Source organism: Microbacterium aoyamense (assembly GCF_023155855.1).
Lineage (GTDB): Bacteria > Actinomycetota > Actinomycetes > Actinomycetales > Microbacteriaceae > Microbacterium > Microbacterium aoyamense.
The window spans coordinates 953,586-1,182,057 of sequence record NZ_JAKNUT010000001.1; the positions used below are offsets into that span (position 1 = coordinate 953,586).

Consider the following 228,472-nt stretch of genomic DNA (forward strand, 5'->3'; position numbering starts at 1 on the left):
CTTCGGGATCCTGGATGCCGGAGCAGCCTTGTTCCGGATCGAGCTTCTCGCGATCGGAGCCGCGGTCGCGGTGCTGTCCTCGGCGATCCCCTACGCGCTCGAACTCATGGCACTGCGCCGGCTTCCGGCATCCGTGTTCGCGATCCTCATGAGCCTCGCGCCCGCGACGGCGGCCATCGCCGGCTTCGTCCTGCTCGGGCAGCACATGTCCTGGCTCGAGATCGTCGGCATCGCCCTCGTCATCGCGGCGAGCGTCGGTGCCATCCGCTCCTCCGGGCGGGCAGCACGCCAGACGGCGGAGCCGCTCGGCTGACCGGGCGCTTTGCGCTGGGATCAGCCATCGACCGCGCATAATGACAATCGGGGGTCGCGCCCGAGGGCGGATTGGCAATATCCTGCACGAATCCCCTTCCCCCGAGGACGCAGACCATGGCCGATTCGACGATCGACGCGATCTCGCCCCCGACGTCCGCGTGGTTCGGAGGCATCTCGCGCACGATCCGCAGGGTGAAACCCACATGGCTCGCCGTGGTCGCGGTGCTCGGGTTCCTGGCGCTGTGCGTCGTCGCGGCGGACGCCGGCGCCGACGAGCTGCGCGCAGCCCGGTCTCAGCAGGTCGAGCGTGTCGTCGCGCTCGACAGCGCGCTGCGCACGCAGCAGTATCTCGACGCGCGCGCCGCCATCCAGATCGAAGACCTTCACGCGCAGGCAGCCGCGCAGCTCGACGCCCTGGCTTCGTCGGCGGGCTTCCTGAAGTGAGCCCTCGGGCGCGACGGGGGTGGGGCATCCTCGTCGCCTGCGCGTGTGTTCTGGCCGGAGGCATCCTCGCCGAGCGGTCGGAACTCCTCACCGAACTCGCGGCCGCGCAGCACGAGGTCGAGCGTCTCGACGGGCTGCTGGCGAGCGCCGAGCGCACGGGAGCCGACCTCGGCGATGATCTCGCGCTGGTGCGCGGTGAGACGGCGGTCTACTCCGTGCTGCTCGATCGCCGCGAAGACTTCGTGAGTGCGGTCGCCGAGGCGAGCAGGGCGTTCGCCTCGGCGGAGGGAAAAGTGGATGTCTCGTCCGCACGCGCGAACGTGCTCGACGCGCAGGAGACCGTGCTCGACGAGCGAGAGGATGCCGCGACCGTCGCTGCAGCGAAGACCCAGGTCGACGAGATCACGGCCTCTGTCACGCAAGCCGTCGCCGCGTACGATGCCGAGCAGGCGCGCCTCGCCGCCGCGGCGGCAGCCGCACCCTCGGCCGGCGGGGGAGTCGTGCGTGCGAACGCACCGCTGCCGAGTGGTGCCTACGAGCGGGTGCGCGCGGCTCTCGACCGCGTGGGCGGAGGAGGAGTTCCGCTGCAGCAGTTCGACGGTGCGTGCGGCGGAGGAAGCGCCGCCGCATGCGCATCGTCGTCGGGGGTGATCTTCTTCACGGCAGGGCTCGCCGCCTGGTCGGACGCTCGGCTGCACTGGGCGATGGCGCATGAACTCGCGCACATCTTCCAGTTCCGCGTGTGGGGCCCGCTGCAGGCCTCGGGCTCCTACGCTGCGCTGTACGGCGGCAACATCGAGCTGCTTGCGAACTGCATGGCGGCTCACCGCGGGTACCCGAGCGGCTCCGTGTCGTGCTCGGGGGCGCAGATCGACTTCGGCGCTGCGATCTGGAGCGGGTACGTCCCGGGCTGACGCGCTTGTTATGCTTGCGGTGCGTCCGTTCGCACGGGGATGTAGTTCAATGGCAGAACTTCAGCTTCCCAAGCTGATAGCGCGGGTTCGATTCCCGTCATCCCCTCCAGAGGTCCGAGGTGTCGCCGCAGGCGGCGCGTCGGGCCTTTCGTGCGCGTTGCCGTAGGAACGGATCGCGTGTGCGGCGATCCCGGATCTAGGCGTCGTCGACGGCGTACGTCGGCCATCCGTAGGACATCGGCGAGATCCACGTGCGCCAGGCGCGGCCGCTGCGGGCATCGCCGGAGTCGTCGCGGTCGCGCGAGCGCGATGTCGGAGCGCGGTGCGCCGGGCGGGGGAAGTGTTGCGCGGTACCGGAGTCGTCCATGGTTCTCCTGGTCGGGACCGCCCTGAGCGGCCGGATCATACGACGCTTGTCGGGCGCGTGATCGAGGATGGGTGGTGCGCGGTAGGGAGCAAGCTACGGGGTGATCGTTTCGAACGCATGCCCGCGTGTTGCGCGTCTGTGACATCGCTCGCGGCTGCGCGGCTGTTCACCTGTACTCTCGGGTGATTGATAAGCTGGACCATTGAGTGGACCGCCTCGGGCGCCACGATTCACGCAGGCGAGTCGAACGCGTGACCGGTCCGTCGGATGGGATGTGCTGTGAGCGAGCTGGGCCTGGTCAGCAAGACCGTCGCGGTACTGAGGGTCGTCGCGGCGCATCCGGAGGGGATCGGGCTCTCCGAGGTCGCTCGCACGTCCGGGCTCGCGAAGGCGACATGTCACCGCGTCTTGGCGGTGCTGCAGGGCGAGGGCTGGCTCGACCTCGACCCGGAGACCCGCCGCTTCCGCACCTCACTGACCCTGTCCCTTCTCTTCCACCGCGATCTCAGCGGCGGCGCCATGGTCGACTTCGCCCGCTCGATCCTCCGCGATCTCGCCTCGACCGTCCGCGAGACGGTCGGACTCGACCGGTTGGACGGCGCCACCGTCGTCGTGATGGCAGAGGTGGCCGGTCCGCATGTGATCGGCCACGCGGTACGACCCGTTCCCCGCCTTCAGGATCCGTGGCGGACCTCCACGGGCAAGGTGTTGCTCGCCTGGCGCGACGCAGACGTCGTGCGTCCAGCGTTCGAGTCCGCCGCGGTGCGGAACCAGGCGGGACGATACGCGACCTGGCGCGACTTCGTGGACGAGCTCGAAAGAGTCCGTGAGCAAGGCTATTCGACGGCGTACGACGATCTCGAGACGGGCCTGGCCGCTGTTGCGGCGCCGATTTGGGTCGACGGACGTGTCGAGTACGCCGTCTGGGTCGGCGGGCCGACCTACCGAATCACTCCGGAGGCCTTCGGTGGTCTGGCCGAGACGGTGATCGAAGTCGCGACCCACTTGGGCGATGTGCTCACTCGAGCCCGCCGAGCCGGCGGCTCTTTCGACCTCAGTGGCGTCGGACAGGCCTGACACCGCTCTTCCCCGACATCCACGATCTGAACGGTCCGGCTCGCATCGGCGCGCCGGACCGTCGTGTTCCCTTGTCGCTCGGGGGCGGACCCGACGGATTCTCTACGTTTCGAACTCGTTAATCCTCGATCCGCAGGTTGACCTCCTGGACACCACATGGTCATACTGACTCTTGTCAGTGAACCAACGGTTCAGTCACAGAACCACCAGTGGGAGTCGTCGTGCAGTTGTCCGTCCGAAAGCGCATCAGCCACCGTGAGGTCGTCTCGTCCGAGAACGGACGGCCGGTGGACGGTCTTGTGATCGCCTGGTTCGCGGTCGTCATCGAGAACCCCTTTCCCGCGGAGTACGTCGCCGACCTCGTCACCCTCGCCGATGCCGTCGGCGAAGAGCTGGGCGACCTCGTCGGCCCGCCGTGCGTTGAGCTGCTCGGGGCCGAGGTCGAAGCGTTCGGCAAGGCGGCCCTCGTCGGGATCGACGGTGAGGTCGAGCATGGCTCCGCTCTGATCCACAACCTCCGCTTCGGAAATCGCTTCCGTGCCGCGGCGGGCGGTGACACGCTGCTCCCGGCGGCTGAGAAGGTCGGACTCCCGGGACAGTCGATCGATGTGCCGATCAAGCACAAGCTCGACGCCACGACGCGATCGCATCACCAGACCGTCACACTCATGATCCCCGACGCTCCGCGCCCGCGTGAGATCGTCGTCGCTGCCGTCGCCGCATCCGGTGGACGACCGCTGGCGCGGCTGGCCACCTTCGGAGCGGAGGTCGCGTGATGACGGCGGAGTGGACAACGGAGCGACTGCTCGAGTCGGATCGACGTCACGTCATCCGCTCCTGGTCGGTGCAGGGCATCCGCGCCAAGGTCGCGGTCGCGGGCGGTGAGGGCTCGTGGTTCTGGGACACCGAGGGGAATCGCTACCTCGACTTCCAGTCTCAGCTCGTCAATCTCAATCTCGGCCACCAGCACCCGCGCATGATCCAGGCGATCAGTCGCCAGGCAGAGCAGCTCTCGTACATCGGCCCGAGCTTCGCCGAGCGCTCGCGGACGGAACTCGCCGAGATGATCGCCGACGTCGCCCCGGGCGACCTCTCGATGAGCTTCTTCACGACGGGCGGAGCCGAGGCGAACGAGTCCGCCATCCGTCTCGCGCGCCACATGACCGGGCGACAGAAGATCGTGGCCCGCTACCGCTCCTATCACGGCGCCACCGCGGGAGCCCTGAGCGCCACCGGCGACCCGCGGCACAACGCGGGGGAGCCGGGTGTGCCGGGCGTCGTGCGGATGTTCGATCCCTACACGTACCGGACCCCGAGCGGACAGCCACCGGAGTCCTGTCCCGTCTGTCTGGGAGCTCCGCACTTCGAGGAGATCCTCGGCTACGAGGATCCATCAACCGTCGCGGCGGTGATCCTCGAGCCCATCACCGGGACCAACGGCATCCTCGTCCCGCCGGACGGGTACCTGCGATCGATCCGCGAGACGTGCGACAAGTACGGGATCATGCTCATCGCCGACGAGGTCATGTCGGGCTACGGCCGCACGGGCGAGTGGTTCGCCGTGGATCACTGGGACGTGGTGCCCGACATCCTCACCAGCGCGAAGGGCCTCAACTCGGGTTACGTGCCGCTTGGTGCCATGACCGTCGGCGATCGTGCTCGGGACTGGCTCAACCGCAACAAGCTCTGGGCGGGCCAGACTTACGCGGGGCACCCGCTCGCGTGCGCGTCTGCGGTCGAGTCGCTCAAGATCATCGAAGAGGAGCGCATCCTCGACAATGTGCGGGAGCAGGGCGCCCGCCTCGACGCGGGACTTCGCCTGCTCGCGGAGCGGTATCCGATGATCGGAGACGTCCGCGGCCGCGGCCTCTTCTACGGCGTCGAATTCGTGCGCGACCGCGAGACGCGGGAACCTCTCGTCCCGTTCAACGGACCGGCCGGCCCGATGAGCCGCATGGTCGAGGACGCGTGGCAGCGCGGGCTTTACCTGAGTTCGAACAACAACATCCTCCGGCTCACCCCGCCGCTCGTGGTCCAGCCCGAAGAGATCGACATCGCCCTCGGCGTGCTCGACGAGGTCATCGGGCTCGCCCAGGCTCGCTTCGACGACGGGAAGGACCAGTCGTGACAACCCCACGCTTCGGACACGTGATCGACGGCGTCCCGCAGATCGACGATGCCGCCGACTACTTCCCGTCGTACGACCCGCTCACCGGGACGCCCTGGGCAGAGGTGCGTCGTGGTACTCCGCAGGATGTGGATGCCGCGGTCTTCGCCGCGGAGGCGGCGTTCGCTACCTGGCGCCTGACCGGCCCATCCGAGCGCGCGGAACTGTTGTGGGCACTGAGCGAGAAGCTGCATGAGCACACCGAGGAGATCGCGCAGCTCGAAGCCCGCGACATCGGCAAGGTCATCCGCGAGATGCGCGGACAGATCGTGGCGCTGCGCCGCTACTACAAGTACTACTCGAGCCTCGCGCAGCATCTCGACGGTCGACTGATCGTGCACGACGACCCTGCGATCGTGAACTACACACGTCGCGACCCCTATGGCGTCATCGCCATCATTCCCGCGTTCAACAGCCCCGTCGCGCTCACCAGCTGGGCGTTGGGGCCCGCCCTGGCGGCCGGCAACACGGTGGTGATCAAGCCTCCCGAGGTGGCATCGGCATCCCTGGTGCGCTTCGCGGAGCTCTTCCACGAGGCGGGATTCCCGCGGGGAGTCGTCAACGTCGTCACAGGGTTGGGGGCCGAGGCGGGCGACGCGCTCGTCGCCCATCGCGGCGTACGCAAGGTCTTCTTCACCGGCGGAGTGGAATCGGGTCGCACCGTAGCCGCACGTGCCGGCAGCGAGCTCAAGCCCACGGTGCTCGAGCTCGGTGGCAAGTCGGCCAACATCGTGTTCGACTCGCCGGACCTCGATTCGGTTGTGAACGGGGTGGTCTCGGGAATCTTCGCGGCCACCGGTCAGACGTGCATCGCCGGCTCGCGCCTGCTCGTGCAGGAAGACATCGCCGACGAGCTGGTGGATCGCCTCGCCGAGCGGGCGGGTCGCATCGTGCTCGGCGACCCGCAGCTGGACGAGACGGAGATGGGACCACTCAGTCAGACGAAGATCCTCGACGGCGTGGAGCAGCGCGTCGCGAAGGCGATCGACGACGGCGTGGAGGTCCGTGCCGGAGGCAAGCGCCCCGACCGCCCTGGCTGGTTCTATGAGCCGACCGTGCTCGACCGCGTCACCAACGACATGGAGGTCGCGCGCACCGAGCTGTTCGGCCCCGTTCTCTCGGTCATCCGCTTCGAGGAGGAGGCGGAGGCGGTCGCGATCGCGAACGACAGCGACTTCGGACTCGCGGCCGGCGTTTGGACCCGCGATCTGGGCAAGGCGCATCGTGTCGCCGCGGCGCTCGATGCCGGCACGGTGTGGGTAAACATGTACCGCGCGGTGTCGTATCGCAGTCCGTTCGGCGGGCGGCGCGACAGCGGATACGGCCGCGAGAACGGCCTCGAGGGCCTCGCCGAGGTGACCCAGGCCAAGAGCGTCTGGATCGAGACTTCCGGCCACGCCACCTCCGACCCCTTCGCGATGCGGTGACGGCGATGACGACTCCTCCCATCGACACGACCGTGATCGAGCAGCGGTTCCTCGCCATCTGGAGCGAACTCGACGGCATCGGCCGCGAGCCCGACCCCGGCTCAGGCTTCGCGCGCTTCTCGTGGACCGAGGCCGATTTCGCGATGCGCGCGTGGTTCGTGCGCGAGGCGGAGGCGCTCGGGCTCGCGGTGCAGCGTGATCGCAACGGCAACCTCTGGGCGTGGTGGGATCTGCCCTCGGCGGATCGCAGCGATGCCGTCGTCACGGGAAGCCACCTCGACAGCGTCCCCGGTGGAGGCGCCTTCGACGGTCCGCTCGGCGTCGTATCCGGACTCCTGGCCGTGGCGGAGCTGAAGCGTCGCGGTGTCACCCCGACGCGAGCGATCGCGGTCGTGGACTTCACCGACGAAGAGGGCGCGCGCTTCGGCATCCCGTGCATGGGAAGCCGTCTGCTCACGGGTGAGCTCGACCCCGAGCTGATCCGCTCGCGCACCGACGGTGCCGGCATCACGCTCGCCGAGGCCTTCGCGGCCGCGGGAGTCGAGCCCGACGAGATCGGTGCGGATGCCGAGCTGCTCGCCTCCGTCGGGGCGTACGTCGAGCTGCACGTCGAACAGGGACGCGCGCTCGGTCCGCTCGGCGAGCCTCTGGGCCTCGCGACGGGGATCTGGCCGCATGGCCGCTGGCGCATCGACCTCGTGGGAGAGCCGAATCACGCCGGGACGACGCTCTTCGAGGATCGCCGGGACCCCATGCTCGTCGCGGCCGACCTCATCCACGCGGCCCGACGCGTCGCGACGGAGGACGGTGGCAGGGCGACCGTGGCGAAGATGATCGTCATCCCCAACGTCACGAACGGCGTGCCGAGTTCCGTCACGGCGTGGCTGGACGCCCGCGCGGCGACCGACGAGCACGTGAGTGCGCTCGTCAGCCGCGTCCTCGAGGTCGTCGACGCGTCGGCAGCGGAGCACCGCATCGACGTCGCGGTCACCAACGAGAGCTTCACCTCCGTCGTGAGCTTCGACGCCGATCTCACAGCGCGCCTGGACGCCCTGCTCGGCGGGGTGCCCATCATCCCCACCGCAGCCGGCCACGACGCCGGGTCGCTGTCGGCGCACGTGCCGACGGCCATGGTCTTCGTCCGCAACGAGACGGGCGCAAGTCACACCCCGCTGGAGACCGCCGAGACGTCGGACTGCGTGCGGGGAGTCGAGGCGCTCGCCCGAATCCTCGAGGATCTCGCGGGGTCCCGGGGATGAGCGTCGGCCAAAGCGAGAGAGAGGCAGTGATGACGGAAGAGACATGGCAGGAGTCGATCGTGCGACTCATGAAGGAGCGGGGGGTCGCACAGGTGGCGTACGTGCCGGACGCGGGCCACTCGCACGCGATCCGCGCAGTAGAGGCCGACCCGGAGATCGAAGCCGTCGTGCTCACCACCGAGGAGGAGGGTGTCGCACTCGTGTGCGGTGCGCACCTCGGCGGCGATCGGGCGGTGCTTCTCATGCAGTCCAGCGGTGTCGGCAATTGCGTGAACATGTTCTCGCTGCTCACGGCTTGCCAGTTCCCATTCCTGACCCTCGTCACGATGCGCGGCGAGTACGCGGAGTTCCACCCCTGGCAGGTCCCGATGGGCCGCGCGGTGCCAGAAGCCTTCGAAATGATGGGCGTGAAGGTGATGCGCGCGGACAAGGCCGAGGACGTCGCCCCCACCATCGCGGCGGCGATGACGACGGCCTTCGATGCGAACGACCGCGTCGCCGTCCTCCTCGGTCAGAAACTCATCGGCGCGAAGAACTGGAACGAGTGAGCGACATGACGACGGATACTGCCGTAGAGGACCGCCTGGACCGCCGCGAGTTCGTCGCAGAACTGCTGCGCCGGACGCCGGATGCGCTTGTCGTGACTGGACTCGGGTCGCCCGCATACGACGTGAACGCCGCGGGATACCGCGCGGAGAACTTCTTCCTCCTCGGCGCGATGGGCGGTGCGGTGCCCTGCGCGCTGGGACTCGCCATCGCCCAGCCGGAGCGGTCGGTCGTGGTGGTCACCGGCGATGGAGAGCACCTCATGAACGTCGGCGCGCTCGCCGTCGTCGGGGTCAAGAAGCCCAAGAACCTCACGATCGTCGTTCTCGACAACGGATTCTTCGCCGAGACGGGCATGCAGCCCAGCCACTCCGGCCTCGGCACGGACCTGGCCGCCATCGCACGGGGGTTCGGGCTCGGCGACGCGACGGTCGTAGAAACGATGGATGCCGTCGACGAGGTGGCGCGCAAGATCGCCGCCCGCGACGGTGCCGCCTACTTCCACGTGCTCATCTCCACCGCCCACCAGAAGCGATCGCTGCCCTCCCGGGACGGTGTGACGAACAAGGTGCGATTCCGGGCCGCGCTCGGATTGGAGACCTACTGACCGGCATCCCGCAGGACACCACAGGCTTGGCTGCTCCACCCGTGTCGCCGACAGCGCGACGGACAGCCGACATCGACTGGGCAGGAGCCCCTGCGCAGTCATCCACGAGATCAGCGCTATCACGCTGAAACCAAGAGAGGGAAGTTCCACATGAACAAGAGCCGTAAGCTGCTCGCTCTCGCAGCGAGCACCGTCACCGCGGGCGTCCTGCTCGCAGGGTGCAGCGCTGGAGGGGGCGACGACGCGAGTGGGGAAGTCACACTCGACGTCTTCCGCTGCACCGGGTGCATGCCGTTCGACTGGCAGATCGAGGAATTCGAAGCAGCGAACCCCACGATCACGATCCAGGTCCAGGAGGTCCCGTTCGGCGAGTTCTACGACCGCACGGCGGTTCTGGCCACGTCGGCCAACCCGCCGGACGTGTACGTCGCCGACCAGCCCACCATCCCCAATCTCGCGACGGACGGCGTGATCGCTCCGCTCACTGATGACCTGGATGCGGAGTACGTCGATGACATGACCGACGGCGCCAAGGCGGGCCTCACGTGGGACGGCGAGCTCTACTCGCCCGGTCCCGCCGACGGCACGTTCGCGCTCTACTACAACAAGGCCAAGCTCGACGCCGCGGGGATCGCGTACCCCTCGACGTCGCTGGACGAGGCGTGGACGTGGGACGAGGCGCTCGCGGCGATGGTCACCTGCCAGGAGTCGAATGCCGACACCTATGGTCTCGCTCCCACGCAGTTCGGTGACGGCGCCCCGGGTCCGGAGTACCTGACGGGCATGTTCCTGCGCTCTCCGGGCGACCCGACGGCCGCCGAAGGCAGCTCCGAGTACAACACCTACTACGCCGTGTCGGCAGACGGCACGTCGGTCGAGGGCTACCTCAACACCGACGAGGCGATCGCCGGCGCTCAGCTCTACCAGGACATCTTCCAGGAGTACAAGGTGAGCCCGACCACGGGTGTGCCCAACTCGTTCCTCGACGGCGGGTCGTGCTTCGAGGTGTCCACGAGCACGAACATCGCGACGCTGACCAACGCGGAGGTGGACTTCGAGTGGGGCGTGACCCCGTTCCCGTACATCAACACGCCGATCACGCCGAACGGCAGCCTCGCTCTCGCGCTGGGTGCGAAGACCGACAGCCGCGAAGAGGCCGTCGCGTTCATCACGTTCATCGCCACGCCCGAGATGCAGCAGAAGGCGCTCGAGGAGACCGGGTACCTCCCCGTGCTCAAGAGCCTCTACGCGAGTGAAGAGCTCCTGCAGACGCCTGAGGCGAAGGTGTTCACGGATGAGCTCACCGAGTGGGCACAGCCGCGACCGCTGACCGCCGGCTACCTGTCGTACAACTCGATCGTCACCGCCGCGATGCGCGACATCGCGCTCGGCGCCGACCCGGCGGATCGTTTGAACGACGCCGTCGACGAGCTCGAGCCGCTGCTCCAGTAAGCGCCACCCGTCCGAAACCGACCGAGACCACGGATTGCCGAGCCATCATGACCACGACTGCGACTGCTGAAACCGCTACACCGAGCATCAGCGAGCAGAAGGCGCGGCACCGACCGTCCATCCCTCGCTTCTTCCGAAGCGAGGGATGGACGGGGCTACTCTTCCTCACCCCGTTCGCGATCCTTCTGATCGTCTTCCAATACCTGGCTTTCGCGCTGATGGTGCGCAACAGCCTCTTCGACTACAGCCTGCTCAACCCTGCGAACGAGGAGTTCATCGGGCTGGGGAACTTCGTCCGGCTGCTCGGGGACTCCCGAGCACACCAGTCGATCCTCGTCACTCTGCTGTTCGCCGCGGGACTGGTCATCCTGCAGATCCCCTGCGGACTCGCCCTCGCGATGCTCCTCAATCGCAAGCGGCGCGGAGTGTCGCTCATCCGTGCGGTCGTGTTCCTTCCGGTCGTCGTGTCGATGGTCGTCGTCAGCACGATGTGGCTGTTCATCTATTCGCCCGAGAACGGGTTGGCCAACAGCTTCCTCGAGGCCATCGGCATCCCGGCGCAACCCTTCATCACGTCGGCCAGCCAAGCTCTCCCGTCGCTGATCTTCATGTCCCTCTGGCAGCAGGTGGGGTTCAGCATGATCCTCTTCCTCGCCGGTCTGCAGTCCATCCCGACCGAACTCGAAGAGGCAGCGGTGATGGACGGCGCGAACGCGTGGCAGCGGTTCTGGCACATCATCCTGCCGCTGCTCAATCGCACGCTCGTCATGGTCGTCGTGGTCAGCACGACCTTCGCGCTCCAGGCCTTCGCGCAGGCGCAGGTGATGACGAGCGGGGGCCCCGAAGGGTCGACGAACTTCCTGCTCTACAACATCTACACCTTCGGGTTCACTCATCAGCAGCCCGGCTACGCATCGGCGATGTCGATCGTCCTGATCGTGATCGTGCTCATCGTCAGTGCCGTCCAGATGCGCGCACTGCGGAACCGGCTGGAGGACTGACATGGGCAGTGGAATCGTCACCTACACGGGCACCACACGCCGCCGTCTGCCGTCGACGGTCAAGCCGTTCTACAAGGCCGTCGGATTCTGGATCACCGCGAGCCTTCTGCTGGTCCTGTTCCTCGCGCCCTTCCTGTGGATCGTCGCGTCGAGCTTCAAGGGGCAGTTCAACATCTTCGCGGACTCCAGCCCGCTGTCCTGGCGCACGTTCTTCCCCGTGGACGGCACGTGGGAGAACTACATCCTGGCGTTCTCCACGGAGTGCACGGGGGCCGTCACGACCTCGTCGTGCGGCAACAATGTGGGTGTCGCTCTCATGAACTCGGCGATCGTCGCGATCTGCCAAGTCGTGTTGACCATCGTTCTGGCCGTGCCGGCCGCGTACGCGCTGACACGTCTGCGCTTCCGCGGGCAGAATCTGATCTTCGGACTCGTGCTGGTCACCTTCATGATCCCCGGTGAGGCGATCACGCTGCCGCTGTTCCAGATCGCGCAGTTCCTGGGCCTCCAGGACACCTACGCGGGCGTCTTTCTGCCGTGGGTGGCCAGCCCGTTCGCACTCTTTCTGCTGCGTCAGGCCTTCTACGAGATCCCCCGCGAGCTCGATGAAGCGGCGCGGATGGACGGCGCAGGGCACTTCCGGATCATGGTGCAGATGATCGTGCCGAACGTGAAGCCGGCACTCGCGAGCGTCGCCCTGATGACCTTCATGTTCGCGTGGAACTCCTACATGTGGCCGCTCGTGATCATCAGCTCACCCGACAAGGTCATGGTCCAGGTCGCGACGGCTCTCAACGCCATCCCGGGTGCCCTGCCCAGCTGGGGGCCGACCTTCGCCGGCGCCGTGGTCGCCAGCATCCCGGTCATCGTCCTCTTCCTCTTCCTGCAGCGCTACTTCGTCCGTGGCGTCGTCATGAGCGGCCTGAAGGGATGACCGGCATGGAGTCGATCCGCCACGTGGGAATCCTGGTTCGCGATCTCGAGGATGCCGTCGAGCGGTGGTCACGTCTGACGGGGTGGCGGTTCAAAGAGATCTCCCGCTACGAACCGGACAGCTACGTCTGCGATGCGGCACCCACCCCGCACCCGCACAGCCAGCGCATCGCCATGAGCATCGACGGCACTCCGCAGATCGAACTGCTCGAACTCAACCCGGACGAGCCGACGCACGGCGAGGCCGAACTCGGGCTCCACCACATCGCGTTCCTGCACGTCGACGACGTCGACGAGACGATGCGTGGGTTCGACGAGCGCGGGATCGCGCACGATGGCGTCGCGTACGACGCGGACGGCGCTGCACTGCTCTTCTTCCTCGCAGGAGACGCCGTCGACGGCGTCCGCGTCGAGTACGCCCGCAAGGGCAGCCACCCCGTGTACGTCGAGCGCGACTCGCCGACGTACCGCCGAGAGAACGGACTGGACCAGCCATGACCGGCGAACTCATCGACCACATCGGCATCCTCGTCCCCGACTTGGAGGCCGCCATCGAGAAGTGGTCGCGCGTACTGGGATACGAGTTCAGCCCGATCGGCCGCTACCGCTCCGACACGTACGTCGACAACAGCGACCGTGAGCCGCACTTCCACGACACGCGGATCGCCTTCAGCAAGCAGGGTCCGCCCTACATCGAGCTGATGAGCGTGACCGGCGAAGGGACGCACTCCCTCGCCGAAGCGGGGGTGCACCACATCGCCTTCAAGGGGATCGACCACGTCCCGACGAGGCTCGCGGAGTGCGCCGCCTTCGGCGTGCGCGAGGACGGCCTGTCGCTCGTGCCCGACGGGAGCGTCCACCTCGCCTTCACCGACAAACGCGACATGGACGGCATCCGTCTCGAGTTCATCGCACCGTTCGCACGCGCGCTGATCGCCGACGACGGCGGCCCGCTGTGGGTCGACCCCGCCACGGGTCGCACGAGCCTCTGGTGTCCCCCGAAGTGATGTGCGGCGATGGACGAACAGCCCGACGACGAGACGAGATGTGAACGAACGATGAGAGAACTAAAGGTGGCCTTGATCGGCGGCGGATTCATGGGCAAGGCGCACAGCCTCGCGATGACGGTCGCCCCGCAGCTGGAGAACATCGGCGCGACGATCACCAAGCAGGTGCTCGTCGAGGTCGACCCCGAACTCGCCCGCACCCTCGCCGACGATCTGGGGTATCGCTTCAGCGAGACCGACTGGCGTGCCGCCATCGTGCGCGAGGACGTCGACATCGTCGACATCTGCACCCCTCCCCAGCTCCACGAGGAGATCGCCCTCGCGGCGATCGCGGCCGGCAAGCACGTGTTCTGCGAGAAGCCGATCACCAACCTCAGTTCGGAGGCGTTCGCGATGCGCGATGCCGCCGAAGCTGCCGGGGTCATCACGCAGGTCGGATACAACTACCGCCACACCCCGGCGGTCACGTTCGCGAAGCAGCTGCTCGACCGCGGGGACTTCGGCGTCCCCCTGCAGTTCCGGGCAAGCTTCCTCCAGGACGGACTCTTCACCCTCGTCGCCGATCCCCACCGCTGGCGGGCGAGCCGCAAGACGGGTGGCTCGGGAATGGTCGGTGACATCGGGTCGCACATCATCGACAGCGCCGAATACCTCTTCGGGGACATCGTCCGCGTGGCCGCACGCGTGCGCACGAAGGCGCCCGACGCGGGCTGGATTCCCGAGGAAGACCGGATCGCGAACGATTCGCTCGAGGATGCCGGCGTGTGGATCGCGGAGTTCGCGAACGGGGCGATCGGCACCTTCGCCATCAACTCCTACGCCTCCGGGCGGAAGAACCGCTTCGCCTTCGAGTTCGACGCGTCCAAAGCGGCCGTCGAGTTCAACTGGAACGACCGCGAGGTATTCAAAGTGTCGTACGTCGGCGAGGAGAAGGACCACCTCGGCTTCCGCACGATCCACACCAATTCGGAGCATCCGGACTCCTTCTGGCGTCTCGCCGGTCTGGGTACGGGGTACACCGAGGTGTCGGCCATCCAGTTCCGCAAGTTCATCAAGGCGATCGTCGCGGGCCGACCCGCGGAGCCCGATTTCGGCGACGCCGCGCGCGTCCAGCAGATCGTGGAAGCCGTCGTCGAGGCCGCGGCGAGCGACTCATGGGTGGACGTGCCGCAGCGATGACGAACCCGAGCATCCCGAACATCCGATTCGGCACCAACCTCATCGGCTTCTTCGACGCCGCCTTCCTCGGGCATGCGCCCGGCGCGCCTCGGTCGGTATGGGTCAGCGGGTTCGAGGCGAACCCGCGCGACGCCTTCGACAAGATGCTCGACGGCGTGCGCGACGCCGGGTTGGAGGGTGTCGAACTCGCTCCGAACCCCGGTGGCTGGGAGCGAGCGCTGCAGGCGTACGGCAGTACCGCGGGCCTCAAGAAGGCGCTCGACGAGCGCGGGCTGGTATTGACCTCGAGCTATGCGCACGGCAAGCAGTTGATCGGTGCCGCCCTCGAGGACCCCGCCGCCGAGGCGATCGCCGACGACGCCTTCGAGCGCCACGCCCGCTTCCTCGCAGAGATGGGGGCCGACACCATCGTGTCGGGCAACCTCGCTCGCAGCCGCTTCGGCGACGCGAGCCCGGATGACACTGCCACCCCCGAAGACTTCGCGGCACCGGTCTTGCGAGAGGTGCACCAGCGCTTCGCCGACCAGCTCAACCGGCTGGGGGCGATCGTCGGCGCGCACGGCGTGAAGATCGCCATCCACACCGACGCCTATTCGATCTGCTCCCGCGAGGCCGACATCGCGACCCTCATGGCGCTGACGGATCCCGCGACGGTGCAGCTCTGCCCGGATGCGGGGCACATCGCGCTCGACGGGGGCGATCCGGTCGCGGTGCTCCGCCAGAACATCGACCGCGTGCCGACGATGCACTGGAAGGACTGCGCCGCGCCGTTGTCCGGCCACGTGCTGCGCGGCGACGGGCTCCAGCGCCACGACGTCATGCTGACGTACTTCCGCATCCTCGGATCCGGAACCGTGGACTGGCGGGGCTGGATGGAGGTGCTTCGCGAGCACGGCTGGCGCGGGTGGGCGAGCGAGGAGATCGACAACTCGCCCGACCCCGTGGGCGAGCTGCGTCAAGGGCTCGAGTACTTCCGGACCGAGCTCGCACCGATCTACAGCTGACACCATGAACCAGCCCGCTCCTGTGCAGATCATCGACGTGTCCGGCTTCGCGCGTGCGCCCTTCGAGCCGATCGTCGAGGCCTTCACCCGTGCCGTGGCCGCGCAGGGCGGCGGCGGGGCGGCGCTCGCCATCAGACACGACGGTGAACTCGTCGTCGACCTGGTGGCCGGCGATTATCGCGTCGACTCTCTGCAGTTGCTCTACTCGGTGTCCAAAGCCGTGACCGCGACCGCCGCGGCCATGCTCGCGGAAGCAGGAGAACTCGATCTCGACGCTCCTCTCGCGCAGTGGTGGCCGGAGATGGCCAAGTCCTCCACATCTTCGATCACGCCGCGGATGGTCCTGTCGCATACGTCCGGTTTGGCGTCGCTCGACCGCGAGCTCACCTACGCGCAGCTCTTGGCGCATGAGGACGACGAGGCGATCGGCGCGCAGGAGCCGTACTGGGAGCCGGGCACCGCGCTCGGGTACCACGCCTTCACGTTCGGCACGGTCATGAACGGACTCTTCCGACGTGCCCTCGGGACCTCGGTGGGCGAAGTCGTGGAACAGCGCATCGCGCGCCCGCACGGCCTCGATCTGTGGATCGGCACCCCGGATTCCGTCTTCGATCGGATCGAGCGGATCTCTTCGGGGCCCCGAGCCGTCAGCGCGTCTCGGGCGGCGTTCGGTGCGGCGAGCGATATCCCTCCCAGCAGCACCGCGCGCCTGGACCCGGCGCTGGACATCTACAACAGGACTTCGACGTACGCCGCCGAGATGCCGTCGCTCACGGCGGTCGGCGACGCACGATCACTCGCGGCCTTCTTCGCCGCGACCCTCGACGGCACGCTGCTGTCCGAATCCGCGCGCGACGAGATGGTCCGCCCGCGGGCGATCGGACCTGACCTCGTGCTGGGTATGCCCATGCACTACGGCAGCGGCATGCAGCTCCCGTTCCCCCAGCTTCCTCTCCTCGGGCCGCGGTCGTACGGACATGAGGGAGCGGGCGGATCCGTCGCGTTCGCGGATGCGGAGTTCGACCTGTCGGTGGCGTGGACCACGGACGTCTACCCGTCGATGGCCGGGGCGAGTCCTGCGTTCATCGCGCTGCTCCCGACGATCCGGCACTGCTTGACCACCGATACACGAGGGGAACCGAAAAGGTGACAGATCTGGAGTACGAGCTCGTCGAAGGCTGGGAGAAGGCGCCCGCGGGCATGCGACACGCAGATGTGAGCGGCGTCGTCGTGGGCGCGGACGACCGCGTCTACCTCCTGGCGCGACGCGATCCGGGGGTGCTCGTCTACGAGCGCGACGGGACGTTCGTGACGTCCTGGGGAGGCGACGTGCTCTCCGACAAGCCGCACGGGCTCACGATCGCGCCCGACGGGACCTTCTGGATCGTGGATGTCGCGACCCACGTCGTTCATCACTTCAGCGCCGACGGCGAGCTCCTCCTGACGATCGGCTCGAAGGGCGTGCCCTCCGAGACGGGCTACGACGGGACTTTGGACAGCATCGCCGGCGGCGGGCCGTTCCACCTTCCGACGAACATCGCGGTCGGGTCCAACGGAGATCTGTACGTGAGCGACGGATACGGGAATTCCCGCGTGCACCGCTTCAGCCCGGCGGGCGAGCTCATCCAGTCATGGGGGGAATCCGGATCCGGTCCCGGTCAGTTCCGTCTCGTCCACGGGGTGTGCGCGACCCCCGACGGCCGCATCATCGTCGCCGACGAGGAGAACGATCGGCTGCAATTCTTCACCCTCGACGGCGAGTACCTCACCGAGTGGCACGATGTGCAGCGCCCGACCAACATCGCGCTGGACTCGTCCGGTCGCGTCTTCGTGTCCGAGCTGTGGCGACGTCCCGGAGAGCGGTCGTGGCGGCTCGGCACGTCCGATGCCGACTTCCCCGGTCGCGTGTCGGTGTTCGCGCCCGACGGCACCCTGCTCGCCCGATGGGGAGGGAATCCCGATCGTACGGCCCCGGGCAACTTCATCGCGCCGCACGACATCGCGATCGACTCCCACGGCGACGTCTACGTCGCGGAAGTCACGTGGACGACCGCCGGCGCCCGCGGCGACGTCCCCGAGGACGCCCACACGATCCAGAAGTTCACACCACGTGCCTCTTCCATCGAGGCGCTCACCGCCAGCAACAAGAAGGAGAAACAAGTGACCACTCGACTCGTCCTCGACGTCGACACAGGAACCGACGACGCGGTGGCGATCATGCTCGCCGCGCTTCACCCCGAGCTCGACCTCATCGCCGTCACCTCGGTGAGCGGCAATGTCGACATCGATCACACGACGGAGAACTCCCTGCGCGTGCTCGATCACGTCGGCCGCAGTGATGTGCCCGTCTACCGGGGCGCCGAGCGTCCCATCGCCCGCCCCGATCAGCCGGTCGCCCGTGACATCCGCAAGGCGCGCTTCGAGGGCGGCATCAGCCCCGTGCACGGAGAGTACCTGCCGCTGCCCGAGGCGACCTCGAAGGCGCAGTCCAAGCGCGCCCCCGAAGCACTCCTCGACATCTTCTCCGACCCGGCGAACGAGGACGTCGTGCTCGTCGCCGTCGGGCCTCTGACGAACGTCGCGATGGCCCTGCAGCTGGATGCGAGCTTCGCCCAGAAGGTGAAGAAGCTCGTCATCATGGGCGGCGCGCACGACTGGCCGAACGTGACGCCGTCGGCGGAGTACAACTTCTGGGCCGATCCCGAGGCCGCGCAGCTGGTCCTCGCGAGCGGCATCGAGGAGATCGTCGTGGTCCCGCTCGACGCGACCCACCGCGCACTGGTCACTCTGGGCAGCTGCGCGACCATGCGGGCGTCGGGGACGCCGGCCGGCGTCGCGGCGGCGGAGATCATCGAGAAGCGCATCGTCGGCTACCGCACGGCGCAGCCCATCGACGACGACGCAGCGCCCGTCCACGACGCGCTGTGCATCGCCTACCTCGTCGACCCCTCGGTCATCTCGGGTGGCGAGTACTACGTCGACGTCGAGACGGTGGGCACGCTCACCGTCGGGCGGTCGGTCGTGGACATCCACAACCGCATCCACGAAGGGCGCCCGACCGGTCCCAAGCCCAACGCGTTCTTCGCGTTCGGCGCCGATGCGGTGAAGTTCAGCGAGATCCTCGTTTCGACGCTGTCGAAGTCCTGATCCCGTCGCATGCCCGCCGGGGCATGCTCCCGCTCCCGGCGGGCGCCTCGAATCGGGCGTCCGCCGGGCACCATCCTCGAGACTGGAGACAGATGATGGCGGACCTCCCGCTCACCCTCGCCGACGCGGCCGCCGGGCTTCGTTCCAGAGCGTTCAGCAGCGTCGAGCTCACGACGGCGCTGCGGGCGCGCGCCGATGAGTTCGACAGTGTGCTCGGCAGTTATGTCGCCCGCTTCGACGAGTCGGCGCTGCGAGCTGCCGCTCAGGCGGACGCGGACTTCGCGAGCGGCATCGATCGCGGGCCGCTGCAGGGCATACCGATCGGTGTGAAGGATCTCCTGGCTGCCTCCGAGGGGCCGACGACCGCCAACAGCATCGTCCTCGATCCCGCATGGGGTGCGGGCACGGACGCGCCCGTCGTCCGCCGGCTCCGACACGCGGGGGCGGTCCTCACGGGCAAGACCTCGACGTACGAGTTCGCGATGTCGCCGCCGCATCCCTCCAGTCCCTTCCCGACCGCCCGCAACCCCTGGGATCTGAGCCGCTCACCCGGCGGCTCGAGCTCCGGGAGCGCGAGTGGTGTCGCGGCGGGGTTCTTCCTCGCGGCGCTGGGCACCGACACGGGTGGAAGCATCCGCGGGCCGGCAGCATGGACGGGCATCACCGGGCTCAAGCCGACCTTCGGTCTCGTGCCGAAGTCGGGGTGCGTGCCGCTGGCGCAGAGCCTCGACCACGTCGGTCCGATGGCGCCCAGTGCGCAGGATTGCGCGCTCGTGCTCCAGGTGATCGCCGGGCATCACGCGAGCGACGAGTCGAGCGCGAGGCGGCCGGTGGATCGCTTCGCGGTCGATCCGCACCGCGACCTGACGGGAATGCGCATCGGCGTTGTCCGGGAGCATCACTTCCCCGAGAATTCCGATCCGGCGGCCGAGCCGGCGTATCGGGACGCTCTCGCCAGACTCGAGGAGCGGGGGGCTGTTCTGGTCGACGTCGCGCTCCCGCGCTACCGGGAGGCGGTCGCTTCGGTGTGGATCATGGTCTCGGGGGACGCCCTCGCGTACCACCTCGACGACCTTCGTAGCCGGTGGGACGACTTCCTCCCGACGACGCGCCTGAACGTCGCGACAGGAGCGCTGATCTCGGGCGCGGACATGGTCCAGGCGGCCCGCGCGCGTCGGATCGCCCAACTCGAGCTGGCAGACCTGTTCCGGCACGTCGACATCATCGCCACGCCGACGGCGACGATCCCGGCGGCGCCGCTCGCCGACCTCATGGTGCCCGGCATCGAGCGCGGCCTGGGCGGCGGTGTCTTCACCCCCTACTGGAACGCCGTCGGCGTTCCGACCATCGCGGTGCCGATGGGAGCGAACGCGGAAGGACTGCCGCTCTCGATCCAGCTCGCGGCACCGGCCTTCGCGGACCGACTCCTCCTCGACGTCGCCGCCGCCTACCAGCGCGACACCGACTGGCACCTGCGACGACCCGAGTTCGGCGACTCCGGCGTCGGCGCCTCCGGGCCGGCCCCGACGCGTGACCTCGCAGACCTCCAGCAGGTGCGGACGCTGCTCGCCGCGTCGGGGATCCATCCGCCGGAGGACGACATCGAGACTCTCGCGGACGCCTACGCCCCGCGGCGTGAGATGGTCGAGTGGCTCTATGCCCTTGCGGAGGCACGGTACGGCACCACTAGCCTGATCAACGAGGTCGCTCCCGAGCGTGTGTCGTGGTCCGATCCTGAAGGAGACGAGAGATGAGCCCGGCGCCCCGAGCGAGTCGCGAGCCCTCGCTCCAGGTGCTCGGTGAGATCAACGTCGACCTCGTGGCGCGTGTGGAGCGACCCCCACAGCCGGGGGAGATGGTCGTCGACGGGCAACTCACGCGCGTGCCGGGTGGAAAGGGCGCCAACCAGGCTGCCGTCGCCGCCCGTCTCGGCGCGAGGGTGCTGATGATCGGAGCGGTCGGCCGCGACGCGACCGGGATGGAGATGCGCCGTGCCCTCGAGCGCGACGGCGTCTCGACCGCGGCCGTGCAGGACACGTCCGAGGCGACGGGCACCGCGTTCATCATCGTCGACTCTGCCGGCGACTCGACGCTCGTCGTCAGTCGTGGCGCGAACGAGGCCATCGAAGCGGGGCGACTCTCGGTCGATCCGCACGCCGCGCTTCTCGCGCATCTCGACGTCGGTGCGTTCGTCGTGGAGCGCGCCGCCGCGCGCACCGACGGCCTCGTCGTGCTCGACTGCTCCACTCCGGCCGACATCTCCTCGGCGCTGCTGGACCGCGCGGATGTGATCGTCACCCGCACCTCGTGTCTCGAGCACCTGCCCATGGGCGACCGCGGCACCCTCGTCGCCGGCATCGTCGACGGTGGCGGCGCCGTGCTCCGCCGCGGCGAGAACGAGATCGCCCGCGTGGATGCCCGGGTGTTCGATGGGCCGAACCCCGTAGGAGCAAGGGATGCTTTCTCCGCCGCTCTCACGATCGGCTTCCTCCGTGGATGGAGCGAAGACGAGGTGCTGCACGCAGCATGCGCGGTGGCCGCGGCCGCGGTCGCCGACCGCGGCTCGCGTCCTCAACTGGATGGGCTCGACGCTTATCGGAGCGGGGTGGCGGCCATCGCCGACGGAGGCCGGTGACATGAGCTCGATCCTCGTCCTCGGCAGCGCCAACCTCGATCTCGTCGTGCGACAGCCGCGGATCGCCCGTCCGGGCGAGACCATGTTCGGCACCGCGTTCTCGACCGTGCCCGGAGGCAAGGGCCTCAATCAGGCAGTGGCCGCCGCCCGCGCCGGAGCCGACGTCGGCTTTCTCGGCGCCGTAGGCGATGACGAGTTCGGTCGCAGACTGCGGACCCAGCTCGAGACCGACGGCATCGACACGACCGGCCTCGCCACGGTCGACCAGCCCACGGGGACGGCGCACATCGCCGTCACCGACGACGGGGAGAACTCCATCGTCGTCGTGTCCGGGGCCAACCACGTGCAGGTCGCACTCGACGACACCATGCGCTCGGCGATCGAGGGGGCGCGAACGCTCGTCCTGCAGCTCGAGCGTCCCGTGTCGCTCGTCGCGGAGGCGCTCGCCTACGCGCAAGCGCACGGCGTGAGGACCGTGCTCACCCCCGCCCCGGTGGCACCTCTCCCGTCCGACCTCCTGGCTCTCGTCACCGTTCTCGTGCCCAACGCGCGGGAGGCATGCGAACTCGCCGGCGTGGACGACGAATTCGCGGCGGCGCGCATCCTCGGCGAGCAGGGCTCCACCGTGATCATCACGCGCGGATCCCGAGGTGTCCTCGTGCTCGAACCCGGCGGGGAACCGCGGGTTCTCCCCGCCGTCGTCGTCGAGCCGGTCGACACGACGGGTGCCGGCGACACCTTCACCGGCGCACTGTGCGCGTGGCTCGCGGAGGACGCCTCGCTCGACGATGCGATCCGTGCCGGTCAGGTCGCCGCGGCGATCTCTGTCACACGGCCGGGCGCGACCAGCGCGATGCCGGGCCGCAGCGAGATCCTCGCCGCCCTCGGCTGAGCGGCGTGGTCCGCTCGCGTCGCTGCCGTCGGCGCTCCCCGGGGGGTGGAGCGCCGACGACAGGCGGTTCAGGAGACGGTGAACGGGGCGGCGAGCAGAGCGCTTTCGCGTGAGGACGGGCCGACGAGCAGGGCGAACGCGCCGGGCTCGACGACGCGGTCGCCCGCGGCATCCACGATCGTGCACTCGGCGACCGGCAGCTCGAGCCGTACCCGCTCGGACGTGCCCGGGGCGAGGTCGATCTGGCGGAACGCCTTGAGCTCCCTGTCGGTCCAGCTCACCGACGTGATCTCGTCGCGCACGTAGACCTGCACCGTTTCGCGCACGGGGCGGTCCCCGGTGTTGGCGACGGTGACGCGGGCGACGAGGGTGCCGGATGCCGCGACCACAGGCTCCTCGAGGGTCAGGTCGCTGTACGACACGGTCGTGTACGACAGCCCCTCGCCGAACGCCCACGCAGGCGACTGCGTCAGGTCGGCGTAGCGGTCGCCGTGCTGCCCACGGATCTGGTTGTAGTACGTCGGCTGCTGCCCGACGTGGCGCGCGAACGAGATCGGCAGGCGCCCCGAGGGCTCGATCTCGCCCGCGATGAGCTCGGCGATCGCGAGACCGCCCTGCATGCCCGGGTTGGCGGCCCAGATGACGGCGGCGGCGTCCCTCACGGACGCCGGCAGCACGAGCGGTTTCGAGGCCATGAGCACGACGACGACGGGCGTGCCCGTCGCGATGACGGCATCCAGCAGCGCGTTCTGCGCGCCGAAGAGCTCGAGCGTCGCAGTCGAGCGGCCCTCGCCGAAGAGCCCCACGACGTCGCCCACGACGACGACCGCGACATCCGCCTCGGAAGCCGCGGACACCGCTTCGGAGATCAGCGACTCATCCGGCGCGACGGGCAGCACGACGGGCGGCCGGGGCTGGCCGTCGGGGAACGTGGCCCCGCGGGGGTCCTGCTCCATCGTGAGGATGTCGGCGCCGCGTGCGTAGGTGACGTGCCACGGCGCGACGGCGCGCAGACCGTCGAGCACGGTCGTGATCATCGCGCGGGGCTGACCGTCGATCCAGCCGGCCTGGCCCGAGCTGCCCGCCCAGTCGCCGAGCTGCTCCTGCGCGTCGTCGGCCAGCGGGCCGATCACCGCGACACGGCGCGACGGCGCGAGGGGCAGCGTGCCGTCATTCTCGAGCAGCACGAGCGAGCGGCGCGCGACCTCGAGGTTGAGCTCGGCGTGCGCCTCCTGGCCCACGATCGCCTCGAGCCCGTCGACGGGCAGGCGCGGGTTCTCGAACAGCCCGAGCTCGAACTTGAGTGTCAGGATGCGCGCGACCGCGCGGTCGAACGCGTTCTCGTCGAGCATCCCCTGACCCACAGCATCCAGAGCCCCTTCGAAAAACCCGGGCGTCGTCATGACCATGTCGTTGCCCGCCTGCACTGCGGCAGCCGCAGCGTGTGCGATGTCAGGCTGGATGCGCTGCTCCCAGACCATCCGGCCGACGTTGTCCCAGTCGGTGATGAGCGTGCCCGTGTAGCCCCACTCGCCGCGCAGCACGTCGGTCAGCAGCCAGTCGTTCAGGGTGATGGGCACACCGTCGGTCGTCTGGTATCCGAGCATGAACGTGCGGCAGCCCTCGCGCGCGACGCGCTCGAACGGCGGCAGGAACCACGACCGCAGCTTGCGGCGCGAGATGTCGGCCTCCGAGGCATCCCGCCCGCCCTGCGTCTCGGAATAGCCGGCGAAGTGCTTCGCGGTCGCGAGGATCGCGGTCGGGTCGTCGAGCCCTTCGCCCTGATAGCCGCGCACCATCGCCGAGGCGAGTTCGCCGATGAGGAACGGATCCTCGCCGAAGGTCTCGTTCACGCGGCCCCAGCGCAGGTCGCGGGCGATGCACAGGACGGGAGAGAAGGTCCAGTGGATGCCGGTGGCCGCGACCTCGACGGCGGTCGCGCGCGCGACCTGCTCGGTGAGCTCGGCGTTCCACATCGCCGCCATGCCGAGCTGCGTCGGGTAGATCGTCGCGCCGGGCCAGAAGGAGTGGCCGTGGATGCAGTCCTCTCCGACGAGGAGGGGGATCTGCAGGCGCGTCTGCGCCGTGAGCTCGTTCGCGCGGATGATCCGCTCGGGCGACGTGTGCAGGATCGAGCCGACGTGACGGCGCAGAACGTGGTCGTCGAGGTCGTCGCGCGCGTCGAGCTGCAGCATCTGCCCGATCTTCTCGTCGAGCGTCATGCGGCCGAGGAGGTCGGCGACACGCTCGGCGATCGTCAGGTCGGTGTTCAGATAGGGGAGGGTCTCGGTCTTCATCACTTTTCGTTCTGCGTGGTCGTGCGGACCACGGTCACGGTGTCGTTGACGTTGAGGCCCTTCTTCTTCATGGCGCGGGCTCGCTCGCCGGCGGACCGCAGGCGCGGGTTGACGTACTCGTCGATGCCGAAGTTGATGAGCGAGAGCGCGACGCCGATCGCGGCGATGCACAGGCCCGGAGGCAGGAACCACCACCACTGGCCCAGGCGGAACGCGCCCTGCGCGCTCGCCCAGTTGAGGATCGTGCCCCAGTTGTAGGTCGTGACGGGGATGACGCCGATGTACGACAGCGTCGTGAGCCCGATGATCGCCGCGGTCACGGTGCCGACGAAGCTCGCGGCGATGAGCGCCATGAGGTTCGGGAGCATCTCGACCGTGATGATGCGCCGGAGCGGCTCGCCGTTCGCCTTCGCGGCCTGCACGAAGTCGCGACTGCGCAGCGACATCGTCTGCGCGCGCAGGACGCGCGCACCCCATGCCCAGCCGATCAGGCCGAGCACGAGCGCGATCACCCACAGCGGCGGGTCCTCGAACATCGTCGCGACGATGATGATGAGCGGGATGCCGGGGATGACGAGGAACACGTTGGTGAGCGCCGATAGGCCCTCGCTGCGCCACCCGCGCAGGTAGCCCGACATCACGCCGATCACGATGGCGATGAGGGTCGCGATGATCGCGGCGAGGAAGCCGACGACGATGACGCCCCGCGTGCCGTGGATGACCTGGCTCAGAACGTCCTCGCCGATGTGGGTCGTGCCGAGCCAGTGCTCCGCCGAGGGCGGCTGGAATCGCGCGGTGTTGTCGACCTTGGTCGGCGAGTAGGGCGCGAGGACATCGGCGAAGATGGCCACGAGCACGAAGAAGCCGAGGATCGAGAGGCCTGCGATCGACTTGCCGTTCTTGAACATCGCGAACGAGGAGCTCAGCTTCGACCAGAAGGTCGGCTTCTTCGGCGGAGCGGACGGCGTGCGCACGGTCGCGGTCGCGGGGGTGTTGGCCGACCGCTTCGTGACACTGGTGTCGGTGATGGTGTCCATGCTCAGGCCTCCGTCTGGCGCGTGCGCGGGTCGAGGAATGCGTAGGCGACGTCGGCCAGCAGGTTGGCGACCAGCACCGAGATCGTGATGACGAGGAAGACGCCCTGCATGAGCGCGTAGTCCTTCGCATTGGTGGCGTCCAGCAGGAGCTTGCCGACCCCGGGGTAGCTGAAGACGACCTCCATCACGATCGTGCCGCCGACGATGAAGCCGAGCGCGAGCGCGAAGCTCTGGATCTGCGGAAGCACGGCGTTGCGGGCCGCGTACCGCCACAGCACCCGTCTGTTCGGCATGCCCTTGGCCTGCGCGACCATCACGTAGTCCTCATCGAGGACCGTGAGCATCATGTTGCGCATGCCCAGCATCCATCCGCCGAGCGACGCGATGACGATGGTCGCCGCCGGCAGGAAGCCGTGGTGCAGGACGTCGCCGATGAACTCGGCGGAGAACTCGGGTTTCACCCCGACGCCGTACGCCTTGCCGATCGGGAACCAGCCGAGTCCGACCGAGAAGATCGCGATGGCCATCAGGCCGAGCCAGAAGTACGGGATCGTCGAGAGGAACGTCGTGATCGGGATGAGGGCGTCCAGGCGGCTGCCGCGGCGCCAGCCGACGATCGCGCCGCCGATCGTGCCGATCGCGAACGCGACGAGGGTCGCGAAGCCGACGAGCAGCACGGTCCAGATGAGGGACTGGCCGATGACCTCGCTGACGGGCCGCATGCCGTTCAGCAGTGAGATGCCGAGGTCGCCGCGCAGCAGGTGGCCCCAGTACTCGATGTACTGCTGCCACAGGGACTTGTCGGTGTCGAGTCCGAGCAGGGCCCGCAAGGCCTCGGCCGCCTCGGGCGAGACGTTCCGGTTGCGCGCGAGGTAGGCATCCACCGCGTCGCCCTTCATGAGGCGCGGCAGGAAGAAGTTGATCGTGATCGCCGCCCACAGAGTGAACAGGTAGAACAGCGCCCGCCCGCCGAGGAACCGCCACGGGATGCGGGAGTGACCCTTCACGGCGCTCGTTGCCGTGGTTCCGGCCGCGATCGCGTCGAAGTCGGGGGTCGGGATCTGAGGGGCGACGGCGCTCACTTCTCACCTCCGAGAATGCCTGCTGCGTGCGCGAAGAAGGAGTCCGGATCGGGGGATGCCGCGCGCAGCTCCTGTGTGTACGGGTTCTGCGGACGCAGGATGACGTCGTCCGCCGGTCCGCGCTCGACGACTCGACCCTGGTTCAGGACGAGGATCTCGTCGCTGAAGTGCCGCGCGGTCGCGAGGTCGTGCGTGATGTAGAGCACGCCCAGGCCCTCTTCGCGCTGCAGGTCGGCGAGCAGGTTGAGCACGCCGAGCCGGATCGACACGTCGAGCATCGAGACCGGCTCGTCGGCGACGAGGATCTGCGGACGGGATGCCAGGGCCCGCGCGATCGCGACGCGCTGACGCTGACCACCCGAGAGCTCGTGCGGGCGGCGGTCGATGACCTTGTCGGCGTCGAGGCGCACGCGGTCGAGCAGGCGGCGCACTTCGTCGTCGAGCTGGTCCTTGGGCACGACCTTGTCGAGCTCGAGCGGGCGCTGCACGGCGTAGCGGATGGTGTGGTAGGGATTCAGCGACGCGAAGGGGTCCTGGAAGACCATCCGCAGTTGCTGACGGTACCGGCGCAGACCCTTGCCGCTCGTGGGGATCGGCGCGCCGTCGAGCCGCACCTCGCCGCTCGACGGCGTCTCGAGCTGCGTGAGGATTTTGGCGATGGTCGACTTGCCGCTGCCGGACTGGCCGACGAGGCCGATGGTCTGGCCCGACTGGAGCGTGAAGCTCACGTCGTCGAGGGCCTTGATCTGTCCGGCGCCGCGGACGGAGTAGATCTTGGTGACGGCGTCGAATTCGAGGACGGTCATCGGTGGACCACCCCCCTCTCTCCGGTGAGGCGTGGGAACGACGAGAGCAGGGTGCGCGTGTACTCGTCCTGCGGGTCGGTCCAGATCCGCTCCGCCGTGTCGAGCTCGACGATCTCGCCTTCGCGCATGATGGCGATGCGGTCGCTGATCTCGAGCAGGAGCGGCAGGTCGTGCGTGATGAAGATCACGGAGAAGCCGAACTCGTGGCGCAGGTGCGAGATCTGACGCAGGATCTCGCGCTGCACGAGGACGTCGAGGGCCGTCGTGGGCTCGTCCATCACCATGAGCTGCGGTCGCAGCGCGAGCGCCATCGCGATCATGACGCGCTGGCGCATGCCGCCGGACAGCTCGTGCGGGTACGAGCGATAGCGCTGCGCACCGACTTTGACGATCTCGAGCAGCTCGACGACCGCGGCGCGGCGCTCCTTGCGAGAGAGCTGAGGGCGGTGGACCTCGAAGACGTCCTCGAGCTGCGAGCCGATGGTGGCGACGGGATTGAGGGAGTTCATCGCACCCTGGAAGACCATCGAGATCTTGTCCCAGCGGAAGCGCTGCATCTCCTCGACGTCGAGGTTGTTGACGTCGATGTCGTCGCCGCTCGCGTCGTGGAAGAGGACCGAGCCGCTCGTGATGACGGCCGGGGGTTTGAGCAGACGCTGGACGCCGTAGGCGAGGGTGGTCTTGCCGCACCCGCTCTCGCCGGCGAGACCGAGGATCTCGCCGCGCTGGAGCTCGAGGGTGAGGTTCTTGACCGCCTGCACGGGGGGATCGACGTCGTAGACAACGGAGAAGTCGTGGACGGAGAGCAGGGGATCGCTCATCGCTTCGGGTTCGCTTTCGTGAGTGCTGACGTGGCAGGCGGGGCGGATGCTGTGGCATCCGCCCCGCCTGTGTCACATCATTCGGCGGGCTGCAGCTTGGTCAGAACCTGCACGATCGCCGGCTGCGTCGGGTCGGCCGAAGCGTACTGGTCGTCCTCCGACGGCCATCCGACGTAGTTGCGGGTGTTGAACTCGCCCAGGAGCGGGTGCGCGCCGAGCGGGATGACGGGCACGTTCTCGACGTACGCCTTCTCGATGACGGCGAGCGCGGCCTCACGGTCGGCGTCGGACGACGCGTTCGCGTACGTGTTCAGCGCCTCGGTGACCGCGGGGTCGTCGAAGCGGCCGAAGTTGAACGCGGCCTTTCCGTCGACGATCCACTTCGGGTCCATCGACGACGTGTACAGGCCGTACGCGTTGCCGGTGTCCTCGAGCCAGTGGATGATCGCCTGGAAGGTGCCCTCCTGACGTGCGGCGTCCCAGCCGCCCCAGTCGGGCTGGTCGACCTTGACGTCGATGCCGAGGCCCTCCTTGAGCTCCTCCGCGATGAGCGCCTGCTCGGTGTTCCAGTCGCTCCATCCGGCGGGGACGGAGATCGAGAACGTGACGGCCTCGCCGTCCGGGTCGACGAGCGCGTCGCCGTTCCACGTGTAGCCGGCGTCCGTGAGGATCTGGCGCGCCTTCTCGATGTCGACCGAGTACTCCTCGCCCTGGTACTCGGGGATGATCTCGCCCTCGAGCAGGTTGCCGAGACCCGTGACGCTCCAGATCGCCTCGCTCGCACCCTCGCGGGCGATGTCGACGTAGGCCTGGCGGTCGATCGTCCACGCGAGCGCCTCGCGCAGCGCGACGTTGTTGAACGGCTTGGTCTGCAGGTTCATGAACAGCGTGCCCGCGCCCGCGGTCGGCGAGGCGAGGAACTTGTTGTGCTCGGGGTCCGCCGAGAGGTAGCTGTCCTCGATCTGCGGGATGAACGCCTGCGCCCAGTCCGCCTCGCCCGTCGCGAGTGCGGTCGTGAGTGCCGCGTTGTCGCCGTACGAGACGTAGTGAAGCTCGGGAACCGCGAGCTCGCCGCCCCAGTAGTCGGGGTTCGCCGTCAGGGTGACCGACTCGGTCGTCCACGAGTCCATGACGTACGGACCGGTGCCCACGACCTGGCCCTCGCCCGTGATCGGGTCGGTGTTCGGGTCCGCGATGTCCTTCCAGATGTGCTCGGGCACGATCTGGAAGTGCAGCACGCGCGCCTGCTGCGTGTACTTCGAGTTGTTGAAGTCGAGCGTGACGGTGTCGCCGTCGACGCTCACGCTCTTCAGGTCGAAGGCGTTCGTGTCGTTCAGCTTGCCGTCGAGCACCTGCTGGAACGAGAAGGCGATGTCTTCTGCGGTGAAGTCCTCGCCGTCGCTCCAGGTGACGCCGCTGCGCGCCTTCGCGGTGAGCTGGGTGTAGTCGTCGTTCCAGGTGACCTCTTCGGCCAGCCAGGGTGTCGTGCCGAGGTCGCCGGTCGGGTTGAGGAGCGCCATCGACTCGAAGATGACCTTGCCGTAGCCGTACTTGGAGGCGGACGAGTCGCCGAGGTACGGGTTGTTCGACTCGGTCGAGATCGCGCCGTCGGGCTTGGCGATCGTCAGCGCCGCACCGTCGCTGGACGAGCTGTCGGTGCCGCCGCCGGCGCAGCCGGTGAGCACCAGCGCCGTGGCGATGCCTGCCGCGGCAAGGGAGGTTCTGAGCCTCATTGCTTCTCCTTCGTTGGGGGGTGTCAGCGCCGGCGAGCGCCCCGAAGGAGGTCCACGTCGACACTGAGGTGTGATTGCAACAGCTAACTTACGAGACAGTAAGTAGAATGGCAAGTGCGCTTGTGCGGAGCATCCATTCGCCGGGCAAAGAGGAGAACGATGACGTCCGACAAGCGACAAAGGCCGCGTTCCCGGCCGGGAACAGCGGTGCGCCGCCGAGAGATCTTGACCTCCGCGGTCGAGATCTTCGGCAGCAAGGGCTCGACCAACGGCACACTCTCAGAAGTCGCCGATCAGGTCGGGCTCACGCGCGCCGGTGTGCTGCACCATTTCGGCTCGAAGGAGAACCTGCTGCTCGAGGTCCTGGCCTTCCGTGATCGGTCGGACGTCGCCGATCTCGCCGAGCAGCACATCCCCGGGGGTCCCGAGCTGTTCCTGCACCTCGTGCGCACGGCGTTCGCGAACGCCCGTCGCCCGGGGATCGTGCAGGCGTTCACCGTCCTGTCGGCGGAGGCCGTCACCGAGGGCCACCCCGCACGGACCTTCTTCGACGATCGCTATTCGACGCTGCGTCGCGAGATCGGCGAAGCATTCCGGTCGCTGTGCGCGCAAGAGGGCGTCACCGAGTCCGAGACGGTGGATGCCGCATCCGCCGCGATCCTCGCGGTGATGGACGGCCTGCAGCTGCAGTGGCTGCTCGATTCCGACACGGTCGAGTTGGGTGAGGCATCCGAGTTCGCCATCCGGGCGATCGTCAACGCGGTTCTGGCGCCCGGACCCGAGCTGTCGACCTACGTCCGTGCACGGCCCGCCGGACCCCGAACGTAGACTCTTCGGGTGACTCCGGACGTACTCGTCGTTCCCCGTCGCGGTACGAGGATGTTCCGCGCATGGCTTCTGCGGGCGCTGGCGATCGGCATCCTTCCGCTGCTGTCGATCTCGATCGGCGTGCTGTCCGTCCTCGCGTTCTCGCAGAACCTGGGCGACGTGAGCGGGTGGCTGCTCGCAGGGCTCGTCGCCGTCGGCATCGCCGGGATCGTCGCGATGCTGGATGCGCGCACCCGCGTCGCCGGGATCTTCGCCGTCCTCACCACGATCCTGGTCAATCCGCTGACGGCCACACTCCTGCTTCTCCTGCTGGATCTCGCGTGACCGCGCCCGAGCCTGCAGAGGGTCGACCCGTACGGATTCCGCTCCGTCCGGCGACGATCCTCCTCGTCGCCCTGGTCGTCGTGGCGGTCTCCTTCTTCGTCGTCCTCACTCGCCTCCCGTGGATCGTCGGTCTGGTCCTCATGCTCGTCGCGGTCGTCGTGACGATCTGGGCGACGCTGAGCGCCGTCGTGCGTCGGAGCCTCTTCGTCGCGCCTCTCGCGGTCTGCCTCGTCGCCGTCGGCAATCCCGCGGTCCTCGCGGGAGCGGGGGCGTTCGTCGAGCGCAACGTCGGCGTCGTGACGGTCTCGTTCGACCGCGGTGTGGTCCCGTGGGCCCTCTACCCCGGCATCGCGGGGTGGGAGGCGCCGCAGGCCCCCGAGGTCGTCGACACACCGGCGCTCGCGCAGACCGTTCAGCGCGCACTGCGCTCGGCGGTCGGCGCGCTAAGCGCCGACTACGCCTACACGTGGCAGGTCGGTGACGGGCGGGTGGGTATCGCGCCCATCGCGAACGGCTTCGGCGGCGACTCGATGTTCCAGCGCATCGATGCCCCGCGGTGGACGACGTCGGACTTCGACGAGTCCGCCGAGCAGCGCGCAGCGATCGTGGCGGCCGCCGCCGCGTCGGCCGCAGAGCTCGGGTTGATGCAGGCCACGGAGGCCGCGGGCGACGTCGACACCGGCGACGGCACCCGGGAGTGGACCGACGAGGGCCAGACGTTCACGCTCACGCTCGAAGGTCAGCGCGTCGCGCTGAGCTACACAGGCGGGCCGTTCCTCGCGCCGCAGTCGCTGCCCGGCGAGTTCCAGCGTTCGATGCGCGCGTACGAGGCGCTCACGCTGCCCCCGCCGATCGTGACGCCGAATCTCCCCTGAGCCGTCGCTAGGCTGGGCGGCATGCTGCTCTCGGACCGCGACATCCGTCATGAGATCGGGGCGGGCCGTGTCGGCCTCGATCCGTGGGACCCGACGATGGTCCAGCCGTCGAGTGTGGACGTACGCCTCGATCGGTACTTCCGGCTCTTCGACAACCACAAGTACCCGTTCATCGACCCGGCCGAGGACCAGCCCGAGCTGACGCACCTCATCGAGACGGCGCCCGATGAGCCCTTCATCCTGCACCCGGGAGAGTTCGTGCTCGGCTCGACGTTCGAGCAGGTCACGCTCCCCGACGACATCGCGGCGCGGCTCGAGGGCAAGTCGTCGCTCGGACGCCTCGGACTCCTGACGCACTCGACGGCCGGCTTCATCGACCCGGGCTTCTCGGGCCACGTGACTCTCGAACTGTCGAACGTCGCGACGCTCCCGATCAAGCTGTGGCCGGGCATGAAGATCGGTCAGCTCTGCTTCTTCCGCCTGTCGTCGCCGGCCGAGAATCCCTACGGCTCCGGCCCGTACGGCAACCGGTATCAGGGTCAGCGCGGTCCGACGGCATCCCGCTCGTTCCAGAACTTCCTGCGCACCGACGTCGGCGAGACCGACGCGGGCTCGCGGGGCGCGTAGTTCAGACGCCGACGACGAGCGCGAGCGACGTGTCGCCGCACGCGAGCACGCCGGCGCCGCCGTCGAGGGGCGCGGCGCCGCCGTGCCCGAGTGAGACGAGTGCGTCGGCGAGGCCCGGGATGCGCAGGATCGAGCCGGGTTCGCGGCGCGGATCGGTCGACGCCACGACCCTGCCCGACGCGTTGACGACGGTCGCGGAGGCGTGCCCCGAGCGCAGCACCGGCAGCAGCGCACGCTCGAGTCGGTCGACGAGCGCATCGGCACCGACCACGCCCAGCATGCGACCGCCCACGATGACGGGCGTCGTGATCGTGACGGTGTAGTCGTCCGTGCAGACGTAGTCGACGTACGGCCCGGTGAGATGACGCGCACCCGTGGATGCCGGAACCCGCCACCACTCGAGCGACGTGTAGTCACGGAACTGATCGTGCGCGGGGTCGTCGATCGTCGCGAGGCGTCGCGCGTCCGCGCTCGGCCCGCCGAGCCACCATGCGAGGTGCCATTCGGCGTCGACCAGCGCTCCGGGGGTCGCGACGAAGCCGGCCCCCGTGAGCAGGGTCTCCCCGCCGACTGCGGGCACCGCGAAGGTCTCGACCAGGGGGTCCACGATGACCGCGGTGGGGGAGTCATCCATCGCGAGACGCTCCTCGAGCAGCGCGCGCCAGCCGTCGATCGTCGCGAAGATGTCGTCGATCGTGGCTGCGACGTGGGTCGCGACCTCAGCGACCGATCTCGTCACCGTCGTCGTCATGAGCTGGCCTCCTCGATCTCGGCCTCGGTGTGAATCTCCGTCGCGTCGCGTCGCGTCTGGCACGTTCGTCGACGAGCCACGCGAAGGCCCCGTCGATGTGCGCCGTCGTCGCCGCGCGCGCCGCCTGGGCGTCGGCCCGGCCGATCGCGTCGATGACCCGCGTGCGTGCGACGGCGCTGCGGTCACGGTACTCCTGATCGGCCAGGCACATCCACAGCAGCGGCCCCGCTTCGCTCTGCAGGCGGATCTCCTCGCGCACGAGCCGGGGCGACTGGCTGATCGCGGCGACCTCGAGCTGGAAGCGGCTGACGGCTCGGCGCGCGCCCCCGCCGGTCGACAGATCGGATGCCGCGGCCAGCCGCACGAGGTTCTCGACGTCGTCCGCGCTCGCGCGCTCCGCCGCCACCTCGGCGGCCATGCCGGCGATCGCTTCGACGTGCAGAGCGAGGTCGCGCAGCTCGATGCGGCTGAGATCGCCGAGACGTCGGTCGATGAGACGGGATGCGGCATCCCGATCGAACGTCACGAAGCTGCCGCCCACGCGGCCTCGGCGCGTCTCGACCAGGCCCTTGTCGCGCATGCTCTCGAGCGCTTCGCGCGCTGTGACGAGCGCGACTCCGAAGCTGCGCGACAGGTCGCTCTCGGTCGGGAGCTTCTCGCCGTCGTGCAGCACTCCGCTCACGATCGCGTCGGTCAGGCGCTGCTCGACGAGCTCCGCACGGCCGGAGCCGTCCAGCGGCGCGAAGACCACGGCGCGTGCGGCATCGACGCGCCCCGTCGCGTGCGGCATGGACACCCTCCCGATCAACCGTGACACGACCGTAACACCCGCGCCTCTCTTTTGACATATGGATCCATATGATTTAGTTGCACCGACATCGCAGGGGCACGCATTTGAAGGGCACAGTATGACCGAACTGCCGCCGGCCATCCGGCTCACGGGACTCACGAAGGAGTTCGGCGCCGTCACGGCGGTCGACCACGTCGACCTCGAGATCGGCGCGGGCGAGTTCTTCTCGATGCTCGGCCCATCGGGATCGGGCAAGACGACGGTGCTGCGCCTCATCGCGGGATTCGAGCAGCCGACCGACGGCACGATCGAGCTCTTCGGGCAGGACGTGACGAAGAAGGCCCCGTTCGATCGCGACGTCAACACCGTCTTCCAGGACTACGCCTTGTTCCCGCACATGAGCGTGCTCGACAACGTCGCCTACGGACTGCGGGTGCGCGGCATGAAGCGCGCCGAACGCCGCGAACGGGCGCTCGCCGCGCTCGCCGGGGTGCGCCTCGAGCAGATGGCGGCTCGCAAGCCCTCTCAGCTCTCGGGCGGACAGCGCCAGCGCGTCGCGCTCGCCCGGGCGACGGTCGTGCAGCCGAAGGTGCTCCTGCTCGACGAGCCGCTCGGCGCGCTCGATCTCAAGCTGCGCGAGCAGATGCAGGTCGAGCTCAAGCAGATCCAGCGCGACCTCGGCATCACGTTCATCTTCGTCACGCACGACCAGGAGGAGGCGCTGACGCTGTCCGACCGCATCGCGGTGTTCCACGACGGACGCATCGAGCAGCTCGGCACCCCTCGCGATCTGTACGAGAACCCGGCATCCACCTTCGTCGCCGACTTCGTGGGCACGTCCAACCTCTTCGGCGCGGAGCACTCGGCGGCGATCATCGGTCGTGACGGACACCACTCGATCCGGCCCGAGAAGCTGACGCTCGCGAGCGCCGCGGCGACCGCCGCGGGAGAGCGCTCGGCCCCCGGCACGATCGTCGAGTCGATCTACATCGGCAGCGGCATCCGTCGCGTCATCGACCTCGACGCCGGTCCCCGTGTCACCGTGCTCGAGCCGAACACGCGCTCGCGCGCCGTCGACGACGACCGCGGCGACCGCGTCCACGTCACGTGGCACGACGAGGACGTCGTCTCTCTGATCCCACCCGGCACCTGACCGGGCCCCAGACCGCGGGCGCTCGCCCCGGACCACAGCAGGCAAGCAATGCACACCGAGAGGACACACTCATGATGCACAAGACACGCGGAGGGCGCTCGATCGCGCTGACCGCGCTGACGATCGGCTCGATCGCCGTGCTGGCGGGCTGCGGCACCGCCGGCGGCGGCGATGCGGGCGGCGGCGACGAGGCCGAGGAGCTCGGCGACTTCGAGAGCAGCGTCTCGATCCTCGCGTGGCCCGGCTACGTCGAGGACGGCAGCAACGACCCCGCCATCGACTGGGTCTCGGGCTTCGAGGAGCTCACCGGGTGCACCGTCGAGGCCAAGACCTACGGCACGTCCGACGAAGCGGTCAACCTCATGAAGACCGGCGAGTACGACGTCGTCGCAGCGTCCGGGGATGCCACGCTCCGCCTCATCGCGGCCGGCGACGTGGCGCCCGTCAACACCGACCTCATCCCGAGTTACGCGGGGGTCTTCGACTTCCTCAAGGACAAGGAGTGGAACTCGGTCGACGGACAGTCGTACGGCGTGCCGCACGGTTACGGCGCGAACCTGCTCCTGTACAACACGGAGGTCTTCACCGAGGCGCCCACGTCGTGGGACGTCGTGTTCGACGGGGCGTCCGCCTACACCGGCAAGGTGACCGCGTACGACTCTCCGATCTACATCGCGGATGCCGCGGTGTACCTCATGACGCACCAGCCCGATCTCGGCATCCAGAACCCGTACGCCCTCGACGAGACGCAGTTCCAGGCGGCCGTCGATCTGCTCAAGGAGCAGCGCGCGCACATCGGCGAGTACTGGTCGGACTACCTGAAAGAGGTCCAGGCCTTCGAAACGGGTGACTCGGTCGTCGGCACGACGTGGCAGGTCATCCAGAACGTGCTCGCCGGCGAGGAGGCCCCGACCGAGGTCGTGCTGCCTGAAGAGGGCGCGACCGGGTGGTCGGACACGTGGATGATCGCGTCGGATGCCGCAAGCCCCAACTGCGCGTATGCGTGGCTGGACTGGATCGCGAGCCCCGAGACGAACGCCGCCGCAACCGCGTACTTCGGTGAGGCGCCCTCCAGCCAGGAGGCGTGCGACTACCGCGACGACTGCGAGGCGTACCACGCCGGAGACGCCGACTATGCGGAGCAGATCTGGTACTGGACGACGCCCATCGCGGACTGCGTCGACGGACGCACCGACGTCGAGTGCGTCGACTACGCGAAGTGGACCGAAGCCTGGTCCGAGATCAAGGGCTGACGCCCTGAACCGGGTGGGGGCGGATGCCGCCCCCACCCCCTTCCTCGGAGGAACAGCATGACCCTCACCGCCCCGCCATCGGAGCGAGCCGTCCCGGCACCGAAGGCCACGGCATCCCGTCGCCTCTCGTCGTTTCTGACGACGCACCCGCGCGCACGACTCTCGCTGCTGCTGACGGCGCCGCTGTTCTGGCTCGTCGTGGTGTACATCGTGGCGCTCGTGCTGCTGCTGGTCACGGCGTTCTGGAGCGTCGACAGCTTCACGGGTGAGATCCGCACGGACTGGACGCTCGACAACATCATCACGGTCGTCACCGGGGCGCTGTACCAGACGGTCACGCTGCGCACGTTGGGCGTCGCACTGCTCGTGACGATCATCGACGTCGCGCTGGCCCTGCCGATCGCGTTCTACATGGCGAAGGTCGCATCGCCGCGGATGCAGCGGATCCTCGTGATCGCGGTGCTCATGCCGCTGTGGGCGAGCTATCTCGTCAAGGCGTACGCATGGCGCTCGGTGCTGTCGCAGGAGGGGATCCTCGAGTGGGTCCTGGCACCCTTCGGCATGCACACGCCCGGCTACGGCCTGCCTGCGACGGTCATCACGCTGTCGTACCTGTGGCTGCCGTACGTGATCCTTCCGATCTACGCGGGACTCGAGCGGGTACCGGACTCGCTGCTCGAGGCATCCGCCGACCTCGGTGGAAAGACGTGGCGCACGATCGGGAGCGTCGTGCTGCCGCTCACTTTCCCGGCCATCATCGCGGGTACGATCTTCAGCTTCTCGCTGTCGCTGGGCGACTACATCACGGTCAACATCGTCGGCGGCGCGAATCAGATGCTGGGCAACCTCGTCTACACGAACGTGGGTGCGGCGAACAATCTGCCGCTCGCAGCGGCGATCGCCCTCATCCCGATCGTCATCATCTTCGGCTACCTCGCCCTCGTGCGCCGCACGGGTGCCCTGAACAACCTTTAAGGCGCCGCCATGCGATTGGGAACCTCCGCACGGGTCGTGCTCGGGATCGTCACGGGCGTCATCCTGCTCGTCGTCTACGTGCCATTGTTCGTCGTGCTCGTGAACTCGTTCTCGACCTCGACGTCTCTCGCGTGGCCGCCACCGGGCTTCACGCTCGAATGGTGGGGCAAGGCGTTCCAGAGCGCGGGCGCGCTCGAGGCGGTGCTCACGAGCCTTCAGGTCGCGCTCATCTCGACGGTCATCGCTCTCGTGCTCGGCACGCTCATCTCGCTCGCGCTGCAGCGGTTCGAGTTCTTCGGTCGTGATGCGATCTCGCTGCTGATCATCCTGCCGATCGCTTTGCCCGGCATCATCACGGGCATCGCGCTCAACAACTTCTTCCGCACGATCATGGGGGTTCCCCTCTCGATCTGGACGGTCGTGATCGCCCACGCGACGTTCTGCATCGTGACGGTGTTCAACAACGTGATCGCACGGCTCCGTCGGACGGGCACGAACCTCGAAGAGGCGTCGGCCGACCTCGGCGCCGGGGTCTGGACGACGTTCCGGCTCGTGACCTTCCCGCAGCTGCGGTCGGCGCTGCTCGCGGGCGGTCTGCTGGCTTTCGCCTTGAGCTTCGACGAGATCATCGTGACGACGTTCACAGCGGGATCGGGGGTGACGACGCTGCCGATCTTCATCCTCAACAACATGTTCCGCCCCAACCAGGCGCCGGTCGTGTCGGTCATCGCGGTCGTGCTCGTGATCGTCTCGATCGTGCCGATCTATCTCGCCCAGCGCCTGTCGGGCTCGGAGCAGACCCGCCGCTGACCGAGCCGGCGACACCGGCTCGCCGGTCCCGGTATGCGGGTGCCGCGGGTCTGGCGGTGCCCGCTAGTCGGGTTGTACCGATGTCTGCGGCGGTTCGGTCGGACAATGTCACCAATGTCGGAGGATTCGGCGGCGGATGCTCCGACGGCAGTGGAGATCTCCGACGATGGATGCCCAGCCCACGCACGAAGGAGGGCACCGATCTCTCAGTGCCCTCCTCGTTGTGATGCGCGTTACGCGCCGGAGCCGTCGCGTCCGCGCGCGAAGCCGGCGTCGAAGCCGCGTTCGTAGGCGCGCTCCGTGCGGCGCTCGCCGCGACCGTCGTGGTCGTGGTGGCCGTGCGGCCGCCCGCGGCGGTGGCCCTTGTGGCCGTGCGGCGCGTGGTCGTGCAGGTGGGTCGGCGCATCGCCGTGGCATCCGCGGCCGCGTGCATCCGGGCCGAAGCCCGGCACGGCGTGACCGACACCGGGTCCGAACCCGTGGCCGGGGCCGAAGGCAAAGCCCCGTCCCCGTCCGCGACCGAAGCCGAACCGGGGACCGAACCCGCGGCGCGGGTCGGCGTCGAAGTCGACGTCGTCGCCACCGAGCTCCCGGGCGATGGCCTCGAGCGAGGCAGTCATCGTGGCGTAGTCCTCGGGCGACACGGCACCCGCGACCCGCTCGCGCAGGTCGTCGACGAGTGAGCCGAGGCGCTCCTTGGCGGCGCGGCCCTCATCGGTCAGCGCCCACGTTCCGTCTGCGGTCTCCTCGACCCAACCTCGGTCCGCGAGCCCGCGGAGGCGCTTGCCCTTGCGGGCGATGCGCTCGGCCAGACCCGGGATCTCGACGTCGCCGGAGAGGACGCTCAGCAGCATCCAGTCGCGACGCGTGACGCCCTCGCCCTCGAACGCGGTGAAGAACTCTCGCGTGATGAGGCCGTCGACGGCGCGGAGCCAATAGCCCAGCGGACGGTCGGATGCTGAACTCTGTTCATCATGTGTGGTGTTCATTGTGAATCCTTTCGGGAGCGGCGCGGTGAGGCCGCTCGGGTGAAGCATGTAATAGTGCATGCATATGTAGTGTGACATGCACTCGCATTGCATGTCAAGTCACATGTAAATTGGTGGGATGCCTGAGTCCAGCGATCCGACCGATGCGATCGCCGCAGCCCTCGCGCTGCTGCGCGGACGACGCGGCCCGCGGCCACCCTGGGGTCCGCCGGGCGAGCACCCGTTCGCGCGGGGGCGCCACCACGGCGGCGACGTGCACGGCATGCGCGGCCATCACGGCGGTCCCCCCTGGGCCGCGGGCGGCCGCGGGGGCGGACCCGCGCGCCTGCGCCTGCTCGAGGCGCTGGCCGCGGCATCCACTCCCCTCTCCGTCGGCGAGATCGCGGACGCGGTCGGCGTCGATCAGCCCCGTGCGTCCCGGCTCGTGCAGCAGAGCGTCGAGGTCGGGCTCGTGCAGCGCGAAGCCGACCCCGACGACGCCCGACGAACGCGCGTCGCGCTCACCGAGCAGGGCGCCATGATCGCGCGGCGCTTCCGGGGGGAGCGAAGGGATGCCGTCGCGACGGCGCTCGAAGGGTTCACCGACGCCGAGCGCGGCGAGCTCGCACGGCTGCTCACGAAGCTCGCGGAGGCCTGGCCTCAGGACTGAATCGAGTTGCGCGGCGGAGCCTTCACGAAGAGGAGCATGACGAATCCCACCGCGAGCACGGCCGCGATACCGAGGATCCCGTACAGCGTCTGATTGGCCGCCAGGCCGATGAACAGGCCCCACAGAAGTGCGGCCATCCAGCTCGCCGCGCGCCCCGTCGTCGCATAGAGACCGAACACCTCGCCCTCCTGCCCCAGCGGAGTCACCCGTGCGAGGAACGAGCGGGACGCTGCCTGAGCGGGCCCGACGAAGAGGGCGAGGGCGATCCCCGCGGCCCAGAAGAGCCCCTTTCCGGCGGATGCGCCGAAGAAGACGATCAGGCAGCAGGCGAGGATCCCTCCGATCGCCGAGAGGATGACGACCTTCGGTCCGACCCGGTCGTCCAGTCGGCCCGCGACGATCGTGGAGACGCCCGCGACGAGGTTGAGCACGATGCCGAAGATCACGAGGTCGGTGAACCCGAACCCGAAGACGCGACCCGCGATGACCGTGCCGAACGTGAAGACGGCGGCCAGGCCGTCGCGATAGACCGCCGACGCGAGCAGGAACCACAGCGTCGGCCGGTGGTCGCGCCACAGCCGGCCGATCGATCGCACGAGCTCGACGTACCCCGCGAAGAAGCCGACCTTCTTCGCGTCGGGCGACGCGGGCGGCTCGGGGACGTTCCGGAAGATCGGAATGGAGAAGATGATCGTCCACACCGTCGCCCCGGCGGCGATGAGCTGGAACGTGATCGACTGCGTACCGTCGAGCACCCCGCCGAGGATCAGGCCGACCACGATCACGAGCGCGACGATTCCGCCGATGTAGCCGAAGCCCCACCCGAGCCCCGACACGCGGCCGACGGTCTTGGGCGTCGACACCGAGACGAGGAGCGCGTTGTAGTTCGCTCCGGCGATCTCGCCCACGACGCTGCCGAACGCGATCATCGCGACGCCGAACCAGAAGAGCGCAGGGACGCCGGACACGAACACCATGGCGAGCTGGCATGCGATGAGCAGTCCCGTGAAGATCCCGAGCATGAGCTTGCGGTGCCCCGTGGCATCCGCCCGCTGCCCGAGCACCGGTGCCAGGAGGGCGATGAGGATGCCCGCGATCATGATGCCCCAACCCAGGTTCGCATCGAGCGATCCGAGGGCGCGGCAGAACTCGGTCGTCGCGTTCGCCGCGGTGTCGCAGTCGATCTCCTCACCGTTCACGACGCCGCTGGCGGCGACGGCGGGGTCGAGGAAGAAGGGCGAGACGAGGAAGCTCGGAACCCACACGAACGTGAGGAGGACGGAGTTGAACGGCTGGGTGGCCCAGTCCCACATCGCCCACGAGAAGACGCGCTTGCGGGGGATCGGCTTCTCGGATCCGGCTTCCTGGAAGACGTCGGCGAAGGGGCGGATCGCGCCCGTGTTCGCAGCTGCAGGCGGCGCGGGCGGCGCCTTGAAGATCGGCGGCTCGGAGGAGTTCGACTCGGGTCCCATGCTCGTCACGGTAGAGCCCTTCGGTGAACTAACGGTGCATCGACTCGGCCCCAAGTCGGGAGTGCATGCGCAAGGGAAGGAGCTGCCGCGCGAATCCTTGTCGATAGGATGGGAGATCTGGTGCACCAGCAGAAAACAATGTGCTGTCACCGCCGCCGAGGAGGTCATAGACTCATGCACGACCCGCACCCCTGCGCGTCATGGTCGATCTGATCCGGGAGGCCCGCCGCGTGGAGCGCGCAGCACAGGCGAATCCGCTGCAGTCGATCCGCGACGCCCTCCCCTCGATGTCCGACGCCCGCCGCGGCGTCGCCGATGCGATCCTCGAAGATCCCGCTTTCGCCGGCTCGGCGTCCATCACGGCGCTCGCCGAGCGTGCCGGGGCGCTGCCCGCGACGATCTCGCGTCTCGCGGCGATGCTGGGCTATGCCGGCTACCCCGCGCTGCGGGCAGCGATCGCCGAAGAGAACGGCCGTGACTCGCAAGCCGGGTGGCAGAGCGACATCGGCAGCGAGATCGGCCCCGACGACCCGGCCGACGAGGTGCTCAGCGTTCTGACCGGTCGTCAGTTCGGCGCGATGCGGTCTGCCATGGCATCCATCGACCTTCCTCTCATCGAACAGCTCGCCGATCACATCGTCGCTGCTCAGCGCGTGCTGATCTTCGCGCAGTGGGGCGACCTGCCCCCGGCACGCGAGCTGCAGATGCGACTGCTGCGCATCGGCATCCCCGCGTGGTTCCACGAGGCGCCGTTCGAGGCGGGCATGGCCGCGAACCTCCTCGCCGCCGGCGACGTCGTCATCGCGATCTCGCGATCGGGCGAGAGCGAGGTCGCGGCGGAGTTCTTCGAGCGGGCACGCTCACGCGGCGCCCTCACGGCGGTCGTCACCGGCGAGCCGGACGAACCGCTCGGGCGCCTCGCCGACATCACGATCTTCACGGGGACGGGCGTCGGCCACTCATGGACGGACTACTTCGCGGGTCGCCTCAGCGATTCGCTCGCGACGGGGCTGCTGTTCGTGCTGGTCGCACAGCGCGTGCCCGAAGCCGTGCGGTCCGAACGCGAGCCGGCGCTGTACAACTCCGAGCCGCCGAGCTGACGCGCGTTCAGCCGTAGACGCGCAGCGACACGACTCGCGCGTGCGGGTCGCCGTTCGTCGCGTGCACGACGAGCCGCAGCGAACTCGCGTCCACGGGGTGCTCGAAGCCGTGCACGCGCTGGCGGCGCCGATTCTCGAACGTGCCCGCCACCGTGACCCAGCCGCCGTCGACGAGGGCCTCGACCGAGTAATCGCGCGCGAGCTCGGGGAAGACGAGGTCGGGCGTCCGGTGATGGTGGAGCGTGTTGAGCTCCACGTCGACGTCGTCGTCGAAGACGATTCGCACGCTCGCGATGCGCTGCGGTTCGTCCCAATCCAGACGCAGCCATTCGTCGTCCTCGCCGATCGCCGCAGAGACCCACAGCTGCGGCCCGCCGAACGGACGCTGGTACCCGCCGACGGCGCGCGCGGGGGCGTAGGCCTCCGTCTCGGGCTCCACGATCAGGCGGGGACCCCAGCCGCGCATCGTGTGGGCGGGCCAGAGCACGACTCGTTCGTCGCGCCCGACCGCGACGTTCGCGTCCCCGTCATCGGCCGGGGTATGCGGGAGCAGGAGCACGCCGGGCGCGACCGCGTGCGCGAGCTCGACCGCCACTGCGGGCGCCTGCCCGAGCACGACGACGACGTTCTCGGGCGTCGCGGGGCGCCAGCCGAGCGGAAGGGTCACCCACTGCGGCTCGGGTGCGCCGACGACCGCGACCGTGGTGCGCAGCTCCTCGCGCACGGGCACGGCGTTCTGCGGCCGGCCGGTCGTCCACAGCGAGACGTCGAGGTCGACGTCGTCGTGCGACAGTACGCGCACCGTGACCGTCTCGAGCGCGGGATCGACGGGGAGCAGGATGCCGAGGTCCTCGCTCAGCGTGTGGAAGCGCAGATCAGTGGAGGCCGCGGCATCCATCGACGTCAACGTCGACGACGCCGTGACGCGCGCCGTCCGCGCGAGGTCGAGAGGGTCGCTGTTCGCAACACCGAAGATCGACGCGTCCTGCCGCAGAAGGAGCTGTTGCAGCTCGTGCGCATGCTCTGTCGCGAGCGCGCGGGGGCGGACGCCGAGATCGAGAGCGAGGGATGCCGCGGTGCCCACCGCTTCGCCGGTCGTGGCACAGGTCGCCATGACGCGTGTCGCGCCGAAAGCGACGTGGCTCGCCGAGATGTCGCGGCCCGCGAGCAGGAGGTTCGCGACGTTGCGGGAGTACAGGCTGCGCAGCGGGATGCCGAAGATGCCGTCCGAGTACCGCTGGTGAGCTCCTGCGCTGGTGGCGTACATGCCCTCGACGGGATGCAGGTCGATCGACCATCCGCCGAACGCGACGGCGTCGTCGAAGACGCGCTGCTCGAGGATGTCGCGCTGGTTGAGCACGTGATCGCCGAGGAACCGGCGGTACTCCCGCTTGCCGGGCATCGTGCCGACCCACTCCAGGTCGAGCGTCTCGGCGTCGAACTTCCCGGAGTTCTTGATGTGGTCCCAGATGCCGAAGATGACCGACCGCAGCTCGTCGCGGATCGTCTCGTTGTCGTGCACGATGTCGAGCTCGCCGCCCCACTCGATCCACCAGTACTTCGCCCCGCTGTCGCCCGAGCGGATGATCCGTGACTCGGGGATCGGCGTCCGGGTGATGTCCTTCGCCGAGTCGGGCGGCACGTAGCGCACGGGCTTGCCCGCGTCCTTCGTGTAGAAGAGGATCGTCGAGCCGAGCAGCTGGTCGTCGGCGACCTCGGGGGCCCAGTCCTCGTCGTACTCGGCGCGCGCCTCGCGACCGATCCGGTGGTCCGCCCCGGCGAGGTGACCGATGAGGCCGTCGCCCGTGGCATCCACGAACAGCGGGCTCTCGAACACCGTCTCGATCTCGGAGCCCATCGTCCAGCCCGTGACAGAGCGCACGACGCGCTCGCCGTCGGAGTCGTCCGCCACGATGTCGCGGACGTCGGTGTTGAGGAAGAGCCGGATGCCGGGCTCCGCCCGCACGGCATCCAGCACGACCTCGTCCCAGTGGATGGGATTGCCCTCGGGATTGCGGTACTGGTTCTCGACGTACAGCTCGCCGATGACGCCCGTCTCGCGGGCGAACCGCTGCATGCCGTGGGCGGTGGCCCCGACCACCCACACCCTGATCTCGGACGACGAGTTGCCGCCGAGCACCGGCCGGTTGTTCACGAGGGCGACGGTCTTGCCGAGGCGGGCGGCGCTGATCGCGGCGGATACGCCGGCGAGGCCCCCTCCCACGACGGTGAGGTCGGACGTGACGGTGCGGTGCTGCATGGCTTCCTGAGGGTGATGGGGTGCGGGTGGTCGGACCGGGGGATCGTCAGCCCATGAGCTTCTGGACCTGCTGACCGGCGGTCTTCATCGCGTCCTTCGCCGACGACTGGCCGATGAGCACGGCCTGAACCTGCTCCGCGATGGCCGTCTCCATCTGCGCGTACTGGACGTACTGCCACAGGGGGCTCGGCTTCGCGTCGACCGTGATGCGGGTCGTGAAGTCGTTGACAAAGGTGTTGCCGGTGACGGCCGACGAAGCGAGGGCGTCGGTCGTCGTCGGCGGCAGCCCCAGTGCCGTGAAGTAGCTGATCTGCTGCGCGGGGTCGCTCGTGAGCCACTGCGCGAACTCGGCCGCCGTACCGGAGCCGGCACCGTCGACGACGACGACGAGGTGGCCCCACAGCACCTCCTGCGGAGTGTCGCCCTGCTTCAGCACCGGCCGCGCGATCGGCGACATGAGGTTCTCGAGCCCGGGGTAGCTCGCGGACGCGAGCACGCCCGCCCGCCCGACAGGAGCGTCGTCGTAGATCGCGGTCTTGCCCTGGCCGAACAGCGTGCGCGCGGCGGCCCGGTCGACGTCCGCGGCGATGAGTCCGTCGTCGAAGAGCTTCTTGTACCACTCGACGGCCTTGACCGAGCCTTCGTCGCCGATCGTCGTCTTGCCGTCTTCGACGATGGGCGAGCCGAAGGTCTGCATCCACACGATGATGTCTTTCAACTGCGCCGTCTTCGTGGATGCGGCGTAGGGGATCACGCCGCCGCCGAGGCCCTTGATGGCGCGCAGCGCCTCTTCGAACTCCTCGATCGTGACGGGCGGGGTCGAGTGGCCGGCCTTGGACCAGAGCTCGGTGTTGGTGACGGGACCGATCGCGGCGATCGTCCAGGGCAGGGCGTACTGCGTGCCGTCGAACTGCCCGGCGCCGAGTGCGGCGGGGGTGTAGCCACGGCCCTGCGCCTGGCCGCCGAGGTCGGCGAGCTTGCCGAGGGCGACGAGGCCGCCGAGCCATGCGACGTCGAGCTGCGCCGCGCCCGTGAACTGCCCGCCGCGCACCTGCAGCGTGAGCTGACTGAGGTAATCGTTGTACGGGTAGCTCGGCGTCTTGACCTGGATGCCGTCCTTCTTCGCGAAGGCGTCGATGGATGCCTGGAGCGGCCCCTTCGTCGCGTCCTCGGACATGCCCCACGACGCGAAGTCGAAGTTCGTGGGCTTGCCGGGCGTGGGCGTCGCGCCCGCGCCGCCGCCGCTGGTGGGACTCGCGCAGGCGGCGGCGGTGCCGGCGATGGCGAAGGCTCCGAGTCCGAGCGCCGAGAAGCGCAGGAGGTCCCGGCGGCTGATCTGCGATGACGACATTGTTTTCTCCGATCGAGTGCTGTGTTGAGGGGGATGGAAGGTCGGTCAGCCCTTGACGGCGCCGGCCGTGAGGCCGCCGACGAGATGGCGCTGGAGGAGGATGAAGGCGACGCACACGGGCACCGAGGTGATGAGCGATGCGGCCATCAGCTCGGGCCACGCGGTCGCGGCCTCGCCGATGTAGGTGTTGACGAGTCCGGGCGGAAGCGTCTGCTTCTCGGGACCCGCGAGAGTGAGCGCGAAGATGAAGTCGTTCCATCCGCGGACGAACGCGAACAGACCTGCGGCGACGAGTCCGGGGGCGGTGAGAGGCAGCACGACCGAGTGCAGCGTGCGCCAGTGGCCGGCGCCGTCGAGCTTCGCGGCCTCGATGAGGTCGTCGGGCATCGCGTCGAAGAATCCCTTCAGCATCCACACGCACAGCGGCAGCGTGAAGGTCGTGAATGAGATGACCAGCGCCTGGTACGTGTTGAGGAGCCCGAACTGGGCGAACAGCACGTAGAGCGTCACGAGCAGGAGCGCCTGCGGGAACATCTGGCTCGACAGCACGAAGTACATGAGCGACGTGCGTCCGCGGAAGCGGAACTTCGAGAAGGCGTACGCCATGTACATCGACACGACGACCGAAAGCACGGCCGTGATGACCGAGACGATGACGCTGTTGCGCAGGTACTCGAAGATGACGGGATCGCTGAAGACCGAGACGTAGTGCTCGAGCGTGAAGGTGCTCGGGAAGAACCGCGGAGGGAAGGCGAAGACATCCGCGTCGGGCGTCACCGACGTGATCACCAGCCAGTAGAGCGGGAGGAACGCGAAGAGCCCGATCACGGTGACCGTGATCCCGACGGCCCAGCGGGAGCGCCCCGCCTTCCGGCGTCGTCGCGGCTGGCTTGCGAGCACCGCGCTGAACGCGGGCTCCGCGTCGATGACGTCGTTCTCGTCGTACGGTCTGCGGTCGAGGGCTGCGGCGGTCATCTCTTCGCCTTCCTTTCTGCGCGCTGCTGTCGTTCGCCGCGCTCCGAGAACCGGACGTAGAAGACGACCATCACCATGAGCAGGAGCATCCACAGCAGTCCGATGGCGCCCGCGTGCCCGAGGTCGTAGCCCTTGAAGGCGGTGTCGTAGACCTCGGTCGCGAAGGTCTGCGTCGTGCCGGCGGGGCCGCCGCCGGTGAGGACGAAGATGAGGTCGAAGTGCTGGAAGTTCCAGATGAACTCCAGCAGGATGACGAGCCCCGCGACACCGCTGATGTGCGGCCAGGTGACGGCGAAGAAGCGACGGATGCTGCCCGCTCCGTCCATCGCGGCGGCTTCGTGCAGTTCGCCCGGCACCGTCTGCAGGGCCGCGAGGAGCATGACCATGATCCAGGGGAACGAGTTCCAGGTCTTCGCGATGACGAGCGCACCCTGCGCGGTATCGGTCTGGAAGAGCCATGCGATCGGGCTGTCGATGATCCCCAGCTGCATCAGGAGCCCGTTGAGCACGCCGTAGTTGGCGTCGAAGATCCACATCCACAGGAACGACACGACGACGCCGGGCAGCAGCCACGGAATCAGGAACATCCCGCGCATGAGGCGCTGACCCCGGAACCGCTCGTTGAGGGCCAGCGCGAGGGCGAGACCGATGAGGAACGGGAAGACGGTCGATCCCACCGTGAAGACGAGCGTCTGCCACAGGAGGCGACCGAAGTCCTCCGTCAGCACCGCGACGATGTTGTCGAACCCGACCCACTCCATGCCCGGGAACAGCAGGCTCTCGGCGAAGAACGCCGAGACGAGCGAGCGGATGAGCGGGTAGAGCACGACGCCGAGCAGCAGTGCCGTGCCGGGAAGCAGGAGCAGGCCGATGAAACGCAGTTCGCTCAGCCGGCCCGGCCGAGCCGCGGCACGCGTGCGGGGGGATTCGAGGGTCGTCATCGCTCTTCCTCTGGACGTGGGTCAGCAGTCTTTGCTGACTCCTGGAGCAGTCTGCACAAGATTTTCTCAAAAGTCCAGTCAAGAGCGCATAGGATGAAAATCAATCTTGTTACGAGGTCCGACAGTGTCGTCCGCACACACCTCGTGGCTGATCGGAGGACTTCCATGCTCGCGAACCTGACCGGCTGGCACGCCCTGCTGATCCTCGCCGTCATCCTGCTTCTGTTCGGTGCGGCCAAGCTCCCCGCGCTCGCACGCAGCGTCGGTCAGTCGGCGCGCGTGCTCAAGACCGAGATCCGCTCGGGCGACACCGAGACGGCGCAGCCCGCCGCCCCCGGCGCCCTCGCGAACGTGCAGGCCCCGGTCGACTCGGCGACGGCATCGCGCTCAACGACCTGACGCGACCCATCCTGCCGCTTCGGCGCCGCCTGTAGGCTCGCGCCATGTCGGACGACAGCAGGGCCGGGATGTCGGGGCGGTCACGCGGACCGCGCGGACCGCGCGGGCGCAGGGACCGGACTCGGGAGGAGCTCGGCCAGCTGACCGGCGACGAGAACGCGTTCGTGCTCTACTTCAAGGAACGCGTCTACGCGACGTTCACCGGCTTGGCCCTCGTTCTCGTGGTGTCGAATGCGGAGCATCCGACGCCCGAGCGGTCCTTCCTCGTCCTGGCGCTGGGCGTGCTGGGGATCACGGCGGCTGGCTTCGTCGCCGATCTCGTCTCCCATCTCGCCGTGCATCAGGACTTCCCCGACGCGGCGGGCTGGTTCGTCATGCTCCGCATCGCGGGTGGTGCGCTCGGCACCGCGGTCGTGCCGCTCATCCTGATCGGCCTCGCGTGGCTGGACGTCTGGTCGCTCGAGGTCGCGCTGCGGGTCGCGACGATCGTCTACATCGTCACGCTCGGCGTCATCGGCTGGTTCGCCGTGCGGCGCTCGAAGCTCGCCTGGTGGAAGCAGCTCATCGCCCTCGGGGTGCTCCTCGTGCTGGGGCTCGCCGTCGTCGGCCTGCAGACGCTCGCGCACTCGGTCGGCGAGCACTGATGGAAAGTTGAGCCGATTCATATCAACTTCGACTTGACACGGTTTCGCGCCCTGCCCTAGGGTTGAGTCATCGCGGCTCAAGTAGTCGCCCCTGACTTCACAGAAACCTCGGGCCGGGGCATCCGCTCCGCCCACACAGAAGGAGAAACACATGCCACGTGCAGTGGGAATCGACCTCGGAACCACCAACTCCGTCGTCAGCGTCCTCGAGGGCGGCGAGCCCAAGGTCATCGCCAACGCCGAGGGCTTCCGCACGACCCCGTCGGTCGTCGCCTACACGAAGGACGGCGAGGTGCTCGTCGGTGAGACCGCCAAGCGCCAGGCCGTGACCAACGTCGACCGCACCATCTCGTCCGTCAAGCGCCACATGGGCACCGACTGGAAGACGCAGTCGATCGACGGCAAGCAGTACACGCCGCAGGAGATCTCGGCGCGCATCCTGCAGAAGCTCAAGCGCGACGCCGAGCAGTACCTGGGCGACAGCGTCACCGACGCCGTCATCACGGTGCCCGCATACTTCAACGACGCCGAGCGCCAGGCCACGAAGGAGGCCGGTGAGATCGCGGGCCTCAACGTGCTCCGCATCATCAACGAGCCCACCGCCGCCGCCCTCGCGTACGGCCTCGACCGCGGCAAGGAGGACGAGCTGATCCTCGTCTTCGACCTCGGTGGAGGCACGTTCGACGTCTCGCTGCTCGAAGTGGGCAAGGACGACGACTTCTCGACGATCCAGGTGCGCTCGACCGCCGGTGACAACCGCCTCGGCGGCGATGACTGGGACCAGCGTCTCGTCGACTTCTTCATCAAGCAGTTCAAGGACACCACCGGTGTCGACGTCTCGGGCGACAAGATCGCGCTGCAGCGCCTCAAGGAGGCCGCGGAGCAGGCCAAGAAGGAGCTCTCGTCCTCCACGAGCACGAGCGTCAACCTGCCCTACCTGTCGCTGACCGACAGCGGCCCCGTGTCGCTGTCCGAGACGATCACGCGCGCCAAGTTCGAAGAGCTCACGAAGGACCTCCTCGACCGCACCAAGAAGCCGTTCGAGGACGTCATCCGCGAAGCCGGCATCAAGGTGGGCGACATCGACCACGTCGTGCTCGTGGGTGGATCGACCCGCATGCCCGCCGTGTCCGAGCTCGTCAAGCGCGAGGCCGGCAAGGAGCCCAACAAGGGCGTGAACCCGGACGAGGTCGTCGCCGTCGGCGCCGCCCTGCAGGCCGGCGTCCTCAAGGGCGAGCGCAAGGACGTCCTGCTCATCGACGTGACCCCCCTGAGCCTCGGCATCGAGACCAAGGGCGGCATCATGACGAAGCTCATCGAGCGCAACACCGCCATCCCGACGAAGCGCTCCGAGACCTTCACGACGGCCGACGACAACCAGCCGTCGGTCGCGATCCAGGTCTTCCAGGGTGAGCGCGACTTCACGCGCGACAACAAGCCGCTCGGGACGTTCGAGCTCACCGGCATCGCGCCGGCACCGCGTGGCATCCCGCAGGTCGAGGTCACGTTCGACATCGACGCGAACGGCATCGTCCACGTGTCGGCGAAGGACAAGGGCACCGGCAAGGAGCAGTCGATGACGATCACGGGCGGCTCGTCGCTGCCCAAGGAGGACATCGAGCGCATGGTGCGCGAGGCCGAGGAGAACGCGGCCGACGACAAGAAGCGTCGCGAGGCAGCCGAGGTCCGCAACCAGGCCGAGACCCTGTCGTACTCGATCGAGAAGCTCATCGCCGACAACGCCGACAAGCTGCCCGAAGACGTCAAGTCCGAGGTGCAGGGCGACGTGGATGCCCTCAAGACGGCGCTCGCGGGTGACGACGACGACGCGGTCAAGAACGCGTTCGACAAGCTCAACCAGAGCCAGGGCAAGCTCGGCGAGGCGATCTACGCCTCGAGCCAGGCGGCCGGCGAGCCCGGCGACCCGACGGTGACCGACCCGGGCAACGGCGAGGTGCCGAACCCCGAAGAGGACGTCATCGACGCCGAGGTCGTCGAGGACGAGGACGAGGACAAGAAGTAATCATGACCGACAAGGACTTCGACAACGACGAGGTCCGTCCGGACGACGCGGGGTCGGAGGCGAATGTCTCCGACCCCGCGTCGCACGAGGACGAACTGACCGTCGACGACATCCTGGGCGCCGCGCAGACCGACGAGGCCATCGTCGGCGACGAGGCGGTCGATCTGCCGCCCGAGGCGGCGGGCTACCTCGCCGACCTCAAGCGCCTGACCGCGGAGTACGCCAACTACCGGCGTCGTACCGAGGAGCAGCGCGAGGTCGAGATCGAGCGTGCGAAGGGCGCCGCGGCGAAGGGCCTCGTGCCGGTGCTCGACGACCTCGACCGCGCCGAGAAGCACGGCGACCTCGAGGCGGGCTCGCCGTTCGCCGCGATCGCCGAGAAGGTGCGCGCGGTCGCCGAGCGCATGGGCGTCACGGCCTACGGTGCGGCGGGCGAAGCGTTCGATCCGCAGCAGCACGAGGCGATCTTCCAGGTGCCGACGCCCGGCGCGACCGAGTCGACGATCCTCGAGGTCGTCGAGGTGGGCTATCGCCTCGGTGCCATCGAACTTCGTCCCGCAAAGGTCGTCGTCGCAGTTCCGGGGGAGTAGACGATGGCCAGTCAGGACTGGTTCGACAAGGACTTCTACAAGACGCTCGGCGTCTCGAAGGACGTCTCCGAGGCCGACCTCAAGAAGACCTACCGCAAGCTCGCGCGCAAGTATCACCCGGATTCGAATCAGGGGGATGCCGCAGCCGAGGCGAAGTTCAAGGAGGTCAGCGAGGCCTACTCGGTGCTCAGCGACTCCGAGCAGCGCGCGGAGTACGACCAGATCCGCGCCATGGGCGCCGGCAACGCCCGCTTCACGGCAGGCGGGCAGGGCGCGGGAGGCTTCGAGGACGTCTTCTCGCGATTCGGCCAGCGGGGCGGCCGCCAGGATCCGCAGGACTTCGAGGACATCTTCTCGATGTTCGGCGGTCAGGGCGGGTTCGGCTCGGGACGCTTCGGTCAGTCGACGGGCGGGTTCCGCGGCTACGGCGGCCCGACCCGCGGCGCGGACGTCACGGCCCGCACGACGATCGACTTCGTCACGGCGACGAAGGGCGAGACGATCACGCTCCAGGGCGAGGACGGCAAGCCGTTCAAGGTCAAGATCCCGGCCGGGGTCTCGGACGGCCAGAAGATCCGCCTTCGTGGTCGCGGTCGCCCGTCGCCCGACGGCGGCGAGACCGGCGACATCGTCGTGCAGGTCGCGGTGCGCCCGCATCCCGTCTTCACACGGGACGGACTCAACCTGCGCGTCGTCGTGCCGGTGACCTTCACCGAGGCGGCCCTCGGTGCGACGATCGAGGTGCCGACGCTCGGCGGAGACCCCGTCAAGCTGCGCGTGGCGCCCGGCACGCCCTCGGGCCGCGTTCTGCGCGTCAAGGGACGCGGGGTCGAAACGGCCAAGGGCACGGGCGACCTGCTCGCCGAGGTTCAGGTCGCGGTGCCGTCGCACCTCGACGACGACGCCCGCGAGGCTCTGCAGAGGTTCCACGACCTGGAGCCGAAGGAGAACCCGCGCGCCGACCTGATGTCGAAGGCCCGCGGCTAGGACGATAGGCGGGAGGTGGAGGCATGAGTGACGACGACATCGACGAGAACGCCCCGATCTTCGCGATAGCGGTGGCAGCAGAGCTCTCGGGCATGCATCCGCAGACCCTTCGCCAGTACGACCGGCTCGGGCTCGTCGTCCCGAACCGCACGCAGGGCGGCTCGCGTCGGTACTCGCTCCGTCACGTCGAGCAGCTGCGCGAGGTCGCCCGCATGTCGGGCGAGGGCATCGGCCTGCCGGCGATCACCCGCATCCTCGAACTCGAGGACCGCGTGCGAGAACTGCACGGCCGCGTGCAGGAGCTGGAGACGCGCGTGCGCGACGAGCTCGAGCGTCGCCCCGGCGCCCGGGTCTTCGCCGCCGGCGCGACCGGTTCGGTCGTCTCGATGCGGCACGGCACCCGGGTGCGTCGAGCGACCGAGCTCGTCGTGTGGCGCCCGCGGCGACAGCTCAGCCCCCCTGCACAAGAGTCCGACGCCGAGGAATGATCCTGTGGCGACCTTCGACGACGTCCGCGCCATCGCGCTGAGTCTGCCCGAGACGCACGAGGCTATCGAGGGCCACGGCGGCGGCGCGATGTGGCGCACGAAGAACGGCGGTTTCGTGTGGGAGCGCGGGCCGCGCAAGAGCGATCTCGCGGCCCTCGAGAAGCTCGGCCGGCAGTGGCCGGCCGGGCCCACCGCTGCCGTGCGGACAGACGGGAACGACGAGAAGGAGGCGCTGCTGGCATCCTTCCCCGACGTCTTCTTCACGATCCCGCACTTCGACGGATTCCCCGCCGTGCTCCTACGGCTCGACGCGATCGACGTCGATCAGCTGCGCGAAGTGATCACCGACGCCTGGATCGTCAAGGCCCCCAAGCGGCTCGCGAAGGAGTGGCTCGCCGCTCAGGGACTCGGGGACTGAGCCGCGACGAACGCGTCGTAGTCCTTGCGCGAGAGCGCGGCGTACGCGATCGCCCACTCGAGCAGCGCCTCGCCGACGACGCGGCCGTTGCCGATGTACCCTGCGACGACGGCGGCGTTCGCCGACTGGGAGTGCGCACGTGCGAGCGTCGCGGCGCACGACTCCGCGTATACGCGGAATGGCCGGTCGTCGAGTTCCTCGGTCTCGATGCCGCCCTTCATGTCGTGGAACTGCCGCACGTAGAAGTCGCCCTGATACGCCTGCAGGTGCCCGAGGAAAGGATCCGAGACGGCCTGCAGGATTCGCTGCAGTGCGACGACACGGCCGCCCTCGCCGTACTGCGCGACGTGCTCGACGAGTGCCTCGGGCTGCGCGATGCCGCCGTACTCCTCGAGCACGCTGCGTCCCGCCTCCTTGCCCTGGAGGATCAGGGCATTGCCCTCGCCGTCCTGCATGAGCACGAGCGTGCACAGTGTTCCGACGCTGCCGACACCCACGACGCGCCGTGCGATGTCGGACACCGTGTAGTTCGTGAGCAGCATCCGGATGTCGACGTTCGCCGACATCGCGTACGAGCGCACATTGTCCCGCAGGCGCTCCTCCTCCGCGTCCGAGCCGTGCACCATCGTCGGCGGCTGCTCGACGAACACCTTGCGTCCGTTCGGCAGCGTCTCGGTGAGCTTCTTCGTCGCCCGGTCGCCCGTGCGCTTCTCGGCGTCGCGGATCGCCTCACGCAGCACTCCGCGCGTCTCGCTGTCGGCGCTCTGCGCCACCGCGTTGACGTCGAAGTGCTCGAAGAACCGCGTGAGGGGGCTCTGCTTCGCCGTCGCAGCCATCGAACGCGCGTAGGTGCGCACGGCGGCGAGCGCGGCATCCATCACGACGTCGTCGTCACGTGAGGTCGCCTGTCCGCCGATCACGATGCTCGTCACCAGTCGCTTGACGTCCCATTCCCACGGCGCCCATGCGGCCTCGTCGAAATCGTTGAGGTCGAACGCGAGCGTGCGCTGCGGTGAGGCGTAGAAGCCGAAGTTCGCGACGTGCGCGTCGCCGCAGGAGGGGACGAGGATGCCGCTGTGGGTGTCCTTCGCGAGGTCGGCCGCCTGAAGAGCCGCCGTGCCGCGGTAGAACGCGAAGGGGCTCGCGGCCATGCGCTCCATGCGCAGGGGGACCAGCTCGGGGACCCGCGTGGAGTTCTGACGGTCGAGGATGCCGAGGGGGTCACGCTCGCCGACGGTCAAGCGTGAGAGGGTGCTGCGCGGTGTCCGCTGGCGGGCGGCTCGCCCCTCGGCCATCCGCTCCGCGACGGTCGGGGGCATCGCCCACGAAGCCTCGAAGGCGTTCTGCGTGGTGTCGCTCATGTCGACATCCTGGCGCACCTATCGCCCTCGAGCACGGGGGAGCGCTAATCTCACCCCGTGATATCACCCTCTGCTCCGGCGTCGCGCCGTGAATCCCGCCTCCTTGCCGCAGCGTCGGGCGACGCCGATGTCGCGGGGGAGCGTTCGCTCGAGACGCTCGCGCTCGGCGTCGGCGCGGCATCCTTCGTCCTCTCCGCGGTCATCGCACTTTTCGTCTTCGGGTTTCAGGATGCGCCGATCTCGGGTCCGGGGTCGGTCGGGCAGTATGCGGCGATCGCCTCCGCCGTCGTGGCGATCCTCGCCTTCGTCGCTGGTCGCCTGCTGATCGGCGCGGGCGGCAGGTTCCACTGGCTGGACATCGTCGATATCGCCGCCCTCGCGTTCGCGCACGCGATCATCGCTCTGCTCACGTGGACCCTTCTCGCCGTCATCCTCGAGCAGGGCTTCATCGGTGCCGAGGTCTTCGCGCTGCCCGTCCTCATCCTGTCGGGCGCCGTCGCCGCGGTGACCGGGTACGTGGTCTTCTACTCTGCAACGCACATGGATCTGCAGCTGCTCGCCGTCGTGCTGGCGGTCTTCCTCACCGAGGGCGTCATCGCGAGCATGCTGACGGCGAGCGACCCGAACTGGTGGAAGGACAACCTGAGCGCACTCGGCATGACGAACGACCTGTCGGCCATGACCTTCAACCTCACGCTCATCGTCGCGGGCATCATCGTCACGACCCTCGCTCGCTACACGGTGCGCGGCATCCCGACCCCCAACCCTCACGGTCTCGCGCGCGTGCGGACGTGCCTCATCCTCGTCGGCATCTTCCTCGGGCTCGTCGGCGTCTTCCCGGTCGATCAGTTCTTCGCCATCCACACGGGTGTCGCCTCCGGCATGGCGGTCGTCTACGGGATCCTCGTGTTCCGGCTGCACGCATGGATCCCCGACCTGCCCCGCGCCTTCCTCGTGCTCGGCTGGGTGTTCACGGCCGTCATCGTCGTGCTCGCGGTCTTCTTCGCCGTCGGGTACTACACGCTCACCGCCGTCGAGCTCGTGGCCGGCATCCTCATCTTCGCCTGGATCATCCTCTTCATCCGCAACGCCGCCGCCCTGCAGCAGGACACCGGCGGGGCGGTGTGAGCGTCAGGGGAGGATGATCTCGAAGTCGGGGTCGCCCGGGTCGAGCACTGACAGCACCTGCTGGAGCACCGACGCGTCGCCGTCGAGGGTCATGCCCGCCGCGACCGCGCCGTCGACCGAGCCCGCAGCAAGTGCGCCGATGGCGGCCTGCGGCACGGTGGCGGTGAGCGTCACGTCTCCCTTGCCGCTCGGCACGGCCACGAGCACGCCGTTGCGCAGCGTCACGCGGAACGTTTCGTCGGTGTCGGGGAAGACCCAGCGCATCGCGATGTCGAGGTCCCACGCCTTCGGCCCGTCGACCTGGATCGCGAGACCGTCGAAGAAGAGCGCGGGCGGCAGCGCCGCGAGGATGTCGGGGGCCGAGGTCACCGTCGGGGTGCCGAAGCTGCCGTCGCGCAGCTCTTTGGCGCCCGACAGGTAGACGTCGCGCCACGTGCCGTTCTCGGATCCGTAGCCCAGCTGCTCGAGCGCGTCGGCGAGCAGCGCTCTGCCCGCCGCGTGAGTCGGCTCGGCGAAGACGACGTGATCGAGCACCTGCGCCGTCCAGCGATAGTCGCCGGAGTCGAAGGACTCACGTGCCTTCTCGACGACGGCATCCGCCCCGCCCATGAACTCGACATACTTCTTCGCGGCGTCGACGGGCGGGAGCGCCCACAGCCGGGCAGGGTTGCCGTCGTACCAGCCCATGTAGCGCTGGTAGATCGCCTTGACGTTGTGGCTCACGGAGCCGTAGTAGCCGTGCGTGCTCCACGACGCGTCGAGCGCGGGCGGCATGACGAACTCCTCGGCGATCTCGATGCCGGTGAGGCCCTGGTTCAGCATCCTCAGGGTCTGGTCGTGGAGGTACGCGTACATGTCGCGCTGTATCGAGAGGAACTCGCGGATGTTCTCGATGCCCCATGTCGGCCAGTGGTGGGAGGCGAAGACGACGTCGGCCTCATCGGCGAAGGTCTCGATCGCCTCGCTCAGGTACTTCGCCCACACGTTGGGGTCGCGCACGACCGCGCCGCGCAGCGTGAGGAGGTTGTGGAGCGTATGGGTCGCGTTCTCGGCCATGCACAGGGCCTTGCGGTCGGGGAAGAAGAAGTGCATCTCGGAGGGAGCCTCTGTGCCGGGCGCCATCTGGAACACGATCCGCACGCCGTCGATCGTGCGCTCCTCGCCCGTCGTCGTGATGAGGTCGGTCGGCGGGATGAGCGTCACCGTGCCGGTCGACGTCGTCTGACCGAGACCGGCGCCGACTCCGCCCGTCGCGCTGCGATCCAGCGCCGCCCCGTACATGTAGCCCGCGCGGCGTGCCATGGCGGTTCCCGCGTAGACGTTCTCGGCGATGGCGTGCTCGAGGAACCCGTCGGGTGCGATGACCGGCACCTTGCCGGCATCCACGTCCTCCTGGGTCGTGACGCCCTTCGCGCCGCCGAAGTGGTCGACGTGGCTGTGCGTGTAGATGAGGCCCGTGACGGGACGGTCTCCGCGATGCTCGCGGTACAGTGCGATCGCGGCTTCGGCCGTCTCCTCCGAGATGAGCGGGTCGATCACGATGACGCCCGTGTCACCTTCGACGAACGTGATGTTCGACAGATCGAAGCCCCGTACCTGGTAGATGCCGGGCACGACTTCGAAAAGGCCCGCCATCGAGACGAGTCGCGACTGGCGCCACAGGCTCGGGTGGACGGTGTCGGGCGCCTCGCCCGCGAGGAAGTCGATGTACGCCTGACCGTTCCATACGACGTCGCCCGCGGCGTTGCGGATGACGTTGGGGTCGTGCGTCGCGATGAGCCCGCGGGACGCGTCTTCGAAGTCGCGCGTGTCGTCGAAGGGGTAGATGGTCTCGGGCATGGGGGCTCCTCGAGAGGGGATGGATGCCGCGGCCGCGGCACTGTCGACGCTATCCGAGTCGGGGGTACGGCGGAACGTCTTCTGCGCATCGACTCGGCCCGCGGCTACAGTGCGATCATGACCGATGCGCGCCCCGCCGATCCGGCCGTTATCCCCCTCAAACCCGGGGAGACGGCGGCGACTCACCGGTGGTCGCAGCTCATGTACTGGCCGCTCACGTTCGCGGCGATCCTGTTCCTCGTCGCGTACACGGTCCACGTCATCGGCGACTTGAGCGGCACCCCCGCGCTCGTCGCGGAGAGCATCATCGGTGCGGTCTGGCTGCTGTTCATCGTCGACTACATCGGTCGTCTCATCCTCGCGAGTCCCCGTGCGGCGTGGTTCCGGTCGCACCTTGCGGCGCTGTCGATGGTGCTCGTCCCCGCCATTCGGCCCGTCCGGCTGCTCGACACCTTCACCCGCGTGTTCGGTCGGTCCGCGGCATCCAATCTTCGCGCCAAGCTCCTCATCTACGGTGTCGGCTCGGCGCTTCTGCTCATCTGGTACATCTCCCTCCTCGTCCTGCAGTTCGAGCGCCACGCGCCGGGCGCGACGATCAAGACGTACGGCGACTCCGTCTGGTGGGCGTTCTGCACCGTCACCACGGTCGGCTACGGCGACTACGTACCGGTGACCCCCATGGGCCGCATCGCGGCGGTCGTGCTGATGGCGGGTGGCGTCGTGCTCGTCGGCCTCATCGTCGCCACGATGTCGTCGCTCGTCTACGAGCGTGTCTCGAAGGATCCGAAGCCGGAGCTGCCCGTGCCCATGCTGCACCTGCGTCGGAAGAAGAAGTCGGTGCACGACGCCGACGCGGCGTCGGAGTAGCGCGCATCGATATCGCCCGCGACGGGTGACGTCGCCGGAGTGGCGCGTCGACAGAGTGGACCCATGACCACCCTGAGTCTCGACGACCTGACCGAACTCGCCGAAGAGGCGTACTCGTACTTCTACCCGCTCGTGACGATGGATGCCACGCGCCTCCAGCTGACCGACCCGGCCTCGACGGGCGGTCTCGCGCACGCCGCACCCAACACCCTGGGGCACGTGCGAGCCTTTCCGCCCGCCGACTTCCGTGCCGTCGTGGCGCCCAACTTCGACACCCTCTACTCGAGTGCGTGGCTCGACCTCTCCGACGGTCCATTGCTCCTCGAGGTGCCCGACAGCGGGGGACGCTATTACCTGATGCCCTTCCTCGACATGTGGACGGATGCCTTCGCCGTGCCCGGCAAGCGGACGACCGGCACAGGGGCCGGGATGTTCCTCATCGTCCCTCCCGGCTGGGAGGGCGATGCCCCGCACGGCGCGTCGGTGCTGCGCGCGCCGACGCCGGTCCTGTGGATGATCGGCCGCACCCAGACCAATGGCCCCGCCGACTACGCCGCTGTGAACGCGTTCCAAGACGGACTGAAGCTCACCCGGGCGGCTGGGGGTGAGCCGTCGCACGCATTGCGCGCGTCGGTGGCTCCGGCATCCCTCAATCGGCAGGAAGAACCGCTGGCCGCGGTGAACGCACTCCCGGCGACGGACTTCTTCGGCTACGCATCCCGACTTCTGGCGCAGTACGCGCCGCACTCGACGGACTTCTCCATGCTCGCGCGGCTGAAGGCCATCGGGATCGCCCCCGGCGAAGAGTTCGACGCGTCACGCTTCGACTCCAACGAGATCGCGGCCCTGGAGAAGGGTGCGAAGGCGGCGCTGCAGCTCCAGCTCAGCCGGCTCAACACGATGGCTCGCGTCGCGAACGGGTGGGCGCTCAACACCGACACGATGGGCGTGTACGGCAACTACTACCTCAAGCGCGCGATCGTCACGATGATCGGCCTCGGCGCGAACCCCGCTGAGGACGCCGTCTATCCCCTCCTCATCGCGGATGCCGCGGGCGACCCCGTCGTCGGCGAGAAGGACTACGTGCAGCACTTCGAGGCATCCGACCTCCCGCCGGTCAACGCGTTCTGGTCGACCACGATGTACGACCACGACAGCTTCCAGGCGCCGAACCTCCTGAACCGCTTCGCGCTGGGCGATCGCGACGCGCTGCACTACAACGCCGATGGCTCGCTCGATGTGTTCTACGGCCCCACCGACCCGGGCGGGGAGCTCACGGCGAACTGGCTTCCTGCTCCGGCAGGACCCCTGCGAATCATCATGCGGCTCTACTCGCCCAAGCCGTCTGTTCTGAACGGCACGTGGGCTCCGCCGCCGGTCACCGTACGCTGAGCCGGCGAGGGGCGAGGCGCCGGCGCGCGCCGTATGCGCATGATGCGGCGCGCGCCGATAGCCTGACGACGTGAAGCGCGCTCCCGAGCCCGTCCCCGCACCGCAGCCCGTGCTTTCGCCGACGCTGCGGGTGCTGCTCGGGCTCGCCGCCGCGGTCATCGCCCTGGCAGGGCTCTCGTTCGCGAGGGAACTCGTCGGCCCGCTCGCGCTCGCGGCCGTCATCGTCATCATCTGCCACCCGCTGCGGCATCCGCTCGAGCGGCGCGGATGGCCGTCGTGGACCGCGACGACGGCCGTCATCGTGCTCGCCTACGTGATCCTCGCGTTCCTGGTCGCCCTCCTGTGGTTCGCGGGAACGCAGTTCGTGCGCCTCGTCGCCGACTACGCCGACGAGCTGCAAGCCACGGCCCAGTCGGTCATCGCGTGGCTGCAGTCCGCGGGGCTCGACGATCAGGCGGCGGATGCGACGGGCGCGCTGCTCGAACCCGCGAATATCGCGGCGTTCGCGGCGTCCCTGGGCGGCACGGTGCTGAGCGTGCTCACCGCATTCTTCTTCGTCCTGGCGTACGTCATCTTCATGGCGGCCGACGGCTCGCGGTACGCGCGGGCCGAGGCATCCTTCGGCGCGTCGATCCGCCCGGTCGTGCGTCGGTTCCAGGCGTTCAACACGGGCGTCCGCCGGTACTACGTCGTCAACGCGATCTTCGGGGCGATCGTCGCGATCATCGACGGCCTCGCCCTGTGGGCGCTCGGGGTTCCGGCTCCGGCCGTGTGGGCGATCCTCGCCTTCGTGACGAACTTCGTGCCCAACATCGGCTTCGTGCTCGGGCTCATCCCGCCCGCTCTGCTCGCGCTCGTCGTGGGCGGCTGGCCGATGATGCTCGTCGTCATCGCGATCTACTGCGTCGTGAACGTCACGCTGCAGGTGCTCATCCAGCCGAAGTTCGTGAGCGACGCCGTCGACCTGAGCCTCACGCTGAGCTTCTTCTCGGTGATCTTCTGGACCTTCATCATCGGGCCGCTCGGTGCGATCCTCTCGATCCCGCTGACCCTCCTCGTGCGGGCGCTGATCCTCGAGGGCGACCCCGGCAAGAGATGGCTGAGATGGCTGTCGGGGGATGCCGCGGCCGCCCGCGAGCGCCGACTCGACGGAGTCGTGGACTGAGGGCGCCGGCCCCGCCGCGCCGACCGGGTCAGAGCCCCTCTGGCGCCTGACGGGTCCGACCGTTACGTTCGGACGTGACCACGGTGCACGCGAGGAGGGACGGCGAATGACCGACAAGCCCAACATCATCCTGTTCATGTCCGACGATGTGGGATGGGGTGATCTGGGTTGCTACGGAGGCGGTGAGAACCGCGGCGCACCGACGCCGAATCTCGACCGTCTCGCCGCTGAAGGTCTCCAGTTCATGTCCTTCTACGGGCAGCCCAGTTGCACGCCCGGTCGTGCCGCGGCGCTGACGGGACGACTGCCGATCCGCAGCGGCATGACGACCGTCGCGTTCCCCGGGCAAGGCGGTGGGCTCCCGGCGGCGGAATGGACGCTCGGGAGTGTCCTCAAGAAGGCCGGCTACGACACCTGCCAGATCGGAAAGTGGCACGTGGGTGAGGCCGACTACTCGTTGCCGATCGCGCACGGCTTCGACGAGATGTACAACACGACCCTGTACCACCTCAACGCGTATACCTACACCGACAAGGCCTACAACCCGGACTTCCCGTTCGACGACCCGGCGACGATGAAGATGTGGGGCAATGTCATCGGCGCCCTCGAGGGAAAAGTCGGGGAGCCCGCTCGCGAGGTCGAGAAGATCGACTCCAGCAACATCCCCCTCATCGACGAGAAGTCCACCGACCTCGCCCTCGACTACATCCAGGACCACGCCGAAGGTGAGAACCCGTTCTTCCTCTACCTGAACACCGCGAAGCTCCATCAGCCGAACCTCCCGCATCCGGACTTCGAAGGCGCGTCGATGGCGAAGTCGAAGTACCTCGACTCGCTGGTCGAGCTCGACCATCGCGTGGGTCAGGTCATCGACAAGGTCCGCGAGCTGGGCATCGCCGAGAACACGCTCGTCGTGTGGACAACCGACAACGGTGCATGGCAGGACGTGTATCCCGACTGCGGGTACACGCCGTACCGCGGCACCAAGGGCACCGACTACGAGGGTGGCAGTCGCGTGCCGGCGATCGCGTGGTGGCCGGGCACGATCGAAGCGGGCCGTCGCAACTCCGAGATCGTCGGGTCGCTCGACCTGATGGCGACCTTCGCGAGCATCGCCGGCATCGAGCTTCCCACCGAGGACCGCGATGGGGAACCGACCATCTTCGACAGCTACGACCAGACCGCGCTTCTGAAAGGCGAAGGGCCGTCGACGCGCGACCACTGGTTCTACATGACCGAGACGGAGATGATCCCCGGCGCGATCCGACTCGGCAAATGGAAAGCCGTCTGGAACATCCGGGACGGCTGGCGCGGACCTGCCTCCTACACCGCGATCGTTCCCGAGCTGTTCGACCTCTGGCAGGACCCGCAGGAGCGGTACGACATCTTCATGAACAGCTTCGCGGAGAAGACGTGGCAGCTGCCCCAGATGGCCGATCGCCTCCTCGGCGTACTGCCCAGTTACAAGAAGTACCCGAACCGGCCGATCCAGACCGCGGGCATCAGCTACGCGATCTTCGAAACCGACGACGCGCAAGTACAGGAGCAGCTCGCCAGGATGATGCACGGACTCTCAGCCTCCAACTGAAGGGCAGGGCCGCGCATCCAACCGGACAACGCAAGCGGAGCTATGTCTAGGGTCAACTCATGAGCAACACCCTGCCGTCGTGGCGAGACACGCCCACCCGAGCGGCGATCCTCGAGTTCGTCTCGGCCGTCACGACCGACGGGAGCCCCGACTTCGTGCCGGTCGACGGCCGCGTGGCGGTCTTCGACAACGACGGGACGCTCTGGACCGAGAAGCCGATGCCGACGCAGCTGCACTATCTGCTCGAGCAGTGGAAGGCCGCCGCGGCCGCTGATCCGGCGCTCGCCGAGAAGCAGCCGTACAGAGCCGCGGTGACCGGTGACTACGCGTGGCTCGGCGCGGCGATCGACAAGCACTACGCCGGCGACGATTCCGATCTCGGTGCGCTCATCGCGGCGGTGTCCGCGTCGAGCGCAGGCGCCAGCGTCGAGGAGTACGAGGCATCCGTCGCCGCCTTCTACCGAGACGCCCGCCACCTGACCCTCGGGAGCTCCTACGCCCATACGGTCTACCAGCCGATGGTCGAGCTCATCCGGCTGCTGGACGCCCACGACTTCCGCACGTACATCGTCTCGGGCGGCGAGCGCGACTTCATGCGGCCGATGACGTACGACTACTACGGCATCCCGGCGCAGCGCGTCATCGGCACGGCGATGGGGCTCGAGTACGATGCCGACGCCAACGTCGTGCGCTACACCCCGAAGCTCGCCTTCTTCGACGACGGGCCAGAGAAGCCCGTCCGAATCTGGACCCGCGTCGGCAGGCGCCCGATCCTCGCGGCGGGCAACTCGAACGGCGACATCCCGATGCTCCGGTTCGCACAGGGCTCGTCGCGCAGCCTCGCCCTGCTCGTGCACCACGACGACGACGGGCGCGGTGACGCGCCGTACGACAAGGGTGCCGAGTTAGCGTTGGATGCCGCATCCGTCCACGGATTCACGGTCGTGAGCGTCCGCGACGACTGGTCCGAGGTGTTCCCCCCAGAGTGACGAGCCGGTCGGCTCGGCCGTCACGGTCTGTCGAACCGTCGCGAATGGCCGCGCGCTGGTGGCGAGCCGGGCCCCTGCAGCGAGCCGTCCCAGATGGTCATGTGCTGGTGGCGAGCCGTCGCGAATGGCCGCGCGATCGGGCTCGGTGCGCCCGGACGCGACGGTTCGCTCTCCTCCACAGGGGAGTGCCCCGCGCAGATCCTGCACGACATCGGCCGTGAGTCAGGTGCGCATGTTCGTGTGGGCGCAGGCTATCGGGATGCCTCGTCCTTCGCCGCTGCCGTCGTCGCTGCGCCTCGACGGGTTCACCGTCGCCGAAGGGCGTGCGCTCGGGGTGACGAGACGGCGGATGCGGGCCGGCGATCTCGAGACGCCTTTCCACGGCGTCCGGGTCCGACGAGGGCCGATGGATGCTCGCGCCCGAGCGGCCGCGTATGCACCGAAGCTCCGCGAGAGCGAGGTGCTCAGCCACGCATCCGCTCTCGCCGTGTTCGGCGTATGGACGCCGTCCCGCTGCACTGCAGCCGTCCACGTCATGACCTTCGGCCCCAGCGAGCGGGCCAGGGGTGCGGGGGTCCGGGGGCACGAGTCGGAACCCGGACGCGTGCGCCGTGCTCACGTCGGTGACATTCCGATCGTGCATCCGGCCGATGCGTGGTGCCAGCTCGGCGAGCACCTGTCGGTGCGAGAGCTCGTCCTCGTCGGGGATGCCCTGGTGCGGCGCCGGAACCCGATCCTGACGATCAGCGATCTGCACGAGGCGGTGCAGCGATGGAGCGGTCGGCGCGGAGTCCAGAACCTGCGCGGGGCGGTGCGGCTCGTGCGTGAACGCACCGACTCGTACGCAGAGACCGAGCTGCGAATGGACGCCCTTGAGGCGGGCCTGCCGGAACCGGAAGTGAACGGCGCGATCCTCGATGAGAATGGGCGGATCGTGGCCCTCGGCGACCTCGTCTTCCGCCGATACAAGACGGCGCTCGAGTTCGACGGCGAGCAGCATCGCGCGGACAACGCGCAGTTCGCCCGCGATGTCACGCGCCTCGATGATGTCGCACGACTGGGGTGGCGCCTGATCCGGGTCACCAAGGCGGATCGCGGTGTCGCGCGTGCGGCGAAGCTCGCGCGCGTCCGCGAGGCGCTCATCGATCGCGGCTGGCGCCCCTGACGTCCGGCGCTTGCCCCGTGGTCGTTCACGGCTGCGCGAGCCGTCTCGTGTGGCCGCTGGATCGGTGGTTGAGCGGCCGTTCGGGACGGGTCGCGGGGGTGTCGCGGGCGTTGACGTGCGAGCCGTCTCGTGTGGCCGTTGGATCGGGGGTTGCGCGGGCGTTGACGTGCGAGCCGTCTCCCGTGGCCGCAGGATCGGGGTTTGAGCGGCCGTTCGGGACGGCTCAGGACAACGCGACCGGCCGTTCGAGACGGGGCAGGGCAACGCGACCGGCCGTTCGGGACGGTGCGCGGGGGTGTCGCGGGTGTTGACGTGCGAGCCGTCTCGTGTGGCCGCTGGATCGGGGGTTGAACGGCCGTTCGGGACGGTTCAGCGCAACGCGACCGGCCGTTCGAGACGGTTCAGCGCAACGCGACCGGCCGTTCGGGACGGTTCGCGGGGTGTCGCGGGGGTTGACGTGCGAGCCGTCTCGTGTGGTCGCTGGATCGGGGTTTGCGCGGCCGTTCGGGACGGGTCGGCGCAACGCGACCGGCCGTTCGGGACGGTTCGCGGCGGCGCGGCGGCGTGCCGGCGCGCGGTCGGAAGGCGACGGACGAACGGCCTGATCAGGCGTCGCGCGCGATGCGGAAGCCGATGTGCGACATGCCCGTGTCCTCGGCCTGCGGCGAGCGCGCCGCGGGACGGAAGCGCAGACAGTACTCGGGCGAGCAGAGGTGCGAGCCGCCCTTGAGCACGCGGCGGGGTGTGGCGAATCCGTCCTGCGCACTCGCCGTCGCGAGCAGATTCGCGCGCTTGCCGGCATCCACCGGCTTGTCCGACAGTCGCAGGTGCCGGGGCGTGTAGTAGTCGCTCGTCCACTCCCAGACGTTGCCCGTCATATCGAAGAGTCCGTACCCGTTGGCGGGGTACGAGCCGACCGGCGCCGTGCCGCCGACCCCCTGGTTGTCGTAGGGGAACCGCCCGAGCCACGAGTTCGCCTGGGCGACGCCGTCGGGGTACGCTTCGTCACCCCACGCGAAGCGCGCGCCCACCAGTCCTCCGCGGGCCGCGTACTCGTGCTCGGCTTCGGTGGGCAGACGCCCGCCCGCCCATTCGGCGTAGGCCACGGCATCCTCGAAGGCGATGTGGACGACGGGATGCCGCAGCAGCCCGTCGATCGACGAGCCGGGCCCCGCGGGCCGACACCAGAAGGCGCCGGGCTGCCAGCGCCACCACGCGCGCCAGTCGTCCAGGCTCACGGGGCCCGTCGTCGGAGTGAAGACCATCGCCCCCGGCACGAGGTCGGCAGGATCGGCACCCGGGAATGCCGCGGGATCGAGCTCGCGCTCGGCGACCGTGACATAGCCGGTGGCGTCGACGAAGCGCGCGTAGTCCTCGTTCGTCACCTCGTACCTGTCGATGAGGAACGCCGCGATCTTGCGCTCGTGCACGGGTCGCTCATCGGGGTAGAAGTCGTCGGATCCCATGCGCAGCGTGCCCGCCTCGATGAGGACCATGTCACGCGCGGGAACAGTCATCCCCCCACCGTAATGCGGCGGATTCGCTCACGGCGTACCCCTGGGGTTGGAAGGATGTCGGGTCCTGGTCGTAGCCTTTACAAGCGCTTGCGGCATCCGCACTTGTGGCGCCATCTCACCGCTCTACCTTCGGAGACACCGTGCTCGGCAAACTCCTGTTCCGCTATCTGAAGCCCTACAAGTGGCTTCTCCTCGCGCTGCTGATCTTCCAGGTCATCTCGGCCGTCGCGACGCTGTACCTGCCGCGACTGAACGCCGACATCATCGACCAGGGCGTGTCGCAGGGCGACGTGCCCTACATCTGGTCGACCGGCGCCCTCATGCTCGCGATCTCGCTCGGCCAGATCATCGCCGCGATCATCGCGACGTACTTCGCGGCGAAGGCGTCGATGGCCGCGGGCCGCGACATCCGCCGCGACATCTACGAGAAGGTGAGCGCGTTCTCCGAGCGCGAGGTCTCGGCGTTCGGGCCCGGCTCCCTCATCACCCGCAACACGAACGACGTGCAGCAGGTGCAGATGCTCGCGATGATGGGCTCGACGATGCTCGTCACCGCCCCGCTGCTCGCGATCGGCGGGGTGATCATGGCTCTGCGGCAGGACCTCGGCCTCGGCTGGCTGATCGCGGTCGCCGTCCCCGTTCTCCTCGTGATGGTGCTGCTCGTCGTCAGCCGCATGGTGCCGCTCTTCCGTCAGTTCCAGAAGAAGCTCGATGCCGTCAACCGCATCCTGCGCGAGCAGCTCACCGGTGTGCGCGTCGTCCGCGCCTTCGTCCGTGAGGACATCGAAGAGGAGCGGTTCGCCGTCGCGAACACCGACATCATGGTCGTCGGCCGCAAGGTCGGATCCCTCTTCGTGCTGCTGTTCCCGATGGCGATGCTCGTGCTCAACGTCACGATCGTCGGCGTCATCTGGTTCGGCGGCATCGAGGTGAACGAGGGCAGCATCGAGATCGGCACGCTCTTCGCCTTCATGCAGTACATCGCGCAGATCCTCATGGGCGTGCTCATGGCGAGCTTCATGGTCATCATGATCCCGAGGGCCGCCGTGTCGGCCGAGCGCATCGGCGAGGTGCTCGCGAGCGAATCCACGCTCGTCCCCGCGTCGAACCCGATCTCGGACTTCCCGGCTCGCGGGGCGGTGCAGTTCCGCGATGTCGAGTTCAGCTACCCGGGCGCCGAGTCGCCCGTGCTACAGGGGATCACCTTCGACGCGGCCCCCGGCGAGACCGTCGCCGTCGTCGGGTCGACGGGATCCGGCAAGACGACGCTCGTCTCGCTGATCCCGCGGCTGTTCGACGTCACCGGCGGCGCCGTGCTCGTCGGCGGCGTGGACGTGCGCGAGGCCGATCTGGACGTGCTGTGGAAGGGGATCGGCCTCGTGCCCCAGCGCCCCTTCCTCTTCTCGGGCACCGTCGCGTCGAACCTCCGGTTCGGGCGTGAGGAAGCCACCGACGAAGAGCTGTGGGCCGCGCTCGAGATCGCGCAGGGCCGCGACTTCGTCGAGCAGATGGAAGGGCAGCTCGAAGCGCGTATTTCGCAGGGCGGCACCAACGTGTCGGGCGGCCAGCGTCAGCGTCTCGCCATCGCGCGCGCGATCGTGCACCAGCCCGACCTGCTCGTGTTCGACGACTCCTTCTCGGCCCTCGACCTCACGACCGACGCCCGCCTGCGCCAGGCGCTCTGGCGCGAGCTGCCGCACGTGACCAAGATCGTCGTCGCGCAGCGCGTCTCGACGATCACCGAGGCCGATCGCATCCTCGTGCTCGAGGACGGCCGCATGGTCGGCCTCGGCACGCACGAGGAGTTGATCGAGTCGAGTCCGACCTACCGAGAGATCGTCGATTCGCAACTGGCGGTGCAGGCATGAGCACTCCAGAGATCCTGAGCGAAGAAGAACAGCTCGAGCTCGAACTCGCCGAGCAGGCGCGGCAGAACTCCGGCGACTGGGACAGCGTCAAGCCGGGCAAGGCGGCGAACTTCGGCAAGAGCTTCGGCCGGCTGATCGGGCTGCTCAAGCCCCATGCGGTCGCCTTCACGATCGTGTCGATCCTCGGTGCGATCGGCGTCGTCCTCGCCGTCATCGCCCCCAAGATCCTCGGCGAGGCGACCAACATCATCTTCGAGGGCGCGGCCTCGCTCATGCTCGCGCAGACGTTCCCCGCGGGGACGTCGCAGGCCGATGTGGTCGCCGCACTCGAAGCGGCCGGCCAGACCGACTTCGCCAACATCGTCGGAGCGATGGACGGCCTGGTCGTCGGTCAGGGCGTCGACTTCGATGCGCTGCGCCTCGTGATCGTCGCGGTCCTCGCGATCTATGTCGCGTCGTCGCTGCTCAGCTGGATCCAGGGCTACGTCATCAACATCATCATGGTGCGCGCGATGTGGCAGCTGCGTCAGGACGTCGAGGAGAAGATCAACCGCCTGCCGCTGTCGTACTTCGACAAGGTGAAGCGCGGCGACCTCATCTCGCGCGTGACGAACGACATCGACAACATCACGCAGACGATGCAGCAGTCCCTGTCGTCGGCGCTCACCTCGGTGCTGACGGTCATCGGCGTGCTGTTCATGATGTTCTCGATCTCGTGGCAGCTCGCGCTCGTCGCGCTCGTCTCGCTCCCCCTCATGGGCGTCATCTTCGGCATCATCGGACCCAAGTCGCAGAAGGCCTTCGGCATCCAGTGGCGCAAGGTCGGCATGCTCAACGCCCGCGTCGAGGAGTCGTTCTCGGGCCACGCGCTCGTGAAGGTCTACGGGCGCGAGAAGGACTCCCGCGAGAAGTTCGAGGCCGAGAACGAAGAGCTCTACCAGGCGAGCTTCCGCGCGCAGTTCCTCTCGAACGTGATCATGCCCGGCATGATCTTCATCGGAAACCTCACCTACGTCGGCATCGCGGTGCTCGGCGGCGTGATGGTCGCCAGCGGCCAGCTCCGACTCGGCGACGTGCAGGCGTTCATCCAGTACTCGCAGCAGTTCACCCAGCCGCTGTCGCAGCTGGGCGGCATGGCCGCCGTCGTTCAGTCGGGCGTCGCGTCGGCCGAGCGCGTCTTCGAGCTGCTGGATGCCGAGGAGCAGGAGCCGGATGCCGTGGACGCCCCGAAGCCGGTCGACGGCGAGGGCGTCATCGAGTTCGAGCACGTCAAGTTCTCGTACACGCCCGAGCGTCCGCTCATCACCGACCTGTCGTTCCGGGTCGAACCGGGTCAGACGGTCGCGATCGTGGGCCCGACCGGCGCCGGCAAGACGACGCTCGTCAACCTGATCATGCGCTTCTACGAGCTCGACGGCGGTCGCATCCTGCTCGACGGGCAGGACATCGCCGAGCTCACGCGCGACGATGTGCGGTCGCGCACGGGGATGGTGCTGCAGGATCCGTGGCTCTTCGCCGGGACGATCCGCGACAACATCCGGTACGGCCGTGAGACGGCCTCCGATGAGGAGATCATCGCGGCCGCCACGGCGACCCGTGTCGACCGCTTCGTGCACTCGCTGCCCGACGGCTACGACACCGTGCTCGACGAGGATGCCTCGAACGTCTCGGCCGGCGAGAAGCAGCTCATCACCATCGCGCGTGCGTTCATCGCGCAGCCGTCGGTGCTCATCCTCGATGAGGCGACGTCCTCGGTCGACACGCGTACCGAGCTGCTGCTCCAGCAGGCGATGAACCTGCTGCGGCAGGGGCGCACATCGTTCGTCATCGCGCACCGGCTCTCGACGATCCGCGACGCCGATCTCATCCTGGTGATGGAGCACGGCGACATCGTCGAGAAGGGCACGCACGAAGAGCTCATCGCGGCACACGGCGCCTACTGGCGCCTGTACCAGTCCCAGTTCCAGCAGGCCGCGACCGATCTCGACGCCGAAGCGGCCCTGCTCGAGGGGTCCAGCACCGCGACGGGCACGATTCCCGTCGTCGAAACGGTCGAGGCTCTGGAAGCCGGCGTCATCCCGCCCGCGCCGGGTCCGCGGGTCGACTGACACACGAAAAGGCGGCGGACGAGGCATCCTCGTCCGCCGCCTTTCGTGTACGTCAGCCGAGCAGTTTCGCCTTCGCCGCGGCGAACTCCTCATCGCTCAGGATGCCCGCCTCTTTCAGCGAGGCGAGCTTCTGCAGCTCCGCGACGATGTCGACGCCTCCGGCGGGCGCAGCCGGCGCGGCGGGTGCGGCAGGGGCCGCGTACTGCGCTGCGGCCGCCTGGGCGGCAGCGTCGATCTGCGCCTGCTGCTGCGCGGCCTGGTACTGCTCCTGCTCGTACTGCGCCTGCGCCTTCTTCTGCTGGTTGTTCGCCATCGCGCCCGAGACAGCGGTCGCGGTGCCTGCGACGACGGCCGTGCGTGCCGCGAGACCGATGAGGCCGGGACGGCCCATTCGACGGATCATGGTCATTCTCCTTCGGACTGTGCGGCGTCGAGCACCGCGTTGACGATGGGCGCGGGGATGCGCTCCGCGCTGAGGACGACCGCACCCGCGGCGGCGATCTTCTCGGCGAGCGTGCGGGCGAAGAGCAGCTCGAGGGCGACGATGATCGCCGACCCGCCCGGCGGAACGAGCTCGGCGAGCTCGATGATGTCCTCTTCGCCGGCGATGCCGAGCTCAGCGAGTTCGATGTCGCCGAGCCCCTCGACGATGTCGCCGTCCTCGATCTCGACGATGTCGATGTCGCCGTCCTCGGACTTCGACACGATCACCAGGTCGAGCAGGCGGAAGAGCCCGCCCTCGACGAGATCGGCGAGGGCGCTCAGCACCCCGGGGTCGGGGCGGTCGCCTTCGAACCCGACGAGGTAGAGCTCGACGGGGCCATAACGGAATTCGGCCATGGTGATCCTTTCGTGGTGGTTGTCAGAAGCTTCCGATGCCCTTGCCGATCAGCGAGACGCCGATGAACAGCAGCAGCACGGCCATGATGACGGTGTTCTCGCGCTCGAGCCAGCCCTTCAGCTCGTCGAGCGGTCCGCGCAGCTTCGCGGACGCGATGAGGTAGCCCACGACAGGCACGAGGACGGTGGATGCCGCGATGACGGTGAACACCGTGATGACGACGATCACCTCGCCGACGGCGAGATCGGCTGAGCCGATGTCGACGCCGGCACCCGCGGCGAGCAGGAGGTTCTTGGGATTGATCGCCGACAGCAGGAACGCCAGACCGAGCGCGGTCGCGAATCCCATGCCGTCGATCGCTTTCATCCATTTCGGCAGTTCGGGCTCTTCGTCCTCCTTCGGGCGCTTGCGCCACTGCCCGGCGGCGAGCACGATCAACAGCACCCCGAGGACGAGCTGGACGACGCCCTGCACCGGATTCGAGGCATCCGGATCCGCCGGCGCCACGGTGGACGAAACGAGCGTGAAGACCGTGACCGCCACGATGATGCCCGCGACCCAGCCGAGCAGGAAGCCGACACTCGTGACCCGCGCCCGCGGCGAGAGCAGCATGAGGATCGCCGCGATGATCGGGATCGGGCTGATCGCGACCCCGAGTGCGAGCGGAAGCACCTGGCCGATGACGGCACCCATCAGTTGCTGCTCCTCGTGATGTTGATCGGCCCGGCCGGTGGCGAGTGGTCCGGGAAGAGCTTCGCGCGGATCCTGTCCACCAGCGTGGGGGAGGGCGTGAGCGCAGCGACCGCGGCGCGGTTGGTCGGGTAGACGTCGGCATCTCCGAGGATGCCGAAGCGCGCGAGACGATCGCGCGCGTCGCTGCGCACGCGACTGAACGCGAGCGAGATGCCTTGACCGTCGAGCCAATCGCGCAGCCCTTCGAAAGCCTCAGACCCGGTGACATCGACGTCGGTGACGGCTTCCATGTCCACCACGACGTGGTGCACGGCATCGGCGCCCCCCGTTGCCGTCACGGCAGACTTCACGGCGGTCGAGAACACGTCGCCGTTGGCGAAGAAGAGCGGCGCCGCCATGCGCACGACGATGACCCCGGGTGCCGTCACCGAGCCGTGCGGTGCCTCCTCGAGGAGCGAGTCGGCGGGGTTGTCGTTGAGGGCGAGCACGTCGATCGCGGGCGTCGCGGCGCGCTTGGCGAGATTGATGAGAGCGAGCACGAAGGCGACGAGGATGCCGGGGATCGCGCCGATGAAGAGGGTGACGAGGAAGCACACGGCGCCGATCCAGAACTCGAACCGGTCGAGACGCCAGAGCGTGCGGAACTCCGCGATGCCGAGAAGGGGGAGGATCGCGACGCCCACGACCGCACCGATGGCGGGCGACGGGATGTCGGCGAGGAGCGCCGTGCCGAAGATCAGCAGCACCAGCGTGCCGCCCGCCAGCACGAACGACGGCAGCTGCGTGCGCGAACCCGCTTGGTCCATCGCGGCGGTGCGGCTCGTCGAGGAGCCCATCGCGAAGCTGCCCTGGGCGCCTGCGGCGAGGTTGCCGAGACCGAAGGCGAACAGGTCGCGGTTGGGGCTCGTCGGATAGTGCCGCTTCTCGCCGTACGACCTCGAGACGAGCAGACCTTCCGCCGTCGTCACCATCGTGAGGGCGATCGCCGACGGGATGAGGGCGAACCACATCGACCACCCGAGGATCGGCCACGTGAGCTGCGGGGGACCGGCGGGCACGGTGCCGAGGACATCGACGCCCGCGTCATCCGCGTCCGAGATCACGACGACGACGGTCGCGACGATCAACACGACCAGCGCCCAGGGTACGACCGGCAGGAAGCGGCGACCGACGAGGAGGATCGCGATCGACCCGATCGAGATGAGCAGCGACCACACGTTCATCGTGGGCAGCCCGGTGACGAGCCCGACGACCTTGCCTGTGAACTCCCCGCCCGAGTCGATCTTGACGCCGAGCATCTTGGCGATCTGCGAGACGAGGATGTCGAGCGCCAGGCCGCCGACGAAGCCCACGAGGATCGGCTTGGAGAGGAAGTTCGCGAGGAACCCGAGCTTGAACACGGCGAGGAGGAGGAACAGGATGCCCGAGATGATCGCCTGTGCGAGCGCCATCGTCGCGTAGTTCGCGGATCCCGCGGCTGCGAGGCCGCCGATGGATGACGCCACGAGCGCCGCGGCCGCGGCATCCGGCGATGCGACGACCTGGCGTGATGAGACGACGAGCGCGTAGACGATCGTCGGCACGATGAGCGCGTACAGACCCGCCGTCGGGGGGAGCCCGGCGATCTGCGCGTACCCGATGTTGAGCGGGATCGCGATCGCGAGGAGCGTGACTCCGGCCAGGAGCTCCGTGCCCACGTTCTTGCGCGTGAGGCCCGCGAGAGGTCGTTGCACAGTCATCCCTTCGCCCCGTCATCCGAGGCTAGCGCGAGGCGCGACGCATGACGACGGGTGAGGACGCGAAGTCACCCAGAACGGGTGACGAGTCCGCGCCACCCTCCGGTTAGCGTGCAGGCGTATCCCGAGAGAGGTCTCACCATGAGCGCTGACCGGCACGCCCGCACGATGCTTCCGATTCCGGACCTGCCCGCACCCGGGCTCACGACGTTCGACGCGAGGGATCCCGACACGTCGTTCCCGCCGATCGAGCCGCTGCTGCCGCCGGAAGGCGCGCCGAACGTGCTCATCGTCCTGCTCGACGACGTCGGCTTCGGAGCATCCAGCGCCTTCGGCGGGCCGTGCTCCACCCCGAATGCGGAGAAGCTCGCGGCGGGAGGGCTCACACTCAACCGCTTCCACACGACGGCGCTGTGCGCGCCGACCCGGCAGGCCCTGCTGACGGGTCGCAACCACCATTCGGCGGGGATGGGCAGCATCACAGAGACGGCGACCTCGGCGCCCGGATACAGCTCGCTGCGACCCAACACGAAGGCTCCGCTCGCGATGACTCTCAAGCTCAACGGCTATTCGACGGCGCAGTTCGGCAAGTGCCACGAAGTGCCGGTGTGGCAGTCCTCGCCGATGGGTCCGTTCGACGCGTGGCCGTCGGCGGGCGGAGGGTTCGAGACCTTCTACGGCTTCATCGGCGGCGAGGCGAACCAGTGGGAGCCCGCTCTCTACGAGGGGACGACCCCCGTCGAGCCGCCCGCGACTCCGGAGGAGGGCTATCACCTGACGGAGGATCTCGCCGATCGCGCGATCGGGTGGATCCGCACGCAGAAGGCGCTCATGCCCGAGCGTCCGTTCTTCGCCTACCTCGCCCCCGGGGCGACCCATGCACCCCACCACGTGCCGCCCGAGTGGGCCGAGAAATACCGCGGCGCCTTCGCCGACGGCTGGGACGCGCAGCGAGAGAAGACCTTCGCCAAGCAGAAGGAGATGGGGGTGATCCCCTCCGACGCCGAGCTCACCCCTCGTCACGCCGAGATCCCCGCGTGGGACGACATGCCCGAAGAGCTCAAGCCGGTGCTCGAGCGCGAGATGGAGGTGTACGCGGGCTTCCTCGAGCACACCGACCACCACGTCGGGCGGGTGATCGATGCGATCGCGGACCTCGGCATCCTCGAGAACACGCTGATCTACTACATCATCGGCGACAACGGGGCCTCCGCCGAGGGAACCCCCAACGGCGCGTTCAACGAGATGGCGAACTTCAACGGCATGGCCGCTCTCGAGACGCCGGAGTTCATGCTGTCGAAGATGGACGAGTTCGGCTCGCCGACGTCGTACAACCACTACGCCGTCGGGTGGGCGTGGGCGATGGACACGCCGTTCCAGTGGACGAAGCAGGTCGCCTCGCACTGGGGCGGGACCCGAAACGGTGCGATCGTGCACTGGCCTGCGGGCATCGCCGAGAAGGGCGGACTCCGCTCGCAGTTCACGCACGTCATCGACATCGCTCCGACGATCCTCGAGGCGGCAGGACTGCCGGAGCCCACGATGGTCAACGGCGTGCAGCAGTCGCCCATCGAGGGCACGAGCATGCTCTACGCCTTCGATGCGCCCGATGCCGAGGAGCGTCACGATCTGCAGTACTTCGAGATGTTCGGCAATCGCGGCGTCTACCACCGCGGCTGGAGCGCCGTGACGAAGCACCGCACGCCGTGGCTGCTGATGGAGCAGACCGCGGCGCTCGACGACGACGTGTGGGAGCTGTACGACGGAAGCGTCGACTACAGCCAGGCTCGCGACCTCTCGAAAGAGGATCCCGATCGGCTGCGAGCCCTGCAGCGACTCTGGCTCATCGAAGCGGTGAAGTACAACGTGCTGCCGATCGACGATCGCACTGGTGAGCGTCTCAACTCCGACCTCGCCGGGAGGCCGACGCTCCTGCGGGGCACATCGCAGCTGCTCTTCTCGGGGATGGGCCGCCTCTCCGAGAACAGCGTCGTGAGCGTCAAGAACAAGTCGTTCTCGGTGACAGCGGAGATCACCGTCCCCGCCGCCGGAGCGAACGGCGTCGTCATCGCACAGGGCGGGCGCTTCGGCGGTTGGACGATCTACTTCCACGAGGGTCGCGCCGTCTTCGACTACAACGTCCTGGGCATCCATGAGTTCGTCACGCGCGCCGAGGAGCCGCTCGCGGCGGGCACCCACCAGGTCCGGATGGAGTTCGCCTACGACGGCGGCGGCCTCGCGAAGGGCGGCGGAGTGAGCATCTACTACGACGGCGAGCTCGCGGGCACCGGCCGGGTCGGGGCGACGCAGCCGATGATCTTCTCAGCCGACGAGACGACCGACATCGGCTACGACTCGGGCACGGGTGTGAGCAGCGAGTACACCCCGCAGACGAGCCGGTTCATCGGCAAGATCGCGTGGGTGCAGATCGACCTCGGTCTCGACGACCACGACCACTTCATCGACCCCGATGAACGCATGCGCATCGCGATGGCACGGCAGTAGCCGCACACGCGAAGAACGGGGGTGCCGAAGCCTGGCACCCCCGTTCTTCGTCGTACACGTCAGGCGAGCAGCTTGGCCTTGCCCGCAGCGAACTCCTCGTCCGACAGGATCCCCTGCGCGTGCAGCTGGGCGAGCTGGTTCAGCTGTGCCATGAGATCCGATCCTCCCCCCGCGGTAGCCTGTGGCGCGGGCGCGGCAGCCTGTTGGGCTGCGACGGCCTGCGCGGCAGCGGCGTTCATCGCCGCCTGCTGCTGCTGGGCCTCCCACGCTTGCGCTTCGGCTGCCTGATTGGCCTTGTTCGCCTGGTGCGACGCGATGCCGCCCGATACAGCGGTCGCCGTTCCGGCCACGACGGCCGTTCGCGCCGCGAGGCCGATGAGGCCGGGTCGTCCCATTCTTCCGAGCATTGTCGTTCCTCTCTCAGGCCGCGTGTTCGGACAGGTAGGCGTTGACGAGGGGCGCGGGGATGCCCTGCCGCGCGAGCACGGCTCCTCCGGCATCCCAGAGGGCGCCTGCGAAAGCCTTCGCCCACAGGAGCTCGACGACGAGGATCGCGGCGGACGTGCCGGGTGCGACGCCCGCGGCCAGGTCGGCGATGTCCTCACCGCTCGCGAGGCCCGCGAGGTCGAGCGCCGGCGCGGCGTCCGAGACGACCGTGTCGGACAGCTCGAGCAGCGTGAGCTCGTTCTCGAGCGAGCGTGCGACGAAGACGAGGTCGAGCACGTTGACCGTTCCGGCCGCGACGAGGTCGTCGATCGCCTGCAGCACGCCCGGTCCGGGTGTGTCGCCCTCGAAGCCGATCGCATAGAACTCGATCGGACCGTAGTCGAATGTGGTCATGGGTACCTCCGGGTCCTGGTGACGGTATGCCTCAAGCCTCCCGTTCCCGGCCCGGAGGGTCGTCACCCCGGAGGGATGATTCAGTTCAGCGCCGAGGTGAGGCGCGCGAGGCCGTCGAGGAACGTGGCCTTGGCGGGCTCGCGGTGCCACTCCTCGAGGGTCAGCTCGCGCCCGGCATCCCGGTACTTCTGCTCGATCTCGCGCATGCCGCTCACGAACGAACGACCGCGCACCAGCATCGAGATCTCCATGTTGAGGCTGAACGAGCGGATGTCCATGTTGCTCGAGCCGATCACGGCGATCTCGTCGTCGATCGAGAAGTGCTTCGAGTGCAGGATGAACGGCGCCGGGTACAGGAAGATCCGCACGCCCGCCTTCAGAAGCACCTCGTAGTACGAGCGCTGCGCGTGATAGACGAGACCCTGGTCGCCGATCTCAGAGACGAAGAGCTGCACCTCGAGCCCGCGTTCGCAGGCCGAGGTGATGGCGTAGACCATCGCCTCGTCGGGCACGAAGTACGGGCTCGTGAGGATGACCCTCTCGTTCGCCTCGTAGATGAGCGAGAGGAACAGTCGCAGGTTGTTCTCGGTGTCGTATCCGGGTCCGGACGGCACGAGCTGGCAGACCAGCGCGTCGGGACCCGTCGTGCGTTCGAGCGCCGTTGCGACCACGTGCTCGTCCTCGAGCATCTCGCCCGTCTCGATGAGCCAGTCCGAGAGGAAGACGGTGTTGATGGATGCCACGGCCGGCCCCGTGACGCGGGAGACGAGCTCCTGCCACTTGAGGCCGCGCTTCATGTGACTCGGCGAGTCGTAGTGCCGCGCGATGAGGTTCTGCGATCCGACGAAGCCCACGATGCCGTCGACGACGACGATCTTGCGGTGGTTGCGCAGGTCGGGGCGCTGCCACTTGCCCTTGAACGGCATGACGGGCAGCATCCACGCCCAGGTCACGCCGATGCGGTCGAGCTCGGCGAAGGTCTCCTTCGAGCCCGCGACGCGCTTGGACGACACGTGGTCGGCGAGCAGCCGCACTGTCACTCCGCGCGCGACGGCGCGCTCCATCGCGGCGAAGAAGCCGCGGGTCGTGTCATCCCACGCGACGATGAAGAACTCGACGTGCACGAACGTCGTCGCGCGGTCGATCTCGATCGCCATCGCGTCGATCGAGCCCTGGTAGTCGTCGAACAGCTCGGCGCTGTTTCCCGCGGCGGCAGGGAGGCCCGTCAGTCGCTGGTTCTGCTCGACGATGCGCTGGAACGACCGCGGCCACTCCGACGGATCGGCGACGACGTCGGACTGCGTCGCGGCGCGCTGGACGATGATGCGGTCGATCCGTGCCTGCTCGTCGCGGCGCTTCTTCGGAAGTCGGAAGGAGCCGATCAGCAGGAAGATCAGGATGCCGACGAAGGGCAGCAGGAAGATCAGCAGCAGCCACGCCATCGCGGCGGTGGGCTTGCGATCGCGGGGGATGACGATCAGGGCGATCACCTTGATCGCGAGATCCGCGACCAAGGCGACCGCCCAGATGAGGTTGGCGAGAGCCGTCGAGTCCATAAGGAGAAGGATGTCAGCCCGCGAGGGCCTTCGCCTTCAGTGCGTCGAACTCCGCCTGCGTGATGGCCCCGGCATCCAGCAGCGACTTCGCCTTCGCGATGTCGTCGACCGAAGTGCCGCCCGTGCCGGCGGTCTGACGGATGTAGTCCTCCTGCGCGGCGCGCAGTTCGGCCTGCTGGGCGACCGAGCGCTTCGTCATGCCGTTGCCACGCGCGATGAGGTAGATCAGGGCGGTGAGGAACGGGACGAAGATCAGGAAGATGATCCAGATCGCCTTGCCCCAGCCGTTCATCTTCGAATCGCGGAAGATGTCGGCGAGGATCGAGAACAGCACCATGAGGTACGCGAAGAAGACGAACGCCCAGAAGAACCACGCGATCCAAGACCAGAAGTCCATGACAATCCATTTCGTAGGAACGGGCCGGGTCGCCCGTGCTGTGACGACAGTAGGTTTCGCACGCGCTCGCTGCGTCACCCCTCGGGGGTGAGAATTACCGTCATGCCGAGGTGACGGGGTTCATCGAGATGACCTGGATGTGCAGGTCGTCGAACATGGCCAGAAGCCCGAGGAGCCGAGCTTGGTCAGGGACGCGACCGGTGATCGTGGTCACCTCCGGCTCCGCCGTGTCGATAGTGAAGCCTTCCAGCGCACCCGCGAGATCGGACCCGATCCGGCCATTCAGAACGATCGCGACTTCGTGTGCGGACACGCGGGCCTCCTCGCGGCGATGGGGCGGGACACGACTGAGGTCATCGTGCAACAGCGGTGCCGCGCGTGAGGTCACCCGTGTGGGATGATTCTGCCGAAACGCGAGAAGTCGCGTGCAAGGCGGTCCCGATGCCAGTCCCCCGATCAGCACCGCCCCACGCCGTCGACCGGCCCGATCTGAGGGCTCGGCTGGACGTGGGGATGGATGCCCCGCTGACCCTGCTCGTCGCCCCGGCCGGGTCGGGCAAGAGCGTGCTGCTCACTCAGTGGGCGGCGGCGCTCGACGGTGTGCTCGTCGGCTGGCTCGATCTCAGCGGCGCCGACGACGACGCCGTGTACTTCGCGCGGCGGTTGATCGACGAGCTGCAGGGTATCTCGGAGGGGTTCGCCGAGCTCGCGCACGCGCCCCGTGCGGCATCGACGGGCCTGGGCGACGCGCTCATCGAGGCGCTCGCGGCGTCGTTCGCAGACGCGCTGGAGGAGGTCGTCGTGATCTTCGACGATCTCCATCGGCTCTCTAATCGCGAGATCGTGACCGACTTGTGGCGGCTCGTCGACAGGTTGCCCGGCAACGCGCACTTCGTGTTCTCCTCGCGCATCGATCTTTCGCTCGGATTCAGTCGGCATCGCCTCGAGTACGCACCGGTCGAGCTTCGTCAGTCCGACCTCGCGTTCAATGGCGCCGAGGCGGCCGCGCTGCTGTCACGGATCACCCGACGCTCGATCGACGACGAAACGGCCGCCGCGGTCGTCGAGCACACCGAGGGCTGGGCGGCCGGCATCCAGCTCTCAGGTCTGGGACTGCGTTTCCGCACCGATGCCCGACAGTTCATGGACGCCCTCGTCGACAGCGATCGGCTCGTCATCGACTACTTGAGCGAAGAAGTGCTCGACGCGCAGTCTCCTGAGCGGCTCCAGGCGCTGCTGGATCTCTCGGTGCTCGACGAGCTGACTCCGGGCGTCGTCGAAGCAGTCGCGGGTATGGGCGATGGGGCGGCGTTCCTCGGTGAGCTCGAGCGGGAGTCGTTGTTCGTCATCCCCGTCGCGGGCAAGCCCGGTCGGTTCCGCTTCCATCATCTCTTCCGCGATCTGCTGCGGTATCGGCTGCGCGCGACCGACATCGACGCCGAGGCATCCCTCCTCCGGACGGTGGCGGAGTGGCACACGTCGCATGGCGATCTCGCCATCGCCATCGAAGCGCTCCTGGCGGGATCCCACTGGAGCGGAGCGATGGATCTCATCCTCACTCGGGGGCGAGAGGTCTATGAGCGGGGCGAGACGGCGACCGTCGCACGCTGGCTCGCGGAGATCCCCAGCGAGGAGCGTCGCCCGAGAGAGGATGCCGAGCTGCTGTACGCGGTGCTCGAGGGAATGTCGGGCCGCCCCGTCATCGCCGAGACCGCCGCTCGCGAGCTTCTGGCGGATCCCGCTGTGACATCGGGCATGCAGGTCGTCGGAAACGCCTACCTGTCGGGGCTGGTGCAGTTCCTGCCGCATCCGCGCGTCTACATCGAGGACGGCACTCGGGCCCTCGAGCTGCTCGCGACGACCGACGACCACGTCGCATTGCCGAATCTGTTGAACCTCACTCAACCGGCGACGCTGGAGATCTTCGCGAAGATCTCCGTCGCCCGCGGGCACCTGCTGCTCGGTGACAGCGGGACCGCGCGGGCGCTCATGCGCGAAGCGTTGGAGGGCGACCGCAGCGCCTACGCGCCGTATCGGATCCATGCCCTTGGATCGCTCGCGCTCGCCGAGGCGTGGGACGGCTACCTCCGCCGCGCGACAGACCTCGCTGATGAGGCACTCGAGATGTCCCGCCAGCTCGATCTGCTGACTCATGCCGCGCCTGCCGACGCCTACCTCGCCCGCTCGCTCGTCGCGATCAAGCGCGGCGAACCCGAAGCCGGTGCCTTCGCCCTGCATGAGGGGTATGTGCGCGCCGCCTCCAACGCGCGGGCGCAGCTCATGTGGATCGCGCACGCGGAGGCACGACTCGTGGACCCCGACGGCACCGAGTTGACGGCGCATTCGCCCGCCACGCCACCGCCGCCGCTGGTCGCCGACGCGCTCGAAGCGATCGCGCGCCGACAGCAGCGCGAGAGCGGGCGCCCCGCGAAGCCGACGAACACGCGCACCTGGTCGCGTGTGGCGTACGAGGATGTCGCCAGCATGCTCGCGAGCGGCGACCCGGGCGCCGCGCGGACGAGGCTCGCGTCGTTCGCCTTTCCGGATCCGATGCCGCCGTCGGTGTACGTCGATGTGCAGCTGCTCGGCGCGTGGATCGCCGATCTCGAACGTCGCCTACCGGAGTCGCGTGAACACCTGCGGCGCGCACTCGATGCGGCGCAGCCTGAGGAGCTCGTGCAGCCGTTCCGACGGGCCGGCTCTCGGGTGCTCCAGCTCATCCGCGAGCTGCCCGGCGCTCCCGACGGCTTCCGTCGTGTCATCCTCGAGCGCACGGGCATCGCCTCGCAGCGGCCGCCCATGGAGACGCTCATCGAGCCGCTCACGGCGCGCGAGCTCGAACTGCTCGCATATCTGCCCAGCCGCCTGACCAACGCCGAGCTCGCGGCGCGCTGCTTCGTGTCGCTCAATACCGTGAAGACCCACATGGCGCACATCTACCGCAAGCTCGGCGCGAACGGGCGGGATGCCGCGATCGCGCGAGCCCGTGAGCTGGGTCTCATCGAGGAGCCGGATGTCGCCCGCATGGGGTGAGTCGCCCGCGGCGGCCTGGCCTTAGATTCGGGCGTATGAGCAACGCGCCCGAGTCGTCCCCCGTCGCCCCGACCGCTCCGACCGCCCCCGTCGAGACTGCTCCTGTCGAACACCGACGAAGCGTCCTGGCGACGATCCAGGGCCCACTCGTCCTCGCGTTCATCGCGACGCTGGGGGTGCTGGGGGGTCTCGTCCTCGGCTCGGCGATCGGTTCGATCACAACGATCCTCGTCTACATCGTGCTCGCGCTGTTCGTCGCCCTGGGGCTGGATCCCGTCGTACGGTCCCTCGAACGCAGGGGAGTGCGGCGAGGAGTCGGCATCGCGATCGTGTTCATCGTGTTCGCTCTTCTCGTCGCGGCGGTCGCCGTGTTCGTGCTGCCTCCTGTGATCGCGCAGGTCGGCGAGCTCGTGCGTTCGATCCCGCAGGGCGTCAAGGACATCGTCGACTCCGGCTGGTTCCGCTCGCTGCCGGAGGACTTCCAGGCGACGGTGACGGTCGGTCTCGCGCAGATCGCAGAAGGGCTGGCGCGGCCCGAGACGATCGCCGCGATCGGCGGGGGTGTGCTGCTGGTCGGCATCGGCTTCGTGAGTGCCGTCTCGGCCGGGTTCATCATCGTCGCCCTCACGCTCTACTTCCTCGCGTCGCTCACGGGCATGAAAGAGGCGCTCTACTCCCTCGCTCCTGCGCACTCCCGGCCGAAGCTGCGCGACATGACCGAGCGAGTCACGAAGTCCGTCGGCAGCTCGCTCCTCGGCTCCGTCGTGCTCTCGGTCATCAATGCGGGCGTCGTCTTGCTGCTGCACATCGTCATCGGGCTGCCGTTCCCTGCTCTCATGGCCGCGATCGCGTTCGTCATCACGCTCATCCCGCTCTTCGGTTCGGTGATCTTCCTCTTCCTCGGCACGACGGTCGCGCTGTTCACCAGCCCGACGCAGGCGCTCATCTTCGCCGTGTGCTACCTCGTCTACATCCAGCTCGAGTCGTACGTCGTGAGTCCACGGGTCATGACGCGCGCCATCCAGATCCCCGCGGCGCTCGTCCTCATCGGTGCGATGGTGGGCGGCGCGCTCATGGGCATCATCGGCGTGCTCGTCGCGCTGCCGGTGATGGCGTCGATCCTGCTGGTGATCCGCGAGGTCGTCGTGCCGAAGCAGGACCTCAAGGTCTGAGCCCTGTCAGGACGGATCGAGCCGGAGCACTTCGGGGCTCTCGCCCACCGTCAGGTCGTCGACGATCCGCAGGGTACGCGCGACGTCATCGATCGCACCGATGACGGTTCCGAAGCGCTCGCGCTCAGCGCAGACCGCCGTCACCGTGACGAAGTGCGTGCCGGTGTCCCACGTGTAGGTCGCGAACGGGGGAGTGCGCTGGTCCTGCGGGAGCGGCATCGCGAGCTTCTCGCCGATTCCGAGGTGGATGCTGCGGAACGACTCGGTGTCGTCGTACTCCATCGGCATCATGGCGCGTGCCGTGCGCAGCTGCGCCGTCGCCTCCTGGATCTGCGCCATGACGACGACGAGTTCGGGATCGGCCTTCCACACCCATACCAGAACTCGACCTGCCGCACGCTTCATGAGGAAGGGCGCCGCTTGGCTCATCGCCCACGCCGCGACCGAACTGCCCGGTCGCTCGTCAGTGCCCATCGCGCGGTTCGCCTGCGACAGCAGCATGCGGATCGCGGCCTTGCGGTGGCGGCGACCGCGCCAGCCGAACGACTCCGTGACAGGCACCCAGAGGGCGGGGTCGGCGTCGGCCTGGAGTCGCGGCATGAGACCAGCGTACGTTCCCCTCCCAGGGACCGGGAAAGCCCTCGGGTACAGTGGAGGGGCCGCACGCACCCTCCGCTCGCGTGACCGCCGCAGAGCTTCGCGCACAGAAATGGCAACCCGCATCCCGTGACATCCCCCGAGACGCCCGATGCATCGAACGCCGACGACGCGCGACCGCTGACCGTCCTCATCGCCGCCGACACGTTCCTGCCGCACATCAACGGCGCGGCCCGGTTCACCGAGAGGCTCGCCGCCGGTCTCGTGGAGCGTGGGCACGACGTGCACGTCATGGCGCCGAGCGCCGGACACCGCAATCACGGCACCTTCCAGGAGGTCATCGAGGGCGAACAGGTGACGATGCACCGACTGCCCTCATGGCGCTGGCCCCCGCACGACTGGCTCACGTTCGTCCTGCCGTGGATGGCCAAGCACTACGCGCGCAAGGCGCTCGATCAGGTGCAGCCGGATGTCGTGCACATCCAGTCGCACATCGTGATCGGTCGCGGTCTCGCTCGCGAGGCGCGCAAGCGCGGCATCCCGATCATCGCGACGAACCACATCATGGCCGAGAACATCCTCGACTTCACGACGCTCCCGCCGTTCCTCGACAGGGTCTTCGTGAAGCTCGCGTGGGCGGACGCGAAGCGCACGCTCGACATGGCTCGCGCGGTCACGACGCCCACGAAGCGCGCCGCGGAGTTCCTCGAGAAGACCATCGAGATCGACGACGTCATCGCCATCTCGTGCGGGATCGACGCCCGCAACTACACGCCGGACCTCTCGCCCCGCGGCGCGAACCGCATCGTCTCGCTCGGTCGCCTCACGACCGAGAAGCAGATCGACGTGACGCTTCGCGCGATCGCGAAGCTCGACCCCTCGCTCGACGTGCATTTCGACGTCATCGGCAAGGGCGATCAGCAGCGCGCGCTCGAACAGCTCACGTCTCAGCTCGGCCTCACCGACCGCGTCACGTTCCACGGTGCGACTTCGGACGAAGAGCTGCGCTCGTACCTCACGAACGCGAGCGTCTTCGTCATCTCGTCGATCGCCGAACTGCAGTCGATCGCGACGCTCGAGGCGATGGCGTCGGGGCTGCCGGTCGTGGCGGCGGATGCCGTCGCCCTGCCGCACCTCGTGCACGACGGCGAGAACGGGTATCTCTTCCCGCCGGGCGATGTCGACGCGCTCGCTGCCCGCATCACGGACGTCCTGACCGCGAGCCCCGAGGACCGCATGCGGATGCAGAAGGCCTCGCTCGACGGCGTCGTCATCCACGACATCACGCGGACGCTCGAGACGTTCGAGGCGCTGTACCGCGACGAACCGCTGCCGGAGTAGCCGCCGTGCACGTCGTGATGTTCGGCGATCAGCACGTCGAGTCGCTCGGGGGTGCGCAGGTCTCGATGCGGCTCCAGCGGCGGTTCCTCGAGAAGGCTGGGCACACCGTCACGATCGTCGCCCCCGCGATGCACGGGCCGCGCGGCCGGTCGGCCCCGGCATCCGACGCGTACGTCGACCTGCCGTCCATCCCGATCACGTTCGACCGCGAGTACTCGCTCACCTGGCCGGGGCGGCGCACGGATCGTCGGGTCGACGCGGCTCTCGCGGGTCGGCCTCCGGCCGATGTCGTCCACGTGCAGGCGGACTTCTGGGGCGCGTTCATCGGGCATCGGTATGCGAGACGGCACGGCACGCCCGTCGTCCACACCATGCACAACCGGCTGGAGGTCGGCATCGCGGCGATGTCGCCGTTCCCGGGCCTCGTCCTTCGATTCCTCAACTGGTGGGAGCGCCGCGTGCTCGGGGACCGCACCCCCGGCCGCGAGGGGTGGTCGTTCCTGCGCCGGCTGGCGGTGCGATCGGATGCCGTGACCGCGCCGTCGGCGCACTTCGCGCGTCGGCTCGAGGGCAATCGCGTGGTCCCCGCCTCGGGAGCCGTCGACGTGGTGTGGAACGGGATCGACGACGACAATCTCGCGGCCGCGCTCGCCGATGCGCCGCTCGAGCGCGCGCCCGGTCGCCCGCGCTTCGTGTGGCTCGGTCGCATGAGTCCCGAGAAGCGGCTGCTGCCCTTCCTCGAGGCGCTCGTCGAGTCCGGAGTGGATGCCGACGTCGAGCTGATCGGCGGCGGCGCGCAGCTCGCAGCCGCGCGTCGGCTCGCCGAGAAGAGTCGCGCGAACGTCTCGTTCGCGGGCAAGCTGCCGTACGCGGACGCGCTGCGTCGCATCCAGGCAGCCGACGCCGTCGTGCAGACCTCGATCGGCTTCGAGACGCAGGGCATGACGATCTTCGAAGCGGCCTCGCTCGGCACGCCGTCGATCGTGAGCGACCCTGATCTCGCCGACGAACTCGGTGCGGGCTTCTGGCAGGTGCCGGATGCCTCGACCGCCGCGCTCGCCGAGACGCTGCGCCGCGCGGCCGCGGACATCACGGCCGGCGCGGCGCCGACGCCCGACCCGACGATCCGCGAGCGATTCCGTCAGTCGTCGCGCACCGCCGCCATGATCGAGATCTACGACCGCGTGCGCGGCTGACGTCAGGGCAGGCGGGTGCGGTCGGTCGGCACGCGGTGGTAGCCGTCCTTCGCGAGGGCGTTGAGAGTGGCGGCGACCGCGAGGGCCGCGAGGGCTGAGAGAACAATCACCAGGAACATGGCAGTAACGCTACGCTTGTGCTCTGACTGCCACGAGTGGCAGGATAGCCACAGTTCGCACGATTCCTGCCACGAGCAACCGGGAGCATCCATGAAGACCGTCGCCGTCATCGTCCAGGACGGATTCGCGCCCTTCGAGTTCGGCGTCGCGTGCGAGGCGTTCGGCCTCGATCGGACGGATGACGGCATCCCGAGCTTCGACTTCCGCATCGTCACCCCCGAACCCGGCGCCGTCCACTCGAAGATGGGGTTCTCGATCAACGTCGACCACGACCTGTCCTTCGCATACGAGGCGGATCTCGTCGTCGTCTCGCCGGTGCCGCACCAGTACTGGAGCAGCGTCGACGAGCGCGTGCTCGACGTCATCCGGCGCGCCGTCGCGCGCGACGCGTGGGTGCTGAGCGTGTGCAGCGGTTCGTTCGTGATCGCGGCATCCGGAGTCCTCGACGGCCGCCGCGCGACGACGCACTGGATGTACGCCGATCGCATGGCCGCCATGTACCCCGCCGTCGACGTGGACCCCGACGTGCTCTACGTGCAGGACGGCCGCATCATCACGAGCGCCGGCACCGCCGCGGGCCTGGACGCGTGCCTGCACCTGCTGCGTCAGGAGCTCGGCGCCGAGATGACCAACCGCATCGCGCGTCGCATGGTCGTGCCGCCGCAGCGCGACGGCGGCCAGGCGCAGTTCATCGACCGACCGCTGCCGCGGGTGCAGTCGCTCTCGCTCGCGCCGGTGAGCGACTGGATGCTCGACAACCTCCGTGACGAGCTCACGGTCGATCAGCTCGCGGCGAAAGCCCACATGTCTCCGCGCACGTTCGCCCGGAGGTTCAAGGCCGACTTCGGCGCGACCCCGGCGGCATGGCTCGCGCGCCAGCGCATCATGCACGCCCAGCGGCTGCTCGAGAAGACCGACCTCGGCCTCGATCGCATCGCCTACGAGAGCGGCTTCGGCTCGGCCGCGGTGCTCCGCCAGAACTTCTCGCGCGCTCTCGGCACGACTCCGACGGCGTACCGGGCGCGCTTCTGCTGCACCGACGAGGCGCGGGATGCCGTGGTCCCGACGCTCGAGTCCGTCGCCTGATCGGGCGGTGGGCACCGATCACGATGCCCACCGCCCGCCGGCGTCCGCCTACTGGGTGAACCAGTCGCGCAGGGTGTTGATGTCGATCTCGGGCGCCGCCTTTCGCGCCCCGACGTCCGCGCCGCGCACGGACGTGACATCCGCGGCGAAGGTGACGATCGCCGCGGCGACCGCGTCGGAGTTCACATCGAGCGCCGGCTTGCTGACGTTGCCCTTGAGCTTCTTCAAACCGCCGTATACCGCCGGGTCCTGCCCGGCGCCGGTGAAGTTGTCGCACGCGGCGTGGTAGCACGGGTCGTACGCAACGCCCGCCTTGCCGCCGAACTGCGCAGCCTCGTTGGCGGTCTTGACGCCCTCAGCACCCGTGAACAGGCCGCCGGCCGGAATGTCGACCGCGATGAACGGGCCGTAGTCCGAGCGGCCCGAGAACTCCGTCGCGACCGAGAACAGGCCCCTCTGAGCGAAGAAGTCCTTGAACACGGCTTCGATCTGCGCCGAACCCGCCGGGATCGGCACCGGGGCCGCCAGATCGGACTGGTCGCCGTCGTAGACGCCGAGCATGTAATTCGGCGAGCCGATCATGTCGAAGTTGAGATAGAGCGCCGTCGCCTCGATCTGCTCGGGAGTGAGGGTGCTGACGTAGTGCTCCGAGCCGAGCAGCCCTTCCTCCTCTGCGCCCCACCACGCGAAGCGCACGGTGTTGGTGGGCTTCATCTTCTTCATCTGGATGGCGGTCTCGAGCAGCGCGGCGCTGCCCGTGCCGTTGTCGTTGATGCCGGCGCCCTCGAGGACGCTGTCGAGGTGCGCGCCGGCCATGACGACGTTGGCGTCGTCGCCGGTCTTGGTCTCGGCGAGGACGTTGTACGCGACCGTGCGCGTCGAGGCGACGGTGACGCTCACGGTTGCACCGGGTGTCGCGGCGAGGTCCTCGCCGACGCCCGAGGCGGCGAAGATGACCGGAATGGTGAGTCCGGTGGCGTCGCCGATCATGCCCACGAGACCGTCACGACCGTCGTTGGTCACGATGACGCCCACCGCTCCCGCATTCTGGGCGTTGAGCGCCTTCAGCGTGAAGTCGCACGACCCGCGCTGGATGAGCGCCACCGATCCGGGAACGAAACCGGCGAAGTCCGCGGCCTCGCATCCGCTCGTGCTCGTGCCGTTCGCGGGGAAGGGCACGACGAGGTCGACGGGCGCGAGCGGCCCGGTGCCCGTGCCTTCCGGCACGCCGGTGTCGAAACGGTTCTGGATGAAGTCGCTGCCGTACGCCCACGCGGTCGCGGGGTCCTCGCGGGTGAGCGTCGTCGTGTCGGCGTAGTTCGTGTAGCCGAACTCCTGGATCTGCGGCGAGTAACCCGCAGCGCGCAGCTCCTTGACGACGTAGTTGACGGATGCCGAGTAACCGGGCTGTCCGGCGGCGCGATTGCCGCCGTTCGCATCGGCGATCTGCTGCAGCTTCTTGAGGTGCTTGAGGACGCCGTCGACGGTGACGGCCTTCGTGATCTTGTCGACGTCGCTCTTGGGTACGGCGTACGCGGGGGTTGCGAGCGCCATCGATCCCAACAGAGCGGCGGCGGCGATGACCGCTCCCGCTCCACGAATCTTCGGGGACATGGTTTTCCTTTCGGGGGAGACGGTCACCCTCGTTGGCGCCGCCGCCCGAGACCCTACGCGCCGGTTCCCGCGCACGTAAGGGCGTGGTCGAAGTGGCATTGCCCCGGTAAGCTCCTCCTGCTAAACTTGAGTCAACACGGCTCAACTTTGCCGGACGACTTTCAGGAGAACGAATGAACGCCACACAGCAGCCCGGGCAGGAGGACGCGCAGAGCGCCCTCGAGCAGTTCGGGATCAACCTCACCGACCGCGCCCGCCAGGGCAAGCTCGACCCCGTCATCGGGCGGGACAGCGAGATCCGTCGGGTCAGCCAGGTGCTGACGCGCCGTACCAAGAACAATCCCGTGCTCATCGGCGAGCCCGGCGTCGGCAAGACCGCCGTCGTCGAGGGCCTCGCGCAGCGCATCGTCGCGGGCGACGTCGCCGAGTCGCTCAAGGGCAAGGAGCTGGTGACGCTCGACATCTCGGCTCTCGTCGCGGGTGCGATGTACCGCGGCCAGTTCGAAGAGCGCCTCAAGAGCGTGCTCAAGGAGATCACCGAGTCCGACGGTCAGATCATCACCTTCATCGACGAACTGCACGTGCTCATGGGCGCGGGCGGCGGTGAGGGATCGGTCGCAGCGTCGAACATGCTCAAGCCCATGCTCGCGCGCGGCGAGCTGCGCCTCATCGGCGCGACGACGCTCAACGAGTACCGCGAGTTCATCGAGAAGGATGCCGCGCTGGAGCGCCGCTTCCAGCAGGTCTACGTGGGCGAGCCCAACGTCGAGGACACCGTCGCGATCCTGCGCGGTCTGAAGGAGCGCTATGAGGCGCACCACAAGGTCGCGATCGCCGATGGTGCCCTCGTGGCCGCGGCATCCATGTCGAACCGCTACATCCCGAGCCGTCAGCTTCCCGACAAGGCGATCGACCTGATCGACGAGGCCGCGTCGCGCCTGCGCATGGAGATCGACTCGGCGCCGCTCGTGATCGACGAGCTGCGCCGGCACGTCGATCGCCTCAAGCTCGAGGAGATGGCACTCAAGCGCGAGAAGGACGACGCGTCGAAGGAGCGCCTCGCGACCCTGCGCGCGACGCTCGGCGCGGAGGAGTCTCGGCTGAAGGAGCTGCAGGACCGCTGGGAGCAGGAGCGCGCGTCGCTCAACCTCGTCGGCGATCTCAAGACCAAGCTCGACGCCGCGCGAATCGAGGCCGAGCGGGCGCAGCGCGAGGGCAACCTCGAGCGGGCGTCCCGGCTGCTGTACGCCGACATCCCGAACCTCGAACGCCAGGTGATGGAGGCCGAGAAGCTCGAGACCGCGGAGGACCGCATGGTCGGTGACCAGGTCACCGACGAAGACATCGCGAAGGTCATCGCGGCCTGGACGGGCATCCCGGTCGGCAGGCTCCTGCAGGGCGAGACCGAGAAGCTGCTGCACCTCGAGCACGAGCTCGGCAAGCGGCTCATCGGGCAGAAGGACGCCGTCAAGACGGTGGCGGACGCCGTGCGGCGCTCCCGCGCGGGCATCAGCGACCCGAACCGACCGACGGGCTCATTCCTCTTCCTCGGCCCGACGGGTGTCGGCAAGACCGAGCTCGCCAAGGCGCTCGCCGAGTTCCTCTTCGACGACGAGCACGCCATGGTGCGCATCGATATGTCGGAGTACGGCGAGAAGCATTCCGTCTCGCGGCTCGTCGGCGCTCCTCCGGGTTACGTCGGCTACGAGCAGGGCGGTCAGCTGACCGAGGCCGTGCGCCGGCGCCCGTACTCGGTCGTGCTGCTCGACGAGGTCGAGAAGGCGCACCCCGAGGTCTTCGACGTGCTGCTGCAGGTGATGGATGACGGTCGTCTGACCGACGGCCAGGGTCGCACGGTCGACTTCACCAATGTCATCCTGATCCTGACGTCCAACCTCGGCTCGCCGATCCTCATCGATCCGACCCTGTCGACCGACGAGAAGCGCGACCAGGTGATGGCGCTCGTGCGACAGGCCTTCCGGCCCGAGTTCGTGAACCGCCTCGACGACACCGTCGTGTTCCACGCTCTCACCGAGGACGACCTCGCGCAGATCGTGGAGCTGTCGGTCGACGCGCTGCAGCGCCGCCTCAAGGACCGCCGGCTGACGCTCGCCGTGACGCCCGACGCGCGAGCCTGGCTCGCCGAGCGCGGGTACGACCCGCTCTTCGGCGCCCGCCCTCTGCGCCGACTCATCCAGTCCGAGATCCAGGACCGCCTCGCGATGGGCATCCTCGCGGGGACGATCCGCGACGGCGACGTCGTGCGCGTGGATGTCTCGGCAGACGGCTCCGCGCTGGCGCTCACGAGCGCGGGGCCTGCGGCCCACGACGATGAGGTGGTCGAGGCGATCCTCGAAGACTGAGTCCGCTGACGGTACGGTCGGTGCATGCACATCGCAGGCACCGGCCGTTTCGTCTTCATCACGCAGTGGATCGCGGCCGTCGTGCTGCCGGCGTTCTTCTTCGTCGGGCGCGCGTTCGTCGGTGCCGATGCCGGCTGGCTCGCGGTGATCGGCATCGTCTACGGCTTCTTCGTCATCCTGCTGCTGCTCCTGCCGCCTCTGCTCACCGTCTTCGATCGCGAGGTGCGCAAGGCCAAGGCGACGCGGCGCTGGTACGACACCGCGACGTTCGTGCTGTGGGGTGCGTTCCTCGTGGCATCCCTCACCGTGCCCGACGCGGGCGACAGCGGACCGGCGAACACGGCGCTCACCAACTGGACGGGCGGATTCGTCACGAACGATGCGGCGGCCGTGATCTGCGGTGTCGCGGGCATCGTCATCGGGCTCGCCTACCTCGCGACCCTCGTGTTCGCCATCATGGGCATCGTGCGGAGGAACCCCGCCGCCTGACCTCAGCGGTCGTCGGCGGTCGGCAGCTCGCGAAGCGTCCAGAACGGCCCGGTGACGACGAAGAGCGCCGAGGCGAGCCCGAGGACCGCGCCGATCCACATCGTCGTCGTGACGCCGAGCCAGGCGCCGAGTCCGCCTGCGAGGAGCGCCGCGATGGGCGTGACCCCCCAGACGACGAAGCGGATGGACGCGTTCATGCGGCCGAGGAGCCGTGGCGGGGTGACCCGCTGGCGGAAGGTCACCTGCGTGATGTTGTAGAGCAGAACCATGAAGCTGCCGATGAACATCTGCACGGTCAGCAGCGGCAGCGCGATCGTCGGCACGAGGGCTGCGACCGGAAGGAAGAGCCCGGCGATGCTGAACGCGATCGCGCTGACGGGGATCGCGCGAGCCTCTCCGACCCATCGGACGATGTGCGGAGTCGCCATCGCGCCGAGGAGCCCTCCCACGGAGCCCAGGGCGAAGACCAGTCCCAGCGATGCGGGGGAGAACCCGAGCTCGCGCAGCAGGAAGATCGGCAGAAGCGTGAAGGAGATGTTGCTCGCGAAGTTCGACAAACCCGTGCAGCCCACGATGCGACGCAAGTAGCGGTTGCCGAAGACCCACCTGATGCCCTCGCCGATCTCATGCATGATCGGGGCGCGCTCGTGCTTCGGGGTGACCACCTCGTTGTCACGCGTGAACGACAGCACGATGAACGACGCGATGTAGGTGAACACGGTCACGACGATGGCGAACGGTGCGGTCACGACGGCGACGAGCCAGCCACCGACAGCGGGACCGGCGATGTTCGCGACCTGAGCGGTCGACTCGAACTTGCCGTTGGCCTCGGCGATCTGCGTCGGACGCACCAGCGACGGGACGATGCTCTGATACGAGACATCGAAGAACACGGTCGCGATGCCCATGATGAGAGCGACGACGTACAGGTGCCACATGTGGAGGACGCCGGCCCACCACAGCAGGGGAAGCGCCGCCAGCGCGATGGCGCGCACCGCATCGGCGACGATCATGACGTGACGCTTGCGCATCCGGTCGATCCACGCCCCCGCCGGCAGCCCCACGAGCAGGAACGCCGCGAACCCGGATGCGGTGAGCACGCCGACCTCGAACTCCGTCGCGTTGAGGATGAGCACCGCGAGCACGGGGATCGCGAGCTCGGTGATCTGCGCGCCGAACTGACTGAACGCCTGACCGCCCCACATGCGCATGAAGTTGGCGTCGCGCCACAGCGAGCGGGCCGTCCCTGCGGTGGCGGGTGCCTGGTCGGCTTCGACGGCGTCGGCGGCGCTGCCACGGGACGCGGGGATGGATGCCTCGGCGCGCGCTTCGGCGCGGATCTCGGCATCCATCGCCTCATCGCTCCGCGGATCGGGTGATTGGGACATGCCAATCAGTGTGAGCGACCGATTGAGAAAAGTCAATCAGTCGCGGTACAGTCGGACGGTGGGTGCGAGAAGAGGCGAAGACCGGATCGTGCTGAGGCCCGACGACGACGACGCCGACCTGCAGGCCAAGGGGCGTGCGCTGAGCTCGCCGCTGCGCATGAGGATCCTGCGCCTGTGCGCCTTCGAGTCGCGCACGAACAAAGAGCTCGCCGAGCTGCTGGGCGTGAATCCCGGCACGATGCTCCATCACGTGCGAACCCTCGTGAACACCGACTTCCTCGTCGCGGAGGAGCCGCGCACCGGCGCGCAGGGCGCGCGCGAAGTGCCCTACCGTGCGACGGGTCTGTCGTGGAAGACGTCGATGCCGCAGGGGAGCCCCATCCTCGTCGAGACCTTCCTGCAGCAGATCGAGGGCTTGGATCCCGAGCAGCTCGACTCGACGTGGATGGGACTCAAGCTCAACGACGAGCACCTCGACGAACTGCGCGAGCGGCTGTACGAGCTGCTGAACGAGTTCAAGGAACGTGGCCCCGACCCCGACGGCGCGACCTACTCGCTGTTCACGACCCTGCATCCCGACGAGAATCCGCCGGCGCCCAGCACCGCGCCCGAATGAGAATCGGTCAACCACGCGAAGTTCGGAGGATTCCCGCGTAGGACTCCGAGGTACGTGTGGTTGACCGATTTTCGTGAGGCGTCGGTAGCCTCGGGGCATGACGATCGCGACGGCAGACCTCTACGACGAACGCGGCGACGAGCTCGATTCACTGTCGATACAGTTCCACGATCTCGGCGGCCGCATCGCGTTCGACGGACCGATCCGCACCGTCCGCTGCCATCGCGACAACGCCCTCGTCAAGAGCGTCCTCGCGACGCCGGGTGACGGTGCCGTGCTCGTGATCGACGGCGGCGGCTCGCTCGAATCGGCGCTCGTGGGCGACCTGATCGCGGCATCCGCCGTCGCCAACGGCTGGGCCGGGATCATCGTGCACGGTGCGATCCGCGACCGCGTCGCGATCGCGGAGCTCCCGTTGGGGGTGAAGGCCCTCGGGTCGAACCCGCGCAAGAGCGCGAAGGACGGCGTCGGTGAGGTCGACGAGCCCGTGACGATCGCGGGTGTCACCTTCACGCCGGGCGGGCACGTGTGGGCCGACCCCGACGGCATCCTCGTCGAGCGGTAGACAGCAGGGCGGTGTCGGCGGATGCTGGGATCATGACCGGATTCCACGCAGACCACGCCTTCAGCGGCTTCTCGATCGACGATGCGAAGGCCGCGCGCGAGTTCTACGCCGACATCCTCGGCATCGAAGTCCACGACAACGAGATGGGCTTCCTCGAGCTGCACCTCGAATCGGGCGCGACGATCCTCGCGTACACGAAGCCGAACCACGAGCCCGCGAGCTTCACGATCCTGAACTTCCCCGTCGACGACATCGACAGCGCCGTGGACGACCTCAACGCCAAGGGCGTCGTGACGAAGATCTACAGCGACGACGAGTTCGCGACCGACTCGAAGGGCATCATGCGGGGCGGGGGCGAGAACGGTCCCGACATCGCGTGGTTCCGCGACCCCGCGGGCAACGTCCTCGCCGTCATGCAGAACTGACGACGGATGCCCCGCCCTCCGAAGCCGGGAGGGCGGGGCATCCATCGTCCGCGGTCAGCCTGCGAGGGCCTCGCGGAGCTTCACCCGTGCGCCCATGCGCAGGAGCGAGTTCTGGTAGATCTTCGCGCCCAACAGGATCGCCGCGATGCACGTCGCGATGAGGATCGCGAGCGACAGCAGGGGCTCCCACCACTCGGCCTGACCGAGGAACATGCGCATCGGCATTCCGACCGGCGCCGAGAACGGCACGTACGACATGATCGTCAGCACCGTCGGGTTGTTCCAGAAGAAGATCACCAGGAAGTACGGCGCCATGATGAGCAGCAGGAGCGGCGTCGTGGTCGAGCCGATGTCCTCCATGCGCGAGACCATCGACGCCGCGGCGGCGAAGAGCGCCGCGAGCAGGATGAACCCGAAGAGGAAGAACACCGCGAACCACGCGATCGGCGCGCCGATGCCCTGCAGCAGCTCGGTCTGACCTGTGATCGTCAAGCCCACGATGGCTATCGCCGCGAGGATCAGCAGCTGACCCATCGCGAGGATCGTGTTGCCGATGACCTTGCCCGCGAGCAGTGCCCGCACGGGGATCGCCGAGATGAGCAGCTCGACGACGCGCGTCTGCTTCTCCTCCACGACGCTCGCGGCGATGGTCGAGCCGAACGTCTGCGCCGAGAACAGGAAGATGATCCCGAAACCGATCGCGGCGATGTAGCCGAGGAAGTTGGTCGCGGCTTCCGGGTTCAGCAGCTCGGTCGGCGGCAATTGCGCGAGGCTCAGCAGCAGTGTCGACGACACGTCGCTCTCGGCGACGACGGTGAAGCCCGTCGGTGACGACGCGTCGCCGACGATGGCGGCATCCACGTCTCCCGCCGTCACGAGGGCCTCGGCTTCGGCGCGGTCGGCGACCGGGGTGATGTTCAGGCCGGCATCCGCCTGTACGTACTGCTCGGCGTCGGCCGTGACGGCGACCGGCGTGCCCGTGTCGTTCTTCGCCGTGAAGCCGAGCCACACGACGCCGACGAGCGCGATCGCGAACAGGATGCCGAACGAGATCAGGAACGACTTGCTGCGCAGCTTCGACCCGATCTCGCGCTCCGCGACGAGCCAGGTGCTCTGAGCGAAGGTCGGGGCCTGGATCTGGGTGGTGGCGCTCACTGGATGACCTCCTTGAAGATCTGGGCGAGGGTGGGATGCTGTGGCGCGAAGCTCGCGACATCCCCCTGTTCGACGGCTCGACGCAGCACGCGCTGCGCGGTCTCGTCGGTGTCGGCGTCGAACACGGCGTAGCCGCCGTCGAAGTCGACGACGTCGATGCCCGGCTCGTCGCGCAGCCACCCGGCGTCGCCGGACGAGACGAGTTCGAATCGGCGGTTCGAGTGCTCGGCGCGCAGCGCCTCGCGCGCACCCGCGGCGCGGATCGTGCCGCCCGCGATGATGACGAGGTCGTCGCAGAGGCGCTCGACGACGTCGAGCTGGTGCGACGAGAACAGCACCGCGACGCCGGCGGAAGCGCGCTCCTGCAGCACTCCCGCGACGACATCGACGGCGAGGGGGTCCAGGCCCGAGAATGGCTCGTCGAGGATGAGCACCTCGGGATCGTGGACGAGGGCGGCGGCGATCTGCGCGCGCTGCTGATTGCCCAGAGAGAGGGTCTCGACGTTGTCGCTCAGGCGCTCGCCGAGTCCGAGCCGTTCGAGCAGCGACGTCGCGCGGGCCGTGGCATCCGGCTTCGAGAAGCCGTGCAGTCTCGCGAGGTAGACGATGTGCTCGAGCACCTTCATCTTCGGGTAGAGCCCGCGCTCCTCGGGCATGTAGCCGAAGCGCCTGCGGTCGGAGGCCGTGATCGCGGCCCCGTCGAGCGCGACGACGCCGTCGTCCTTCGCGAGCACGCCCAGGACGATCCGCATCGTGGTCGTCTTGCCCGCGCCGTTGCCGCCGACGAAGCCCGTCAGCCTTCCCGGCCGCACCTCGAACGACACGTCGTCGAGCACGCGTCGCCCTCCGTAGCTCTTCGTGATTCCCGTGAGTGTCAGCATGCGGTCCACGCTACGGACGGCTGAGTGGTGGGGCATCCCCCCAGCGACGGAGATCGGATTTCATGCGTCGGAATAGATTCCGGATGCCGGTGCTTTCACCTGGATGGAAGTCCACGGTGGTCCCCGCCGGGGACCTCTTTTCGTTTAGGAGCACTCACCATGACCGATCGGACCATCGGCTACATCGTCGGCAGCATCTCGTCGACCTCGATCAACCGCCGCCTCGCGAAGGCGCTCGAGCGCCTCGCGCCCGAGGGCACGACCCTCGTCGAGATCCCGATCAAGGACCTCCCCTTCTACTCGCCCGACTTCGATGCGGACTATCCGCAGGTCGCGCGCGACTTCAAGCAGGCGATCGATGACGTCGACGGCGTCATCATCGTGACGCCCGAGTACAGCCGTTCGATCCCGGGCGTGCTCAAGAACGCCCTCGACTGGGCGGCGCGCCCGTGGGGCCAGGGCTCGTTCAACGGCAAGCCCACGGCGGTCATCGGCACCTCCGGCGGCGGCATCGCGACCGCGGCCGCGCAGCAGCACCTCAAGGCGATCCTGAGCCACTACAACGCGCCCACCCTCGGTCAGCCCGAGGGCTACGTGCAGTCCACGCCCGGCCTGTTCACCGACGCCGGCGAGGTCACGAACGACCAGACCGCCGAGTTCCTGGTGGGCTACCTCGAGGCGTTCGGCGCGCTCATCGAGCGCTACGCCGCCGTGCCCGTCGCGGCCTGACGTCGCAGACCGTAGGAGAATTCGCCGCCTTCGCGCGCTCACTCGGCGCCGGGCGTGGATTCTCCTACGGTTCGGTACGACTCGGCTATGCGAGCCCGTGGCGGTGCGCGTAGACGACCGCCGCGACGCGGTCGCGAGCGCCGAGCTTCTGCAGCACGTTCGACACGTGCGTCTTGACCGTCGCCTCGCCGATGTACAGCTCCCGTGCGATCTCGGCGTTGCTCATCGCCTGCGCGACGAGTACCAGCACTTCGCCCTCGCGCTCGGTGAGGTCGACGACGGGCGCAGCGGGTGGATCCGGTGCTGCCGAAGGCACCGGCGCCGCGAATCTCTCGATGACGCGGCGCGTGACCTCGGGCGCGAGGAGCGCATCGCCCGCCGCGGCGACGCGGACGGCGGTGACGAGGTCCTCGGGGCCGGCGTTCTTCAACAGGAACCCGCTGGCCCCGGCATCCAGCGCCTGGAAGAGGTAGTCGTCGCGGTCGAACGTCGTCACGATCACGACCGCTGACGAGACGCCCGGGTCGGCGACGATCCGACGTGTCGCCTCGATGCCGTCCATGCCCGGCATCTGGACGTCCATGCAGATGACGTCGGGACGGAGGGTGGATGCCGCGGCCACCGCCCGCTCGCCGTCGGCCGCTTCGCCGACGACGACGATGTCCCCCTGAGCCTCGAGGATCATGCGGAATCCGGCGCGCATGACCGCGTGGTCGTCGACGAGCAGCACCCGGACCGCGGTCACGCCGCCACCCCCACGCGCAGGGGCACGCGCATCCGCACGAGGAAACCGCCGCGTGCGCGGGGGCCGATCTCGATCGTGCCGCCCGACGCCGCGGCGCGCTCGCGCATGCCCACGATGCCGAGACCGGGGCGGGATGCCACAGGCACCGCGCGCCCGGTGCTCACGACCTCGAGCTCGAGCGCGGACGTCTCGTAGCGCAGGCGGACGTCGGCCGCGGCATCCGGTCCGCCGTGCCGGCGCGCGTTCGTCAGGGCCTCCTGCGCGACGCGGAACACGTTGACCTGCACCGTGTCGGGCAGATCGACCGGATCGCCCAGGATCGAGAACGTCGTGGGCAGCCCGTTCTCACGCGCATGCGCGACGAGCTCGCCGAGGTCGCCGAGCCGCACGGTGGATCCGTCGACGGGTTCGCCGCTCGGGCCGCGGAGCGTCTCGAGGAGCTGACGGAGCTCGGTCAGCGCCGAACGCGCGGACTCCTCGACGCCGATGAGCGCGCTGCGCGCGGCATCCGGATCCCGTTCCATCACGGCACGCGCCGCGCCCGCCTGCACGCCCATCGCCGAGACGTGGTGTGCGACGACGTCGTGCAGTTCGCGCGCGATGCGCACGCGGTCGAGTGCGACGGCCTGCGCCGCCGTCACTTCGCGCTCGCGCTCGAGCTCGGCGGTGCGCTGCTCGAGCGCCGCGCGCTGCAGGGCCGCCGCATAGGCGCGATCGCCCATGTAGTACGCGCCGCCGAAGAACGCGACGTTGACGAGGAACTGGATGAGCATGAACGCGACGAACGGCGAGAACAGGCCGGCTCGGGAGAGGCCCTCATCGTTCGGCGCGACGGCGGACTGGAAGGTCGTGACGAGCAGCCACACGAACATGCCGATGATGATGAGCACGCGCACGAGCGTCGCGCGGCGGCGATCGTCGACCCACGCACCGACCGTGAACATCGCGATGAAGAGGGCGATGTTGCCGACGTACATCTCGGGGACGCGCAGCGTCCCACCGAGGAAGAATGCGAGCGCGACCACGATCGCGACGATCTCGGGGACGCGTCGGCGGAGCGCGAGCGGTGCGGTGAGGGCGACGGCGTAGACGAGCGACCACTCCATACCGGCCGTCTCGTCGCCGTAGATCCCCGCGACCGCGCCGAGAGCGGTGCTGAGGACGGCGCCCACGAGCAGGCCCGCGGCGAGCCAGGCGTCGTTGCGCAGACCCTCTCGCGTGACCGGCGGACGCGTGGTGGGCGGTGGCGCGATGGGTGCGGCATCCATTCCTCCACGCTACGGGGGAGGAAGGGATGCCGGCATCCGCCGTCAGAGGGAGGTACTTGCTATTGACAAGCACGCTTGTTATTTGCAAGTATCGGTCCAGCGCCGAAGAGCGACTCCGGCGCCCGACCCGCAGGAGCACGACATGACCTCGATCTTCGTGAACATCCCCTCGAACGACCTCGAACGCTCGAAGGGCTACTACACGGCCCTCGGCTGCACGATCAATGCGCTGTTCACCGACGAGAACGCCGCATGTCTCGTCTGGAGCGACGACATCTTCTTCATGGTCCTCACGAAGGAGTACTTCTCGACGTTCACCGACAAGGAGTTCGCCGACCCCAAGACCCACGCGCAGGTGCTCATCTCGATCAGCCGGGACTCGCGCGACGCCGTCGACCGGACGATCGACGCGGGCGTCGCGAACGGAGGCACGGCGCCGGGTGACCCGCAGGACTACGGCTTCATGTACGCGCGCGACCTCGTCGACCCCGACGGCAACGGCATCCAGTTCATGTGGATGGATGCCGCGGCGGCCGAACAGGGTCCCGAGGCGTTCATGGCGGAGCAGGGCCAGGCGTAAGTGGCCTCCCGCAGCTACGGGCAGTACTGCGGGGTCACCAGCGCCGTCGAGCTGATCGGCGAGCGATGGGCGCTGCTCATCGTGCGCGACCTGCTCGTCGGCCCGCGGCGCTACACCGACCTGAAGCAGGGACTCCCCAAGATCCCGACGAACATCCTCTCCACGCGGCTCAAGGAGCTGCAGGAGGGCGGGGTCGTGCGTCGCGTGCCGCTCCTGCACTGCGGGCTCGTGTACGAGCTCACTCCGTACGGTCGCGAGCTCGAGCCCATCGTGCTCGCCCTGGGCCGGTGGGGTTTCGCGGCGATGGGTGATCCCGGTCCCGACGACGTCGTGACGGTCGACTCGATCACGATGGCGCTGCGGACGGCGTTCCGGGCGGATGCCGCGGCATCCCTTCCGTCCGCCGTCTACGACCTGCACGTCGGTGACATCGTGCTCCGCGCCGACGTCGACGGCGACGACCTCGTCGTCACCCAACTCGCGCCGGCCGGTCGACCGACCGCGCCGGGTGCGCCCCGCCGCGCTCGCGAGCCCGACCTGGTCTTCGCGGCGGGCCCCGGCATCCGGCGCGTGATCTCGGGCGAGCTGACGCCTACCGAGGCGATCGACCAGGAGGTCCTGGCGGTCGTCGACGGCGACGCGACGCTGCTCGAGCGCTTCGCCGAGACGTTCTTCATCGAAACCGCTGCTGCGGCGGCATGAAAGGAGCCGGCCATGACCGGACGCATCACGATCGACCTGTTCACGACGCTCGACGGCGTCGCCCAGGCGCCGGGCGGACCCGACGAAGACACCTCGAACGGCTTCCGCTGGGGCGGGTGGCAGGCGCCCATCTTCGATGAGTTCATCGGCGAGCGCATCGCCGCCGGCATCGCGGGCATGGACGCCCTCGTGCTCGGCCGCCGGACCTACGACATCTTCTCGGTGTACTGGCCGCAGCACGAGGACAATCCGATCGGGGCGAGGTTCGCCGAGATCCCGAAGTACGTGGCCTCGCGCAAGGGTCGCGAGATGACGTGGGAGGGTTCGTCGCTGCTCGGCGCCGATGCCCCGGCGGCCGTCGCGGCGCTGCGCGAGAAGCACGACGACATCCACATCATCGGCAGCATCGACTTCGTCCACTCGCTCCTCGCCGCACAGGCATACGACGAGCTCAAGCTCTGGGTGCACCCGATCGTGCTCGGCGAGGGCAAGAAGGTCTTCCCCGACGGCGCCGCACCCGCGAACCTGAAGCTCATCGCGCCGCCCGTCTCCGGCGGCGCGGTCGTCGAACTGCGCTACGCGCCGGCGGGCGTGCCCACGACGGGTGACATGACCGACGACTGACCGGCGTGGGGCGATGGATGCCTCGGCCCGCCGCGCTACGGTGCGGCTGTGGCCGAGGCATCCATCGTCGAAGACAAGCGCCGACGCGACGTGCCCGCCGGGGTCATCATGGTCGGCATGGCGGCCGCGGCGTGGTGGCCCGCCTTCACGCTCGGTGCGTGGGGCGAGATCTTCTTCGACGACATCCTCGCGCTGTGGGCGGTGTCCACTGCCGCGTTCGTCTTCGTGCTCGTCGAGCGCAAGCCCGTCGGCGGTCGCCTCGCGCGAGCGTTCGTCCTGCTGCTGCCGACGGTGTGGCTCGTGCTCAACTTCGTCGTGGGCGACACCGACAACCTCGCCGTCGCGATCGTCGACCTCGCCGCGATCGGAGCAGTCATCATCGGGATCCCGTTCACCCTCTGGGTGCTCGTGCGGATCATCTGGCCCGACTTCGCGACCGAGACCCGCCGCCGCACGAAGTGGCTCATCGCGCTCGTCGTGCTCGGCGTCGTGATCGCATCACTCGTGCTGGGCGCGAACCAGTCGAAGTTCCTCACGTGCGAGGACTTCACGATCAGCGGCAACTCCGAGCCGCCAGGCTGCGTCCCCGCTGAGGACTAGAAGATCATCGGGCGGTCGTCGTCCTCATCCTCTGGCCCCGAGAAGTCGAGGTCGACGACGACCGGCACGTGGTCGCTGGGCGCTTCGCCCTTGCGTTCGTCGCGGTGGATGGATGCCCCGGCCACCGCATCGGCGAGGGCGTGCGAGCCGAGGATGAAGTCGATGCGCATGCCCTCGTTGCGCGGGAAGCGCAGGCGCTTGTAGTCCCAGTACGTGAAGCCCGCCGGCACGAGCGGCCGCACGACGTCCTGCAGTCCTGCCGCCTCGAGCGCGGCGAACGCCTCGCGCTCGGGCCCTGACACGTGCGTCGAGAAGCCTGCGACGACCGTCGGATCTCCGTTGTCGGCGTCGGTCGGGGCGATGTTGAAGTCGCCGACGAGCGCCAGCGCGAGGTCGGGATTCTGCGCGAGCGTCTCGGCCGTGTAGCCGCGGAGCGCCTCGAGCCACTCGAGCTTGTAGAAGTAGTGCGGGTCCTCCAGGGCGCGACCGTTGGGCACGTACAGGCTCCACACCTCGACCCCACCGATCGTCGCACCCAACGCGCGGGCCTCCTGCGGGGCATCCGGACCCGAGTGGTCCTTCGCGAAGCCGGGCATTCCCGGGAACGCGTGACGGACGTTCGTCGGCTGTTCGCGGCTCGCGATCGCGACGCCGTTCCACTGCGAGAACCCGTGCGCCTCGACGTGGAATCCGGCGTCCTCGAAGGCGTCGAAGGGGAACTGGTCGACCTTGCACTTGATCTCCTGCATCGCGAGCACATCGATGTGCTCGCGCACCGCGAAATCGACGATCCGGTCGACGCGGGCGCGGATCGAGTTGACGTTCCAAGTGGCCAGACGCATGCATCCAGCCTAGGCGGGGGGTCGGTCATCATCCCACCGCGCGAGCGCTCTGTAAAGACGTCTTGACAGGCGTCGCTCCGACGGGGCACAACGGATGCAGCGACTGGGGCGCTCCGGGCATTCGACGAAGTAGTCAGGAGCCAGCATGAACAGTTCAAAAACCGCAGCGGAGAAGGCGAGCCGCACCGACCGTCGGCGGATCATCCTCGCGATCCTCGCAGGTGGCGCCGTCCTCGGCGTCGGGGCCGCGATCACACTCGCCGTCTGGAACGATTCGGAATTCGCGACGGGCACGTTCTCGTCGGGCGAGTTCGACCTCGAGGGCAGCACGAACGGCACTGCGTTCTCGAGTGATGAAGAGGCGCCCGGCAAGACGCTCGCGTTCCAGCTGAACGCCGATGCCCTCTCGCCGAATGACGTCGTCTACGCGCCGTTCGCCCTGCAACTCTCGGCCGATTCGGACTATTCGGCGACGGTCGACCTCTCGAACGCAAGTGACGGCGACATCGGGGCGAACCTGACGTACGACCTCTACGCAGGGGGCGAGTTCGACGCGGCCTGCTCGGCAGCGACGCCCCCCACCGGCACCCCGCTGGTCGCGGATCGCGCTGCGACGGAGGCGGGCGTGGTCGCCGACATCCTCACGCTGTCAGCAGCCGCCACCCCCACGAACCTGTGCTTCGTCGTGACCGCCGGCGCAGATCTGGACCAGAGCCAGTCCGGCACCATCACGTGGGAGTTCGCAGGCACGTCGGTGACTCCGCTGCCGTAGACGGCCATGGACACGCGGAGATCGGCACGGCGTCATCGGCGCCTGCAGAAGATCGCAGCCGTGCTCGCGGCCGGCGTCGTGCTGGGCGTCGGATCGATCGCGACGATCGCGGCCTGGACCGACAACGAGAACGCGACGGGGAGCTTCGGAGCGAGCATCTTCGACACCGAGTCGCAGTCCGCGGGCAGCCCGGCGTACGCCAGCAGACCGACGGCACCCGGCGCGACCCTCACGTTCAACGCGACCGCGATGTCGCCGAGCACGTCGTACTTCGCGTGGCTCAACATCCGAACGACGACGACCACGACCGTCGGCGGAAACGTGACACTCACCGGCGCGGCGGCGACGGGGACGCTCGCCCCGGCCCTCCAATATCGACTGATCCGGCTGGGTGGGGTGGGGAGTGCGGCGAACTGCGTCTCGACGGCGTTCACCGCCGGCTCGGTCTATCTGGCAGGGTCGAGCACCACGTACTCGACGGTGACGACGGTGCCGGCGTCGCCCCTCGCGAACCCGATCGGCGCGAGCGGAGCCGAGCTCGGATTCTGCGTCGAAGTTCGCGTGGCGGCAGGCTCGGCCAACACGTATCAAGGGCAGACCGCGACGGTGACCTGGACCTTCACGGCGACGTCCGCGGACTGATCGGACGGCGGGATGCGGCGCACGTGGACGATCGTCGGGGATGTCGCCCTCGCCCTCGCGGCGGTGGTGGGAGCGCTGTGCATCGTCGTGTTCGTGTGCGGCTTCGCGTTCGGCATGCGGGTGGTCCTCTTCAGCACGGGGTCGATGACCCCCACGATTCCGGCCGGCTCGGCCGCGATCACGCGCGAGCTGCCCGCCGCCGACATCTCCCCGGGCGATGTCGTGATGGTCGATCGCCCGGGCAAGCTCCCGATCACCCACCGCGTCGTCTCGGTCGCGTCAGTGCCCGACGCGCCGGCATCCCGTCTCATCGTCATGCGCGGCGACGCCAACGCCGTCGACGACCCGCTGCCGTACGAAGTGGATCGTGTCGGACTGGTCGTGTTCTCGGTTCCGGGGATCGCTCAGGCGATCTCGTCTCTGCGGAGCCCATGGGTGCTCGCCGGTGCGACGGTCGCCGCGACGGCACTGGTCGTGGTCGTGTGCTGGCCGCGGCGCGGGCGGCGTCCTCGCGTCGAGGCCGAGGAACGGGATGCCGGCGGCGCGACCGCCGCCGCGACGAGAACGGCTTCGTGCATCGCGCTCGTATGCGCGCTCGTCCTCGCGCCCGCCGCCGACGGCGGGCAGGCCGCACGAGCGGCGGAGGGCGGCGACGAGGAGCTCATCGAGGGCGAGGTCATCCGGCTCATGTCGATCTGGGACGAATCCATGAGCGACCTCGTTCCGGGAGCCGAGGGCGTCTGGCAGGTCGGGGTGTCCGCCGACGCAGCCGAGCCGGGTGTGGTGCGCGTCATGATCGCCAGCTCGGGCGAGGCAGGACTCGGGCTGCGGTACGACGTCCAGTCCTGCATCGTGCGCTGGGCGGAGGACTCCTGCGCGTCGGCGAGGACGCAGCTGCTCGCCGATCAGACCGTGCCCCTCGACGGCCAGGAACGCCAGCTCCTCGAGATGGCGGACGACGAGACGGCGTGGCTCCGCATCGCCGTGAGGATGCCTCCGACGACCAGTGACGACATCGACGGCCAGGTCGACGTGCGTGTGCGCGCGGTCGGAATGGGCGACGATGTCGCCGTGGGCGGGGCCGATGGGCACGCTCTCGCACCTACGGGCGCGCGGGCGGTCTGGCTGCTCGTCCCCGCAGCGTTCGCCGTGCTGACGGCGGGCATCGTTCTGCTCGCGCGACGGAGGCCGTCGTGATCCGGCGGGTCGCGGCATCCATCGCAGTCCTCGGACTCGCGTGCGTCATCGCCGTGCCCGCGGTCACGCGCGACACGCAGGCGGCATGGACGGACGGCGAGGTGGCTCGCGGCGCCGGCCTCACGGCGGGGACTGTCAGCCCACCGACGGCGCTCACGTGCAACGCCGCCATCGGTTCGGCGACGCTCCGATGGACGCCGCCGGCGGGCGGGCTCGCGCGCACCGGCTACCGATGGGCGGTGACGGGGGGCTCGACCGGCTCCGGCACGCTGGCCGCGAACGTGACGAGCCTTCAACTGACAGGGGGCTTGCTGACGCTCGGCACGGGAACCTTCTCGCTCTACGCCGTCGGTCCGGGCGGCTGGGAGTCGACACCGGTCCGAGCGACCGTCACCGTCGTGCTCGGCCTGCTCTGGGGCTGCACGGTTCCCTGACCGCCTTTCTCACGGCCCGCCGCCGAGCGGTGGACGAATGCCGCCTCCTACCGTGGAGGTATGACCACGGCGCCCGCGCGGTGGACGCGCACCGCACTCCTGATCATCGGCTGGTTCAGCCTCGCCTCGGCACTCGTCGGCATGATCGGGCTCACGTTGTTCGGCGGGATGGGCATCCCGCTCGCCTGGATCGAGGGGACCCCGTTCTCTTCCTACTTCTGGCCCGGAATCATCCTCGGTCTCGTCGTCGGCGGATCGCAGGCGGCTGCCCTCGCGGCGCAGTACGCCCGTCTCGCACTCGCATGGGGACTCCATGCGGCGGCCGGACTCGTGATGACGGTCTGGATCTTCGTGGAGATCGCCCTGATGCTCGTGTGGTCGCCGCTGCACGGCATCTACTTCGTCACGGGATTCGTGCAGGTCGTGGTCGCGGTGCTCGCGCTCGGAGCGTGGCCGCGCCCGTTCCTCCGCCGGGAGGTAGCAAGAAAGGTAGGAGTCGAGTAGCATTCTCGCCATGGCGTACGCGAAGGTGAGTCTGAGTCTCGACGACCGCGATATCTCGTTCCTCGACGGCGAGACGTCGGCCGGGCGTTTCGCCAGTCGCTCCGCGGCGGTACAGGAGGCCGTGCGGCTGCTGCGTGAGAGCCGCCTCGCCGACGCTTATGCGGAGGCGTACGGAGAATGGCAGGAGTCCGACGACGGTGCCGCGTGGGACGCGGCATCCGGCGACGGCCTGTCATGACCGACGCGATCCCTCTGCTGCGGCGCGGTCAGATCGTCTGGATCGATCTGGATCCTTCACGCGGGAACGAGGCGGCCCGGATGCGCCCGGCCGTCGTCGTCAGCAACAACACGGCGAACACGGCCGCCGTGCGCGTCGGCGGAGTCGTCACCATCGTGCCGCTGACGACGAACACGACGCGGGTCTTCGGCTTCCAGGTTCTGCTGCCCGCCGGTCGCACCGGGCTGACGCGGGACTCCAAGGCGCAGGCGGAGCAGGTGCGCGCGGTGTCGGTCGATCGGATCGCGGGCGTCGCGGGGTGGGTGCCCGAGGAGTCCATGATCGAGATCGACGGAGCCCTGCGCCTGCACCTCGCGCTGTAGCCGGCATCCGTAGACTCGGGGGCATGACCGTCGCCTCCACGCCCGAGCTCGAAGCCGACCGCCAGTACCTCATCGCCCTCATCGAGGACGAAGCGGTCTTCCACGGCGATTTCACCCTGTCATCCGGCAAGCAGGCGACGTACTACGTCGACATGCGCAAGCTCACGCTCGATCACCGGGCGGCTCCCGCGATCGGACGCATCATGCTCGACCTCATCCGCGATGTCGACGGCATCGTCGCGGTCGGCGGGTTGACGCTCGGCGCCGACCCCATCGCGAATGCCGTCATGCACGAGTCGACGCGCACGCACCGCCCGCTCGATGCGTTCGTCGTGCGCAAGGAGCCGAAGGACCACGGCCGCGGGCGTCAGCTGGAGGGGGCGGATGTCGCGGGCAAGCGCGTCATCGTCGTCGAGGACACGTCGACGACGGGGCAGTCGGCGCTCAAGGCCGTCGAAGCGCTGCGGCGCGAAGGCGCCGAGCCCGTCGCGGTCGCGGTGATCGTCGACCGCAAGACGGGCGCTCAGGCGGCGGTCGAGGCGGAAGGCCTCGCGTGGCTCGCGGCGATCGACCTCGACGACCTGGGTCTGGACCCGCAGTAAGTCAGTCGTCGCGCTTGCCGCGGCTGCGCCACCACTGCCACACCAGCACGACGACCGTGCCGAGCAGGATGACGAAGGTCGTGGCGAACAGCAGATTCTGCTCGACGGCCGAGATCACGGTCGTACTCCTTTCGCGGCATCCGCGACGATCTTCGCGATCCGCGCCGCGCGCGTCTCGGGGCGTCGCGCCATGTCGACGGTCGCGATCCCGAGCTTGCGCGCCGAGGGCGGGAAGGCGTCCCACGACGCCCGCGCCGCGGGGTCGGCATCGAGCCCAGCGGCGAGGTCGTCGGGCTCTCGCAGAGCCTCGGAGTTGTCGAGGATGGTCCACGAGCCGTTGGCCTTCGCGACCTCGACCACGGCTCGACCGGCCTCGGTCATGAGCCCCGCTTCTTCGAGCTCGATCAGTCGCGCCTTGTTCGTCGCCGCCCAGCCGCTGTTCGGGCGCCTCGGCGAGAACCAGAGGCCCCCGCGCTCGGTGTCGAACGAGCGCACCGGGCCATCGATCCACCCGAAGCACAGGGCGTGACGGATCGCGTCCTCGTACTCGACGAGCGCGAGCCCTGATCCCGCGCGGGGCCTCACGAGCCACGCGCCCTTCGAGTCGCGATGGTTCTCGACGAGCCACGCGCGCCAGGCCGCGGCATCCGTCGCTTCGACGCGCTCGCCGTCATCCAGTGCACCCACACCGCGACCCTACCGCCGCGGCCCGACACCCACTCAGAGGATGTCGGGCTCTTCGGCCTCGATCGGCTCGCTCGACAGCAGGTCGGCGACCGAGCCCACGATCTCGTCGGGACGGAAGGGAAAGCGCTCGATCTCGCGGGTGTCGCTGATGCCGGTGAGCACGAGCACGGTGTGCAGACCGGCCTCGATGCCCGCGACGACATCGGTGTCCATGCGGTCGCCGATCATTCCCGTGTTCTCGGAGTGCGCGCCGATGCGGTTGAGCGCCGAGCGGAACATCATGGGGTTCGGCTTGCCGACGACGTACGGCTCCATGCCGGTCGCCTTCGTGATGAGGGCCGTGATCGCGCCCGTCGCGGGCAGGACTCCGTCGACCGAGGGGCCCGTGGCATCCGGGTTCGTCGCGATGAAACGCGACCCCGCCCCGATGAACCGGATCGCCTTCGTGATCGCCTCGAACGAGTAGTTGCGCGTCTCGCCGACGACGACGTAGTCGGGTTCGGTCTCGGTCATGATGAAGCCGGCTTCGTGCAGGGCCGTCGTGAGCCCCGCCTCGCCGATCACGAAGGCCGAGCCTCCGGGCATCTGCGACTGCAGGAAGTCGGCCGTCGCGAGCGCCGACGTCCAGATCGACTCCTCGGGCACGCGGAGTCCGGATGCCCGCAGGCGCGCCGACAGGTCGCGCGGCGTGAAGATCGAGTTGTTCGTCAGCACGAGGAACGGCGTGCCCTGATCGCGCCACTGCTGCAGCAGTTCGGCCGCACCCGAGATCGGCGTGTTCTCGTGCACGAGCACGCCGTCCATATCGGTCAGCCAGCATTCGATGTCGGCGCGGGTCCGCATGCCCGTCAGCCTATCGGGGTGGGGTGGCGGGATGCGTGCGCGAGAAGGCGTAGGGTCGGACTCGTGCGCGCCGCCTGGAGCCTTCCCGACCTCACGGGTCGCACGTATCTCATCACGGGCTCCAACAAGGGCCTCGGCTACTTCTCCGCCGAGCATCTGGTGCGAGCGGGGGCTCACGTCGTCATGACGGGCCGCAGCCCGAACCGCCTCGCGGCGGCGCGCGCCGCGCTGCGGCGACGGAATCCGGATGCCGCGCCCGAGCAGGTCGAGACCCTGCTGCTCGACACGAGCAATCTCGGTTCGGTACGCGCCGCTGCCGCGAGCGCCAAGGTGCGGGGGAGCCTGGACGGCCTCCTGCTCAACGCCGGGATCGTGCACCCGCCCGAGAAGCGCGAGACGACCGGCGACGGTCACGAAGTGGTCTTCGCGACGAACGTGCTCGGGCACTTCGCGCTCGCGGGTGAGCTGCTCACGACCCTCGCCGCGGCCTCGGGCCGCATGGTCTGGCTCGGCAGCATGTCGACGTCGATGTGGCAGTACGACCCGGTCGATCCGCAGCTCGTTGAGGGTTACACCGCATGGCGCGCGTACGTCCAGTCCAAGGTCGCGACGACGGCGCTCGGCCTCGAGGCGGATCGGCGCCTGCGCGCGGCGGGAGTGCCGGTCCGCAGCGTCATCGCCCACCCCGGCTATTCGACGAGCGGGCGGACGCCGGGCATCTCGGGCGTCAACGAGCCGACGAAGCTCACGCGCTTCGCCGACAACCTGCAGGCCGTCATCACGCAGTCCAAAGAGGACGGCGCGCTTCCCCTCGTTCAGGCGCTCGCGGGCGACGGAGTCGAGGGTGGCTCGTTCTGGGGTCCGCGATTCGTCGCGACCGGTGCGCCGCGCGCGGCGAAGCCGTCGCGCGTCACCCGGTCGCCCGAGCTGGGCGAGCGCCTGTGGACCACGGCCGAGGATGCGACCGGCGTGCGCTGGCCTTTCGCCGCCGCGGGTTGATCGGACCCCGAGCTCGGTTGCAAACCGGAGGAGTCTCGGGTGCATGGGCATCGGGAGCGCCGTCGCCGCACGAAATCTCCTACGGTTTGCGACGTCGCGTCGCTGCCAGCCCCGGCTCGGGGTCTGGAGAACCGGCTACGCGCTGAGCCAGATCGCCTCGGCGGCGCCGGCGGGCAGAGCGACGTCGAGATCCGCGATGCGGAGGGATGCGGCATCCGTCACCGTCACCTCCGCGCCCACCTCGACACCTGCCGCCTCGACGGCGCGCAGCAGTTCGGGGTCGCGGTCGCTCACGCGCAGCACGCGACCCGCGTGCCCGGTGGGAGCGGCGGCCAGGAGTACGAAGGCTTCGCGGTGGACGGTGCCCGCGGCATCCGGAATCGCATCGCCGTGCGGGTCGAACCGCGGTCGGCCCAGGCGGTCGTCGATGCCCTCGAGCAGGCGGTCGCTGATCGCGTGCTCGAGCACTTCGGCCTCGTCGTGCACTTCGTCCCACGAGTAGCCGAACTCGCGCACGAGCCACGTCTCGATGAGGCGGTGCCGGCGGATGATGGCGGCCGCGCGCTGCTCGCCCTCGGGCGTGAGCGACACGGGCCCGTACGGACGATGCGAGACGAGGCCCTGCGCCGCGAGCTTCTGCACCATCTCGGTCACGCTCGAGGGCGCGAGCCCGAGCTCGGCCGCGAGCTGCGACGGCGTGATGCGATCGGTCTGCCACTCGGTGTGGTGGTAGATCGTCTTGAGGTAGTCGTCGATCGCGGGCGAGGGCACGCTTAAGGCTACCGAGTCACGCCCCGGTCAGAACGAGCCACAGCAGCACGCCGTTGAGGGCGATGAGGAAGACGGATGCCGCGACCCCCGCGATCGTCGTGCCCACGCGATTGCGGAACTGTCCCAGCACATCCCTTTTCGCCGTCAGCGCGACGAGCGGGATGAGCGCGAACGGGATGCCGAACGACAGCACGACCTGACTCAGCACGAGGGCGAGCGTCGGGTCGAAGCCGACGGCCAGGATCGCGAGCGCGGGCACGAGCGTCACGAGCCGCCGCGCCAGCAGCGGGATCCGCACGCGCAGAAGCCCGTGCATGATCTCGGCCCCCGCGTACGCGCCCACCGACGTGCTCGCGAGACCGCTCGCGAGCAGTCCGACCGCGAACAGTGTCGCGACGAGCGGGCCGATGCCGTCGCGCAGCGCCGCGTACGCGCCTTCGAGCGAGTCGGTGCCCGGCACGCCCGCGAGGTTCGCGGCGGCGAGCAGCAGGATGCACAGGTTCACGGTGCCTGCGATGAGCATCGCGATCGTGACGTCCCACTTCGTCGCGCGCAGCAGTCGCGGCGTGGAGATTCCCCGGAGCTGCTCGAGCTCGGGAGCGGGGACCCGGGTGAGGGTCGTGCCGGGGGCGAACCTGTCGCGCGCGAGCGCGCTGTGGGCGTAGATCGCGTGCGGCATGATCGTGGCACCGAGGATGGATGCCGCGAGCAGCACCGACTCGGTGCCTTCGAAGCGGGGGACGAGACCGCCCACGATCGCGCCGGGATCGGGCGGGCCGATGAAGACGCCGAACGTGAAGCCGATCGCGATGATCACGACGAGGCCGATCACGACGAACTCGAACGTGCGCGCGCCGCGGCGGGACTGAACGAGCAGGAGGGCGATCGACACGACGCCCGTGATGACCCCGCCCCACACGAGCGGGATGCCGAAGAGCAGGTTGAGCGCGACGGCCCCGCCGATGACCTCGGCGATGTCGGTCGCCATCGCGACGAGCTCGGCCTGCAGCCAATAGGCCCGCCGGCCCCACGGATTCTTGATGCGCTCCCCGAGGGTCTCGGGCAGACTGCGGCCCGTCACGATGCCGAGCTTCGCCGAGAGGTACTGGATGAGCCACGCCATGACGTTGCCGATGACGACGACCCACACGAGCAGGTAGCCGAACTTGGCTCCCGCCGTCATGTTGCTCGCGACGTTGCCGGGATCGAGGTACGCGACGCCGGCGACGAGCGCAGGCCCGATGAGCCACGCGAGGCGCGGGGTCGTGCGGCGGCGCTCGACGGTGAGGGTCGCAGATTTCGGCATACCGAAAAGCTAGCGCACTTTTCGGCGCGCCGAAACTTCCGCGGGCCGCTAACCTGAGCCGGTGACCGATCCGCTGCCCGAGCCCGCGCTGCCCGTCGGCGTGGGTCCGTGGGAGGGGGAGTGGCCCGACGACCCGCGCTACGACCGCGAACTCCTCGCCGCGGGCGACACGCGCAACGTCGTCGACGCGTACCGCTACTGGACGATGGAGGCGATCGTCGCGGATCTCGACGAGCACCGGCATCCGTTCCACGTCGCGATCGAGAACTGGCAGCACGACATGAACATCGGGTCGATCGTGCGCAGCGCCAACGCGTTCCTGGCCGCCGAAGTGCACATCATCGGCAAGCGGCGGTGGAACCGCCGGGGCGCGATGGTCACCGACCGGTACCAGCATGTGCGGCACCACGAGGACGTCGAGGCGTTCGCCGCGTGGGCGGCGGAGGCCGAACTCCCGATCATCGCGATCGACAACGTTCCGGGGTCGGTCGCGCTCGACCGCGCCGACCTGCCGGAGCGGTGCGCGCTGCTGTTCGGGCAGGAAGGGCCGGGGCTCTCACCCGCCGCGGTGGCCGCGGCATCCGGCGTCGTCGAGATCACGCAGTACGGCTCGACCCGTTCGATCAACGCGAGCGCCGCGGCGGCCGTCGTCATGTACGAATGGTGCCGTCGCTACGCAGGCTGAGGATCGGCACCCGCGGTGAGCCAGGCCGCGCCGCGCACGCGCCACCCGAGGGTCGCGAACCGCGCGAGCATGTAGACCCCGAAGAACGCGACGGACAGCCCCGCGAGGCCCGCGGCACCGCCGGGCTGCATCACTGCGATCAGCACGAGGACCGGCACGAAGGGCACGAGGTTGATCACTCCGGCGATCGCGAGGTACTTCGCATCGCCCGCGCCGATGAGCACGCCGTCGAGCACGAAGACCGCTCCGCAGAGCGGCTGGGCGACCGCGAGCACGATGAGCGCCGGCATGACGAGCGCGGCGATCGCGGCATCCCCTGTGAAGACGAGTCCGATGACACCCGAGAACCCGCCGACGACGGCGCCGACGGCGACGCCGAAGAGGGCACCCCACGCGAGCGTGCGGGCCAGCACGCGCCGCACGAACGGCTCGTCCCCGGCGCCCAGGCCCTTGCCGATCAGTGCTTGCGCGGCGATCGCGAGGGCGTCGAGGGCGAAGGCGGCGGTGGAGAAGATCGTGAACGCGATCTGCCAGCCGGCGAGCTCGTCGGTGCCGAGCGTCGTCGCGACGGCGACCGTCGCGAGCAGCGCGACCCGCAGCGACACGGTGCGCAGGAACAGCCAACCGCCGGATCGGGCCGAGCCGGTGAGGCCCTCGTGATGCGGGCGGAGGGATGCCTCGTGCCGGCGTGCGAGCCGCACGACGACGAGCGCGAACGCCGCGACCATGGCCCATTGCGCCACGACGGTGCCCGCCGCGGAGCCCGCGATGCCCCAGCCGAAGCCGTAGATGAAGAGCCAGTTCAGCAGGGCGTTGGCGGCGAAGCCGAACCCTGCGATCCACAGGGGCGTCACGGTGTCCTGAAGACCCCGCAGGAGACCCGTCGCCGCGAACACGACCAGCATCGCGGGCAGCCCCCACATCGACAGGCCGAGGTAGATCTGCGCCTGCTCCGAGACGGCCGGGGTCGCGCCGAAGAGGCTCACGAGAACGGGTGATGCGAACCACCCCGCGACGGCGAGCACGGCGCCGAGCCCGAGCGCGAGCCACATGCCGTCGATACCGACCGAGACCGCGCGCGACGGGTCGCCCGCGCCGAAACGGCGGGCGACGGCGGGCGTCGTGGAGTAGGCGAGGAAGACCATGAGCCCGACGATCGTCTGCAGCACGGCCGAGGCGATGCCGAGACCCGCGAGCGGCTCGACGCCGAGGTGCCCGACGAGCGCGGCGTCCACGATGAGGAAGAGCGGCTCGGCGACGAGCGCACCCAGCGCCGGGACGGCGAGGCGCAGGATGTCGCGGTTGAGCGTAGGCGCGGGCACCCGTCGAGCCTATGACCGACCTGTGACCCTTCCGCCACGGTCCGGATGTGCTGGGCGGGAGCATATCCTGGACGCATGACGGATGCCCTTCCCTCCGGCCTTCAGATCGACGAGCTCAGCGCAGAGATCAGGCCGCAGGACGACCTGTTCCGATACGTCAACGGCTCGTGGATCGACCGCACCGAGATCCCCGACGACAAGGCGCGGTGGGGATCGTTCCATCTCATCGCCGAGCAGGCCGAGAAGGACGTCTTCGCGATCGTCCAGGAGTCGGGTGACGCCGAGCCCGGCACCGAGGCGCGCAAGATCGGCGATCTGTACGCGAGCTTCATGGACACCGAGCGCATCGAGGCGCGCGGCACCGAGGCGCTCACGGACCAGCTCGCGAAGGTCGACGCGGTCGACTCCATCCCCGCGCTCCTGCGCACCGTGGGCGAGCTCGAGCGCGACGGTGTCGGCGGCATGGTCTCGGTCTTCGTCGAGCCCGATCCCGGCGACCCGCAGCGCTACGTGCCGTTCGTCCTGCAGGGCGGGCTGTCCCTCCCCGACGAGAGCTACTACCGCCTCGACAACTTCGACGACACCCGCACGGCCTATCGCGCGCACATCGAGCGCATCCTGGAGCTTTCGGGGGTCGCGGATGCCGCGGCATCCGCCGACCGCATCTTCGCGCTCGAGACCGAGCTGGCCGCCCACCACTGGGACAAGGTGAAGAACCGCGACCCGGTGGCCACCTACAACCTCAAGACGTGGGACGAGCTGCAGGCGCTCGCCGGCATCGATCTGACGCCGTGGCTCGAGGGGATCGCGCCCGACCACGCCGACGCGTTCGCCGAGGTCGTGGTGTATCAGCCGAGCTTCATCGAGGCGCTGGGCCCCATCCTGACCGAGGAGCGCCTCGAGGACTGGAAGGCGTGGCTGCGGTTCCAGATCGTGCACGGTGCCGCGGCGTTCCTCACCGACGAGATCGTGCAGGAGAACTTCTCGTTCTACGGCACGCAGCTGACAGGTGTGCCGGTCAACCGCGAGCGCTGGAAGCGCGGCGTGAGCCTCACCGAGGCCGCGCTGGGCGAGGCCATCGGCCGTGTGTACGTCGAGCGGCACTTCCCGCCCGCAGCCAAAGAGGCGATGGACGAGCTCGTCGCGAACCTCATCGAGGCGTACCGGCAGTCGATCTCGTCGCTCGAATGGATGGGCGCCGAGACCCGGGAGCGCGCGCTCGCCAAGCTCGACGCCTTCACGCCGAAGATCGGCTACCCCGTGAAGTGGCGCGACTACTCGACGCTCGAGATCGACGCGGCCGACCTCGTCGGCAACATCCGCCGGGCTCACGTCCACGAGCACGATCGCCAGCTCGGTCGGATCGGCGGACCCGTCGATCGCGACGAGTGGTACATGACGCCGCAGACGGTCAACGCGTACTACAACCCGCTCATGAACGAGATCGTGTTCCCTGCGGCGATCCTGCAGTATCCGTTCTTCGACGCCGAACGGGATGCTGCGGCCAACTACGGCGGAATCGGCGCCGTCATCGGCCACGAGATCGGCCACGGCTTCGACGATCAGGGCAGTCAGTACGACGGCGACGGGTCGCTGCGAGACTGGTGGACCGAGGCCGACCGCGAGGCGTTCACCGCCCGCACCGCGTCGCTCATCGAGCAGTACAACGCGCTCGTGCCCCGCGGACTGCCCGACGAGAACACCGTCAACGGCGCGCTCACGATCGGCGAGAACATCGGCGACCTCGGCGGTCTGGGCGTGGCGATCAGGGCGTACGAACTGCACCTGAACGGTGAAGACGCACCCGTGATCGACGGGTTCACCGGCATCCAGCGCCTCCTCCTGTCGTGGGGGCAGATCTGGCAGCAGAAGGGTCGAGATGCCGAGACCATCCGCCTGCTGACGGTCGACCCGCACTCGCCCAACGAGTTCCGCTGCAACCAGATCGTGCGCAACATCGACGCGTTCTACGACGCTTTCGGCGTCACCGAGGGCGATGCGCTCTGGCTCGACAAGGATCAGCGCGTCTCGATCTGGTGATCCGTCACCCACTCCCGTGAAAGGAGTCCTGCGCATGGGCAACCCCCCTGAGCCCGCGCGTGACACCGAGCCGCTCCGCAGTTCCCGGCGCGGCAACCGTCGTCTGCCGCGCCGCGCGGCGATCGGGCGCCGGTCGTTCACCTCGACGCTGCGAGCGCTCGAAGAGCTGGCAGCGTCCGGCGCGAAGATCTCGGTGCGGATCAACGACCTCGATCGCGGCACGACCGTGCTCGCCGGCGATGACTTCGTGACGTTGCCGGTCGGCGGCGTGGGTGTCGTGCCGCTCCTCATCGAGGTGGCGGCCGGTTTCGAGTCCGGCCTCCTCGACCCGCTCGAGATCATCGATCGCTCGCAGGTCGAGCCTGTCGCCGTCGCGGGGGTCTGGCAGCACCTCAAGGCGCCGGCTCTTCCGCTGTCGGACCTCGCGGTGCTGACGGCATCCACCGGCGATGCGCTCGCCGCCAACGCGCTGCTCGCCCGCGTCGGGCTGCCCGCCGTGCGGGCGCGGATCGAGAGTCTCGGCCTGTCGCGCGCAGCGCTGCTCGACCGGTTCCGCGACGAGCGCGGGCCGGATGACGCGCCCCACTTCGCGCTCGGGTCGACCCGCGAACTGGCCGAGGTCTTCGCCGCGCTCGTGAACTCGCAGGCGGTCTCGGCCGGAGTGAGCGCGCAGGTCGCTGAGTGGCTCAGCCTCAATCACGACCTCTCGCTCGTCGCGGCTGCGACCGGGCTCGACCCCTTCTCGCACGAGAACGACGAGCACGGCCTGCTGTTCATCAACAAGACGGGCCGCGACGACGGCGTCCGGGTCGAGGCCGGTGTGCTCGCCGGGCCTCGCGCGGGGGTGTCCTACGCACTGATCATCTGCTTCGACGACCTGTCGATCCTGCACCGCATGCGCGCGCACGACGCCTTCCGCGTCCTGGGCGTCGACCTGATGGAGTACGTCTTCTAGAACTTCCGGTCCACACGCTTGCGGGTGGGGGTGTGCGCGGGAGCTCACGTGCGGGAGGTGCGAGCCCGGGCGGGTGTGTCGCCCGCGCAGGTTCTCTCTCCAGGCTGTTGAACTTCCGGTTCACACGCTTGCGGGCGGGGTCGGTGGGGGTGTGAGCGGGAAGTTCAATGGTCTGACCGGCCGACTCGATCGGCCGCGACACGCCGGGGGTGTGCCACTGCGCACACTCCGGTTCGGCGACTGCGCCCGCCCCGAGGCGGGTCAGGGCGACGGTTCAGAAGACGATCGTGTGGTTGCCGTGACGGATGACGCGGTCCTGCGCGTGCCACAGCACGGCCCGCGAAAGCACCTGGCGTTCGACGTCGGCGCCGCGACGCGCGAGCTCGGCGACGGTGTCGGCGTGCGTGACCCGGATGGTGTCCTGATCGATGATCGGCCCCTCGTCGAGGTCGGTCGTGACGTAGTGCGACGTCGCGCCGATGAGCTTGACGCCGCGCTCTTTGGCCTTCTTGTACGGCTCGGCGCCGATGAAGGCGGGCAGGAACGAGTGGTGGATGTTGATGACCGGCACGCCGAGCTTCTCGAGGAAGTCGGGCGAGAGGATCTGCATGTAGCGCGCCAGGACGACGAAGTCGACGTTGCCGACGAGCAGCTTCAGCAGCTCCGCCTCGGACGCGCTCTTGTCGGGCCCTGAGACCGACGGCACGTGGAAGAACGGCACGCCGAACGAGCGCACGGTCTCGGCGGCCGTCGCGTGGTTCGAGATCACCATCGGGATCGACACGGGCAGGTCGCCTCGGCGGTGCCGCCAGAGCAGGTCGAGGAGGCAGTGGTCCTGCTTCGACGCGAGGATCGCCATGCGCTTGGGCACCGACTGATCGGTGATCGACCACTCCAGGTCGAAGCCACGCCCGAGGGTTTCGGCGAGGTCGGCCTCGATCATGGGCAGCGCGCCCTCGAGCCCCGGACGGTGGAACACGACGCGCTGGAAGTACGCGCCGCCGGTCGGGTCATCGGAGTACTGGTCGAACGCCACGATGTTTCCCTGATTGCGGGTGATGAGCGCCGAGACGGCCGCGACGATGCCGGGCTTGTCGCTGCCGTGCACGATGAGGCAGGCGTGGTCGGGCAGCAGTGTCGGTGAGACGGCCATGCCTCGATTCTGCCGTGTCGCGGAGGATGCGGGTGCCGCGGCATCCGTCATCGCTACGCTGGCCCCGTGAGCACAGCCGCCACTCCCGCCGCCGGACACGAGGATCGCGTGACGTTGCGCTTCCTCGCGACGCCCGCCGACACCGCCGAGGGCGGGCGCTCCGTCGCCGCCGGCAGCGTCATGGAATGGATCGACAAGGCCGGCTACGCCTGCGCTGTCGGATGGGCGGCGGCGTACTGCGTCACGGCGTACGTCGGGAACGTCCGGCACCGGCGCCCGATCCCGCCCGGCAGCCTCATCGAAGTGGTCGCGCGCATCGTCCACACGGGCCGCACGAGCATGCACGTGGTCGTCACGGTCTCGTCGGCCGAAGTGAGCGCGCCGCTGTACACGCCCGCGACGACCTGCATCCTCGTGTTCGTCGCGAAGGACGCCGATGGCCTCCCGAAGGAGGTCCCGCCGTGGTCGCCGCAGTCGCGGTCGGACCGCAAACTCGCGCAGCTCGCCCTCGACCGGAGGGGGCCGCGTGACGAGATCCGCCGCATCATGCTCGCGGAGGAGTACACGGATGCCTCGGCCGCGCCGCGCACGACTCTGCGCTTCCTCGTGCCGCCCGGCGTCGTGAACTGGGGCGGCAAGGCGCACGGCGGCACCGTCATGCGCTGGATCGACGAAGCGGCCTTCGCGTGCGCGACCGCGTGGACGGGCGATTCCGGCGGCGACCCCGTCGCGGTCTACTCCGGCGGCATCCACTTCCTCCGCCCGATGCGCATCGGCGACCTCGCCGAGATCGAGGCGCGCATCATCCACACGGGCCCGCACAGCATGCACCTCACGGTGCAGGTCTGGGGTGCCGACCCGCGCACGCCGGACGATCGCAGCCTCACGACCCTGTGCATGACGGTGTTCGTCGTCCCCGACGCGAGCGGATCCGCGGCGAGCGTCCCGCAGTGGATGCCCCAGCTCGACGAGGATCGTCGCCTCGAGGAGCACGCGCAGCGGATCATCGCGCTGCGAGAGCTGATCACGCCGATCCCGGCATCCCTCGCCCTCGACCCCTGAGGGTCTACCGGACGCCCTTCATGAGCGCGAGGACGGGCTTGACGCACAGCAGCAGAGCGATGCCGAGCGCGATCGCGATGAGACCGAGGATCGTGAAGTACGGCGCTTCGTTCTTCGGGTCGTAAAACTGCGCGCACCAGCCGGCGATCGAGGTGCCGAGGGCGATCGAGAGGAAGTACAGCGCGACCATCTGCGTGTGGAACTTGCGGGGAGCGAGCTTGGTCGTGACCGAGAGTCCCGGGGGCGAGATGAACAGCTCGGCGATCGTGAAGACCAGCAGGATGACGACGATCGCGAGCAGCGGCGTGCCGTTCACCCCCGTCGCGACGAACGGCAGGAACAGCAGGAACGCGGCGCCCATGATCATGGCACCGAGCGAGAACTTCACCGGCGCCGATGGAGCACGCGTGCCGAGCTTCGTCCAGATCGCGGCGAAGACGCCCGAGAGGATGATGACGAAGATCGGGTTGATCGAGTTGACCCATGAGACGGGCATCTCCCACCCGAAGATCTCGCGGTTGAGCCGCTGGTCGGAGTAGATGGTCAGCACGGTGAACTGCTGCTGATACAGCGACCAGAAGCCGACGTTGACGATGAACAGCGGGATGAAGCCGAGGACGCGAGAGCGCTCGGTCGCGTCGATCTGCCGCGACGAGACGATGACGAAGAAGTACGCGATCGTGGCGAGCAGCGTGATGATGATGACGATGGATGCGAGATTGTCCGCACGGATGACCCCGAGCAGCACGAGTGCGACGATGACGGCGAGCCCGGCGAGCGCGGCGCCGATGAAGACGGCGTAGCGGTTGCGGGGGAGCGGGTTCGAGATGACGCTCGCCTCTTTCGGCAGCTGCTTGCGGCCGAAAGAGTACTGGATGAGTCCGATCGCCATACCGACGGCGGCGGCGCCGAAGCCCCAGTGGAACCCGAGGTTCGTCTGCAGGAGGCCCGTGAGGAGCGGGCCGAGGAACGCACCGAGGTTGATGCCGAGGTAGAAGAGCGAGAAGCCGGCGTCGCGCCGGGGGTCCTTCGCCGAGTAGAGCGTGCCGACGACGGCGGTCGCGTTGGCCTTGAGGCCCCCCGACCCGATCGCGACGAGAATGAGCCCGACGCCGAGTCCCCACACGCTCGGCAGCAGCGCGAGACCGATGTGGCCCGCCATGATGACGATCGCACTGATGAAGAGCACCTTCTCGGAGCCCAGGACGCGGTCGGCGAGCCAGGCGCCGAGGATCGTGCAGAGGTACACGGTTCCGCCGTACGCCCCGACGATGCCCGTCGCGACCGTCTGGTCGATGCCGAGGCCGCCCTGCGCGACCGAGTAGTACATGTAGATGAGCAGGATGCCCTGCATGCCGTAGAAGCTGAAGCGCTCCCACATCTCGACACCGAAGATGTGCGCGAGCGCCCACGGCTGTCCGAAGAAGCGCGTGTCGTGGTCGCCTTCGACGTCGTCGGCGCTCGTCGCCGCGGCGTCCGTGCCGCTGGACGCTTCCGCGATGGTGCCCGTCGGCGTCGAACCGGCGGGATCGCCCGCGGCCGTCGCGCCTTCGGGGGGACCGACCGGCACCTGCTCGGGCTCGTCGCGCTCGCTCATGGGGTCAGGCTAGCGCGGTGCGCGTACCGCGCGGGAGAGGCTACTCGGGCAGTGACGGATGCCGCTCGTGCGCGTCGCGGCGGCGTGGGATGAACAGTGCCACGACGAGCGCGACCACCGCAGCTGCGCCCCCGAGCACGAACGAGAGCGTGAACCCCTGCGTCGTCGGCACGGGGACGCCGTCGAAGTCGACCGCGTACGACGCCAGCACGGCGCCGATCACCGCGGCGGCCGTGCTGGTGCCCAGTGAACGGAACAGCGCGTTGAGTCCGTTCGATGCACCGGTCTCGCTCTGCGGCACGGAGCGCATGATCAGCATCGGCATCGAGGCGTAGCCGAAGCCGATGCCGAAGCCGATCAGGATGTTCGCGACGAGGATGTGCCACACCTCGGACGACAGCACCAGCGTGAACGCATAGGCGGCGATGAGCGAGGCCGCACCCAGGATGAGCAGGAGCTTCGGCCCTGTGCGCCGGGCGATCCGCCCGGCGACCGGAGAGAGGAGCATCATCACGATGCCCGACGGCATGACGATGAGGCTCGCGGCCAGGAGCGACAGGCCGAAGCCGGCGCCCGTCGCGACGGGCAGCTCCAGCATCTGGGGGTACACCACGTTCGAGGCGAAGAGCGCGAAGCCCATGGCGATCGATGCGATGTTGGTAAGCAGCACAGCGGGGCGCGCCGCAACCCGCAGATCGAGCAGAGGTTCGTCGATCCGCAGCTCGTACCATCCCCAGACCAGCAGGACCACGGCTCCACCGCCTCCGAAGGCCAGTACGGCCGGCGACGCCCAGCCCCATTCGTTGCCGCGCGAGATCGCGAGAAGGATGCCGATCAGTCCGACCGCGAGCCCCGCAGCGCCCAGGTAGTCGAACCTGCCGGCCGTCCGCAGCACGCTCACGGGCACGATCCACAGCACCAGCGCGAAAACGACGACACCCAGGCCGGCGGCGACCCAGAACAGCACGTGCCAGTCGGCACGCTCGGTGATGACAGCGCTGATCGGCAGACCGAGAGCACCGCCCACTCCGAGCGTCGCGCTCATGAACGCGATCGCCGAATCGACCCGGTCTTCGCGCAGCACATCGCGCATGATCGAGATGCCCAGCGGCACGACGCCCACGATCGCTCCCTGCAGCGTGCGTCCGACGATGATGCCGACGATCCCGGGCGACAGCGCGGCGACGATCGAGCCGACGATCATCACCGCTACCAGGACGAGCAGGATGCGGCGCTTGCCGTACATGTCGCCCAGGCGTCCCGAGATCGGCGTGATCACGGCGGCGGCCAGGAGCGTGGAGGTCACGACCCACGCGGTGTCCTCGCGGCTCGCGTTCAGCAGCTCAGGCAGCTTCGACTGGATCGGCACCATGAGCGTGAACATGAAGGATGACGCGAGCCCCGCCGTCGCGAGGACTGCGACGATCGCGCCCTGCGGCGGCATCCGGGTGAGGCGTCTGCGTGCGTCCTCATCCGATCCCATCCTTCGAGGCTATCGGTGCCCGAGCGCGCGAGGGCGGCCCGGTCGGAACCCCCTTCGCGAGTGCGAGACTGGGCGTATGGGCATCGACATCCGTCCGCTCGACACGGTCGAGGACGTCTTCACCGCCTCGGCCGTGCTCGCCGACGTCTGGGGCGGCGACCGCTCGGGCATGCCCCCCAATCTGCTGCGGGCGCTCGCGCACTCGGGCAACTACGCCGTCGGGCTGTGGGACGAGGGCCGCATGGTCGGGGCATCCGTCGCCTTCTTCGCCGCGCCCGCGGCCCGCTCCATGCACTCGCACATCACGGGGGTGCTGCCGGGGCTCCAGAGTCGAGGACTCGGGCGGGTGCTCAAGCAGCATCAGCGCGAGTGGGCGCTCGCGCGCGACGTCGGGCACATCACCTGGACCTTCGATCCACTTGTCGCCCGCAACGCTCACTTCAACCTCCGCGTGCTGGGCGCGCGCGTGACCGAGTACCTCGTCGACCACTACGGACCCATGGACGACGGCGTCAACCGCGGCGACGAGTCCGACCGGATCATGGTCTCGTGGGCGCTCGCCGCTCCGCCCGTCGCGACGCCGTCGCTCGACCGGGTCCTGGCATCCGTCGCCGTCCCGCGCGACATCAGCGAGATCCGTCTGGCATCGCCGACGGATGCCGCGGCATGGCGCACGCGCGTGCGCGACGCGCTCGTCGGCCACCTCGCGGACGGCCTGACGATCGGCGGGTTCGACGACGACCTGGGGTACCTCCTCGTCCGGCCCCGCTAACGTGGATCGGGTGATCACCGCCGAATGGACACCGCACCGCCGCGACGACCGGGAGCTCCTGGGCTGGATCCGGCCCGAAGGCGCGGATTGGGTGGCCGTGGACCTGCTCGGGCGCGAGGCCACCGGTCCGGTCGAGTGGCTGGATGCCGAGGACGCCCTCGAAGCCGGCGGGCTCGCCTGGCTCGCAGAAGTGTGGATGCTCGAGACCGACGACGGGGCCATCCGCGTGCGGATCGCCGAAGTCACCCCGCCGGGGCGCCCCGGAGATGCGGGCCGTGTCGTCGTCCACAGTGACGACTTCGGCTCGGTCGACGTGCCCTACACGCGCTATGAGCTCGCCTGGCCCGCACCGGCCGAGCTGCGCCACAAGCGGCCGGGCGAGGCATCCGAACTCCAGAATTTCTGAACTCGTCGGTATCAGAGGGAATCCGATCGACTCCTTCTCTCCGAAGTCGCGTTATGGAACGCGCATCGCGCCGTCTCATGGATGACGTGAAAGGAGAGGCTCATGAAGGAGTCCACGATGCGAGAAGCACTCGAAGAGCTCATCGCCGCCATGACGTCGTCGCGCTCGCGCGCTCGCCGCGCCCGTACCGAGGGCATGCCGCGCAACCTCCGACCGCACCGCACGCGTTCGACGTTCGTGCCCTCGCCCGACGTGACGCTCACGTCGCACCTCGCGATCTGACGCGACCTCGGGGCTAGCCTGAGGGCATGCCCATCGCCCGACCCGCAGCATCCATCGCCCTCGAGGGATTCGAGCTGCGCGTGCTGCATCTGCCGCTCGTCTCGCCCTTCACGACCTCGTTCGGCACCGAGACGGTGCGCGAGGTCATCGTCGTCCGGGCGCTGACCGCGGACGGTGACGGATGGGGCGAGATCGTGACGCAGCGCGAGCCGACGTACTCGAGCGAGTACACACAGGGCGCGTGGGATGTCGCGCTCAGGTTCCTCGGGCCGGCGCTGCTCGATCGGGGGCGACTTGCGCCCGAGGAGATCCCCACTGTCCTCGAGCCTCTGATCGGGCACCGCATGGCCAAGGCCGGGCTGGAGCTCGCGGTGCTCGATGCCGCGCTGCGCGCCGAGGGGCGCGCGCTCGGCGAGTACCTCGGCGCCGCACGCGACCGGGTGCCGTCGGGGGTGTCGGTCGGGATCCAGCGCGATCCCGCGGCTCTCGTCGACGCTGTCGGCGGGTATCTCGACGAGGGCTACGTGCGCATCAAGATCAAGATCAAACCCGGCCGCGACGTCGCCGACACGGCGGCCGTGCGCGACGCGTTCGGCGCGATCCCGCTGCAGGTCGACGCCAACTCGGCCTACACCCTGGCCGACGCCGCGACCCTCGCCGAGCTCGACCGGTTCGATCTGCTGCTGATCGAGCAGCCGCTGCAGGAGGACGACCTGGTCGACCACGCGGCGCTCGCCCGACAGCTGCGCACCCCCGTGTGCCTGGACGAGTCGATCACCTCGGTCAAGGCCGCCGCCGACGCGCTCGCGCTGGGCTCGGCATCCATCGTCAACATCAAGGCCGGACGCGTCGGCGGCTATCTCGAAGCCGTCGCGATCCACGACCTCTGTGCGGCCGCCGGTGTACCCGTGTGGTGCGGGGGCATGCTCGAGACCGGCATCGGTCGGGCGGCGAACGCGGCGCTCGCCGCGTTGCCCGGATTCACGCTGCCGGGCGACGTCTCGGCCTCCGGCCGGTTCTACCACCGCGACATCGTGACGGAGCCGGCAGTGCTCGAGGACGGCCATGTGCGCGTGCCGACCGGTCACGGCCTGGGCGTGGAGATCGACCCTGTCGCGCTCGAGGACTTCACGGTCGCGCGCGAGACGATCCGGCGGTAGCCGTGCGGCGCGCGCTTCGGGGATCGACGGTCGTCGGCGTCGTCGCGATCCTCGCGGGCTGCGCGGTCGCTCCGGTCGGCAACGGTCCGCCACCAGACGGGGTGACCGTCGAGTTCGTCCAGCTGCGGTCGGACGTCGCCGCCCGCCAGGCGCAGGTGCAGGTGCGCAACGACACAGACGAGGCGATCGAGATCGGAGCCGTCCACGTCGCCGATGCCCGCTTCGAGGGCGACGCCATGCGGGTCATCGAGGGTCGTACGACCAGCGTCGCCCCCGGCGGGACGACCGACATCCGCATACAGCTTCCGCCGATGAACTGCGACGTGACCGAGGGCTCGATGTCGGTGCTCCTCGAACTCGACGACCATGCGGTCGAGGCGCCGCTGCCCGACGCGCTCGACGTCATCGCACCGCTGCACGAGCGCGAGTGCCTCGCGGCGCAGGTGAGGGACGCCGCATCCCTCGCGTTCACGTCGTTCGAGCCGTCGCCGGCCGGGGAGCCGGCGACCCTCGTGCTCTCGGTCGAGCCGACGGGTGAGGGATCGGCCGAGGTGATCGGCATCCAGACGACGAACCTGCTGACCTTCGCGGCTGCGGCCGGGATGACGGCCGACACGTATCCGCTCGAACTCGAGATCACCCCGACATCCGACGCGATCGGGATCGCGCTGCCGCTCGTGCCGCTCCGTTGCGATCCGCACGCCGTGCAGGAGGACAAGCGCGGCACGGTGTTCACCCTCGAGGTCGCCCTCGACGGCGTACCAGGCGAGATCGAGCTCGCGGCGTCCGAGGAGATGCGCGGGCAGATGCTCACGTGGGTCGCCGATTGGTGCGGCTTCGGCGGCTGAGCGATTCTCGTAGGCTGGGCGGCTCTCGTAGGCTGGGCGGCATGAGCAGTGTCGCTCCCCAGGACCCCGCCGCCGCGCGCGGCATCTCGCGCCGCACCCAGTCCGAGATCTATCGCGCCGGCATCAGCGGTACGAAGCCGCTGGTGCCCGTCGACTCCGACGCGCTCGAGGCGGCCGCCGGCAAGGCGCTCAGCGCTGAGGCGTTCGCGTACATCGCGGGCGGCGCGGGTGCCGAGCGCACGGTCGCCGCCAACCGGGCGGAGTTCGGCCGGTGGCAGCTGTGGCCCCGACCCCTGCGCGATGTCTCGGCACGCGATCTGTCGATCGAGTTCCTCGGAGCCACGCGCCCGACACCGCTGCTGCTCGCACCCCTCGGGGTCATGGAGATGGCGCACCCCGAGGCAGACCTCGCGGTCGCGCGGGCAGCCGCATCCCTCGGCATCCCGTACACCCTCTCGAACCAGGCCTCGTTCCCGATGGAGGAGGTGCGGGATGCCGCGCCCGCCGGATCGCGGATGTTCCAGCTCTACTGGTCGGCGTCGGACGAGCTCAACGCCTCGCTGCTGCGGCGGGCCGAGGCATCCGGGTGCGAAGCCATCGTCGTGACGCTCGACACCCATCTGCTCGGCTGGCGCACGCGTGACCTCGACCTCGCCTACCTGCCGTTCACGCGAGGGATGGGCATCGCGCAGTACACGAGCGATCCCGTCTTCCAGCAGTTGGTGCGCGAGCGCGCGCGGGCAGCGACGCCGAGCGATGCCCCGCCCGTCAAGATCACGCCCAAGGCCGTCGCGGCGGGCGTGACGATCGCGCGCAAGGGACGCGCGCTCACCGGCGCGGGCCTGCGCGACAGCCTGCGGTCGCCGCTGCCGCGCGCGGCGGTCGAGACGTTCCTCGACGTGTTCTCGACCCCCGCGCTGACTTGGGGCGACCTCGCGAAGGCGCGGGAGTGGACGAGCCTTCCGATCATCCTCAAAGGCATCGTCCACCCCGACGATGCGATCGCGGCACTCGATGCGGGCGTCGACGGCATCTGGATCTCGAACCACGGCGGACGCCAGATCGACCAGTCGGTGCCGACGCTCGCGGTGCTGCCGACGATCGCCGAGCGCGTCGCCGGACGCGTGCCGATCGTGTTCGACTCGGGGGTGCGACAGGGATCGGATGCCGCCATCGCGCTCGCCCTGGGGGCCACCGCCGTCGCGATCGGCCGCCCGTACTCGTACGGCCTGGGAATCGCGGGCGAGGCCGGCGTTCGCGAAGTGCTGCGCAACCTCCTCGCCGAACTCGACATCACGCTGGGGCTCTCGGGCGGCACGAGGATCACCGACCTGGACCGGGGAGTTCTGCGCGAAGCTTGAGCAATGGTCGACATCGAGCTCGCGCGCATCCCGGCGGGAGGCATCGAGCTGCGCGATGCGCGTCGCAAGGTTCGCCGCACCGTCGAGCTCGAGCCGTTCGAGATCGGCGTCTTCGCCGTCACGCAGGAGCTGCTCGGTGAGATCCTCGGCATCACCGCCTCTCATCCGCGACGACCGGCCGTCGATGTGAGCTGGCTGCGTGCCGTGCACTTCTGCAACGCGGCGTCGGAGTGGGAGGGCCTCGACCACGCCTACTCGTTCGACGGCGAGGACGTCACGTGGCACGTCGACTCCGACGGCTATCGCCTGCCGACCGAGGCCGAGTGGGAGTTCGCGTGTCGCGCAGGTTCGACGGGTCCGCACTACGGACCGCTCGCCGAGGTGGCGTGGACGGCCGGCGACGGCGTGAGTGCGCCGCAGGACGTCGGCGGGAAGCTGCCCAATCTGAACGGTCAGTTCGACACGCTCGGCAACGTGTGGGAATGGTGCTGGGACTTCCTGGATCCGGCGCGCTACGACGACTACCGCGTGTTCCGCGGCGGGGGCTTCGCCGACGACGCGTGGAGCGTGCGGGCGTCGGTCCGCCGCGGTGGCGGGCCCCGGATGCACCACGACGACGTCGGCGTGCGGATCGCGCGGGGCGGCTTCGATGCTCGGGATGCCGCACAGGGCTGGTCGGCGAAGGCAGACCGTGAGCGCGCCCTCTTCGACGGGCCCACGCCGCCCGGATGGACTCCGCAGCGCTGAGTAGGCTGTAGCCCGTGACCACGCCACCGCCCTACTACCCGCCCCCGTACGGCGGCGGACCGCAGCCGCTCTCGCCCAGTGACGAGAAGCTGTGGGCGACGCTCATCAACCTCGGCGGGCTGCTGTTCGGGTTCCTCGCGCCACTCATCGGCTACCTCGTGCTGAAGGACCGCGGCCCGTTCGTGCGTGCTCACGCCGCGACGGCGCTGAACTTCCAGCTGACGCTGATCATCGCCTACATCGCGGGGTTCATCCTGACCTTCATCGTGATCGGGATCTTCGTCATCATCGCCGCGTACGTGCTCAACATCGTGTTCTGCATCGTCGCCGCTGTGAAGGCCAATCAGGGGCAGTGGTACACCTACCCGATGTCGATCCCGTTCGCCAGCTGAGCAGGTCTGCGCTCAGCGCGTGAGGGTGTAGAAGCGGAACGCCGAGAAGCCGTCGATCGGCAGCACGTCGACATCGCGGAACCCCGCCTGCCGCGCATAGCGCTCGAGCGTGGCCGGGCGCATGACGGTGCCGGTCGCCACCGAACCCGGCGCCGACATCGAGTCGGGCAGGCAGAGGAAGAGGCTGTACCCGTACATGACGCGCTCGACCTCGTCGCCGTCGGGCGCGAAGGCGTCGGCGACGGCTTCGTCCATGACGACGACGACGCCGTCCGGCTTCACCGCCTCATGCATCGCCGAGAGAACCCGTACCGGATCGGGCATGTCGTGGAGCGCCTCGAAGACGAAGGCCGCGTCGTAGGGGCCGGCGAGCTGTTCGCCCGCCGTGACGGCGAAGGTGACGGCATCCATCCCCTTCGCGTGTTCCTTCGCCGCCGCGATCGACGGTGCGTCCACATCGAGCCCGTCGATCCGGGCATCCGGGTAGGCGCGCGACAGCGCGATCGTCGACCAGCCGTGACCGCAGCCGATGTCGGCGATCCGTGCGCCCGGGCGCGAGAGCACGTCGTGGACGTGAGGGACGGATGCCAGCGCCCCAGCCAGCCGGGACGAGAACCAGGGGCGGTTGACGTCGCCCTGCGCGTCGCGCGCATCCGCGCCGAACTCCGACCAGCCCACGCCTCCGCCCGTGCGATACGCGTCCAGGAGGTCGGGCAGCCGCATCGCGGCCGCCGCCACCATGCGCGCGAGCGGCGCCGAGTACACGAGCGACGAAGAGTCCGCGAGCGCCGCGGCGTGGGCAGGCGGCAGCGCGAACGTACCGTCCGTCTCGATCAGGATGCCGGCGACCGCCTGCTGCTCGAGCCACTCCCGCGCATAGCGCGCGTGCATCCCTGCGGCGTCGGCGAGGTGATCGACGGTGCGCGGCCGCTCCGCGAGCAGTCGGTAGAGGCCCAACCGATCGCCGACGTAGATCGAGAGGATCTCGAAGCCGCCGATCACGCGTGCGAACACGGCGTCCGCGAAGTCCGATTCGTCGTCCATGAGGCCTCCTCGTCGACGCGCCACATGGTAGTCCTGTGGGGCCTGGCGCAGAAGGTGCGCCGATAGACTTGAGGGATGCCGGGCTCTCCGGCGCACACCCCCTCCCGACCATTGGAGCCACCGTGGCCGAGCAGTCCCGCCTCGACAAAGTCATCGCCCTCGCCCGCCACCGCGGGTTCGTCTTCCAGGCCGGTGAGATCTACGGCGGGTCCCGCTCCGCATGGGACTACGGTCCCCTCGGCACCGAGCTCAAGGAGAACATCCGCCGCCAGTGGTGGCAGACGTTCGTCCGCGGCCGTGGCGACATGGTCGGCCTCGACTCGTCGGTCATCCTGCCCAAGCGCGTGTGGGAGGCATCCGGTCACGTCGCGACCTTCACCGACCCGCTGGTCGAGTGCCTCAACTGCCACAAGCGCTTCCGCGCCGACACCCTCGTCGAGGACTTCGAAGCCCGCAAGGGTCGCAAGGCCGAGAACGGTCTCGCCGACGTGCCCTGCCCCAATTGCGGCGTCAAGGGCCAGTACACCGAGCCCAAGGCGTTCTCGGGCCTCATGAAGACCTATCTCGGCGTCGTCGACGACGAGTCGGGAGTGCACTACCTGCGCCCCGAGACGGCGCAGGGCATCTTCATCAACTTCGGCAACGTCGTGACGGCGGCGCGCAAGAAGCCGCCGTTCGGCGTCGGCCAGGTCGGCAAGGCGTTCCGCAACGAGATCACCCCCGGCAACTTCATCTTCCGCACGCGCGAGTTCGAGCAGATGGAGATCGAGTTCTTCACGCCGCCCGCCGAGGCCGGCGAGTGGTTCGATCACTGGGTGCAGGCGTGCTGGAACTGGTTCGTCGACCTCGGCATCGACCCCGCGAACATGCGCCAGTTCGACGTGCCGAAGGAGGACCGCGCGCACTACTCGGCCGGCACGATCGACGTCGAGTACCGCTTCGGCTTCACCGGCAAGGAGTGGGGCGAGCTCATGGGCATCGCCAACCGCACCGACTTCGACCTCACGAGCCACACCGAGGCATCCGGTCAGTCGCTCACGTACTTCGACCAGGCGTCGGGCGAGCGCTACACCCCGTACGTCATCGAGCCGTCGTTCGGCCTCACGCGCGCCATGATGGCGTTCCTCGTCGACGCCTACCGCGAAGAAGAGGTGCCCAACGCCAAGGGGGGCACCGACACCCGCACGGTCCTCGCGCTCGACCCGCGTCTCGCGCCGGTCAAGGTCGCCGTACTGCCGCTCTCGCGCAACGAGAACCTGTCGCCGCTCGCGCGCTCCGTCGCCGACGAGCTTCGCGGCCACGGGTGGAACACCGACTTCGACGACGCCGGCGCGATCGGCCGCCGCTATCGCCGCCAGGACGAGGTGGGCACGCCGTTCTGCGTCACGGTCGACTTCGACTCGCTCGATGACAAGGCCGTGACCGTGCGCGATCGCGACACGATGGCGCAGGAGCGCGTGCCGCTCGACGGGCTCGTCGCGTTCCTCTCGGAGCGCCTGCGGGGCGCCTGACCGCACCAAGACCGGAGGGCCTGCGCGCAGCGATGCGGCAGGCCCTCCGGCGTTGCCGGGATGGGTGTCCCGGCGGACGGGTGCGGACGACTCTGGGGATAGATGCCGGCCGCACCCGGGTCTACTCGGTGCGGCGGCGCGAGCCGCGCACCGCGAAGGCGATGACGCCGGCGGTCAGCAGCACGGTGGCGATGCCGACGATCGGCAGCAAGGGGCCGCCGCCCGTGAGCGCGAGACCGGTCGGGCCGTCGGTGAGCGGCAGTTCCGCAGGCGGCTCCGGATCTGTCGGGTCGGTGGGAACCGTCGGGTCCGTCGGATCGGTCGGTGCCCCGTCGTCCTCATGCACGAAGCGGTTGTCGACGGTGATCCGCGCCGTCGCCCCCTCGGCGATCGTGACGGGGGCGCCGGCCTCGAAGCCGTCCCACCTGAACGTGTCGTCGGCGAAATCGCCGGCGAGGGATGCCGCATCCTCACCCGTCACGGAGCACTCGGCGCCGACGGGCAGACCGTCGACGACGGCGGACGTCGAGATCGACACGTCCGCCCTGCCGGTGGCTGCGGGAATCCCCTCCAACGTGCAGGCGTAGTCGATCGAGAACACGCGCTCTGCGCCGCCGGTGTAGCCGACGGCATCAGTCCCCTGACGGGGTGTGACGGTCTTGGCGATCTCGAGCGCACCGAGGGCAGGCTCCACCACCGTCGCGTCGGTGTTCGTGTACGTGCACACGATCGGGTCGGCCGCCTCGATGGAGCCCGGGAGAGTGAGGCTCGCGCCGGTCGCGATGGGCAGAGCGACACCGTCGCCGTCGACGCACGCGAGGCTCGTGAAGCTCCATGGCGTCGCCGCGGTGTCCTCGGTGATCGTGATGGTCTCACTCTCCACGAAGTCGTGGGAGATGGATGCTGCGCCCCCCGCGCCGACGGCGGTCGGGGCGAGCGCGAAGCTCGAGGCCCAGAGCGACCCCGCGACATCGCTGGTCGAAGTGAATGTGAACGACGGGATCGCGGCGGTCGCGATATCCACCGTCTTCACGATCGTGAGCGAGCGCACGCGCTGGATCTCGGCGTAGAGGCACCCGTACGTCGAGGTCTGTTCGACCGTCTCGAAGCGGTTCACCGCCATACCCGACTCGGCGAGCGTCGGCGCGCACGAACCATCGGCACGGGGCGCGGTGAAGCCTGAGACGACGAGCGTGTAGCGGTCGCCGTCCGGACCCGTGAAGGACCGATCGCCGATCGTGCCGGTGAACTCGAGCACGTCGTTGTTCGCCGGGTTCGATGCGGGCTGGGCGTTGTTGGGCGTCTCGTTCAGCATCCATTCGTATGGCAGCCGGAGCCCGAGCAGGTTCACCTGCATCGTGCCCCGGAACCAGTCGTTGGCGAGCGTGCGCAGCGGGTTGTTGCGGTGCACCATGCGGCCGACATTGAAGGTCGTGCCGGTCTCGATCGAGGCGATCGCGGCGGGCTCGAAGCCGACCGCGCTCTGCGCAGACAGGTCGAGCTGTGCGGCGCCGCACGCCGTCCCGGTGCTGCCGTGCGCCGAGTAGGCGATCGAGCCCGGCGAAACGGCCCCAGAGCGTCCGTCGGTGAAGGCCGCGGCGGCCGTGCCCGGGTCACCCCCGGGGTTTGCGATCGGACCACCGGTCACGGTCGCGGCGGCAGAGCCGTACCGGGCGCAATCGACGAGGTCGGGCGCCGCAGCGCCTTGTTCGACGCCGGTGTGACCGATCATCTCGGCGGTGATCCCGGCGGGCACGGCGACCGTCGCCGCCGACGCGGGCACCGCGGTGAAAGCGATGGCTGACCCGGCCAGAAGGACCACGGCGGTCGTCGCGGCCGCGCGACGAATCGTGAAAGGCGCGCGCGGACGCGCGTTGGAATACTGCATTGAACGTTCCCCCAAAGCGGCCCCCCGGCCGCCACTCCCGCCGCCTCACGCCCCAGATCGCGGAACGGCTTGACCTATGAGACGGGCGCAGCGCGGTTCTATTACGCGAACCGGTGAATCCGAACCCTGTGCGAGACTCGACGGACGTGCTGTCTCCCCGGGCTGCGACGCAGGAGGTCATGTTGACGACGTGGGCGCTGATGCTCGCGCGCGCACGCGCGCGTGCGGGCACGCTCCTCGCCCTCGTCGCGACGGTCGCCGTCCTCGTCCTCGGAGTCTCGGCGGTGATCGGCGCGATCGGCTCGGCTGTGCGCGCCGCCGTCGTCGCGGCCGTCGACGCCGCTCCCGAAGAGGACCGCGCCGCGATTCTCACCATCCCGGCATCATCGGATCCCGACGCGCAGCAGGACGCCGCGACCGCGCTGATCTCGCGGCTGTTCGGTCCGTCGCTGATGGTCGACCCGCTTCCCGCGACCGACGGCGGCGCGCTGCGATGGCAGCTCACGGTCGACCCCGACGGACTCGACCCGTGGGGAGTCCCGACCATCGCCGCCGACCTCGAGCGTCTCGACCTGGCTGCCCGGGCGGTCGACGGTCTCGCGCCGCAGGGCGCGTCCGTCGACGGCGGCCTCGCCGCGACGCTGACCGCCGCCGCCGAGGGGGTGCGGGCCGTCCAGACGGTCATCCCGGTTCCCCTCGCGCTCATCGCGATCGGCGGCATCCTCGCGACGCTGCAGCTGGCCCGCCTGCTCGGCGACGGGCGCGCCGGAGAGGCGACGCTGTTGCGCGCGCGGGGAATCGCGCCGCGGGCGGCCCGTCGGGCGGCCGTGACGGAGCTCGTCACGGTGACCCTCGTGGGCGCCGTCCTCGGCTGGATGCTCGCCGCCGTCCTCGTGACACTGCTCGCCGGATGGTCGGCGGCCGTCTTCCTGGCGGCCCTGCGGGCAACCTGGATCATCCCCCTCGTCGTCGTGTTGATCCTGGGCCCGATCGCGGGCGGTGCCGCGCATCGTGCCGCCGATACGGCAGCCGAGCCGCGCGGCGGTCGCTCGCGCGCGGCGGTCACGGGCCTCAGCGCCACCCTCCTCGTCCTCGCCGCGGGTTTCTTCGTGTGGCAGCTGCGCGGCCTGTCCGAGACAGGGACGCCGGATGCCTGGGGTTTCGTCGTGACGGCCGTCGCGCCCGCGCTCGCACTGGCCGCGGCATCCGTCCTCGTCCTCACGCTCTTCGCCCCGCTCGCGCGCATCGTCGCGCGAGGCGCCGCCCGCGGACGGGGCTTCGCCGGGGTGTTCCCGGCTCGCATGGTCGCTCGGCACCTCGGCGCCTTCGGCGTCGTGGTGGCGCTCGTCGCCCTCGGCGCGGGCGGTGCCGTCATGGCGGGCGCGTCGATCTCGACGTGGGAGCTCGTGTCGGCGCAGGCGGCGCAGCTGCGGGCCGGCGGCGAGGCCCGTGCGGTCGCAGGAGTCGAGCGGGTGTCATCGGGTGACGTCGCCGAGATCGCCGCGCGGGCCGATGCGGCCGCCGTGCTCTCGTACGCCGGGGCCGTGAGCGACATCGATACCTCGCTCGTCGCGATCCCCGATGCTGCTGTCGGCGCGGTCGTCTCCCCGCTCCCCGCGGCAGGGATCGATCCGTCTGCGATGGCGGGGCAGCTCGCCCATGATCCCGTGGGTGCTGCCCTCTCGGCTGACGCAGACCGGCTCACGGCGACCTTCGGGATCCGGGGGAGTGTCGAGAGCAGGCTCGTCGAGTCCGAGGACGGCGATTTCGTGTTCACACCCGAAGGCGAAGTCCTGACGGAGGAGTTCTTCGCGCTTCCCGAACTCGACCTGCTCGAAGCGGACGCCTGGGTCGTCGACGCTCTCGGAACGCCCATGCGCGTCGCGCTCGCCCTGTCCCTCGATGCCGACCCGAACGTCGCGGGTGAAGGGGTCCTGACCGCCGATGGCGCCCTGCCCGACGGGGCGGCGCCGTGGACGCTGGTGGGGTTGCGGGTCGGGTACCGCAACAGCGCCGGCTCGCAGACGCCGACGCTCACGCCTCTCGCGTTCACGACGGGCGCCGGTGCCGAGGTGCCGTGGCCGTCGGAGGAGCCCATCCTGCTGGGCGACGGGGTCGACGTCACCCTCATGACGTTCGCGCCGGTGCCGGATGCGGTGCCCGCCGTCGTGTCGACGACGCTTGCAGACGCGTTCGGTCTCGACGTAGGCGATGTCTACGATCTCAAGCTCGCGCGCTCGAGCCGAGTCATCCCGTTCTCCGTCAGCGGCTTCGTCGACGCCGTTCCCGGCGCCACGGGCGACGCCGCCCTCATGCTCCCGCTCGGAGCCGTGACGCAGAGCCTCTTCGCCTCGTCGGGATCCGCGTTGCGCGGCGACCAGGTATGGGCTGCGGGACCGGATGCCGTAAGCGCGCTCGGAGCGGTGTTCGGCGCCGACGCCGTCGATGACGGGCGCCCGAACAGCGAGCTCACGTCGTCGCTCGCCGCGGCCTGGTGGACGGCGACCATCATCGGCGCGCTGCTGGCGGCCGTCGCGATCGTCGCGTCGACGACCGCCCTCGCGCGGCGGCGCGCGTCGGACGTGTTCGTCCTGCGCGCGCTCGGCGTGACGCCCGCTGCGCAGCGGCGCAGTCGATTCCGAGAGCTCGCCGGTGTGGCCGCGGGTTCCGCCGTGGCAGGTGCCGTGCTCGGCGGAGTCGTCGCAGGGCTGACGCTGCCCGCGCTGACGCTCGCCGCCGTGCCCGGCACGCCTGTCGTGCTGGCCGCAACGGTCGCCTGGGGATGGCTGCCGCCGATCGCGGTCGCCATCGTCCTCGTGTCCGCGGTCGCCCTCGCCACCATCGTCGCCGGGCGGCTCGTCGCGCATCAGAGTCGCGCCGGACGCGTGCGGGAGGCATCGTGACGGTGTCGACGTGGACGGGACTGCGAGGGCGGATGCTGCGCACGCGCCCGGGCGGGCCGCTGCTCGTCGCGGCGCTCTGCCTGGTCCTCGCCGGGATCGCAGCAGGGGTCCCGGCCGCCCTTGCCGTCCTCGGTGATCGGACGGTGCGGGACGCCGCCGATTCGCTCTCCCCGGGAGTACGCGATCTCGAGGCGACGGCAGCGGGCTTCCCGATATCGGGATCGGGGAACGCCGACCTGCCGGACGACGTCGCCGCTCAGTGGGGCCAGTTCGACGCCGCACTCGAGCGCATCCGCGACGAGATCGGCGCCCCGCTCGAGCCGCTGCTCGACCGAGCGCAATACGTCGCGCGTACGCAGAACACGTTCGGCATCGAGGGCGGCGACGAGCTCAACAACCTCGCGCTGGCCGTGGACCCCCGCTACGACGATCGCGCGGTGCTCGTCGACGGCGCATGGCCGACGGCGCCCGAGTCGCTGCCCGGTACGCAGGGGCTCGGCATCACGTCGATCGAGGTCGCCCTGTCGGAGCGCACCGCCGAGGAACTGGAATGGGGTGTGGGCGAGGTGCGAGGTGCCGACGGACCCGCTCCCATGGTGCTCTCGGGAACGTTCGAGGCCGCGCCGGGCTCGGACGACTACTGGTACCACGTCCCGTCGGTGCTGACGCCGCGCATCTGGATCGACGACGCGGGGCGTCACGTCGACGCGACGGCGTTCCTGAACCCCGTCGCGCTCGGCATGCTGCAGGGCTGGCAGGGCACGACGAACGTCTGGTATCCGCTGTCCGCCGACGAGATGGCCGCCGCCGATGCTCCGGAGGTCGTCCGGCAGCTGCGGACCTTTACGGCCAACGCGCATCCGGTCGCCTCGCAGTCCGCCGGGCTCGGCGGGGTGCTGACTCTGAACTTCCGGACGACGACCACGGCGACGATCGAGTCTGCACTGGCCACCACCCGTGCGATGGCGGCGGTCGTGGCGATCACGGCATCCGCTCCCGCAGGAGTCGCCGTCGCGGTGCTGGCGCTCGCGTGCCGCATCGTGGCTCGCGATCGCCGATCCGCTCTCGCACTTCTGGCGGCGCGCGGGGCGTCCGGCACCGAGATCCGCTCGACGCTCGCGCTGCACGGAGTCGTGTACGGCGCAGCGCCGGCTCTCGTGGGTGCGGCGGTCGTCCTCGGCGTCGGCTTCGCCGCCGGCATCCCCCTCACCGTCGTCGGAATCGCCGGCCCCCTCGTCGTGGCGGCGCTGCCGGTCGCCCTGTTGTGGTTCACGCCGCCTCCTCCCGCCGGACTGCGCGAGGAGATGAACGGGGATGCCGCGTCCTCCCCGGTGCAGCGTCGCCTCCGGGTCGCGCTCGAGGCCGTCATCGTCGTCGTGACGCTCCTGGTGACGGGGGCGCTCGCGAGCAGTGCGATCGGCGGAGCCCGCGTCGGCTCTGCCGGCGCACGGGCCGCGGGGGCTGGAGCCGACCTGCTCGTCGCGGCCGTCCCGCTGCTGTGGGCGCTCGTCGGCTGCATCGTCGCGCTGCGGCTGTATCCGCTGCCGCTCCGCGCGCTCTTCGCTCGGCTGGCTCGCGGGCCTTCACTCGTCGGGTTCCTCGGCGCGGCGCGGACACTTCGCGAACCCGCGGCGGGCGTCGCTCCCGTCCTCGCGCTTGTGATCGGTCTGTCGTCGGCCGTGACGTCGGGCGTCCTGCTGGGGTCGATCCAGCACGGGATCGACGCGACCGCGCGTGCCGAAGTGGGGGCGGATCTGCAGGTGGCGCGCGCCGACCTGACCCCGTCGATCCTCGACGAGGTGCGCGACATCGAGGGCGTCGAGGCGGTTGCGGGCATCGCGTCCGCCCCCGGCGGGTACGTGCGCGCGGTCAGGGATCTCACCGTCGTCACGATGCTGTTCGCCGATCCGGCGGAGGTGCTCTCGGCACAGGACCCCGGCTACCCGCTCATTCCGAGCGGTGCGGACCTCGCGGCGGAGGGGACCACCATCCCCGCCGTGCTCTCGGAGCGCGCGGCCGAGTCGATCGACGGGGCGACGGAGGTCACGATCGAGGGCGCGCCGTCGACGATCGAGGGCGTCGCCGCGGCATCGGCGCCGCAGGGCATCGGTCCGAACTGGGTCCTGGTCGACGAAGCACGGGAAGACCGGCTCATCCCCCAACGGACGCCCGCGCTGACAGCGGCGATCGTCGCGCTGGCTCCCGGAGTCGATTCGAGTGCCGTCGCGGCTGCCGTGCGCGGCATCGTCGGAGACACGGCGGATGTCACGACACCCGCGCAGCGCGCGGCCGAACTCTCTTCGAGCACCGGGGTTCTCGCGATCCGCGTCGCGCTCATCGCGAGCACCGTCGGCGTCGCCCTGCTGGGCGCCCTCACCGTGATGCTCACTCTCGCGCTGGGCGCGCGCGGCCGCGACCGGCTGGTCGCCCTGCTGCGCGTGCTGGGTGCACCGCCCCGCGCGGCGCGCGGTCTCGTCGCGTGGGAGCTCTGGCCCGGTGTCGTCGCCGCGATCGTCGTGGGAACCGGCGTCGGGCTCGCGCTGCCCGCCCTGCTGCTGTGGGCGGTCGACCTGAGCGCCTTCACGGGAGCGACCTCGCCCGGCTATCACCTCGATCCTCTGCTGCTGGCGGGGGCGATCCTCGGGTTCATCGCGGTCACCGCGGGGTTCACCCTGATCGCGCTCGCGCTCTCGCGCCGCGTGCGGGCGGCTTCGCTCCTGCGCACGAGTCAGGAAGGATGACACCGTGACAGAACCCGCGATCCTCTGCGCCGACCTCGTTCGGATCTTCACCGCGAAGGGCATCGAGGTGCAGGCGCTGCAGGGACTCAATCTGCGCATCGAGGCCGGCGAGCTCGTCGCCGTCGTCGGCGCGTCGGGGTCGGGCAAGTCGACGCTCCTCTCGATCCTCTCGAGCCTCGACACGCCTTCGGCCGGAACGGCCCGCGTCGGCGGGCGCGATCTGCTCACCATGACTCCCAAAGGTCGCGTGGACTTCCGGCGCCGCGTCGTCGGGTTCGTCTGGCAGCAGACATCCCGCAATCTCCTTCCCTACCTCACGGCGACCGAGAACGTCGGCGCCGCGCTCGCAGTCGCCGGGCTCGTGCCACGCGCTGAGCGGGCCGCCCGCGCGGCCGAGATGCTGGAGCTGCTCGAGATCTCCCACCGTGCGGACCGTCGACCGAGCGAGCTGTCGGGCGGTGAGCAGCAGCGCGTCGCCATCGCGATCGCCCTGGCCAACCGTCCGGAGGTGCTGCTGGCGGACGAGCCGACGGGCGAGCTCGACGACGAGACGTCGGCGCACGTTCTCGAGGCGATGCGCGCCGCGAACCGCGAGCTCGGCGTCACGACCCTGATCGTGACGCACGACCCGTCGGTGTCCTCGCACGTCGCCCGCACCGTCCAGATCCGCGACGGCCGCACGGCGACCGAAGTGCTGCGCACGACGGAGATCGACGAAGAGGGCGCCGAGCGCCACGTCGCCGCCGAGTACGCCGTGCTCGACAAGGTGGGCCGGATGCAGCTGCCCGAGGAGTACATGAAAGCCCTCGAACTGAAGGACCGCGTGCGGCTCGACCTCGAGCCCGATCATGTCTCGGTGCGCCCCGGGCAGCCCCACCCCCGCACGTCTTCGGAGGAACAGCCGTGACCGAGCCGATCCTTCTCGCCGCGAGCCTCACGCGCACGTTCTCCACTCCCGGCGGTGAAGTCCACGCCGTCGACGGCATCGACCTCGCCGTCCATCCCGGTGAGCTCCTCGTCGTGCGGGGCGCCTCCGGCGCCGGCAAGACGACGCTCCTGAACCTCCTCGGCGGTCTCGACGAGCCCACATCCGGCCGCGTCGTCCTCGACGGGCAGGATCTCGCCTCGCTGTCGGAGTCTGCGCTCGCCGACATCCGGCACCGCGCCCTCGGCATCGTGTTCCAGTCGTTCGGCCTCATCCCCGTGCTCTCTGCGGCCGAGAACGTCGAAGTGCCCCTGCGGATCTCGCGCACCGAGCCGCGCGAGCGCGACGAGCGGGTCGCCGCAGCGCTCGCCGAAGTCGGGCTCTCGGGCCAGGCGGCCCAACGACCCGACGAGCTCTCCGGCGGTCAGCAGCAGCGCGTCGGCATCGCGCGGGCGATCGTGACCCAGCCGCGCGTGCTCATCGCCGACGAGCCGACCGGCCAGCTCGACAGTCGCACCGCGGCATCCATCATGGATCTCCTCGCGACGCTCACACACGAGCGCGGCATCGCCGCCGTCGTCGCGACGCACGATCCGCTGCTGGTCGCGCGTGCCGATCGTGTGATCGAGCTGCACGACGGCCGCGTCACGACGACGGAGACACAGGCGACGGATGCCGCGGCCGAGCCCGTGATGTCCGTCCCCCTCACGCGCGCAGAACTGCGCGCCGCGCGCGAACGCTCGGGCGACTGAGTTCAGCCCACCGCGAGGCGGTGAACGAGGTCTGCGGGCTCCGCGCGCAGCTGGGCGATCCGTCTTGGGGTGAACCGTCGCACCTGCAGGTCGACGATTGCGGCCGCCGCCACCTCGCTCACCGCGAAGGCGGCGGCGACCGCCGAGATCAGGTCGTCGTCGTCAGCGTCCGTGTCGATCGACGCGCACAGGTCGAGCAGCGTCGCCGGCTCCTCGAGAGCGAGGACGTACGCGCTGAGGATCCCCCGGCGCTCGAGCGCGTGACGGCGCTCCTCGGTGTCCACTGACCCTAGACCGCCGGGTCGGTCGGAGCCGCCGTGCCCTTCGCCGCCTTCTTGGCCGCTCCCGCGACCGCCGCGGTCTCGACCGGCACGTCGAGCGACTTGAGCGCGAACGCCTGCATGAGCGTCGTCAGGTCGAGCCCCGTCAGGTTCTTGACGACCTCGGTGCCCTCGCCGAGCACCTTGCCGACCGTCTTCGTCACCTCGGACGCCCCGTCGGTCGACACGACCGTGAGCTTGTCGATGTTGCCGATCGGCGCCGCCGCGGCGGCGACGATCTCGGGCAGACGCGAGATGATCTCCTGCGCGAGGGCGGCCTCGCCGTACTTCTGCAGCGCGAGCGCCTTGGCGTCTGTCGCGGCGGCCTCGGCGAGACCCTCGGCCTGGATCGCGGTGGCGCGGGCCTCACCTTCGGCGCGCACACCCGCGGCGAGGGCCACCTGGCGGTCGCGCTCGGCCTCACCGGCGAAGCGCACGGCCGTCGCGGACGCCTCGGCATCCTGCACAGCGGCGACCTTGTTCGCCTCGGCGATCTTCGTCCGCTTGAAGGCGTCGGCCTCGGTCGCGGCGTTCGCGGCGTCGCGCTGCGCCGTCGCCCGCTGCACCTCGGCGTAGGCCTGCGCCTCGGCGGGCTTGCGCACCTCGATGTCGAGGCGCTCCTGCGTCACGAGCGCCTGCTCGGTGAGCGCTTCGCGCTCCTGCACGGCGACGAGCTTGTCCTGTTCGGCGGTCGCGAGCTGACCGGCCGCCTGCGCGTTGGCGTTGGCTCGGTCGGTCTCGGCCTTGATCGAGGCTTGGCGCAGCGACAGCGCCTTCTGGCGTTCAGCGATCTGCTCGGCAGCCTCGATGCGCGCGAACTCACTGGCACGGGATGCCTCGGCTTCGCTGACCTCGGCGACCTGACGTGCGCGGGCCGCCTCGGCGCGACCGAGGTTGGCGAGGTAATCGCTGCCCGGCGTCGAGATGTCGCTGATGTTGAGGAGGTCGACCTGCAGGCCCTGCTCGACGAGATCGGCCTTCGTCTCGGCCACGACGCGGTCAGACAGTCCCTTGCGGTCCGAGATGATCTGCTCGATCGTCATGTCGCCGATGATCGAGCGCAGCGATCCCTCGAGGGATTCCTTGATGATCTCGGTCAGGGCGTCCTGCTGCGAGAGGAAGCGCTGACCGGCGCGGCGCACGCCCTCTTCGGTGCCGGAGACCTTGAAGTTGATGGACGCCTTGATGGCGATCTTGATGCGGTTCTTGTCGACGCCCTCGACCGTGATGCCGATCTGGCGCTGCTCGAGCGAGATCGAGAAGCCCTGCTGCAGGATCGGCCACACGAACGTGCGACCGCCGATCACGACGCGCTGGCCGGTCACCTCACCCGGCGCCGCCTTGCCCGCACCGCGCCCGACGATGATGAGGGCCTCGTTCGGGGGCACGCGGCGGATGCGGCGTGCGATGAACACGATGAGCCCCAGCACCGCCACGACGAGGGCGATGATGGCGATGACCTGGATGAGTTCGTTCGTCATGCTGTCCTTTCGAGGACGGTGGGAGGACTAGTCCGCGACGACTTTGACGCGGGTGCCGGCGTGCTCGACGACACGGATGCGCACGCCCTCGGCGATGGGTTCGTCCGAGTAGGCGAGGCGCCGCTCGATCTCGTGCGGGCCGTCGAGGCTCACCTCGCCGCCCGACGGTGAGATCGACGAGCGGGTGACGCCGGTCTGGCCGACGGCGGAGACGGGCACGCCATCGGAGCTCTTGGTGAGCTTCTTCACGAGCAGGAGGGCGACCAGATAGGCCGCGATGGCGAGGATCGCCGCGAGGACGTACGCCCACACCTGATCGAGGCCGGCTGTCGAGGTCAGGACCCCGGACGCCCCGAAGACGACCGCGGCGACGCCGAGCGCGGTGCCCGAGATCGCGCCCTCGCCGATCTCGAAGTGATCGAAGATGTCGCCGACGATGAGCGAGATCAGGAGGACGGCCAGGCCGACACCGCCGACGATGAGGAAGGGGAGCATTCAGGACCTCTTTTCACCGCTGCGTGCCGGGGGTTCTCTCCACCCTATCGAGGCGATCGCCGGCTCGGCGCGAGACCCTGATGGTGTGTGGATGAGTGCGAAGCGCGCGCCGCCTCGTCGAGGACCGCGGCACCGACCTCCCCGCCCGGACCCCACGGCGTGTAGGCGTCGGTCCACCAGCGCGTGCCGGCAGGAGGGCGGACTCCGGGGAGCAGGCGATCGATCTCGTCGAGCACCGGCAGCAGCCTCGGTCGCAGCACCGAGAGCACAGCCACGTCGTCGATGACGACCTGGAGGACGGCGCCCTCGTCGAGCGCGCGCAACTCGAACTCGACCCCTGCGAGAACGATCGCCGCGGCCGACGCGACGGCATCACCCGTGGTCGGCGTCGGGCCGAGCACGACGCTGCTACGAGGCATCCGTCGTCCTTTCCCGGCGCCGCGTGCGCGTGGCAGGCTCCGCCTCGACCGTGGGCATCGCGCCCGTCGTCGCGGGGAGATCCGCGGGCAGCGGGGCATCCGTCGCCTCAGCCGGCACGAAGTGCGCGAGCTGCACAAGCGCGGGCCGCTCACCGCGTCGGGCGAGGCGACCGCGCCCGGCGATCATCGGCTCGGCGTAGAGCTTCGGCAGGAGTTGTCCCTCAGCGCGGTCGCCCGACATCACGAGGGTCGTGCCGCCCGTGTCGCGGACGGCCTGGAGCGCGACATCGAACATGGCCCGCGATGCTCCGGCGACGGGGCGGGCCACGACGACGTTGAGGCGCAGGTCGCGCGCCGACGCGAGGTAGGGCAGGAGGGGTCTGAGGGGCTCGGTGCCACCCGCCGCGAGGATGTCGAAGTCGTCGGCGATCACGAGGATGCGGGGGCCCGAGGCATCCCGCGTCGTCTGCCGCTTCTCGAGCTCTGTCGCGATCGATTCCGCGAGCAGCCGTGCCTGCCGGCCGCTCGTCGCGTGTCCACCCAGATACGCATCCGGCACGTCCACGGCGAGGTCGCCACGGGAGTCCATGAGCGCGACGACGAGCTCCTCGGGAGAGTGCCGGTCGATCGCGCCCTGCACGATGCCGCGGAGCGCGGTCGTCTTCCCGCAGCGACTGTCGCCCAGGACGAGCAGGTGCGGATCGCGCGTCGCCAGATCGAGCGACACCGGCTGCATCGTGTCCTGACGCAGGCCCACGGGGATCTCGTCGGGCTCGTCGAGGGCGTCGGGGAGCTCCGTCGGCGCCAGATCGTCCGGGAGCAGTCGGATGGGAGCCGCTCCGGGGCCACCCCAGCGCGCCGCGGTCTCGCGGGCGATCCGTTCCAGCGCTTCGCCCACGTCGGCGTCGTCGACCTCCTCGAGCAGGGGGAGCGCGATCTGCGCGAACAGCTTCTCGTCCGTGAGCACGCGTCCGGGCTCGTCGGCGCGCAGCGCCGCCGAGAGCTTGCGCGCGATCTGCGAGTCGGCCGGATCGTTGATCTTGAGCTCGAGACGCGTCCCGACGAGTCCCTGCAGGTTCAGGCGCAGCTCGCTCCACCGCGACAGCGTGACCACGACGTGGATGCCGAAGCTCCCGCCGCGTTCGAGCAGCTGCGCCAGCGGGCCCTCGAGCTCCTCGAAGTCGCTGCGCAGGGCGCCGAGTCCGTCGACGAGCAGGACGACGTCCGCGCTCGGAAGCGCGGGGAGACGGCCCTCGGCGTGCTGGCGGCGCATGTCGGCGAGCGAGTCGAGACCCTGTTCGCGGAAGACGCGCTCCCTGACCGCGAGCATCGCGGTGAGCTCCTCGACGAGACGGGTGAGCCGCTCGCGGTGGCCGCGCGTCGCGACGCCGCCGACGTGCGGGAACGGCTCGATGCGCGCGAGCCCTCCGCCCGTCAGGTCCATTCCGTAGATGCTCACCTCGCGCGGAGAGTGCGTGAACGAGAGGGATGCCGCGAGCGTCCGCAGGAACGTCGACCTGCCCGACTGCGGCGCGCCCGTGATCGACACGTGTCCGCCCGATCGCGTGAGGTCGAGCATCCACGGCGCCTGGCGCTGGCGCGTGGGGTCGTCCAGGAGCCCGATGGGCGCACGCAGCCCGCCGCCCTGGCCCTCGGCGCTCGGAAGCACGCCGCCGAGCGTCAGGACGGGCGGCAGGGGCGGAAGCCAGACCGGCCGCGTGCGGGTCACGCCGCGCGTGAGCCTGTCGGTCGCCGCCTGGACCAGGGTGCGCCCGGTCACCGGCACTTCGGGCTCCTCTGGTGCCGGAGCCTCGTCGTCGACCGCGGGTGGCGCGTCCCACGGGGGCAGCACGAGCACGGTGGGAGCCCCGGGATCGCGCGGTCCCGCATCCACCGGGTCGGGCACGAGCCCCGAGACATAGGCCGCGCGGAATCGCGTGTAGACCGAGGTGTCGACCTTGAGGTAGCCGAACCCCGGGATCGCCGGCAGGTGGAACGCATCGGGCGAATCGAGGACGACGGCCGACTCGGCCTCGGAGAACGTGCGCAGGCCGATCCGGTACGACAGGTAGGTGTCGAGACCGCGCAGGCGCCCGCCCTCGATGCGCTGGCTCGACAGGAGCAGGTGCACGCCGATCGATCGGCCGATGCGGCCGATCGTGAGCAGCAGCTCGACGAAGTCGGGTTCGGCGGTCAGCAACTCGCCGAACTCGTCGATCACGAGGAACAGGTGCGGCAGCGCAGGAAGAGCGGGCTGTTCGCGCCGCAGCTGGCGATAGTGGCCGATGGATGCCGCGTTGCCGGCATCCTTCAGCAGTCTCTGTCGGCGGACGACCTCGCCCTGGATGCTCGATCGCGCGCGCTCGGTGAGCTGCGGATCGTCGGCGAGGTTGTCGATGATGCCCGCGACGTGCGGGAGGCCCGCGAAGGGCGCGAACGCCGCGCCACCCTTGTAGTCGACGAGGATCATGCTGAGGTCGTCCGGCCCGTGGGTCATCGCGAGGCCGAGGATGAGGGTGCGCAGCAGCTCGCTCTTGCCCGACCCCGTCGCGCCGATGCAGATGCCGTGCGGGCCCATGCCGAGCTGCGCGGACTCCTTCAGGTCGAGCAGGACGGGAGCGCCGCGGTCGTCGACGCCGATCGGCACGCGGAGGAAGTCGCCGGGGGAGCGGGCGGACCACGCGTCCCGCAGGTCGATCGTCTCGACGTCGCCGATCCCGAGCAGCTCCGTGACATCCGGCGGCAGAGTGGCGTGCGCGTCGGCCGCGCTCGTGCGGGTGAGACGGAGGCCTGCAAGCGGACGCGCGACGACGTCGAGGAGGGCGGTCCCGACATCGTCGGGACGGATGCCGGGCACGGGATCCTCGCCCGTGCCCGGCGTCTCGATGGTCGCACCGTCGGCCGTCGCCGTCACACGTGCCGAGACAGCGCCCGGCTCTTTGAGTCGGTCGTCCACGACATGGATGACGGTGAGTCCCAGGTCGGCCAGATCGAGCGCCGAGTCGAGTCGCGGGACGGGAGTGGACGTGCCGGTGCCCTCGTCGATGAAGACGATGAGGCGCCCGGGCTTCGTGCGTCGGCCGCTGCGACGGCTGGCGGCCGCCGAGGCGATGCGGTCGCGGAGTTCGTCGGCCATGATCGTCCACAGCTCGGAGAGCGTCGGCGCGATCCGACGGGCGGCGAGACGACCGGCGGACGGCGTACCGGCGACGTGGGGCAGCAGGTCGAGACCGTCCCAGTCCCGCCTCGACGCCTCCGGCACCACGGCGGCGATGTGCACGTCGTCTGGCGAGTGGAAGGTGGCGATCTGAGCGGCGAGCGCCCGCGCGATCGGCAGCGCGTCCTTCCGGTCGCCGACGATCGAGACGTGGCCCCCGCGTTCCAGATCCAGGATCGCGGGCATGCCCTGAGCGACGCCCGCGAGTCGCACGAGCCGCTCGGCCGAGCCCTTCATGACGGGGTCGAAGGGCTGCACGGGGTTCTGCTCCGGGGGCAGCCGCACGTCGATCGCATGGAGATCCCCGACGCCGATCCGCACGCGGAGGAAGTCGAGGTCGCCCGGTCGGCGCTCCCAGCGCCTGGCCGGATGCGTGCCGATCTCGACCAGCGACGGTGGATCGGGATGCAGCGCGAGCGCAGCATCCCGATGCGTGTCGGCGAGCTCGCGGACGGCGGCGCGCGTCTCTTCGAGGTAGTCGAGGTAGCGCTCGCGCTGGACGCGACGCTGGCGAGCGGCGTTGCCGCGCGCGGTGAACGCCATGCCGATGCCGCCGACGAGTGCGACGACGAGGATGACGGCGCCCACGACGACCATGACGGGGTTGTTGCGCAGCAGCACGATCATCGTGATCGACGAGAGGCTGCCGACGACCGGGAGCAGCGATTGCAGCGGGAAGCCCTGCGTGTTGTCGCCGATCGGCGGCGGCGGTGCGAGCACGAACTCGGCCGGCGGATCGAGCGGCTGAGTGACACGGGCCGGACGATGGATGACGCGGACGCTCACGCGGCAGCCTCCGGTCCGGCCACGAGGGCGGCGCACAGGCGCAGGAGCGCCATCCGGGTCGCGTGCGCGGTCGGTTCCCGGTGCGCGCGGGGCGCGGGGCTGCGCGGGATGCCCACGACGGGCCAGGGGTCGGCATCCATCGCCCGCGCGGTCGCGCCGCCGCCGCGGCGATCGAGGATCGCGAAGACGGGGAGCGGCGACTCGGGCAGCGCCATGATCGCGGGTCCAAGGGCGCGGGCGAGCTCGGCCCGCTCGCGGCGCGCATCGGCCACGATGCAGACGGCGTCGCAGAGCGCCGCGCATGCCGCGAAGTCGTCGAGCGGGTGCCGCGCCCCGAAGTCCGTCACGCAGACGTCGAAGAAGCGGGAGACCGGGGCGGCATCGCTGATCCACGCCTCGACGGGGCCGTCGTCGCTCCGACCGCGCAGGCCGTACCACCCGGCACCGTGCGTGAGCCCCTCGACGGCTTCGGCCGTCACGCGGGGGGCGGGGCGCGCAGCTCGAGGCGCCGCCGTGATCCCGAGACGGGCGGCGAACTCCCCGCCGGCCGTGACGTCGACGGCGAGCACGGGCTCGCGGCGCCGGGCGGCGAGCACACGGGTCGTCCTCGCGGCAAGCGTCGCCGTATCGAGGCCGGCGTCCAGCGAGACGAAGCCGATGCGGCGCGTCGTCGCCGAGCGGCGGCGGATCGCGGCATCCCACCCCGTCAGTTCTCGTCGCCGAGCCACACCGCTGCCGAAAACGGCACCGGGCAGCCCCCGCACGTCGATCGTCGTCACGAGCCACCGCCGAACATGCCGAGGAGTTCGTCGTAGACGCCCAGCGCACCCAGCAGCACGGGCAGAAGTGCGACGACCGCGAGCGTCTCGAGCACGTTGCCGAACCCGCGCAGACGTGCACGCACGTGCGGGCGCGGGCTCACGAGCACCATGACGGCCACGACGACGGCGGCGCCCAGCGCGACGGCGGCGCCGACCCAGCCGTACGCGCCCGACAGGTAGCGCACGACGGCTGCGGCCGCGATCGCGACGACGACCGCCCACAGCACCCAGCCCTGCGCGCGGAGCGGGAAAGCGCGCGAGCGGAGCGCGGCGACCAGACCGAAAGCGAGGGCGAGGAGCCCGGGCCACAGTCCGCCGTCCAGCACGAGGGCGACGCCCGTGATGCCGAGCACGGCCGCGACGGCCGCGACGCTCCACGTCAGGGCGGCGTAGGCGTCGTCGATCGACGTCCGCGCTTCGGAACGGGCGACTCGCTCGCCCGCACCGACCCGCTGATCGAGGTCGGTGAGCCCTGCGGCCGAGAGCGCGATCCACGGCAGGGGACCGGTGGCGAACGCGGCGACGGTGCCGGCGATCGCGGCGGCGGCCGTGGCATCCATCCCTGCCACGAGCATGACGCCGAGGAGCGTTCCCAGCACGGCGCCGAGGGCTCCGCCGGCGGCGGCTCCGGTGCGGCGTCGAGCGACACCCAGGCACAGCAGGACGACGGTCGACTCGGCCGCGACGAGCACGGCGGCGCCGGTCAGCAGCGCGGCGTCCGCGTGGACCTGTGCGTATGCGGTGGACGACGCGACCGCGAGCGGGATCGCGAGACCGGCAGCGGCGGCCGCGATCGTGCCCGCCACCGCGCGCAGCCCGCCCAGTCCCAGGCCGGTCGCGACGGCGAGCAGCGCTCCGAACGCGATCAGCAGGGCGACCGCAGCGGCGATCGACCCGCCGAACGGCGCGAGGAATCCCGCGACGGCGACGGCCAGAGCGATCCCTGTGCAGCCGGCGACGGTGCGCGCAGTGGAGTCCCAGCGATCCGTGCGCTCGTCGTGCGCGTCGGCCGCGGCATCGGTCACGTCGATGACGACCGGCGGCGGGGGTGCCGCGTCGAGGCGCACGAGCCTCACGATCGTGCCGTCTACGAGCCCCTGCTGGACGGGCGACCGCCCGATGTCGAGCTGGTCGCCGTCGGGAGCCACGAGCGTGAGCGGGCGCGACACCGTGCCCGAGGTCTCGCCGAGCAGATCGATCAGTCGGGGCAGCGCGACGCCGAGGGGGTCGTCGCTCGCGACGACGACGTCCGCGCGACGCGACGCGCCGACGACGGTCAGGCGGGTGTAATCGCTCACAGCGACTCCTCGAGCTCGACGACGATCGACGGTGCCGAATCCGCCTGCGCGGAAAGCAGCTGCGTGACGAACGAGACGCCCACCGTCGCGGCACACGCGATGGCGGCGACGATGATGGACCCGACGAGGCGCTTCATGTGGTCGTTGACGGTGCGACGCTCGGCGATCCGGCCGTAGAGCAGAGCTGCGCCGAGGCGCATCCGCTCGATCTTGGCCTGTTCGATGAGCACGGTATCGCGGTGATCGGGCATCAGTCCTCGCTCGAGGGTCGACGGAGTGCGGTCGCGACGTGCGGTGCGACCGAGAGCAGGGTGGCGACGCGGGCCGGGTCGAGCGTCGCGAGGACGTCGGCCAGGCGCTGCCAGCCGCCGCCCTGAACGGAGCCCAGCGGCACGACGGCGCCGGGCAGTCGCGGACTGCCCACGCTCGTACCGCCGACCTCGACGACCCAGCGCGCGGGGTCGACGTCGAGGGCGCGGAGCCCGGGCGGACCGATCAGCAGAGCGAGCGGTTCGGGCTGGGGGACGGCGGTCCCCCGACGCGCGAGGTCGGGTGCACCGAGAGCCGCGAAGACGACGCCGAGGAGGGGCATCCCGATCCCGGCCGCCCTCGTGAGGAACGCCTGAGCGTCGTCGTCCTGCAGGTTCTCGACACCCGCCCAGACGCGGGTCGTCTCTTCGACGCCCTCGGCCGTGCGGGCGATGTGGAGCGTGCCGACCACGGGCTTCGGACCGTGCGTGACCGCCGCCCAGCGGCTGTCCGACGGCATCCTCCGCCGCGATCTCTCAGTGACGTCGTCGCGGTCCCACGCCGCCACGAGCGGCTCGGTCGCACCCCAGGCGGACGGTGCCGCGGCGGCGAACGACTCGGACGCCGCCTCGAGGACGCCGCCGAGGCGCAGCGGCCTGCTCGTGCGATGCCGCGTCGACACGGTCGCCACGACCTGCAGGCGGGACGTGATGGATGCCCGGGTGTACGCGGGATGCACGCCGTGCGCCGTCGGGAGTCGGGGCAGATCGAGAACCTCCTGCACAGCGGCCAACGGCGCGCCCGTGCGAGTGTCGTAGAGCCCGTCATCGGCCGTGCGCGCGACCCAGTGACCTCCGACGGCCGACAACGCCTCGGCGAGGGGCTGCGTCATCCGGGCGTACTCATCCGAGACGATGATCGGCCGGGCTCCCGCGACGGCGACCTTGTGCAGGAAGTCGCTCATCCCCACGCCGAAGGCGATGACCTCGGCGCGCGTCTCGGTGGCGGCCCAGCCGTCGCCGGCCCCGTCGATGAGCGGATGATCGGCGTTGATCATGTCGGCGCTCCGACCGACACGATGCGGTCGCCGAGCTCGAGATCGACGCCCATCGGCACCGGTGTTCGCTGGAAGGGCAGCAGGGGCTGCGGGCCGGATGCCGTGCGCAGCGCGGTGCCGTTGGTCGAACCCAGGTCGGTGACCCACACGGTGCGGCCGTCCCACTCGAGACGCGCGTGCGATTTGGAGAGCGTGCGCGACAGATCGGCCCACTGGTACACCGCGGCGGGCGCGTCCTCGGGCGCGGACGGGATGCGCCCCAGCACGAGCGCCGAGTGGAGGGACAGGCGCTCGCCCGAGTCGAGCACGACGATCGCGGTCTGACCGGTGAGGCGGACAGGCCCGGTCACGGGGCGCTCGGCAGCGGAGGGGAAGACGAACGGCGAGAGGGCGGGTGCGAGCGGGTCGCGCCCGCGGCGGAGATCGACGGACGTGAGGCGGCCCGAGAGCATCGCCGGGAAGACGGATGCCCCTGCCGAGAGCCCGGTCGCGGCCACGACGGTTCGCGTGCCCGCTGCGCGGTCGCCGATCGACCGACCCGAGAGGGCGAGAATCCGCAGATCGAGCACGATCACCGCGAGGGCCGCCGCGACGAGCGCCCAGCCGCCGGCGGGGACGTGCAGCGCGAAGAGGGCGGCAGCGGCGAATGCGATGAGGCTGGGCACGACGAGGTCGAGGGCGACGGCGCCGAACCGCTGCGCGGAGGTCGCCCGCGCCGTGAGCACGAGCGGGTCGATCGCCGCGGGGGGATTCGAATCAATCGTCATGACGTGTCTCGCCTGGTTGCAGGGGCTTTCCGAGTCTAGTCAGCGGAATATCCCCCGTCGGTGAGCTTCGTCCACGCTGGCCGATGACTGCATCGAGGCACTCATGTCGTGAACGGGTGGTAGAGGCGTCCGGCGAACATCTCCTCGAATTCCTCTGCCTGTCGCGCCACCGCGGAGGGCGCATCGAGCCAGAGTCGCCGATAGAACCAGCGGTTGGTGAGCGCGGCGATCGCCGGCGCGGTGAGGTCGGGCCTGCGCGCCGCGAGGCGCTCGCGGTATGTCCGGCCCGCGTCGGCGGAGGGGATGGCGACGTCGCTCATATCGATCGACTCGGAGTCGACCACGGCCGCCTCGGCCTCAATGGCACGAGAGCTGACGGAAGGATCGAAGGCGTCATGCTCGAAAGTCAGCAGGTCTTTGAGGAGTCGAGCTCCTTCGAGGGCGTCGACGAGTGCAGCGGACTCATCGGGGAACGTCCGACGAGTGCTCTCGATGACACCGGACCGCTCGTCGGTGGTGACCGTGTGCCAACTGCCGTCACGCTCGAAGACGCACACCTTGTCTCAGAACCGCTTCGTCCGTCAACGCCATGTGAAGCTGAGAAGTGACACCAGAGCGCTTCGCGCCGAGTCTGATAGGCGTGGCGCGGAGGGGAGGGCGTCGACCTCGCGGCGTGCCCACCCGAACAGGTCGACAGCGCTGTCGTCGGGTCGGATCGCGTCCAGTTCGGCAATCACCTGCTCGACGTGTGCTCGCGTCGACTCGGAGGCCACCCGGTCGGGATGACGTCCGGGAATTGAGCTCTCGTCCTGCCCGACATAGCGAACGATCGCTTCGCTGAGGGTATCGTCAAGGGTCATTTCGAGGTCCTTTCGAATATCACCCGCAGTGATCCCGACTGAGGATCGACGGCGACGATTCTGGTCACGTCAGGATTGGACGTCAAGGCACCGAATTCGTAATCCTCCCAGGTGTTACCGACACGCAACTCTCGGCCGAGGACGACGTGGACCTCGCCGGATGCCGATTGCGCGTACCTACGAGACACCTCACCCCAGATGTGCTGAGTCGACTCACCCCATGGCGGCATCGCGATGCCGTTGTCCGTCAAGTAGGTCTCCAGCGTGACCGAGTCGTAACGATGCGCAAGGCCGGCGGCGATTCCGGAACTTCCGACGGGCTTCTCCATTCCATCGAAACTCGTTCGCCCCGACCAGAAGACATGCTTGTCCGGGGGGATGTTGAAGACGATCTCGTCAGGATTCACAGGGCCAACCGGAGGTTCAGGAGTTCTCGTTTCGAGCAACGACGCGATGTCGACATAGCCGGCCTCCGAACCCCAGGAGACGGAAGAATCACCGAGGGAAACCGGGTCCACCGGAACGTCGTCCGCACCGTCTCCGAGGGTACCGTCGTCGGTTGAGTGACCGAGGTCACCACCTGCGGAGTCGGCGACGTCGCCGCCTGATCCCGCGCCGTCACCCGTGCCATCGTGACCGCCGCCGCCTTCACCGCCGCTGCCGCCGCCGGAGTCGCCCGTCGTGGTGTCGGGATCGCGCACGATCGTCGTCTCGCCCGAGCCGCCCGTCTCGGTGCGGGTCGGAGCATCGTCGACGATGGAGTTCACGGGACCGGGCCCGGTCTCGCCTCGGACGCCGCCTGCCGCGACCAGCTCGGGCTCACGCACGGGCGCGGTGACCGCGGCATCCACTCCACCGTCGCCGGTGCGGAGGGCGTCGTCGAACGCGCCCGTCGGGAGCTCGACGCGGATGCCGGACGCTTCGAGCACCGGGGTGCCGTCGTCGAGGCGTGCCGTGACGGTGTTGAGATCGACACCGGCATCGGCCAGATAGTCGAGCGCGGATGCCGAGTCCATCGCGGTGTAGACCTCGATGTGCGGCGGGTCGAACGTCTTCGCCGCGAGGTCCATGCGACCGATGAGGTTGTCGAGCGATCCGAGCGCGCTGCCACCGAGACGCAGGGTGCCGTTGAGCGCCCACGCGGCCGGGTCGACGAAGTCGGCGACGCGCGCCATCTTGGACAGGACCGATGCCGCGGTGGACGCGGTCTTGACGCCTGCGACCGCTGCTCCGCCGACGGGGATCAGCAGCGTGCCGACGTTGAAGACCGATTCGCCGAGCGCGGTGCCGGGGTCGTCCTCCCACTTGTCCCACGCGATGAGGGCCTTGCCCGTGTTGAGCCAGGCCTCGTCGGCGGAGTCTTTGAAGTCGCGGATCTCATCGGGGAGGATGCCGCCACCGAACGCCTGGGCGGCGTCGTCGGCCATGAAGACGAGGTTGAGTGGAGGCGTGGCGCTGATGACCGCGCCGGCGGCGAGCATGCCGAGGTTGCCCCACGCGGCGCCGTACGCGTCACCCGAGAACCATTCGCCGGTCGCCGGGTTGTATCCCAGGACGAGCGTGCCGAGGCCCTGGACGGTGCCCCACACGCCGCCGACGGCGATGCCCTCCCAGAGGAAGTCCTTGACGACGAAGTTGAATGTGGCCTCGCCACAGCCCTCGGTGCGCTCGACGGGAGCGCCCCACGGCATCTCGGTGCCCTCGGGGATCTCCTCGATTCCGTACCCGAGCGGGTCGTTCTCGCTCGTCGCGGCGTGCAGCGGGGCGCCGCCGAAGAGGGCGCGGATCTTGTTCGCGCACGCGCGCTCGGCCTCCCACAGCGCGACCTGCTGCGCGTTGACGGCCGAGATCAGCTCGTTGTTGCGGTCGACGGCATCCTGATCCTCGTGCCACTCCTTCGTGACGTACCGGTACTGCGGGATGTCCTGCGTCGATTCGCCCGACGACGAGTACGCGCCGTAGGCGTTCCACGAGCCGGAGTACTGCGTCGCGCTCACATAGGCCGGGTTGAGCTCCCGTACCCGGACACCACGGTCCACGGTGTTGTCGACGAACCACTGCGCCTGCGCGCGCAACGAGTCGAGCTCGGCCTTGATCGGCCGCACATCCGCCGCGAACCGCGTCAGCGCGGACGCGACGACGTCGAGGTTGTCGCCCGCGGCCGTCGCCTGCTGCGAGACCGGTTGCATGAGCCCGAGCAGTGTGCCCGACTCGGGTGCCGCGTAGACGGCGGCCATGCCCTGCCACTTCTGGTGCACCGCGGAGCCGTTGTCGCGCACGGATCCGGCGATCGTGCCGATCGTCGCGGCGTTCGCCTCGATCGTATCGGGGTCGATGCTCTGTCCGGGGATCTGCTGAGGGTCGATCGCGGCCGGCATCACATCACCCCAGACGGAAGATCCGGGGGATACACGGCGGCGACGGAGGCGGACTGCGCGTTCGCCGCCATTTCGAGATCACCCGTCACGTACGCCTCGGTCGCCGTCACGACACCGGAGGCGGATGCGCTGATCCGCGCATTCATGCCCTCGATGCGGGGGCCCTCCTCGATCGTGAAGTAGGACTGGATCGCCTCGGCGATCGCCCCGGACTGCGTCGCGGTCACGGCGCCCTCCATCGCGGGACCCAGCCCCGCAAGCGATGTCCCGAGCGCCTCGGCGTACGTGTTCACGTCGGTGAGTACGGCGACCACGCCGGACGGCTGAATGCTCCAGTTCGTCATTCGTGCGTACGGTCAGCCGGGTTCAGCCGATCGCTTCGACGGCGGCGCGGGCTTTGCGGAGGGCGTCCTGCGCGGATTCGTCGTTGCGTTCGAGTGAGGAGCGGAGGGTCTGGATGATGCCGCGCACCTCGGCGGCGGCGTTCTTCCAGCGCAGCTCCTTGGCACGGTAGTCCTCGGACACGCCTTCCGCGGCGTAGTCGGCCATCGCCGCCTGCACGTCGCGGTCGCGCTGGTCGATGAGGGTCTCGAGGAGCGTTGCGACGCGGTTGAAGTTGTCCTGCGCGTTCTGGGATGCCGCGATGTCGTAGTCGCGACGGTCGCCCTGGTTCGCCATGATGCCCCGCCCCTTACTTTCCGGACCCGAACCGGGCCGCGTCGAACGCGGATCCGGCTTCGAGGCTCTGCGTCTGATCGACCATTGCGGTCTCGCCCTCGAGGAACGAGCGGTTCATGCCGCCGATGCCGCCCAGCACGCCGTCCAGCGCGGCCTTCAGCTCACCCGAGATCATGTCGGTGCGTCCCTTGAACCGGTCGAACGCGGCGCGTCCTGCGCCCTGGAATCGACCCTCGAGCGGCTCGGCCGCCTCGAGCAGCTGGCGGACGAGTCCCGCCAGCTCGTCGCTGGACCCGGACGTCGCCTTGCTCAGGACGGTGAGAGTGTCGGCACCCATCGCGAACTTCATGGTCGCTTCCCTTCTCGGATGCGAGGGGATCGGCATCCGATACATCAAGGCTAACCCGGCCACTCGGTAGACCATGTCCCCCAAATGGCCGATAACGGGGCAGAACCGGCGAGAGAAATTTATTCCCTTGCGACGTCGCTAGTCCTCGATCGTGATGGTGGCGTACTCATCCCCGCCGGCGAGGGTCCACGCGAGCGAGTCGGCGAGGATCTCGCGCAGCACGTCGAGGTCGATCTTCGAGAGGTCCTTGATGTAGATGCACGACACGCTCGACGTGTGGTCGCCGAGTCGCGCGAGCTGCTCCGCGTGCTTGTCGGTGAAGGCGTAGACCGTCGTCGACGCCTTGCGCGGCGCGAAGGCGAGGATCGGCATGTCGCCTTCGGTGCCCGTTGGGTAGCGGTAGTGGCACGACCCGAAGCCCACGATGCTGCTCGACCACATCTCGGGCTCGCGGCCCGACACGTCGGCGTACAGCTCCAGGAGCGTCTCGGCGTCCTCGCGCCGCCGCGCAGGAGTGACCGTCGCGATGTACTCGAGGACGCTCTGTCCGGTCTTCTCCATCAGACACCGCCTCCGCCGGAGGATTTCGCCGCTGCTTTCGTCGCGCGCTTGAACTCGCGCACCTTCGTGAGCGACTCGGCCGACACGATGTCCGCGACGCTGCGGAACGACCCCTCGTCGCCGTACGCGCCGGCGGCTTCGCGCCAGCCCGCGCCCGTGAAGCCGTACTGCTTGCCGAGCAGGGCGAGGAAGATCTTCGCCTTCTGCTCTCCGAATCCGGGCAGCGCCTTGAGGCGCGTGAGCACGGTCGCCCCGTCGGGGTCGCCCTGGCGCCAGATCGCCGCGGCATCACCGCCCCAGTCGTTCACGACGGCGGTGCACAGCGCCTGCACGCGGGCCGCCATCGATCCGGGGAAGCGGTGCACGGCGGGCGTCGTCGAGAACGCCTGCGCGAACTGGTCGGGGTCGTAGTGGGCGAGGGCCGTGGCATCCATCGATCCCGTCCGTTCGCGGATCTTCAGCGGGCCCGCGAACGCGGTCTCCATCGCGACCTGCTGATCCAGGAGCATGCCGATGAGCAGGGCGAGCGGGTCGTCGGTCAGCAGCTGGTCGGCGGCGGCGTCGCCCGTGATGTGCAGGGTCATGAGCCCCAGTCTTCCACCGGACGCCCATGCGGGCGATGGGAGGATGGATGCGTGAGCCCTGCCGAGTCGCCGATCGAGAGCCTGGCCGAGCATGCGCGCGAGACGCGCGTCGTCGTCATCGGGGGCGGGATCGCGGGACTCGTCGCAGCGCTCGAGTGCGCGAAGGTCGGGATGCGCGTGACGCTGCTCGAAGAATCCGACGAGCTCGGTGGCGCGATCCGCTCGCGCACGGTCGACGACGTCGTCCTTCCGGTCGGCGCCGACGGCTACGCGACGACGGGCGGCCACGTGCGCGCGCTCGTCGACGAGCTGGAGCTCACCGACCTCGTGCGTCCCGAGGCGCCTCTCGAGGCCTGGGTCGCGGGCGTACCCGGTGGGCCGGCACCGCTGCCCGTCGAAACGGTGCTCGGCATCCCGGCGAACCCGTGGGATCCGACCGTGCGGCGGATCATCGGGTGGGGTGGCGTGTGGCGTGCCTACCTCGATCGTCTGCGTCCTCCCCTCACGATCGGGCAGCAGAACAACCTCGACACGCTCGTGCGTGGCCGAATGGGCGGCCTCGTCGTCGATCGGCTCGTCGCGCCGCTGAGCGTCGGACGCCACGGCCTGCTCCCGTCCGAGGTGGACGTCGAGATCGCGGCGCCGGGCCTCGGCTCCGCGCTCACCCGGACCGGTTCGCTCGGCGGGGGCGTCGCGCAGCTCCGCGGATCGCGCGCCGATGCGCCCGCCTACGAGACGCTCGAGGGCGGACTCGCCCCGCTCGTCGAGGCCCTCACGCAGCGGCTCCACGACTACGGCGTCGACGTCCGCACGGGTGCGCGGGTCGAGGCGATCGAGCGCGGGTGGCGGGTCCGTCTGGATGACGAGGAGCGGGATGCCGAGATCGTCGTGGTCGCGGCATCCGTCGCCGAGTCCCACCGCCTGCTCGCGCCCCACGTCGCCGCCGTCGTTCCCGAGACCCCGCGCACGCTGGACGTCGTGACGCTCGTCGTCGACGGCGACCTGCCCGCGCGGGCCGTCTACGCGGTGCCCGGATCCGGTCCCCTCACCGCAGTCTCAGTGGTGTCTTCACGGTGGCCGTGGCTCACCGCGCTGCTCGGCGATGGGCGCTCGGTCGTCCGGGCGACCCTCGCGTCGGCGCCGGCCGACGACGCCGCGGCGATCGCCGAGGCCGAGGCCGCGGCATCCGTCGCCCTCGGCGTCGGCGCGCTCGCCGTCCGCGACGCGCGCATCGACCGCCTCGCGACGGCCCGTCCGCGATCGGCTCGCGGCCACGTCGATGCCGCTGCGCGCGTGCGCGCCGCCGTCAGCGCGCTGCCCGGCCTCGGCGTCGTCGGCGCGGGGGTCGCGGGGAGCGGACTCGCACAGGTGATTCCGGACGCCGTCGCCGAGGCGGAGCGCTTGCGACGGGGCGCCCTGTTCGGCGCATGATCCCTCTCGGACGCCCGATGTCAAGGGTGGATGCCGGAATCGGAATACAGGGCTACCCTGGGAAAGTCATCAGGCGCACCACCCGAGCGTGAGGAGACCCCATGAGGGGCAAGGCAGGACTCGTCGTCGGACTCGCCGTGGGGTATGTCCTCGGCACGCGCGCCGGGCGCGAGCGATACGAGCAGATCAAGACGCAGTGGCTCAAGGTGTGGAACACCGCACCCGTGCAGAATCAGGTCGACAAGGTGAAGGACTTCACCACGTCGGCGGTCCTCGCGCTGCCGACGACGCTGTGGAACACCGCGGTGAAGGTCGGCAAGGCGGCGACCTCGAACGGCACGCCGGGGCAGCGCCTCGATGCGTCGATCAAGGTCGGCAAGGACAGCGCCGACGACATCGCGGGGGCGGCGAAGAAGAACGCCGAAGCCGTGAAGGACGCGGCTCAGGACGCCCTCGACGACGTCGCCGGCACCCAGGGCCGAGGCGGCGCCTGACATGACGACTCCGCGCGGCTTCCGCGACCGCGCCGACGACAGCCTTCTGACGCTGCTCGGCGAGATTCCGGAGCTCATCCGCAACCTGGTGATCGCCGAGGTCGATGCCGGCAAGGCGTGGGTCAAGAAGACGGCGAAGGATGCCGGAGTCGGCGCCGGCTGGATAGCCGCCGCCCTCTTCTTCCTCTTCTGGACGGTTCCCGCGCTCGGCGCCTTCGTCATCATCGGCCTGTCGTCGTGGTGGCCCGCCTGGCTGTCGGCGCTGGTCGTGTTCGTCGCGATGCTCCTCATCGCGATCGTGCTCGCGCTCCTCGGCATTCTGCGGTTCCGCCGGATCGGCAAGTCCCAGAATCCGGTCGAGTCCGTCGTCATCGACGTGAAGGAGATCCGCGATGAGCTCTAATCTGCCCGTGCCGCGCACCGGCGTGCCCATCGGCATCGACGACCCCGTCGTCAAGGCGCGCACCGAGTTGAAGGCGGCGCTCGCCGCGATCGAAGACAAGGCGAACGTCCCGCGCCGGATCTCGCGAGCGACCGACGAGAGCGTGGCGAAGGCGCGCACGTTCGTGCGGCAGAATCCCGCTCTCGGCATCGCTTCCGTCGTCGCGGCGGCCGCCCTGGTGGGTGGAGCGGTATGGGGTCTGGTTCGGCTCTACACCCGCTGACCTCCACCCTCGCGCTTCCGATGCGGCGGCGCGGGGTATGCTCGGGGTCAGGCAGTGCAATGGTGCGGATGCTGCCGATCGCGCGAACCCCGATTCATCAGCGCGTCGGCTGCCCGGCCGCCGGGCGGTCGACCGAGTCACACGAGAGTCGACCATGACCACAGCCTCGCGGCCCACGCCCGACAAGCCCCTCGCGGGCTGGCGCGTGCTCGTGCCTCGCGGGGGCCCGTGGGGCGACGCGGTCGCGGCATCCCTCCGTCGTCAGGGGGCGACGCCGGTCATCGCGCCCCTCATCAACTTCGCGCCGACCAACGATCAGGCGACGCTCGATGAGGCGCTCGCCGACCTCGCCGCGGGGCGCTTCGACTGGCTGACGGTCACGAGCGCGACGACCGTCGACGTCCTCTACGCGTACCGCGCGACGATCCCCGCCCGCACGAAGGTCGCCGCCGTCGGCGAGACGACCGCAGCCGCGCTCCTGGCCGTGGGGTATCGCGTCGACCTCGTGCCCGACGAAGACAACTCCGCCGCCGGCATGGCCGAGCAGCTCATCGCACTCGAGCCCGAACCGCTCGACGTCCTGACGCTCCGCAGCGAGATCGCCAAGCCGGTTCTGACGCGCATGCTCGCCGAGGCGGGGCATCGCGTGCGCAGCGTCGTCGCGTATCGCACTGTAGGCGTGCCCGTCACCGAGCGGATCGCGCAGGACGTGCGCTCGGGGCGGATCAACGCGATCCTCGTCACGAGCGGCTCGGTCGCCGATCAGGTGCACGCGCAGTTCCCCGACCTCCCCTCTGACACGCTCGTCGCCGCGATCGGTCCGCGCACCGCGAAGGATGCGCGTCGCGCGGGACTCTCGGTCGACGTCATCGCCGAGACGCAGACCGTCGAAGCGCTCATCGACGCCGTCGGCCGCTTCCCGCTGCCGCACGCCGCCGACGAGTTCGCGCCGCGCACCGGCACGATCCCGGTCTCCGCGCCCGAGCGCGACTGAGCCGGTCCTCGTCGTGTCCTCCGCGCTCCGCGTCGTCGTCCTCGCGGGCGGTGTCGGGGGCTCGAAGTTCACGCTCGGCGTCCGTGAGGCGCTGCGTCGGCGGGATGCCGGCGAGCCGACCGTCGTGATCAACACAGGCGATGATCTGTGGCTTTCGGGCGTGCGACTGCAGCCCGACGTCGACTCCGTCGTCTACGCGCTCGCCGGCGTCAACGACACGCAGCGGGGCTGGGGTCGCACGGGCGACACCGAACGCGTCAATCACCAGCTCCAGGCTTGGGGCGCGGGGTGGCCGTGGTTCACCCTCGGAGATCTCGACCTCGGCACCCACCTCGCGCGCACGGGCTGGCTGCGCGACGGACTCGCACCGACCGACGTGCTCGCGCGGATGTCCCAGCGCTGGCCGCTCGGTGCGCGTCTGCTGCCGATGACCGATTCCGAGGTCGACACGTGGGTCGTGCTCGAGGACGGCTCGCGTCTGCACTTCCAGGAGTGGTGGACACGGCACCGCGCGACGCTCGTCCCGGTCGCGTTCGAGAATCCGGGCATCTCCGCGGCCCGCCCCGCACCGGGTGTCGCCGAGGCGATCGAGACCGCCGACATCGTGCTGATCGCTCCGTCCAATCCCGTCGTGTCGATCGGGCCGATCCTCGCGGTTCCGGGTGTGCGCGATGCGCTGCGGTCGACGTCCGCGTCCGTGGTCGGGGTTTCGCCCATCATCGGCGGACGCGTCGTCCGCGGCATGGCCGATGTGTGCCTCACCGCGATCGGCGTCGAGACGACATCGACCGGTGTCGCCGCACACTACGGTGCGCGGATGAGCGATGGTCTGCTGGATGCGTGGCTCCTCGCCGAGGAGGATGCGGCGTCCGCGGCGATCGTCGAGGGGCTCGGCATCCATCCCGTCGTCGCGCCCCTCTGGATGACGGACGTCGATGCCACGGCGGCCATCGTCGAGGCCGCCCTGGACGCCGGTGCCTGAGCTCGGTGCGCTCGCGTGGGTGCTCCTCGCGGTAGCCGCGGTCGTCGTCGGCATCTCGAAGACGGGCATCCCCGGTGCCGGCACGGTCGCCGTCGCGATCTTCGCCGCCGTGCTGCCCGCCAAAGCATCGACCGGCACGATCCTGCTGCTGCTGATCGTCGCCGACATCTTCGCCGTCATCACCTATCGGCGGCACGCCAACTGGCGGGCGCTCTGGCGGCTCGTCCCCGCGGTCGCGGTCGGCGTGCTGCTGGGCGTGGGGTTCCTCGCGATCGCGGACGATCTCTGGGTCAAGCGCACGATCGGCGTCATCCTCGTCGCGGTCATCGCGATCACCCTGTGGCGGCGGTATCGTCCGGCCCGCTCCCAGGAGCCGGTGGGCGGGCGCGCGGCCGCGGTGGTCTACGGCGGACTCGGGGGATTCACGACGATGGTCGCGAACGCCGCCGGACCCGTCATGTCGATGTACTTCCTCGCCGCGCGGTTCCCGGTCAAAGAGTTCCTCGGCACGGCGGCCTGGTTCTTCGCGATCGTGAACATCGCGAAGGTCCCGTTCTCGATCGGGCTCGGACTCATCACGGTTCCGGGGCTGCTGCTCGACCTCGTCCTCGTGCCGCTGGTGGTCGGAGGGGCCCTGCTCGGCCGCTGGATCGCATCCCGCGTCGATCAAGTGCTCTTCGAGCGCCTCGTGATCCTGTTCACGATCGTCGGCGCGGGGTATCTACTCTTCAGCTGAGGCTCGGCGAGGTCGCCAGAACGCGTGCGAGGCGATCCACGCGATGATGCCGAAGGCGGCGGTCGCGCCGAGCCAGATCCAGAAGCTCGTGGGCACTCCGATCAGCGAGTGCTGCGAACTGGCGCAGTAGCTCCTGCCGGGGATCGACGAATCGGCGCAGAAGCCGGCGGTCATGAGCGGGGCGAAGACGATCGCCGCCACGACGACCGAACCGAGGATCCAAGCGATCGTCCATCCGGCGCCCGGGCGCGTGCGGGCGGGGGTCACGGCCCCGTCATCGGGTACGTGTCGAGCTCGACCGCGCCGAACGGGAAGGGGTAGACGTAGGTGCCGGTGCCGCCGAAGCCGTCGAGCGGGATCATCGCGAACCAGACCTGTGCGATGACGATGGACGCGCCGGCGATGACCATGATGGCGAGCGCCGCGCGATCCAGCATCCGCAGCGCTGCCGTCTCATCTTCGGCTCGTCGCAGCACGCGCCCGAGGACGCCGAGGACGATCGCCGCCAGAGCCACAAGGACGATCCAGCTCGGCCGCATGGTGAGCGATGTGCACATGGGGGCGATCTCGGTCGCGACCCCATTGGCGTCGACGAATCCGCCGTCGGCGTCGACTCCGCCGGGGCAGCCGCCCTTCGACGCGCTGATGAAGGTGCTGTAGACGAGCGCCGAACCGATGGCCGTCCAGATGAGTCGCCGGATGCGAGCGATGATCGGCGCGCCGGGCAGGCGCGTGAGCTCGCTCGGCGCGATCTGAGTGGGGACGGACATCGTCATCCTTCCGTGGGGTGATGCCAGTCTGCCGGATCGATCGACTCGTCAGGAAGAGCTGTGTCTTGTCACCACGACGGTTCGTCGCCGACGATGCCACCGTTCCGTCCAGGTGGTGGTGGCGGTGGTTCGAGGAATCGCACGGTGGGCGGCGATTTGTCGGTGTACACGCGCCCGAGCGGACTTTTCCAGACAAGTTCGTCGTCGACCTGCTCGACGGTCCAGGCGGTGGCGTGTTTGAGCATGTGATGTCGTCGGCAGAGATGAGCGAGATTGCGGACGCTCGTCTCGCCGCCGTGCTGATGGTCGATGGTGTGGTCGATGTCGGATCGCCAGGTGGGCATGCGACAGCCCGGGAACCGGCAGTGCTCGTCGCGGGCGCGAAGGTGGCGGCGCTGCGCTTCGTTCGGGAAACGGCGGTCGACGGCGAGGATCGCACCGGTAGTGGGGCAGGTGAACACCGCGTCCCAGATCGTCGCGCTGCCGGCGAGGATGCGGGCCGTGTCGGCGTCGACGGGTCCATGTCCGGCGAGGTGCGCCGGCCGGTCGCCGCCGACGAGGGTGGCGGCGGGGATGCTGATCTGCACGATCGCCTGAATCGAGGCGACGCCCGAGCCGCCGTCCGTTTTCGCGGCGACCGTCGTCGGGTGCCCCGTCAAGAGAAGGTCGTTAAGCACATCGAATCGGATCTGATCCAGCGTTCGCTGCTCCGCGTCGGATCCGTCGGATGCGGCGTGCTCGGCGTCGGCGATCACGCGAGCCATCTGGGTGGCGCGGTCGAACGCACCGTGGATCAGGACGGCGGGGCCCTGCATCCACATCTCCGCCATTCCGTCGTCACCATCGCGCACGATCGCCCGCCGACCCTGCCGCGCCCGCCGATGCCGCTCCGTGAACGAGGTCGGTTCGAACTGTTCGGCGATGCTCTTTCCGAGTGCGCGGAGTCGCCCCGCCGTCATCCCGGCACCGCGGTCGAGCATCACTGCCTCGTATCCGGAGCGTGCGTCATCGTCGGAGAGCCGGACTCCCTCTTCGGCGATGACCTGTGCGTGCGCGCGCGAGAAGTGGCCGTCGCGAAGAGCTGCGAACGTCGCAGGAAAGCGATCTCGCAGAATCGTCGCGTCGTTCATCTGTCGCTCGATCGTGCGATCGCTCATGCCGGCCGCGCACGCCAGCTCCGTCGCCATCTCGCGGACGGCCATCGAAGAATCGTCACGGACCGCGGAGGGGCGGCCGCGGACGAGGGCATGATCGAGGGCAGCGGCGAGGATGCGCGTCTGCTCACCCTGCCAGCACGCGACCTGCCGGGTCGACCTCTCCCACTCGAAGAGGAGCTGTTCCTGATCGCGCTCCGCGACTTGGGCCGCACGGTCATGCCAAGCGCCACCGAAGTGTTCGTCGCAGTCTGCATCGGATGCGTTCGCAGCATCCGGCTCCCACGCCTCAGCCGCAGCGAACCGTTCCGCATCGAGCAGCGCCGCGATGTCGGGCGGCTCGATCTGCGGTTCGGAGGTGAACATGCATCCATCATCTCGTCACCCTCCGACATTTGTGCGGCAAATCTGCAACAACTCTCAACCAAGACTAGAAGCTAGTTTCGCTCCGAACCATGTCGAATTGACGGAGACCGCGAAGCTCCCGCCGGGGGTGGAGCAGCGGATGCTCGCTACTCGATCGCCGGGGGCGGTCACACCAGCGCGGCCGTGCGTGGGCCCAGCCCGAGATCGCGGGCCTCGAGCAGCTGATCGTAGGTGTCGACGTCGCGACGGAGGGTCGAGGCATCCGGAATCTGCAGCGCCACGCACCCCAGCGTCACGTGCCGCGCGAACGACCCATCGCCGAACGACGACTGCCACGGCACGTCCGGCCGGGCCGTCACGAGCGTCGAACCGGTGCCCTCGGCGTCCGCGACGACGGCGCGATCGTGCGTCTCCGCGAGCGACAATGCCGCAGCCAGATCGGCAGGTCGAAGGGCCGGCAGGTCGCCCAGCAGCGCCGCTCGGTGTCCGGTGATGCCACGCATCCCGACCGCGACGGCGGCGTCCAGTCCCGCCGGCTCGTCCTCGGGCACGAATCGCAGACCCGGGATGTCGAGCGCCTGCAGCACGAGCCCCCCGTCGTCCCCCACGACGACGACGTCAGCGATCTGCGCGGCCGCCGCGATCGTGTCGAGCGCGATCGCCCGCGCGAGCAGTACGCGGTCGACACCGGGCACTTCGAGCCGCGACTTGCCCCGATCAGCCGGTTTGACCGGCACGACGACGGTCCAGCGAGCGGTCACGCGCCGAAGCGCGCGCGCAGACGCGGGAGGATCTCGGCGCCGTACATGCGCAGGAACTCCTCCTGGTCGTGGCCCGGGTCGTGGAACACGAGGTGGCGGAATCCCATGTCGACGTACGCCGCGATCTTCTCGACGTGCTCTTCGGGGTCCGTCGACACGATGAAGCGCGACGCGGCACGCTCGATCGGCAGCTCGGCGGCGCGGCGCTGCATCTCGATCGGATCGTGGATGCCCATCTTCTCGTCGGCCGACAGCGCCAGCGGTGCCCAGAAACGCGTCTTCTCGAGCGCGACGTCGCGATCGGGGTGGTACGAGACCTTGACCTCGATGAGCGTGTCGATCGAGTCGTCGTCGCGGTCCTCCTTCTCGAGTCCCTCCTTCAGAGCCGGGAGCAGGGTCTCGGTATAGAGCTCGCGGGGCTTGCCGCTCGTCGTGATGAAGCCGTCCGCGATGCGCCCTGCGAGCCGGGTCGCTGCCGGACCGGCCGCGCCGATGTAGATCGGCACCTTCGCGTCCGCCGACGGGCGGTCGTAGACCGTGGCATCCTTCACCGAGTAGAAGTTCCCGTCGAACGTGACGCGCTCGTCGGCCCACAGCTCCTCGATGAGCGTGATCGCCTCTTTGAGTCGCTGGAACCGCTCGGGCGGGTCGGGCCAGTCGAGCCCGAGGGTCACCTCGTTGAGTGCTTCACCGGTGCCGACGCCCAGGATCACGCGGTTCGGATACATCACGCCGAGCGTCGCGAACGCCTGCGCGATCACGGCGGGGTGGTAGCGGAACGTCGGCGTGAGCACCGAGGTGCCCAGCAGCACGCGCGACGTGCGGGCACCCATCGCGCCGAGCACGGGAAGGGCTGCGGGAGCGTGGCCGCCCTCGTGCATCCACGGCTGGAAGTGGTCCGAGATGAAGACCGAGTCGAAGCCCATCTCCTCGGCGAGGACCGCCAGATCGACGAGCTCGGTTGGGCCGAACTGCTCGGCGGAAGCCTTGTAGCCCAGGCGCAGGGGAAGAGTCATGACGTGCCTCTCTTGATGGGAGCGGGGAGGAATTCCGAGCCGTCGGCGGCGGCCAGGCGCGCGCGGAACGCCGCGACCGTGCCGGGCCACAGCAGTGTCAGGCGGCCGGACCGGTCGTCGACGTACCAGTTGCGGCATCCGCCCGAGATCCAGGGGGTGGATGCCGCTGCCCGGTCGATCTCGTCGGTGTACGCCTGCTCGGCCGACGGATCGACGCGCAGGACGGCGTCCCGCGACGCGATGGCGCGCGCGGCGTACGCGGCCTGCTCCTCGAGCATCAGGACCGACGACGTGTGGCCGAGCGACGCATTCGGTCCGTTGAGCACGAACAGATTGGGGAAGCCCGCGACGACGGTCGACCCGAACGACGTCATGCCCTCCGACCAGTGGTCGGCGAGGGTGCCGTCTTCGCCGACGACCAGGTCGGCGTAGGGCTGCTGCGTCGAGGCGAAACCGGTCGCGAGGACGAGTGCGTCGACGTCGTGGCGCGAACCGTCGCTCGCCGTGAGCGTGCGCCCATCGACGGCTGCGAGCGCGGGAGCGAGGCGGACGCGGTCCGATGCGACGGCGGGGTAGAACTCGTCCGACAGCAGCACGCGCTTGCACCCGAACGCGTAGTCCGGCGTCAGCGCCGCCCGCAGTGCGGGGTCGCCGACCTGCGACTCGAGATGGGCGGTGGCGATGGATGCTGCGGCGGCCGCGGCATCCGGATCCCCTGACCGCGACGCGAACCGCGCCTCGCCTTCGGCATCGAGCTCCGACCGCAGCGCCGCGAGCGTCGCCGGATCGGCGGCGAAGCTCGCGCGGTCGGCGTCCGAGTACGCGTGCGCGCCCCGCGGGACGATCCATGCGGGCGTGCGCTGGAAGAGCGTCACCTCGGCGATGCGGGCGAGTTCGGGGACGAGCTGCACGGCCGAGGCGCCGGTGCCGACGACCGCGACGCGCGCGCCCGCGAGGTCGGCTGAGGCATCCCAGCGCGCCGAATGGAAGAGCGGCCCGGGGAACGTCTCGAGTCCCGGGATGTCGGGGATCGACGGCTCGGTGAGCCGCCCGCATGCGAGCACGAGCGCGTCGGCCTCGATCTCGCCGTGGTGCGCGCCGCCCGTCCGCACGCGCCAGAGGTCCGCCGTGGCATCCCACTCCGCACCCAGCATGGGCGTGCCGGAGAGCGGGACGATGTCCTCGACCGCCGCGACGCGTTCGAGATACGCGCGGATCTCGCCGCCCGGCGCGTAGAGCGCCGACCAGTCGGGGTTGGGATGATCCGCGAACCCGTACAGGTGGCTCGGCACGTCGCACGCGACGCCCGGATATACGTTGTCGCGCCACGTGCCGCCGACCGAGGCAGCGCGTTCGAGCACGACGAAGGAGTCGACACCCGCGCGGCGCAGCGCCATCGCCATGCCGAGTCCCGCGAACCCCGCGCCGACGATCGCCACCTCGACGCGCGTCACGAGTCCCCCCCGAGGCGCGGCGCCGGCGTGCGGTAGTCGGTCGTGCGCAGCCGGAAGGGCCGGAAGAGCCGCGCGACGATGGCCGCGGCATCCCGCATCGGCAGCTCGAGACCGTACTCGATACCGGCCTGCGGCTTGACGCGTCCGTCGAGGAGGGTGCCGCCGAGGTCGTCGCCGCCCGCCGTGAGCAGCACGCCCGCCGCGTCGCGGCCGACCCGCGTCCACGGGATCTGAACGTGCGGGATGCTGCCGCTCAGCGCGAGGCGTGAGACGGCGACCATCGCGCGGTGCTCGTCGATCGGCACACGACCCGGGACCAGCGGCACCCCGCCCGCGGGGCCGGGAAGGGGGATCGGCACGAACTCCGTGAACCCGCCCGTCTCGGACTGGATCGCCCGCAGACCGCGTAGGTGCGAGATGCGCTCGGCCGCCGTCTCGACGTGCCCGTAGAACAGCACGCTCGTCGAGCGGAAGCCCGCGCGATGCGCCGCCGTGATGCCCTCGATCCACGCGTCGATCTCGAGGTCGCCTGGCGCGACGAGCGCACGCACGCGTTCGCTCAGCACCTTGACCCCCGTGCCCGGGACGGTGTCGACGCCGGCTTCGCGCAGCGCGATCAGTGCGCCCTCGAGCCCGAGACCGCCGCGTTCGTCGAGGTCGCGCACGTCCTGGGGGCGGTAGGCGTGCAGATGGATGCCCGGAGCCCCCGCCTTCGCCGCGCGCGCGATCTCGAGGTATGCGGTCGGGTCCTGCGTCGTCGGGAGCAGACCCTGCACGCACAGCTCCGTCGCACCGAGGCTCCACGCATCCGCGGCGATCGCCGCGGCGTCGTCGAGGTCGAACTCGTCGGGCTCGTCGGACCCCTCGCGCCGGAAGCCGCTCGAGGTGAGGTTGCGGTTGACGGCGAGCGTGACCGCCTCGCCGACGGTGTACCGCCGCACGTCGTCCGCCGTCGCGGTCAGTACGTCGAGGTCGTCGCCGGTCGCTTCGAGCAGCGCGATCCATTCCGCGTCATCGAGCGCGAGGGGATCCGATGCCGCGGCCTCCGCGGTGCGCTTCACGGCGCCCGGTGCGCCCGACCCACCGACTTTCGCCGAACCCACGAGGTTCTGCGTGCCGGATCGTGTGGGCTCGGGGGAAACATGTGGGCTCGGCGACGACAGCGCCCAGCCGGTCTCGGGATCCATGAGCGCCGCGACGGGAGCGAGCATCTCGGCATCCAGCCAGACCTCGGGCTCGCGAAGGTACGGGGGGTGCGCGGTCAGTCGCTCCTCGAGCCGATACCCGAGCTCGGCGGTGCGCTCGGCCAGCTCGTCGATGTGCGGCCACGGACGCTCGGGGTTGACGTGGTCGGCGGTGAGAGGGGAGACCCCGCCCCAGTCGTCGGCCCCCGCCCGCACGAGAAGCTCGAACTCCGCGGGATCCGAAAGGTTCGGCGGCACCTGGATGCGCATGAGCGGACCCATCACGAGCCTCGCGACGGCGACCGCCGCGACGTACTCGAGCCACTCGGCATCGGGTGCGCCCTGCATCGCCGTCCGCGGCTTCGCCCGGAAGTTCTGCACGATGACCTCTTGCACATGCCCGTGGCGCTCGTGCGCCTCGCGCAGCGCCACGAGCGACTCGGCCCGGTCGCGGAGCGTCTCGCCGATGCCGACGAGGATGCCCGTCGTGAACGGCACCCGCTCACGCCCGGCGTCTTCGATGACCGCGAGGCGCAGCGCCGGGTCCTTGTCGGGCGAGCCGTAGTGGACCTGCCCGGGCTCTTCGAACAGGCGCCGCGACGTCGTCTCGAGCATCATGCCCATCGACGGGGCGGTGGGCCGCAGCATCCTGAGTTCGTCCGCCGACATGACGCCGGGGTTGAGGTGCGCGAGCAGTCCGGTCTCGGCCGTGATCAGCCGCGCCATCGCGCCGACGTAGTCGAGGGTGGATGCGTAGCCGTGCTCGTCGAGCCAGGCCCGCGCCTCGGGCCAGCGGTCCTCGGGCCGGTCGCCGAGGGTGAGGAGCGCCTCCTTGCACCCGAGTGCCGCGCCCTGGCGGGCGACCGCGAGCACCTGCTCCGCGCTCATGTAGACGGGCTTCTGCTTCTTGAGGAGCTGACCCGGAGTGTCGACGAAGATGCAGTAGTGGCACCGGTCGCGGCACAGCGTCGTGAGGGGGATGAAGACCTTGCGCGAGTAGGTGATGACTCCGGGACGACCGGATGCCTCGCCCCCGGCATCCCGCATCGCCCCCGCGATCTCGAGAAGGCGATCGAAGTCCGCACCCGTCGCGCCCAGGAGCGCTTCGGCGTCGTTGACGTCGAGCCGCGCGCCATCGGCCGCGCGACCGAGCGCGGACGTGGTGTCGAGGGGTGCCGGATCGAGCAGGGTCACCGAACCAGTCTTGCACCGCATCCGTGCGCAGGGCCCGACCGATCGTTGCCCCACTGTAAGCAAAACGCCAGCGGACGGACGACCGTCGCTGGCAGACTGGGGGGCATGGTGACCTTGCTGCTCGATTCGACGCAGCTCGAGGTCGTGCTCTCGGGGTCCGAGAAGGCTCTCGCATTCCGCAAGGGGAATGTTGCCATCGAGCGATCGACGATCGCGAAGGTGCAGCTGACGGACGATGCCTGGACGTGGCTCCGGGGCGTGCGCTCGCCGGGCACCCACATCCCCGGCGTCCTCGCGATGGGGACGTGGCGCTCGACCGGGGCGACCGACTTCGCGATCATCCGCAGGCACCGGCCGGCCGTCGTGATCGACCTCGACGGGCATCCCGAGTTCCAGCGGATCGTACTCACGACGCGTCACGGCCTCGAACTCGTCCAGGCCCTGCAGCTCGACGTCGCAGGCGCTGCCGCCGACGTCGTCGAGCTCGCCGCCGAGTCGGCGCCGCCGACCGCGAAGAAGCCGCGGACGCGCAAGGCGCGGACCGCGGCTCCTGCCGTCTGACTCAGCTGACGTCGCGGCGCCAGCTCGCGAGGTAGCCGATCACGAGGAACACGACGGCGTAGCCGAGGAGAACGGCCCCGCCGACCCACCATTCGAGTGCGTCGCCGCTCTCGCCGCTCGGGCTGACCGAGAAGACGCTCGCACCGACGAGGATGTCGCTCGCGGCGCCGGGGAGGAAGCGCGTGGCGTCGGAGAGGCCTTCGACGAAGGATGCCGCGGCCCGAGCGACCGGCTCGAGGAACTGCGTGAACACGAGCACGCCGACGATCGCGCCGACCTGATTGCGCACGAGGGCGCCGACGCCGATGCCGATCAGCACCCACAGGACGTAGGCGAGCAGCATCCGTCCGAGCAGCGCCCACGTGTCGGGCGACGTCAGCTCGGTGTCGAGCCCGTACCCCGAGACGAAGCCGGCGGCGGGGCCGACGGACGCGACGATCCCGATGACACCGAAGAGCACGCCGACCACGACCCCGCAGAGGATCTTCGCCCACAGCACGGTTCCGCGCCGGGGAGTGGCCAGGAACGTCGGTGTGAGCGTCTTGTGGCGGAACTCGCCCGTCACCAGCAGCGTCCCGATGAGGAGGGGGAACACGTACCCGACGGAGGTCGCCGCACTGTACAGCGTGCCGGCGATGCCGTCGGACGGGAACTGCGGTCCGGCGTCGCCGAGGGCACCGGTCGCCGAGGCGGCGAACACGAAGCCCAGCACGGAAGCGGTGAAGCCGACGTAGGCGACGAGGACGATCGCGAGGATCCACCACATCGACGTCGTGAACTGCTTCGTGACCTCGGATCGGGTCGCGGCGGCGAGGCTCATCGCTGCTCACCTCCCTCGTTCTCGTCGCGGTGATCGGCGGGTTCCGCCCATTCCGAGTCCTGGTCGACCAGCGAGCCGAACTCCTCCGTCGCTTCGGCGGTCTCCTGCTCGTCAGCGGTCGGCGGCTTCTCGTCCTTCGTCGTGTCGAAGGACGAGAAGAACGCGTCCGCGTCGACGTCCGAGGTCGTCTTGTCGTACGTGTCGAAGGGGCGTTCGTCGGTGCCGGCTTCGGCGTTCTCGAGCTCTTGATCGACCTCGCCGAGAGCCTCGACATCGGGGTCTGCGTCGACCGGCGCGACGGGATCCGCTTCGGGGAAGACAGCGTCGGCGGCGAGCCCCTCGGGAAGGGGCTCCGAGTCGACAGGAGCCGCGGCATCCGTCGCCTCGTCCTCCGCCTCGCTCGCGACCGGTACGACGTCGATCACGCCCGTCGCCGCGACGGCGAACGCGTGGGGTGCCTCGAGATCGATCGGCTGCGCTTCGGCGACGGGGATGGTGCCCGTCGCGACGGTCTCGCCGGACGTCGATGTCGCGAAGGCTGCCCCGGCGACGGCTGCTTCGGGTGCTCCCGCTCCCGTCGGACCGCCCGTCGCCTCGACTTCGAGCTCCTCGGCGACCGACGCGGCCTCTTCGGGCGAGGCCGGTTCGGGAACGTCCTCGACCACCGGGTCGGGCATCGCGTCCTCCACGATCGGCACCCCCACGGGAGCCATGGCTCCCGACGCGCTCGCGTGGACGCGCGCGCCGCTCACGAGCTCGAGGAAGACCTCTTCGAGGGCGGGCCCCCTGCGCTGCAGTGACGACAGCGCGACGCCGGCGTCCGCGGTGATCACGCCGACCTCGGCGGGCGTCAGGTTGCGCACCGTCACACCCGAGCGGAGCACTTCGAACGGCACGTCGGCACTCGTCAGAGCATCCGCGAGGGACGCCCGGTCCGGAGCATCCACCACCGTCGCGTACTCGGTCGGATCGGCGAGCTCGTCGAGCCCGCCCTGGAAGACGAGTCGCCCCTGCGAGACGATCAGGAGCGCGTCCACCGTCTGCTGCACTTCGGTCAGCAGGTGCGACGAGATCAGAACCGTGCGGCCCTCGCGCGCGAGCTGGCGCAGGAATCCGCGCATCCAGCGGATGCCCTCGGGATCGAGGCCGTTCGCGGGCTCGTCGAGCACGAGCACGCCCGGGTCGCCCAGCAGCGCGTACGCGAGGCCGAGGCGCTGCCGCATGCCGAGTGAGAACCCGCCGACCTTGCGGCCCGCGGCATCCGACAATCCGACCAGGCCGAGCACTTCGTCGACGCGGGCGTCCGAGATCCTCGCGGCCCTCGCGTAGACGCGCAGGTGATTGGCCGCGGTGCGGCCGGGGTGGAAGCTGGATGCCTCGAGCACCGCACCGACCGTCTGAAGGGGCTGCGGGAGCTTCGCGTACGGCACGCCGCCGATGGTCGCCCGCCCGCTCGTGGGGCGCACGAGGCCGAGCAGGATCCGCAGGCTCGTCGTCTTGCCGGCGCCGTTGGGGCCGAGGAAGCCGGTGACGCGTCCGGGCTCGACGCGCGCCGTGAAGTCCGACACCGCCGCGACGGCGCCGAAGCGCTTGGTCACGCCGGAGAACTCCAGCACCTGTCCTTCGGGCATGCCGCACCCTCTCGTCGTCGGAAGCCGTTCTCGCTATCTTTGCGGAAATCGCCCCCCGCGTGCGGGAAATATCCTCGCGCGGCACTTCGCTCGAGGGCTGCCGGTAGCCTGTCCCTCGTGAGCGACGCCCCGGAATCCACCGTTCTCTCCCGCGTGCAGGGGAGCCTCGGGCACATCACCCTCAATCGCCCACGCGCGATCAATGCGCTGGATCTCGGCATGATCCGCTCGATCGCCGACACGCTGGATCGCTGGCAGACCGACACCGACGTCGATGTCGTGGTCCTCGACGGAGCGGGGGATCGCGGCTTCTGCGCGGGCGGTGACGTGCGCGGTCTCGCCGAGCAGATCTCTTCAGGCGATCCGGGCGCCACGGCGACGTTCTTCCGCGCCGAGTACGCCCTCAACGCCCGCATCGCGGAGTACTCGACGCCCATCGTCGCGCTCGCCGACGGCATCACGATGGGCGGGGGCATCGGCCTGGCGGGTCACGCGGCGATCCGGGTCGTGACCGAGCGGTCGAAGCTCGCCATGCCCGAGACCCGCATCGGCTTCACTCCCGACGTGGGCGGGACGTGGCTGCTCGCGCGCTCGCCGGGTCGGCTCGGAGAGTTCTTCGGGCTGACGGGATCGACGATGGATGCCTCGGACGCGATCTACACCGGCTTCGCCGACTACTTCGTGCCCAGCGAGCACCTCGACGCGGTGCGCGAGGCCCTCGAGACGCGCGCCGACCCGACGAGCCCGACCGAGATCGTGCTGCTCTTCGACGAGACACCACCGCCGTCCCGCCTCGTCGCGGCGCGCGCGTGGATCGACGACGCCTTCGCCGCCGACACCGTCGCCGGAATCGTCGAACGGCTGCGCGCGCGGCCCGAGGCCGAGGCATCCGCCACCGCCGATCTGCTCGAGGAGCTCTCGCCGACGGGGCTCGCGGTGACCCTCGCCGCCGTCCGGCGGGCGCGCGAACTGCCCGACCTTCGGGCCGCCCTCGCACAGGAATACGGCCTCGTCCTGTGGTTCGCGCACACGCAGCCCGACCTGATCGAGGGCATCCGGGCGCAGCTCATCGACAAGGACCGGTCTCCGAAGTGGCGTCCGGCCTCGATCGCCGATCTCGCACCCGACGTCGCCGAGACCGCCCTCGCCTACGCCCCTTCCGCTCCGCTCTGGTGATGAGCGCGCCCGCGAAGACCGAGCGCCGCAGGGCGTACTCGATGGGCGTCGCCGTCGACTGGTTCTTCTTCGTCTTCGCGGGGCTCGCCGCCATCTGGCTCGCCTACCTCAGCTTCACCGAGACGTTCCAGGTCGGGTGGTGGGGCATCCCGTTCGCGATCGCGTTCTGGGTGCTGCTCGCGTACCTCGTCCTGCCTCGGCTGCACCGCATCCTCACGACGATCTACGTGCCCGACTACTTCATCGGTCGCGCGCGCACGAGCGACGGCCTGCTCGGCGATCCCATCAATCTCGCGTTCCTCGGCGAGGGTGCGCAGATCGAGCAGTCGCTGCGCGAAGCGGGCTGGACGAAAGCCGACCCCGTCACGCTGCGCTCCTCGTGGCGGATCATCACGTCGACGATCACGAAGCGCAGCTATCACGAGGCGCCCGTGAGCCCGCTCTTCCTCTTCGGTCGTCAGCAGGACTTCGCGTACCAGCAGGAGGTGGACGGCAACCCCGCGCAGCGCCACCACGTGCGGTTCTGGAAGTGCCCCGACGATTGGCTGCTTCCCGGCGGGCGTCGCGTCGACTGGCTCGCAGCCGGCACCTTCGATACGCGCGTGGGCCTGTCGCTGTTCACACTGCAGGTGACGCACAAGATCGACGCCGACACCGACATCGAGCGTGATCACATCGTCGCGACCGTGACGGATGCCGATACCCGGGTGACCGTGGACGTCATCGCCGACTTCTCCACCGGCTACCACGCGCGCAACGGGGGCGGAGACAGCATCACGACCGATGGAGACCTGCCGGTCGTCGATGTACGCGCGCTGGCGGAGACGGCCTCATGACCTCACGGCCGGAGAAGCGCGCGGCGTTCGAGCCGGCGGAGCGGCTGCTGGCCCCGACCGGGTACGACCCGAGGATGCCGCGCCCCGCGACGACCACGGTCGCGTGCCTTCTCGTCCTGCTGCGCGTCGGTGCCGGGGTCCTCGTGCTGATCGCCCTCGCGAACAACTGGACCGCTCTCCTCCAGGACCCCGATCTCATCGCGGACGGGTGGGATCCCTCGTCCGACGTCGCGCACTACGGCCTCTGGGTCGTGCTGGCGATCGGTGGCATCGTGCTACTGATCGACCTGCTCCTGGCTGTCTTCGTCTACCGCGGTCGCAACTGGGCGCGCATGTTCATGATGGTCGTGACGGTCCTCTCGATCAGCTCGTCGTTCTTCACGTGGTGGGTGCAGGGGCAGGAGATCAAGATCGAGACGACGTTCGTCTCGCTGAGCATCGACATCCTGCTGCTGCTCGCGCTGTCGAGCCGCAGCGCCGCCGCGTACGCGCGTCGCAACGAGAAGCAGTGACGCCCCGGATCCGGCCGTCAACCAGAACATTCCCGTCGAGACCGGCTACCGTTGCCTCTGGTTCGGCGAGGATGGTGTGGTTCGCGGGCTCGCGCCGGCGCGTGGATGTGAGGGGAGTTCCGTGTTCGACAGTCCGCTCTCGGCGTCGGCCTACGAAGTGCTCGGGGTCGAGGCATCCGCCGACGACGAGACGCTCCGCAGGGCCTACCGCCTCCGGCTGCGGCAGACGCACCCCGACACAGGCGGCGACGCGGCGGTGTTCATCCAGGTCCAGCGCGCGTGGGAACTGGTCGGAGAGCCTGCGGCCCGGGCCGCCTACGACCGCGGTCACGGCTTCGGCGCACCGGCGTTCTCGCCGGACGCCCCCGTGTGGCGCCCGGCGCGCGCGACCGCGGACACCCGCCCGCGGGCCCGTTCGCACGGTCAGCCGGGTGGCTGGCGACGCGAGCGCTACCTGACGCTCATGCGCGAGTGGGTCGGCCGCGGCGCGACGCTGGAGGATCCCTACGATCCGGCGCTCGTACGATCCGCGCCCCATCACGTGCGCAGACTTCTCGCGGATGCGCTGGCGGAAGAGGCCACCGCGCGCATCGTCGGCGACCTCGGGATGGGCTACACCGTGTGGCACGACGTCGAGGCGAGCGGGCGCAGCGGTGATCCCGACGCCAAGATCGACCACATCGTGCTCGGCCCGAGCGGCCTCTACGGAGTCCTCTCGGAGGACTTCGGCGGGCCGGTGCGGTTCCGCCGCGGTGAGGTCATCGGCGACGGGGTGCGCGAAGCGCCCATCGCCGGCCTGCTCGCGCGCATGCGCGTCGTCGCCCGCGCCGCCGGCGTGCGCTTCGGTGGCGCGATCGTCGTCCTCCCCGACGACGACGTCGATCAGCCCATCACCGAGCTCGGCAAGGTGCGCGGCACACCCGTCGCGGTGGTCTCGCGCAGCGCGTTGTCGACGGTGCTGCGGCGCGGCGTCACGGGGGTACGCGCGGTCGGGGGCAACGAGTCGTTCGACGTTCGCACGCGCCTGCAGCAGACCGTGCGGTTCGCTTAGCCGCCGCTACGCGGCATCCGGATCCTCCGACCACGCCGCGAGCTCGTTGCCCGCCGGATCGACGAAGTGGAACCGACGGCCGCCCGGGAAGCCGTAGATGTCGTGCCGGATGCTCCCGCCAGACGCGACGACGGCGTCACGCGCGGCTTCGAGATCCGCGACATACAGCACTGCGAGGGGCGCCGCCTGGAGAGTGGCGTCGCCGGTGGTGCCGTTGACGGCGAGGACCGTGCCGCTGCCCGAGGTGTCGACGTATTCGGGACCGTAGCTCGTGAACTCCCAGCCGAACGCGGCGGTGTAGAAGTCACGGGCCGCGCGCACGGCGTCGGCGCCGTCGGCGCGCAGTTCGACGAGATCGATGTGGTTCGAAGTGGGCATGGCACCGGTCTAGCACCGGGCGCCGACACCGTCGAGGGTCAGTCGAGTCCGAGGAGTGCGAGCGGGTGGGTGAGTCGCCACCACGCGCTCGGCGGCTCGATGTCCTCGCCGAGCTGCAGATCCACCGTCGTCCGGTCCAGCGGTCCCGTGACGGTGAGGCTCCCGACCTCGGCGCCCTTCGCGCGCGCGTCGCCGAGCGAGAAGGTGGTCTCGGCCGTTCCGGATCCGCCGTTCCAGAGGATCACCGACGCATCCGTCGTCGTCACGATCGGCACGTCCTGACCCCACTCGGTCGTCACGCGACCCACCGAGGTGCCGGCGGTCACCGACGGTACGGGCTGCAGTTCGGCTTCGAGCTGGGTGTAGAGGGCTCGGGATGCCGCGACCCGCGTCGCATCGTCGGGCTGGATGAGTACCGATGCGTAAGCGCGGACGACCGTTTCGCCGATCGTGATGTCCTTCGCGGAGAGCAGGTTGTAGCCGACGAGCGTGCCGGTCTTGATGCCGAGCACGCCGGGGTCCGCGAGGAGCCCGTTGGAATTCTGCACGAGTCCGGCTCCGGGCAGCTCGACGGCCGGCGTCGCGACGATGCCGGCGATGACGGGGTTCGCGAGTGCCTTCTGTCCCAGCGCGAGTAGCGCTTCGGGGGTCGCGACGTTGCCGGGATCCATCCCGGTCGGCTCGACGACCGTGACACCGTCGATGCCGTGGGAGCGCAGCCAGCTGTTCGCGGCAGCGGCGAAAACGGCGTCGGTCGGCCAGAGGTTGCCGGCGAGCCGATCCGCGTAGTTGTTCGCCGAACCGATGAGCATGCCCTGGAGCATCTGGAACTCGGTGAGGGATCCGCCGACGGGCACGTCGAGTGCGGATTCGCCGTTGTCGCGATACGACCAGTAGCGCGCGCGGTCGCTGTACGAGAACCGGAACTCAGGACCCTGCTCACCCGCCGCGAGCGGCATCTCCTCGAGAACGACGAGGGCGGTCACGACCTTCGTGATGCTCGCCATGGGCTGCAGGTCGCCGGTCGTCGCAAGGCTGCCGGGGATGCCGGCGACCGATAGGGAGGCGCTGCCCTGCGCCGGCCACGCCGGAGCCGCGGCCGCGGCGGGAACCGGCTGCACCGCCATCGCCTCGACGGACGGGGCGACCTCGTGCAGCGGCCACAGCAGAGCGCCGGCCGCATAGACCCCGAGGACGCCGGCGACGAGCACCGTCGGAACGACGACGCTCGGTCGGAACGGCGAGCGACGGGGGCGCCGCTCGAGCAGGTCGGGTGCCTCCGCCTCGGGCTTCGTGCCGTCCGTGAGCGACGCGGGGGAGCGGCGGAGGGAGGCTTCGGTGACCCACGTGAGGGCCGGCGGCGCGATCGGCGCGGGTGGCGCCGGTGTCGTGGAACCGTCGGGGGTCACCGGAGCGTCCGGCGCCGCGGGCTGGGCCGGCGCATTCACGGCGGCGGAAGCATCCGGCAACGCGGGAGCGGCGGGAACCGGCGGCGCCGTGGAGACGGATGACGTGCCGCCCACCGCGTCCGCAGCTTCCGGGATCGGGGATCGCGGTGCGCGGGACGAGACGTACGGCGGCTTCGTGATCGGCGGGTGCGCGGGCTTCTCCTCCGCGGCGAGGGTCGCCGTCTCGCCCGTGACCTCACCGGGCGCGCCCGCGCTGCGGAGTGCGCGCCGCGATCGAGCGGGGGGATCTTCCGAGGTCACCCGCCTACGGTACCCCGCCGAACGCTATACTCATGGCCACAACCACGGGAGTCCGGTGAGCCGGGCTGAGAGGAAGCGATCCACGCTTCGACCGTCGAACCTGATCCGGATCATGCCGGCGCAGGGAGGGAGCATCCGATGCACACGTCCACGTCCGCATCCATCACCACCAGCCGTTTCCGCTGGCGCGTCGTCGACATCGTCGTCGCCAGCGTCATCGGTGTCGCCTCCGGCGTCCTGTTCTGGCTGTGGGGGCTCGCCTGGCCGGGCCTCGACACGGCGCTGTCGTTCACCCCGGGGCTGTCCGGACTCCTCGCGGGCGGCTGGCTGTTCGCGGGCGTGCTGGGCGGACTCGTCGTGCGCAAGCCGGGCGCGGCGCTCTACGCCGAGGTCGTCGCGGCGGTCGTCTCGATGGCGCTCGGCACGCAGTGGGCGTTCCTGACGCTCGTATGGGGAGTCGTGCAGGGACTCGCCGCAGAACTCGGCTTCGCCGTCTTCGCGTACGCGAACTGGCGCCTCGTCGCCGCCCTCGTCTCGGGTGCGTTCGCGGGCGTCGCGGTCGCGCTCCTCGACACGAACTTCTCGTCGGTGGCGGCGCTGTCCGCCGAAGCGCGGGCGGTCTACTTCGTCTCGGCGGTCGTGTCGGGCATCCTCATCGCCGGACTCCTCTCGTGGGTCGTCGTGCGCGCGCTCGCCGCGACGGGTGCCCTCGATCGCTTCGCCGCAGGGCGCGAGGCGCGATCGCGCGAGGCAGAGCCCGCCGACGCCGCGTGAGCGGCGCGCGCGTCGTCGCGCGCGGGTGGGGATGGCGGCACGCGGGCCGGCGCCGCTGGGCGGTGTCGCACCTCGACCTCGACCTGCAGGCGGGCCAGCGCGTGCTCCTGCTGGGTGCGAGCGGGTCGGGCAAGAGCACGGTGCTCCGCGGACTCGCGGGCGTGCTGGGCGATGCCGAGGACGGCGAAGCCGCGGGCGAGCTGACGATCGACGGCGCGGCCGCGGCATCCCTCCGCGGCGTCGCAGGGCTCGTGCTGCAGGACCCCGACGCGCAGGTGATCCTGGCGCGCGTCGGCGATGACATCGCGTTCGCGTGCGAGAACCTGGGCGTCGCACGCGACGAGATCTGGCGGCGTGTGGATCGGGCGATGGATGCCGTCGGCCTGCCCTTCACGCGGGATCACCCCACCACGCGCCTGTCGGGCGGGCAGAAGCAGCGTCTCGCCCTGGCCGGCGTGCTCGCGATGCAGCCCCGCCTGCTGCTGCTGGACGAACCGACGGCGAACCTCGATCCCGAGGGAGCGGAGGAGGTCCGGGATGCCGTCATCCGCGCGGCTGCGCAGACCGGCGCGACCCTGGTCGTCGTCGAGCACCGGGTGTCGCTGTGGGCGGACCACGTCGACCGGGTCATCGTGCTCGGCGAGACGGGCGTGCTCGCCGACGGCGCGCCCGACGCGGTCTTCGCGAGTCACGAGCGCGAACTGACCGCTGCCGGCGTGTGGGTGCCGGGCGTTCCGCCGGCGTTCGCCGCCGCGGATCGGACCGGATCGGGCGATCTGCTCCTCGGTGCCCGCGACCTCGGCGTGGGCCGACGGGCGTTCGGCGCGAAGACGGCGGTGCCCGCGGCATCCGGGATCTCCCTCGACGTGCGCGCGGGGCGCGCGCTCGCCGTCACGGGGCCGAACGGCGCGGGCAAGTCGACCCTCGCGCTGACGCTCGCAGGTTTGCTCGAGCCGGTCGCGGGCGACCTCGCCGCGACCGACGAGCTGCGCGTCGGGCTTCATCCCGCGCCCGCGCGCTGGCGGTCACGCGAGCTGCTCACCCGCATCGGCACGGTGTTCCAGGCGCCGGAGCATCAGCTGCTGACCTCCCGCGTGCGCGACGAGCTCGCCGTCGGACCACGCGCGCTGGGGCTCGACGCCGCACAGATGGCGGAGCGCGTCGATCCGCTCCTCGAGCGCCTGCGGCTGACGCATCTCGTGGCCGTCAACCCGTTCACGCTGTCGGGCGGCGAGAAGCGTCGCCTCACGGTCGCGGCGGCACTGGCGACACGGCCGCGCGTCCTGGTGCTCGACGAGCCGACGTACGGGCAGGACGCCCGCACGTGGCGCGAGCTCGCGGCGCTCATCGACGACGTGCGCGCGCAGGGCACGGGCGTCCTCTTCGTCTCGCATGACCGCGAGCTCGTCGAGGCGCTCGCCGATCACGAGGTCGCGCTGTGAGTCTCGTCGACCTGGACCTCCGCCACACCCGTCTCGGCCGCAGGAACCCCGTCGCGAAGCTCGCGGCCGCCGGCATCCTCTCGGTCACCCTTCTGCTGTCGATCGATCCCGTGTCGGCAGGCGTCACGCTCGGCCTCACTCTGCTGCTGCTCCCCTTCGCCGAGATCCCGGCGCGCGCGCTCTGGCTGCGGGTGTGGCCGATCGCGGTCGGCGCGCTCATCGCCGCGGGCGCGACCGTGCTCTACGGGCGCTCGGCCGGAGAGGTGTACGTCGAGTGGGGTCTCCTGCGCATCAGCGAGGGATCCATCGACCTGGCGCTGGCGATCTTCCTGCGTGTGCTCGCGATCGCGCTGCCGAGCATCATCCTGTTCGTCACGACCGACCCGACCGATCTCGCCGACGGTCTGGCGCAGATCGTCCGGCTGCCCGCACGCTTCGTGGTCGGTGCGCTGGCGGGTCTGCGGCTCGTCGGGCTGCTCATCGACGACTGGCGTGAGCTGTCGCTCGCGCGCCGCGCGCGAGGGGTGGCGGATGCCGGGCGCCTGCGCCGCTTCGCAGGTCAGGCGTTCGCGCTGTTCGTGCTCGCGATCCGGCGCGGCACGAAGCTCGCGACCGCGATGGAGGCGCGAGGCTTCGACGCGCCCGTCGTGCGGACGTGGGCGCGGCGGTCGGTGCTGCGCTGGCCGGATGCCGGGCTCGTCGCCCTCGCGGCGGCGATCGCCGCGGCATCCGTCCTCGCCGCGGTCCTCGCCGGAACCTGGCGCTTCATCCTCGGCCTGTGACGGACCCCGTCCTCGCGAGCCGTCGCATTCGGCCGCTTCGGCGCGGTTGCGACGGCCGTTCGCGACGGCTCGCGCTCCCGCCGGACGACCTGCCGTCAGTCGGCGGCGACGAGCCGCTCGTACTCGCCTTGCAGGGCCGGGTAGTAGTCGTCCCACACGATCGAGCCGCAGTCGACGCCGGCCTGCGCGCAGACGAGCCGGTCGAGGTAGTACTCCCAGCCTGGACCGATCGAGCCGACGTCGTCGGTCGGGTTGAGCCGGTGACCGAAAGCGAGAGTCGTCTTGCCGTCCGATGCGGCGAGCTCGAACCAGAGGTGCCAGCCGCTCGCGGTCGTGCCCGCGAAGCGTCGCGGAGGCTCGCAGGTCTCGATCGCGTACGCCTCGCCGGGGATGTCCTCGCCCTCCGCAGTCATGAAGAACGTCACCGAACCGGTCTGCGGATCGCCTTCCCACCGGCCGATCCAGCGCTCGAGACGGGCCGACTCCGTCAGGTCGCGCCACGCGTCGTGGACCGAGACGTCGAGCTGCCTCGTGAGCACGAGGTGCGGCGCGTCGTCGATCTTGCGGATGCTTCCTGAGATCGCGCTCATGACGCGATGCTCCCACGTGACGCCGTCGCGTGCCAGTGACCGGGTTCTCCGTGACACTGCGTCCTGCGTAAGCTGGGATGCGATCCCGCGATGCAGCTCGATGTCGGCGCGGGCCGTTCGAAGGAGAACCCATGGAGCTCACGGGCACCTCAGCACTTGTGACCGGCGGCGCGAGCGGGCTCGGTCTGGCGACCGTGAAGCGCCTGACCGACGCCGGCGCCAAGGTCACCATCGTCGATCTTCCCTCGTCGCCCGGCCCCGACGTCGCCGCCGAACTCGGTGCGCGCTTCGCCCCCGCCGACGTCACCGACCCCGAGCAGGTCGCCGCCGCCGTGGCTTCGGCCGCCGAGGACGGGCCGCTGCGCGTCGTGGTGAACTGCGCCGGCATCGCCCCGCCGGCGAAGGTCCTCGACCGCGAGGGCAACCCGAATCCTCTTGCGCCGTTCGAGAAGATCATCCGCATCAACCTCATCGGCACGTACAACGTCATCAGCCAGGCCGCCGCCGTCATGGCGCGCACCGGTCCGGCAGAGGGCGGGGACCGCGGCGTCATCGTCAACACCGCGTCGGTCGCCGCGTTCGACGGGCAGATCGGCCAGCCCGCCTATGCGGCGAGCAAGGGCGGCGTGCACGCCATGACGCTGCCGATCGCTCGCGAGCTCGCGCGCTTCGGCATCCGCGTGCTCACGATCGCTCCCGGCATCATGGAAACGCCCATGCTCATGGGCCTTCCGCAGGAGGCGCAGGACTCCCTCGGCCAGCAGGTCCCCTACCCCGCCCGCCTCGGCCGGCCCGATGAGTACGCGCGCCTCGTGCTCTCGATCGTCGACAACGGCTATCTCAACGGCGAGACCATCCGCCTCGACGGCGCGATCAGAATGGCACCGAAGTGACCGACAGCATCCTCCTTTCGATCGAGTCGGGCCTCGCCCGCGTGACGTTCCACCGTCCTGCGTCCCTCAACGCGATGGACTTCGAGATGGGTGCCCGCTGGCGTGACATCGCGCACGACGTCACGTCCGACGACAGCGTCGGCGCCGTGATCCTGGATGCCGTCGGCCCGGCGTTCTGCGCGGGCGGCGACGTCATCGCGATGGGCTCTTCGGGTGCCGCGGGCATGGACGTCACGGGCGCGGCGCATGTCATCCATGACGGTATCCGCACGTTCGTCGAGTCCGATAAGCCGATCGTCGCCGCCGTTCAGGGCGCCGTCGCGGGCGGCGGGCTCGGGCTCATGCTCACGGCTGACTACATCGTGTCGTCCGACGCCGCGAAGTTCGTGAGCCGCTACGCCAACATCGGGCTCACGCCCGATCTCGGCGTCTCGACCCTCCTGCCGGCCGCGATCGGCCAGCGGCGCGCGCTGCAGCTGCTGCTGCAGGACACGACGATCGACGCGGCGACCGCGCTGGACTGGGGTCTCGTGACCGAGGTCGTGGCTCCGGATGCCGTCGCGGACCGCACTGCCGAGGTCGCGCGGTTCTGGCTCGAGAACTCGACCGCAGCCTTCGGGCAGGCGAAGCGCCTCGTGCGCACGGGCGTGGGCCGGTCGTTCGCCGACAACCTCGACGACGAGGCGCGGTCGATCGGCGCCCGATTCGACACCACCGATGCCAAGACCCGCATCATGGCCTTCGCGATGCGCGCCGCCGAGCGCGCCGCGGCGAAGAAGAAGGAGAACTCATGACGCTCGCCGGCAAGACCATCCTCATGTCGGGCGGCAGCCGCGGCATCGGCCTCGCGATCGCGCTGCGCGCGGCCCGCGATGGCGCCAACATCGCGATCATGGCCAAGACCGACTCGCCGCACCCCAAGCTCGAGGGCACCGTGCATTCGGCGGCCGAAGCGATCCGGGCTGCGGGCGGCAATGCGCTCGGCATCGTCGGCGACGTGCGCAACGACGACGACATCACCGAGGCCGTGCTCAAGACCCAGGGTGAGTTCGGCGGCATCGACATCGTCGTCAACAACGCATCCGTCATCGATCTCTCGCGCTCGTTGGACCTGCCCGCGAAGAAGTACGACCTGATGCAGGACGTCAATGTGCGCGGCACGTTCATGCTCTCGAGGGCGGCGGCGCCCATCCTCAAGGACGCCGAGAACCCGCACATCCTGTCGCTCTCGCCGCCGCTCAACCTCGACCCGAAGTGGCTCGGCGCGCACACCGGCTACACGATGGCGAAGTACGGAATGACGATGGCGACGCTCGGCATGGCGTCGGAGTTCGCGCGTCGCGGGATCGCGGCGAACACGCTGTGGCCGCGGACGACGATCGCGACGGCGGCCGTGCAGTTCGCCCTCGGCGGCGACACCATGATGAAGGTGAGCCGCACGCCCGAGATCTACGCCGACGCCGCCTATGAGATCTTCCTGCAGCCGTCGAGCTCGTACACCGGACAGACCCTCATCGTCGAGGACGTGCTCGAGGCATCCGGCGTCACCGACTTCTCCGGATACGCGGCCGTGCCCGGCACGCCCGACTCCGAGCTCTTCCCCGACATCTTCTTGTAGATCTCGGTCGAGACCGAGCATTCTCGTCGAACCCGAACTGGCGGGCATGTGGTTCGACGAGGATGATCGGTTTCGGCGAACCCGCCGGGCGCGTAGCCTGGCCCCATGGGCGTGCGGAGTCTCTTCCCCATCCTCAACTCGCGCGATCTGCCGAGGCTGGTCGCGTTCTACGAGAATGCGCTCGGGGCGACGGTCGAGTACCGCTTCGCGAGTGGCGACGAGGACGACTACGTCTCGCTCGCGTTCGGGAAGGAGGCGCTCGGCATCGGCCGGGTGCCGGATGCCCCGACCGAGGGCGATCGCGTCGCGCTGTGGTTCTACGTCGACGATGTGGATGCCGCGCACGATGCGTGGCTCGCGGCCGGCGGCATCTCGGTCCAGGCGCCCACGGATATGCCGTGGGGCGAGCGGGTCGCCCAGGTGAGGGACCCCGACGGCAACCTCGCGAACCTCGGCGCGCAGCCCGCCTGAGTCATCCCTCGATCAGACCCAGCCGGACGAAGGCGTTCCACACGCCGTCGTCGGCGACGCTCGTCGTGACGAAGTCCGCGAGGGCCTTGAGCTCGGGCTCGGCGTTGCCCATCGCGACACTCGTGCCGCACACCTCGAACATCTCGACGTCGTTCCAGCTGTCGCCGATGCCGATGACGTCCTGCGGGTCCTCGCCGAGGTGCGCGAGCACCAGTTCGATCGCAGTGCCCTTGTTCGTGCCGAGCAGGCAGACCTCGCCGTTGGATCCACCGGGGAGGGGGATGCTGCCCGGCACGATGTGGAACTCGTCGCCCACCGCGACCTGCAGGCGCTCGAGCCCGTCATCCTCGAGGCTCACGAAAACGGCCTTCGCGATCGCATCCTCCGGTGCGAACGTCACGTCACGGTAGGTGCGCGTCGCAAGGCCCGCGAGCGAGTTCTCGGGCCGGGTCACGCCACGGGCGTCGTCGTCCGCTTGCAGTGCACGGACCCACTCCCGCACGAGTGCCGTCATCCCGGCCGTCGCGAAGACCTCGTCGTCGGTCTGGAGGAAGTAGTGGATGCCGAGATCCTGCATCGCTGTGACGAGACGATCGACGGATGCCGGGGTGAGAAGCCGCGACACGACGAGCTCGTCGCCGACGTAGGCCGTGACACCGCCGTTCGTGACCGCGCCGTCGAAGCCGATCGCGAGCACCGCGGGGTCGATGTCGCCCTGTGCACGTCCCGTGCACAGGAGCACCCGATGACCGGCCGCTCTCGCCGTCTGGATCGCGTCGACCGTCGAGGCGGCGACGCGCGACCCGTGTTCGAGGATGGTTCCGTCGACGTCGATGAACACGATGCGTGAGAGGGATGCCATGCATCCATTCTCCCGCCGAAGCCGTCAGTGCTTCGCGCCGCCGGTGAACAGGAGGATGCCGCCGAGCCCGATCATGAGCCCTCCGCCCGTCGCGGTGAGTGCCTCGATGCGTTTGGGGGACTTGCCGAACCACGACCTCGCGCCGGCGGCCGCGAGCGCCCACGCGCCGTCCGAGACGAGGGCGAGGACGAAGAAGACGAGCCCGAGCTCGATCATCTGGAGCGGCACCGCCCCCGCCGACAGATCGACGAACTGCGGCAGCACGGCGACGAAGAACGCGATCGTCTTGGGGTTGGTGACGCCGACGACGAAGCCCTCGCCGAGCTGGCGCCAGTGCGAGCGCGGAAGGGTGTCGGCCGTCGCGGCGCGCGCGGCATCCTTCCGATGACGAATCGCCTGAACGCCGAGGAAGGCCAAGTAGGCGGCACCGGCGATCTTGACGATCGTGAACAGGACGACGGACTGCGCGACGATGCCGCCCACCCCGAGCGCGACGAGCACGATGATCGGGAGGAGACCGCACGCATTGCCGAGCACGCTGAGCAGGCCGCCCGTGCGTCCGAGTGCGAGCGCGCGACCGATCGTGAACAGCACGGACGGGCCGGGGATCACGATGAGCACGAGCGCCGCCAGCGTGAAGGCGAGCAGGTTGTCGACGGGTACCACGACGAGAACGTTAGTCCCTCAGTCGATGCGGCCGAGCACCACCCTGATGCTGTCGTCGTCCGTCCACCAGAAGGCGAGACTCTCGTCGTCGCTCATCTGCGCAGGACGCTCGTCGTCGGCGAGGTCGGCGAAGGGCACGGGGAGGAGGAGTGCGCCCTGCTCCCACGCGTCGCGCGTCGCGCAGCGGGACTTCGTCTCGTCGGCGCCTGAGACCACCAGGCAGAGTGTCTCGTCGCTCTCGATCGTCGGGCTGACGCTCAGCGTCCCGGTGATCCACAGGTCGAGTCCGTAGTACTCGCCCAGCGCCGATTGCCACCTCGGTTGATCGATCGGGAAGGCGGGCGGTGACGCCGAGTCGGGATCCATGTACGCCGCGGCGGCGCCATCCAGCCGGAGGGTGTGCAGGACCACTCCCTCCGGGTCGGTGGCGATCGCGAGCGCCTCGGCCGCGACGGCATCGAGCGGGGGCCCGGAACCCGCCGTCTGCGTCGTGCGCATCTGCGCCCACGCGGTCGCACCGAGGACGAACGCGCAGGCTCCCGTCAGCGCGATGAGCGCCAGGTGCCAGCCGCGCCGCTTCGAGGGACGGATGGATGCCGTGACCTGCGCCGCGCGGGGAAGGCCCGCGGCGGTCAGCGCTGCGTCACTGCTCGCGGCGTCGCCGTCCTCCGGCGCGGCATGCGCCGGAACGGCGCGCGCGAGTTCCTCCAGCTCGACGAGTCGCGCGAGGGCGCGCGGGTCGTTCGCGATGTCGGCGTCCGCGGCGTACGCGCGTCGACGGAGGGCGGCCAACTCCGCGCGGGCTGCGGCATCCATCGCCCCTCCGTCTTCCGACGCCGTCGTCACGTCACCACGGTAGACCCGTGCCGACGCATCAGGGGGAGAGGAAATGCGCCGCCGCGACGAGCACGATCCCCACCCCTGCCAGCACCATCGACCACCGGATGCAGCGGTATTTGCGCTGGACGACGGCAGACAGCACCAGGAGCTGCTGGTATGTGCGCTCCGGCGGCTGCAGCCCGCGCTCGGCGAGCGCCTGGGCGACCTCGGCGGGCGAGGTCATGCCCCGCACCTGACCCCAGTACGTGATCGCCCCGGGCCCCGGGCCCTTGCTCAGTCGCGGCCACACCGCGAGCGCGGCCGCGACCACCGACGCGCTCGCGGTGAGCGCGCCGACCAGCCACACGGTCAATCCGGCGGCCGGGAGCGCGAGCGGCGACCAGTCGCCCCCGATCGTCGCGCTCAGCACGATGCTGAAGGCGATCCCGAGGCTGCCGATGAGCAGCGATGCCTTCTGGTCCGCGCGGTCGATCTCGGTCGCGACCTCGTCGAGCATCTCGGCCGCGAGTGCGGCGGTGGGGTCCTCCTGTGCATCCGTCATCAGCGCACTCCGAAGGTGAAGGTGAACGACGTGCCGTCGGCGAGGGTGACACGGTACGTGTACTTCTTGCCGCCGGCGAGCGACGCGGATCCGATCGAGCCCACCCACAGACCCGTCGCCTTGACGTAGAGCGGTTTGACCGTCGGCAAGATGTAGAGGATCTCGTTGACCTTCGCCGTCGACGGCAGCGGCACCACCGAGACCTGGGTGATGCTCTTGACGAACCCGCTCGTGCCGATCGGCTTGCCCGTGCGGTCGCAGGCGGTGAACAGCAGCGGAACAGCCGACAGGCGCAGGAAGACGCTCGTGCCGTCGGCGTTGACGGGCGGCATCATGACACGGTCCTGACCGCGCTTGCACGTCGTCGCGGCGGGTGCGGTCACGGAGTAGTTCGCCGCCGCGGATGCCGGATTGCCGGCGACATCGATCGCCGAGCACGACACGGTGTACTCGCCGGGAGTGCTCGTCACGGGTGACGTGCACGTCGCCGAGCCGGGAGAGACGCCGGAGCCGGTGTCGGTGGCGTTGGCCGCTGCCGTGGCCGTCTGACCGACCTCCACGCGGTTCGGCGTGACGGTCGGCGCGAGGACCGGAGGAGTCTTGTCGACGAGCACCGCGGTCGTCGTGGTGCTCTCGCGGCCCAGCGCGTCGCGGACGGTGCCCGTGATGACCAGAGGCGTCGCACCCGTGTCGGCGGACACGGTCCGCGCGGGCGGACACGTCGTGACCTCGACACCCGACGTGCACGTGTACGCGATGGTGACGGCGGAGCGGCTCCACGTGCCCGACGCGTACGTGCCGAGCGCATTCGTCGCGACCGCCGTGATCGTCGGGGGGTCGGGCGTCTTCACGACGAGCACCGTCGCCCGCGCGTCGCCGCTGACGAGATCGCCGTCGCTCGCAGACGCTTCGACGGTGATGACGTCCTCCGCCTGCGCGTGCTCGGCGAGCACGAGCGTGTCGGACGTCGCACCCTCGATCCCGGCGCCGTTGCGCAGCCACCGATAGGTGATCACGACGTCATCCCCGTCCTCGTCGCTCGTCGTCGCATGGGCGGTCAACGTCGACGACAGATCGATGACTTCCGTGTCGGAGGTCACGGTCACCGTCGCCGTCGGCGCACGATTGGGTGGAGCGACATCGAGCACGAGCGTCTCGGCGTCGCACGCACCGCCGCGGCAGGCCGTCAGCGTCAGGACCTGCGATCCCGGTTCGGTCGCGACGACGTCGAGTGTCGCGCGGGTCGCGCCGTCTGCGCCGGGATTGACCGGGACGGCGCCCGTCGCGATGGCGGTGCCGTCGGCGCGCGTCACCGAGAAGGTCGCCGTCAAACGGTCGTCGACGTCGACGCCGGTGATGTCGACGGACCGCTGCAGGCGCTCGCCCGCCGTCAGCGGGGCATCCGGTCCCAGGTCGCCGATCACGGGCGCCTCAGCGCCCCACGAGTCGAGGTGGCCGCGGGCTGTGTCGACGCCGACGTTGCCCGCCGCATCGACGATCTGCAGGAACCAGCGGAACTCGCCGGCGATCGGAATGGCGGCGGACCAGGCGTCGGTGCCCTTCGTGAGGGGGTACGGCGTCCATTCGGTCGATCCCTTCTCCTGCACCAGAGCGAGGACGGCCGTGACGTCGCTCCCCGTCCCGTCCGGCCGCACGTCGAGGTACGCGGTCGCGCCGCGGCGCGTCACGTCGGTCGACGCGGCGAACGGCACGATGTCGTCGTCGCTCGCGGCATCCCCGTAGACCACGTCGATCGTGAGATCCGTGAACATCTCGTACGTTCCCGTGCCACCCACCCGGGCCTGCGCTCGCGCAGGGGTCACGACGAGCAGGTCCTGCACGCCGTCGGGCGTCTCCTGCGCGGTGACGTGCGCGAACGTCGAGGGGAATGCGATGTCGGATCGTGTCGCATCGTCCCGGTCGTCGACGCCGACGCTCAGGTCGGCGAGCGTCGGCGTGAGCTCGTCGGAGAACTGCGACGTGACATCGCGGATGATCGCCCCGCGCGCCTTCGTGCCTTCCGGCGCCGCATCGAGCCGGTAGGTCAGCTTCGGCAGGACGGGCTCGCCCGCCACGATCGCGAGGGCAACCTCATCACCGTCGGCGACGACATGACTCGTGCCGTCCTCGTCCGACCGGACGGTGAGCTCGGGGCGGAGGCGAAGGGAAGCGCCCAGCAGGTCGCCCTCGATGTCGCGCGTATCCTCGAGTCCGGCCGGCAGCTCAGGCAGCGGAGCGGACTTCGGCTCGCCGGTCTGCGCGAGCGTGTACATCGGCAGTCCGTAGTAGACGGCCTGCATGAGCACCTTCTCGTCGTAGCCGCCGTACACGCCGAGCTGAGCGAGGTAAGCCCGCTTCGCCTGCACGAGCGACTCGCCGGTCGTGAGGTCGCCCTCGTCCGCGGTGACTCCGAGCCAATCCGCGTAGAGACCGAGCAGCCGTTCGCTCAAGGCGGTCCGGGTGTCACTGGCCAGACCATAGCCCGTGTTGCCGACGAAGCCGGCCGCATCCGAGAACACGTCCACCCAGTCTCGGGCGTCGGGGCCGTAGTACGCCGCCGGCAGCTGCGATCCGGCGTGGCAGCCGATCGTGAACAGCAGTGAGCCCGCGATGGATGCCGTGTCCGTCACCGATTCCGCGGTGAACAGGTCGTCGGGCGTGAAGACGTTGTCGGCCGCGTTCGGGATGCCCGGGAGCAGCGCGCGCTCGCTGAAGTGCGCGTTGATCGACACGACCCCTGCCGCGGAATCGCCGGCCGGGAACAGTGCATCGGCCACGGCGCTCTTGTCCCACGACGTGCCGAGCGAGTCGTCCGTCGGGTTGCGCCACGCCAGGCCCTCCGTCACGAGATCCGGCAGCTCCGCCCATGCGCCGTAGCCGCCCGTGAGTGTCGAGTCCGCTTGGAGCACGCCGTCGCTCTGTGCGAAGCGCTCGATCGTCGAGAGGATCTGAGCGGGCTGCTCCGTCAGCCGCCCGAGGGCGACGGACGGCACGTAGAGGGTTCCTCCGACGGTGTCGTAGGCGGAAGCGAGACCGTACGGGTCATCGGTGAGGATGTGCCGGGTCGCCGCGGCCGCCTGGATCGGCGTCCCACAGGGATCGATCGCGCCGTCGGCGACGGACGGGGGGCATGCCGATCCGTCGGCCTGTGTCGTGCGCCGCAGCTCGGCGGCGTGGGACTGCTCGCTGTGCTGATCGATGTGCTCGGCGACCGGGGCCATCGGGACGATGTCATCGCCGCCCACCACGACGATCGACGTGATCTGCGAAGACCGTGCGCCGACGACGGCGGAGACGTGACGGTTGATCTGCTTCGTCAGCTCGGCGCGCGCCGACATCGAGCACGGGTCCGAATCGAGCGCGAGCCGCGCAGCACGCACGGACTCCGACGCATCGACCGATATCACCGCGCCGTGCACACCGTTGACTCCGTCCATCGTCGCGAGTGCGGCGCGAACATCCGCGGCGGACGCCGCGCCCCACGTGTCCCCGAAGCGCTGGGTGTCGACGAGGTAGAGCGTGTTCGTCTCGTCGGTCAGCCCGTCGTCTGCGCCGAGGACCCCTGGATCGGCGACCTGCGCAGGACTCCACGGCGCGCACCGTGGCCCGGCCGGCTCCTCGAGGTATTGGACGCGCAGCGCGTACAGAGCGGCACTCGGGTCGCCGTTGCCGCTCGTGACGCGCAGGAGCAGGTCCCCTTCGCCGGACTGCGAGACGTCGGTCTGGACCGAAGCGCTCCCCGTTCCGGACATCGACTCCTGATCGAGGAGCACGTGGCCTTCGACCTGCTGGACGGTGTCGGAGCCCGACGTGGCGGGATCGCCCGACAGCCCGGGCGCCTGCTCCGCCACCCCCGTCCCCGGCGCCGTACCTGCGGTCGGTGTTCCGAGGGAGGTTGTGCTGGTCTCGTCTCGGTAGAGCGCGAGAGCGAGCTGGCCGTCCGTCGCGTTCGTCGACACCACGAGACGCTCGTCCGCCCGCGGCGGGGTGACCAGGTACCAGTCCTCGTCCGCGGCCGGCCCTTCGGTCGGCTGCCCGTCATCGTCGAGTCCTCGGTACAGCGGCGAGATCCACTCGTAATAGATCATCCCTTCGGTCAGGCGCGTCGGGCCGTCGAGGTCCTCCACCCATTCGCCGTCCACGCGGTTGCGCCCGGCGACGTCGAGCCCGTCGAGCGGCATGCCGTAGAAGAGGGAATCCGACGCCGTCTTCTCGCCGACGCGGAGGGTGGCGGTCGAGGCGCCGTCTCCGGGCGTCGAGGTGATCGTGAATGTGGTGTCGACGTTCACGACCGTTCCGGATCGGACGTCGCCCAGCGGGAATCGCGCCTCGGAGCGGAACGTCGAGTACTCCGATCCGCGGACGAAGTCCGTGTCGCGCTTGTCGGACCGCGTCGGGCCCGACCCGTCACGATGGATCGGGTTGCTCGGGCTGGTGCCGGCCGGCATGAGGAGTTCGGCGACCGCCTGCGGGAAGTCGATCGACTCGCCGGGGGCGGCGTCGAACGTGTACCGGAACCGCACGAGGTGGTTGCAGGTCAGGTTGGCGCACTCCCAGGACGAGATCGATTCGGCCTGCGCAGCGTCGAGGGCGGTGGGAGAGATCTGCTCCCACGGATAGCTCGCTCGATCGAGGAGCGCTGCGAGCACGTCGCCGAGCACGATGGACGACGGGACGGCCGCTGCGAGGTCAGCGGCCGTGATGCCTGGCCTCGCGAGTCCCGCCGCGACCGCCGTGCCGACCGTCCCGGTCAACGGTCCGGTGAACAGAGCACCGGCATTCGAGAGCGCGGCGAGGTCGAGCTCGCCCAGGACCGTGCCGTCCAGCAGCAGATCGTCGAGGTCGAAGACGTCGAGGTTCGTCGCGGCGATCGGAAGGGATGCGAGAGGAACGCGCTCGACGCCCGTCTGCGAGATGTCGACGCCGGCATAGTCGAGTTCGGCGAGCTCGGTGTCGTCGACGACCGTGACGTCGACCCCCTGCGCGGCGACGACCGCCTGCCAGTCGGCGACCGGATCGTCGCTCGGGCCGATGCGCACCTCCGACAGGGGCGCGGCTCCGAGCACCAGTGCGCCGAGGGTGAGTGCGCCGATCCCGCTGGCCTCGAGATCGATGTCCTCGAGGGTGAGATCAAGGATGCGCTGCGCCGCGACACGCGCTTCAGGGGGCGCGGCGGCATCGGCGACCGTCGCTTCCGCCCAGTCCAGCACTTCGCCGAGCGTCAGAGTCAACGGGGAAGCGTTCTCGAACGGCGTTGCCACCAGCAGCTCGGCCCAGCCTCCCGGGATGTCGGTCTTGTGGATGGGGGTCTTGTGGATCGGGGCCTTGTGAATGGGGGTCTTGTGGATCGGGGTCTTGTGAATGGGAGTCTTGTGGATCGGGGTCTTGTGAATGGGGGTCTTGTGGATCGGAGCGTTCGCCAGCGCCGAGCCGTAGTCGCGGATCGTCGCCGACGAGATCTCGGCGGTGTCGAAGGACGTCATGAAGCTCGGCGGGTCGGTCAGTCCGATGACCGAGCTCACGGCGAGTCCCTCGTTGGTATGGCGATCGACCGCGTTCACCTCGGATGATGCCGCCGGCTCCGGGGCGTCGAGGTCCGCGGTGAAGGCGACGGTGCGCCCCGATGCGGAGACGCTGGGATCGCTCCCCTCGCCGATCTCGTCGACCTCAGCGGGAGCGTAGGTGTCGCACACGATGGTGTCGGTCGCCGATGCGGTCCAGGCTGCACGCCAGATCGGCGTCGCCAGTCGGACGACGGGCTTGTCAAGGGCGACGGGCTGAGCGGCGGTGCTCGGCTGCGTCGATGACCACGCGACCGTCGAACCGTCGGCCGAAAGGTCGATGTCCGTGATGGACCCGTTCGCCCAGTACTCCCCGGGAGCGACCATCACGCCGAAGAACAGCTCCTCGGTGAGGAAGCTCATCGCGGTGATCCCCCCGCTTCCGCACCCGGTTCCGCTCTCCGCGGCCACGACGACCGAGCCGGTCGCGTCGATCGCGCTCGCCGTCGTGTATCGGCCGAGGTTCTTCGTGGTGGAGAGATCGGAGACGCGGGCACGGGTCAGCCACCCACCCGCAGGACGACCGGGGATGGGATCGATGTACGTCGACCGGTACAGCAGGAATCGACCATTGCCGCTGATCGCCGTGTCGCCGTTGTCACCCTCCCGATCCGCCGTCGCCGATCGCAGCGAGACGGTCGTGTACGCGCCGTCGCCGTCGGCGTCCCGGTCGGCGACGATGACGTCCGACGAGCCGTCGGCGTCGCCCGCGACGAGGTTCGTCGCCCGGGACGTGAACACGATCCATTGCCCGTCGTCGCTGATGTCCGCGCCGAACGAGTCGCCGTCGGGTGTCACACCCGCGGGGGCGAGGAGCGTCGTGGTGCCCAGAAGCGTGTCCCGCACGTAGATGTTCGACGCCCCGCCGGCTGCTCCGGTCGGGACGAGATCCCCGGCGCGGCTCGTGAACGCGATGAATCGTCCGTCCGCGCTCGTCGTGGGTTCGAAGCTCGCGCCGTCGCCGGCGGTGTCGGCGCCATCCGCAACGCTGATGAGTTCGGGCGGTCCTGAGAACGGGTCGCTCGACCCTTCCACGGCGGAGGAGACGTACACATCGGTCACGCCGTTCGTGTCGAGAGGCGAGAGCGCCTCCGTCGACGTGAACGCGACGTGCTGGCCATCGGAGCTGAGGCTCGGCTCGTGCGATACGCCCTGATCCGCGCGCGACACGGAGAACGACTCCGGATCGTCGACCGCCGCAGCAGCAGGACCGGTCGTGGGAACGGCGACGAGGCCCGCGATGAGGAGGGCGGCGACGGCACCGAGGGCGAGGGGTGGACGGAGAGCGGAGGCGTTCATCAGGAGACCACTTCTTCGTGCGTCGGGTGGGCGATAGGGGATGGCGCGGTGGAGTCGAGGAGCGCGGGGATATCGGCCACCCCGAGCTCCTTGAGGATCGTCTCGGCTTCGGCGCGCAGGAGGGCGCCGGTCGAACCGGTCAGGCGCGCCGTCTGCGCGAGGCACAGCGCGCGCTCGAAGAGGGTGGAGCCCGCGGCATCCACCGCCTTCTTGCTCAACGTGAGGGCGAGGCCGTCATCGCCCTGGCTCTCGGCCAAGCGCGCCCGATGGCGCAGGAGTTGACTGCCGAGGATGCCCTCCTCGCCGACGGCCGGCTCGACGGCGGCGATCGCCCCGCGTGCGGCCTCGGTCTCTCCGAGGTCCAGGAGGGCTTCGATGCGCCGCACCCGGACGTCGAGCACCGACTCCGTCTCACCGAGCTCGTCGAACTGCCGTGCCGCGGCGTCGAAGGAGGCGATGGCGCCGCGCGGGTCGCCCTCGCGCAGGAGCGCCCTTCCCTGGAAGCCCTCGACGAATGCGACGAGATACGTGTCGGCCGCCGCATCGAAGACGCGGGCCGCGCGTCGCAGCAGCGGACGCGCGAGGTCGATCTTGCCCTGATCGATCAGGATCTCGGCGGTGTTCGCGGCGTCGATCGCCGCGCCCACCGTATGACCGGCGGCCTCTGACGCGTCCTGCGCGCGGGAGTAGAGGGATGCCGCGGCCGACCACGCCCCGCGGAAGTACGCGCGGATTCCGATGAGCGTCAGCACCTTCGAGGCGGAGATCGCATCTCCCAGCTCTTCGTAGAGATCGAGCGCCTTCTGCAGGTGCACCATCGCATCGTCGCCGTCGATCTCACTCGCGGCGATGTCGTGGTAGCGGTAGGCGTCCGCGAGCACGCCTTTCGCCTCAGCGCTGTCGGCGTGGCCTTCGAGCAGCTCGATGGCCTCGCGGCTGAGGTGGAGCAGGTCGCTCCACCTCGACTGACGCATGCGCATGGCTGCGTCGACGACGAGGATCCTCGCCTCGAGAGTGCGCCCGGATTCGCCTGCGGAACGCGCCGCACGCCGCGCCCGGCGCAGTACCGCCCCCGCTTCGACGGGCCTTCCGAGGTGATTGAGGCTGTGTGCGCGCTCGCAGTCGATGCGCGCCCGCACCAGCGGCGAGTCCGCGAGGCGTCGTGCTTCATCCAGGGCATCGATCGCCTCGACGGTGCGTCCGCATCGGTAGCAGGCGCTCGCGAGCAGCTCGCAGAGGTCTCTGAGCGCGGCGCGCGGCGCACGCGCCCGCCGCGTCGCCGCGACGGCGGCGCGATAGGACGCGACGGCGTCCTCCATCGCGTGCGCGCGCTCGGCCGCCTCAGCGTTGCGGCGCGCCGCATCGGCCGCCGCCAGCCAGTCGCCGTTCGCCTCGAAATGGACGGCCAGCATCGCGTCGGCGGCGCCGGCGGCCAGGGCGGGGTCCGCCGCGATCGCCTTCGCGGCGACCGCATGCAGCCGCCGTCGCTCTTGGAAGGCGAGCTGATCGTAGGCGACATCCCGGTACAGCTCGCTGCGGAACGCGATCGTGGATCCCGCGCCCGCGTCATCCAGCCGCAGGATCTCGCCGAGCGGGTCGGACTCGGTGAACTCCACCGCACCGACGCACTGCTCGAACAGGGCACGCGGCACCCGCAGGCCCAGGACCGCGGTCGCGCGCACGATATGCCGGTCGTGCTCGCTCAAGCCGTCGATGCGCTCGCCGATGAGCTCGTCGAGAGTCCGCGGTTCGTCGTCGTCGGCGCCGGTCGCGGCGAGCTCGACGAGGTACAGCGGGTTTCCTCCCGCTCTTTCCAGGATGCGCGCGAGGTCGGCGGGATGCGGCGACCGCCCCATCACGGACTCGACGAGCATCGTGGCGTCCTCGTCGCTCAGGGGACCGAGCCCGATCGTGTCCGCGTCCTCGCCGGCCACGTCGGACGTCGCGGCGCTCTCGCGGCGCAGGACCACGGCGCGCCCCCCGGGGCTCGGCAGCACGACGCCGACCGCGGCGGCCGACGCGGCGTCGATCCACTGCGCATCGTCGACGACGATGACGCTGTCGGGTGGCAGAGCGGCACCCAGCACTTCGCCCAGCACCGCGTGGGCGCGTTCCACGCGGTATGCGTCGTCGAGCGCGCGCACCGCGGGACTCTCCGCGCAGTCGGCGCCGATCATGTCGGCCAGGAGCCCCGCCCACGGAAGCAGATCCGGCGTGAGTGCGCGCAGACGATGCTCGAGCGTACGGCCGGCTTCGGCCGGTGAAGCTTCGGCCGGGATTCCGAGGAGCGGGCGCAGCAGACCGCGCAGCGCGCCGTACGCGGTGCCCGCCGCGAACCGGTCGCCGGTGATCCGCAGGACGGCCCGATCGGCGAAGACCTCGTCGATGAGTGACGTCTTGCCGATTCCTGCGGGACCCGTGACAGTCACGATCACGGATGGCGAGTCGGTGTCGCGTCGGATGGACAGCTGCGCGATCTGCTCGTCGCGGCCGACGAACGGGGACTCGGCCGGCGCACGCCTCATCCGTTCACCGACTGCAGCGACGGTGGCGATGGCGATCGGCTTGCTCTTGCCTTTGACCGTGATCTCGCGCGCGTCCTCGGCCGTCACCTGCACGCGCGCCCGCGCAGCGACCTCGCGCGTCACCACGACGGTTCCCTCGGGCGCGTGGGAGGTCAGTCTGGCGGCGAGGTTCGTCGTATCGCCCATGGTGGTGTACGTCTGACGGAAGGGGGCCCCGACGAAGCCCGCGAAGACGCGTCCGGCCGCCGCCCCTGCCTTGATGTCGAACCGCGTGTCCGTCGCGACGATCCGATGCAGCGCCGTCACGAGGCTCCCCTCGGGATCCTCGACGGCACGAGGGGCGCCGGCCGTGAGGAAGTACCGGAAACCCCCGCGGCCGGGGTCGATGTCGAGAAGCGTCGTGCCTGTCGCCTCGACTGCCGCCTCGACGGCTGCCGTGAGCGCGTCGATCTCGTCGAGAACGGCCTCGTCGACGGCATCCGGGAGTCCCGTGACGGCGACGAATCCGACTGCTGCCCATCGGTGATCGGGCTCGGCGGCCAGCAGATCGGGCCGCTCGGCGAAAGGGCGCGGCAGGAAAGCGTCGGCGTTCGCCCGCTCGACCCCGTGGAGCGCCATGAGCGACTCGGCCGGGACCGCGCCGCCCGAGACGAGCCGCATCGCGGAACCGACGGCCGGGTGGTCGACGTACTGCTTCGGCGAGAGCGCTGAAGCCGTCGTCGCGTCCACGAGGATCTGCCCGCTCCCCGCCGCTGCCTGCAGTTCGAGCACGCGCGTCGTGTCAGCCCCGATGACGATCGCGCTGCGCGTACGCGAGCCCGTCAGCACGACCTCGAATCGGCCGGACCGGATGCCGACCGACATCCGCAGCCGTGCAGCGGCCGTGCGCAGCCGGATGTCTCCGATCGCGGCGAGCACGCGCTGCATGACCCACGCGGAGTGCGCCGCGCGGCGCTCGTGCTCGGCGCCTGTGTAGAGCACGAGCAGTGCGTCGCCGGCGAACTTGAGCACGTCCCCGCCGTCGTCCGTCGCCGAGAGCAGCACGGTGAACACCCGCGACAGCGTCGCGATGAGCTCCTCTGTGCCCTGCTTGCCGGCCGAAGCGAGCCGTTCGGAGAGGACCGTGAATCCCGAGATGTCCACCAGGACGCACGTGCCCTCGATCGGCACGTGCCGTGTGCCTGGCGGAGTCCCGAGCAGGAGCCGCGGAACGAGGGTGGAGGCGGAGATCCCCGCACTCACGGGCGGGGCCTTCGCGGAGCATGCGCTGTGAGCATCGCGGGGGAGCTGCGCGCAACGCCTGCGCTCATGCGACCTCCCCAGTCGCCTCCCATCGGAGCCGCGGGTTCGGGGGACTGCGCGCGGCGGCTCGCGGCGGATGCTCTGCGAGAAATATCGCAGAAAACAAGGGCTTGCGCCATCCATCCGTCCGCATGTAGTGCGCCAGCGTTCGCGCAGGTGCGTCCCTTACCCTGGGAGCATGACGACCGAACCGGAACAGACGCGCGTGCGCCAGGTGCGCCCGAAGACCGAGGGATGGTCGCAGAAGAAGGATGACGCGGGCCGCCCGCTCCTGCAGTTCGCCTCACCCAAGCGCGGGAAGCCCCCTGTGCACATGGCAGACCTCACACCCGAGCAGCGCGTGGAGAAGGTCAAGGAGCTCGGGCTTCCGGGCTTCCGGGCGAAGCAGCTCGAGAAGCACTACTTCACGCACTGGACGCACGACCCCGCCGACATGACCGACCTGCCGGCCGAGGGTCGCGACGAGTTCGTGCACGGGATGCTGCCGCCGCTCCTCACCGAGGTCCGACGCCTCGAGACCGACCGCGGCGACACGATCAAGTTCCTGTGGAAGCTGCACGACGGTGCGCTCGTGGAGTCCGTGCTCATGAGGTACCCCGGCCGCATCACGCTGTGCGTCTCGTCGCAGGCCGGATGCGGGATGAACTGCCCGTTCTGCGCGACAGGCCAGGCCGGACTCACCCGGAACATGTCGTCCGCCGAGATCGTCGAGCAGGTCGTGCGCGCCAACCGCCTCATCGCCGACGGTGGCCTCGGCGGCAAGAAGAAGGACGACCACTCGGCTGAACGGGTGTCGAACATCGTCTTCATGGGCATGGGCGAGCCGCTCGCCAACTACGCCCGTGTCATGCAGGCCGTGCGCGTCATGACCGACAAGACGCACGGCCTCGGCATGAGTGCGCGCGGCATCACGGTCTCGACCGTGGGTCTCGCGCCGGCGATCACGAAACTCTCGAACGAGGACATCCCGGTCACGTTCGCGCTGTCGCTGCACGCACCCGACGACGAGCTGCGCGACGAGCTCATCCCGGTGAACTCGCGGTGGAAGGTCGATGAGGTGCTCGATGCCGCACGTGCCTACTTCGACAAGACCAAGCGCCGCGTGTCGATCGAGTACGCGCTCATCAAGGACATGAACGATCACGGCTGGCGTGCCGACCTGCTCGGCGACAAGCTCAACGAGCGCGGTCGCGGTTGGGTACACGTGAACCCCATCCCGCTCAACCCGACGCCGGGCTCGATCTGGACGGCGTCCGAGGTGTCGGTGCAGAACGAGTTCGTCCGCCGTCTCGAGGCCAAGGGCATCCCCACGACGCTCCGCGACACGCGCGGCAAAGAGATCGACGGCGCGTGCGGTCAGCTCGTGGCGACGGAAGAGGACGAGGCGGTCGCCGCGGTCACGCCGCTCGAGGTCTGACCGTCAGGCCTGCCAGAGCGTCTTGACGTTCACGAACTCGCGGATGCCGTTGCCGGCGAGTTCGCGGCCGTAGCCGGAGTCCTTCACCCCGCCGAAGGGCATCCCGAAGAACGACGCCGAGTTGCCGTTGGCGAACACCGCTCCGAACTGCAGGGAATCCTGCAGTGCGTCGATCTCGGCCTGGTCGCCGGTCCAGACCGATGCAGCCAGGCCGAACTCGGAGTCGTTCGCGAGATCCACGGCTTCCTCGAGCGACTCGACCCGGTAGACGCAGGCCACGGGACCGAAGCACTCCTCGCGGTAGATGCGCATGTCCGGTGTCACGCCGGTGAGCACCGTGGCGGGATAGAACCACCCTGGCCCGGCGGGCAGATCCCCGCCCGTGTGGACCGTCACGCCGTGCGCCTTCGCGTCCTCGACGAGCTCGTGGGCCTCCGCACGCACCTGCTCGGTCGCCATGGGCCCGAAGCCGGTGCCGTCTGCGAACGGGTCGCCGGGGAGCGTCGAGCGCATCTTCTCGAGGAAGAGCGGGAACCATTCGTCGTAGACGTCGGTGTGCACGTAGAAGCGCTTGGCGCAGATGCAGGACTGGCCGGAGTTCTGCGTGCGCGAGTTCGCGCCGAACTCCGCGGCGCGGGCGACATCCGCCGACGGCATGACGATGAAGGCGTCCGTGCCGCCGAGCTCCAGCACGCTCTTCTTGATGTTGCGGCCGGCGGCCTCGGCGACGGCGGACCCGGCGCCCACGGACCCGGTGAGTGTCACGGCGGCGATGCGGCGGTCGTCGATGAGTCGGGATGCTGCGGCCCCCTCGATCAGCAGCGTCTGGAATGCGCCCGTGGGAAAGCCCGCGCGCTCGAACAGCTCGCCCAGGTACAGCGCGACCTGCGGCACGGACGAGGCGTGCTTGAGCAGACCGGTGTTGCCGGCCATGAGTGCGGGGGCGGCGAAGCGGATCACCTGCCAGAAGGGGTAGTTCCACGGCATGACCGCCAGGACCGTTCCCAGCGGCTGGTGCACGACGCGCGCGCGGGAGGCGCCGACGGTCGAAGGCTCCACCGGGGTCTCGTCGGCGAGATAGCGCTCGGCGTTGTCGGCGTAGTGGCGCATGCCGTTGGCAGACTTGCCGATCTCGTACTTCGCGGTCGCGATGGTCTTGCCCATCTCGGTCGCGGCGAGGGCGGCGAGCCGATCGAGGTCTGCGTCCATCAGGTCGGCGGCGCGATGCATCCACCCCGCCCGCTCTGCGAATGTCGTCGAGCGCATGGTCGCGTTCGCGGCTGAGGCACGAGACAGGATCAGCTCGATCTGGTCCGGGGTGTGCGGGGCGAACTCGCGTTCGACGATCCCGGTCGTGGGGTTGAGGGTCGCGATGGCCATGGGACTACTCCTTCGTGTCGGCCGTGATGAGAGTGCGTGCGAGCGCGAGCGCCCCGACGACCGGGGGTCGCGTGAGCAGGTGGACGGCGAAGTCGGGATGCCGCTCAGCGACGCCCGCGCGCACGGCATCGAACAGTCGCGGCTGGTGCGAGATGACGCCGCCCGCGCACACCACGTCGGTGCCCACGGCTCCCCGTCGGACGAGCTGGTCGACGAGTCGGACGAGATGTTCCCCGCCCGCGTCGATGACCCTCGCCGCGAGCGTCGATCCGGCGTCAGCGGCGGCGAAGACAGCCCGCGCGGCAGGAGCCCAGTTGGCCATCGTCGGCTCGTCGTTCACCCGTCGGGCGAGCCTCTCGGGAGAGTCCACGTCGAACGCGCCCTGCAGGGCGCCCAGCAGACCGTCGTCGGGGGTGCCGTCATCGTGTGCGAGGAGGGCCGCCTTCGTCGCTTCGCGAACGAGTCCGGCGGCGCCCGCGTCGTCGCCGAGGACCCAGCCCCAACCGCCCGTGATCAGCGCATCGCCATGCGCATCGGCTCCCACGCCGATGGCACCCGTTCCCGCGATGAGTCCGATGCCCTGCGCGAACCCAGCGGCGGGCACGAGGAGTGCCGCATCGTTGACGCAGACGGCCCGCAGGCCGGCGTCGCTCAGCGCGCGCGTGAAGGAGCGGACTGTCTCCGGGCTGTCGAGCCCCTGAGCGCCGATCCCGAGGGCGACGATGTCGCCGTCGGGCGGCAGTGCCCGTGCGAGCAGTGCCTGCACCCACGCGACGCCGGACTCGATCGGCTCGGCATCCCATCCGTGCGCCGGATGGACCACATCGACGACGACGTCGCCGGTCGTCGTCGTGGCCAGGACCGCGGACTTGCTGCCGCCGAGGTCGAGACCGACGAGGAGCCTCATCGCGATTCCTCCGCCGATCCGACCTTCGTGTCGTCGTGGAAGAAGACGAACTCCTCGATATCGATCGACCGCGCGTGCGCGACGGCCTCGACCAGGGACTGCATCGCGACGGCCTCGAGCACCGCTCGTGGACCGGGGGGCGCTTTCGGGAGGCGGATGACGACGATCCCCTCGAGTTCGCCGACGTCGTCTCCCGTCACCAGGATCACGCGATTGCCGGCCTCGCGGAGCATGCGAGCGACGTCGACCTCGCGGTCGGAGCCGAACAGCACGTGCACCCCGGTCGCACTCGCCGACTCCATGGACCCGTGGAGGTAGGTCCGCGTACTGAGGGACGAGGAGGGGATGCGGGCGACCTCGCGGAACAGGAGGGCACCGGCCTCGGCAGATCCCACGGACGGTCCCGATCCGACGAAGTCCGCCCACAGTGCGTCGTCGAAGCTCGCTGCGAGCTCCTCGGCGCGGGCGCCGAGCGTGGCATCCAGCCGCTCCACCTGCTCGGGAAGCGCCCGCCACGCCGGATCGACCGCCCCGCCGTCCCACGCGTCGGCGATCATGCCGAGCGCGACGACGGTCGCCGTGAATCCGATCGTCGAGGCGTAGGAGTCCGGGATGCTGCCGAGCCCCAGCGTCCGCGCCGCCGCCTCCGACACGGGCGACGGCACGGAGTTGACGACCGCGAACCGCAGATCGCGGGCGACGGAGTCGAGGGCCGCGAGGGTCTCGGTGCTGCGGCCGCTCTGCGAGATGCCGATGACGGGATGCGCAGAATGCGGGAGCGGGAGCGGGAAGTCGCCGGCGCTCAGGCGCCACGCGTCGATCCCTCGCTTGCGCAGGGACCAGACCGGTGCGCATGCGGCGGCGAGACTCGCCCCGATGCCTACGAACAGCGGACCGGGCCCAGTGAGCGCACCCCCTCCGCGCCACTCCTCGACAAGGGATGCGATGCGATCGGCTGCGACGCTGAGTTGGTCTGCCTGGGTCGAACGAGCCGCCGCGTAGGGGATGTAGCCGATCATGCGGAGTGCCCCGCGTCCTCTTCGTGACCGTGGTGGTGATGGTGGGCATCCGCAGGGGTCATGTCGTCGTGCCCTGCGTGATGGTGCCCGGGAGCGCAGTGATCGCTCGTCGACGCCGGGATGTCGGCGACCGGCACGCGGCCGAAGAAGTCATGCGGCTTGAGCGTGAATCCGCACGTGTCGACCGGCATGATCGGCCAGTCCTCGAGACGGGGGAAGTGCGTGAGCCCGAAGGTGTGCCAGACGACGATGTCGGTCGTGTCGACCGGCCGATCAGCGGCCGTCCACGCCGGAAGACCGGCACCGCCCGGGTGCATGTTGACGAAGTCGCCCGCCGGATACAGCTCGGCAGGCTCGTACGCGGTCACCCACAGGTGCTTCGTCGCGAACGTCGCGCGGCGCGCGATGTCGCTCGACGGATCGGCGAGCAGGGGAGGCTTGCCCTCGGGGAAGAGCGCCCACCCGACCTCGCCCCCGAGGCGGTTGCGCACCGTGGGGTTGACGATGCGCCATACCCGGTTGACCGCGTTGTCGGCGACCCGCTGTGCGTCGCTCTCGCGTTCGAGCCGCGTCACGAGCTGCGTGAAGCCCGTGCCCGTCGGGTTATCGGGGCCCACGGGCACGAGTGCAGCCTCGAGTTCGTCCACCGCGTTGTCGAGACCGTCGATCATCGTGTCGAGCCGCGCGCTGAAGAGGTGCTGGTGGTGCGGCGCGCCCAATCCGGGAGCGAGCTGCGTCGCGAACTGGTAGCCCTCGCCGGGGTAGGCCGAGGTGAAGACGACTCCGGTCGCCTTCACCTCGAACTGGATCGCACCGTCGAGGCCGAAGTACCAGTAGAACCCGTAGTCGTAGTTGCCGACGGTGACGAAGAAGCTCACGACGAGCCGGCGGTTCCGCCGCGACTCGGACGACCCGTTCCAGTTGTCGGTGTGCTTCCAGAGGATCCCGGCGTCCTCTTCGTGAATGCAGATCGCCTGCGGGATGACGTGGACAGTCCCGTCGTTCGCGGCAACCGTGGCGTCGAGGTAGGTGATGTCTCCTACGCAGTCGCACCCGAGTTCGAGCGAGTTCGCGAAGCCGCCGAGCAGGTACTCGCCGCAGTCGAAGAAGTTCTGGAACCACCGCTGCGGGCTGGGGTCCCCATAGGGCACGACCATCTCGGCGATCGAAGCGCGGTAGAGCACGGGTCGCATGACGGGGATGCCGTCGCCCGCCGTGTAGTCGCCGATCGCGACGTTGTGGAAGATGAGGCCCTCGCGCTGGTCGAAGCCGACCTGCATGCGCCATCCGGCCCACTCGAGCACGCCTTCATCGTCGATCGTGAAGCTCGGGCCCGCGGGCTGGGTGATCTCGATGGCTTTCAGGCCTTCACGGTCCGGCCCGCGCCACGACTCGAGGTGGAACGACGCGGCCTCCATCGGCACGGGGTAGTCGACGTGGTCGACGACATCCAGCACCTCTCCCGTCACCACGTCGACCATCGCGACGATCCCGTCCACGGGGTGCGCCCAGCCCAGGTCGTCGGCGCCCGTCGAGACGAACGTGAAGCAGCGCTGCACGCGGTGCCCGGACTCGTCTCCCGCGAGCACGCCCGCCGAGAGGGGGTTCACGATGAGCTGCGCGAGGTCGGTGAGGCCCCGCTTCGCCATCGCGGCGACCCATCGCTCGTCCTGCTTGACGACCTCGTCGACGTAGCCGAACTCCTTGATCACGACGGGCACGGCGCCGTCGACGGAGGGGTCGAGCACGCGGTGCGACACGATGGCGCCGGCTTCCGGATCGACCACGACGTCCGCAGAGACCCCGCTCGCCATGTCGATGAGGAACGACCGCACGAGTCGGGGTGTAGCGCGGCCGGCGAGCAGTTCCCGCTTGTCGGGCTCGACGAGCCCGACATACGAGTAGTGCGTGTCGGCTGCGGCGATGCCAGCGGCTTCGAGGGTCGAGCGGTTGGCGACGATCTCGTCGGCGGTGAGCGACCGCAGAACGCGGGCGGTCTCGGTCGATAGGGCAGTGGTGGTCGTGCTCACGGGATTCTCCTGCGTCGGGGTCAATGGGCGCTCGTGCGGGCGAACACGGTGCGCAGCCGGTATCGCTCCCCGGCGTAGTGGATCTCGCTCGCGAGCACGGGTCGGCCGTCCGCGGCGCGGGCGAGTTCCTTCATCACGAGCACGGCGCTGCCGGGTTCGATGGACAGCTCCACGGCGAGCTCGGGTTCGGCCGCTCGCGCCTCGAGGGTCGTCTCGGCGTAGGCGGGGGCGGAACCGGCGGCCGAGAGGACGGCGTACATGGATCCGTGGGCGAAGTCGACCGACTCGATCTGCGGTACGAGCGCCACGGGCACGCGTGAGCAGTCGCGCAGGACGGGGATGCCTCCGAGGGACCGGATCCGGTCGAGATGCAGCAGCGGCATGCCCGCGACGACCTGCAGCTGCTCGGCCTCATCCAGAGTCGCCGGCGCGATCTGCGAGCGAGTGACTCGCGAGGATGCCTCGAGGCCCAGACGTGCCGCCGTCTCGGTGAAGGACTCCAGGCTGTTCGGCCACTCGGCGCGCGCGTCGCTCGGCGGCTGCTCGGGTTCGACGCCCACGAACCAGCCGCGTCCGCGGCGAGCCGAGATGAGGCCGTGGCGTTCGAGATCGTTGAGCGCACGACGCAGGGTCACTCGGCTGACGTCGAGATCGATGCAGAGCTCGCGCTCGCTCGGCAGGCGCGTGCCGTGTGGCCAGGTCCCGTCGCCGATCCGGCGCTCGACGGCGTGCGCGGCACGCTGCCAGACCGGTTCGGCGCGCGCCGACGTGAGGGCGGGGGAGGGAGCGTTCACGACGGGTAGTCCACGCTCTCCCACGTGCCGGTGCGCATCGACCGGTAGCAGGCGTCGAGGATCGTGTTGACGATGAGTCCGTCCTCGAACGTCTCGCTGGGTGCCGTGCCGGCGGCGAAATGATCGATGAAGTGGCGCATCTGCTGCGAGAACCCGTACGCGCGGGTCTCTTCGGGCACGGGGTACACCCACCCGGTCTCGGCGTCCGACTTCTCGACGAGGTAGCCCACGGGCTTCTCGATGAAGCCCCAGACGGGTGTGACGGACGTGTCGGTGACCAGGCGCCCCGCTGTGCCGACGAGCTCGTGGCGCAGCTGCATCCCGCCCTTCTCGACCCACGAGGATTCGATCGTCGCCAGCTGCCCGCCCGCGAACTTCACGAGGGCGACGGCGTTGTCCTCGCCCGTGGTCTTGTCGGTGTGCACCATGGTGGCGCCCCATGCGAAGACCTCGGTCACGGGGTTGTCCTTGCCGAAGAAGTGGCGGGCCGACTCGACCGTGTGGCAGCCCATGTCGAGGAGGGCGCCGCCGCCGGCGGTCTCGGCGTCCCAGAAATGCGGAGCGTGAGGACCGGAATGCGCCTCTCGTGCGCGCATCGTGAGGAGTTCGCCGATGCCACCGGCCTCGACCATCTCGTACGCCTTCTGGATATTTGGCGAGAAGACGCTGCTCTCCGCGTAGCCGTGCCAGACCCCCGCGGCGGTCACGATGTCCAGGATCTCCGCGGCTTCGGCAGCGGTCCGCGCGAGCGGTTTCGTGCAGATGACGCCCTTTCCCGCAGCGGCGACGATGCGCACCGCTTCGAGGTGCACTTCGTTGGGGAGTGCGATGACCACGACGTCGACATCGGGGGATGCCGCGAGTGCCTCCATCGAGTCGTACGCGGCGGGGCTCGCCCAGCGCTCCGCGAACGCTCGCGCTCGCTCGATGTCACGGGAGTAGTTCGCGGTCAGCACGGCGCTGCGCACGTCGAGCAGCGAGTCGGCGTAGGAGTCGGAGATGAAGCCCGACCCGAGGATGCCCACTTTGATCACGGAGGGTCCTTCCTGCGGTAGTGATCCAGATAATACCTCTTAGACCGAATTCTGCTACCACCAACCGTCGGAGCGCAATATCCGGGAAATCTGTGCATACCTCTTGCTACCTCTTGCATGCCTGTATATGCTCGCCACTCAAGACAGCGCTCGCTGTCCCCCCGCGAGCACCCGAGCTCGTCCTGAGAGAAGGAATCACATGCGAGTGACATCACAGCAGCGCTCGAGGGTCGTTCCGGCCCTCGGTGTCGCCGTCGTCGCGATCGTCGGCCTTGGATTGGCCGGCTGCGCGGGCGGCAGCGACGGCGGCGCCGACGGCGACCAGACGACGATCACGCTCGCCACGTGGCGCACGGAGGACACGACTCTGTGGGAGACCGAGGTGATCCCGGTCTTCGAGGCGGAGCATCCCGACATCAAGGTCGTCTACCAGCCGACCGACACGAACGACTACAACGCGACGATCCAGGCGTCCGTCGATGGCGGAACGGCGGCCGACCTCATCATGTGCCGGCCGTTCGACGTCAACCGCGCATGGATCGCCGACGGCTACTTCGACGATCTGTCGGGTCTGGACGCCGTCGGCACCTTCAGCGATACGGCCCTCGCCGCGTGGACGGACGACGCCGGCACCCCGTACTGCGTGCCGACCGCCTCGGTGCTCGCAGGCTTCTACTACAACAAGGCCATCTTCGAAGAGCTCGGCCTCGAGATCCCCACGACGATGGAGGAGTTCTACGGCGTGCTGGATGCCGTGAAGGAGAACGGGACGTACGCTCCCATCGCACTCGGCTCGGCCGACGGATGGCAGCTCGCCTACAACGTGCTCTACAGCCTCGGCCCGAACTACTGGAAGGGCGAGGACGGGCGTCTCGGGCTCATCGACGGCACCCAGAAGCTGACCGATCCCGACTTCGTCGACGCCTTCCAGGCCACGGCCGACCTCATCCCGTACCTGCCCGAGGGCTACCAGTCGCTCAGCTACGAGGACATGATGCAGCTGTTCACGCTCGGCCAGGCGGCGATCCTCCCGGATGGATCGTGGGACATCACCGCCGCCACCTCGACGGGCCTCGATGTCGGCGTCTTCGCCGCGCCGGTCGTCAATGAAGGAGACCAGCGGTATCAGCAGGAGATGCCCGACATGGCCATCGGACTGAGCGCGAGCTCGAAGAACAAGGAGGCGGCCGCCGAGTTCCTGGAGTGGCTCGGCACCCCCGAGTTCCAGCAGCTCTACGTCAACAAGCTTCCCGGCTTCTTCTCGATGGGCACCGAACCCGTCACCTATGACAACAAGCTCGCGCAGGAGTTCGCGGATCTCAAGATCGACGCGCTCCTCACGCCCAGGCTCGCGCTCGATCGCCTGAGCGCCGGCCAGCCGCCTCTCGACGACGACATCTGGGCAGTGCTCCAGACGATGTTCAACGACGGGGTGACAGCCGAGGAGGCCACGACGACCCTCCAGACGAATCTCGACAGCTGGTACGTCCCGGCGGAATAGAGCAAAGCCATGCTGTACTCGAGCGGACCTCGCCGTGCGTGCGGTGAGGTCCGCTCGGGCGCCCCCCTCCCGCCCCGACCGAAAGTCACCGCCGCATGATCCGCACCGGTACCCGATATCGACTGCTCGCCCTGTTCGTCGTGCCCGCGCTCGCCGTCTACGTGCTGTTCTCGGTCTATCCGCTGCTGAGCTCAGTCGGACTGAGCTTCTTCGACTCGGACTCGGGAAGCTTCGCGGGTCTTGCGAACTACGACCGCCTCTTCACCGATCCGTACATCTCGGAGCGGTTCTGGAACGCCCTGCGCAACAGCGTCGAGTTCTTCCTGATCCACCTGATCGTCGAACTGCCGATCGGCCTGCTGATGGCGGCGCTGCTCACCTCCAACGCCATCCGACGCTCGCGCGGGGTCTATCGCACGCTGCTGTTCATTCCGGCCACGCTGTCGGTCGTCATCGTCGGGTTCGTCTGGCGACTGATCATCAGCCCGCTGTGGGGGCTCGTCTCGTTCCCGCTGCTCGGCAACTCGCTGACGGCGCTGCCGACGATCTCGCTCATGTCCGTCTGGCAATACGTGGGGATCCCGATGATCTTTCTCTACACGGCGCTCATCGCGATCCCGGATGACATCGTGGAGGCGGCGCGGATCGACGGCACGTCCTCGTGGGCGCTGTTCTGGCGGATCAAATTCCCCCTCATCGCCCCCCAGTTCGGCCTCATCGTGATCCTGACGTACATCTGGACGTTCAACGGATTCGACATCGTCTACGCGCTCAACGGCTCCGCCCCGGGTCCCAACTACTCGACCGACATCCTCGGCACCATGTTCTATCGGACGTTCTTCGGATCGAGCGGGCAGGTCGCCGATCCGGATCTCGGGGCGACGATCGCCTCGGTGGTCTTCTTCATCATCCTCGTGACGACGGCGGCGTACTTCGTCGTCCTCCAGCGCCGCATCAAGACCTACGAACTCTAGGAACGATCGTGACCATCACCGCTGAACGAGCCTCACGGACCCGCCCGGAGCAACCGCCGACGGACCGGCCGCGCCGACGCCGAGCGCAGAGGGGCGACGCGCTCACCTCCACCGTCGTCCACGCGCTGCTCATCGTCTTCGCGTTCTTCGCCATCGCCCCGGTCCTGGTCATCGTCATGAACTCCTTCAAGACGACGCAGGGCATCTTCGGATCGCCGTTCACCCTGCCCGACGCGGAAAGCTTCAGCGTGCAGGGATGGATCAACGTCGTCTCGCGCGGAAACTTCGGCGTCAACTACGCCAACAGCATCATCGTGACGGTTGCGACGATCGTCCTGACCATCGTGCTCGGTACGTTCGCGGCATGGGCGCTCGTCGAATACAACGTGCGCATCAGCGCAGTGCTGACAGGGTTCTTCATCGTCGGGATCATGCTGCCGATCCGCCTGGGCACGGTGCCGCTCCTGCAGACCATGGTCGCGTGGGGCCTCAACGACACCCTGATCTCGCTCGTCCTGGTGTACACCGCGATGCAGCTCCCGCTCGCGATCGCCCTCATGATGAGCTACTTCCGCTCGGTTCCGACCGAGCTCAAGGAGGCCGCCCGGATGGACGGTGCGAACGAGTTCCGCGTCCTGGGCATCGCTCTGCCGCTCGTGCGACCGGGCCTCGCGGCAGTCGCTTCGATCACGATGCTGCCGGTGTGGAACGATCTGTGGTTCCCGCTCATCCTCGCGCCCAGCAAGCCCAACCAGACGGTGACGCTCGGAGTCCAGCAGTTCGTCGGACAGTTCCAGACGGACTACCCCGCGCTGCTGGCCGCGCTCACGCTCGGGGCGGTGCCGCTGATCATCCTCTTCACGGTCTTCTCGCGGCAGTTCGTGCAGGGCCTCTCGGCCGGCTACGGCAAGTAGACGTCAGCGGGCCGCTCGCGTGAACTGCGTCCGCAGACGGTAGCGGTCGCCGCTGTATCGGATCGTCGACTCGAGCACGGGATGGGATTCGGCATCGGTGACCAGCTGGCTCATCACGAGCATCGGGTGACCCGCTTCGACCCCCAGGTGCGCGGCGATGCGCTCGTCGACCGCCTTCGCCTCGATCGTGGTCTCGGCGCGATGCAGATCGACGCCCTCAGCCTCGAGGAGCCGGTAGATGGACCCCTCACTGAGATCGGCCGACTCCACGGCGGGAGCGAGCGCGAGCGAGAAGCGCGTCTCGTCGACGGCGATCGGCACCCCGTCCAGACGACGGATGCGCTCCAGGACGAACAGCGGAGTGCCCGGCGCCACGGAGAGCCGTTCGGACTCGTCGAGCGTGGCCCGCACGGTGTCGGCGCGCAGGACGATCGACGTCGCCGGGAGCCCCATCCGCTCGGCCGTCTCGGTGAACGACTCGAGGCTGTTGGGCCAGTCCTTCTGCGGCGCGGACGCCGACGTCGCGCGATCGGCCGATACGTACCAGCCCCTTCCGTGAGAAGGACTCAGCAGGCCTCGCTCGACGAGGTGCCCGAGAGCCTTGCGCAGCGTGACGCGTGAGATGTCGAGCTGCTGACAGAGTTCGCGCTCGGGCGGCAGTCGTGCGCCCGCGCGCAGCGCCCCCGAGGATATCTCGCCCTCGATGAGGGCAGCAGCCTGCACCCACAGCGGCTCGGGGTAGTCCGGCCGGATCTGAGGGCCGGTCGCCAGCGCATCCACCACGCGGTACCTCCCTGCCATGCGAGCTCAACCCTGTATACCACTGCGGACCTCGAGCCTCGCGTCCCCACAGACGGATAGCGTAATCAGATGGTCAACTATCGGTACCTCGGCGACAGCGGCTTCAAGATCTCGGAGATCACCCTCGGCAATTGGGTGACCCACGGCTCGCAGGTGGGGGATGACGCGGCGATCGCGACCGTCCATGCGGCGCTCGACGCCGGGATCACAACGTTCGACACCGCCGACACCTACGCCAACACCGCGGCCGAGGTCGTGCTCGGCAAGGCGATCGCAGGTCACCGCCGCGAGTCGCTCGAGATCTTCACGAAGGTCTACTTCCCCACCGGCCCCATGGGCCCGAACGACACCGGGCTCAGCCGCAAGCACATCATGGACTCGATCAACGGGTCGCTGAAGCGCCTCGGCACCGACTACGTCGACCTCTACCAGGCGCACCGGTTCGACTACGAGACGCCCCTGCACGAGACCTTCCAGGCCTTCGCCGACATCGTCCGCCAGGGCAAGGCCCTGTACATCGGCGTCTCGGAATGGACGGCCGAGCAGCTTCGCGAAGGACACGCCCTCGCGAAAGAGCTCGGCATCCAGCTCATCTCGAACCAGCCGCAGTACTCGATGCTCTGGCGCGTCATCGAGGGCAAGGTCGTTCCGACATCGCAGGAGCTCGGGATCTCGCAGATCGTCTGGTCGCCGATGGCGCAGGGTGTGCTGAGCGGCAAGTACCTGCCGGGTCAGCCCGTGCCCGAGGGTTCGCGCGCGACCGACGACAAGAGCGGCGCGAACTTCATCAAGGGCTTCCTGAGGGACGACGTGCTCGAGGCCGTGCAGCGCCTCACGCCGGTCGCCGAGCAGGCGGGTCTCACGATGCCGCAGCTCGCGATCGCGTGGGTGCTGCAGAACCCGAACATCGCCGCGGCGCTCGTCGGGGCATCCCGACCGGAGCAGCTCGCCGACACGGTCAAGGCCTCGGGCGTCACGCTCGACGCCGACACGATGGCGGCCATCGACGCGGCACTCGGCGACGCGGTCTTCGACGACCCCGAAGACACCTACCGCGTCTCGCCGAAGACGCGCATCACCCGATGATCACGAGCGCCGGCATCCTTCTCTACCGGCTCGAGAACGGCCCCGAAGTGCTCATCGCGCACATGGGCGGCCCGTTCTGGGCGGCGAAGGACGCCGGCGCGTGGTCGATCCCCAAGGGCGAGTTCGACGAGGGCGACGAAGCGGCGCTGGATGCCGCGACGCGCGAATTCCGCGAGGAGCTCGGCATCGATCCGCCGGAGGGTCCCTTCGCCGAGCTCGGCACGTTCGCGTACTCGTCGGGAAAGCGCGTCACGGTCTTCGTCGCCGACGGATCGGCGCTCTCGCTCGACGGCCTCGCGTTCGGCGAGTTCGAGCTCGAGTGGCCTCCGCGCTCAGGGCGCACGCAGTCGTTCCCCGAGGTCGATCGCGTCGAATGGACGGCGATGGATGCCGCGCACGACCGTCTCGTGAAGGGCCAGCGCCCCGCGCTCGACGCCCTCGCAGAGCACCTCGCCGCAGCCGGGGCCTAGTTCAGCGGCCGTTCTTCGGGCGGGTCGAGACGTCGATGGGGTCGTGCGAACCCAGCGACGACCACGCGCTCGCGGTGCCCTTCGCGGCGTGCTCCGATGCCCGCACGGCACGCTCGTCGGCCCACGCGTTGAGCACGTGGCCGGAGTGCCCGCGCACGTGCTCGAGCACGACGTCCGGCATCCCCGCGTCCCTCCGTGCCTCGCGCGCCGCGATCAGCTGCTCGAGGATGTCGACGTTCTTCGCGGGCGCGCCGGTCGAGGTCTTCCAGCCACGGCGGCGGTGGCCGTCCATCCACTTCTCGTAGGTGTCGATCGCGTACTTCGAGTCGGCCTGCACGACGAGCTCGCGCACGTCGGTGTGGTCTTCGATCGCCTTGAGCAGACCCATGAGCTCGCCGATGTTGTTCGTGCCGACGGGGATCGCCCCCGCGGCCCACTGGCCGTCTTCGCCGACCCACGCCCAGCCTGTCGGGCCGGGGTTCCCTTTGCACGCACCGTCGGTAGCGACGACGTATCGATCTGTCACTCGGGCAAGGCTACCCGTCTCTCGAGGCGCGCCAGTCCGCGGCGATCTGCGGCATGCGCTCCGCGAGGTACCGGAGGAAATCGGCCGTGTCGCGCGCACGTCGGACGGATGCCTCGGCCGCCTCGTTGTCGTCGGCGATCGCTTCCATGAGGTCGGCGAGCCGCGCGTACAGCGGGGAGTTCGCCGTGACGACTCCGGTGAACGCGTCATCGGCCAGGTCGTATCGGTCGCGGCGCTCGCCGGGTCGTGACAGCCGCTGGATGATCCGCATCGACTGGAGGTAGCGCACGGCCCCCGAGACGGCGGCCGCCGAGACCCCGAGGCGATCGGCGAGTTGGGCGGCGGTGTAGCCCTCATCGGGTGAGCCGACGAGGGCCATCATGACCCGCGCCGGCATGCGCGCCATCCCGGCGGCGGTCATCATCGCAGCAGCCTGCTCCGCGGCGTCCGATCCAGGGTGCTCCGTCATCCGTCCGCCGCCAGTTCACGCCGTCGCATGAGGAGGACGGATGCGGCGCCGCCGGCCACGACGACGCCGACGAGCCACCACACTCCGCGCGGGTCGATCTGCGTGCCGTCGAGCACCGGCGTGACGGCGAACGGCGAGGCGTTCACCAGGGTGTCGGGGAATCCGAACAGCGGTCCGAACAGACCCAGCACGATCGCGACGACCACGACCGCCCATGCGACGGGCATGGTCAGCCGCGGAGCGAGCGTGAAGACGAGAGCGGTGAGCACGAGGAAGACGGATGCCGCGACCACCTGTCCCGCGGCGGCGACGCCCGCTGCGCGCATCAGCTCGTCCGCGGTCTCGCTGTTCCGCGCCGCGCCTGCCGCTGCGCCCAGCCACGCGGCGCCGCACGTCAGGACGACCGCGACGAAGCCGATGACGACGAAGTCGGCGAGCCACCGCACACGCGCGACCGGCGTCGCGAGCACCGCTTCGGCCGTGCCGTGCGCTTCCTCCTGCCGAGCTCTCGCGACGGTCTGGATCGCGGCGCAGGCCGCCAGCAGACCGACCATCGTGAAGAACACGGCGACGATCGACTGCTCGAGGTCCCCTTCGGACGCGATCGAGTTCAGGATGTCGGCGATCGCGGGATTCTCGCCGCCGATCTGGTCGACGACGGATCCGAGCGATGTCGAGAGCGCCCCCACGATGAGCGCCCCCGCCATCCAGCCGATCGTCGATCCGGTCGACAATCGCAGGACGAGCGCGGTCGTCGACGAGAGGCCGCCGTGGGCGTCTGCTCGACCGCGCCGCTCGGCCACGACGCTCTCGCCGAGGTCGCGCGGAGCCTGCAGCGCGACCGCGACACCGACGAGGGCTGCGAACGCGACGACGCACAACAGCACCGGCCACCACAGGTTCTCATCGAACGCGCGCGCGTTCTCGGCCCACCCGAACGGTGACGTCCACGTCAGCCACGAACTCTCGATGCGGGTCAGATCGTCGCTCGGCGTGCCGAGGGCGTTGCCCACGCCTGCGAGCACGAACGCTGCCAACAGCACCCAGACCGAGAGCGAGTTCGCTCCGCGCGAGGTGCGCATGAGCTGGGATGACAGCATCCCGACTCCGAGGAACGTCACGCCCACCGCTGCGGTCGCGAAGCCGACGAGGAGCGAGCCCTCGAGCGCGGCGCCCCCCGCGGCGAACGCGGCCGCGACGAGGATCCCGAGCACGATGTTCGCGAGCAGCCCGTGGATGATCGTCGCGAGGGTGGGCGTCCACCGTGCCGCGGGCGTGGCCTCGATCAGCTCGAGACGACCGGTCTCCTCGTCGCCGCGGGTGTGCCGGACGGCGAGGAATGTGCTCATGAACGCCGCCAGCATCGCCAGCCACGGGAACAGCAGGAACACGATGAACGCGTCGGAGTCCGTGCCCGATGGAAGCCCACGGAAGAGCAGGATGACGGGATTGGCCATGACCGCGGCCAGGATGCCGACTCGATCCTGCTCGGTGCCGTACGACGCACTCACACCGCCGAGACCCGCGAAAGCGAGGACGACGGTGCCGACGATCCAGAGCGTCAGCTGCAGCCAGTCGCGCCGCAGACGCTGCCCGAGCAGCGTGCCCAGTCCGCTCATCGGCGGTCCCGTCGGAGCGCGGGGCGTTCTGCGGCGGGGCGGCCCTCGAGTGCGTCCAGATCGTCCCCGTAGTGGCGCAGGAAGAGCTCCTCGAGCGACGGCGGCTCGATCCGCAGGCCCGTAACACCGCGCTGCGACAGCGCGGGGAGGATGCCCGCTACCGCGTCGCTGTCGACGGTGAAACGCACCCGCCCCTCCTCGACCGAGACGTCGTGCGCGCCCTCGATGCCGGCCGCGGCCGCGGCATCCGTCCCCTCGAACGAGATCTCCGTTCGAGTGAGGTGCCGCAGCTCCGCGAGGGTTCCGGACTCCACGATCCGCCCGGCGCGGATGATCGAGACGCGGTCGCACAGCTGCTCGACCTCGGACAGGATGTGGCTCGACAGCAGGACGGTCGCACCGGTCGCCTTCACGCGAGCCACTTCGCGACGGAACATGACCTCCATGAGCGGATCGAGCCCGCTCGTGGGCTCGTCGAAGACGTAGAGTTCGGCCGGCACGGCGAAGGCGGCGATCAGTGCGACCTTCTGCCGGTTGCCCTTCGAGTACGCCCGACCCTTCTTGCGCGGATCGAACTGGAACGCTTCGCACAGTCGCTGCTTCTCCGCGCGGAGGGCCGCGTCGCGGCGCCCGGCTCCGCGCAGACGCGCCAGCAGATCGATCGACTCGCCCCCGGTCAGGTTCGGCCATACGCTCACGTCGCCGGGGATGTACGCGAGGCGGCGATGGATCGCGACGGAGTCCGTCCACGGCTGCAGTCCGAAGACGGAGGCCTCGCCACCGGTCGCACGGGCCAGGCCGAGCAGAATGCGGATCGCCGTGGACTTGCCCGCGCCGTTCGGGCCGAGGAAGCCGTGCACCTGCCCCTGCTCGACCTCGAGGTCGAGCCCGTCGAGGGCGTGCACCCGGCCGTAGTGCTTCGTGAGTCCGCGCGTGCGGATGACATCGGTCATGGGCGTGACGCTACGCTTTCTTCACGATTTCGTGAAGACTTCCGACGGAACTCGACGACAGGCGCAGCCGACCCGATCTCGTCGCGTGTCTCGGAGCGGTCGTCAACGCCCTGGGCGGCACGCGCCGTGCGGGAGTATTTGTATACGTGAGGATGCGTCAAGGCCCGATCCTTGGCCGTTCGGTCGTCTTATGTATACAATGGCGATGACGCAAGACGAGGAGGTGCGAACGTGCGAGCAAGTGACCGCGCCTACCGCACGCTTCTCGACGAGATCCAGTCGGGAGCCCTCGTCCCCGGAACCGTGATCGGCGAGGTCGACCAGGCGACCAGGCTCGGCGTGAGCCGCACTCCTCTGCGCGAAGCGCTCGGGCGCCTCGTCGCCGACGGCCTGCTCGTGCAGCAGTCGCCCCGCATCACCGTAGTGAGCGCGATCGATGCCGGCGACATCCGCGAGCTGTTCGACCTTCGCCGAGCTCTCGAAGAGATGGCCGCACGTCTCGCGGCCGAGCGCGGCGATGCCACCACGTTCGCGCGCCTCGCGTCGGGCTTCGCGACGGCGTCGGTGGACGCTCCGGCTGATGCCGATGCGTACTATCGCCTCATCGCCGAGTTCGACGCGGCGCTCGACGCCGCCGTCGCGAACGACTACCTGACCTCTGCACTGCGCAGCGTCCGCACGCATCTCGTACGGGTGCGTCGGCTCGCCCGCGACAATCCCGGCAGGCTCCAGGCATCCGTCTCGGAGCACCGACTCATCGCCACGGCGATCGCCTACGGCGACGCCGATCTCGCCGCACATGCGACGCACGTGCACCTGCACAACGCGCTCGTCAGCATCCTCGAGTCGCTCGACGCAGCGTCCACCGAACTCTCCACGACGATCGAACTAGGAGCATCATGACCGTCATCCATCACCTCCGCGTCCACCGCAGCGACGAGCACCTCGCCCGCGAAGGACAGCTCGCGTGGCATATCGCTGAGGTCGCCGCCGACGAGGTCGCCGTCGAGCCCGACGTCGTCGACATGATCATCAACCGCGTTATCGACAATGCGTCGGTGGCCGCGGCATCGCTCACCCGTGCCCCCGTCAGCGCGGCGCGTCAGCAGGCCCTCGACCACGCCGTCTCGGTGTCGGGGAGCGGTTCGACGATCTTCGGCTGCGCGCTCGAGCGACGCACCTCGCCCGAATGGGCGGCGTGGGCGAACGGAGTGGCCGTGCGCGAGCTCGACTACCACGACACCTTCCTCGCGGCCGACTACTCGCACCCGGGCGACAACATCCCGCCGATCCTCGCCGTCGCACAGCACGTCGGTTCGGACGGTGCGGCGCTCGTGCGGGGCCTCGCGACCGGCTACGAGATCCAGATCGACCTCGTGCGCGCGATCTGCCTGCACAAGCACAAGATCGACCACGTCGCCCATCTCGGTCCGTCGGCGGCCGCCGGTATCGGCACCCTGCTCGGCCTCGACGTCGAGACGATCTACCAGGCGGTCGGCCAGGCGCTCCACACGACGACGGCCACGCGTCAGTCGCGCAAGGGCGAGATCTCGACGTGGAAGGCGCACGCTCCGGCCTTCGCGGGCAAGCTCGCTGTCGAGGCCGTCGACCGCGCGATGCGCGGCGAGACCTCGCCGTCGCCGATCTACGAAGGCGAGGACGGCGTCGTGGCATGGATGCTGGACGGCCCCGACGCCTCGTACGACGTGCCGCTTCCCGCCGCGGGTGAGGCCAAGCGCGGCATCCTCGATTCGTACACGAAGGAGCACTCCGCCGAGTACCAGGCGCAGGCGTGGATCGATCTCGCGCGGAAGCTCCACAACGAGGCGTCCTTCGACCCGGCAGACGTGGACGCGATCGTGCTGCACACGAGCCACCACACGCACTACGTCATCGGCTCGGGCGCCAACGACCCGCAGAAGTACGACCCCACGGCATCGCGCGAGACGCTCGACCACTCGATCCCGTACATCTTCGCCGTCGCGCTGCAGGACGGCGGCTGGCACCACGTCGATTCGTACCTGCCCTCGAGGGCTGCGCGCGAGGACACCGTGGCCCTCTGGAACAAGATCACGACCGCCGAGGATGCCGAGTGGACGCGTCGCTACCACTCCGACGACCCGAATGAGAAGGCCTTCGGCGGTCGGGTCGAGATCCGCCTGACCGACGGAACGGTCATCGAGGACGAGATCGCCGTCGCCGACGCGCACCCGCTCGGTGCGCGACCGTTCGCGCGTGAGGACTACATCCGCAAGTTCCGGATCCTCGCCGAGCCCGTGCTCGAGGCGGACGAGATCGAGCGGTTCCTCGACCTCGCCCAGCGCCTCCCCGAACTGACGCCCGAAGAGGTGCAGCAGCTCACGATCGTCGCGAAGCCCGGCGTGCTCGCGGGCGCGCCTGCACCGAAGGGCCTCTTCTGATGCTGTACTCGACGATCTCGGCCGCCGAGAAGCGGCGGCTCTTCCGGGAGCGCCTCGCGACGGGTGAGCTGCTGCGCTTCCCGGGGGCGTTCAACCCCCTCTCGGCGCGGTCGATCGAGCAGAAGGGCTTCGAGGGCGTCTACATCTCGGGTGCCGTGCTGTCGGCCGACCTCGGGCTGCCCGACATCGGACTCACGACCCTGACCGAGGTCGCGGGGCGTGGTCAGCAGATCGCCCGGATGACGGATCTGCCGGCGATCATCGACGCCGACACGGGCTTCGGCGAGCCGATGAACGTCGCACGCACGATCCAGACGCTCGAGGACGCCGGGCTCGCAGGCACCCACATCGAGGACCAGATCAACCCCAAGCGCTGCGGCCACCTCGACGGCAAGAGCGTCGTCGACGACGACACGGCGATCAAGCGCATCCGCGCCGCCGTCGACGCTCGGCGCGACCCGAACTTCCTCATCATGGCGCGCACCGACATCGCCGCCGTCGACGGGCTTCAGGCGGCGATCGACCGGGCGAAGGCGCTGGTGGATGCCGGGGCCGACGCGATCTTCCCCGAGGCGATGCGTTCGCTCGAGGAGTTCGCCGCCGTGCGGGCTGCGGTCGACGTGCCGATCCTCGCCAACATGACGGAGTTCGGAAAGTCCGACCTCTTCTCGGTCGACCAACTGCGCGACGTGGGCGTCAACATCGTGATCTGGCCGGTCTCGCTCCTGCGGATCGCGATGGACGCGGCATCCCGCGCACTCGATACGCTCACCGAAGAGGGGCACCTGACCTCGAAGCTCGGCGAGATGCAGCACCGCGCCGACCTGTACGACCTGATCGACTACGAGGCGTACAACCACTTCGACACGAACGTCTTCAACTTCCAGATCGCGCGCTAACCCGCATCCATGTCCCGATTCCCCCGCTTCATGTCCCACTCGACCTCGAATCCGAACTCGAATACCGGGGCAAAGTGGGACATGCAGAACCTCGAAGGAGAGAAATGACAGACATCAAGAAGGGACTCGCGGGAGTCGTCGTCGACTACACCGCCGTCTCGAAGGTCAACCCCGAGACGAACTCGCTGCTGTACCGCGGCTACCCCGTTCAGGAGCTCGCCGCGACGCAGCCGTTCGAGGCCGTCGCGTACCTCCTGTGGAAGGGCGAGCTGCCGACGGACGTCGAGCTCGCGCGGCTGCGCGCGGTCGAGCGCGAGTACCGCGCGCTGGCCCCCGACGTGCGCGCAGTGATCGACCACGTCCCCCTCGACGCCCACCCGATGGACGAGGTCCGCACGGCGGTCTCGCTCATCGGGGCGAAGGACCTCGCGGGATCGGGATCCGTGCTGGATGCGAGCGGCAACCCCGACGAGAACCTCGCGCGCAGCATCCGGCTCTTCGCCGCGCTTCCCGCGATCGTCGCCTACGGACAGCGCCGCCGCCGCGGCCAGGAGCCCGTCGCGCCGCGCAACGACCTCGACTACGCCGCGAACTTCCTCTGGATGACGTTCGGCGAAGAGGCGGACGACGTGGTGGTGGATGCGTTCAACCGCTCGATGATCCTGTACGCAGAGCACTCCTTCAACGCATCGACCTTCACGGGTCGCGTCATCGCGTCGACCCTGAGCGACCTCTACTCGGCCGTCGTGGGCGCGATCGGCGCGCTCAAGGGGCCGCTCCACGGCGGCGCGAACGAAGCCGTGCTCCACATCTTCGACGAGATCGGCGAGGCGTCGAACGTCGGCCCCTGGCTCGACCAGGCGCTCGCCGAGAAGCGCAAGATCATGGGCTTCGGTCACCGCGTCTACAAGCGCGGCGACTCACGCGTGCCCACGATGAAGGCCGCACTCGACACGCTCGTCAATCACTACGACCGGCCCGACGTCCTCGCGCTCTACGACGAGCTCGAGTCGGAGTTCGTCGCACGCAAGGGCATCTACCCCAACCTCGACTATCCCTCGGGGCCGGCGTACAACCTCATCGGGTTCGACACTCTGACCTTCACGCCCCTGTTCGTCGCGGCGCGCGTGACCGGCTGGACGGCGCACATCATGGAGCAGCTCGCCTCGAATGCGCTCATCCGCCCGCTGTCGGAGTACAACGGCCCCGACGAGAGGCACATCGAGGGTTACGTCCCCGACGCGGCCATCCTCGAGGCGGCCGAGCGTGCGGAGGAGGCCGCGGAGTGACGATCTGGTTCGGCGATGTGGCGGGAATCGATCTCAACGCGATGGCGGGCGCGAGCCTCATCGAGACGCTCGGCATCGAGATCGTCGAGATCCGGGATGACGCGCTCGTCGCGCGCATGCCCGTCGACCACCGCACGACCCAGCCGGCCGGAGTCCTGCACGGCGGCGCGTCGGTCGCGCTCGCCGAGACGCTCGCGTCATGGGCGGGCTACCTTGCCGTCGATCGCTCGATCCTCCACGTCGTCGGCCAGGAGATCAACGCCAACCACATCCGGCCCGTGTCGTCGGGCTGGGTGACGGCGACGGCGACGCCTGCGGCGATCGGCCGCCGCGCGCACGTGTGGGAGATCCGCATCGTCGACGAGGCGGGCAAGCTCGTGTGCATCTCGCGGTGCACGCTCGCGGTGATCGAACAGCGCTCGGGCTACGCGGCGCCGGAAGGAAGAAGAAAGTCATGAAGGATGCCGTCATCGTCGACGTTGTGCGCACTCCGGCGGGCAGGGGCAAGCCCGGGGGAGCGCTCTCGAGCGTCCATCCCGTCGATCTCGCGGCCGGAGCGCTGAACGCGCTGCTCGAACGCAACGGCCTCGAATCGCGCCAGATCGACGACGTCCTCATGGGCTGCGTCAGTCAGGTGGCGGACCAGTCGCTCAACATCGGCCGCCAGGCGGTGCTGGCCGCGGGATGGGATGAGTCGGTTCCCGCGACGACGATCGACCGTCAGTGCGGTTCGAGCCAGCAGGCCGCGCACTTCGCGGCGCAGGGCGTGATGGCGGGCGCGTACGACATCGTGATCGCAGCCGGGGTGGAGTCGATGAGCCGCGTCCCGCTCGGCTCGTCCGCGCACGGCGGATCGGTGTCGCGGGGCGTCGCCGCGCGGTATCCGGACGGTCTTGTGAACCAGGGTGTTTCGGCCGAGCTCATCGCCGCGAAGTGGGGGTTCTCACGCGACGATCTCGACGACTTCTCGGCCGAGTCCCACCGGCGGGCTGCGGCCGCGGCATCCAGAGGCGACTTCGACTCGCAGCTCCTCGCCGTCCAGACAGACGACGGCGCCGTCGAGGCGGATCAGACCATCCGTGAGTCGACGACTGTCGAAGGGCTCGCCGGTCTCGGACCGTCGTTCCGCACCGACGAGCTCGCCGCGCGTTTCCCCGAGATCGACTGGAAGATCACGCCCGGCAATTCCTCACCGCTGACGGATGCCGCATCCGCCGCGCTCATCATGAGCGCCGATCGTGCGGCGGAGCTGGGTCTGACGCCACGCGCGCGCTTCCACTCTTTCGCCGTCGTCGGCGATGACCCGCTGTACATGCTGACCGGTCCGATCCCGGCGACGCGTCGCATCCTCGAGCGGAGTCGCCTCTCGATCGACGATCTCGACGCGTACGAGGTGAACGAAGCGTTCGCTTCGGTTCCGCTCGCATGGATGGCGGAACTCGGCGGCGATGCCGAGAAGCTCAACCCGTGGGGCGGTGCGATCGCCCTCGGACACGCCGTCGGTGCATCGGGTACCCGGCTGCTGGGCACCCTGGTCGCGTATCTCGAGGCGACCGGCGGTCGTTATGGCCTGCAGACGATGTGCGAGGGCGGTGGCATGGCCAACGCCACGATCGTCGAGCGGCTCTGATCCGAGATCAGAAGCGCGCGGAGAACCCGCCATCGGTGTGGAGTAGCTGACCCGACACCCAGCGGCCCGCTTCCGACACGAGGAACGACACGATCCCGGCGATGTCGCGAGGCTCGCCGAGGCGCCCGAGCGGCTGCATGCCCGACAGCGTCGTGCGGGTCGCGTCATCCATCCATCCCGTGTCGATAGGACCGGGGTTGACGGCGTTCGCCGAGACGCCGAGCGGCCCCAGCTCGCGGGCGGCCGAGATCACGATCCGGTCGAGCGCCCCCTTCGACGCGCCGTAGGGCAGATTGCCCGTCGTGTGATCGCTCGTGAGGGCGACGATCGCTCCCCCCGCCGAAGGCACCTGGCGGGCGAAGGCCGCAATGAGCAACAGCGTCGCGCGGGCGTTGACGGCGACGTGGAGGTCGAAGCTCTCGGCGGTCGTGTCGAGGATGCCGGACTCGACGTCGTGGGCGTGGCACAGCACGAGGGCCGAGATCGGCCCGTGCTTGCGGACGACGTCGTCGACGAGTCGGCCGGGACCCTCGCTCGTCGAGAGGTCGGCCGGAATGTCGGCGTCGGCGAGGTCGGACGTGACGACGGTCCACCCGTCCGCGCGGAGGCGGGGGACGATCGCCGCGGCGATGCTGTTCGCGCGCGCGGCGCCGGTGATGAGAGCGAGGGGCACGGTGACACGTTAGCCGACGGCGAATCGTGCAAACGCTTGCGGGCGAATGGATGCTGCGGTGCGGCCATCCATGAAATGAGAGCCTTCTCATCATGTAAGCGCTTGCATAACTCGCACCGGCACCGGTAGCTTCGGGCACACGAAGCACCACCCGGCACGTCGCCGTGCCATTCCCCCGGGAGCAGAACGTGTCGAAGACGACCTCCGTCCGTGTCCGCAGATCGATCGCCGCAGCCGCTGCGGCGGCGCTGATCCTGACCGGGGGTCTCGTCGCGATCGCACCGGCCGCGACCGCCGCCGATCGCACGTTCGCCCTGGTGGGTGACCTGCAGTCCGAGCTCGGGTGCTCCGACGACTGGCAGCCCCAGTGCGCGGCCACCGATCTGCTGCCCACGGATGTCGAGAACGTCTACGCCGCGGAGTTCGAGGTGCCCGCCGGCGAGTACCTGTACAAGGTCGCCGTGGGCGACTCCTGGGACGAGTCGTACGGTCTCGACGGAGGAAGCGACAACATCCCGCTCACGATCGCCGGGGCATCCACTCTCCGGTTCCTCTTCGACGACACCAGCCACCGCGTCGGGGTGGAGGTCGTGAGCCTCGCCGGCGACTACACGGCAGCGGACGACTCCCTCGCGACCGCCCCCGTCCGCCAGGCGGGGTCGGACGAGCAGTTCTACTTCGTCATGACCGACCGGTTCGCGAACGGCGATGCCTCGAACGACGAGGGTGGGCTGACGGGCGATCGCCTCGCCACGGGCTTCGACCCGACCGACAAGGGCTTCTATCAGGGCGGTGATCTCGCCGGCTTGCATTCGAAGCTCGACTACATCGAGGGCCTCGGCACGACGGCCATCTGGCTCACCCCGAGCTTCGAGAACCGTCCGGTGCAGGGCTCGGGCGCCGACGCGAGCGCCGGCTATCACGGGTACTGGATCACCGACTTCACCCAGATCGACCCGCATCTCGGCACGAACGAGGAGCTCGAGGACCTGATCGCCGACGCGCACGACCGCGGCATCAAGGTCTACTTCGACATCATCACGAACCACACCGCCGACGTGATCTCGTACGCCGAGAACCAGTTCTCGTACATCGATCAGGCGACGCGCGAGTACACCGACGCGGACGGCAACCCCTTCGCCCCGGGCGACTACGCCGGCACCGGAACGTTCCCCGAGCTCGACCCCGCCACCTCGTTCCCGTACACACCGGTCATCGCCGCGGGGGACGAGAACGTCAAGGTGCCCGCATGGCTGAACGACCCCACGCTGTACCACAACCGCGGCGACTCGACGTGGGCGGGGGAGTCGGTGACGTTCGGCGACTTCGTGGGTCTCGACGACCTCATGACCGAGCATCCGACGGTCGTCGACGGATTCGTCGACGTCTACCAGGACTGGATCGACCTCGGCATCGACGGCTTCCGCATCGACACCGCCAAGCATGTGAACTTCGAGTTCTGGGAGGAATGGTCGACGCAGGTGCTCGACTACGCCCACGCGAACGGCAAGCCCGACTTCTTCATGTTCGGCGAGGTGTACGACGCCGACCCCGCGAAGCTCTCGCCGTACGTGCGTGACACCGACATGAACTCGGTTCTCGACTTCACGTTCCAGTCCAACGCGACGGCGTACGCGAAGGGCGGGTCGGCCGAGCAGCTCCAGACGCTGTTCGCGGGCGATGACATGTACACGACGCCCGATTCGTCGGCGACGGCGCTGCCGACGTTCCTCGGCAACCACGACATGGGTCGCGTCGGGTATTTCGTGGCCGGGGCCGACGCGCTGCAGCGCGATGAGCTCGCGCACGAGCTCATGTACCTCACGCGTGGCCAGCCCGTCGTCTACTACGGCGACGAGCAGGGTTTCGCGGGAGCGGGCGGCGATAAGGACGCGCGACAGAGCCTCTTCGCGACGCAGACCGACGCGTACGCGAACCAGCCGCTCGTCACGGGCGAGCAGCTCGGCAGTCAGGACCGCTACGACACGGCCTCGCCGCTCTACCAGCGCATCGCCGAACTCGGCGCGCTGCGTGCCGCGCACCCGGCCCTCGCGACCGGCGCGCAGATCGAGCGCTACGCCGACGACGGTGCGGGCGTCTACGCCTTCAGTCGCGTCGACCGCGACGACAGGATCGAGTACCTCGTTGCGACGAACAACACGACGGCTGACAAGACGGTCACGATTCCGACGCTGACGACGGATGCTTCGTTCACGTCGCTCTACGGCGGCGGTTCGGCCTTCACGACGGACGGGGAGGGTACGGCATCCGTCACAGTCCCCGCTCTCTCGGCACTGGTCTTCACGGCGGACAAGACCGTGACGGCACGGTCCGCCGCAGGCGACATCGCGATCGAGGTGCCGACCGCAGGTGCGGGGGTCACCGGCCTCACCCCGGTCGCAGCCGACGTCGACGACTCGACGTGGCAGGAGACGAGCTTCGCCTACCGCGTCGTCGGCGACGACGAGTGGACGCCGCTCGGCACGGCCGAGGACACGTCGCCGCGCGTCTTCCACGACACCGCGGGGCTCGCGACCGGCACGCTCGTGGAGTACCGTGCGGTGTCGACGGATGCCGCGGGCCACCGCGCTGCGGCGAGCGCCTACGCCTCGGTCGGCAACCGGGTGAACCTCGGCGAGGAGCCGACCGAGCCGGAGGAACCGGGCGAGCCCGAGCCGCAGGAAGGCCCGAACCCGCCCTACGAGAGCGTGAGCGTGCCGGGCAGCTTCAACAGCGAGGCCGGCTGCGGCGGTGATTGGGACCCCGCGTGCGAAGCGATCCAGATGACCCACCGTGCCGGCGATGTCTGGAGCCTCGCCCTCGCCGATCTGCCCCTGGGCGACTACGCCTTCAAGATCGCGATCAACAAGGCGTGGACCGAGAACTACGGTGGCGGAGGTGTCGGGAACGGCCCGGACATCGCGTTCTCGCATGCGGGCGGTCCGATCAAGTTCTTCTTCGACGCCCGGACGAAGAACATCCGCACGACGCTCGACGGTCCCGTCATCACGCTCCCGGGATCACTGCAGAGCGAACTCGGGTGCCCGGGTGACTGGCAGCCGGACTGCCTGGCGACCATGATGTTCGATCGCAACGCCGACGGCGTCTTCCAGTTCACGACCGACGACCTGCCGACCGGCTCGTACGAAGTGAAGGTCGCGCACAACCGCTCGTGGGACGAGAACTACGGTGTCGGGGGAGCGCCGGGCGGTGGCAACATCACGTTCAGCGCGAGCGCGGGCAAGGTCACGACGTTCCGGTACAACCTCGAGACCCACGTGCTCACGGTCGCCTCGACCGACCCCCCGCTCGCGGGAATCGGCGAGTTGCGCGCCCACTGGATCGACGCCGAGACGATCGCCTGGCCGTCGGATCTCGGTGCGCCGGCCGCGGGCGCGAGCTGGCAGCTCTACTCGTCCGCGACGGCCGACCTCGCGCAGGCGGACGGCGAGATCACGGGCGGCGACGCCGTCGATCTGACCATCGTCGACGGAGGGCTCACCGACGCGCAGAAGGAGCGTTTCCCCGCGCTCGCCGACTACACGGCGCTGCATGTCGGGGGAGCAGACGCTGCGGCCCTGCTCAAGGGTCAGCTCATGGTCGCGCAGCGCGGTGAGGGCGACACCCTCACGGCGTACACGGGCGTGCAGATCCCGGGCGTCCTCGACGACCTCTACGCCTCCGAACTCGATGGCGAACAGCTCGGCGCCGTCTTCGACGACAACAAGCCGACCTTCCGCGTGTGGGCGCCGACGGCGCAGTCGGCGACGCTGCTGACATGGGACACCGGAGCAGACGGCGATCCCGTTCGTCACGAGGCGGCGTGGGACGCGGCATCCGGAACCTGGTCCGTGGCGGGCACGAAGGCGCTCAAGGGCGACGAGTATCTGTGGGAGGTCGCGGTCTACGCCCCGACGACAGGCGCGATCGAGACGAACGCCGTGACCGACCCGTACTCGATCGCGCTCACGACGAACTCGACGCGCTCTGTCGCCGTCGACCTCGACGACAGGGCCTGGCAGCCCGCGCAGTGGCGCAAGACGAAGCAGCCGGTGATCGACCGGCCCGTCGACCGCTCGATCTACGAGCTGCACATCCGCGACTTCTCGATCGGCGACTCCTCCATCCCCGAGGCGGAGCGGGGAACCTATCGAGCCTTCACGCGCAACGGCGCGGGGGCGAAGCAGCTGAAGCAGCTCGCGGAAGCCGGCATCAACACGGTGCACCTGCTGCCCTCGTTCGACATCGCGACGATCGAGGAGAACCGGTCACAGCAGGCGGTGCCCGCGTGCGACCTCGCATCCTTCGGACCGGCATCGACCGAGCAGCAGGCTTGCGTCGAAGCCGTCGCCGACACGGACGGCTTCAACTGGGGCTACGACCCGTACCACTTCACGGTCCCCGAGGGCTCGT

The 228,472-nt window shown here is 69.4% G+C and carries 215 protein-coding genes, 1 tRNA gene and 1 riboswitch (2 of these 217 only partly in view); of the genes, 123 read left to right on the top strand and 93 right to left on the bottom strand.

The genetic code is table 11. The features are described from left to right. From MA876_RS04950 to MA876_RS04965, 4 genes are all read left to right on the top strand, one after another. Positions 1 to 313: the 3' end of an EamA family transporter gene (locus MA876_RS04950; protein WP_248146592.1), read on the top strand. The gene continues 563 nt to the left of window position 1, outside the view; the window shows 313 of its 876 coding nt (coding positions 564-876); its start codon lies beyond the left edge, outside the window; the stop codon is at positions 311 to 313. Positions 314 to 429: 116 nt separating this feature from the next. Further along, complete coding sequence (locus MA876_RS04955) at positions 430 to 759, top strand: hypothetical protein (RefSeq protein ID WP_248146593.1); 330 nt, start codon at positions 430 to 432, stop codon at positions 757 to 759. Then, the gene (locus tag MA876_RS04960; RefSeq protein WP_248146595.1) at positions 756 to 1,673 is read left to right on the top strand and encodes a hypothetical protein; all 918 of its coding nucleotides are present in this window, start codon (positions 756 to 758) and stop codon (positions 1,671 to 1,673) included. Before MA876_RS04955 ends, MA876_RS04960 begins: the two co-directional genes overlap by 4 nt. Positions 1,674 to 1,708: 35 nt before the next feature. Then, positions 1,709 to 1,782, top strand: a tRNA-Gly gene (locus MA876_RS04965). An 87-nt stretch (positions 1,783 to 1,869) separates the two neighbouring features. Here MA876_RS04965 and MA876_RS04970 read toward each other — a convergent pair. Continuing rightward, entirely contained in the window at positions 1,870 to 2,040 is a 171-nt protein-coding gene (locus MA876_RS04970) for a hypothetical protein (RefSeq protein WP_248146597.1), read from the bottom strand. A 279-nt stretch (positions 2,041 to 2,319) separates the two neighbouring features. Here MA876_RS04970 and MA876_RS04975 point away from each other — a divergent pair, with 279 nt between their 5' ends. The 19 genes from MA876_RS04975 to MA876_RS05065 all read left to right on the top strand — a co-directional run bounded on the left by MA876_RS04975 (position 2,320) and on the right by MA876_RS05065 (position 22,373). Next, positions 2,320 to 3,117, top strand: coding sequence for an IclR family transcriptional regulator (locus MA876_RS04975; protein ID WP_248146598.1), 798 nt, complete (start codon positions 2,320 to 2,322; stop codon positions 3,115 to 3,117). A 221-nt stretch (positions 3,118 to 3,338) separates the two neighbouring features. Next, on the top strand, positions 3,339 to 3,893 hold the full coding sequence (locus MA876_RS04980; protein WP_248146599.1) for an amino acid synthesis family protein: 555 nt from the start codon (positions 3,339 to 3,341) through the stop codon (positions 3,891 to 3,893). After that, positions 3,893 to 5,245 carry an aminotransferase class III-fold pyridoxal phosphate-dependent enzyme gene (locus tag MA876_RS04985; protein WP_248146600.1) on the top strand — a complete coding sequence of 451 codons (1,353 nt, stop codon included), beginning with the start codon at positions 3,893 to 3,895 and terminating at the stop codon, positions 5,243 to 5,245. The genes MA876_RS04980 and MA876_RS04985 overlap by 1 nt, the downstream gene beginning before the upstream one ends. Continuing rightward, positions 5,242 to 6,711 carry an aldehyde dehydrogenase gene (locus tag MA876_RS04990; protein ID WP_248146601.1) on the top strand — a complete coding sequence of 490 codons (1,470 nt, stop codon included), beginning with the start codon at positions 5,242 to 5,244 and terminating at the stop codon, positions 6,709 to 6,711. The genes MA876_RS04985 and MA876_RS04990 overlap by 4 nt, the downstream gene beginning before the upstream one ends. Before the next feature lie 5 nt (positions 6,712 to 6,716). Then, a complete protein-coding gene (locus tag MA876_RS04995) occupies positions 6,717 to 7,970 on the top strand; it encodes an allantoate amidohydrolase (protein WP_248146602.1) in 1,254 nt (417 codons plus the stop codon). 29 nt (positions 7,971 to 7,999) lie between these two features. Beyond that, a complete protein-coding gene (locus MA876_RS05000) occupies positions 8,000 to 8,518 on the top strand; it encodes a thiamine pyrophosphate-binding protein (RefSeq protein WP_248146603.1) in 519 nt (172 codons plus the stop codon). Between the two features lie 5 nt (positions 8,519 to 8,523). Beyond that, on the top strand, positions 8,524 to 9,123 hold the full coding sequence (locus MA876_RS05005; protein ID WP_248146605.1) for a thiamine pyrophosphate-dependent enzyme: 600 nt from the start codon (positions 8,524 to 8,526) through the stop codon (positions 9,121 to 9,123). A 150-nt stretch (positions 9,124 to 9,273) separates the two neighbouring features. Further along, positions 9,274 to 10,575, top strand: a complete 1,302-nt coding sequence (locus MA876_RS05010) for an extracellular solute-binding protein (protein ID WP_248146607.1) — start codon at positions 9,274 to 9,276, stop codon at positions 10,573 to 10,575. A gap of 47 nt (positions 10,576 to 10,622) precedes the next feature. Further along, positions 10,623 to 11,576 (top strand): carbohydrate ABC transporter permease, encoded by a 954-nt coding sequence (locus MA876_RS05015; RefSeq protein WP_248146609.1) that lies wholly within the window; start codon positions 10,623 to 10,625, stop codon positions 11,574 to 11,576. A 1-nt stretch (position 11,577) separates the two neighbouring features. Further along, positions 11,578 to 12,510, top strand: a complete 933-nt coding sequence (locus tag MA876_RS05020; protein ID WP_248146611.1) for a carbohydrate ABC transporter permease — start codon at positions 11,578 to 11,580, stop codon at positions 12,508 to 12,510. A 5-nt stretch (positions 12,511 to 12,515) separates the two neighbouring features. After that, positions 12,516 to 13,007, top strand: a complete 492-nt coding sequence (locus MA876_RS05025; protein ID WP_248146613.1) for a VOC family protein — start codon at positions 12,516 to 12,518, stop codon at positions 13,005 to 13,007. Further along, entirely contained in the window at positions 13,004 to 13,516 is a 513-nt protein-coding gene (locus tag MA876_RS05030; RefSeq protein WP_248146615.1) for a VOC family protein, read from the top strand. The genes MA876_RS05025 and MA876_RS05030 overlap by 4 nt, the downstream gene beginning before the upstream one ends. Positions 13,517 to 13,582: 66 nt before the next feature. Next, entirely contained in the window at positions 13,583 to 14,695 is a 1,113-nt protein-coding gene (locus MA876_RS05035; protein WP_248146616.1) for a Gfo/Idh/MocA family protein, read from the top strand. Then, the gene (locus MA876_RS05040) at positions 14,671 to 15,699 is read left to right on the top strand and encodes a sugar phosphate isomerase/epimerase family protein (RefSeq protein ID WP_248146617.1); all 1,029 of its coding nucleotides are present in this window, start codon (positions 14,671 to 14,673) and stop codon (positions 15,697 to 15,699) included. Before MA876_RS05035 ends, MA876_RS05040 begins: the two co-directional genes overlap by 25 nt. Before the next feature lie 4 nt (positions 15,700 to 15,703). Further along, the gene (locus MA876_RS05045) at positions 15,704 to 16,849 is read left to right on the top strand and encodes a serine hydrolase domain-containing protein (protein WP_248146618.1); all 1,146 of its coding nucleotides are present in this window, start codon (positions 15,704 to 15,706) and stop codon (positions 16,847 to 16,849) included. After that, entirely contained in the window at positions 16,846 to 18,846 is a 2,001-nt protein-coding gene (locus MA876_RS05050) for a nucleoside hydrolase (RefSeq protein WP_248146619.1), read from the top strand. Before MA876_RS05045 ends, MA876_RS05050 begins: the two co-directional genes overlap by 4 nt. Before the next feature lie 92 nt (positions 18,847 to 18,938). Next, positions 18,939 to 20,600, top strand: a complete 1,662-nt coding sequence (locus MA876_RS05055) for an amidase (RefSeq protein WP_248146620.1) — start codon at positions 18,939 to 18,941, stop codon at positions 20,598 to 20,600. Then, positions 20,597 to 21,481 carry a PfkB family carbohydrate kinase gene (locus tag MA876_RS05060; protein ID WP_248146621.1) on the top strand — a complete coding sequence of 295 codons (885 nt, stop codon included), beginning with the start codon at positions 20,597 to 20,599 and terminating at the stop codon, positions 21,479 to 21,481. Before MA876_RS05055 ends, MA876_RS05060 begins: the two co-directional genes overlap by 4 nt. Before the next feature lies 1 nt (position 21,482). Continuing rightward, a complete protein-coding gene (locus MA876_RS05065; RefSeq protein WP_248146622.1) occupies positions 21,483 to 22,373 on the top strand; it encodes a ribokinase in 891 nt (296 codons plus the stop codon). Between the two features lie 68 nt (positions 22,374 to 22,441). Here the strand turns inward: MA876_RS05065 and MA876_RS05070 are convergent, their stop codons facing one another. The 6 genes from MA876_RS05070 to MA876_RS05095 form a co-directional block, all read right to left on the bottom strand. Continuing rightward, on the bottom strand, positions 22,442 to 24,670 hold the full coding sequence (locus tag MA876_RS05070; RefSeq protein ID WP_248146624.1) for an exo-beta-d-1,3/1,6-glucosidase: 2,229 nt from the start codon (positions 24,668 to 24,670) through the stop codon (positions 22,442 to 22,444). Then, positions 24,670 to 25,707, bottom strand: a complete 1,038-nt coding sequence (locus MA876_RS05075; protein ID WP_248146626.1) for an ABC transporter permease — start codon at positions 25,705 to 25,707, stop codon at positions 24,670 to 24,672. Before MA876_RS05075 ends, MA876_RS05070 begins: the two co-directional genes overlap by 1 nt. Positions 25,708 to 25,709: 2 nt before the next feature. Beyond that, positions 25,710 to 26,789 carry an ABC transporter permease gene (locus tag MA876_RS05080; protein WP_248146628.1) on the bottom strand — a complete coding sequence of 360 codons (1,080 nt, stop codon included), beginning with the start codon at positions 26,787 to 26,789 and terminating at the stop codon, positions 25,710 to 25,712. Next, positions 26,786 to 27,595, bottom strand: a complete 810-nt coding sequence (locus MA876_RS05085; protein ID WP_248146630.1) for an ABC transporter ATP-binding protein — start codon at positions 27,593 to 27,595, stop codon at positions 26,786 to 26,788. Before MA876_RS05085 ends, MA876_RS05080 begins: the two co-directional genes overlap by 4 nt. Further along, positions 27,592 to 28,416, bottom strand: a complete 825-nt coding sequence (locus tag MA876_RS05090; RefSeq protein WP_248146632.1) for an ABC transporter ATP-binding protein — start codon at positions 28,414 to 28,416, stop codon at positions 27,592 to 27,594. Before MA876_RS05090 ends, MA876_RS05085 begins: the two co-directional genes overlap by 4 nt. Positions 28,417 to 28,493: 77 nt before the next feature. Continuing rightward, complete coding sequence (locus tag MA876_RS05095) at positions 28,494 to 30,149, bottom strand: ABC transporter substrate-binding protein (RefSeq protein ID WP_248146634.1); 1,656 nt, start codon at positions 30,147 to 30,149, stop codon at positions 28,494 to 28,496. A gap of 159 nt (positions 30,150 to 30,308) precedes the next feature. Between MA876_RS05095 and MA876_RS05100 the strand changes: the two genes are divergently transcribed. The 4 genes from MA876_RS05100 to dcd are packed head-to-tail and all read left to right on the top strand — an operon-like array spanning position 30,309 to position 32,803. Further along, on the top strand, positions 30,309 to 30,977 hold the full coding sequence (locus MA876_RS05100) for a TetR/AcrR family transcriptional regulator (protein ID WP_248146636.1): 669 nt from the start codon (positions 30,309 to 30,311) through the stop codon (positions 30,975 to 30,977). Between the two features lie 9 nt (positions 30,978 to 30,986). Further along, positions 30,987 to 31,301, top strand: a complete 315-nt coding sequence (locus MA876_RS05105) for a hypothetical protein (protein WP_248146638.1) — start codon at positions 30,987 to 30,989, stop codon at positions 31,299 to 31,301. Continuing rightward, complete coding sequence (locus tag MA876_RS05110; RefSeq protein WP_248146640.1) at positions 31,298 to 32,176, top strand: hypothetical protein; 879 nt, start codon at positions 31,298 to 31,300, stop codon at positions 32,174 to 32,176. Before MA876_RS05105 ends, MA876_RS05110 begins: the two co-directional genes overlap by 4 nt. 21 nt (positions 32,177 to 32,197) lie before the next feature. Continuing rightward, on the top strand, positions 32,198 to 32,803 hold the full coding sequence (gene dcd / locus MA876_RS05115) for a dCTP deaminase (RefSeq protein WP_248146642.1): 606 nt from the start codon (positions 32,198 to 32,200) through the stop codon (positions 32,801 to 32,803). 1 nt (position 32,804) lies between these two features. Here the strand turns inward: dcd and MA876_RS05120 are convergent, their stop codons facing one another. Continuing rightward, the gene (locus MA876_RS05120; protein ID WP_248146644.1) at positions 32,805 to 33,554 is read right to left on the bottom strand and encodes a PDC sensor domain-containing protein; all 750 of its coding nucleotides are present in this window, start codon (positions 33,552 to 33,554) and stop codon (positions 32,805 to 32,807) included. Beyond that, positions 33,523 to 34,344, bottom strand: a complete 822-nt coding sequence (locus tag MA876_RS05125) for a FadR/GntR family transcriptional regulator (protein WP_248146646.1) — start codon at positions 34,342 to 34,344, stop codon at positions 33,523 to 33,525. The genes MA876_RS05120 and MA876_RS05125 overlap by 32 nt, the downstream gene beginning before the upstream one ends. A 118-nt stretch (positions 34,345 to 34,462) precedes the next feature. On the opposite strand from MA876_RS05125, the gene MA876_RS05130 reads away from it, so the two are divergent. The 4 genes from MA876_RS05130 to MA876_RS05145 all read left to right on the top strand — a co-directional run bounded on the left by MA876_RS05130 (position 34,463) and on the right by MA876_RS05145 (position 38,535). After that, positions 34,463 to 35,497 carry an ABC transporter ATP-binding protein gene (locus tag MA876_RS05130; RefSeq protein ID WP_248146648.1) on the top strand — a complete coding sequence of 345 codons (1,035 nt, stop codon included), beginning with the start codon at positions 34,463 to 34,465 and terminating at the stop codon, positions 35,495 to 35,497. 71 nt (positions 35,498 to 35,568) lie between these two features. Then, positions 35,569 to 36,750, top strand: a complete 1,182-nt coding sequence (locus MA876_RS05135; RefSeq protein WP_248146649.1) for an ABC transporter substrate-binding protein — start codon at positions 35,569 to 35,571, stop codon at positions 36,748 to 36,750. Positions 36,751 to 36,807: 57 nt separating this feature from the next. Continuing rightward, positions 36,808 to 37,725 (top strand): ABC transporter permease, encoded by a 918-nt coding sequence (locus MA876_RS05140; RefSeq protein ID WP_248146650.1) that lies wholly within the window; start codon positions 36,808 to 36,810, stop codon positions 37,723 to 37,725. Between the two features lie 9 nt (positions 37,726 to 37,734). Then, the gene (locus MA876_RS05145; RefSeq protein ID WP_248146651.1) at positions 37,735 to 38,535 is read left to right on the top strand and encodes an ABC transporter permease; all 801 of its coding nucleotides are present in this window, start codon (positions 37,735 to 37,737) and stop codon (positions 38,533 to 38,535) included. 233 nt (positions 38,536 to 38,768) lie between these two features. Here MA876_RS05145 and MA876_RS05150 read toward each other — a convergent pair whose 3' ends face one another. After that, complete coding sequence (locus MA876_RS05150) at positions 38,769 to 39,524, bottom strand: MarR family winged helix-turn-helix transcriptional regulator (RefSeq protein ID WP_248146653.1); 756 nt, start codon at positions 39,522 to 39,524, stop codon at positions 38,769 to 38,771. Positions 39,525 to 39,642: 118 nt separating this feature from the next. On the opposite strand from MA876_RS05150, the gene MA876_RS05155 reads away from it, so the two are divergent. After that, complete coding sequence (locus tag MA876_RS05155) at positions 39,643 to 40,173, top strand: MarR family winged helix-turn-helix transcriptional regulator (RefSeq protein WP_248146655.1); 531 nt, start codon at positions 39,643 to 39,645, stop codon at positions 40,171 to 40,173. Here MA876_RS05155 and MA876_RS05160 read toward each other — a convergent pair. Beyond that, positions 40,164 to 41,645, bottom strand: a complete 1,482-nt coding sequence (locus MA876_RS05160) for an MFS transporter (protein WP_248147182.1) — start codon at positions 41,643 to 41,645, stop codon at positions 40,164 to 40,166. The genes MA876_RS05155 and MA876_RS05160 overlap by 10 nt on opposite strands. Positions 41,646 to 41,875: 230 nt before the next feature. On the opposite strand from MA876_RS05160, the gene MA876_RS05165 reads away from it, so the two are divergent. Next, positions 41,876 to 42,745 (top strand): MurR/RpiR family transcriptional regulator, encoded by an 870-nt coding sequence (locus MA876_RS05165; RefSeq protein ID WP_248146657.1) that lies wholly within the window; start codon positions 41,876 to 41,878, stop codon positions 42,743 to 42,745. Between the two features lie 7 nt (positions 42,746 to 42,752). Here the strand turns inward: MA876_RS05165 and MA876_RS05170 are convergent, their stop codons facing one another. Genes MA876_RS05170 through MA876_RS05185 form a run of 4 tightly spaced genes read right to left on the bottom strand, consistent with a single transcriptional unit; the run spans position 42,753 to position 48,272 of the window. Next, the gene (locus MA876_RS05170; protein WP_248146659.1) at positions 42,753 to 45,005 is read right to left on the bottom strand and encodes an FAD-dependent oxidoreductase; all 2,253 of its coding nucleotides are present in this window, start codon (positions 45,003 to 45,005) and stop codon (positions 42,753 to 42,755) included. A 46-nt stretch (positions 45,006 to 45,051) separates the two neighbouring features. Further along, positions 45,052 to 46,356: an extracellular solute-binding protein gene (locus MA876_RS05175; protein WP_248146661.1), complete on the bottom strand. Its 1,305-nt coding sequence runs from the start codon at positions 46,354 to 46,356 to the stop codon at positions 45,052 to 45,054. A gap of 45 nt (positions 46,357 to 46,401) precedes the next feature. Then, positions 46,402 to 47,331 carry a carbohydrate ABC transporter permease gene (locus MA876_RS05180; protein ID WP_248146663.1) on the bottom strand — a complete coding sequence of 310 codons (930 nt, stop codon included), beginning with the start codon at positions 47,329 to 47,331 and terminating at the stop codon, positions 46,402 to 46,404. After that, complete coding sequence (locus tag MA876_RS05185) at positions 47,328 to 48,272, bottom strand: carbohydrate ABC transporter permease (RefSeq protein WP_248146664.1); 945 nt, start codon at positions 48,270 to 48,272, stop codon at positions 47,328 to 47,330. Before MA876_RS05185 ends, MA876_RS05180 begins: the two co-directional genes overlap by 4 nt. A 165-nt stretch (positions 48,273 to 48,437) precedes the next feature. Between MA876_RS05185 and MA876_RS05190 the strand changes: the two genes are divergently transcribed. From MA876_RS05190 to MA876_RS05220, 7 genes are all read left to right on the top strand, one after another. Continuing rightward, complete coding sequence (locus tag MA876_RS05190; protein WP_248146665.1) at positions 48,438 to 48,671, top strand: twin-arginine translocase TatA/TatE family subunit; 234 nt, start codon at positions 48,438 to 48,440, stop codon at positions 48,669 to 48,671. Between the two features lie 44 nt (positions 48,672 to 48,715). Further along, on the top strand, positions 48,716 to 49,315 hold the full coding sequence (locus MA876_RS05195) for a hypothetical protein (RefSeq protein WP_248146666.1): 600 nt from the start codon (positions 48,716 to 48,718) through the stop codon (positions 49,313 to 49,315). A 151-nt stretch (positions 49,316 to 49,466) separates the two neighbouring features. Next, positions 49,467 to 51,338, top strand: a complete 1,872-nt coding sequence (gene dnaK, locus MA876_RS05200; protein WP_248146667.1) for a molecular chaperone DnaK — start codon at positions 49,467 to 49,469, stop codon at positions 51,336 to 51,338. A gap of 2 nt (positions 51,339 to 51,340) precedes the next feature. Further along, on the top strand, positions 51,341 to 51,928 hold the full coding sequence (locus MA876_RS05205) for a nucleotide exchange factor GrpE (RefSeq protein ID WP_248146669.1): 588 nt from the start codon (positions 51,341 to 51,343) through the stop codon (positions 51,926 to 51,928). 3 nt (positions 51,929 to 51,931) lie between these two features. Next, positions 51,932 to 52,915 (top strand): DnaJ C-terminal domain-containing protein, encoded by a 984-nt coding sequence (locus MA876_RS05210; protein ID WP_248146671.1) that lies wholly within the window; start codon positions 51,932 to 51,934, stop codon positions 52,913 to 52,915. 23 nt (positions 52,916 to 52,938) lie between these two features. Next, entirely contained in the window at positions 52,939 to 53,403 is a 465-nt protein-coding gene (locus tag MA876_RS05215; RefSeq protein ID WP_248146673.1) for a heat shock protein transcriptional repressor HspR, read from the top strand. Positions 53,404 to 53,407: 4 nt separating this feature from the next. Further along, positions 53,408 to 53,821 (top strand): MmcQ/YjbR family DNA-binding protein, encoded by a 414-nt coding sequence (locus tag MA876_RS05220; RefSeq protein ID WP_248146675.1) that lies wholly within the window; start codon positions 53,408 to 53,410, stop codon positions 53,819 to 53,821. On the opposite strand, the gene MA876_RS05225 is transcribed toward MA876_RS05220, so the two are convergent. Continuing rightward, entirely contained in the window at positions 53,803 to 55,182 is a 1,380-nt protein-coding gene (locus tag MA876_RS05225; protein WP_248146677.1) for a DUF2252 domain-containing protein, read from the bottom strand. The two genes, MA876_RS05220 and MA876_RS05225, sit on opposite strands and share 19 nt — an antisense overlap. 57 nt (positions 55,183 to 55,239) lie before the next feature. On the opposite strand from MA876_RS05225, the gene MA876_RS19255 reads away from it, so the two are divergent. After that, positions 55,240 to 56,310 (top strand): DUF998 domain-containing protein, encoded by a 1,071-nt coding sequence (locus tag MA876_RS19255; RefSeq protein WP_248146679.1) that lies wholly within the window; start codon positions 55,240 to 55,242, stop codon positions 56,308 to 56,310. A 3-nt stretch (positions 56,311 to 56,313) separates the two neighbouring features. Here the strand turns inward: MA876_RS19255 and MA876_RS05235 are convergent, their stop codons facing one another. After that, positions 56,314 to 58,149, bottom strand: a complete 1,836-nt coding sequence (locus tag MA876_RS05235; protein WP_248146681.1) for an alkyl/aryl-sulfatase — start codon at positions 58,147 to 58,149, stop codon at positions 56,314 to 56,316. A gap of 117 nt (positions 58,150 to 58,266) precedes the next feature. Between MA876_RS05235 and MA876_RS05240 the strand changes: the two genes are divergently transcribed. From MA876_RS05240 to MA876_RS05265, 6 genes are all read left to right on the top strand, one after another. Then, positions 58,267 to 59,016, top strand: coding sequence for a potassium channel family protein (locus MA876_RS05240; RefSeq protein ID WP_248146683.1), 750 nt, complete (start codon positions 58,267 to 58,269; stop codon positions 59,014 to 59,016). Between the two features lie 63 nt (positions 59,017 to 59,079). Beyond that, entirely contained in the window at positions 59,080 to 60,408 is a 1,329-nt protein-coding gene (locus MA876_RS05245) for a DUF1254 domain-containing protein (RefSeq protein ID WP_248146685.1), read from the top strand. Positions 60,409 to 60,478: 70 nt separating this feature from the next. Next, on the top strand, positions 60,479 to 61,573 hold the full coding sequence (locus tag MA876_RS05250) for an AI-2E family transporter (protein ID WP_248146687.1): 1,095 nt from the start codon (positions 60,479 to 60,481) through the stop codon (positions 61,571 to 61,573). Positions 61,574 to 61,679: 106 nt separating this feature from the next. Next, on the top strand, positions 61,680 to 63,161 hold the full coding sequence (locus tag MA876_RS05255; protein ID WP_248146689.1) for an arylsulfatase: 1,482 nt from the start codon (positions 61,680 to 61,682) through the stop codon (positions 63,159 to 63,161). A 59-nt stretch (positions 63,162 to 63,220) separates the two neighbouring features. Continuing rightward, complete coding sequence (locus MA876_RS05260) at positions 63,221 to 64,150, top strand: HAD family hydrolase (protein ID WP_248146691.1); 930 nt, start codon at positions 63,221 to 63,223, stop codon at positions 64,148 to 64,150. A 259-nt stretch (positions 64,151 to 64,409) separates the two neighbouring features. Next, on the top strand, positions 64,410 to 65,315 hold the full coding sequence (locus tag MA876_RS05265; RefSeq protein WP_248146693.1) for a putative endonuclease domain-containing protein: 906 nt from the start codon (positions 64,410 to 64,412) through the stop codon (positions 65,313 to 65,315). 605 nt (positions 65,316 to 65,920) lie between these two features. On the opposite strand, the gene MA876_RS05270 is transcribed toward MA876_RS05265, so the two are convergent. Beyond that, positions 65,921 to 66,811 (bottom strand): formylglycine-generating enzyme family protein, encoded by an 891-nt coding sequence (locus MA876_RS05270; RefSeq protein WP_248147184.1) that lies wholly within the window; start codon positions 66,809 to 66,811, stop codon positions 65,921 to 65,923. A 161-nt stretch (positions 66,812 to 66,972) separates the two neighbouring features. Here MA876_RS05270 and MA876_RS05275 point away from each other — a divergent pair, with 161 nt between their 5' ends. Next, positions 66,973 to 68,700: an ABC transporter ATP-binding protein gene (locus tag MA876_RS05275; protein WP_248146695.1), complete on the top strand. Its 1,728-nt coding sequence runs from the start codon at positions 66,973 to 66,975 to the stop codon at positions 68,698 to 68,700. Next, complete coding sequence (locus MA876_RS05280) at positions 68,697 to 70,808, top strand: ABC transporter ATP-binding protein (protein WP_248146697.1); 2,112 nt, start codon at positions 68,697 to 68,699, stop codon at positions 70,806 to 70,808. The genes MA876_RS05275 and MA876_RS05280 overlap by 4 nt, the downstream gene beginning before the upstream one ends. 52 nt (positions 70,809 to 70,860) lie before the next feature. Here MA876_RS05280 and MA876_RS05285 read toward each other — a convergent pair whose 3' ends face one another. From MA876_RS05285 to MA876_RS05300, 4 genes are read right to left on the bottom strand one after another with little or no spacing between them, the layout of a single operon-like run. Continuing rightward, a complete protein-coding gene (locus MA876_RS05285) occupies positions 70,861 to 71,211 on the bottom strand; it encodes an SHOCT domain-containing protein (RefSeq protein ID WP_248146700.1) in 351 nt (116 codons plus the stop codon). 2 nt (positions 71,212 to 71,213) lie between these two features. Then, positions 71,214 to 71,648, bottom strand: a complete 435-nt coding sequence (locus MA876_RS05290; protein WP_248146702.1) for a DUF6325 family protein — start codon at positions 71,646 to 71,648, stop codon at positions 71,214 to 71,216. Between the two features lie 22 nt (positions 71,649 to 71,670). Beyond that, positions 71,671 to 72,342: a GAP family protein gene (locus tag MA876_RS05295; RefSeq protein WP_248146704.1), complete on the bottom strand. Its 672-nt coding sequence runs from the start codon at positions 72,340 to 72,342 to the stop codon at positions 71,671 to 71,673. Continuing rightward, positions 72,342 to 74,081: a SulP family inorganic anion transporter gene (locus MA876_RS05300; RefSeq protein WP_248146706.1), complete on the bottom strand. Its 1,740-nt coding sequence runs from the start codon at positions 74,079 to 74,081 to the stop codon at positions 72,342 to 72,344. Before MA876_RS05300 ends, MA876_RS05295 begins: the two co-directional genes overlap by 1 nt. 138 nt (positions 74,082 to 74,219) lie before the next feature. Between MA876_RS05300 and MA876_RS05305 the strand changes: the two genes are divergently transcribed. After that, positions 74,220 to 76,583, top strand: coding sequence for an arylsulfatase (locus MA876_RS05305; protein WP_248146708.1), 2,364 nt, complete (start codon positions 74,220 to 74,222; stop codon positions 76,581 to 76,583). A gap of 59 nt (positions 76,584 to 76,642) precedes the next feature. Here the strand turns inward: MA876_RS05305 and MA876_RS05310 are convergent, their stop codons facing one another. The 5 genes from MA876_RS05310 to MA876_RS05330 all read right to left on the bottom strand — a co-directional run bounded on the left by MA876_RS05310 (position 76,643) and on the right by MA876_RS05330 (position 79,689). Beyond that, positions 76,643 to 76,978, bottom strand: coding sequence for an SHOCT domain-containing protein (locus tag MA876_RS05310; RefSeq protein ID WP_248146710.1), 336 nt, complete (start codon positions 76,976 to 76,978; stop codon positions 76,643 to 76,645). Positions 76,979 to 77,003: 25 nt separating this feature from the next. Next, complete coding sequence (locus MA876_RS05315) at positions 77,004 to 77,423, bottom strand: DUF6325 family protein (protein ID WP_248146712.1); 420 nt, start codon at positions 77,421 to 77,423, stop codon at positions 77,004 to 77,006. An 80-nt stretch (positions 77,424 to 77,503) separates the two neighbouring features. Continuing rightward, positions 77,504 to 78,979 (bottom strand): cardiolipin synthase, encoded by a 1,476-nt coding sequence (cls, locus tag MA876_RS05320; RefSeq protein ID WP_248146714.1) that lies wholly within the window; start codon positions 78,977 to 78,979, stop codon positions 77,504 to 77,506. Positions 78,980 to 78,992: 13 nt separating this feature from the next. Beyond that, positions 78,993 to 79,376: an SHOCT domain-containing protein gene (locus MA876_RS05325; RefSeq protein ID WP_248146715.1), complete on the bottom strand. Its 384-nt coding sequence runs from the start codon at positions 79,374 to 79,376 to the stop codon at positions 78,993 to 78,995. Between the two features lie 100 nt (positions 79,377 to 79,476). Beyond that, positions 79,477 to 79,689, bottom strand: a complete 213-nt coding sequence (locus MA876_RS05330) for a DUF8691 family protein (protein ID WP_248146717.1) — start codon at positions 79,687 to 79,689, stop codon at positions 79,477 to 79,479. Between the two features lie 128 nt (positions 79,690 to 79,817). Between MA876_RS05330 and MA876_RS05335 the strand changes: the two genes are divergently transcribed. After that, entirely contained in the window at positions 79,818 to 82,409 is a 2,592-nt protein-coding gene (locus MA876_RS05335; RefSeq protein ID WP_248146719.1) for a winged helix-turn-helix domain-containing protein, read from the top strand. Positions 82,410 to 82,444: 35 nt separating this feature from the next. Then, positions 82,445 to 83,581, top strand: a complete 1,137-nt coding sequence (locus MA876_RS05340; protein WP_248146721.1) for an AI-2E family transporter — start codon at positions 82,445 to 82,447, stop codon at positions 83,579 to 83,581. Positions 83,582 to 83,587: 6 nt separating this feature from the next. Here the strand turns inward: MA876_RS05340 and MA876_RS05345 are convergent, their stop codons facing one another. Continuing rightward, positions 83,588 to 84,181, bottom strand: a complete 594-nt coding sequence (locus MA876_RS05345) for a hypothetical protein (protein ID WP_248146723.1) — start codon at positions 84,179 to 84,181, stop codon at positions 83,588 to 83,590. A 126-nt stretch (positions 84,182 to 84,307) separates the two neighbouring features. On the opposite strand from MA876_RS05345, the gene MA876_RS05350 reads away from it, so the two are divergent. The 3 genes from MA876_RS05350 (at position 84,308) to MA876_RS05360 (ending at position 87,921) form a co-directional block, all read left to right on the top strand. Beyond that, on the top strand, positions 84,308 to 85,519 hold the full coding sequence (locus tag MA876_RS05350) for a glycosyltransferase (RefSeq protein WP_248146724.1): 1,212 nt from the start codon (positions 84,308 to 84,310) through the stop codon (positions 85,517 to 85,519). Positions 85,520 to 85,524: 5 nt separating this feature from the next. Then, a complete protein-coding gene (locus MA876_RS05355) occupies positions 85,525 to 86,715 on the top strand; it encodes a glycosyltransferase family 4 protein (RefSeq protein WP_248146725.1) in 1,191 nt (396 codons plus the stop codon). Positions 86,716 to 86,925: 210 nt separating this feature from the next. After that, positions 86,926 to 87,921, top strand: coding sequence for a GlxA family transcriptional regulator (locus tag MA876_RS05360; protein WP_248146726.1), 996 nt, complete (start codon positions 86,926 to 86,928; stop codon positions 87,919 to 87,921). Between the two features lie 48 nt (positions 87,922 to 87,969). Here MA876_RS05360 and MA876_RS18965 read toward each other — a convergent pair whose 3' ends face one another. Beyond that, a complete protein-coding gene (locus MA876_RS18965) occupies positions 87,970 to 89,535 on the bottom strand; it encodes a M20/M25/M40 family metallo-hydrolase (RefSeq protein ID WP_275561823.1) in 1,566 nt (521 codons plus the stop codon). Between the two features lie 173 nt (positions 89,536 to 89,708). On the opposite strand from MA876_RS18965, the gene MA876_RS05375 reads away from it, so the two are divergent. After that, positions 89,709 to 91,898, top strand: coding sequence for an ATP-dependent Clp protease ATP-binding subunit (locus tag MA876_RS05375; protein WP_248146727.1), 2,190 nt, complete (start codon positions 89,709 to 89,711; stop codon positions 91,896 to 91,898). 24 nt (positions 91,899 to 91,922) lie between these two features. Continuing rightward, positions 91,923 to 92,387 carry a hypothetical protein gene (locus tag MA876_RS05380; protein ID WP_248146728.1) on the top strand — a complete coding sequence of 155 codons (465 nt, stop codon included), beginning with the start codon at positions 91,923 to 91,925 and terminating at the stop codon, positions 92,385 to 92,387. 2 nt (positions 92,388 to 92,389) lie between these two features. Here the strand turns inward: MA876_RS05380 and MA876_RS05385 are convergent, their stop codons facing one another. Further along, positions 92,390 to 93,775, bottom strand: a complete 1,386-nt coding sequence (locus tag MA876_RS05385; protein ID WP_248146729.1) for an MFS transporter — start codon at positions 93,773 to 93,775, stop codon at positions 92,390 to 92,392. Between the two features lie 58 nt (positions 93,776 to 93,833). On the opposite strand from MA876_RS05385, the gene MA876_RS05390 reads away from it, so the two are divergent. The 3 genes from MA876_RS05390 (at position 93,834) to MA876_RS05400 (ending at position 95,381) form a co-directional block, all read left to right on the top strand. Further along, positions 93,834 to 94,391, top strand: coding sequence for an ArsR/SmtB family transcription factor (locus MA876_RS05390; RefSeq protein ID WP_248146730.1), 558 nt, complete (start codon positions 93,834 to 93,836; stop codon positions 94,389 to 94,391). Positions 94,392 to 94,488: 97 nt separating this feature from the next. Further along, on the top strand, positions 94,489 to 94,956 hold the full coding sequence (gene rraA, locus MA876_RS05395; RefSeq protein ID WP_248146732.1) for a ribonuclease E activity regulator RraA: 468 nt from the start codon (positions 94,489 to 94,491) through the stop codon (positions 94,954 to 94,956). 32 nt (positions 94,957 to 94,988) lie between these two features. After that, complete coding sequence (locus MA876_RS05400; RefSeq protein WP_248146734.1) at positions 94,989 to 95,381, top strand: VOC family protein; 393 nt, start codon at positions 94,989 to 94,991, stop codon at positions 95,379 to 95,381. Positions 95,382 to 95,435: 54 nt separating this feature from the next. On the opposite strand, the gene MA876_RS05405 is transcribed toward MA876_RS05400, so the two are convergent. Continuing rightward, positions 95,436 to 96,536: an ABC transporter permease gene (locus MA876_RS05405; RefSeq protein WP_248146736.1), complete on the bottom strand. Its 1,101-nt coding sequence runs from the start codon at positions 96,534 to 96,536 to the stop codon at positions 95,436 to 95,438. Beyond that, positions 96,533 to 97,417: an ABC transporter ATP-binding protein gene (locus MA876_RS05410; RefSeq protein WP_248146738.1), complete on the bottom strand. Its 885-nt coding sequence runs from the start codon at positions 97,415 to 97,417 to the stop codon at positions 96,533 to 96,535. The genes MA876_RS05405 and MA876_RS05410 overlap by 4 nt, the downstream gene beginning before the upstream one ends. A gap of 159 nt (positions 97,418 to 97,576) precedes the next feature. On the opposite strand from MA876_RS05410, the gene MA876_RS05415 reads away from it, so the two are divergent. After that, a complete protein-coding gene (locus MA876_RS05415) occupies positions 97,577 to 98,146 on the top strand; it encodes an NADPH-dependent FMN reductase (RefSeq protein ID WP_248146739.1) in 570 nt (189 codons plus the stop codon). Between the two features lie 85 nt (positions 98,147 to 98,231). Here the strand turns inward: MA876_RS05415 and MA876_RS05420 are convergent, their stop codons facing one another. Both MA876_RS05420 and MA876_RS05425 read right to left on the bottom strand, forming a co-directional pair. Further along, positions 98,232 to 98,891, bottom strand: coding sequence for a response regulator (locus MA876_RS05420; RefSeq protein WP_308221638.1), 660 nt, complete (start codon positions 98,889 to 98,891; stop codon positions 98,232 to 98,234). Then, complete coding sequence (locus MA876_RS05425; protein WP_248146740.1) at positions 98,888 to 100,159, bottom strand: sensor histidine kinase; 1,272 nt, start codon at positions 100,157 to 100,159, stop codon at positions 98,888 to 98,890. The genes MA876_RS05420 and MA876_RS05425 overlap by 4 nt, the downstream gene beginning before the upstream one ends. A 142-nt stretch (positions 100,160 to 100,301) precedes the next feature. Between MA876_RS05425 and MA876_RS05430 the strand changes: the two genes are divergently transcribed. From MA876_RS05430 to MA876_RS05445, 4 genes are read left to right on the top strand one after another with little or no spacing between them, the layout of a single operon-like run. Continuing rightward, the gene (locus MA876_RS05430) at positions 100,302 to 100,739 is read left to right on the top strand and encodes a VOC family protein (RefSeq protein WP_248146741.1); all 438 of its coding nucleotides are present in this window, start codon (positions 100,302 to 100,304) and stop codon (positions 100,737 to 100,739) included. After that, positions 100,740 to 101,441, top strand: coding sequence for a winged helix-turn-helix transcriptional regulator (locus tag MA876_RS05435; protein ID WP_248146742.1), 702 nt, complete (start codon positions 100,740 to 100,742; stop codon positions 101,439 to 101,441). A 12-nt stretch (positions 101,442 to 101,453) separates the two neighbouring features. Further along, positions 101,454 to 102,065 (top strand): dihydrofolate reductase family protein, encoded by a 612-nt coding sequence (locus MA876_RS05440; protein ID WP_248146743.1) that lies wholly within the window; start codon positions 101,454 to 101,456, stop codon positions 102,063 to 102,065. Positions 102,066 to 102,113: 48 nt separating this feature from the next. After that, on the top strand, positions 102,114 to 102,665 hold the full coding sequence (locus tag MA876_RS05445; RefSeq protein WP_248146744.1) for a hypothetical protein: 552 nt from the start codon (positions 102,114 to 102,116) through the stop codon (positions 102,663 to 102,665). On the opposite strand, the gene MA876_RS05450 is transcribed toward MA876_RS05445, so the two are convergent. Further along, complete coding sequence (locus tag MA876_RS05450) at positions 102,662 to 103,507, bottom strand: exodeoxyribonuclease III (protein ID WP_248146745.1); 846 nt, start codon at positions 103,505 to 103,507, stop codon at positions 102,662 to 102,664. The genes MA876_RS05445 and MA876_RS05450 overlap by 4 nt on opposite strands. A 145-nt stretch (positions 103,508 to 103,652) precedes the next feature. Between MA876_RS05450 and MA876_RS05455 the strand changes: the two genes are divergently transcribed. Genes MA876_RS05455 through pyrE form a run of 8 tightly spaced genes read left to right on the top strand, consistent with a single transcriptional unit; the run spans position 103,653 to position 108,258 of the window. Next, positions 103,653 to 104,279 carry a SipW-dependent-type signal peptide-containing protein gene (locus MA876_RS05455; RefSeq protein ID WP_248146746.1) on the top strand — a complete coding sequence of 209 codons (627 nt, stop codon included), beginning with the start codon at positions 103,653 to 103,655 and terminating at the stop codon, positions 104,277 to 104,279. 6 nt (positions 104,280 to 104,285) lie between these two features. Next, positions 104,286 to 104,921, top strand: coding sequence for a SipW-dependent-type signal peptide-containing protein (locus tag MA876_RS05460; RefSeq protein WP_248146748.1), 636 nt, complete (start codon positions 104,286 to 104,288; stop codon positions 104,919 to 104,921). A 12-nt stretch (positions 104,922 to 104,933) separates the two neighbouring features. Next, a complete protein-coding gene (locus MA876_RS05465; protein ID WP_248146750.1) occupies positions 104,934 to 106,118 on the top strand; it encodes a S24/S26 family peptidase in 1,185 nt (394 codons plus the stop codon). Continuing rightward, positions 106,115 to 106,552, top strand: a complete 438-nt coding sequence (locus tag MA876_RS05470; RefSeq protein WP_248146752.1) for a hypothetical protein — start codon at positions 106,115 to 106,117, stop codon at positions 106,550 to 106,552. The genes MA876_RS05465 and MA876_RS05470 overlap by 4 nt, the downstream gene beginning before the upstream one ends. A 60-nt stretch (positions 106,553 to 106,612) precedes the next feature. Further along, positions 106,613 to 107,056 carry a hypothetical protein gene (locus tag MA876_RS05475; RefSeq protein WP_248146753.1) on the top strand — a complete coding sequence of 148 codons (444 nt, stop codon included), beginning with the start codon at positions 106,613 to 106,615 and terminating at the stop codon, positions 107,054 to 107,056. 10 nt (positions 107,057 to 107,066) lie between these two features. Next, on the top strand, positions 107,067 to 107,294 hold the full coding sequence (locus MA876_RS05480) for a ribbon-helix-helix domain-containing protein (RefSeq protein WP_248146754.1): 228 nt from the start codon (positions 107,067 to 107,069) through the stop codon (positions 107,292 to 107,294). Further along, positions 107,291 to 107,656, top strand: coding sequence for a type II toxin-antitoxin system PemK/MazF family toxin (locus MA876_RS05485; protein WP_248146755.1), 366 nt, complete (start codon positions 107,291 to 107,293; stop codon positions 107,654 to 107,656). The genes MA876_RS05480 and MA876_RS05485 overlap by 4 nt, the downstream gene beginning before the upstream one ends. Positions 107,657 to 107,679: 23 nt before the next feature. Continuing rightward, positions 107,680 to 108,258 (top strand): orotate phosphoribosyltransferase, encoded by a 579-nt coding sequence (pyrE, locus tag MA876_RS05490; RefSeq protein ID WP_248146756.1) that lies wholly within the window; start codon positions 107,680 to 107,682, stop codon positions 108,256 to 108,258. 114 nt (positions 108,259 to 108,372) lie between these two features. Here the strand turns inward: pyrE and MA876_RS05495 are convergent, their stop codons facing one another. After that, positions 108,373 to 108,945 carry a YdeI/OmpD-associated family protein gene (locus MA876_RS05495; RefSeq protein WP_248146757.1) on the bottom strand — a complete coding sequence of 191 codons (573 nt, stop codon included), beginning with the start codon at positions 108,943 to 108,945 and terminating at the stop codon, positions 108,373 to 108,375. Between the two features lie 33 nt (positions 108,946 to 108,978). Beyond that, on the bottom strand, positions 108,979 to 109,788 hold the full coding sequence (locus MA876_RS05500) for an HAD-IIA family hydrolase (RefSeq protein WP_248146758.1): 810 nt from the start codon (positions 109,786 to 109,788) through the stop codon (positions 108,979 to 108,981). Between the two features lie 63 nt (positions 109,789 to 109,851). On the opposite strand from MA876_RS05500, the gene MA876_RS05505 reads away from it, so the two are divergent. Next, complete coding sequence (locus MA876_RS05505) at positions 109,852 to 110,787, top strand: SDR family NAD(P)-dependent oxidoreductase (protein WP_248146759.1); 936 nt, start codon at positions 109,852 to 109,854, stop codon at positions 110,785 to 110,787. 135 nt (positions 110,788 to 110,922) lie between these two features. On the opposite strand, the gene MA876_RS05510 is transcribed toward MA876_RS05505, so the two are convergent. Next, the gene (locus MA876_RS05510; RefSeq protein WP_248146760.1) at positions 110,923 to 111,558 is read right to left on the bottom strand and encodes a metal-dependent transcriptional regulator; all 636 of its coding nucleotides are present in this window, start codon (positions 111,556 to 111,558) and stop codon (positions 110,923 to 110,925) included. A gap of 16 nt (positions 111,559 to 111,574) precedes the next feature. Then, on the bottom strand, positions 111,575 to 112,864 hold the full coding sequence (locus tag MA876_RS05515) for an Nramp family divalent metal transporter (protein ID WP_248146762.1): 1,290 nt from the start codon (positions 112,862 to 112,864) through the stop codon (positions 111,575 to 111,577). 61 nt (positions 112,865 to 112,925) lie between these two features. Here MA876_RS05515 and MA876_RS05520 point away from each other — a divergent pair, with 61 nt between their 5' ends. After that, positions 112,926 to 113,549 carry a TrmH family RNA methyltransferase gene (locus MA876_RS05520; RefSeq protein WP_248146764.1) on the top strand — a complete coding sequence of 208 codons (624 nt, stop codon included), beginning with the start codon at positions 112,926 to 112,928 and terminating at the stop codon, positions 113,547 to 113,549. Here MA876_RS05520 and MA876_RS05525 read toward each other — a convergent pair. Then, entirely contained in the window at positions 113,537 to 114,871 is a 1,335-nt protein-coding gene (locus MA876_RS05525) for an MATE family efflux transporter (protein WP_248146766.1), read from the bottom strand. The genes MA876_RS05520 and MA876_RS05525 overlap by 13 nt on opposite strands. Before the next feature lie 75 nt (positions 114,872 to 114,946). Here MA876_RS05525 and MA876_RS05530 point away from each other — a divergent pair, with 75 nt between their 5' ends. Together MA876_RS05530 and MA876_RS05535 are read left to right on the top strand one after the other, a co-directional pair. Continuing rightward, positions 114,947 to 116,911, top strand: coding sequence for a M13 family metallopeptidase (locus MA876_RS05530; protein ID WP_248146768.1), 1,965 nt, complete (start codon positions 114,947 to 114,949; stop codon positions 116,909 to 116,911). Positions 116,912 to 116,945: 34 nt separating this feature from the next. Further along, a complete protein-coding gene (locus MA876_RS05535) occupies positions 116,946 to 117,866 on the top strand; it encodes a serine hydrolase (protein ID WP_248146770.1) in 921 nt (306 codons plus the stop codon). A gap of 274 nt (positions 117,867 to 118,140) precedes the next feature. Here the strand turns inward: MA876_RS05535 and purU are convergent, their stop codons facing one another. After that, positions 118,141 to 119,019 (bottom strand): formyltetrahydrofolate deformylase, encoded by an 879-nt coding sequence (purU, locus tag MA876_RS05540; protein WP_248146772.1) that lies wholly within the window; start codon positions 119,017 to 119,019, stop codon positions 118,141 to 118,143. A gap of 66 nt (positions 119,020 to 119,085) precedes the next feature. On the opposite strand from purU, the gene MA876_RS05545 reads away from it, so the two are divergent. After that, positions 119,086 to 120,081, top strand: a complete 996-nt coding sequence (locus tag MA876_RS05545) for an acyl-CoA thioesterase (RefSeq protein WP_248146774.1) — start codon at positions 119,086 to 119,088, stop codon at positions 120,079 to 120,081. A gap of 4 nt (positions 120,082 to 120,085) precedes the next feature. Here MA876_RS05545 and MA876_RS05550 read toward each other — a convergent pair whose 3' ends face one another. Next, positions 120,086 to 121,678, bottom strand: coding sequence for a peptide MFS transporter (locus tag MA876_RS05550; protein WP_275561833.1), 1,593 nt, complete (start codon positions 121,676 to 121,678; stop codon positions 120,086 to 120,088). Between the two features lie 40 nt (positions 121,679 to 121,718). Further along, complete coding sequence (locus MA876_RS05555; RefSeq protein WP_248147193.1) at positions 121,719 to 123,122, bottom strand: MFS transporter; 1,404 nt, start codon at positions 123,120 to 123,122, stop codon at positions 121,719 to 121,721. A 115-nt stretch (positions 123,123 to 123,237) separates the two neighbouring features. Between MA876_RS05555 and MA876_RS05560 the strand changes: the two genes are divergently transcribed. The 8 genes from MA876_RS05560 to MA876_RS05595 all read left to right on the top strand — a co-directional run bounded on the left by MA876_RS05560 (position 123,238) and on the right by MA876_RS05595 (position 129,129). Further along, positions 123,238 to 123,933: a GNAT family N-acetyltransferase gene (locus tag MA876_RS05560; RefSeq protein ID WP_248146776.1), complete on the top strand. Its 696-nt coding sequence runs from the start codon at positions 123,238 to 123,240 to the stop codon at positions 123,931 to 123,933. A 10-nt stretch (positions 123,934 to 123,943) separates the two neighbouring features. Then, on the top strand, positions 123,944 to 124,339 hold the full coding sequence (locus tag MA876_RS05565; protein ID WP_248146778.1) for a hypothetical protein: 396 nt from the start codon (positions 123,944 to 123,946) through the stop codon (positions 124,337 to 124,339). Between the two features lie 117 nt (positions 124,340 to 124,456). Then, positions 124,457 to 124,621: a hypothetical protein gene (locus MA876_RS05570; protein ID WP_248146780.1), complete on the top strand. Its 165-nt coding sequence runs from the start codon at positions 124,457 to 124,459 to the stop codon at positions 124,619 to 124,621. Positions 124,622 to 124,647: 26 nt separating this feature from the next. Continuing rightward, complete coding sequence (gene menC / locus MA876_RS05575; protein WP_248146782.1) at positions 124,648 to 125,781, top strand: o-succinylbenzoate synthase; 1,134 nt, start codon at positions 124,648 to 124,650, stop codon at positions 125,779 to 125,781. Between the two features lie 2 nt (positions 125,782 to 125,783). Then, positions 125,784 to 126,629 carry a hypothetical protein gene (locus MA876_RS05580; RefSeq protein WP_248146784.1) on the top strand — a complete coding sequence of 282 codons (846 nt, stop codon included), beginning with the start codon at positions 125,784 to 125,786 and terminating at the stop codon, positions 126,627 to 126,629. Positions 126,630 to 126,670: 41 nt separating this feature from the next. Continuing rightward, positions 126,671 to 127,990 carry an alpha-hydroxy-acid oxidizing protein gene (locus MA876_RS05585; RefSeq protein ID WP_248146785.1) on the top strand — a complete coding sequence of 440 codons (1,320 nt, stop codon included), beginning with the start codon at positions 126,671 to 126,673 and terminating at the stop codon, positions 127,988 to 127,990. A gap of 3 nt (positions 127,991 to 127,993) precedes the next feature. Next, positions 127,994 to 128,737 (top strand): formylglycine-generating enzyme family protein, encoded by a 744-nt coding sequence (locus MA876_RS05590; protein ID WP_248146786.1) that lies wholly within the window; start codon positions 127,994 to 127,996, stop codon positions 128,735 to 128,737. Between the two features lie 14 nt (positions 128,738 to 128,751). Further along, entirely contained in the window at positions 128,752 to 129,129 is a 378-nt protein-coding gene (locus MA876_RS05595) for a DUF4870 domain-containing protein (RefSeq protein ID WP_248146787.1), read from the top strand. 12 nt (positions 129,130 to 129,141) lie between these two features. Here MA876_RS05595 and MA876_RS05600 read toward each other — a convergent pair whose 3' ends face one another. Further along, positions 129,142 to 130,173, bottom strand: a complete 1,032-nt coding sequence (locus MA876_RS05600; protein WP_248146788.1) for a class I SAM-dependent methyltransferase — start codon at positions 130,171 to 130,173, stop codon at positions 129,142 to 129,144. Between the two features lie 122 nt (positions 130,174 to 130,295). Here MA876_RS05600 and MA876_RS05605 point away from each other — a divergent pair, with 122 nt between their 5' ends. After that, positions 130,296 to 131,684: a glycine--tRNA ligase gene (locus MA876_RS05605; protein WP_248146789.1), complete on the top strand. Its 1,389-nt coding sequence runs from the start codon at positions 130,296 to 130,298 to the stop codon at positions 131,682 to 131,684. A 121-nt stretch (positions 131,685 to 131,805) separates the two neighbouring features. On the opposite strand, the gene MA876_RS05610 is transcribed toward MA876_RS05605, so the two are convergent. After that, positions 131,806 to 133,572: a DUF5979 domain-containing protein gene (locus MA876_RS05610; RefSeq protein WP_248146790.1), complete on the bottom strand. Its 1,767-nt coding sequence runs from the start codon at positions 133,570 to 133,572 to the stop codon at positions 131,806 to 131,808. Positions 133,573 to 133,718: 146 nt separating this feature from the next. Here MA876_RS05610 and MA876_RS05615 point away from each other — a divergent pair, with 146 nt between their 5' ends. Genes MA876_RS05615 through MA876_RS05630 form a run of 4 tightly spaced genes read left to right on the top strand, consistent with a single transcriptional unit; the run spans position 133,719 to position 140,893 of the window. Beyond that, on the top strand, positions 133,719 to 136,475 hold the full coding sequence (locus tag MA876_RS05615) for an ABC transporter permease family protein (RefSeq protein ID WP_248146791.1): 2,757 nt from the start codon (positions 133,719 to 133,721) through the stop codon (positions 136,473 to 136,475). Then, a complete protein-coding gene (locus tag MA876_RS05620) occupies positions 136,472 to 139,216 on the top strand; it encodes an FtsX-like permease family protein (protein WP_248146793.1) in 2,745 nt (914 codons plus the stop codon). The genes MA876_RS05615 and MA876_RS05620 overlap by 4 nt, the downstream gene beginning before the upstream one ends. 4 nt (positions 139,217 to 139,220) lie before the next feature. Continuing rightward, on the top strand, positions 139,221 to 140,123 hold the full coding sequence (locus MA876_RS05625) for an ABC transporter ATP-binding protein (RefSeq protein WP_248146795.1): 903 nt from the start codon (positions 139,221 to 139,223) through the stop codon (positions 140,121 to 140,123). Beyond that, entirely contained in the window at positions 140,120 to 140,893 is a 774-nt protein-coding gene (locus tag MA876_RS05630) for an ABC transporter ATP-binding protein (protein WP_248146797.1), read from the top strand. The genes MA876_RS05625 and MA876_RS05630 overlap by 4 nt, the downstream gene beginning before the upstream one ends. A gap of 2 nt (positions 140,894 to 140,895) precedes the next feature. Here MA876_RS05630 and MA876_RS05635 read toward each other — a convergent pair whose 3' ends face one another. The 18 genes from MA876_RS05635 to MA876_RS05720 form a co-directional block, all read right to left on the bottom strand. Then, positions 140,896 to 141,177 (bottom strand): hypothetical protein, encoded by a 282-nt coding sequence (locus MA876_RS05635; RefSeq protein WP_248146799.1) that lies wholly within the window; start codon positions 141,175 to 141,177, stop codon positions 140,896 to 140,898. Positions 141,178 to 141,182: 5 nt separating this feature from the next. After that, positions 141,183 to 142,694, bottom strand: coding sequence for a flotillin family protein (locus tag MA876_RS05640; protein WP_248146801.1), 1,512 nt, complete (start codon positions 142,692 to 142,694; stop codon positions 141,183 to 141,185). Between the two features lie 27 nt (positions 142,695 to 142,721). Further along, on the bottom strand, positions 142,722 to 143,189 hold the full coding sequence (locus MA876_RS05645; RefSeq protein ID WP_248146802.1) for an NfeD family protein: 468 nt from the start codon (positions 143,187 to 143,189) through the stop codon (positions 142,722 to 142,724). A 44-nt stretch (positions 143,190 to 143,233) separates the two neighbouring features. Continuing rightward, positions 143,234 to 143,608 (bottom strand): hypothetical protein, encoded by a 375-nt coding sequence (locus tag MA876_RS05650; RefSeq protein WP_248146804.1) that lies wholly within the window; start codon positions 143,606 to 143,608, stop codon positions 143,234 to 143,236. Continuing rightward, positions 143,598 to 147,611 carry a type VII secretion protein EccCa gene (gene eccCa / locus MA876_RS05655; protein ID WP_248146806.1) on the bottom strand — a complete coding sequence of 1,338 codons (4,014 nt, stop codon included), beginning with the start codon at positions 147,609 to 147,611 and terminating at the stop codon, positions 143,598 to 143,600. The genes MA876_RS05650 and eccCa overlap by 11 nt, the downstream gene beginning before the upstream one ends. Continuing rightward, the gene (locus MA876_RS19260; protein ID WP_248146807.1) at positions 147,608 to 148,390 is read right to left on the bottom strand and encodes a hypothetical protein; all 783 of its coding nucleotides are present in this window, start codon (positions 148,388 to 148,390) and stop codon (positions 147,608 to 147,610) included. Before MA876_RS19260 ends, eccCa begins: the two co-directional genes overlap by 4 nt. Continuing rightward, positions 148,387 to 149,730 (bottom strand): EsaB/YukD family protein, encoded by a 1,344-nt coding sequence (locus MA876_RS05665; RefSeq protein ID WP_248146809.1) that lies wholly within the window; start codon positions 149,728 to 149,730, stop codon positions 148,387 to 148,389. The genes MA876_RS19260 and MA876_RS05665 overlap by 4 nt, the downstream gene beginning before the upstream one ends. After that, on the bottom strand, positions 149,727 to 149,981 hold the full coding sequence (locus MA876_RS05670; RefSeq protein WP_248146811.1) for a hypothetical protein: 255 nt from the start codon (positions 149,979 to 149,981) through the stop codon (positions 149,727 to 149,729). The genes MA876_RS05665 and MA876_RS05670 overlap by 4 nt, the downstream gene beginning before the upstream one ends. Then, positions 149,981 to 151,036: a DUF6177 family protein gene (locus MA876_RS05675; protein WP_248146813.1), complete on the bottom strand. Its 1,056-nt coding sequence runs from the start codon at positions 151,034 to 151,036 to the stop codon at positions 149,981 to 149,983. The genes MA876_RS05670 and MA876_RS05675 overlap by 1 nt, the downstream gene beginning before the upstream one ends. Further along, the gene (locus MA876_RS05680) at positions 151,033 to 151,803 is read right to left on the bottom strand and encodes an FHA domain-containing protein (RefSeq protein ID WP_248146815.1); all 771 of its coding nucleotides are present in this window, start codon (positions 151,801 to 151,803) and stop codon (positions 151,033 to 151,035) included. The genes MA876_RS05675 and MA876_RS05680 overlap by 4 nt, the downstream gene beginning before the upstream one ends. A 101-nt stretch (positions 151,804 to 151,904) precedes the next feature. After that, positions 151,905 to 152,360 carry a hypothetical protein gene (locus tag MA876_RS05685; protein WP_248146816.1) on the bottom strand — a complete coding sequence of 152 codons (456 nt, stop codon included), beginning with the start codon at positions 152,358 to 152,360 and terminating at the stop codon, positions 151,905 to 151,907. A 24-nt stretch (positions 152,361 to 152,384) separates the two neighbouring features. Beyond that, complete coding sequence (locus MA876_RS05690) at positions 152,385 to 152,663, bottom strand: hypothetical protein (protein WP_248146817.1); 279 nt, start codon at positions 152,661 to 152,663, stop codon at positions 152,385 to 152,387. Then, positions 152,660 to 155,041 carry a hypothetical protein gene (locus tag MA876_RS05695; RefSeq protein ID WP_248146818.1) on the bottom strand — a complete coding sequence of 794 codons (2,382 nt, stop codon included), beginning with the start codon at positions 155,039 to 155,041 and terminating at the stop codon, positions 152,660 to 152,662. The genes MA876_RS05690 and MA876_RS05695 overlap by 4 nt, the downstream gene beginning before the upstream one ends. Further along, positions 155,041 to 155,385 carry a DUF6507 family protein gene (locus tag MA876_RS05700; protein ID WP_275561844.1) on the bottom strand — a complete coding sequence of 115 codons (345 nt, stop codon included), beginning with the start codon at positions 155,383 to 155,385 and terminating at the stop codon, positions 155,041 to 155,043. Before MA876_RS05700 ends, MA876_RS05695 begins: the two co-directional genes overlap by 1 nt. A 22-nt stretch (positions 155,386 to 155,407) precedes the next feature. Next, positions 155,408 to 155,719, bottom strand: coding sequence for a pore-forming ESAT-6 family protein (locus MA876_RS05705; protein ID WP_248146820.1), 312 nt, complete (start codon positions 155,717 to 155,719; stop codon positions 155,408 to 155,410). Positions 155,720 to 155,732: 13 nt separating this feature from the next. Then, positions 155,733 to 156,068 (bottom strand): hypothetical protein, encoded by a 336-nt coding sequence (locus MA876_RS05710; RefSeq protein ID WP_248146821.1) that lies wholly within the window; start codon positions 156,066 to 156,068, stop codon positions 155,733 to 155,735. Between the two features lie 138 nt (positions 156,069 to 156,206). Further along, positions 156,207 to 156,629 carry a DUF1801 domain-containing protein gene (locus MA876_RS05715; protein ID WP_248146822.1) on the bottom strand — a complete coding sequence of 141 codons (423 nt, stop codon included), beginning with the start codon at positions 156,627 to 156,629 and terminating at the stop codon, positions 156,207 to 156,209. Then, positions 156,629 to 157,213 carry an HhH-GPD-type base excision DNA repair protein gene (locus tag MA876_RS05720; protein ID WP_248146823.1) on the bottom strand — a complete coding sequence of 195 codons (585 nt, stop codon included), beginning with the start codon at positions 157,211 to 157,213 and terminating at the stop codon, positions 156,629 to 156,631. Before MA876_RS05720 ends, MA876_RS05715 begins: the two co-directional genes overlap by 1 nt. 51 nt (positions 157,214 to 157,264) lie before the next feature. On the opposite strand from MA876_RS05720, the gene MA876_RS05725 reads away from it, so the two are divergent. The 7 genes from MA876_RS05725 to MA876_RS05755 all read left to right on the top strand — a co-directional run bounded on the left by MA876_RS05725 (position 157,265) and on the right by MA876_RS05755 (position 162,515). Further along, complete coding sequence (locus MA876_RS05725; protein ID WP_248146824.1) at positions 157,265 to 158,644, top strand: protoporphyrinogen/coproporphyrinogen oxidase; 1,380 nt, start codon at positions 157,265 to 157,267, stop codon at positions 158,642 to 158,644. Between the two features lie 101 nt (positions 158,645 to 158,745). After that, the gene (locus tag MA876_RS05730) at positions 158,746 to 159,138 is read left to right on the top strand and encodes a hypothetical protein (protein WP_248146825.1); all 393 of its coding nucleotides are present in this window, start codon (positions 158,746 to 158,748) and stop codon (positions 159,136 to 159,138) included. A 1-nt stretch (position 159,139) separates the two neighbouring features. Continuing rightward, the gene (locus MA876_RS05735; RefSeq protein ID WP_248146826.1) at positions 159,140 to 159,541 is read left to right on the top strand and encodes a phage holin family protein; all 402 of its coding nucleotides are present in this window, start codon (positions 159,140 to 159,142) and stop codon (positions 159,539 to 159,541) included. Then, a complete protein-coding gene (locus MA876_RS05740) occupies positions 159,531 to 159,803 on the top strand; it encodes a hypothetical protein (RefSeq protein WP_248146827.1) in 273 nt (90 codons plus the stop codon). Before MA876_RS05735 ends, MA876_RS05740 begins: the two co-directional genes overlap by 11 nt. Positions 159,804 to 159,957: 154 nt before the next feature. Continuing rightward, positions 159,958 to 160,797, top strand: a complete 840-nt coding sequence (locus tag MA876_RS05745) for a uroporphyrinogen-III synthase (protein ID WP_248146828.1) — start codon at positions 159,958 to 159,960, stop codon at positions 160,795 to 160,797. Between the two features lie 13 nt (positions 160,798 to 160,810). Beyond that, the gene (cofD, locus tag MA876_RS05750; RefSeq protein WP_248146829.1) at positions 160,811 to 161,779 is read left to right on the top strand and encodes a 2-phospho-L-lactate transferase; all 969 of its coding nucleotides are present in this window, start codon (positions 160,811 to 160,813) and stop codon (positions 161,777 to 161,779) included. After that, positions 161,772 to 162,515 carry a sulfite exporter TauE/SafE family protein gene (locus tag MA876_RS05755; RefSeq protein ID WP_248146831.1) on the top strand — a complete coding sequence of 248 codons (744 nt, stop codon included), beginning with the start codon at positions 161,772 to 161,774 and terminating at the stop codon, positions 162,513 to 162,515. The genes cofD and MA876_RS05755 overlap by 8 nt, the downstream gene beginning before the upstream one ends. On the opposite strand, the gene MA876_RS05760 is transcribed toward MA876_RS05755, so the two are convergent. The 7 genes from MA876_RS05760 to cofG all read right to left on the bottom strand — a co-directional run bounded on the left by MA876_RS05760 (position 162,501) and on the right by cofG (position 170,414). Further along, a complete protein-coding gene (locus MA876_RS05760; protein WP_248146832.1) occupies positions 162,501 to 162,782 on the bottom strand; it encodes a hypothetical protein in 282 nt (93 codons plus the stop codon). The genes MA876_RS05755 and MA876_RS05760 overlap by 15 nt on opposite strands. Then, positions 162,779 to 163,285: a hypothetical protein gene (locus MA876_RS05765; protein WP_248146834.1), complete on the bottom strand. Its 507-nt coding sequence runs from the start codon at positions 163,283 to 163,285 to the stop codon at positions 162,779 to 162,781. The genes MA876_RS05760 and MA876_RS05765 overlap by 4 nt, the downstream gene beginning before the upstream one ends. 68 nt (positions 163,286 to 163,353) lie before the next feature. After that, positions 163,354 to 164,805 (bottom strand): HNH endonuclease signature motif containing protein, encoded by a 1,452-nt coding sequence (locus tag MA876_RS05770; protein WP_308221639.1) that lies wholly within the window; start codon positions 164,803 to 164,805, stop codon positions 163,354 to 163,356. 167 nt (positions 164,806 to 164,972) lie between these two features. Beyond that, on the bottom strand, positions 164,973 to 165,566 hold the full coding sequence (cofC, locus tag MA876_RS05775) for a 2-phospho-L-lactate guanylyltransferase (RefSeq protein WP_248146836.1): 594 nt from the start codon (positions 165,564 to 165,566) through the stop codon (positions 164,973 to 164,975). Next, positions 165,563 to 166,582 (bottom strand): glucose-6-phosphate dehydrogenase (coenzyme-F420), encoded by a 1,020-nt coding sequence (gene fgd, locus MA876_RS05780; protein ID WP_248146838.1) that lies wholly within the window; start codon positions 166,580 to 166,582, stop codon positions 165,563 to 165,565. The genes cofC and fgd overlap by 4 nt, the downstream gene beginning before the upstream one ends. Beyond that, entirely contained in the window at positions 166,579 to 168,036 is a 1,458-nt protein-coding gene (locus MA876_RS05785; protein ID WP_248146840.1) for a flavin-containing monooxygenase, read from the bottom strand. The genes fgd and MA876_RS05785 overlap by 4 nt, the downstream gene beginning before the upstream one ends. Next, positions 168,033 to 170,414: a 7,8-didemethyl-8-hydroxy-5-deazariboflavin synthase CofG gene (gene cofG / locus MA876_RS05790; protein WP_248146842.1), complete on the bottom strand. Its 2,382-nt coding sequence runs from the start codon at positions 170,412 to 170,414 to the stop codon at positions 168,033 to 168,035. Before cofG ends, MA876_RS05785 begins: the two co-directional genes overlap by 4 nt. Positions 170,415 to 170,519: 105 nt before the next feature. On the opposite strand from cofG, the gene MA876_RS05795 reads away from it, so the two are divergent. Next, positions 170,520 to 170,975, top strand: a complete 456-nt coding sequence (locus tag MA876_RS05795; RefSeq protein WP_248146844.1) for a hypothetical protein — start codon at positions 170,520 to 170,522, stop codon at positions 170,973 to 170,975. A 1-nt stretch (position 170,976) separates the two neighbouring features. On the opposite strand, the gene MA876_RS05800 is transcribed toward MA876_RS05795, so the two are convergent. Beyond that, on the bottom strand, positions 170,977 to 171,795 hold the full coding sequence (locus MA876_RS05800; RefSeq protein WP_248146846.1) for an ABC-2 transporter permease: 819 nt from the start codon (positions 171,793 to 171,795) through the stop codon (positions 170,977 to 170,979). Then, positions 171,792 to 173,426 (bottom strand): ABC transporter ATP-binding protein, encoded by a 1,635-nt coding sequence (locus tag MA876_RS19265; RefSeq protein ID WP_308221640.1) that lies wholly within the window; start codon positions 173,424 to 173,426, stop codon positions 171,792 to 171,794. The genes MA876_RS05800 and MA876_RS19265 overlap by 4 nt, the downstream gene beginning before the upstream one ends. Before the next feature lie 117 nt (positions 173,427 to 173,543). Between MA876_RS19265 and MA876_RS05810 the strand changes: the two genes are divergently transcribed. The 4 genes from MA876_RS05810 (at position 173,544) to MA876_RS05825 (ending at position 177,001) form a co-directional block, all read left to right on the top strand. Continuing rightward, positions 173,544 to 174,602, top strand: coding sequence for an enoyl-CoA hydratase/isomerase family protein (locus tag MA876_RS05810; RefSeq protein WP_248146848.1), 1,059 nt, complete (start codon positions 173,544 to 173,546; stop codon positions 174,600 to 174,602). Continuing rightward, positions 174,602 to 175,438 (top strand): LssY C-terminal domain-containing protein, encoded by an 837-nt coding sequence (locus MA876_RS05815; RefSeq protein ID WP_248146850.1) that lies wholly within the window; start codon positions 174,602 to 174,604, stop codon positions 175,436 to 175,438. Before MA876_RS05810 ends, MA876_RS05815 begins: the two co-directional genes overlap by 1 nt. After that, positions 175,435 to 175,950, top strand: coding sequence for a hypothetical protein (locus tag MA876_RS05820; protein ID WP_248146852.1), 516 nt, complete (start codon positions 175,435 to 175,437; stop codon positions 175,948 to 175,950). Before MA876_RS05815 ends, MA876_RS05820 begins: the two co-directional genes overlap by 4 nt. A gap of 121 nt (positions 175,951 to 176,071) precedes the next feature. Then, on the top strand, positions 176,072 to 177,001 hold the full coding sequence (locus MA876_RS05825; protein WP_248146854.1) for a nuclease-related domain-containing protein: 930 nt from the start codon (positions 176,072 to 176,074) through the stop codon (positions 176,999 to 177,001). Between the two features lie 6 nt (positions 177,002 to 177,007). On the opposite strand, the gene MA876_RS05830 is transcribed toward MA876_RS05825, so the two are convergent. Then, positions 177,008 to 177,379 carry a VOC family protein gene (locus MA876_RS05830; RefSeq protein WP_248146856.1) on the bottom strand — a complete coding sequence of 124 codons (372 nt, stop codon included), beginning with the start codon at positions 177,377 to 177,379 and terminating at the stop codon, positions 177,008 to 177,010. 38 nt (positions 177,380 to 177,417) lie between these two features. Continuing rightward, on the bottom strand, positions 177,418 to 179,088 hold the full coding sequence (locus MA876_RS19270; protein WP_248146858.1) for a D-alanyl-D-alanine carboxypeptidase family protein: 1,671 nt from the start codon (positions 179,086 to 179,088) through the stop codon (positions 177,418 to 177,420). 34 nt (positions 179,089 to 179,122) lie between these two features. After that, positions 179,123 to 179,232, top strand: a riboswitch (TPP riboswitch). Here MA876_RS19270 and MA876_RS05840 point away from each other — a divergent pair. The 3 genes from MA876_RS05840 to MA876_RS05850 all read left to right on the top strand — a co-directional run bounded on the left by MA876_RS05840 (position 179,227) and on the right by MA876_RS05850 (position 182,086). Further along, the gene (locus MA876_RS05840) at positions 179,227 to 179,862 is read left to right on the top strand and encodes an ECF transporter S component (RefSeq protein WP_248146859.1); all 636 of its coding nucleotides are present in this window, start codon (positions 179,227 to 179,229) and stop codon (positions 179,860 to 179,862) included. Its footprint overlaps the riboswitch before it by 6 nt. Beyond that, a complete protein-coding gene (locus MA876_RS05845) occupies positions 179,859 to 181,304 on the top strand; it encodes an ABC transporter ATP-binding protein (protein WP_248146860.1) in 1,446 nt (481 codons plus the stop codon). Before MA876_RS05840 ends, MA876_RS05845 begins: the two co-directional genes overlap by 4 nt. Beyond that, positions 181,301 to 182,086 (top strand): energy-coupling factor transporter transmembrane component T family protein, encoded by a 786-nt coding sequence (locus MA876_RS05850; protein ID WP_248146861.1) that lies wholly within the window; start codon positions 181,301 to 181,303, stop codon positions 182,084 to 182,086. Before MA876_RS05845 ends, MA876_RS05850 begins: the two co-directional genes overlap by 4 nt. 95 nt (positions 182,087 to 182,181) lie before the next feature. Here MA876_RS05850 and MA876_RS05855 read toward each other — a convergent pair whose 3' ends face one another. Then, a complete protein-coding gene (locus tag MA876_RS05855; protein ID WP_248146862.1) occupies positions 182,182 to 182,676 on the bottom strand; it encodes an SRPBCC domain-containing protein in 495 nt (164 codons plus the stop codon). A gap of 131 nt (positions 182,677 to 182,807) precedes the next feature. Here MA876_RS05855 and MA876_RS05860 point away from each other — a divergent pair, with 131 nt between their 5' ends. The 4 genes from MA876_RS05860 to MA876_RS05875 all read left to right on the top strand — a co-directional run bounded on the left by MA876_RS05860 (position 182,808) and on the right by MA876_RS05875 (position 185,658). Beyond that, positions 182,808 to 183,569, top strand: a complete 762-nt coding sequence (locus tag MA876_RS05860) for an SDR family NAD(P)-dependent oxidoreductase (RefSeq protein WP_248146863.1) — start codon at positions 182,808 to 182,810, stop codon at positions 183,567 to 183,569. Beyond that, positions 183,566 to 184,363, top strand: a complete 798-nt coding sequence (locus tag MA876_RS05865; protein ID WP_248146864.1) for an enoyl-CoA hydratase/isomerase family protein — start codon at positions 183,566 to 183,568, stop codon at positions 184,361 to 184,363. Before MA876_RS05860 ends, MA876_RS05865 begins: the two co-directional genes overlap by 4 nt. Then, positions 184,360 to 185,187: an SDR family oxidoreductase gene (locus MA876_RS05870; RefSeq protein WP_248146866.1), complete on the top strand. Its 828-nt coding sequence runs from the start codon at positions 184,360 to 184,362 to the stop codon at positions 185,185 to 185,187. Before MA876_RS05865 ends, MA876_RS05870 begins: the two co-directional genes overlap by 4 nt. A gap of 105 nt (positions 185,188 to 185,292) precedes the next feature. After that, positions 185,293 to 185,658 carry a VOC family protein gene (locus MA876_RS05875; protein WP_248146868.1) on the top strand — a complete coding sequence of 122 codons (366 nt, stop codon included), beginning with the start codon at positions 185,293 to 185,295 and terminating at the stop codon, positions 185,656 to 185,658. 1 nt (position 185,659) lies between these two features. Here the strand turns inward: MA876_RS05875 and MA876_RS05880 are convergent, their stop codons facing one another. From MA876_RS05880 to MA876_RS05905, 6 genes are read right to left on the bottom strand one after another with little or no spacing between them, the layout of a single operon-like run. Further along, complete coding sequence (locus MA876_RS05880; RefSeq protein ID WP_248146869.1) at positions 185,660 to 186,520, bottom strand: Cof-type HAD-IIB family hydrolase; 861 nt, start codon at positions 186,518 to 186,520, stop codon at positions 185,660 to 185,662. Between the two features lie 24 nt (positions 186,521 to 186,544). Then, entirely contained in the window at positions 186,545 to 187,186 is a 642-nt protein-coding gene (locus MA876_RS05885; RefSeq protein WP_248146871.1) for a LysE family translocator, read from the bottom strand. A gap of 18 nt (positions 187,187 to 187,204) precedes the next feature. Next, on the bottom strand, positions 187,205 to 188,032 hold the full coding sequence (locus tag MA876_RS05890; protein WP_248146873.1) for a hypothetical protein: 828 nt from the start codon (positions 188,030 to 188,032) through the stop codon (positions 187,205 to 187,207). Positions 188,033 to 188,060: 28 nt separating this feature from the next. Then, positions 188,061 to 188,567, bottom strand: a complete 507-nt coding sequence (locus tag MA876_RS05895; RefSeq protein WP_248146875.1) for a Pycsar system effector family protein — start codon at positions 188,565 to 188,567, stop codon at positions 188,061 to 188,063. Then, positions 188,567 to 195,427 (bottom strand): hypothetical protein, encoded by a 6,861-nt coding sequence (locus MA876_RS05900; RefSeq protein ID WP_248146877.1) that lies wholly within the window; start codon positions 195,425 to 195,427, stop codon positions 188,567 to 188,569. Before MA876_RS05900 ends, MA876_RS05895 begins: the two co-directional genes overlap by 1 nt. Beyond that, complete coding sequence (locus MA876_RS05905) at positions 195,427 to 199,194, bottom strand: AAA family ATPase (protein ID WP_248146879.1); 3,768 nt, start codon at positions 199,192 to 199,194, stop codon at positions 195,427 to 195,429. Before MA876_RS05905 ends, MA876_RS05900 begins: the two co-directional genes overlap by 1 nt. Positions 199,195 to 199,432: 238 nt before the next feature. On the opposite strand from MA876_RS05905, the gene rlmN reads away from it, so the two are divergent. After that, on the top strand, positions 199,433 to 200,671 hold the full coding sequence (gene rlmN / locus MA876_RS05910; RefSeq protein ID WP_248146881.1) for a dual-specificity RNA methyltransferase RlmN: 1,239 nt from the start codon (positions 199,433 to 199,435) through the stop codon (positions 200,669 to 200,671). 3 nt (positions 200,672 to 200,674) lie between these two features. Here rlmN and MA876_RS05915 read toward each other — a convergent pair whose 3' ends face one another. Genes MA876_RS05915 through MA876_RS19275 form a run of 6 tightly spaced genes read right to left on the bottom strand, consistent with a single transcriptional unit; the run spans position 200,675 to position 207,835 of the window. After that, a complete protein-coding gene (locus MA876_RS05915; protein WP_248146883.1) occupies positions 200,675 to 202,051 on the bottom strand; it encodes an NAD-dependent succinate-semialdehyde dehydrogenase in 1,377 nt (458 codons plus the stop codon). 4 nt (positions 202,052 to 202,055) lie between these two features. Next, positions 202,056 to 202,958, bottom strand: coding sequence for an N-acetylglucosamine kinase (locus MA876_RS05920; protein WP_248146884.1), 903 nt, complete (start codon positions 202,956 to 202,958; stop codon positions 202,056 to 202,058). Further along, positions 202,955 to 203,977, bottom strand: coding sequence for an SIS domain-containing protein (locus tag MA876_RS05925; RefSeq protein WP_248146886.1), 1,023 nt, complete (start codon positions 203,975 to 203,977; stop codon positions 202,955 to 202,957). Before MA876_RS05925 ends, MA876_RS05920 begins: the two co-directional genes overlap by 4 nt. Further along, positions 203,974 to 206,007 (bottom strand): primary-amine oxidase, encoded by a 2,034-nt coding sequence (locus MA876_RS05930; RefSeq protein ID WP_248146887.1) that lies wholly within the window; start codon positions 206,005 to 206,007, stop codon positions 203,974 to 203,976. Before MA876_RS05930 ends, MA876_RS05925 begins: the two co-directional genes overlap by 4 nt. A gap of 20 nt (positions 206,008 to 206,027) precedes the next feature. Next, positions 206,028 to 206,801, bottom strand: coding sequence for a GntR family transcriptional regulator (locus MA876_RS05935; protein ID WP_248146888.1), 774 nt, complete (start codon positions 206,799 to 206,801; stop codon positions 206,028 to 206,030). Then, positions 206,798 to 207,835 (bottom strand): Gfo/Idh/MocA family protein, encoded by a 1,038-nt coding sequence (locus MA876_RS19275; RefSeq protein WP_248146890.1) that lies wholly within the window; start codon positions 207,833 to 207,835, stop codon positions 206,798 to 206,800. Before MA876_RS19275 ends, MA876_RS05935 begins: the two co-directional genes overlap by 4 nt. 199 nt (positions 207,836 to 208,034) lie before the next feature. On the opposite strand from MA876_RS19275, the gene MA876_RS05945 reads away from it, so the two are divergent. The 3 genes from MA876_RS05945 to MA876_RS05955 all read left to right on the top strand — a co-directional run bounded on the left by MA876_RS05945 (position 208,035) and on the right by MA876_RS05955 (position 211,224). Next, positions 208,035 to 209,336: an ABC transporter substrate-binding protein gene (locus MA876_RS05945; protein ID WP_248146892.1), complete on the top strand. Its 1,302-nt coding sequence runs from the start codon at positions 208,035 to 208,037 to the stop codon at positions 209,334 to 209,336. Positions 209,337 to 209,431: 95 nt separating this feature from the next. Continuing rightward, positions 209,432 to 210,310 (top strand): carbohydrate ABC transporter permease, encoded by an 879-nt coding sequence (locus tag MA876_RS05950; RefSeq protein ID WP_248146894.1) that lies wholly within the window; start codon positions 209,432 to 209,434, stop codon positions 210,308 to 210,310. Positions 210,311 to 210,318: 8 nt separating this feature from the next. Then, positions 210,319 to 211,224, top strand: coding sequence for a carbohydrate ABC transporter permease (locus MA876_RS05955; protein WP_248146896.1), 906 nt, complete (start codon positions 210,319 to 210,321; stop codon positions 211,222 to 211,224). 3 nt (positions 211,225 to 211,227) lie between these two features. On the opposite strand, the gene MA876_RS05960 is transcribed toward MA876_RS05955, so the two are convergent. Beyond that, positions 211,228 to 212,007, bottom strand: a complete 780-nt coding sequence (locus tag MA876_RS05960; protein WP_248146898.1) for a GntR family transcriptional regulator — start codon at positions 212,005 to 212,007, stop codon at positions 211,228 to 211,230. 87 nt (positions 212,008 to 212,094) lie between these two features. On the opposite strand from MA876_RS05960, the gene MA876_RS05965 reads away from it, so the two are divergent. Both MA876_RS05965 and MA876_RS05970 read left to right on the top strand, forming a co-directional pair. Continuing rightward, positions 212,095 to 213,111: an aldo/keto reductase family protein gene (locus MA876_RS05965; protein ID WP_248146900.1), complete on the top strand. Its 1,017-nt coding sequence runs from the start codon at positions 212,095 to 212,097 to the stop codon at positions 213,109 to 213,111. Beyond that, complete coding sequence (locus MA876_RS05970; protein ID WP_248146902.1) at positions 213,108 to 213,581, top strand: NUDIX hydrolase; 474 nt, start codon at positions 213,108 to 213,110, stop codon at positions 213,579 to 213,581. The genes MA876_RS05965 and MA876_RS05970 overlap by 4 nt, the downstream gene beginning before the upstream one ends. A 1-nt stretch (position 213,582) precedes the next feature. On the opposite strand, the gene MA876_RS05975 is transcribed toward MA876_RS05970, so the two are convergent. From MA876_RS05975 to MA876_RS05990, 4 genes are read right to left on the bottom strand one after another with little or no spacing between them, the layout of a single operon-like run. Continuing rightward, positions 213,583 to 214,107: a ribonuclease H family protein gene (locus MA876_RS05975; RefSeq protein ID WP_248146904.1), complete on the bottom strand. Its 525-nt coding sequence runs from the start codon at positions 214,105 to 214,107 to the stop codon at positions 213,583 to 213,585. Between the two features lie 10 nt (positions 214,108 to 214,117). Further along, positions 214,118 to 214,576: a GbsR/MarR family transcriptional regulator gene (locus MA876_RS05980; RefSeq protein ID WP_248146906.1), complete on the bottom strand. Its 459-nt coding sequence runs from the start codon at positions 214,574 to 214,576 to the stop codon at positions 214,118 to 214,120. Then, positions 214,573 to 216,195, bottom strand: a complete 1,623-nt coding sequence (locus MA876_RS05985) for an ABC transporter permease (protein ID WP_248146908.1) — start codon at positions 216,193 to 216,195, stop codon at positions 214,573 to 214,575. The genes MA876_RS05980 and MA876_RS05985 overlap by 4 nt, the downstream gene beginning before the upstream one ends. After that, complete coding sequence (locus MA876_RS05990) at positions 216,192 to 217,148, bottom strand: ABC transporter ATP-binding protein (protein WP_248146910.1); 957 nt, start codon at positions 217,146 to 217,148, stop codon at positions 216,192 to 216,194. Before MA876_RS05990 ends, MA876_RS05985 begins: the two co-directional genes overlap by 4 nt. A 231-nt stretch (positions 217,149 to 217,379) precedes the next feature. Here MA876_RS05990 and MA876_RS05995 point away from each other — a divergent pair, with 231 nt between their 5' ends. The 6 genes from MA876_RS05995 (at position 217,380) to MA876_RS06020 (ending at position 223,386) form a co-directional block, all read left to right on the top strand. Continuing rightward, positions 217,380 to 218,051, top strand: a complete 672-nt coding sequence (locus MA876_RS05995; RefSeq protein WP_248146912.1) for a GntR family transcriptional regulator — start codon at positions 217,380 to 217,382, stop codon at positions 218,049 to 218,051. Next, positions 218,048 to 219,568 carry an MmgE/PrpD family protein gene (locus MA876_RS06000; RefSeq protein WP_248146914.1) on the top strand — a complete coding sequence of 507 codons (1,521 nt, stop codon included), beginning with the start codon at positions 218,048 to 218,050 and terminating at the stop codon, positions 219,566 to 219,568. Before MA876_RS05995 ends, MA876_RS06000 begins: the two co-directional genes overlap by 4 nt. Then, positions 219,568 to 220,467, top strand: a complete 900-nt coding sequence (gene prpB, locus MA876_RS06005) for a methylisocitrate lyase (RefSeq protein WP_248146916.1) — start codon at positions 219,568 to 219,570, stop codon at positions 220,465 to 220,467. The genes MA876_RS06000 and prpB overlap by 1 nt, the downstream gene beginning before the upstream one ends. 104 nt (positions 220,468 to 220,571) lie before the next feature. Then, the gene (locus MA876_RS06010; RefSeq protein WP_248146918.1) at positions 220,572 to 221,756 is read left to right on the top strand and encodes a bifunctional 2-methylcitrate synthase/citrate synthase; all 1,185 of its coding nucleotides are present in this window, start codon (positions 220,572 to 220,574) and stop codon (positions 221,754 to 221,756) included. Next, complete coding sequence (locus MA876_RS06015; RefSeq protein ID WP_248146920.1) at positions 221,753 to 222,214, top strand: hotdog fold thioesterase; 462 nt, start codon at positions 221,753 to 221,755, stop codon at positions 222,212 to 222,214. Before MA876_RS06010 ends, MA876_RS06015 begins: the two co-directional genes overlap by 4 nt. Next, positions 222,211 to 223,386: a thiolase family protein gene (locus MA876_RS06020; protein ID WP_248146921.1), complete on the top strand. Its 1,176-nt coding sequence runs from the start codon at positions 222,211 to 222,213 to the stop codon at positions 223,384 to 223,386. Before MA876_RS06015 ends, MA876_RS06020 begins: the two co-directional genes overlap by 4 nt. Positions 223,387 to 223,393: 7 nt before the next feature. Here the strand turns inward: MA876_RS06020 and MA876_RS06025 are convergent, their stop codons facing one another. After that, the gene (locus MA876_RS06025) at positions 223,394 to 224,059 is read right to left on the bottom strand and encodes an SDR family oxidoreductase (RefSeq protein WP_248146923.1); all 666 of its coding nucleotides are present in this window, start codon (positions 224,057 to 224,059) and stop codon (positions 223,394 to 223,396) included. A gap of 188 nt (positions 224,060 to 224,247) precedes the next feature. On the opposite strand from MA876_RS06025, the gene pulA reads away from it, so the two are divergent. Then, positions 224,248 to 228,472: the 5' portion of a pullulanase-type alpha-1,6-glucosidase gene (gene pulA / locus MA876_RS06030; protein WP_248146925.1), read on the top strand. 1,835 nt of this gene lie beyond the right edge of the window; the window shows 4,225 of its 6,060 coding nt (coding positions 1-4,225); it begins with the start codon at positions 224,248 to 224,250; its stop codon lies beyond the right edge, outside the window.

What these genes read in the sequence shown, in the direction of transcription:
- MA876_RS05015 (WP_248146609.1), top strand. Translation starts at nt 10,623, where the DNA reads ATGACCACGACTGCGACTGCTGAAACCGCTACACCGAGCATCAGCGAG.
- MA876_RS05210 (WP_248146671.1), top strand. Translation starts at nt 51,932, where the DNA reads ATGGCCAGTCAGGACTGGTTCGACAAGGACTTCTACAAGACGCTCGGC.
- MA876_RS05010 (WP_248146607.1), top strand. Translation starts at nt 9,274, where the DNA reads ATGAACAAGAGCCGTAAGCTGCTCGCTCTCGCAGCGAGCACCGTCACC.
- MA876_RS05735 (WP_248146826.1), top strand. Translation starts at nt 159,140, where the DNA reads ATGACGACTCCGCGCGGCTTCCGCGACCGCGCCGACGACAGCCTTCTG.
- MA876_RS05055 (WP_248146620.1), top strand. Translation starts at nt 18,939, where the DNA reads ATGATGGCGGACCTCCCGCTCACCCTCGCCGACGCGGCCGCCGGGCTT.
- MA876_RS05185 (WP_248146664.1), bottom strand. Translation starts at nt 48,272, where the DNA reads ATGACGACCCTCGAATCCCCCCGCACGCGTGCCGCGGCTCGGCCGGGC.
- MA876_RS05985 (WP_248146908.1), bottom strand. Translation starts at nt 216,195, where the DNA reads ATGAGCGGACTGGGCACGCTGCTCGGGCAGCGTCTGCGGCGCGACTGG.
- menC (WP_248146782.1), top strand. Translation starts at nt 124,648, where the DNA reads ATGCCCATCGCCCGACCCGCAGCATCCATCGCCCTCGAGGGATTCGAG.
- MA876_RS05965 (WP_248146900.1), top strand. Translation starts at nt 212,095, where the DNA reads ATGGTCAACTATCGGTACCTCGGCGACAGCGGCTTCAAGATCTCGGAG.
- MA876_RS05000 (WP_248146603.1), top strand. Translation starts at nt 8,000, where the DNA reads ATGACGGAAGAGACATGGCAGGAGTCGATCGTGCGACTCATGAAGGAG.
- MA876_RS19265 (WP_308221640.1), bottom strand. Translation starts at nt 173,426, where the DNA reads ATGCCCGAAGGACAGGTGCTGGAGTTCTCCGGCGTGACCAAGCGCTTC.
- MA876_RS05260 (WP_248146691.1), top strand. Translation starts at nt 63,221, where the DNA reads ATGAGCAACACCCTGCCGTCGTGGCGAGACACGCCCACCCGAGCGGCG.
- MA876_RS05020 (WP_248146611.1), top strand. Translation starts at nt 11,578, where the DNA reads ATGGGCAGTGGAATCGTCACCTACACGGGCACCACACGCCGCCGTCTG.
- MA876_RS05120 (WP_248146644.1), bottom strand. Translation starts at nt 33,554, where the DNA reads ATGACGACGACGGTGACGAGATCGGTCGCTGAGGTCGCGACCCACGTC.
- MA876_RS05345 (WP_248146723.1), bottom strand. Translation starts at nt 84,181, where the DNA reads ATGCCGCGACTCCAGGCCGACGCCGACCCCGCCCTCTGGGTGCCTGTC.
- MA876_RS05920 (WP_248146884.1), bottom strand. Translation starts at nt 202,958, where the DNA reads ATGAGGCTCCTCGTCGGTCTCGACCTCGGCGGCAGCAAGTCCGCGGTC.
- MA876_RS05670 (WP_248146811.1), bottom strand. Translation starts at nt 149,981, where the DNA reads ATGCCCGATCACCGCGATACCGTGCTCATCGAACAGGCCAAGATCGAG.
- MA876_RS05270 (WP_248147184.1), bottom strand. Translation starts at nt 66,811, where the DNA reads ATGGTCCTCATCGAGGCGGGCACGCTGCGCATGGGATCCGACGACTTC.
- MA876_RS05695 (WP_248146818.1), bottom strand. Translation starts at nt 155,041, where the DNA reads ATGCCGGCCGCGATCGACCCTCAGCAGATCCCCGGACAGAGCATCGAC.
- MA876_RS05710 (WP_248146821.1), bottom strand. Translation starts at nt 156,068, where the DNA reads ATGAAGTTCGCGATGGGTGCCGACACTCTCACCGTCCTGAGCAAGGCG.
- MA876_RS05740 (WP_248146827.1), top strand. Translation starts at nt 159,531, where the DNA reads ATGAGCTCTAATCTGCCCGTGCCGCGCACCGGCGTGCCCATCGGCATC.
- MA876_RS05535 (WP_248146770.1), top strand. Translation starts at nt 116,946, where the DNA reads ATGGGCAACCCCCCTGAGCCCGCGCGTGACACCGAGCCGCTCCGCAGT.
- MA876_RS05315 (WP_248146712.1), bottom strand. Translation starts at nt 77,423, where the DNA reads ATGACCACATTCGACTACGGTCCGATCGAGTTCTATGCGATCGGCTTC.
- MA876_RS05610 (WP_248146790.1), bottom strand. Translation starts at nt 133,572, where the DNA reads ATGCAGTATTCCAACGCGCGTCCGCGCGCGCCTTTCACGATTCGTCGC.
- MA876_RS05600 (WP_248146788.1), bottom strand. Translation starts at nt 130,173, where the DNA reads ATGGACGACGAATCGGACTTCGCGGACGCCGTGTTCGCACGCGTGATC.
- MA876_RS05160 (WP_248147182.1), bottom strand. Translation starts at nt 41,645, where the DNA reads ATGGGACCCGAGTCGAACTCCTCCGAGCCGCCGATCTTCAAGGCGCCG.
- MA876_RS05770 (WP_308221639.1), bottom strand. Translation starts at nt 164,805, where the DNA reads ATGTTCACCTCCGAACCGCAGATCGAGCCGCCCGACATCGCGGCGCTG.
- MA876_RS05555 (WP_248147193.1), bottom strand. Translation starts at nt 123,122, where the DNA reads ATGCCGCCGCAGGGCGCGATCGTCGCAGTCCTCGCGACGGCGGGGCTC.
- MA876_RS05255 (WP_248146689.1), top strand. Translation starts at nt 61,680, where the DNA reads ATGACCGACAAGCCCAACATCATCCTGTTCATGTCCGACGATGTGGGA.
- MA876_RS05075 (WP_248146626.1), bottom strand. Translation starts at nt 25,707, where the DNA reads ATGGACACCATCACCGACACCAGTGTCACGAAGCGGTCGGCCAACACC.
- MA876_RS05125 (WP_248146646.1), bottom strand. Translation starts at nt 34,344, where the DNA reads ATGCCGCACGCGACGGGGCGCGTCGATGCCGCACGCGCCGTGGTCTTC.
- MA876_RS05990 (WP_248146910.1), bottom strand. Translation starts at nt 217,148, where the DNA reads ATGACCGATGTCATCCGCACGCGCGGACTCACGAAGCACTACGGCCGG.
- MA876_RS05645 (WP_248146802.1), bottom strand. Translation starts at nt 143,189, where the DNA reads ATGCTCCCCTTCCTCATCGTCGGCGGTGTCGGCCTGGCCGTCCTCCTG.
- MA876_RS05465 (WP_248146750.1), top strand. Translation starts at nt 104,934, where the DNA reads ATGCGGCGCACGTGGACGATCGTCGGGGATGTCGCCCTCGCCCTCGCG.
- MA876_RS05180 (WP_248146663.1), bottom strand. Translation starts at nt 47,331, where the DNA reads ATGACCGCCGCAGCCCTCGACCGCAGACCGTACGACGAGAACGACGTC.
- rraA (WP_248146732.1), top strand. Translation starts at nt 94,489, where the DNA reads ATGACGATCGCGACGGCAGACCTCTACGACGAACGCGGCGACGAGCTC.
- MA876_RS05475 (WP_248146753.1), top strand. Translation starts at nt 106,613, where the DNA reads ATGACCACGGCGCCCGCGCGGTGGACGCGCACCGCACTCCTGATCATC.
- MA876_RS06010 (WP_248146918.1), top strand. Translation starts at nt 220,572, where the DNA reads ATGACAGACATCAAGAAGGGACTCGCGGGAGTCGTCGTCGACTACACC.
- MA876_RS05430 (WP_248146741.1), top strand. Translation starts at nt 100,302, where the DNA reads ATGACCTCGATCTTCGTGAACATCCCCTCGAACGACCTCGAACGCTCG.
- MA876_RS05765 (WP_248146834.1), bottom strand. Translation starts at nt 163,285, where the DNA reads ATGTCCGTCCCCACTCAGATCGCGCCGAGCGAGCTCACGCGCCTGCCC.
- MA876_RS05690 (WP_248146817.1), bottom strand. Translation starts at nt 152,663, where the DNA reads ATGACCCTTGACGATACCCTCAGCGAAGCGATCGTTCGCTATGTCGGG.
- MA876_RS05175 (WP_248146661.1), bottom strand. Translation starts at nt 46,356, where the DNA reads ATGTCGTCATCGCAGATCAGCCGCCGGGACCTCCTGCGCTTCTCGGCG.
- MA876_RS05100 (WP_248146636.1), top strand. Translation starts at nt 30,309, where the DNA reads ATGACGTCCGACAAGCGACAAAGGCCGCGTTCCCGGCCGGGAACAGCG.
- MA876_RS05140 (WP_248146650.1), top strand. Translation starts at nt 36,808, where the DNA reads ATGACCCTCACCGCCCCGCCATCGGAGCGAGCCGTCCCGGCACCGAAG.
- MA876_RS05980 (WP_248146906.1), bottom strand. Translation starts at nt 214,576, where the DNA reads ATGACGGAGCACCCTGGATCGGACGCCGCGGAGCAGGCTGCTGCGATG.
- MA876_RS05090 (WP_248146632.1), bottom strand. Translation starts at nt 28,416, where the DNA reads ATGAGCGATCCCCTGCTCTCCGTCCACGACTTCTCCGTTGTCTACGAC.
- MA876_RS04995 (WP_248146602.1), top strand. Translation starts at nt 6,717, where the DNA reads ATGACGACTCCTCCCATCGACACGACCGTGATCGAGCAGCGGTTCCTC.
- MA876_RS05875 (WP_248146868.1), top strand. Translation starts at nt 185,293, where the DNA reads ATGGGCGTGCGGAGTCTCTTCCCCATCCTCAACTCGCGCGATCTGCCG.
- MA876_RS05860 (WP_248146863.1), top strand. Translation starts at nt 182,808, where the DNA reads ATGGAGCTCACGGGCACCTCAGCACTTGTGACCGGCGGCGCGAGCGGG.
- MA876_RS05800 (WP_248146846.1), bottom strand. Translation starts at nt 171,795, where the DNA reads ATGAGCCTCGCCGCCGCGACCCGATCCGAGGTCACGAAGCAGTTCACG.
- MA876_RS05500 (WP_248146758.1), bottom strand. Translation starts at nt 109,788, where the DNA reads ATGCGGACCCGCGCCGACATCGAATGCTGGCTGACCGATATGGACGGC.
- MA876_RS05155 (WP_248146655.1), top strand. Translation starts at nt 39,643, where the DNA reads ATGCCTGAGTCCAGCGATCCGACCGATGCGATCGCCGCAGCCCTCGCG.
- MA876_RS05585 (WP_248146785.1), top strand. Translation starts at nt 126,671, where the DNA reads ATGAGCAGTGTCGCTCCCCAGGACCCCGCCGCCGCGCGCGGCATCTCG.
- MA876_RS05005 (WP_248146605.1), top strand. Translation starts at nt 8,524, where the DNA reads ATGACGACGGATACTGCCGTAGAGGACCGCCTGGACCGCCGCGAGTTC.
- MA876_RS05570 (WP_248146780.1), top strand. Translation starts at nt 124,457, where the DNA reads ATGCGAGAAGCACTCGAAGAGCTCATCGCCGCCATGACGTCGTCGCGC.
- MA876_RS04970 (WP_248146597.1), bottom strand. Translation starts at nt 2,040, where the DNA reads ATGGACGACTCCGGTACCGCGCAACACTTCCCCCGCCCGGCGCACCGC.
- MA876_RS05900 (WP_248146877.1), bottom strand. Translation starts at nt 195,427, where the DNA reads ATGAACGCCTCCGCTCTCCGTCCACCCCTCGCCCTCGGTGCCGTCGCC.
- MA876_RS05095 (WP_248146634.1), bottom strand. Translation starts at nt 30,149, where the DNA reads ATGAGGCTCAGAACCTCCCTTGCCGCGGCAGGCATCGCCACGGCGCTG.
- MA876_RS05340 (WP_248146721.1), top strand. Translation starts at nt 82,445, where the DNA reads ATGAGCAACGCGCCCGAGTCGTCCCCCGTCGCCCCGACCGCTCCGACC.
- MA876_RS05380 (WP_248146728.1), top strand. Translation starts at nt 91,923, where the DNA reads ATGCACATCGCAGGCACCGGCCGTTTCGTCTTCATCACGCAGTGGATC.
- MA876_RS05855 (WP_248146862.1), bottom strand. Translation starts at nt 182,676, where the DNA reads ATGAGCGCGATCTCAGGAAGCATCCGCAAGATCGACGACGCGCCGCAC.
- MA876_RS05150 (WP_248146653.1), bottom strand. Translation starts at nt 39,524, where the DNA reads ATGAACACCACACATGATGAACAGAGTTCAGCATCCGACCGTCCGCTG.
- purU (WP_248146772.1), bottom strand. Translation starts at nt 119,019, where the DNA reads ATGGCCGTCTCACCGACACTGCTGCCCGACCACGCCTGCCTCATCGTG.
- MA876_RS05360 (WP_248146726.1), top strand. Translation starts at nt 86,926, where the DNA reads ATGAAGACCGTCGCCGTCATCGTCCAGGACGGATTCGCGCCCTTCGAG.
- MA876_RS05135 (WP_248146649.1), top strand. Translation starts at nt 35,569, where the DNA reads ATGATGCACAAGACACGCGGAGGGCGCTCGATCGCGCTGACCGCGCTG.
- MA876_RS05700 (WP_275561844.1), bottom strand. Translation starts at nt 155,385, where the DNA reads ATGACGAACTGGAGCATTCAGCCGTCCGGCGTGGTCGCCGTACTCACC.
- MA876_RS05970 (WP_248146902.1), top strand. Translation starts at nt 213,108, where the DNA reads ATGATCACGAGCGCCGGCATCCTTCTCTACCGGCTCGAGAACGGCCCC.
- fgd (WP_248146838.1), bottom strand. Translation starts at nt 166,582, where the DNA reads ATGACTCTTCCCCTGCGCCTGGGCTACAAGGCTTCCGCCGAGCAGTTC.
- MA876_RS05285 (WP_248146700.1), bottom strand. Translation starts at nt 71,211, where the DNA reads ATGATCCGTCGAATGGGCCGTCCCGGCCTCATCGGTCTCGCGGCACGC.
- MA876_RS05195 (WP_248146666.1), top strand. Translation starts at nt 48,716, where the DNA reads ATGTCGGACGACAGCAGGGCCGGGATGTCGGGGCGGTCACGCGGACCG.
- MA876_RS05295 (WP_248146704.1), bottom strand. Translation starts at nt 72,342, where the DNA reads ATGGGTGCCGTCATCGGCCAGGTGCTTCCGCTCGCACTCGGGGTCGCG.
- MA876_RS05235 (WP_248146681.1), bottom strand. Translation starts at nt 58,149, where the DNA reads ATGCCCGAGACCATCTACCCCTTCGACGACACGCGCGACTTCGAAGAC.
- MA876_RS05455 (WP_248146746.1), top strand. Translation starts at nt 103,653, where the DNA reads ATGAACAGTTCAAAAACCGCAGCGGAGAAGGCGAGCCGCACCGACCGT.
- prpB (WP_248146916.1), top strand. Translation starts at nt 219,568, where the DNA reads ATGCTGTACTCGACGATCTCGGCCGCCGAGAAGCGGCGGCTCTTCCGG.
- MA876_RS05385 (WP_248146729.1), bottom strand. Translation starts at nt 93,775, where the DNA reads ATGTCCCAATCACCCGATCCGCGGAGCGATGAGGCGATGGATGCCGAG.
- MA876_RS05325 (WP_248146715.1), bottom strand. Translation starts at nt 79,376, where the DNA reads ATGGACTTCTGGTCTTGGATCGCGTGGTTCTTCTGGGCGTTCGTCTTC.
- MA876_RS05415 (WP_248146739.1), top strand. Translation starts at nt 97,577, where the DNA reads ATGACCGATCGGACCATCGGCTACATCGTCGGCAGCATCTCGTCGACC.
- MA876_RS05715 (WP_248146822.1), bottom strand. Translation starts at nt 156,629, where the DNA reads ATGGAGAAGACCGGACAGAGCGTCCTCGAGTACATCGCGACGGTCACT.
- MA876_RS05515 (WP_248146762.1), bottom strand. Translation starts at nt 112,864, where the DNA reads ATGCCGAAATCTGCGACCCTCACCGTCGAGCGCCGCCGCACGACCCCG.
- MA876_RS05745 (WP_248146828.1), top strand. Translation starts at nt 159,958, where the DNA reads ATGACCACAGCCTCGCGGCCCACGCCCGACAAGCCCCTCGCGGGCTGG.
- MA876_RS05485 (WP_248146755.1), top strand. Translation starts at nt 107,291, where the DNA reads ATGACCGACGCGATCCCTCTGCTGCGGCGCGGTCAGATCGTCTGGATC.
- MA876_RS05550 (WP_275561833.1), bottom strand. Translation starts at nt 121,678, where the DNA reads ATGAGCGAGCGCGACGAGCCCGAGCAGGTGCCGGTCGGTCCCCCCGAA.
- MA876_RS05065 (WP_248146622.1), top strand. Translation starts at nt 21,483, where the DNA reads ATGAGCTCGATCCTCGTCCTCGGCAGCGCCAACCTCGATCTCGTCGTG.
- MA876_RS05045 (WP_248146618.1), top strand. Translation starts at nt 15,704, where the DNA reads ATGAACCAGCCCGCTCCTGTGCAGATCATCGACGTGTCCGGCTTCGCG.
- MA876_RS05070 (WP_248146624.1), bottom strand. Translation starts at nt 24,670, where the DNA reads ATGAAGACCGAGACCCTCCCCTATCTGAACACCGACCTGACGATCGCC.
- MA876_RS05675 (WP_248146813.1), bottom strand. Translation starts at nt 151,036, where the DNA reads ATGATCAACGCCGATCATCCGCTCATCGACGGGGCCGGCGACGGCTGG.
- MA876_RS06000 (WP_248146914.1), top strand. Translation starts at nt 218,048, where the DNA reads ATGACCGTCATCCATCACCTCCGCGTCCACCGCAGCGACGAGCACCTC.
- MA876_RS05460 (WP_248146748.1), top strand. Translation starts at nt 104,286, where the DNA reads ATGGACACGCGGAGATCGGCACGGCGTCATCGGCGCCTGCAGAAGATC.
- MA876_RS05335 (WP_248146719.1), top strand. Translation starts at nt 79,818, where the DNA reads ATGCCAGTCCCCCGATCAGCACCGCCCCACGCCGTCGACCGGCCCGAT.
- MA876_RS04985 (WP_248146600.1), top strand. Translation starts at nt 3,893, where the DNA reads ATGACGGCGGAGTGGACAACGGAGCGACTGCTCGAGTCGGATCGACGT.
- MA876_RS05795 (WP_248146844.1), top strand. Translation starts at nt 170,520, where the DNA reads ATGGTGACCTTGCTGCTCGATTCGACGCAGCTCGAGGTCGTGCTCTCG.
- MA876_RS05410 (WP_248146738.1), bottom strand. Translation starts at nt 97,417, where the DNA reads ATGCTGACACTCACGGGAATCACGAAGAGCTACGGAGGGCGACGCGTG.
- MA876_RS05425 (WP_248146740.1), bottom strand. Translation starts at nt 100,159, where the DNA reads ATGGATGCCGCACCCATCGCGCCACCGCCCACCACGCGTCCGCCGGTC.
- MA876_RS05705 (WP_248146820.1), bottom strand. Translation starts at nt 155,719, where the DNA reads ATGGCGAACCAGGGCGACCGTCGCGACTACGACATCGCGGCATCCCAG.
- MA876_RS05170 (WP_248146659.1), bottom strand. Translation starts at nt 45,005, where the DNA reads ATGCAGCACCGCACCGTCACGTCCGACCTCACCGTCGTGGGAGGGGGC.
- MA876_RS05400 (WP_248146734.1), top strand. Translation starts at nt 94,989, where the DNA reads ATGACCGGATTCCACGCAGACCACGCCTTCAGCGGCTTCTCGATCGAC.
- MA876_RS05310 (WP_248146710.1), bottom strand. Translation starts at nt 76,978, where the DNA reads ATGGGACGACCCGGCCTCATCGGCCTCGCGGCGCGAACGGCCGTCGTG.
- rlmN (WP_248146881.1), top strand. Translation starts at nt 199,433, where the DNA reads ATGACGACCGAACCGGAACAGACGCGCGTGCGCCAGGTGCGCCCGAAG.
- MA876_RS05450 (WP_248146745.1), bottom strand. Translation starts at nt 103,507, where the DNA reads ATGCGTCTGGCCACTTGGAACGTCAACTCGATCCGCGCCCGCGTCGAC.
- MA876_RS05145 (WP_248146651.1), top strand. Translation starts at nt 37,735, where the DNA reads ATGCGATTGGGAACCTCCGCACGGGTCGTGCTCGGGATCGTCACGGGC.
- MA876_RS05720 (WP_248146823.1), bottom strand. Translation starts at nt 157,213, where the DNA reads ATGACCCTGCACATCACGGGCGACGCCGCCGCCGACCAGCTGCTGACC.
- MA876_RS05830 (WP_248146856.1), bottom strand. Translation starts at nt 177,379, where the DNA reads ATGCCCACTTCGAACCACATCGATCTCGTCGAACTGCGCGCCGACGGC.
- MA876_RS05245 (WP_248146685.1), top strand. Translation starts at nt 59,080, where the DNA reads ATGACCACCCTGAGTCTCGACGACCTGACCGAACTCGCCGAAGAGGCG.
- MA876_RS05815 (WP_248146850.1), top strand. Translation starts at nt 174,602, where the DNA reads ATGAGCGCGCCCGCGAAGACCGAGCGCCGCAGGGCGTACTCGATGGGC.
- MA876_RS05225 (WP_248146677.1), bottom strand. Translation starts at nt 55,182, where the DNA reads ATGAGCGACACCACGCAGAACGCCTTCGAGGCTTCGTGGGCGATGCCC.
- MA876_RS18965 (WP_275561823.1), bottom strand. Translation starts at nt 89,535, where the DNA reads ATGTCCCCGAAGATTCGTGGAGCGGGAGCGGTCATCGCCGCCGCCGCT.
- cls (WP_248146714.1), bottom strand. Translation starts at nt 78,979, where the DNA reads ATGGACTCGACGGCTCTCGCCAACCTCATCTGGGCGGTCGCCTTGGTC.
- MA876_RS05040 (WP_248146617.1), top strand. Translation starts at nt 14,671, where the DNA reads ATGGGTGGACGTGCCGCAGCGATGACGAACCCGAGCATCCCGAACATC.
- MA876_RS05840 (WP_248146859.1), top strand. Translation starts at nt 179,227, where the DNA reads ATGCACACGTCCACGTCCGCATCCATCACCACCAGCCGTTTCCGCTGG.
- MA876_RS05650 (WP_248146804.1), bottom strand. Translation starts at nt 143,608, where the DNA reads ATGCCTCGTAGCAGCGTCGTGCTCGGCCCGACGCCGACCACGGGTGAT.
- MA876_RS05300 (WP_248146706.1), bottom strand. Translation starts at nt 74,081, where the DNA reads ATGACTGTGCAACGACCTCTCGCGGGCCTCACGCGCAAGAACGTGGGC.
- MA876_RS04955 (WP_248146593.1), top strand. Translation starts at nt 430, where the DNA reads ATGGCCGATTCGACGATCGACGCGATCTCGCCCCCGACGTCCGCGTGG.
- MA876_RS05530 (WP_248146768.1), top strand. Translation starts at nt 114,947, where the DNA reads ATGACGGATGCCCTTCCCTCCGGCCTTCAGATCGACGAGCTCAGCGCA.
- MA876_RS05440 (WP_248146743.1), top strand. Translation starts at nt 101,454, where the DNA reads ATGACCGGACGCATCACGATCGACCTGTTCACGACGCTCGACGGCGTC.
- MA876_RS05240 (WP_248146683.1), top strand. Translation starts at nt 58,267, where the DNA reads ATGACCGATGCGCGCCCCGCCGATCCGGCCGTTATCCCCCTCAAACCC.
- MA876_RS05820 (WP_248146852.1), top strand. Translation starts at nt 175,435, where the DNA reads ATGACCTCACGGCCGGAGAAGCGCGCGGCGTTCGAGCCGGCGGAGCGG.
- MA876_RS05870 (WP_248146866.1), top strand. Translation starts at nt 184,360, where the DNA reads ATGACGCTCGCCGGCAAGACCATCCTCATGTCGGGCGGCAGCCGCGGC.
- MA876_RS05730 (WP_248146825.1), top strand. Translation starts at nt 158,746, where the DNA reads ATGAGGGGCAAGGCAGGACTCGTCGTCGGACTCGCCGTGGGGTATGTC.
- MA876_RS05560 (WP_248146776.1), top strand. Translation starts at nt 123,238, where the DNA reads ATGGGCATCGACATCCGTCCGCTCGACACGGTCGAGGACGTCTTCACC.
- pyrE (WP_248146756.1), top strand. Translation starts at nt 107,680, where the DNA reads ATGACCGTCGCCTCCACGCCCGAGCTCGAAGCCGACCGCCAGTACCTC.
- MA876_RS05215 (WP_248146673.1), top strand. Translation starts at nt 52,939, where the DNA reads ATGAGTGACGACGACATCGACGAGAACGCCCCGATCTTCGCGATAGCG.
- MA876_RS05280 (WP_248146697.1), top strand. Translation starts at nt 68,697, where the DNA reads ATGAGCACTCCAGAGATCCTGAGCGAAGAAGAACAGCTCGAGCTCGAA.
- MA876_RS05680 (WP_248146815.1), bottom strand. Translation starts at nt 151,803, where the DNA reads ATGACGATTGATTCGAATCCCCCCGCGGCGATCGACCCGCTCGTGCTC.
- MA876_RS05205 (WP_248146669.1), top strand. Translation starts at nt 51,341, where the DNA reads ATGACCGACAAGGACTTCGACAACGACGAGGTCCGTCCGGACGACGCG.
- MA876_RS05640 (WP_248146801.1), bottom strand. Translation starts at nt 142,694, where the DNA reads ATGACGAACGAACTCATCCAGGTCATCGCCATCATCGCCCTCGTCGTG.
- MA876_RS05590 (WP_248146786.1), top strand. Translation starts at nt 127,994, where the DNA reads ATGGTCGACATCGAGCTCGCGCGCATCCCGGCGGGAGGCATCGAGCTG.
- MA876_RS05945 (WP_248146892.1), top strand. Translation starts at nt 208,035, where the DNA reads ATGCGAGTGACATCACAGCAGCGCTCGAGGGTCGTTCCGGCCCTCGGT.
- MA876_RS05025 (WP_248146613.1), top strand. Translation starts at nt 12,516, where the DNA reads ATGGAGTCGATCCGCCACGTGGGAATCCTGGTTCGCGATCTCGAGGAT.
- MA876_RS05375 (WP_248146727.1), top strand. Translation starts at nt 89,709, where the DNA reads ATGAACGCCACACAGCAGCCCGGGCAGGAGGACGCGCAGAGCGCCCTC.
- MA876_RS05060 (WP_248146621.1), top strand. Translation starts at nt 20,597, where the DNA reads ATGAGCCCGGCGCCCCGAGCGAGTCGCGAGCCCTCGCTCCAGGTGCTC.
- MA876_RS05290 (WP_248146702.1), bottom strand. Translation starts at nt 71,648, where the DNA reads ATGGCCGAATTCCGTTATGGCCCCGTCGAGCTCTACCTCGTCGGGTTC.
- MA876_RS05925 (WP_248146886.1), bottom strand. Translation starts at nt 203,977, where the DNA reads ATGATCGGCTACATCCCCTACGCGGCGGCTCGTTCGACCCAGGCAGAC.
- MA876_RS05950 (WP_248146894.1), top strand. Translation starts at nt 209,432, where the DNA reads ATGATCCGCACCGGTACCCGATATCGACTGCTCGCCCTGTTCGTCGTG.
- MA876_RS05030 (WP_248146615.1), top strand. Translation starts at nt 13,004, where the DNA reads ATGACCGGCGAACTCATCGACCACATCGGCATCCTCGTCCCCGACTTG.
- MA876_RS05085 (WP_248146630.1), bottom strand. Translation starts at nt 27,595, where the DNA reads ATGACCGTCCTCGAATTCGACGCCGTCACCAAGATCTACTCCGTCCGC.
- dcd (WP_248146642.1), top strand. Translation starts at nt 32,198, where the DNA reads ATGCTGCTCTCGGACCGCGACATCCGTCATGAGATCGGGGCGGGCCGT.
- MA876_RS05895 (WP_248146875.1), bottom strand. Translation starts at nt 188,567, where the DNA reads ATGACGGATGCACAGGAGGACCCCACCGCCGCACTCGCGGCCGAGATG.
- MA876_RS05480 (WP_248146754.1), top strand. Translation starts at nt 107,067, where the DNA reads ATGGCGTACGCGAAGGTGAGTCTGAGTCTCGACGACCGCGATATCTCG.
- MA876_RS05915 (WP_248146883.1), bottom strand. Translation starts at nt 202,051, where the DNA reads ATGGCCATCGCGACCCTCAACCCCACGACCGGGATCGTCGAACGCGAG.
- dnaK (WP_248146667.1), top strand. Translation starts at nt 49,467, where the DNA reads ATGCCACGTGCAGTGGGAATCGACCTCGGAACCACCAACTCCGTCGTC.
- MA876_RS05880 (WP_248146869.1), bottom strand. Translation starts at nt 186,520, where the DNA reads ATGGCATCCCTCTCACGCATCGTGTTCATCGACGTCGACGGAACCATC.
- MA876_RS05265 (WP_248146693.1), top strand. Translation starts at nt 64,410, where the DNA reads ATGCCTCGTCCTTCGCCGCTGCCGTCGTCGCTGCGCCTCGACGGGTTC.
- MA876_RS05190 (WP_248146665.1), top strand. Translation starts at nt 48,438, where the DNA reads ATGCTCGCGAACCTGACCGGCTGGCACGCCCTGCTGATCCTCGCCGTC.
- MA876_RS06020 (WP_248146921.1), top strand. Translation starts at nt 222,211, where the DNA reads ATGAAGGATGCCGTCATCGTCGACGTTGTGCGCACTCCGGCGGGCAGG.
- MA876_RS05130 (WP_248146648.1), top strand. Translation starts at nt 34,463, where the DNA reads ATGACCGAACTGCCGCCGGCCATCCGGCTCACGGGACTCACGAAGGAG.
- MA876_RS05305 (WP_248146708.1), top strand. Translation starts at nt 74,220, where the DNA reads ATGAGCGCTGACCGGCACGCCCGCACGATGCTTCCGATTCCGGACCTG.